Source organism: Pseudomonas khavaziana (assembly GCF_019145205.1).
Classification (GTDB): Bacteria; Pseudomonadota; Gammaproteobacteria; order Pseudomonadales; family Pseudomonadaceae; genus Aquipseudomonas; species Aquipseudomonas khavaziana.
In genome coordinates this window covers 57,672-234,793 of sequence record NZ_JAHSTT010000009.1, presented here as the reverse complement: position 1 = coordinate 234,793, position 177,122 = coordinate 57,672, and the positions used below count along the sequence as shown (strand labels likewise).

General features: G+C 61.4%; 147 protein-coding genes and 1 pseudogene (1 of these 148 only partly in view). 82 read left to right on the top strand and 66 right to left on the bottom strand.

What is annotated here, in order from left to right:
• Positions 1 to 97: 97 nt before the first annotated feature.
• Together KVH01_RS21640 and KVH01_RS21635 are read right to left on the bottom strand one after the other, a co-directional pair.
• Positions 98 to 3,172: an efflux RND transporter permease subunit gene (locus tag KVH01_RS21640; RefSeq protein ID WP_217882839.1), complete on the bottom strand. Its 3,075-nt coding sequence runs from the start codon at positions 3,170 to 3,172 to the stop codon at positions 98 to 100.
• 2 nt (positions 3,173 to 3,174) lie between these two features.
• Entirely contained in the window at positions 3,175 to 4,281 is a 1,107-nt protein-coding gene (locus tag KVH01_RS21635; protein ID WP_217882838.1) for an efflux RND transporter periplasmic adaptor subunit, read from the bottom strand.
• A gap of 102 nt (positions 4,282 to 4,383) precedes the next feature.
• Between KVH01_RS21635 and KVH01_RS21630 the strand changes: the two genes are divergently transcribed.
• The 4 genes from KVH01_RS21630 (at position 4,384) to KVH01_RS21615 (ending at position 8,632) form a co-directional block, all read left to right on the top strand.
• Positions 4,384 to 5,589: a Bcr/CflA family efflux MFS transporter gene (locus KVH01_RS21630; RefSeq protein WP_217882837.1), complete on the top strand. Its 1,206-nt coding sequence runs from the start codon at positions 4,384 to 4,386 to the stop codon at positions 5,587 to 5,589.
• Positions 5,590 to 5,664: 75 nt separating this feature from the next.
• On the top strand, positions 5,665 to 6,531 hold the full coding sequence (locus tag KVH01_RS21625; protein WP_217882836.1) for a pirin family protein: 867 nt from the start codon (positions 5,665 to 5,667) through the stop codon (positions 6,529 to 6,531).
• A gap of 124 nt (positions 6,532 to 6,655) precedes the next feature.
• A complete protein-coding gene (locus KVH01_RS21620) occupies positions 6,656 to 8,101 on the top strand; it encodes a mechanosensitive ion channel family protein (RefSeq protein WP_124378300.1) in 1,446 nt (481 codons plus the stop codon).
• Between the two features lie 93 nt (positions 8,102 to 8,194).
• Complete coding sequence (locus tag KVH01_RS21615; protein ID WP_057014381.1) at positions 8,195 to 8,632, top strand: carboxymuconolactone decarboxylase family protein; 438 nt, start codon at positions 8,195 to 8,197, stop codon at positions 8,630 to 8,632.
• 19 nt (positions 8,633 to 8,651) lie between these two features.
• Here the strand turns inward: KVH01_RS21615 and KVH01_RS21610 are convergent, their stop codons facing one another.
• Positions 8,652 to 10,802, bottom strand: a complete 2,151-nt coding sequence (locus KVH01_RS21610) for a TonB-dependent siderophore receptor (protein WP_217882835.1) — start codon at positions 10,800 to 10,802, stop codon at positions 8,652 to 8,654.
• A gap of 191 nt (positions 10,803 to 10,993) precedes the next feature.
• On the opposite strand from KVH01_RS21610, the gene KVH01_RS21605 reads away from it, so the two are divergent.
• Positions 10,994 to 11,773, top strand: a complete 780-nt coding sequence (locus KVH01_RS21605; RefSeq protein ID WP_217882834.1) for an acetoin reductase — start codon at positions 10,994 to 10,996, stop codon at positions 11,771 to 11,773.
• Positions 11,774 to 12,295: 522 nt separating this feature from the next.
• Here KVH01_RS21605 and KVH01_RS21600 read toward each other — a convergent pair.
• Positions 12,296 to 14,152 carry a sigma-54-dependent Fis family transcriptional regulator gene (locus tag KVH01_RS21600; RefSeq protein ID WP_217882833.1) on the bottom strand — a complete coding sequence of 619 codons (1,857 nt, stop codon included), beginning with the start codon at positions 14,150 to 14,152 and terminating at the stop codon, positions 12,296 to 12,298.
• Between the two features lie 309 nt (positions 14,153 to 14,461).
• Here KVH01_RS21600 and KVH01_RS21595 point away from each other — a divergent pair, with 309 nt between their 5' ends.
• Genes KVH01_RS21595 through KVH01_RS21585 form a run of 3 tightly spaced genes read left to right on the top strand, consistent with a single transcriptional unit; the run spans position 14,462 to position 17,585 of the window.
• Positions 14,462 to 15,439 (top strand): thiamine pyrophosphate-dependent dehydrogenase E1 component subunit alpha, encoded by a 978-nt coding sequence (locus KVH01_RS21595; RefSeq protein WP_043050379.1) that lies wholly within the window; start codon positions 14,462 to 14,464, stop codon positions 15,437 to 15,439.
• 26 nt (positions 15,440 to 15,465) lie between these two features.
• Positions 15,466 to 16,485 (top strand): alpha-ketoacid dehydrogenase subunit beta, encoded by a 1,020-nt coding sequence (locus tag KVH01_RS21590; RefSeq protein ID WP_043050380.1) that lies wholly within the window; start codon positions 15,466 to 15,468, stop codon positions 16,483 to 16,485.
• Positions 16,482 to 17,585 carry an acetoin dehydrogenase dihydrolipoyllysine-residue acetyltransferase subunit gene (locus tag KVH01_RS21585; RefSeq protein WP_217882832.1) on the top strand — a complete coding sequence of 368 codons (1,104 nt, stop codon included), beginning with the start codon at positions 16,482 to 16,484 and terminating at the stop codon, positions 17,583 to 17,585. Before KVH01_RS21590 ends, KVH01_RS21585 begins: the two co-directional genes overlap by 4 nt.
• Positions 17,586 to 17,701: 116 nt before the next feature.
• On the opposite strand, the gene KVH01_RS21580 is transcribed toward KVH01_RS21585, so the two are convergent.
• Entirely contained in the window at positions 17,702 to 18,598 is an 897-nt protein-coding gene (locus KVH01_RS21580; RefSeq protein WP_217882831.1) for a helix-turn-helix domain-containing protein, read from the bottom strand.
• Positions 18,599 to 18,736: 138 nt separating this feature from the next.
• Here KVH01_RS21580 and KVH01_RS21575 point away from each other — a divergent pair, with 138 nt between their 5' ends.
• From KVH01_RS21575 to KVH01_RS21560, 4 genes are all read left to right on the top strand, one after another.
• The gene (locus tag KVH01_RS21575; protein ID WP_124378291.1) at positions 18,737 to 20,095 is read left to right on the top strand and encodes a glutamine synthetase family protein; all 1,359 of its coding nucleotides are present in this window, start codon (positions 18,737 to 18,739) and stop codon (positions 20,093 to 20,095) included.
• 25 nt (positions 20,096 to 20,120) lie between these two features.
• Positions 20,121 to 21,209, top strand: a complete 1,089-nt coding sequence (locus tag KVH01_RS21570; protein ID WP_217882830.1) for a polyamine ABC transporter substrate-binding protein — start codon at positions 20,121 to 20,123, stop codon at positions 21,207 to 21,209.
• Positions 21,206 to 22,498, top strand: a complete 1,293-nt coding sequence (locus KVH01_RS21565) for an NAD(P)/FAD-dependent oxidoreductase (protein WP_217882829.1) — start codon at positions 21,206 to 21,208, stop codon at positions 22,496 to 22,498. The genes KVH01_RS21570 and KVH01_RS21565 overlap by 4 nt, the downstream gene beginning before the upstream one ends.
• 215 nt (positions 22,499 to 22,713) lie before the next feature.
• Positions 22,714 to 23,598 (top strand): EamA family transporter, encoded by an 885-nt coding sequence (locus KVH01_RS21560; protein ID WP_217882828.1) that lies wholly within the window; start codon positions 22,714 to 22,716, stop codon positions 23,596 to 23,598.
• Positions 23,599 to 23,702: 104 nt separating this feature from the next.
• On the opposite strand, the gene KVH01_RS21555 is transcribed toward KVH01_RS21560, so the two are convergent.
• Positions 23,703 to 24,641, bottom strand: coding sequence for a LysR substrate-binding domain-containing protein (locus KVH01_RS21555; RefSeq protein ID WP_217882827.1), 939 nt, complete (start codon positions 24,639 to 24,641; stop codon positions 23,703 to 23,705).
• Positions 24,642 to 24,751: 110 nt separating this feature from the next.
• Here KVH01_RS21555 and KVH01_RS21550 point away from each other — a divergent pair, with 110 nt between their 5' ends.
• Genes KVH01_RS21550 through KVH01_RS21540 form a run of 3 tightly spaced genes read left to right on the top strand, consistent with a single transcriptional unit; the run spans position 24,752 to position 27,014 of the window.
• The gene (locus KVH01_RS21550) at positions 24,752 to 25,756 is read left to right on the top strand and encodes an aldo/keto reductase (RefSeq protein WP_217882826.1); all 1,005 of its coding nucleotides are present in this window, start codon (positions 24,752 to 24,754) and stop codon (positions 25,754 to 25,756) included.
• Positions 25,757 to 25,774: 18 nt separating this feature from the next.
• Entirely contained in the window at positions 25,775 to 26,572 is a 798-nt protein-coding gene (locus KVH01_RS21545) for an SDR family NAD(P)-dependent oxidoreductase (protein ID WP_217882825.1), read from the top strand.
• 25 nt (positions 26,573 to 26,597) lie between these two features.
• A complete protein-coding gene (locus KVH01_RS21540) occupies positions 26,598 to 27,014 on the top strand; it encodes an SRPBCC family protein (RefSeq protein ID WP_217882824.1) in 417 nt (138 codons plus the stop codon).
• A gap of 6 nt (positions 27,015 to 27,020) precedes the next feature.
• On the opposite strand, the gene KVH01_RS21535 is transcribed toward KVH01_RS21540, so the two are convergent.
• Positions 27,021 to 27,539, bottom strand: coding sequence for an AAA family ATPase (locus KVH01_RS21535; protein ID WP_217882823.1), 519 nt, complete (start codon positions 27,537 to 27,539; stop codon positions 27,021 to 27,023).
• Positions 27,540 to 27,696: 157 nt separating this feature from the next.
• Here KVH01_RS21535 and KVH01_RS30010 point away from each other — a divergent pair.
• A pseudogene (locus tag KVH01_RS30010) lies at positions 27,697 to 27,783 on the top strand (diaminopimelate epimerase); the annotation flags it as partial.
• 45 nt (positions 27,784 to 27,828) lie between these two features.
• On the opposite strand, the gene KVH01_RS21530 reads toward KVH01_RS30010, so the two are convergent.
• Together KVH01_RS21530 and KVH01_RS21525 are read right to left on the bottom strand one after the other, a co-directional pair.
• On the bottom strand, positions 27,829 to 28,962 hold the full coding sequence (locus KVH01_RS21530; protein ID WP_217882822.1) for a PAS domain-containing sensor histidine kinase: 1,134 nt from the start codon (positions 28,960 to 28,962) through the stop codon (positions 27,829 to 27,831).
• Positions 28,955 to 29,767 (bottom strand): alpha/beta fold hydrolase, encoded by an 813-nt coding sequence (locus tag KVH01_RS21525; RefSeq protein ID WP_217882821.1) that lies wholly within the window; start codon positions 29,765 to 29,767, stop codon positions 28,955 to 28,957. Before KVH01_RS21525 ends, KVH01_RS21530 begins: the two co-directional genes overlap by 8 nt.
• Before the next feature lie 131 nt (positions 29,768 to 29,898).
• On the opposite strand from KVH01_RS21525, the gene KVH01_RS21520 reads away from it, so the two are divergent.
• Complete coding sequence (locus KVH01_RS21520) at positions 29,899 to 31,098, top strand: TPM domain-containing protein (protein ID WP_217882820.1); 1,200 nt, start codon at positions 29,899 to 29,901, stop codon at positions 31,096 to 31,098.
• 176 nt (positions 31,099 to 31,274) lie between these two features.
• On the opposite strand, the gene KVH01_RS21515 is transcribed toward KVH01_RS21520, so the two are convergent.
• On the bottom strand, positions 31,275 to 31,766 hold the full coding sequence (locus KVH01_RS21515) for a GNAT family N-acetyltransferase (protein WP_217882819.1): 492 nt from the start codon (positions 31,764 to 31,766) through the stop codon (positions 31,275 to 31,277).
• Positions 31,767 to 32,441: 675 nt separating this feature from the next.
• A complete protein-coding gene (locus tag KVH01_RS21510) occupies positions 32,442 to 33,857 on the bottom strand; it encodes a purine-cytosine permease family protein (protein WP_217882818.1) in 1,416 nt (471 codons plus the stop codon).
• 251 nt (positions 33,858 to 34,108) lie between these two features.
• Here KVH01_RS21510 and KVH01_RS21505 point away from each other — a divergent pair, with 251 nt between their 5' ends.
• Positions 34,109 to 35,020 (top strand): LysR substrate-binding domain-containing protein, encoded by a 912-nt coding sequence (locus KVH01_RS21505; RefSeq protein WP_043050398.1) that lies wholly within the window; start codon positions 34,109 to 34,111, stop codon positions 35,018 to 35,020.
• 119 nt (positions 35,021 to 35,139) lie between these two features.
• Here the strand turns inward: KVH01_RS21505 and argE are convergent, their stop codons facing one another.
• The 5 genes from argE to KVH01_RS21480 all read right to left on the bottom strand — a co-directional run bounded on the left by argE (position 35,140) and on the right by KVH01_RS21480 (position 39,542).
• A complete protein-coding gene (gene argE / locus KVH01_RS21500; protein WP_217882817.1) occupies positions 35,140 to 36,285 on the bottom strand; it encodes an acetylornithine deacetylase in 1,146 nt (381 codons plus the stop codon).
• Positions 36,282 to 36,959 carry a DUF1028 domain-containing protein gene (locus KVH01_RS21495; protein WP_124400960.1) on the bottom strand — a complete coding sequence of 226 codons (678 nt, stop codon included), beginning with the start codon at positions 36,957 to 36,959 and terminating at the stop codon, positions 36,282 to 36,284. The genes argE and KVH01_RS21495 overlap by 4 nt, the downstream gene beginning before the upstream one ends.
• An 11-nt stretch (positions 36,960 to 36,970) precedes the next feature.
• Positions 36,971 to 37,381, bottom strand: a complete 411-nt coding sequence (locus KVH01_RS21490) for a RidA family protein (protein ID WP_046068537.1) — start codon at positions 37,379 to 37,381, stop codon at positions 36,971 to 36,973.
• 24 nt (positions 37,382 to 37,405) lie between these two features.
• Positions 37,406 to 38,737, bottom strand: a complete 1,332-nt coding sequence (locus tag KVH01_RS21485; protein ID WP_404822081.1) for a flavin-containing monooxygenase — start codon at positions 38,735 to 38,737, stop codon at positions 37,406 to 37,408.
• Between the two features lie 202 nt (positions 38,738 to 38,939).
• Positions 38,940 to 39,542, bottom strand: coding sequence for a LuxR C-terminal-related transcriptional regulator (locus KVH01_RS21480; protein WP_217882815.1), 603 nt, complete (start codon positions 39,540 to 39,542; stop codon positions 38,940 to 38,942).
• A 183-nt stretch (positions 39,543 to 39,725) separates the two neighbouring features.
• Here KVH01_RS21480 and KVH01_RS21475 point away from each other — a divergent pair, with 183 nt between their 5' ends.
• Positions 39,726 to 41,339 (top strand): ATP-binding response regulator, encoded by a 1,614-nt coding sequence (locus KVH01_RS21475; protein WP_057025639.1) that lies wholly within the window; start codon positions 39,726 to 39,728, stop codon positions 41,337 to 41,339.
• Here the strand turns inward: KVH01_RS21475 and KVH01_RS21470 are convergent.
• On the bottom strand, positions 41,329 to 41,664 hold the full coding sequence (locus KVH01_RS21470; RefSeq protein ID WP_043050405.1) for a hypothetical protein: 336 nt from the start codon (positions 41,662 to 41,664) through the stop codon (positions 41,329 to 41,331). The genes KVH01_RS21475 and KVH01_RS21470 overlap by 11 nt on opposite strands.
• A gap of 175 nt (positions 41,665 to 41,839) precedes the next feature.
• On the opposite strand from KVH01_RS21470, the gene KVH01_RS21465 reads away from it, so the two are divergent.
• A complete protein-coding gene (locus KVH01_RS21465) occupies positions 41,840 to 42,322 on the top strand; it encodes a GNAT family N-acetyltransferase (RefSeq protein ID WP_217882814.1) in 483 nt (160 codons plus the stop codon).
• On the opposite strand, the gene KVH01_RS21460 is transcribed toward KVH01_RS21465, so the two are convergent.
• The 3 genes from KVH01_RS21460 to KVH01_RS21450 form a co-directional block, all read right to left on the bottom strand.
• Positions 42,306 to 42,797: an HIT family protein gene (locus KVH01_RS21460; RefSeq protein WP_217882813.1), complete on the bottom strand. Its 492-nt coding sequence runs from the start codon at positions 42,795 to 42,797 to the stop codon at positions 42,306 to 42,308. The two genes, KVH01_RS21465 and KVH01_RS21460, sit on opposite strands and share 17 nt — an antisense overlap.
• Before the next feature lie 230 nt (positions 42,798 to 43,027).
• Complete coding sequence (locus tag KVH01_RS21455; protein ID WP_217882812.1) at positions 43,028 to 43,510, bottom strand: copper chaperone PCu(A)C; 483 nt, start codon at positions 43,508 to 43,510, stop codon at positions 43,028 to 43,030.
• The gene (locus KVH01_RS21450; RefSeq protein WP_043050409.1) at positions 43,510 to 44,118 is read right to left on the bottom strand and encodes an SCO family protein; all 609 of its coding nucleotides are present in this window, start codon (positions 44,116 to 44,118) and stop codon (positions 43,510 to 43,512) included. Before KVH01_RS21450 ends, KVH01_RS21455 begins: the two co-directional genes overlap by 1 nt.
• A gap of 194 nt (positions 44,119 to 44,312) precedes the next feature.
• On the opposite strand from KVH01_RS21450, the gene KVH01_RS21445 reads away from it, so the two are divergent.
• The 4 genes from KVH01_RS21445 to KVH01_RS21430 all read left to right on the top strand — a co-directional run bounded on the left by KVH01_RS21445 (position 44,313) and on the right by KVH01_RS21430 (position 46,399).
• A complete protein-coding gene (locus KVH01_RS21445) occupies positions 44,313 to 44,696 on the top strand; it encodes a DUF2946 domain-containing protein (RefSeq protein WP_217882811.1) in 384 nt (127 codons plus the stop codon).
• 63 nt (positions 44,697 to 44,759) lie between these two features.
• Positions 44,760 to 45,305, top strand: coding sequence for a putative natural product biosynthesis protein (locus KVH01_RS21440; RefSeq protein WP_217882810.1), 546 nt, complete (start codon positions 44,760 to 44,762; stop codon positions 45,303 to 45,305).
• Positions 45,306 to 45,456: 151 nt separating this feature from the next.
• Positions 45,457 to 46,014, top strand: a complete 558-nt coding sequence (locus KVH01_RS21435) for a cytochrome b (protein ID WP_217882809.1) — start codon at positions 45,457 to 45,459, stop codon at positions 46,012 to 46,014.
• Positions 46,015 to 46,192: 178 nt separating this feature from the next.
• Complete coding sequence (locus KVH01_RS21430; protein WP_043050413.1) at positions 46,193 to 46,399, top strand: hypothetical protein; 207 nt, start codon at positions 46,193 to 46,195, stop codon at positions 46,397 to 46,399.
• 157 nt (positions 46,400 to 46,556) lie between these two features.
• Here the strand turns inward: KVH01_RS21430 and KVH01_RS21425 are convergent, their stop codons facing one another.
• The 3 genes from KVH01_RS21425 to KVH01_RS21415 form a co-directional block, all read right to left on the bottom strand.
• Complete coding sequence (locus tag KVH01_RS21425; protein WP_043050414.1) at positions 46,557 to 47,033, bottom strand: hemerythrin domain-containing protein; 477 nt, start codon at positions 47,031 to 47,033, stop codon at positions 46,557 to 46,559.
• A gap of 389 nt (positions 47,034 to 47,422) precedes the next feature.
• Positions 47,423 to 47,983: a type 1 glutamine amidotransferase domain-containing protein gene (locus KVH01_RS21420; RefSeq protein ID WP_124378257.1), complete on the bottom strand. Its 561-nt coding sequence runs from the start codon at positions 47,981 to 47,983 to the stop codon at positions 47,423 to 47,425.
• 30 nt (positions 47,984 to 48,013) lie between these two features.
• A complete protein-coding gene (locus tag KVH01_RS21415) occupies positions 48,014 to 48,517 on the bottom strand; it encodes a DUF4142 domain-containing protein (RefSeq protein WP_043050416.1) in 504 nt (167 codons plus the stop codon).
• 195 nt (positions 48,518 to 48,712) lie between these two features.
• On the opposite strand from KVH01_RS21415, the gene KVH01_RS21410 reads away from it, so the two are divergent.
• The 4 genes from KVH01_RS21410 (at position 48,713) to KVH01_RS21395 (ending at position 51,341) form a co-directional block, all read left to right on the top strand.
• Positions 48,713 to 48,922: a hypothetical protein gene (locus KVH01_RS21410; RefSeq protein ID WP_217882808.1), complete on the top strand. Its 210-nt coding sequence runs from the start codon at positions 48,713 to 48,715 to the stop codon at positions 48,920 to 48,922.
• Positions 48,923 to 48,924: 2 nt separating this feature from the next.
• Positions 48,925 to 49,356 (top strand): DNA methylase, encoded by a 432-nt coding sequence (locus KVH01_RS21405; RefSeq protein ID WP_217882807.1) that lies wholly within the window; start codon positions 48,925 to 48,927, stop codon positions 49,354 to 49,356.
• Positions 49,353 to 50,099, top strand: a complete 747-nt coding sequence (locus KVH01_RS21400) for a DUF72 domain-containing protein (protein ID WP_225924308.1) — start codon at positions 49,353 to 49,355, stop codon at positions 50,097 to 50,099. The genes KVH01_RS21405 and KVH01_RS21400 overlap by 4 nt, the downstream gene beginning before the upstream one ends.
• A gap of 81 nt (positions 50,100 to 50,180) precedes the next feature.
• Positions 50,181 to 51,341, top strand: a complete 1,161-nt coding sequence (locus tag KVH01_RS21395; protein ID WP_056846234.1) for an alpha-hydroxy acid oxidase — start codon at positions 50,181 to 50,183, stop codon at positions 51,339 to 51,341.
• A gap of 192 nt (positions 51,342 to 51,533) precedes the next feature.
• Here KVH01_RS21395 and KVH01_RS21390 read toward each other — a convergent pair whose 3' ends face one another.
• Positions 51,534 to 52,460 carry an alpha/beta hydrolase gene (locus tag KVH01_RS21390; protein ID WP_043050420.1) on the bottom strand — a complete coding sequence of 309 codons (927 nt, stop codon included), beginning with the start codon at positions 52,458 to 52,460 and terminating at the stop codon, positions 51,534 to 51,536.
• Positions 52,461 to 52,644: 184 nt separating this feature from the next.
• On the opposite strand from KVH01_RS21390, the gene KVH01_RS21385 reads away from it, so the two are divergent.
• The 7 genes from KVH01_RS21385 to uvrA all read left to right on the top strand — a co-directional run bounded on the left by KVH01_RS21385 (position 52,645) and on the right by uvrA (position 63,708).
• Entirely contained in the window at positions 52,645 to 53,232 is a 588-nt protein-coding gene (locus KVH01_RS21385) for an NUDIX domain-containing protein (RefSeq protein ID WP_043050421.1), read from the top strand.
• 285 nt (positions 53,233 to 53,517) lie between these two features.
• A complete protein-coding gene (gene lexA, locus KVH01_RS21380) occupies positions 53,518 to 54,135 on the top strand; it encodes a transcriptional repressor LexA (RefSeq protein WP_217882806.1) in 618 nt (205 codons plus the stop codon).
• Positions 54,135 to 54,749 carry a translesion DNA synthesis-associated protein ImuA gene (imuA, locus tag KVH01_RS21375; RefSeq protein WP_217882805.1) on the top strand — a complete coding sequence of 205 codons (615 nt, stop codon included), beginning with the start codon at positions 54,135 to 54,137 and terminating at the stop codon, positions 54,747 to 54,749. The genes lexA and imuA overlap by 1 nt, the downstream gene beginning before the upstream one ends.
• Before the next feature lie 7 nt (positions 54,750 to 54,756).
• Positions 54,757 to 56,172, top strand: coding sequence for a Y-family DNA polymerase (locus KVH01_RS21370; protein WP_217882804.1), 1,416 nt, complete (start codon positions 54,757 to 54,759; stop codon positions 56,170 to 56,172).
• 133 nt (positions 56,173 to 56,305) lie between these two features.
• Positions 56,306 to 59,377: an error-prone DNA polymerase gene (locus KVH01_RS21365; RefSeq protein ID WP_217882803.1), complete on the top strand. Its 3,072-nt coding sequence runs from the start codon at positions 56,306 to 56,308 to the stop codon at positions 59,375 to 59,377.
• A 102-nt stretch (positions 59,378 to 59,479) separates the two neighbouring features.
• Positions 59,480 to 61,192: an ATP-binding protein gene (locus KVH01_RS21360; protein ID WP_217882802.1), complete on the top strand. Its 1,713-nt coding sequence runs from the start codon at positions 59,480 to 59,482 to the stop codon at positions 61,190 to 61,192.
• Positions 61,189 to 63,708: an excinuclease ABC subunit UvrA gene (gene uvrA / locus KVH01_RS21355; RefSeq protein WP_217882801.1), complete on the top strand. Its 2,520-nt coding sequence runs from the start codon at positions 61,189 to 61,191 to the stop codon at positions 63,706 to 63,708. The genes KVH01_RS21360 and uvrA overlap by 4 nt, the downstream gene beginning before the upstream one ends.
• Before the next feature lie 278 nt (positions 63,709 to 63,986).
• On the opposite strand, the gene tkt is transcribed toward uvrA, so the two are convergent.
• Positions 63,987 to 66,041 (bottom strand): transketolase, encoded by a 2,055-nt coding sequence (gene tkt / locus KVH01_RS21350; protein WP_217882800.1) that lies wholly within the window; start codon positions 66,039 to 66,041, stop codon positions 63,987 to 63,989.
• Between the two features lie 175 nt (positions 66,042 to 66,216).
• Between tkt and KVH01_RS21345 the strand changes: the two genes are divergently transcribed.
• Positions 66,217 to 66,441, top strand: a complete 225-nt coding sequence (locus tag KVH01_RS21345) for a YdcH family protein (protein ID WP_217882799.1) — start codon at positions 66,217 to 66,219, stop codon at positions 66,439 to 66,441.
• 139 nt (positions 66,442 to 66,580) lie between these two features.
• On the opposite strand, the gene hglS is transcribed toward KVH01_RS21345, so the two are convergent.
• A complete protein-coding gene (gene hglS, locus KVH01_RS21340) occupies positions 66,581 to 67,957 on the bottom strand; it encodes a 2-oxoadipate dioxygenase/decarboxylase HglS (protein WP_217882798.1) in 1,377 nt (458 codons plus the stop codon).
• A gap of 237 nt (positions 67,958 to 68,194) precedes the next feature.
• Here hglS and KVH01_RS21335 point away from each other — a divergent pair, with 237 nt between their 5' ends.
• Positions 68,195 to 70,831, top strand: coding sequence for an MGH1-like glycoside hydrolase domain-containing protein (locus tag KVH01_RS21335; protein ID WP_217882797.1), 2,637 nt, complete (start codon positions 68,195 to 68,197; stop codon positions 70,829 to 70,831).
• 129 nt (positions 70,832 to 70,960) lie between these two features.
• Here the strand turns inward: KVH01_RS21335 and KVH01_RS21330 are convergent, their stop codons facing one another.
• Together KVH01_RS21330 and KVH01_RS21325 are read right to left on the bottom strand one after the other, a co-directional pair.
• Complete coding sequence (locus tag KVH01_RS21330; protein WP_043051259.1) at positions 70,961 to 71,275, bottom strand: SCP2 sterol-binding domain-containing protein; 315 nt, start codon at positions 71,273 to 71,275, stop codon at positions 70,961 to 70,963.
• Between the two features lie 56 nt (positions 71,276 to 71,331).
• Positions 71,332 to 72,042, bottom strand: coding sequence for a histidine phosphatase family protein (locus KVH01_RS21325; protein ID WP_217882796.1), 711 nt, complete (start codon positions 72,040 to 72,042; stop codon positions 71,332 to 71,334).
• A 193-nt stretch (positions 72,043 to 72,235) separates the two neighbouring features.
• Between KVH01_RS21325 and sohB the strand changes: the two genes are divergently transcribed.
• Positions 72,236 to 73,261: a protease SohB gene (sohB, locus tag KVH01_RS21320; RefSeq protein WP_217882795.1), complete on the top strand. Its 1,026-nt coding sequence runs from the start codon at positions 72,236 to 72,238 to the stop codon at positions 73,259 to 73,261.
• A gap of 609 nt (positions 73,262 to 73,870) precedes the next feature.
• Here sohB and KVH01_RS21315 read toward each other — a convergent pair.
• Positions 73,871 to 75,379 carry an MFS transporter gene (locus KVH01_RS21315; protein ID WP_217882794.1) on the bottom strand — a complete coding sequence of 503 codons (1,509 nt, stop codon included), beginning with the start codon at positions 75,377 to 75,379 and terminating at the stop codon, positions 73,871 to 73,873.
• Positions 75,380 to 75,529: 150 nt separating this feature from the next.
• Between KVH01_RS21315 and KVH01_RS21310 the strand changes: the two genes are divergently transcribed.
• Positions 75,530 to 76,426 carry a LysR family transcriptional regulator gene (locus tag KVH01_RS21310; protein WP_217882793.1) on the top strand — a complete coding sequence of 299 codons (897 nt, stop codon included), beginning with the start codon at positions 75,530 to 75,532 and terminating at the stop codon, positions 76,424 to 76,426.
• On the opposite strand, the gene dhaL is transcribed toward KVH01_RS21310, so the two are convergent.
• The 7 genes from dhaL to KVH01_RS21275 form a co-directional block, all read right to left on the bottom strand.
• Entirely contained in the window at positions 76,383 to 77,030 is a 648-nt protein-coding gene (dhaL, locus tag KVH01_RS21305) for a dihydroxyacetone kinase subunit DhaL (RefSeq protein ID WP_217882792.1), read from the bottom strand. The genes KVH01_RS21310 and dhaL overlap by 44 nt on opposite strands.
• 2 nt (positions 77,031 to 77,032) lie before the next feature.
• Positions 77,033 to 78,034 carry a dihydroxyacetone kinase subunit DhaK gene (locus KVH01_RS21300; protein WP_217882791.1) on the bottom strand — a complete coding sequence of 334 codons (1,002 nt, stop codon included), beginning with the start codon at positions 78,032 to 78,034 and terminating at the stop codon, positions 77,033 to 77,035.
• 141 nt (positions 78,035 to 78,175) lie between these two features.
• Positions 78,176 to 79,291, bottom strand: coding sequence for an MDR/zinc-dependent alcohol dehydrogenase-like family protein (locus tag KVH01_RS21295; RefSeq protein WP_043051437.1), 1,116 nt, complete (start codon positions 79,289 to 79,291; stop codon positions 78,176 to 78,178).
• Positions 79,292 to 79,319: 28 nt separating this feature from the next.
• Complete coding sequence (locus KVH01_RS21290; protein WP_217882790.1) at positions 79,320 to 80,075, bottom strand: SDR family oxidoreductase; 756 nt, start codon at positions 80,073 to 80,075, stop codon at positions 79,320 to 79,322.
• Positions 80,076 to 80,223: 148 nt separating this feature from the next.
• Complete coding sequence (locus tag KVH01_RS21285; protein ID WP_217882789.1) at positions 80,224 to 81,231, bottom strand: substrate-binding domain-containing protein; 1,008 nt, start codon at positions 81,229 to 81,231, stop codon at positions 80,224 to 80,226.
• A 34-nt stretch (positions 81,232 to 81,265) separates the two neighbouring features.
• On the bottom strand, positions 81,266 to 82,243 hold the full coding sequence (locus KVH01_RS21280) for an ABC transporter permease (RefSeq protein ID WP_217882788.1): 978 nt from the start codon (positions 82,241 to 82,243) through the stop codon (positions 81,266 to 81,268).
• The gene (locus tag KVH01_RS21275; RefSeq protein WP_217882787.1) at positions 82,240 to 83,727 is read right to left on the bottom strand and encodes a sugar ABC transporter ATP-binding protein; all 1,488 of its coding nucleotides are present in this window, start codon (positions 83,725 to 83,727) and stop codon (positions 82,240 to 82,242) included. Before KVH01_RS21275 ends, KVH01_RS21280 begins: the two co-directional genes overlap by 4 nt.
• A 283-nt stretch (positions 83,728 to 84,010) precedes the next feature.
• On the opposite strand from KVH01_RS21275, the gene rpiB reads away from it, so the two are divergent.
• The 3 genes from rpiB to KVH01_RS21260 all read left to right on the top strand — a co-directional run bounded on the left by rpiB (position 84,011) and on the right by KVH01_RS21260 (position 87,485).
• Complete coding sequence (gene rpiB, locus KVH01_RS21270; protein ID WP_043051432.1) at positions 84,011 to 84,472, top strand: ribose 5-phosphate isomerase B; 462 nt, start codon at positions 84,011 to 84,013, stop codon at positions 84,470 to 84,472.
• A gap of 63 nt (positions 84,473 to 84,535) precedes the next feature.
• Positions 84,536 to 85,516: a sugar-binding transcriptional regulator gene (locus tag KVH01_RS21265; RefSeq protein ID WP_005788844.1), complete on the top strand. Its 981-nt coding sequence runs from the start codon at positions 84,536 to 84,538 to the stop codon at positions 85,514 to 85,516.
• Between the two features lie 406 nt (positions 85,517 to 85,922).
• Complete coding sequence (locus KVH01_RS21260; RefSeq protein ID WP_217882786.1) at positions 85,923 to 87,485, top strand: TerC family protein; 1,563 nt, start codon at positions 85,923 to 85,925, stop codon at positions 87,483 to 87,485.
• On the opposite strand, the gene KVH01_RS21255 is transcribed toward KVH01_RS21260, so the two are convergent.
• Complete coding sequence (locus KVH01_RS21255) at positions 87,472 to 87,807, bottom strand: thioredoxin family protein (protein ID WP_217882785.1); 336 nt, start codon at positions 87,805 to 87,807, stop codon at positions 87,472 to 87,474. The two genes, KVH01_RS21260 and KVH01_RS21255, sit on opposite strands and share 14 nt — an antisense overlap.
• Positions 87,808 to 88,147: 340 nt before the next feature.
• Between KVH01_RS21255 and KVH01_RS21250 the strand changes: the two genes are divergently transcribed.
• The 8 genes from KVH01_RS21250 (at position 88,148) to KVH01_RS21215 (ending at position 94,667) form a co-directional block, all read left to right on the top strand.
• Positions 88,148 to 88,996, top strand: a complete 849-nt coding sequence (locus KVH01_RS21250) for a transporter substrate-binding domain-containing protein (RefSeq protein WP_217882784.1) — start codon at positions 88,148 to 88,150, stop codon at positions 88,994 to 88,996.
• A gap of 52 nt (positions 88,997 to 89,048) precedes the next feature.
• On the top strand, positions 89,049 to 89,711 hold the full coding sequence (locus tag KVH01_RS21245) for an amino acid ABC transporter permease (RefSeq protein ID WP_043051429.1): 663 nt from the start codon (positions 89,049 to 89,051) through the stop codon (positions 89,709 to 89,711).
• Between the two features lie 11 nt (positions 89,712 to 89,722).
• Entirely contained in the window at positions 89,723 to 90,385 is a 663-nt protein-coding gene (locus KVH01_RS21240; protein WP_153871789.1) for an amino acid ABC transporter permease, read from the top strand.
• Entirely contained in the window at positions 90,382 to 91,164 is a 783-nt protein-coding gene (locus KVH01_RS21235) for an amino acid ABC transporter ATP-binding protein (protein ID WP_217882783.1), read from the top strand. The genes KVH01_RS21240 and KVH01_RS21235 overlap by 4 nt, the downstream gene beginning before the upstream one ends.
• Before the next feature lie 15 nt (positions 91,165 to 91,179).
• A complete protein-coding gene (locus KVH01_RS21230; protein WP_034119946.1) occupies positions 91,180 to 91,569 on the top strand; it encodes a RidA family protein in 390 nt (129 codons plus the stop codon).
• 145 nt (positions 91,570 to 91,714) lie between these two features.
• Positions 91,715 to 92,479: an IclR family transcriptional regulator gene (locus KVH01_RS21225; RefSeq protein WP_217882782.1), complete on the top strand. Its 765-nt coding sequence runs from the start codon at positions 91,715 to 91,717 to the stop codon at positions 92,477 to 92,479.
• 9 nt (positions 92,480 to 92,488) lie between these two features.
• A complete protein-coding gene (locus KVH01_RS21220; RefSeq protein WP_217882781.1) occupies positions 92,489 to 93,697 on the top strand; it encodes an amino acid deaminase in 1,209 nt (402 codons plus the stop codon).
• A 64-nt stretch (positions 93,698 to 93,761) separates the two neighbouring features.
• Complete coding sequence (locus tag KVH01_RS21215) at positions 93,762 to 94,667, top strand: sugar kinase (RefSeq protein WP_217882780.1); 906 nt, start codon at positions 93,762 to 93,764, stop codon at positions 94,665 to 94,667.
• A gap of 121 nt (positions 94,668 to 94,788) precedes the next feature.
• Here KVH01_RS21215 and KVH01_RS21210 read toward each other — a convergent pair whose 3' ends face one another.
• The 12 genes from KVH01_RS21210 to KVH01_RS21155 form a co-directional block, all read right to left on the bottom strand.
• Positions 94,789 to 95,064 (bottom strand): peptidylprolyl isomerase, encoded by a 276-nt coding sequence (locus KVH01_RS21210; RefSeq protein ID WP_003174397.1) that lies wholly within the window; start codon positions 95,062 to 95,064, stop codon positions 94,789 to 94,791.
• Positions 95,065 to 95,107: 43 nt separating this feature from the next.
• Positions 95,108 to 97,645: a PAS domain-containing hybrid sensor histidine kinase/response regulator gene (locus KVH01_RS21205; protein ID WP_217882779.1), complete on the bottom strand. Its 2,538-nt coding sequence runs from the start codon at positions 97,643 to 97,645 to the stop codon at positions 95,108 to 95,110.
• Between the two features lie 140 nt (positions 97,646 to 97,785).
• Complete coding sequence (locus KVH01_RS21200; RefSeq protein ID WP_217882778.1) at positions 97,786 to 99,741, bottom strand: acetoacetate--CoA ligase; 1,956 nt, start codon at positions 99,739 to 99,741, stop codon at positions 97,786 to 97,788.
• Between the two features lie 162 nt (positions 99,742 to 99,903).
• Positions 99,904 to 100,677, bottom strand: coding sequence for a 3-hydroxybutyrate dehydrogenase (locus tag KVH01_RS21195; RefSeq protein ID WP_217882777.1), 774 nt, complete (start codon positions 100,675 to 100,677; stop codon positions 99,904 to 99,906).
• A 7-nt stretch (positions 100,678 to 100,684) separates the two neighbouring features.
• Positions 100,685 to 102,076: a GntP family permease gene (locus KVH01_RS21190; protein WP_217882776.1), complete on the bottom strand. Its 1,392-nt coding sequence runs from the start codon at positions 102,074 to 102,076 to the stop codon at positions 100,685 to 100,687.
• 282 nt (positions 102,077 to 102,358) lie between these two features.
• Positions 102,359 to 103,762, bottom strand: a complete 1,404-nt coding sequence (locus KVH01_RS21185; RefSeq protein ID WP_217882775.1) for a sigma-54 interaction domain-containing protein — start codon at positions 103,760 to 103,762, stop codon at positions 102,359 to 102,361.
• A gap of 22 nt (positions 103,763 to 103,784) precedes the next feature.
• Entirely contained in the window at positions 103,785 to 105,356 is a 1,572-nt protein-coding gene (locus KVH01_RS21180; protein WP_217882774.1) for an ABC transporter ATP-binding protein, read from the bottom strand.
• A 10-nt stretch (positions 105,357 to 105,366) separates the two neighbouring features.
• Complete coding sequence (locus KVH01_RS21175; protein ID WP_217882773.1) at positions 105,367 to 106,389, bottom strand: ABC transporter permease; 1,023 nt, start codon at positions 106,387 to 106,389, stop codon at positions 105,367 to 105,369.
• Complete coding sequence (locus KVH01_RS21170) at positions 106,389 to 107,447, bottom strand: microcin C ABC transporter permease YejB (RefSeq protein WP_043050505.1); 1,059 nt, start codon at positions 107,445 to 107,447, stop codon at positions 106,389 to 106,391. Before KVH01_RS21170 ends, KVH01_RS21175 begins: the two co-directional genes overlap by 1 nt.
• On the bottom strand, positions 107,447 to 109,306 hold the full coding sequence (locus KVH01_RS21165) for an extracellular solute-binding protein (RefSeq protein WP_217882845.1): 1,860 nt from the start codon (positions 109,304 to 109,306) through the stop codon (positions 107,447 to 107,449). The genes KVH01_RS21170 and KVH01_RS21165 overlap by 1 nt, the downstream gene beginning before the upstream one ends.
• 129 nt (positions 109,307 to 109,435) lie before the next feature.
• Entirely contained in the window at positions 109,436 to 109,717 is a 282-nt protein-coding gene (locus KVH01_RS21160; protein ID WP_217882772.1) for a peptidylprolyl isomerase, read from the bottom strand.
• Between the two features lie 108 nt (positions 109,718 to 109,825).
• Positions 109,826 to 110,320 (bottom strand): DUF1543 domain-containing protein, encoded by a 495-nt coding sequence (locus KVH01_RS21155; RefSeq protein WP_217882771.1) that lies wholly within the window; start codon positions 110,318 to 110,320, stop codon positions 109,826 to 109,828.
• A 106-nt stretch (positions 110,321 to 110,426) separates the two neighbouring features.
• Between KVH01_RS21155 and KVH01_RS21150 the strand changes: the two genes are divergently transcribed.
• Positions 110,427 to 111,248 (top strand): aldo/keto reductase, encoded by an 822-nt coding sequence (locus KVH01_RS21150; RefSeq protein ID WP_217882770.1) that lies wholly within the window; start codon positions 110,427 to 110,429, stop codon positions 111,246 to 111,248.
• A gap of 53 nt (positions 111,249 to 111,301) precedes the next feature.
• Here the strand turns inward: KVH01_RS21150 and KVH01_RS21145 are convergent, their stop codons facing one another.
• Positions 111,302 to 111,817 carry an Hcp family type VI secretion system effector gene (locus KVH01_RS21145; protein WP_043050510.1) on the bottom strand — a complete coding sequence of 172 codons (516 nt, stop codon included), beginning with the start codon at positions 111,815 to 111,817 and terminating at the stop codon, positions 111,302 to 111,304.
• Positions 111,818 to 112,275: 458 nt separating this feature from the next.
• On the opposite strand from KVH01_RS21145, the gene tssA reads away from it, so the two are divergent.
• Genes tssA through KVH01_RS21075 form a run of 15 tightly spaced genes read left to right on the top strand, consistent with a single transcriptional unit; the run spans position 112,276 to position 129,549 of the window.
• Positions 112,276 to 113,829, top strand: a complete 1,554-nt coding sequence (gene tssA, locus KVH01_RS21140; RefSeq protein ID WP_217882769.1) for a type VI secretion system protein TssA — start codon at positions 112,276 to 112,278, stop codon at positions 113,827 to 113,829.
• Between the two features lie 24 nt (positions 113,830 to 113,853).
• A complete protein-coding gene (gene tssB / locus KVH01_RS21135) occupies positions 113,854 to 114,363 on the top strand; it encodes a type VI secretion system contractile sheath small subunit (protein ID WP_217882768.1) in 510 nt (169 codons plus the stop codon).
• A gap of 15 nt (positions 114,364 to 114,378) precedes the next feature.
• A complete protein-coding gene (gene tssC, locus KVH01_RS21130; RefSeq protein WP_217882767.1) occupies positions 114,379 to 115,857 on the top strand; it encodes a type VI secretion system contractile sheath large subunit in 1,479 nt (492 codons plus the stop codon).
• Between the two features lie 14 nt (positions 115,858 to 115,871).
• A complete protein-coding gene (tssE, locus tag KVH01_RS21125; protein ID WP_217882766.1) occupies positions 115,872 to 116,273 on the top strand; it encodes a type VI secretion system baseplate subunit TssE in 402 nt (133 codons plus the stop codon).
• Positions 116,263 to 118,050 carry a type VI secretion system baseplate subunit TssF gene (gene tssF, locus KVH01_RS21120; protein ID WP_217882765.1) on the top strand — a complete coding sequence of 596 codons (1,788 nt, stop codon included), beginning with the start codon at positions 116,263 to 116,265 and terminating at the stop codon, positions 118,048 to 118,050. The genes tssE and tssF overlap by 11 nt, the downstream gene beginning before the upstream one ends.
• Complete coding sequence (gene tssG, locus KVH01_RS21115) at positions 118,014 to 119,021, top strand: type VI secretion system baseplate subunit TssG (protein ID WP_217882764.1); 1,008 nt, start codon at positions 118,014 to 118,016, stop codon at positions 119,019 to 119,021. The genes tssF and tssG overlap by 37 nt, the downstream gene beginning before the upstream one ends.
• Positions 119,022 to 119,033: 12 nt before the next feature.
• Complete coding sequence (locus KVH01_RS21110; RefSeq protein WP_217882763.1) at positions 119,034 to 120,563, top strand: sigma-54 interaction domain-containing protein; 1,530 nt, start codon at positions 119,034 to 119,036, stop codon at positions 120,561 to 120,563.
• Positions 120,564 to 120,598: 35 nt separating this feature from the next.
• Positions 120,599 to 120,730 (top strand): type VI secretion protein, encoded by a 132-nt coding sequence (locus KVH01_RS30005; RefSeq protein ID WP_124400906.1) that lies wholly within the window; start codon positions 120,599 to 120,601, stop codon positions 120,728 to 120,730.
• Between the two features lie 17 nt (positions 120,731 to 120,747).
• On the top strand, positions 120,748 to 121,932 hold the full coding sequence (gene tagH, locus KVH01_RS21105) for a type VI secretion system-associated FHA domain protein TagH (protein WP_217882762.1): 1,185 nt from the start codon (positions 120,748 to 120,750) through the stop codon (positions 121,930 to 121,932).
• A gap of 5 nt (positions 121,933 to 121,937) precedes the next feature.
• The gene (gene tssJ, locus KVH01_RS21100) at positions 121,938 to 122,423 is read left to right on the top strand and encodes a type VI secretion system lipoprotein TssJ (protein WP_217882761.1); all 486 of its coding nucleotides are present in this window, start codon (positions 121,938 to 121,940) and stop codon (positions 122,421 to 122,423) included.
• Position 122,424: 1 nt separating this feature from the next.
• Positions 122,425 to 123,753: a type VI secretion system baseplate subunit TssK gene (tssK, locus tag KVH01_RS21095; RefSeq protein ID WP_217882760.1), complete on the top strand. Its 1,329-nt coding sequence runs from the start codon at positions 122,425 to 122,427 to the stop codon at positions 123,751 to 123,753.
• A 5-nt stretch (positions 123,754 to 123,758) separates the two neighbouring features.
• A complete protein-coding gene (gene icmH, locus KVH01_RS21090; RefSeq protein ID WP_124400902.1) occupies positions 123,759 to 124,619 on the top strand; it encodes a type IVB secretion system protein IcmH/DotU in 861 nt (286 codons plus the stop codon).
• 15 nt (positions 124,620 to 124,634) lie between these two features.
• Complete coding sequence (gene tssM, locus KVH01_RS21085) at positions 124,635 to 127,985, top strand: type VI secretion system membrane subunit TssM (protein ID WP_217882759.1); 3,351 nt, start codon at positions 124,635 to 124,637, stop codon at positions 127,983 to 127,985.
• Positions 127,982 to 128,713, top strand: coding sequence for a PP2C family protein-serine/threonine phosphatase (locus tag KVH01_RS21080; RefSeq protein WP_217882758.1), 732 nt, complete (start codon positions 127,982 to 127,984; stop codon positions 128,711 to 128,713). Before tssM ends, KVH01_RS21080 begins: the two co-directional genes overlap by 4 nt.
• Entirely contained in the window at positions 128,710 to 129,549 is an 840-nt protein-coding gene (locus tag KVH01_RS21075) for a serine/threonine-protein kinase (protein WP_217882757.1), read from the top strand. Before KVH01_RS21080 ends, KVH01_RS21075 begins: the two co-directional genes overlap by 4 nt.
• 8 nt (positions 129,550 to 129,557) lie before the next feature.
• On the opposite strand, the gene KVH01_RS21070 is transcribed toward KVH01_RS21075, so the two are convergent.
• Together KVH01_RS21070 and KVH01_RS21065 are read right to left on the bottom strand one after the other, a co-directional pair.
• Positions 129,558 to 129,887, bottom strand: coding sequence for a DUF6388 family protein (locus KVH01_RS21070; protein ID WP_043050524.1), 330 nt, complete (start codon positions 129,885 to 129,887; stop codon positions 129,558 to 129,560).
• 11 nt (positions 129,888 to 129,898) lie between these two features.
• The gene (locus tag KVH01_RS21065) at positions 129,899 to 130,177 is read right to left on the bottom strand and encodes a hypothetical protein (protein WP_043050525.1); all 279 of its coding nucleotides are present in this window, start codon (positions 130,175 to 130,177) and stop codon (positions 129,899 to 129,901) included.
• A 315-nt stretch (positions 130,178 to 130,492) separates the two neighbouring features.
• Here KVH01_RS21065 and KVH01_RS21060 point away from each other — a divergent pair, with 315 nt between their 5' ends.
• Positions 130,493 to 132,562, top strand: coding sequence for an EAL domain-containing protein (locus KVH01_RS21060; protein ID WP_217882756.1), 2,070 nt, complete (start codon positions 130,493 to 130,495; stop codon positions 132,560 to 132,562).
• A 452-nt stretch (positions 132,563 to 133,014) separates the two neighbouring features.
• Here the strand turns inward: KVH01_RS21060 and KVH01_RS21055 are convergent, their stop codons facing one another.
• From KVH01_RS21055 to KVH01_RS21045, 3 genes are read right to left on the bottom strand one after another with little or no spacing between them, the layout of a single operon-like run.
• Complete coding sequence (locus tag KVH01_RS21055; protein ID WP_217882755.1) at positions 133,015 to 133,857, bottom strand: metal-dependent hydrolase; 843 nt, start codon at positions 133,855 to 133,857, stop codon at positions 133,015 to 133,017.
• A 15-nt stretch (positions 133,858 to 133,872) separates the two neighbouring features.
• Positions 133,873 to 134,763, bottom strand: a complete 891-nt coding sequence (locus tag KVH01_RS21050) for an SDR family NAD(P)-dependent oxidoreductase (protein ID WP_217882754.1) — start codon at positions 134,761 to 134,763, stop codon at positions 133,873 to 133,875.
• The gene (locus tag KVH01_RS21045; protein WP_217882753.1) at positions 134,760 to 136,298 is read right to left on the bottom strand and encodes a flavin-containing monooxygenase; all 1,539 of its coding nucleotides are present in this window, start codon (positions 136,296 to 136,298) and stop codon (positions 134,760 to 134,762) included. Before KVH01_RS21045 ends, KVH01_RS21050 begins: the two co-directional genes overlap by 4 nt.
• 288 nt (positions 136,299 to 136,586) lie before the next feature.
• On the opposite strand from KVH01_RS21045, the gene KVH01_RS21040 reads away from it, so the two are divergent.
• The 10 genes from KVH01_RS21040 (at position 136,587) to KVH01_RS20995 (ending at position 150,217) form a co-directional block, all read left to right on the top strand.
• Complete coding sequence (locus KVH01_RS21040) at positions 136,587 to 137,585, top strand: alpha/beta fold hydrolase (protein WP_217882752.1); 999 nt, start codon at positions 136,587 to 136,589, stop codon at positions 137,583 to 137,585.
• Positions 137,586 to 137,894: 309 nt separating this feature from the next.
• Positions 137,895 to 139,175: an alkane 1-monooxygenase gene (locus KVH01_RS21035; protein ID WP_043050876.1), complete on the top strand. Its 1,281-nt coding sequence runs from the start codon at positions 137,895 to 137,897 to the stop codon at positions 139,173 to 139,175.
• A gap of 124 nt (positions 139,176 to 139,299) precedes the next feature.
• Positions 139,300 to 139,794, top strand: a complete 495-nt coding sequence (gene praA / locus KVH01_RS21030) for an alkane oxidation protein activator PraA (RefSeq protein WP_217882751.1) — start codon at positions 139,300 to 139,302, stop codon at positions 139,792 to 139,794.
• A gap of 134 nt (positions 139,795 to 139,928) precedes the next feature.
• Complete coding sequence (gene praB / locus KVH01_RS21025; RefSeq protein WP_217882750.1) at positions 139,929 to 140,423, top strand: alkane oxidation protein activator PraB; 495 nt, start codon at positions 139,929 to 139,931, stop codon at positions 140,421 to 140,423.
• A 134-nt stretch (positions 140,424 to 140,557) separates the two neighbouring features.
• Entirely contained in the window at positions 140,558 to 142,015 is a 1,458-nt protein-coding gene (locus KVH01_RS21020; RefSeq protein WP_217882749.1) for an outer membrane protein transport protein, read from the top strand.
• 254 nt (positions 142,016 to 142,269) lie between these two features.
• Positions 142,270 to 144,795, top strand: coding sequence for an acyl-CoA dehydrogenase (locus KVH01_RS21015; RefSeq protein ID WP_217882748.1), 2,526 nt, complete (start codon positions 142,270 to 142,272; stop codon positions 144,793 to 144,795).
• A gap of 153 nt (positions 144,796 to 144,948) precedes the next feature.
• On the top strand, positions 144,949 to 146,292 hold the full coding sequence (locus KVH01_RS21010; RefSeq protein ID WP_217882747.1) for a 3-oxoacyl-ACP reductase: 1,344 nt from the start codon (positions 144,949 to 144,951) through the stop codon (positions 146,290 to 146,292).
• A 4-nt stretch (positions 146,293 to 146,296) separates the two neighbouring features.
• Entirely contained in the window at positions 146,297 to 147,187 is an 891-nt protein-coding gene (locus tag KVH01_RS21005) for a MaoC/PaaZ C-terminal domain-containing protein (RefSeq protein WP_217882746.1), read from the top strand.
• A complete protein-coding gene (locus tag KVH01_RS21000) occupies positions 147,184 to 148,482 on the top strand; it encodes an acetyl-CoA C-acetyltransferase (protein WP_217882745.1) in 1,299 nt (432 codons plus the stop codon). Before KVH01_RS21005 ends, KVH01_RS21000 begins: the two co-directional genes overlap by 4 nt.
• 31 nt (positions 148,483 to 148,513) lie before the next feature.
• On the top strand, positions 148,514 to 150,217 hold the full coding sequence (locus KVH01_RS20995) for an AMP-binding protein (RefSeq protein WP_217882744.1): 1,704 nt from the start codon (positions 148,514 to 148,516) through the stop codon (positions 150,215 to 150,217).
• 24 nt (positions 150,218 to 150,241) lie between these two features.
• Here KVH01_RS20995 and KVH01_RS20990 read toward each other — a convergent pair whose 3' ends face one another.
• Positions 150,242 to 152,332: a M10 family metallopeptidase C-terminal domain-containing protein gene (locus tag KVH01_RS20990; protein ID WP_264083710.1), complete on the bottom strand. Its 2,091-nt coding sequence runs from the start codon at positions 152,330 to 152,332 to the stop codon at positions 150,242 to 150,244.
• A gap of 368 nt (positions 152,333 to 152,700) precedes the next feature.
• Positions 152,701 to 153,816 carry a Gfo/Idh/MocA family protein gene (locus KVH01_RS20985; RefSeq protein WP_217882743.1) on the bottom strand — a complete coding sequence of 372 codons (1,116 nt, stop codon included), beginning with the start codon at positions 153,814 to 153,816 and terminating at the stop codon, positions 152,701 to 152,703.
• A 331-nt stretch (positions 153,817 to 154,147) separates the two neighbouring features.
• Between KVH01_RS20985 and KVH01_RS20980 the strand changes: the two genes are divergently transcribed.
• On the top strand, positions 154,148 to 155,188 hold the full coding sequence (locus KVH01_RS20980; RefSeq protein WP_217882843.1) for a WD40/YVTN/BNR-like repeat-containing protein: 1,041 nt from the start codon (positions 154,148 to 154,150) through the stop codon (positions 155,186 to 155,188).
• Between the two features lie 16 nt (positions 155,189 to 155,204).
• Complete coding sequence (locus KVH01_RS20975) at positions 155,205 to 157,580, top strand: efflux RND transporter permease subunit (protein WP_217882742.1); 2,376 nt, start codon at positions 155,205 to 155,207, stop codon at positions 157,578 to 157,580.
• 56 nt (positions 157,581 to 157,636) lie between these two features.
• Here KVH01_RS20975 and KVH01_RS20970 read toward each other — a convergent pair whose 3' ends face one another.
• On the bottom strand, positions 157,637 to 162,586 hold the full coding sequence (locus KVH01_RS20970; RefSeq protein WP_225924307.1) for a dermonecrotic toxin domain-containing protein: 4,950 nt from the start codon (positions 162,584 to 162,586) through the stop codon (positions 157,637 to 157,639).
• A 229-nt stretch (positions 162,587 to 162,815) separates the two neighbouring features.
• On the opposite strand from KVH01_RS20970, the gene KVH01_RS20965 reads away from it, so the two are divergent.
• The 3 genes from KVH01_RS20965 (at position 162,816) to KVH01_RS20955 (ending at position 164,604) form a co-directional block, all read left to right on the top strand.
• On the top strand, positions 162,816 to 163,106 hold the full coding sequence (locus KVH01_RS20965) for a DUF5629 family protein (RefSeq protein ID WP_043050890.1): 291 nt from the start codon (positions 162,816 to 162,818) through the stop codon (positions 163,104 to 163,106).
• Positions 163,093 to 164,268 (top strand): lactonase family protein, encoded by a 1,176-nt coding sequence (locus KVH01_RS20960; protein WP_217882741.1) that lies wholly within the window; start codon positions 163,093 to 163,095, stop codon positions 164,266 to 164,268. Before KVH01_RS20965 ends, KVH01_RS20960 begins: the two co-directional genes overlap by 14 nt.
• Before the next feature lie 156 nt (positions 164,269 to 164,424).
• Positions 164,425 to 164,604 carry a hypothetical protein gene (locus tag KVH01_RS20955; protein WP_124412446.1) on the top strand — a complete coding sequence of 60 codons (180 nt, stop codon included), beginning with the start codon at positions 164,425 to 164,427 and terminating at the stop codon, positions 164,602 to 164,604.
• Between the two features lie 480 nt (positions 164,605 to 165,084).
• Here the strand turns inward: KVH01_RS20955 and KVH01_RS20950 are convergent, their stop codons facing one another.
• The 8 genes from KVH01_RS20950 to KVH01_RS20915 all read right to left on the bottom strand — a co-directional run.
• A complete protein-coding gene (locus KVH01_RS20950) occupies positions 165,085 to 165,678 on the bottom strand; it encodes a glutathione S-transferase (protein WP_043051811.1) in 594 nt (197 codons plus the stop codon).
• Positions 165,675 to 169,313: an AAA family ATPase gene (locus tag KVH01_RS20945; protein WP_217882740.1), complete on the bottom strand. Its 3,639-nt coding sequence runs from the start codon at positions 169,311 to 169,313 to the stop codon at positions 165,675 to 165,677. Before KVH01_RS20945 ends, KVH01_RS20950 begins: the two co-directional genes overlap by 4 nt.
• Positions 169,310 to 170,551 (bottom strand): exonuclease SbcCD subunit D C-terminal domain-containing protein, encoded by a 1,242-nt coding sequence (locus tag KVH01_RS20940; protein ID WP_217882739.1) that lies wholly within the window; start codon positions 170,549 to 170,551, stop codon positions 169,310 to 169,312. The genes KVH01_RS20945 and KVH01_RS20940 overlap by 4 nt, the downstream gene beginning before the upstream one ends.
• 1,080 nt (positions 170,552 to 171,631) lie before the next feature.
• Positions 171,632 to 173,272: a BatD family protein gene (locus KVH01_RS20935; RefSeq protein ID WP_217882738.1), complete on the bottom strand. Its 1,641-nt coding sequence runs from the start codon at positions 173,270 to 173,272 to the stop codon at positions 171,632 to 171,634.
• On the bottom strand, positions 173,269 to 175,008 hold the full coding sequence (locus tag KVH01_RS20930) for a tetratricopeptide repeat protein (RefSeq protein ID WP_217882737.1): 1,740 nt from the start codon (positions 175,006 to 175,008) through the stop codon (positions 173,269 to 173,271). Before KVH01_RS20930 ends, KVH01_RS20935 begins: the two co-directional genes overlap by 4 nt.
• On the bottom strand, positions 175,005 to 176,093 hold the full coding sequence (locus KVH01_RS20925; RefSeq protein ID WP_217882736.1) for a vWA domain-containing protein: 1,089 nt from the start codon (positions 176,091 to 176,093) through the stop codon (positions 175,005 to 175,007). Before KVH01_RS20925 ends, KVH01_RS20930 begins: the two co-directional genes overlap by 4 nt.
• A complete protein-coding gene (locus KVH01_RS20920) occupies positions 176,086 to 176,580 on the bottom strand; it encodes a DUF4381 domain-containing protein (RefSeq protein ID WP_043051325.1) in 495 nt (164 codons plus the stop codon). Before KVH01_RS20920 ends, KVH01_RS20925 begins: the two co-directional genes overlap by 8 nt.
• Positions 176,577 to 177,122 carry the 3' portion of a DUF58 domain-containing protein gene (locus tag KVH01_RS20915; RefSeq protein ID WP_217882735.1) on the bottom strand. The gene runs 387 nt beyond the window's last position, so the window shows 546 of its 933 coding nt (coding positions 388–933); its start codon lies beyond the right edge, outside the window — the gene reads right to left on this strand; it ends in the stop codon at positions 176,577 to 176,579. The genes KVH01_RS20920 and KVH01_RS20915 overlap by 4 nt, the downstream gene beginning before the upstream one ends.

Here is a 177,122-nt window from a genome sequence, read left to right as displayed (position 1 = left end):
TCAACCAGGGCTGTAACCAAAAAAACCATCTGCAATCCCTCGCGCTGTTGATCAGGCGAGGGACTTTGCAGAGGTTTTAAGGGCGGGGGAGTAGAGCTTATCCGGCGCTTGCGTGGGACGTTTCGGCAACTGCGTCGCGCAGCACCAGGCTGCACAGCGCCGGCAGGAACAACAGCGTCAGCACCGTGCCCACCAACACCCCGCCAATCAACACATAGGCCAGGGACGACCAGAACACCGACAGTGTCAGCGGAATAAACGCCAGCGCCGCCGCCAGTGCGGTGAGGATCACCGGTCGCGCTCGACGTACCGTGGCTTCGATGATTGCCTCGCGAATCGCCATGCCGTGGTCCTGGTTCTGGCGAATCTGGTCGGTGAAGATCAGCGTGTTGCGCATCAGGATGCCGCCGATGCCGATCAAGCCCAGGATCGCATTAAACCCAAACGGCTGGTTGAACAGCAGCAAGGTCGGCACCGCGCCGATCAGGCCCAGGGGCGCGGTGGCGAAGACCATCAACATGACGCCGAAGGAGCGCACCTGGAACATGATCACCGTGAGCGTCAGCAGGATCATGATCGGGAACAACGCCGCCAGCGCCACGTTGGCCTTGGCGCTTTCTTCCACCGGGCCGCCGATGTCGATGTGGTAACCGGTAGGCAGCTTGGCGATCAGGGGTTGCAGGTCTTTGTACACGGCCATTTCCACATCGGGCGGTTGTACCCCATCGATGATGTCGGCGCGCACCTCCACTGTGGTTGCACGGTTACGGCGCTTGAGGATCGGCTCTTCCATCACCGCCTGGAAATGCCCGACCTGGGCCAGCGGCACCGACGTACCGGCGCTGTTGGTCAGGGTCATGTTGTTGAGGTTGGCGAGGTCTTCGCGCTGGCTGCCTTGGGCGCGGGCCACCACGGATACGGTGCGGTTGCCTTCGCGCACTTCGGTGATCGGGTTGCCGCTGAGCAGGGCGTTGAGCTGGGATTTGACCTCATCGGGGGTGAAGCCGAGCAAGCGCAGGCGATCCTGGTCCAGCACCAGGCGATAACCGCTGGTGCGCTCGCCCCATTCGAGGAAGGTGTCACGGGTCAGCCGATTGGCGGCCACCACTTGGCGCACTTGCTCGGACAGCCCGCGCAACTCGTCCAGGTTCGGCCCGGACACACGGAACACTACGGGAAACGGCACAGGCGGGCCGAACACCAATTGGGTGACACGCACCCGCGCCGCTGGAAACTCACCCGCCGCGATGCGCTCGCGCATGCGCACTTTCAATGCGTCACGGGCGTGGGAGTCCGGGGTTTGCACGATCAACTTGGCGAATGCCGGGTCAGGCATTTCCGGGTTCAGCGACAGGAAAAACCGCGGTGCGCCGCCGCCTACATAGGTGTCGACCATGCTGGTCTGCGGCTCTTGCAGCAGGGCTTTCTCCACCTGCGCCGCCACCGCCTCAGTGCTTTTGAAGGCGCTGCCGGGCGGCATATACACTTCCAGAATCAGCTCCGAACGGTCGGAATCGGGGAAGAACTGTTTCTTCACCACCGCCATACCCAGCCCGCACAGCACAAACGCGGCCACCACCAGCCCGGTCACCAACCAACGCCCGCGCACGCAGGCCTCTACCAGACGCCGAAGTTTCTGATAGTAGCGCCCGGCATAAATCGCATCATGCCCACCGGGCACAGGCTTGATCTGCGGTAACAGCTTCACGCCCAGATAGGGCGTGAACACCACCGCCACCAACCACGATGAAATCAATGCAAAGCCGACGATCCAGAAGATATTCCCGGCGTACTCGCCTGCACCGGAGCGCGCAAACCCCACGGGTAAAAAACCGATGATCGTCACCAACGTACCGGTCAGCATGGGCGCAGCCGTGGAGCTCCAGGCATAGGTCGCCGCATGGATACGATCAAAGCCTTCTTCGAGTTTCACCACCATCATCTCGATGGCAATGATCGCGTCATCCACCAGCAAACCCAGGGAAATGATCAGCGCGCCGAGGGTGACGCGGTCGAATTCGCGCCCGGTGACCAGCATGATCACGAATACGATCGACAGCGTCAGCGGCACGGCTGCCGCCACCACCAGGCCCACGCGAAAGCCCAGGGCCAGCAGGCTGATCAGCATCACCACAGCCAGGGCGACGAAGAACTTGAGCATGAACTCATTCACCGCCAGGCTGATGTTTTTCGCCTGGTCGGAGACCTTGACGAAGTTCACGCCCAGGGGCAGGTCGGCGCGGATTTTGGTTTCCTGGGCCTGCAGGCTCTGGTCCAGCTCCAGGCCGTTCCAGTGTTTCTCCATGATCACCCCGAGCATCAACGCCGGGTCGCCCTGATGGCGGATGCGGTAGCTGGGCGGGTCCTCATAACCGCGGCTGACGCTGGCCACATCGGCAATGCGCAGCACCCGGCCATTGACTTGCAGGGGCACGTTTTCAATCAGTGCCAGGCTGTCGAAGGCACCGTCGATACGGATATACGCACGGGCACCGGCGGTCTCGACAAAGCCTGAGGGCGCCACCGCGTTTTGCGCGGCGAGGGCGGCGAAAATCTGCTCGGGCTTGATGCCCAGGGTCGCCAGACGTTCATAGGAAAACTCGACAAACACCCGCTGGGCCTGCTCGCCAAGAATATTGACCTTTTTCACCCCCGGCAGGTTGAGCAAACCCTGGCGCAGGGCCTCGGCCATTTGCACTTGCTGGCGATGGGGCAGGTGCTCGGCTTCCAGGGCGTACAGCGCAAAATACACATCAGAGTATTCATCGTTGAAAAACGGGCCGATTACGCCTTTGGGCAATTGCGCGGCTTCGTCACTGAGCTTCTTGCGGGTCTGGTAGAACAGTGCCTGGATTTCGCTCGGGCGCGTGGATTCGAGAAAGGTCATGCGCATCGACACAAAACCCGGCTGGGCGATGGTCTCGACGCGGTCGTAGTAGTCCAGTTCCTGCAGGCGTTTTTCCAGGCGGTCGGCCACCTGTTCCTGCATCTCCTGGGCCGTAGCACCGGGCCAGGCGGCGGTGATGGTCATGACCTTGACGGTAAACGAGGGGTCTTCGGCGCGCCCCAGTTTGCCGAACGCGAACATTCCGGCGACCAGGATTGCAATAAGCAAGAACAGCGTCACTGCGCGGTGTTTGACCGCCAGTTCAGAGAGGTTGAGCCCGCGCATGGTTATTGGTCCTGCTTGCGGTTGAGGGTCAGGGCCTGGGCGGGCAGCAAGCGTACCTTGTCACCGCTGTGCAGCAGGTGCGCACCCAGGGCGACGATGGTTTGCCCCGCTGTCACGCCGCTGTCGAGCAAGGCGTCTTCCTGGCCGAGGCGGGCGACTTTCACCGGCGCGAAGGTCAGTGTGTTGTCATCGCCGATCAGCCACACGCCGGGGCCTTGGCCTGCGTCCTGCAATGCGCCAATCGGCACGCGGGTTTGCGCGGCCTGGCCGTTGCCTTGCAGGCGTACGGTGATGGTGGAACCGAGCGCGAAACGCTCGACGGCGCCGTGCAACACATAGCGGGCGCGGTAGGTGCGGGTGATGGGGTCGGCGCTGGCGGACAGCTCGCGCAGGCTTGCGGCCACGGCCTGGTCGGGGGCGCCGAAGGGAAAGGCCAGGGCTTTTTGCGCGGCCAGGCCGCGCTGGTTTTCCGGCAGGTTGACGATGGCTTCACGGGCGCCGTCGTGGGCCAGGCGCGCGACGATTTGCCCTTCGGCCACCACTTGGCCGCGATCGGCTCGCACGTCGGTGATGATGCCGTCGCCGTCGGCCTTGAGCACCGAGTAGGTGCGGCGGTTTTCGATCTGGCTGGCATCCGATTGCGCCGCGGCCAGTTCCGCCTCGGCAACACGCAGGTTGGTGGCCGACTGGTCGAAGATTTGTCGTGACACTGCGCCGGTACTGGCCAGGCGCTGGTAGCGGTTTTCATCGTCGCGGCGTTGGCGCAGCTGGGCCTGGGCGGCGTTGACGCGATTCTTGGCCGAGCGCAGCGCCAGTTCGAAGTCGCCGATGTCCAGCACCAGCAAGGTATCGCCACGGGCAACGCGCTGGCCGGGGTCGACCTTGCGCTCAATCACCTTGCCACTGACCCGGAAGCCCAGGTCGCTTTCGGTGCGGGCAGCGACCACACCGGTATATGCGCTTTGCTGGGTGCCGGCGGCTTCAACGGTGGCCGCCAATACGGGACGTGGCTGCGGCGCTTGAGCGGCGTTGTCAGCTTGGCTGTGGCAGCCACCGAGCACCATCAACAGGGCCAGGGGCGTGAGAAGACGCAGGGGGAGAGGGGGCATGGCGGGCTCCAGGGGGTAACCATCGGGCAAAAAATTATGGACATAATTTTTTACGCATATTATGGTCGAAATATAAATTAATCCAGCCCCCGGATAATCCCCATGGCAATCGCCCCGGCACCTTCACGCAGCTTGTTGTTATTACTGGTTGCCCTCACAGCCTTGGGTGAAGTCTCGACCCAGTTGATCATTCCGGGCCTGGGCGCCATCGAGCAGGCGCTGGCGGCGCCGGTGGGCTCGGCACTGCTGGCGCTGTCGGCGTTTGTCGGTGCCTTTGGCCTGGGGCAGTTGCTGTTCGGGCCGCTGTCGGACCGTATCGGCCGACGCCCGGTATTGATCGCCGGCCTGGCGTTGTATGTGCTGGCCACGCTATCGATGCTGCTGGTCAGCGATATCCAGCAATTTATCCTCGCCCGCGTGTTCCAGGGCCTGGGCGCCTGCGCCGCGTTGGTGTTGGCCCGCACGGTGGTGCGGGATGTGTGGAAAGCCGAGGCGGGCCCGGCCCTGGCGCTGACCATGATCGGCATGCTGTATGCCATCGTCGTTGCGCCGATGCTTGGCGGCCTGTTGATCAAGCTACTGGGTTGGCGCGCACCGATCAGCCTGGCGTTGGTGATCGGCAGCCTGGTGCTGGTGCTGGCGCTGCTGTTCTTTCGCGAGAGCAACCACCACCTCGATCCCAAGGCCGCGCACTGGCGTACCCTCGGCGGGCAATACCTGGACTTGCTCAAGGGCCGCCAGTACCGGGCCTATGCCGTGGCCCTGGCCTGCACCTACGGCGCGATGTTTGCGGTGATCGCCGGTTCCTCGGCGGTGTTTATCAACCTGCTGGGGTTCAGCAGCCTGGAGTACGGCCTCAACTTCGGGTTGATCGTGTCGATGCTGATCGTGGGTTCCACCTATACCCGGCGTAATATCCAACGCCTGGGGCCGCAGCGGATTGTGGCGATGGGCGTGACAATGGTCGCGCTCGGCGGGGTGGCAGCGCTGGTGATTTACGCACTGTTCGGGCTGTCGGTGGTGGGGCTGGACGTGCCCATTGCCCTGGTCACCCTCGGCGGTGGCCTGGTGTTGCCAGGCGCAGTTACCGGCGCGGTGATGCCCAACGCACATCGTGCCGGTTTGGCGGCGGGGCTGATGGGGTTCGCGCAGATGTTCGGTGCCACCTGCAGCGGTTTGCTGTTGAGCCAGCTGCGCGATGGCAGTGCTGCACCGATGGTGATGATTCAAGCCGGGTTTGCGCTGTCAGCCTTTATTGCATTCCAGCTGTTGCGTCAGCGTCAGGTTAAAGCATTGTCCTATACATAGAACGATCAGGGCCGGTTTTGCCGTCTAGTGCTCAGGGATGAGGCGATTTATTGTGTACCCACTTTGGAGGTACACATGAAAAAGCTGATTGGTATCTACACCAGCCCTCGCGCCCACTGGGTCGGCGATGGCTTCCCGGTACGCACTTTGTTTTCCTACGACACCATGGGCAAGCACATCAGCCCATTCCTGTTGCTGGACCACGCCGGGCCGGCCGAATTCACGCCCACCGAACAGCGCCGTGGCGTCGGTCAACACCCGCATCGCGGCTTTGAAACCGTGACTATCGTGTACGACGGCGAAGTCGAGCACCGCGATTCCACCGGTGCCGGCGGCAAGATCGGCCCCGGCGATGTGCAATGGATGACCGCGGCCAAGGGCATTCTCCACGAGGAGTTCCACTCCCAGGATTTCGCCCGTCGCGGCGGGGCGCTGGAAATGGTGCAACTGTGGGTCAACCTGCCGGCCAAGGACAAAATGGCCGATGCCGGCTACCAGACCATCGTCGATGGCGATATTCCGGTGCTGCCACTGGCGAACGACGCTGGCAACCTGCGCCTGATCGCTGGTGAATTCGCTGGTGCTCATGGCCCGGCCCATACCTTCACGCCGATTGACGTGTGGGACTTGCGCCTCAATGCCAATAAGGCGGTCACATTGGACCTGCACGCCGGGCGTAATACGGCGCTGGTGATCCTCAGTGGCACTGTGCTGGTCAATGGCGAGGAAGTTGCGCGCCAAGGGCAGCTGGCGCTGTTCGAGCGTGACGGTGACCAGCTCACCCTGGAGTCGAATGACGACGCCAAGGTGTTGCTCCTCAGCGGCGAACCCATCGACGAGCCCATCGTCGGCCACGGTCCGTTCGTGATGAACACCGAGCAGGAGATCCACCAGGCGTTCGCCGATTTCCAGTCGGGCAAGTTCGGGCAGATGCACGCCTGAATGCCGGGTAGGTTTAAATAACCCTTGTGGGCGGGGGCTTGCCCTCTCTCACATTTTTTCCTGCGCTATACCCGTCTTATCGATTTCATGCGATCTTCTCGGCATTCGCCCTGGAGTCGCCTGGATGCCCTCATTTATCGCTGATCACCCGATGCTGTGCGCCGTGGCGTTGATCTTTATCGACATCGCCGTGTGGCGTCTCATCTCCGCCGACCTGGCCAACTGGAAACTCGCCGCGCGGTTGGTGATTTTCGCGGTATTCAGTGTCGTGTTGTTCAACGACGGCATGAACCCCATGCAAACGGCGCCCTATGCCGACGACACCACCTTGCACCTGGCCGCCACGGCGTTGCAGATCGGCTGGTGGTTGTTCGCCGCACGCACCCTGACGGTATTGCTCGGCGCGGTGATGATGCAGCGGGTCGGGCATACCGGGCGCTTGCTGCAGGACCTGATGGGCGCGGTGATCTTCCTGATCGCGATCATCGCCGCCATGGCCTATGTGCTCGACCTGCCGGTCAAGGGCGTGCTGGCCACTTCCGGTGCGGTAGCGATCATTGTCGGCCTGGCGTTGCAAAGCACTCTGAGCGACGTGTTTTCGGGGATCGTCCTCAATACCACCAAGCCTTACCAGATCGATGACTGGATCTCCATCGACGGCACCGAAGGCCGTGTCACCGACATCGACTGGCGCGCCACGCGGTTGCAAACCTCCCAGGGCAGCCTGGCGGTAATCCCCAACTCCCTGGCGGCCAAGGCCAAGATCATCAACTTCTCGCGCCCAGCGGATATGTTCGGCCTGGCGGTGAGCCTGCAAGTCAGCCCCCATGCACGCCCGCAAACCGTGATCGAGGCCCTGGAGCGGGCAATGCAGGGCTGCCGGCCGTTGCTGGCCCAACCGGCCCCGAGCGTGGCGTTCAAAGCCTCGACCAGTGGCGGTGTGGAATATGAAATCAGCGGCTTCGTACCGGCCATGGGGCTCAAGCGCGAAACCCGCAACCTGCTTTACGATTTGGCCTACCGTCACTTGCAGGCGGCGGGCGTGGGCCTGTTGTCTGCCACCGAGGGCAGCACGCCGCCAGCGGTGTCCGGCGCCCGGGCGTTGCTTGAACGCTCGTCGATTTTCTCCACCCTGCGTCAGGAAGAAAAAGACACCTTCAGCCAGAACATGACCCTGCACACCTACCGCGCCGGCGAGATGATCCTGGCGGCGGGGGAGGTCAGCGATCACTTGTTCATCATCGAATCCGGGGTGGTCTCGGTGCTGTTGGTCAAGGACGGGCACACGTTCGAGGCCGGGCGCATGGGGCCGGGGGAGGTGATCGGCGAATCCGGCGTGCTGTCGGAACAGGCAGCGCTGGCGGATTTTTCCGCCAAGACCTACTGCACGCTTTATCGCATCGAAAATGAATACCTCAAGCCCTGCCTGGACGCACGGCATGACATCGGCGAAGCCATGAAGGCGCTGCTGGACTTCCGTCGGCATGCCGCCCAGGCCCTGACCGAAGACGCGCCCGTGGTGCCGGTGAAGAAGGGTTTCCTGCAATGGCTGCGCAAGCGTGGCCTGTAGATTGGTCACCTGTTCTTCGCCCGGATTGGCTATTCCTCCAGGACGCCTTGGTGACTAACCTGCTCACCAATCCCAACGTTCTGGAGCTACACCATGCAAACCCGTACTGATTTCTACACCGCTTCCCCCGACGCCATGAAAGCCATGCTTGCCCTGGAAGCGGCGGTCGGCAAACTCTCCATCGAGTTGCCGCTGCTCGAACTGGTGCGCCTGCGCGTCTCGCAGATCAACGGCTGCGCGTTCTGCCTGGACATGCACACCGCCGACGCCCGCAAGGGTGGCGAAACCGAGCGGCGTTTGTACACCGTGTCGGCCTGGCGCGAGACCCCCTTCTTCACCCCGCGTGAACGCGCTGCCCTGGCCTGGGCTGAAAGCCTGACCCTGCTGAGCCAGACCCACGCCCCGGATGAAGACTTCAATGCCCTGGCCGCCGAGTTCAGCCCGCAGGAACAAGTCGACCTGAGCGTGGCCATCGCCACCATCAACAGCTGGAACCGCCTGGCGGTGGGCTTTCGCAAGATGCCCAAGTAATTTCTGTAGGGCGGGTGAATCAGAAATTTACCGATGCACTCAAGCGCGCCGTCAACGGCGCGCCCTGGAACAGGTAGTCATCGCCCATGTACTCGCCCGCGTCGCGCCAGTAGCGCTTGTCGAACAGGTTGTCGACGCTCAGGCGAAACACCGTTTCATACCCATCGACCTTGGTGGTGTAGCGGCTGCCGAGATTGACAACTGCATAGTCGCCCACCTCCACAGTGCCATTGCGGTTGGCCGACTTCTTGGCGCTGTATTGCACGCCGCCCAGCACCGCCAGCCCATTGACCCACGGCAACGCATAGTCGGCGTACAGGCTGGCGCGCAGCTTGGGCACGTTGATCGCCTGGTGGCCTTCATAGTCCGGGGTGCCGCTGCCGTTCACCCGTGCGCGGATGGCCGCCACGCTGGTTGCGATTTGCAGGCGCTCGGTAGCCCAGCCGTTGGCGGACAGTTCCAGGCCGGTGTTTTTCTGCTGGCCCTGTTGTACGTAGGTAAAGTTGCCCGCGCCATCCGGCTTGGAATACTGGTAGGCCTGGCGTGTCTGGAACACCGCGGCGGCGAAGCTGATGCGGCGCCAATCGTACTTCACCCCGGCTTCGATCTGCCGTGAAGTGGTGGGCGCCAGGGTGTCGCTGCTGTTGGTGGCGAACCACGGCGCAGTGCCGCCCAGGGACAGGCCCTTGCTGTAGCTGGTGTAGAGCGAGATGTTCTCAATCGGCTTATAGATCAGCGAGGCCTGGGGCAGGAATACATACTGCTGGGTATGCCGTGACTCAGTGCCGTTCCTGTCGAAAGCCTTTTCGTCCAGGCGCACTTCACGCCCACCCAGAATGGTTTGCCATTGCTCATTGAAGCGAATTCGGTCGGTGACGAACAACCCGTACTGGCGGCTGTCGAGGTTGCGATGGCTATCATTGAGCGGCTTGTCGGTGGGTGGGAAGCTCGGCGCATCCTGATGGATATTGCCGCTGCCGATGTATTCATTGACCGAGTCGCGCTTGTCGATCACCCGGCGAAACGCGCTGGTGCCGAAGGTCAACTCATGGCCCAGACCGACGGTGTCGAACAGCCCGGTCATGGCCGCCTGGACTTCATCATCACGGCGGGTGTCGTCGGGGCTGCGGTAGTCGTAGATGTCGTAGTCGCCTTCGGGGCTGAAGGTGTTGGCGTTGCAGTTGCTGACGTAATAACAGCCCCAGGCAAACGAACTGTAGTCATCAATCACCACCTTGCTACGCGCCGCGCTGATATTGCCTTTCCACAGGTCGCTGAAACGGTACTCGAACTTGCCGTTGAGGTTCAGTGAATCGATCCCCACCTGCTTGCCGCCGCTCTGGTGCCCCAGCAGTTTCTTTGGCGAGGCGTCGTGGGGCACTTCGGTGCCACCCAGCAGTTGGTAACCCGGCACCGAGCGCTGTTGCTTGTTCTGGTATTCGGCATCCAGTTGCAGCAGGGCGTCGGGGCTGATGTTCCAGTCCAAGGCCAGGGACACAAAATCGCGCTGGCCATTGGCGTGTTCCACATAGGAATTGAGGTCTTCATGGGCGACGTTGGCGCGCAGGCCCAATTGCTGCTCGCTGCCAAACCAGCCACCGACGTCCGTGGCGATATAGCCGCTGCCGCGATCATCGGTAGAGACGGTTACCGAGCGTACATCCTCGGGGCGCTTGGTCACATAGTTGATCACGCCGCTGGGCTCGGAAATGCCGCTCTGCAACCCGGCCAGGCCCTTGAGCACTTCCACCTGCTGCTTGTTTTCCAGGGCGACATTCTGCTCGCCAGTGATGGTACGCCCGTTGATCTTGTAGCTGCTGGCCGCATTCAGCGAGAAGCCACGCACCACGAAGTTTTCGTAATAGCCGATGGGGGCATAGCTGTCGCCCACCGACGCATCGTTGCGCAGCACTTCACTGAGCAGGCGCGCTTGCTGGTCCTTGATCAGGGCGGCGTTGATCACCGTGATCGAGGCCGGCGTGTCCAGCAACGGTGCTTCATCGAAACCGCCCACCGAGGCAGTTTCGTTACGGTAGCCGGATTCATCCTGCCCCTGGACCTTGACCGTCGGCAGTTCAATCTCCGCGGCCAGGCTGCTGCCGATGCCGCCGCTGAGCAGCAGTCCGAGAGCCAAACGTGTACTGACGACGGGACGAAAACGCAAAACCATGGGGCAGGGCCTTATAGCGCGGGGCGGGGGCGCATAAGCTAGGCATAACGGCCAGCTTTTACAAGCGTTCGGTATGCGGGCGTGCGCTGAGACGCTGCGTCTCAACCCCTACGCCAAACCCCTTGCGCCTCGACAGCCCCTGCGGGCATCTGCGATAGACAAGGCTTTCTCAATCGTTGCAGGAGATTGTCATGAGTATTGCTGGAAAAGTCGCGCTGGTGACCGGCGCCGGGCAGGGCATTGGCCGGGCCATCGCCCTGCGCCTGGCACAGGACGGTGCCGACATCGCCCTGGTGGACATCAATGGCGCCAAGCTTGAAGCCGTGGCCGCAGAAGTGCTGGCCCTGGGGCGCAAGGCCTCGGTGTTTATCGCCGACGTGTCCAAGCGTGATCAGGTAGCAGCGGCGGTCGAGCATGCGCACCAGACCCTTGGCGGTTTCGACATCATCGTCAACAACGCCGGGGTCGCGCAGATCGACTCGCTGCTGGACGTCAGCCCGGAACAGGTCGAGCGCACCCTCGGAATCAACGTGCAAGGCGTGCTGTGGGGTATCCAGGCCGCCGCCAAGAAATTCAAGGCGCTCAAGCAAAAGGGCAAGATCATCAATGCCTGCTCTATTGCCGGCCATGAAGGCTTTGCGCTGCTGGGCGTGTACTCGGCCACCAAGTTCGCCGTGCGTGCCCTGACCCAGGCGGCGGCCAAGGAACTGGCAAGCGCCGGGATCACGGTCAATGCCTACTGCCCTGGTGTGGTGGGCACCGATATGTGGGTGGAGATCGACAAGCGCATGGCCGAGATTACCGGGGCCGAAGTGGGGGCGACCTACAAGAAGTACGTGGACGGGATAGCCTTGGGCCGTGCGCAAACGCCGGAGGATGTGGCGGGGTTGGTTGCCTACCTGGCCGGGCCGGATGCGGACTACATGACCGGGCAAGCGCCGTTGATCGACGGTGGCCTTGTCTACCGCTGACCTCTCAAGGCCTGCTCGGTCAAATGTGGGAGGGGGCTCGCCGTAATGCCAGTCAGTTAAGGCTTTTTTGTAGGAGCGAGCTTGCTCGCGAAAAACTTACAGGCGCCGCGTTCATTCAGCAAACACGCGTTATCGTTGACGTTTTTCGCGAGCAAGCTCGCTCCTACAGAAGGCGATGACCGCTTAACTGACTGGCATTAGGGCTTGCCCCGGTAACCACGATGCGAAGCGAGCCGCTCTTGATCTTGCTCTGCTTTTGATCTCTGGCGGCCCCCCAAATCCATGGCGGATTACGGGCACACCGAGCCTGGGCGAGGTGCCGAGTGATGGGGCAAGAGCGTTTTGCTTACTTTTGGGCTTTTTTCAAAAGTTAGCCGCTGTAAGAGCGGAACCGATAGTGGCCGTTACCTAAACAATGGATATGTACGCAAACCAATCCAGCATCCTGGTCGGCTGCCCGGCCGCCATCGGGAGCAAGTCGAATCGTCGCACCGCCCCTCCCACAGGTCTGATCCCCTTGTGTCAGTGCTTGCCGGGCATGTCGATGCCCAGTTGGTTGACCCGGCGGTACAGGGTCGCCCGGGAAATACCCAGCGCCTGGGCCGTCGGCAACGGCTTCCAGCGGTGCCGGATCAACGCGTCCAGCACCACCTGACGTTCCGGGCTCACGCTAGGTTCAGCAGCCAGCGAAACCTGTTCGCCGCGCACCTGCACCGGTAGATCCGCCAACTGGATAGTCCCGCCCTCACATACGGCACAGGCATACGCCAGTACGTGGTGCAACTGGCGCACGTTGCCCGGCCAGGCGTAGCCCAGCAGCCGTTCCAGTGCGGCCTGGCCGATGCCCACCGAGACGCCGCCGCGTGCTTGCTGCTCCAGCAATCGGTTGATCAATGCCAGCTTGTCACTGCGTTCGCGCAGCGGCGGCAGGCAGAAGCGCGCGCAGCCGAGGCGGAAGTACAGGTCTTCGCGAAAACGCCCGTCGCTGACCAGCGCGGCCAGGTCGCGGTGGCTGGCGCAGATCACCTGGATGTCCACCGTGCGGCTCTTGGCCCCGCCCAGGGGCGCGACTTCACCTTCGGCCATCACCCGCAGCAGGCGTGTCTGCAACGCCAGCGGCATATCGCCGATTTCATCGAGGAACAACGTACCGCCATCGGCCTGCACCAACAGCCCCGCCATGCCTTTGCTGGATGCACCGGTAAAAGCCCCGGCCACGTAGCCGAACAGCTCGCTTTCAATCAGGTTCTCGGGGATCGCTGCGCAGTTGACCGCGACAAAGGGCCCCGTACGCCGGGCGCTGCGTTCGTGCAGTTGGCGAGCGAAAACTTCCTTGCCGGCGCCGGTTTCCCCCTGCACCAGCACCGGCAGGTTGCGATCCTTGACGCGTACGGCCAGACGCAGGTGTTCTTCCACCCGCGGGTCGACTTGAGTGTGCGCAATGGCTCGCGGCGGTTTGCGTCGCGGGGTATTGACCCGCACATGCATTACGCCAGGCTCGCCCAGCCATTGCAGGTGTTGGGTCGACTGGTCCGTCACCGAGCGCAACGCATCCAGGTCGAACACTTCACCGATGTAGTCGGGCACCTGGCCGAAACGCCGGCGCAGTGCCTGGCGCGCCTTGCTGTTCAGGGCCTGTAGCCGACCGTCCTGATCCCAGGCCAACAGCAGGTCCGGCTGGCTGTCCACATAGCCCGGTGTGCTGTGGGCCTGGAGCACCCAATGCTCGCGGGCGCTGTGCATGAAGAAGGCGTTTTCGATGGATTGCGCACTCTGCGCCACCATCTGCCGCACCAGGTGCTGGCTGCGCCGGTCATCCGGGGATTTGAGCGCCGAAGCATCCATTACCCCCAGCAGGTTGCCCTGGGGGTCGAAGATCGGGGCGGCGGAACAGGTCAGGCCGATAAAGGCGGCACGGAAATGATCGCGCTTGTGCACGGTCACCGCGGCTTTGCTGGTCAGCACCGTGGCCACGCCGCAGGTGCCTTCCTCGGCTTCCGACCAACAGGTGCCGAGATACAGGCCGGCTTTGCGACAGTCGCTGCGAATGGCGGTGTCCACGCGGTGGTCGAGGGTCTGGCCCTGGGCGTCGGTGAGCATCACGCAGTAGTCGGCGTGGCGCACACGGTGGTGCAGTTGCCCGACTTCTTCGCCGGCAATACGCATGAACAGCTCGGCGCGCTCGCGGCATTCCTTGAGCAAGGGCTCGGTGAGAATGCGCGGCCCCTGCAGCGACCCGGGGTCGAGGTGGTATTGCTCCATGGAACGGCGCCATGAATCGAAAATCAGTGACGGCACCGGCGCCTGGGGCAGTCGATCGGCATTGCGGACCACGCGACTGACGCAGTCGACGTGTTCTCTGGAGTTCGCGGCGAGCATAAGGCCTCCGGTTCTCGATCCTTGTTGTTATGCCCGTCATTAAGCGCCCATGGGCGCCGACCGACAAGGTCGGCCTGACCAACAGCCAGCGCTGAGACGCAGCGTCTCAGTGCGCCTGAGACGGAGCCTGCACCGTGCAATGCCGGGTCTCATTCTGCGCTGGCATGGCGCAGCGGCACAACCGCGCGGCACTGCTCTGGGTCAAGGCTTTGCCGGTTTTTCGTGGGCCTTGGCACAGCCTGTGCTCAAGCGCTTACAGCTGGCCGCAGCCAGCCTTTTGTGTGTCGAGACAACCTGGAGAACAACAAGATGTCCACTCACCTGTCCACTGATCAATTGCTGCATGCCTACACGGTGATGCGCACCATCCGTGACTTCGAAGAACGCCTGCATGTGGAATTCGCCACCGGCGAGATCCCCGGTTTCGTGCACCTGTATGCCGGCCAGGAAGCCAGCGCCGCCGGGGTCATGGCGCACCTTAACGATGAAGACTGCATCGCCTCCAACCACCGTGGTCACGGCCATTGCATCGCCAAGGGCGTGGATGTGTTCGGCATGATGGCCGAGATCTACGGCAAGAAAACCGGCGTGTGCGGCGGCAAGGGCGGCTCCATGCATATTGCCGACCAGGAGAAGGGCATGCTCGGCGCCAACGGCATTGTCGGTGCCGGTGCGCCGTTGGCGGCAGGCGCTGCGCTGGCCTCCAAGCTCAAGGGCAGCCAGGGCGTGGCCGTGGCGTTCTTCGGCGACGGCGGCGCCAACGAGGGCGCGGTCTTCGAGGCGATGAACCTGGCGTCGATCATGAAGCTGCCGTGCCTGTTCGTCGCCGAGAACAACGGCTATGCCGAGGCCACCGGTTCCGGCTGGTCGGTGGCGTGCAAGGACATTGCCGAACGGGCAGTAGGCTTTGGCATGCCGGGGGTGATTGTCGATGGCAATGATTTCTTCGCGGTGCACACGGCGCTGGGCGTGGCGGTGGCGCGCGCACGCCAGGGCGAAGGGCCGACCTTGGTGGAAGTGAAGCTCAGCCGCTTCTATGGCCACTTCGAAGGCGATGCGCAAACCTACCGCGGCCCGGATGAAGTCAAGAACCTGCGCGAATCCCACGACTGCCTCGTCCTGTTCCGCCAGCGCTGCAATGCCGAAGGCTGGCTCGATGCCGCGCAGTTCGAACGTATCGACGGCGAGGTCGCGCAGTTGATCGACGACGCCGTGCGCCTGGCCAAGTCCGATCCCAAGCCCCAGGCCGCCGACCTGCTCAGTGATGTCTACGTCGCTTACCGCTAATAACAACAACAGGTGGAGAAAATCCCATGGCTCGCAAAATCAGCTATCAGCAGGCAATCAACGAAGCCCTCGCCCAGGAAATGCGCCGGGACCAGAGCGTGTTCATTATTGGCCAGGATGTGTCCGGCGGCACCGGTTCGCCCGGCGAGCAGGACGCCTGGGGTGGTGTGCTGGGGGTGACCAAAGGCCTTTACCCTGAGTTCCCGGAGCGCGTACTCGACGCGCCGTTGTCCGAAGTCGGCTACGTCGGCATGGCCGTCGGCGCCGCCACCCGTGGCATGCGCCCGGTGTGCGAGTTGATGTTTGTCGACTTTATCGGCTGCTGCCTCGACCAGTTGCTCAACCAGGCCGCCAAGTTTCGCTACATGTTCGGCGGCAAGACCACCACGCCGCTGGTCGTGCGCGCCATGTACGGCGCCGGCCTGCGCGCGGCCGCCCAGCATTCGCAGATGCTCACCTCGATGTGGACGCACATTCCCGGTCTCAAGGTGGTGTGTCCGGCTACGCCGTATGACGCCAAGGGCATGTTGATCCAGGCGATCCGCGACAACGACCCGGTGATCTTTCTCGAACACAAGATGCTCTACAGCCTGCAAGGTGAAGTGCCGCAAGAGCTCTACACCGTGCCGTTCGGCGAGGCCAATTTTGTGCGCGAAGGCCGCGATGTGACCCTGGTGACCTACGGGCGCATGGTGCACGTCGCCCTGGAAGCCGCCGCCAACCTGGCGCGCCAGGGCATCGACTGCGAGGTGTTGGACCTGCGTACCACCAGCCCGCTGGACGAAGACAGCATCCTTGAGAGTGTGGAAAAAACCGGGCGCCTGGTGGTGATCGACGAGTCCAACCCGCGTTGTTCCATCGCCACCGACATCAGTGCGTTGGTGGCCCAGCAGGGCTTTTCTTTCCTGCGTGCGCCGATCGAGATGGTTACTGCGCCGCATACGCCAGTGCCGTTTTCCGATGCACTGGAAGACCTGTACATCCCCAACGCGGCGAAGATCGAGGCCGCGGTGCTGAAAATCGCCGACAGGAGGAATGCCGCATGATCCATACCTTGACCATGCCCAAGTGGGGGCTGTCGATGACTGAAGGCCGCATCGATGTCTGGCTCAAGCAGCCCGGCGACCGGGTGGAGAAGGGCGAGGAGGTGTTGGACGTGGAAACCGACAAGATCTCCAGCAGTGTCGAGGCGCCGTTCAGCGGTGTATTGCGTCGAGTGCTGGCGCAGAGCGACGAGACCTTGCCGGTGGGCGCGCTGTTGGGGATCGTGGTGGAAGGTGAGGCCAGCGAGGCGCAGATCGATGCGGTGATCGAAAGCTTCAACGCCGGCTTTGTCTCCAGCCGCACCGAAGCCGAAGCCTGCGGGCCGAGTGCGCAGAAGATCGAGGTGGGCGGGCGCCTGTTGCGCTATCTCGACCTGGGCGAAGGCGCTACGCCGCTGGTGCTGGTGCATGGTTTTGGCGGCGACTTGAACAACTGGCTGTTCAACCAACCGACCCTGGCCGCCGAACGCCGGGTGATCGCCCTGGACCTGCCAGGGCATGGCGAGTCGGGCAAGGCCCTGCAAACGGGGGACGCCGAGGAACTGAGCCAGGCCGTACTGGCCTTGCTCGATCACCTGCAACTCGACCGTGTGCACCTGGCCGGGCACTCCATGGGCGGGCTGGTCAGTCTGACGGTCGCGCGCCAGGCACCCGCGCGCGTTGCCTCCCTGACCCTGATCGCCAGCGCCGGGTTGGGTGCGGCTATCAATGGCGATTACCTGCACGGTTTTACCGAGGCCAACAACCGTAATGCGCTCAAGCCGCAACTGGTGCAACTGTTCAGCGACCCGGCGCTGGTGACGCGGCAGATGCTGGAGGACATGCTCAAGTTCAAGCGCTTGGAAGGCGTGGATCAGGCCTTGAAGCAACTCAATGCGCAGTTGTTTGAAGGCGGGCGCCAGCGCCTGGATTTGCGCAACGTGGTGGGGCAGCAACCGAGCCTGGTGATCTGGGGCAGTGACGATGCAATCATCCCGGCCGGCCATGCCCAGGGCCTGGAGGCCCAGGTGGAGGTCCTGCCCGGCCAGGGGCATATGGTGCAGTTGGAAGCGGCGGAACAGGTCAACCAGCTGATCGCAACCTTCCTCGAATCCCAGCCTTGAAATGCGATCCCCTGTGGGAGGGGGCTTGCTCCCGATAGCGGTGGGTCAGTCTCAGTATCAGGTGACTGATCTACCGCCATCGGGAGCAAGCCCCCTCCCACATTGTTGACTGCATTTCAAAGTGAGCGCTTGAGGGTTTCGCTGGGCAGTTCCTTGAACAATCCTCGATAGCTGTTGGAGAACCGCCCCAAATGCCAGAACGACCAGTTCATCGCCACTTCGGCAACCGTCGTGTTCGTCGCGCTCAACAGCTCCCGCCGCGCCCCATTCAAACGGCGCATCCTTAACCACTGCGCCGGGCTCATCCCGGTAAAGGTCTTGAAGCCTTGCTGCAATTGGCGCAACGGCACGCCGGCAATCTGCGCCAGTTCCAGCAGGTTGACGCTTTCATCCGGCGCATCCGCCGCCCATTCACCGATGCGTGCCATCAACCGGCGTGCCTCGCTGCGCTTTTGCAATGAACCGCGGTCCAGGCATACGCAGGCGTTGTCGAGGATAAACAGGCAGTCGTCGAGCAGTTGCTGGGTGAGGGCGTCGCGGCTGATGGGGTCGGTCAGTGCCGACAGACGCGTCAGCGTGCCACTGAGCCAGCGGGTGAACAGTGCGTTCTGCTGGCACCTCAGCGGTGCCATGAACAACCCTTCAAGTTTTGCTACGTCCAGCCCATGACGCTGTACAAACTGCGGGCCGAACACCACCGCCACTTCACGGTAGTTTTCCGGGGTGATCCAGGTGTTGCGGCTTTCGCCATTGAGCATATACAGGCTGTTGTCGCTGCCGTCGAAACAGAACGCCAGGGCCCCGGGTGGTGCGTTGAAGTGTTGTTCCACACGGGTGTTCATGCACTCCTCGTACACCTGCACGCCTTGCAGGTCGAGGTAGCGTACCCGCCCGGCAAAATGCCCGGGGGACATCTGCTGGTACTGCTGCACCCAACCGGGTGTCGCACTGCATTGGGCGGCCACATCGCCGGTAGCGAAGGCCTGTACGCGCAAAGCGGTTGCCTGTGTCATGGGTGATCCGTGCGCACTCTATTGGTGCGTTGTGCTGCGTGCAAAGTGGATAGATGCGGTTTGAAGGCTGGCCCAAGATAGACCTCAATGCGCCGCAAGTACAAGCCGGCGTCGCATCCCACCCAAGACGAGGTCCTTATGAACGCCCCCTTCGATCAGCTCTCCACCTGGCTGAAAGAACACAAGATTACCGAAGTCGAATGCGTGATCAGTGATTTGACTGGCATCGCGCGCGGCAAGATTGCACCCACCAACAAGTTCCTGCATGAGCGAGGCATGCGCCTGCCGGAAAGTGTGTTGCTGCAAACGGTAACCGGGGACTTTGTCGACGACGATATCTACTACGACCTGCTCGACCCGGCCGATATCGACATGATCTGCCGCCCGGTGGCCAACGCCACCTACGTGGTGCCCTGGGCCATCGAACCCACTGCCATCGTGATCCACGACACCTTCGACAAACAGGGCAACCCCATCGAACTTTCGCCGCGCAATGTGCTCAAGAAAGTCTTGCAACTCTACACCGACCAGGGCTGGCAGCCGATTGTCGCGCCGGAAATGGAATTCTACCTGACCCAGCGCTGCGAAGACCCGGACCTGCCGTTGAAGACACCTATAGGCCGTTCCGGGCGCGCCGAAACCGGGCGCCAATCGTTTTCCATCGACGCCGCCAACGAATTCGACCCGCTGTTCGAAGACGTCTATGACTGGTGCGAAGCCCAGGGCCTGGACCTCGACACGCTGATCCACGAAGACGGCCCGGCGCAGATGGAAATCAACTTTCGCCACGGCGATGCCCTGGACCTCGCCGACCAGATCACCGTATTCAAGCGCACCCTGCGTGAGGCCGCGCTCAAGCACAACGTCGCCGCGACCTTCATGGCCAAGCCGGTGGCCGATGAGCCGGGCAGTGCCATGCACCTGCACCAGAGCGTGGTGGAGATCGCCACCGGCAAGCCGGTGTTCGTCGATGCCGACGGCCGCATGACCGCCTTGTTTTTGCATCACATCGGCGGCTTGCAGAAATACATCCCCAAGCTGCTGCCGATGTTTGCGCCCAACGTCAACTCGTTCCGCCGCTTCCTGCCGGACACTTCGGCGCCGGTCAACGTCGAGTGGGGCGAAGAGAACCGCACGGTCGGCCTGCGTGTGCCCACCTCCAGCCCGGAGGCAATGCGCGTGGAAAACCGCTTGCCGGGCGCCGATGCCAACCCGTACCTGGCGATTGCCGCCAGCCTGTTGTGTGGCTACCTGGGCATGATCGAGCAGATCGAACCCAGTGCGCCGGTGGAAGGCCGCGCCTATGAACGGCGCAACCTGCGCCTGCCGTTCACCCTGGAGGATGCCCTGGCCCGCATGGAGGACTGCGACACAGTCAAGCAGTACCTGGGAGAGAAATTCGTGCGCGGCTACGTCGCGGTCAAGCGCGCCGAGCACGAGAATTTCAAGCGGGTGATCAGTTCCTGGGAGCGTGAGTTCCTGCTATTGAGTGTCTAAAAACAATCATAAAAGGGGTGACGATATGCGTCTTGTGAACAAGCTTCTCCCGCTGGCCCTGGTGGCGGCATTCAGCAGTGCAGGGCAGGCCGCGCCGTCGGTCAGCGTCTATAACTGGACTGATTACATTGGCGAGACCACCTTGGCGGATTTCCAGGCGAAAACCGGGATCAAGGTGATCTACGATGTGTTCGACTCCAATGAAACCCTGGAGGGCAAGTTGCTGGCCGGGCGCACCGGCTATGACGTGGTGGTGCCGTCCAACCATTTCCTGGCGCGCCAGGTGAAGGCCGGTGCGTTCCTCAAGCTCGACCGTGCGCAGTTGCCCAACTTCAAGAACCTCGACCCCAAGCTGCTCAAGTTGCTGGAGCAGAATGACCCGGGTAACGCCCACTCGGTGCCGTACCTGTGGGGCACCAATGGCATCGGCTACAACGTCGACAAGGTCAAGCAGGTGCTGGGCATAGATCATATCGATTCGTGGGCGGTGCTGTTCGAGCCCGAGAACATCAAGAAGCTCAACCAGTGCGGCGTGGCCTTCCTCGACTCGGCGGACGAACTGTTTCCGGCGATCCTCAACTACATGGGCAAGGACCCACGCAGCGAGAACCCCGAGGACTACAAGCAAGCCGAGGCCAAGCTGTTGACGTTGCGGCCGTACGTTACCTATTTCCATTCCTCCAAGTACATTTCGGACCTGGCCAACGGCGATATCTGCGTGGCGTTCGGCTATTCCGGCGATGTATTCCAGGCCGCCAACCGCGCCAAGGAAGCCAAGAACGGCGTGAACATCGCCTACTCGATCCCCAAGGAAGGCTCCAACCTATGGTTCGACCTGCTGGCGATCCCGGCAGACGCCACCAACCCCAAGCAGGCCCACGCCTTTATCAACTACCTGCTCGACCCCGAAGTGATCGCCAAGGTCAGCGCCTCGGTGGGCTACGCCAACGCCAACCCGGCTGCCAAGCCGTTCATGGCCCCGGAACTGGTGGACAACCCCGAGGTGTACCCGCCCCAGGCAGTGCTCGACAAACTCTATATTTCCACCACGCCGACGCCGGCAACCATGCGCCTGATGACCCGCGCCTGGAGCAAAGTGAAGACCAACAAATGATGCTGTCCCATGACCACGCCCAGTCCTATTACCGCGCCTCGGCCCACGCATTGCCTGAGCGCGCCGCCCTGGGTACAGACCTGAGCGCCGATGTGTGTGTGATCGGTGGCGGTTTTACCGGCGTCAACACCGCCATCGAATTGGCCCAGCGCGGGCTCTCGGTGATCCTGCTGGAAGCTCGGCGCATTGGCTGGGGGGCCAGTGGGCGCAACGGCGGGCAGTTGATCCGCGGCATCGGCCATGATGTCTCGGGGTTTGCCAAATACGTGGGTGAGGAGGGCGTGCGTTATCTGGAGCGGGCCGGCATCGACTCGGTGGCGTTGGTGGGCCAGCGCATTGTCGAGCATGGCATCGATTGCGACCTGCGCTGGGGCTTCTGTGAGCTGGCCAACACGCCGGCGCAGTTCGCGGCGTTCAAGGGCGAACAGGCACATTTGGCGGCCATGGGGTACGCCCATGAAACGCGACTGGTCGGCCCCCAGGACATGGCGCAGGTGGTGGACTCGACGGTGTACGCCGGTGGCCTGGTCGACATGGGCTCAGGGCATCTGCACCCGCTCAACCTGGTGCTTGGCGAGGCCCAGGTGGCCGAGACCCTTGGCGTGAAGATCTTCGAGCACACGCAAGTGCTGGAACTGATCCATGGCGACACCGTGCAGGTGCGCTGCGCCGCGGGCACTGTACACGCCGGCCAACTGGTGCTGGCGTGTAATGCGCATCTGGAAGACCTGGAGCCGCGGTTGAGCGGCAAGGTGCTGCCGGCCGGCAGTTACATTATCGCTACCGAGCCGCTGCCTGAGCACGTGGCGCAACAGTTGATCCCACAGAACCTGGCGCTGTGCGACCAGAAGGTCGGGCTGGATTACTACCGGCTTTGCGCTGACCGACGCCTGTTGTTCGGTGGCGCCTGCCATTACTCGGGGCGCGATCCCCAGGACATCGCCGCGTATATGCGCCCGAAAATGCTCAAGGTGTTCCCGCAACTGGCCGACACCGCCATCGAGTTCCAGTGGGGCGGCAAGATCGGCATCACCGCCAACCGCTTTCCCCAGGTCGGGCGGCTGCAGCAGTACCCGAATGTGTTCTATGCCCAGGGCTATTCCGGCCATGGCCTCAACGTAACGCACTGGTGCGCACGGCTGCTGGCCGAAGCGATTCACGCCGGCAGCAGCCACGGCCTGGATATTTTCAGCCAGGTGCCGCACATGACCTTCCCGGGCGGCAAGGCACTGCGCTCGCCGCTGCTGGCGCTGGGCATGTTGTGGTATCGGTTACGCGAGATGCTCTGACCCCAGGTGGTGTTTAAAGGGGCGGAGCAGTGTGGCGAAAAGCGGAAGGGCTTTTTTCAAGACACTTTTTCCGTCCCTTGCCTACTGACCGTACGGTTAGTTACCCGCGTGCAAATCTTTGCGTAAATTGCGCCCCGCATAAGCTGCGGTCCAGGGAGACGCTTATAGACAGTCCCCATGCCGCCCAAGACGCTGGCATAACGGGGGGAAGGGCCATGCGCCTGAGTAAATCCGATCTAATCGCAGGGCTGGCGGTGACGATAATCTGGGGCGCCAACTTCTCGGTCATTGGCCTGGGCCTGGAGGATTTGGACCCGTTTGTGCTGACCCTGCTGCGGTTCACCTTCTGTGCGCTGCCCCTGGTGATGTTCATTCCCAAGCCGCAGGGTGTTTCCTATGTCCTGTTGGCTGCCTATGGCGTGCTGTTCGGTGCCGGGCTGTGGGGCGTGGTCAACGTCGCCATGCACAACGGGCTGTCGGCGGGGATGTCTTCGGTGTTCCTGCAGTTCAGTGCGTTCTTCACCCTCATCATGAGCCGGTTGTTTCTCAAGGAACCCATAAGCAGGGGCCACGGGGCGGGAATGCTGTTGTCTGCGCTGGGGCTGTTCATGATCCTGCACCTGTCGGAACACGCCTCGACCACGCTGGGCATCCTGCTGGTGTTGCTGGCGGCGCTGTCGTGGTCGTTGTGCAACTTGATCGTCAAGGTCAACCAGCCTGAGGACATGGTGGCCTTTATTGTCTGGTCCAGTCTGTTTTCGATCCCCGTCCTGTTGCTGATGACCTTGTGGTTCGAGGGGGCCGAGCCGCTCACGCACCTGGTCACCGACCTGACCTGGGGAGCGGGCTTCTCGATTGTGTTCCAGTGCTATATCACTACCATCGTCGGGTACCGGGTATGGAACAACCTGATGAAGAAATACCCGGCTTCGCGGGTGGCGCCGTTGTTGTTGATGGTACCGGTGTCGGGGCTGTTCACGTCCTATGTGTTCTTCGGCGAACAGCTGAGCCTGGGGCAGTGGGTTGCGATTGGGCTGGTGTTTGTGGGGATTGCGATTTTCGTCAACTCGGCGGGGATCATGGCGAGGTTGGCGCGCTAGAAATGTTGGGCTGGTGTGATGATTCGATGGCGGTGGGTCAGTCATGGATATGTTTGCTGACACGCCCTCATCGGGGGCAAGCCCCCTCCCACAGTTGATCGCATTTATTCAGGCAAAACGCGGTTGAAATGTGGGAGGGGGCTTGCTCCCGATAGCGGTGGTTCAGTCAGCACCTTGCGAAACGTTTCCACCAATGGTCGCAGGTTGACCCGGTGCCATGCCGCCCACAGCGGTGTGGTGTAGCTCAGCCATGGCAGCTCACGCAACACCACGCCGGGCGGTGCGTTGCGGCTCAGGCCCTTCTGCACCATCGCCACTCCAAGCCCCGAGGCCACCAGGCCCAATGCGGTAAAGGGTTCGCTGGCTTCCATGGGAATCTGCGGTGTGAACCCGGCGCGGATGCAGGCAGCGACGAAATCATCGGCGGGGTTGGCGCCGGGTTTGCGCTGCACGCCGATCCATTGTTGTTCGGCCAGGTGTTCAGGCAACAATTCGCTTTGCCTGGTCAGCGGATGCTGTTCGGGCAGGGCCAGCAGCATCGGGTCGTCGAGCACTTGCAAGGCGGTCAGGTTCGGGTCGTCGGAGGCCGGCGGTTCGCCCACCAGGGCGATGTCCAGGCTGCGTTGGCGCAGGCCCTCCAATTGCTCCAGGGACGGCAGGTTATACAGCTTGATGTGCACGGTGGGCCGGTCATCGCGCAGGATGCGCAAGGCATTGGGCAGTACGCCGGCATGCATGGCATTTTCGATATAGCCAATGCACAAGCCGCCTTCTTCCCCACGGCCCAGGCGCTTGCCCAGGGATTCCAGGCGATTGGCGTGGGTCAGCAGCGCTTTGGTTTCGGCCAGGAAGGTCTGGCCGTCGCGGGTCAAGCGGATGCGCTGCTGGCTGCGTTCGAACAGGGTCAGGCCCAGCCGCTCTTCGAGCTGTGCGATCTGGCGGCTCAGGGGCGATTGAGAGATATGCAGGCGCTCGGCGGCGCGGCCGACGTGTTCTTCCTCGGCGACCACTTCGAAGTAGCGCAGTTGGCGTAGATCGATCATGTAAGACCTATGGGGACTCAAGTTGGTCGCAGTATGTCTTGGACGGTCTGATTAACGCAATCTAGGATCTGCTCAACGGTAACCCCCCTGAACCGATTGAGGACCCCACCATGAGCTTGAAAGACAAACTGCCCGGCGTACTGGGCTTTGGCACCGCGCCCCTGGGCAATATGTTCCGCGCCATTCCCGAGGACGAAGCCCAGGCCACCGTCGAGGCCGCCTGGAACCGCGGCGTGCGTTACTTCGACACCGCTCCCTTCTACGGCTCGGGCCTGTCGGAAATCCGCCTGGGCCAGGCCCTGTCTAACTACAATCGCAATGACTACGTGCTCAGCACCAAGGTCGGCCGGGTGATTCTGGATGAAGTCGAGGCCGGCTCCCGCGACCTCGGCGAAAAAAGCGGCGTGTTCGAACACGGTCGCCCGAACAAGATGCTCAATGACTACAGCGCCGACGCCACTCTGCGCTCTATTGAAGACAGCCTCGAACGCCTGCAGACCGATCGCCTGGACATCGTTTGGGTTCACGACATCGCCCAGGACTTCTACGGCGACCAATGGCTGGAGCACTTCAACCAGGCCCGTACCGGCGCGTTCAAAGTGCTGACCCGCTTGCGTGAAGAGGGCGTGATCAAGGCCTGGGGCCTGGGTGTCAATCGCGTCGAGCCTTGTGAACTGACCCTGGATCTGACTGAGGCCCAGCCTGACGGTTTCCTTTTGGCCGGGCGCTACACCCTGCTGGACCACGAGCGCGCGCTGCAACGCTTGATGGACTCGGCGTTGGCCCAGCACGTCGAAATTGTCGTCGGTGGCCCCTACAGCTCCGGCATTCTCGCCGGCGGCACGCATTTCGAATACCAACCAGCCAGCCCGGCGATCATCAGCAAGGTCGAGCAGATCAAGGCGATCGCCCAGGTGTTTGGGGTGAGCGTGAAAGCCGCGGCGCTGCAATTTTCCCTGGCGCACCCGGCCGTGGCGGCGGTGATTCCCGGCGCCAGTCGTCCGGGACGGATTGCCGAAGATGTCGCGGCGTTGTCAGAGAAGATTCCAGCAGCCTTCTGGCAAGCGTTGCGCGAGGCCCGATTGATATCGGACCGTGCGCCTTTGCCCCTCTAATTCCCAAGGAGTTTAAGCATGAACATCGATGTGAGCGGCAAAGTGGCCATCGTCAGCGGCAGCACCGCTGGTATCGGCCTGGGCATCAGCCAGGCCCTGGCGCAATCCGGGGCCACAGTGGTAGTGATCGGTCGGGACGCGGGCAAGGTCGACGACGCCTTGGCCAGCATCCGTCAGGTGGTGCCCGGCGCTGACCTGCGTGGGCTGGTGGCCGACCTTGGCACCCTCGAGGGCGCCGAGAAACTCTTCGCCGCCGAACCTCGCGCCGATATCCTGGTCAACAACCTCGGCATCTTTAACGATGTGGATTTCTTCGAGGCGCCGGACAGCGAGTGGACTCGCTTCTATGAGGTCAATGTGATCTCCGGCGTGCGCCTGTCGCGCCATTATGCGCCGGGCATGGTCGAGCAGGGCTGGGGCCGGGTGATCTTTGTGTCGTCGGAGTCCGGCGTGGCTACGCCGGCCGACATGATCAACTACGGCGTGACCAAAAGCGCCAACCTGGCGGTATCCCACGGTTTGGCCAAGCGCTTGGCGGGCACCGGGGTCACGGTGAATGCGATCCTGCCGGGGCCGACCTTTACCGACGGCCTGGAGCAAATGCTCAAGGACGCTACGGCCCAGTCCGGGCGCAGTGCGCGGGAAGAGGCCGATGTGTTCGTGCGTAATGCGCGGCCCACCTCGATCATCCAACGCGCCGCCAATGTGGATGAAGTGGCGAACCTGGTGGCGTACATTGCTTCACCGCTGTCGTCTGCCACCACCGGTGCCGCGTTGCGGGTCGACGGCGGCGTTGTCGACAGCATGGCGATCTGATTTTTCTCTGTTTGGAGTATTTATCGTGGCAACAGCATCTTCTGTAATTGAAATCCCGGCACCGGCCGATCAGGTCTGGCAACTGATCGGCGGCTTCAACAGCCTGCCCGACTGGCTGCCCTTCATCGCCAAGAGCGAGCCAGGCGAAGGTGGTCGTGTGCGTCACCTGACCACGGCTGACGGCGGCCAGATCGTCGAGCGCTTGCAGAGCTTCGACAACGTGGCGCGCACTTACAGCTACACCATTGAGGCGTCGCCGTTTCCGGTGAGTGCTTATCTGGCGACCTTGCAGGTTGAAGCGCTGACGGAGACGTCGGCGAAAGTGACCTGGTCTGGCGTGTTCACCCCAGTGGCAGACACTACGGACGCGGCGGTGGAGGAGTTGTTTGCCGGCGTCTATAACGGTGGTCTTGAGGCGTTGCGCGGCAATTTCCCCGTCTGAATCCGGCTAAAGCTCGACAGCTCCCGCATTGAACAGATGTGCGTGGGCTGTCGCGATTGCCTGTGCCGGCGTCATTCGCGCGGTATCAAGCCTGAACGCCGGTTTATCCCAGCTTTCATACTCATGTACCAGCACCGACTGCCAGGTCGGCGGCGCCAGCCCGGGAACATCGCCCACACGGTTTTCCACACGGCGCCGGTGCTCTTGCTGATCTGAACACACCACCTGGATATTGATCAGTTCTACCCCCGCTGTCGCCGCCACCGCCTGCCAGGCTTGGCGGCTCTCCCTGACCGGGTTCACGCAATCGGCAATGACCCGTTGCCCCAAGCGCAAATTACTCAGCGCCAGCGCATTCGCCACGCCGTAGCCGCTGGCACCCACATCGCCCATCAGTACCGCTGCGTCTCGCAGTGCCTGTTCGATCACATCGATGCGCAGGTAAACCGCGCCGGTCTGTCGCGCCAGTTGGCTGGCAATCGTAGTCTTGCCACTGCCGGGCAGGCCGCTGAATACGATAAGCATGACCATCAATCCTTTGTAGGAGCGAGCTTGCTCGCGAAGAACGTCAACGATAACGCGTACTTGCAGGTAAAACGTGTCGTCTTCACGATTTTCGCGAGCAAGCTCGCTCCTACAGTGTGATTAGAACTGCGTCACTTCGACAACAGGACCTGTCCCCATGACCTTGCCGTTTGTGAAGATGCGCGCCCACGGCGACGACTTCATCATCATCGACCGCCGTGGCCAAGATAACCCCATTACTGCTGACCGGCCGTGTCGAACCTGTCATGCAGGGCGCCGCGCACCTTTACTAGAACATCACGGTAAAGGTGGTGCCGGCCATCGCACAGGAACGCACTGCCACATCACCGCCGTGCACCCTGGCCAGTTCGCGCACGATATACAGGCCCAGGCCGACGCTGCGCACATCGCTGCCCTGGTCGGTGCCACGGGTCATGGGTTCGAACAGCCCCGCCAGCAGTGATTCGGGAATTGCCGGGCCATGGTTGTGCACGGCGACAGCACAGGCGTTGTCGCCCAGGCGCGAGGTGATGGTGATCGGTTGCAGCAGGTCGCCATAGGCCACGCTGTTGGCGACGAGGTTGCCAATGATCTGCTGCACCCGGTCGGCATCCAGGCTCGCTTGGCCAAGGCCCTCGGCGTGATGCACCAGCGTGGCGGCAGGGAAGGCTACGCGCAGTTCGTCCACCGCATGCTGGATCACATTGTGCAGATCCAGCGGAACAGCCTTGATGGTGATGCCTTGGCCGACCCGGGCCTGGGTGAAGTCCAGCAGGTCGGCGATCATGCGATGGGCGCGTTCCGACGATTGGCCGATATGCCCCAGCAACTGGCGCTCCTTGGCCGTACGCTCGCCACGCTGGAGAAAGTCCGAGGCCATGCGGATCGCGGTGAGCGGGTTTTTCAAATCGTGGCTGACAATCGCCACCATCTGCTCGGCGAACAACGCCCGGCGCTGGGCGATGGCATAGGCCTCGCTCAATTCGGCCTGGGCCTGTTGCAAGGCCAGTTCGGTGGCGGTTTTTTCCTGGAGCAGGGCTTCGGCCAACTTGCGCGCATTGAGCAGTTCGCGCTCGTACTTGTCACGGTCGGTGGTGCCGAACAGCGCCAGGTCATGCACCACGCCGTCGGGCTGCTGGCGCTGGTTGGCGTTGAGCAAGACGGTGACTTTGTGCCCGGCGCAATGGCGGATGTCGAGCTTCACCTCGGTGACGCTGCCATGCATGCGCAGCATCGGTGCCAGGTGGGTCTGGTAGAAGATCCGTCCGCCCATGGTCAGCAGATCCTGGAACCTGCGCCCCCGCAACTCGGCCGCGCTGAACCCGAGCCAGTCGCTCAGGCGCGGGTTGACGTGCAGGATCGTACCGTCCTCCTGGGTCACGGCCAGGGCGCAGGCGGCGCTGTCAAACAGCGAGTCAGGCATCGGCAACTGCCCATGGCGCCAGGAACGCGTCCATCGCCGCCGCGCACGCCTGGGGCGCGCTCATATGGGGGCAATGGCCGATATTGTCCACCAGGCAATAGGTGCTGTTGGGCATCACGGCATGCAGGTATTCACCCACGGCCACGGGGGCGATCAGGTCGTCGCTCGACTGCAGGATCAGTACCGGAGTGGCCAGGCCCTGCACGTCGTGGCGGTTATCCGAGAGGAAGGTCACGCGGGCGAACTGCTTGGCGATGTCCGGCTCGGTGCGGCAGAAGCTTTCGGTGAGTTCGGTGCTCAACGTCGGTTGCGTGGGCGCGCCCATGATCACCGGGGCCATGGCGCTGGACCAGCCCAGGTAGTTGCTGTCCAGGGTGTCGAGCAGGTCGTCGATATCGTCGTGCTTGAAGCCACCGACATAATCCTCGCTGTCGATATAGCGCGGCGATGGGCCGATCATCACATGCGCGGCAATGCGCCCGGGGGCGAAACGGTCGGCAAGGGTGCCGATCATCGCGCTGACTGAATGGCCCACCAGAATCACCGGGCCTTCGGCGTAGGCGTCGATAATTTCGTTCAGATCATGGGCATAGCCATCCAGGCGGCTGTATTTGGTTTTGTCGTACGCACTCAGGTCCGACCGGCCGGCGCCGACCAAGTCATAGAGCACCACGCGAAAGCGCTCGAGAAAGTGCGGCGCCAAGTAATTCCACATCGCCTGGTTGCAGCCAAAGCCGTGGGAAAACACCAGGGTTGAAGGCCCATGGCCCTTCACGCTGATATTGTTGCGTTGGCATAGATCCATGGCGTTCTCGTAGATGGCAAATAGCTATGTGGGCGTGGCGGCAGTTTAGATAGTCGCAAGCCTGGGGTCACGTGTTATACGTCGATAAGGTAAAGTCGGCGCCTTCAGGAAGAAACTTCAGGTAACAAAGCATGGTGATGATTCTGCGGCAATCGGTGTTGAGCCTGCTGGTCCTGTTACTTGTCGGTGTGATGAGCCTGGCCCGGGCTGACACTTCGCCTATCGGGGTGGCCCTGGACCAACGGGTGATTGATCTGACCAACACCCTCGACTCCACCACCACCCAACGCTTGAAAAACCAACTTGCCGAGCTTGAACAGCGCAAAGGTGCGCAAGTCGCGGTATTGCTGGTGCCGACCACCGGCAGCGACGGCATCGAGGACTATGCCAACCAACTGTTCCGCGCGTGGAAGCTGGGGCGCAAGGACGTCGACGACGGCATCCTGCTGGTGGTGGCCAGGGGCGACCGCAAGGTGCGCATCGAAGTGGGCTACGGCCTGGAAGGCACGGTCACCGACCTGCTGGCCCACCGCATCATCGAAGAGCGCATCACCCCGGCGTTTCGCCAGGGGGACTTTGCCGGAGGTATCCAACAAGGTGTGGATGCGCTGATCGTGTTGGTGGACGGCGGCGACCTGCCCAAGGTGGCCGGGCCCGGGATCAACCCCCAATTTATCGCGATACTGGCGGCGTTTGTCTTGGGTGGCCTGGGTGGCGTGCTGATCGCCGCCGGCAAGCTGCGTTGGCGCAAGGGCTTGATCCTCGCGGTGGCGGCCACGCTGTTGCTGGCACTGCTCGGTGGCGGTCAGCAATGGCCGATGTTCCTGTTTGTCATGCCGTTGACCCTGTTGATTGGCGGCGCCACATTTGGTGCCTTGTGGCAGGTACGCCCGCTGTTCTACGGCGTGATCGGGCTGCTGGCCTATAGCGTCGGGCTGGTGGTGGCGGACCACTACGTGGACGTCAGTTTTATCCATTGGCTGCTATGGCCGCTGTGCGTAGGAGTAGTGCTGGGCTTGTACCTGGTGCTGCTGCTGATCATGAGGCACACCTGGAGGAGCAGCCGTACAGGATTTAGCGTGCGACTGTTGGCGGTAGTGGCCGTGTACGTGGTCGCCGGGCTGGTGATCGATGGCGGGCGCGATGGCTGGCTGCTGGCGTTTCCCATCGCATCGTTTGTCGCGCTGATTATCTTTGGCAAGGTTGGCGAGGGGTCGGGATCTGGCTCGGGCGGCGGATCCGGTTCGAGTTCCAGCAGCTCCAGCTCCAGCAGCAGTTCGTCTGGTGGCGGTGGTTCCAGTGGCGGTGGTGGGGCGTCCGGCAGTTGGTGACGCGTTGGTTGATGCCCAATTCAGACGTGGGAGCGAGCAAGCTGGCGCCCACATTCAGGCTGTGATTCGGCTCTGGCAGGGTTTGTAGCCCGCCCAGGCTTTAAGGCCTGAGTTAGGCTTTTACCCAACCGGGTTTTACACTGGGCAACATAAATACGATGATTCCATGAAGGGCGCTACAGCACCATCACCATCTCATGCCAGGCCATTCCACCGTGGTCCGACGGCGAAGGGCGCACATAGGTGTAGCCCATGCGGGTGTACAACGGCACATGCTGTTGCTTGCACATTAGGTGAATTGTCTGCTTGCCCATTGTGCCCATGCGTTGCACGAACTCAGTCATCAGGGTTGTTGCATAGCCTTTGCCCTGATGCGCCGGGTCGACCACCACCGACATGATCACCACATTCGGTGCTTCGGGTGAGTGACCGACCAATTCCTTGAAGGCCTCGTCCGACATCACTACCTCATGGGCGCAGCCCGAGTTGATAAACCCGACCACATCGCCGTCTGCTTCCAGGATCAGAAACCCCTGGGGATACTGCGCGATGCGCGTGGCGATCTTTTCCAGGGTCGCGGCTTCGTCGCCTTCGTAGGCGCTGGTTTCGATTTCAAAGCAGCGGGCGGCGTCGGCGGGGAGGGCGTTGCGCAAGGTGAGGGTGGGCATGGGTGTTTCCTGGGGCGTTGAGCGAAAGGTCATATCATAACGCCAACTAACTGATGCGCCGCGATCCAAATGTGGGAGGGGCGGTGCGACGATTCGACTTGCTCCCGATGGCGGCCTTGGGGCCGACCAGGATGCTGGATCAGACCGAGTACATATCCGTTATTTGGGCAACGGCCACTTATGGTTCCGCTTTTACAGCGGGTCACTTTTGAAAAGCCGGAATGCCGGCCCAGGCAAAAGTAACCCAAACGCTCTTGCCCCACCACTCGGCACCTCGCTTCGGCTCGGTGTGCCCGTAATCCGCCATGGATTTGGGGCCGCCGCCACGCGCCATCCATGGCGCGGGGCGGCTAAACCGGCATCCCTGCCGGTTTACCCCCCAAATCCCTGTCGAATTCCGGCCAGCGTGGTTTAACGGGGCGCCTGAGATCAAAAGCAGATCAAGATCAAGAGCGGCTCGCTTCGCATCGTGGTTACGTATCGGGGCAAGCCCCCTCCCACAGTTGACCGAGTTCGACATAGCCTGGCGGTAGGTTTGAGTTCTTCAAAAACCAGAAAACCCGCCGAGGCGGGTTTCCTCACAGCCTTGCTGCTGCGAAACAGATTGGGTGGCAACTGTGCGCGGGTTCGCAGACCAGGAAGAATCATCCCCGGCAGATCCGAATAGAGGATGTATCAGACCCCACCCACCAACTTGCCCCCATCCATGCGGCGCTTATACGCACTGTCGCGGCTCGCCAGCCAGAAGTACAGCGGCGACGTCACCAGCAACCCCACCACCCAGGACAGGTCTGCGCCGTTGATGTGTTCTGAAATCGGGCCTACGTAAAGCGGTGTGTTCATAAACGGAATCTGCACCGCAATCCCCACCGCATACGCCAGCAGCGCCTGTGGGTTGTACTTGCCGTAGATGCCGCCATCGACGCGGAAGATCGAGGCGATGTCGTACTTGCCTTTGTGGATCGCATAGAAGTCAATCAGGTTGATCGCCGTCCACGGCACCAACACCACCAGCAGCACGAGCACCATGTCGACGAAGTGGCCGATGAAGTCCTTGGAGGCGAACACCGCCGCAATCGAACAGGCGGCCAGCACGATGATGGAGATCACGGCGCGGCTTTTGGCCGTGGGGATCCAGCGGTAGGCGAAGGTCTGCACCAGGGTGATGATCGACAGCACTGCGCCGTACAGGTTGAGGGCGTTGTGGCTGATCACGCTGAGCAAAAACAGCACCAGCATCAACGGGCCGATGGCGCCGGTGGCGAGCTTGACCGCGTCCATGGTGTCCATGCCTACCGGGGTGGCGAGCACGGCGACGGCACCGAAGATGAAGGCCAGGCTCGAACCCAGGGCCGAACCCAGGTAGGTGGTCCAGAAGGTGGCGGCGACGGGCACGTCGGCCGGCAGGTAGCGGGAGTAGTCCGACACGTACGGCGCAAAGGCGATCTGCCACAGCGCGGCCAGGGAAACTGTCGCCAGCCAACCGGAGATGTTAAAGCTGCCGCGAGTCAGGAAGTCGGTGGTCTGCACGTGGGTGAAGATGTAGCCGAAGCCCAGCACGATGCCGGCGCCCAGCACCCAGGTGCCGATACGGTTGAGCACGTGGATAAAGCGATAGCCGATGATGCCGATGATCCCGGAGCCGATGGCGCCGATCACAATGCCCACCGGCACCGGTACCGCGTCGACCACGCCGTGCAGGGATTTACCGGCGAGCACGATGTTGGACGCGAAGAAACCGATGTACATCACCCCGGCAATCACCACCACCAGCAACGCACCGAGGGAGCCGAACTGGGCGCGGCTCTGGATCATCTGCGGGATGCCCATCTGCGGGCCCTGGGCCGAGTGCAACGCCATCAACACACCGCCAACCAGGTGGCCGACGAGGATGGCGATAATGCCCCACACCAGGTTGAGGTGAAACAGTTGCACCCCCAGCGCACCGGTGACGATCGGCAACGGCGCGATGTTGCCGCCGAACCACAGGGTGAACAGGTCTCTTACCTTTCCATGGCGATCTTCCGGGGGCACGTATCCAATCGTGTGTTTTTCGATAAGTGGGGCGCTGGATGTTGCAGTGGTAACCATGACGAGCTCCAAGGCAAGGTGAGTACGTTGACGTACTTCGCTATGCGCTGCACGGGGCGGCGCTTTGTTGTTGGAGTGATCATCTGCAATGGGCGCGGGGAGGTAAATTAGTAAGTTTGTTGCTATAGACCTTAAAAAAAGTATCTCGCGCAGATTTTTGCTCCGGTATGTTGCATGGGCTCGAATCGATGAAAAAAGCGCGATTTTTTCGCACTTGTTTGGGGCGAAATTCCACGTTTATGGAGGTGCCGATGGCTGCCTATAACCTGCGCCAGCTCAGATATTTTGTGACCACGGCCGAATGCGGCAGCGTCGCCGAGGCGTCGCGCAAGCTGTATATCGCCCAACCGTCGGTGTCCACGGCGATCAAGCACCTGGAGGAGAGTTTTGGCGTTCAGCTGTTTATCCGCCATCACGCCCAGGGCGTTTCGCTCACCCCCAGTGGCGCGCGTTTTTATCGCAAGGCCCTGGAGCTGTTGCGGGTGGCCCATGAATTCGAGCAGAACGCCCTGGCGGACAACGATGTAGTGGCGGGGCAGATCGATATCGGCTGCTTTGAAACCGTGGCGCCGCTGTACCTGCCGCGATTGATTGCCGGCTTCAAGGCGCGCTGGCCAGGGGTGGAGATCCGTATTCGCGATGGCGAGCAGCAGGAGCTGGTGCAGGCGCTGACGGCAGGCAGTATCGATGTGGCGATGCTGTTCGAACACGATCTGGGCGGCACCATCGAGACCGCGCCACTGATGCCGCCGCAACAGCCTTATGCGTTGCTGCCGGCCGATCACCGTTTTGCGCAACAAGCCAAGGTGTCCCTGGCCGACCTGGTGCTGGAGCCGATGATCTTGCTCGATGTGCTGCCCAGCCGGACCTATTTCGTGAGCATTTTTGAAGAGCGCGGGCTGACGCCGAATATCGTGTTCAGCTCGCCGTCCATCGAGATGGTGCGCGGCATGGTGGGGCGTGGGTTTGGGTTCTCGATTTTGGTGACCAAGCCGTTCAGTGAGTACACCTATGATGGGCAGAAGGTGGTGTGTATTCCGTTGGCGGAAACGGTGACGGGGTCGGGGTTGTCGGCGGTGTGGCTGAGGCGGGCCCCGCTGACCAAGCCGGTGCAGTTGTTTGTGGATTACTGCCGTGAAGAGCTCGCACGGTTACTCGGCTGAATGCAGGACCCAATGTGGGAGGGGGCTTGCTCCCGATGGCGGTGTGTCAGTCACAGCTGCTTTCACTGCCACTCCCTCATCGGGAGCAAGCCCCCTCCCACATTGGACCCGTATTTTCTTCAAGTCTGAATCGAGTCCAGCATCCTTCGCAGCATGGCATCGCAGCCGTCGAGCTGTTCCAGGCTCACAAACTCATCCGGCTTATGCCCCTGGTCCATGCTCCCCGGCCCGCACACCACGGTCGGAATACCCACGGCATCAAACAACCCACCTTCGGTGCCAAACGCCACGGTGCCAAAGTCCCGCGAGCCTGAGAACGCGGCGATCAACTCCGCGGCTTGGCTGCGTTCATCTGTGACCAATCCCGGGTAGGCCGACAACTCGGTGAGCAGAATCGAACTCTGCTTACTCACGGCCTGCATCTTCGGCAGCACCTGCTGCATTGCGTACGCTTGCAACTCTTGAGCCACTTCACCTGGGTCCATGGCGGGCAGGGCGCGCACTTCAAAGTCGAACCGGCAATCGGCGGGCACGATGTTCAACGCCTTGCCGCCGCTGATCATGCCGGTCTGTACCGTGCTGAACGGCGGATCGAACCTTGGGTCCTGGTGCGAGCGCAAACGCTGGCCAATACGGCCCAGCTCGCCGATCAACTCGGCGGCGTGTTCAATCGCATTCACCCCTGAGGGCGCATACGCCGAGTGACATGCATGGCCCTGCACATCGCAGCGCATAGCCAATTTGCCCTTGTGGCCCAGCACCGGTTTGAGTTCGGTCGGCTCGCCAATAATGCACAGCATGGGTTTTACCGGGCGCTGCTCCAAGACCGCGAGCAGTGAGCGCACACCGAGGCAGCCGACTTCTTCGTCATAGGACAGGGCGATATGCACCGGCAGGCGCAAAGGCGCCTTGACCAGCTCCGGCACCAACGCCAGCACACAGGCGATATACCCCTTCATGTCGGCAGTGCCGCGCCCGAACAGCTTGCCGTCACGCTCGGTCAACTCGAACGGCGGCAGTGTCCAGGGTTGCCCATCCACCGGCACCACATCGGTGTGCCCCGACAGCACGATGCCTGGCAGTTCTACCGGGCCGATGCTGGCAAACAGGTTAGCCTTGCTGCGCTGCGCGTTGTAGACGAGTTCACTGGCTACATCAAATCCGGCGAGGTAGTTGCGCACAAACTCGATCAACTGCAGGTTGGACTCGCGGCTGGTGGTATCGAACCCCACCAGCGTGCGCAGCAATTCGCGGCTGCGGCTCATCGGTCGTCTCCGGCCACGCCGTAGCCGGGGGATCGGTCGGGGGCGAGGGCGCGGTCGATATAGTCCTGCACTTGCGGGCGGTAGGCGTCCCAGAGTGCTTGCAGTTCGCCAATGGGGTTTTCATCGGCCCAGTCCACGCGCAGATTAATGATCGGCCAGGTCAGCTCGCCCACCACTACCAGCGCGGCAGAGTGCACGGGGCCGGCTTCGCCACCGGCGGCAATGGCGGCATGCATCGCCGCCAGCAGCCGGTCTGCCAGTTGCCCTTCGCCCAGTTCAAAGGCGGTGACCATCGCCGTGATGACTTCGCGGTCGGCAAGCATATTGCCCGCCGCCACGCATTGCTCGCCCGATACCGCATGATGGGTGCCCAGGGTCTGGCTGCCGCTGAAATGCACGCTGCGGCCCAGGTGGTCAATCGCCGTCACTTGCCGGTATTGGCTGTAGCCGTTGCGCGTGAGGGCTTGGTCGAGGGCCTCGGCCGGGGCCAGGCCCTGTTCCAGCAGGTCGAGCACGTCCGGGCCGAGGGCGGGCAGGGTGATGTTCTGGGTCGACACCGCGCCCACACCGGGCCGCAGCCACGGGCAGCGGGCGCCCACGGCAATGCTCGATGAACTGATGGCGATGCCCAGTTGGCCGGTTTCAGCACAACGGCCGACGATGGAAAAGGTCATGGCTAGCCTCCTTACTCTGGAATAACCGCGATCACATCGATTTCCATCAGCCACTGTGGCTGGCCGAGGGCCGAGACCACCAGCCCGGTGGAAATCGGGAACACGCCCTTGAGCCATTTGCCGACTTCCTGGTACACCGGCTCGCGGTAGCGTGGGTCGATCAAATAAGTGGTGGTCTTGACGATGTGGCTGAGGTCGCTGCCGGCTTCCTCAAGCAGTTGCTTGACGTTTTTCATCGCCTGTTCGGCCTGGGCGCGGGCATCGCCAAGGCCCACCAGGTTGCCGTCGAAATCGGTGCCCACCTGGCCACGTACATACACGGTGTTGCCGGCGCGCACGGCCTGGCAAAGGTCGTTGTCCAGGCTCTGGTTGGGGTAGGTTTCTTTGGTGTTGAACATGCGGATGCGAGTGTGGGTAGGCATCAAAAAAACTCCAGGAAAAAGTGCTCAGGCGCTGACAGGGGTGTGCTGGACAACCGGTGCGGGTTCGCGGTACTCAAGGTACTGACGCTGGATGGCGATGTGGTCGGCCACGTATTTGGCGTCGTGCCACACACCCCAGATGAATGACGAACCACGCCGCGATTGCCACGGCAAACCGAGGAAATAGATGCCCGCTTCACTGGACACCCCGCGCTGGTGCTGGGGCTTGCCGGCCGCGTCGAAGGTATCGACTTTCAACCAGCTGTAATCCGTGGCAAACCCGGTAGCCCAGATGATCGTGGTGATGCCGGCCTGGGCCAGGTCCAGTTGCAGGATCGGGTTTTTGATGCATTCGGCATCGGGAAATATGCGACGCGCTTGGGGCTCCAGCGGCAGGTCGAGGCCGTTGCGTTCGATATAGGCGTCAGCCGCATCCAGCAGGGCCAGGTAGTTTTCGTCGCCGCGCGCCAGGTTTTCCACCAGGTTGGGCTGGAAGCTGGCCACGTTGCCGTCAAAGGCTTGGGTCAGGCCGACCAGGGTCATGCCTTGCTGGGCCAGTTCACGGAAGTCGATGGTCTTGCCACCGTGGGCGCCGCTGACGGCGATGGTCACGTGCTCGCGGCCGGGCTTCATCGCCACCTGATCCCATTCACCCAACACCCCCAGCCACCAGCAGAAGTCGCGGTTGCGATAGGCGCGGGGCGGGCGGTCATGGGCACCGACCGACAGGTACACCTGGCGCCCGGCGCGCTGCAATTCATCGGCGATCTGTACCCCGGAAGAACCGGCGCCCACCACCAATACCGCGCCCGCCGGCAATTGCCCGGGGTTGCGATAATCGGCGGAATGGATCTGGTGCAGCGCGGTGTCTTTCGGCGCTATGGCCGGAATCACCGGCTTCTGGAACGGCCCGGTGGCAGCCACCACGCGATTGGCTTCGATCACACCTTCACTGGTGTGCACAGTAAAACCGGGGCGGCCGACGTTGCGCACCACTGAGGTGACGTCCACACCGGTGCGGATCGGTGCATTGAACTTGCGTGCATAGGTTTCAAAATAATCCGCCACCGTCTCTTTGGGCGCGAAGCCATCGGCGGGCACATCAATGAATTCCAGGCCAGGGAAACGGTCATGCCAGGCCGGGCCGTTGGCGACCAACGAATCCCAGCGCCCGGTGCGCCAGCGCTCGGCGATGCGGCTGCGCTCCAGCACCAGGTGCGGCACACCTTGCTTGCTCAGGTGCTCGCTCATGGCTACGCCAGCTTGACCCGCTCCTACTACCAGCGTGTCTATTTTTGTTATTGCTTGAGTCATGTGTCTGTCCTTGCGTAATGCAGTTGGATTCAGCTTGGGCATGACGTCAAGTTAGGCGGCGGGCGGTGATTAATAAAATATTATTAAGCTGGGAAGTGAGCATAAATATCGGATGCAGAGCGACGCCTGACTGATGCGACTCGGTTTAATGTGGGAGGGGGCTTGCTCCCGACGGCGGTGGGTCAGTCCCAGATGCATTTACTGAGACTCCTCCATCGGGAGCAAGCCCCCTCCCACATTTGACCTACAACTCCCCGGAATACTTCACCGCTGCTGCCGCCCGCGACGGCACGTCCAGCGTGCGCAGCAGCGACGACACATGGATTCGCACGGTAAACGGCGAGATATCCAGGGCCTTGGCAATTTCCTTGTTGGTCTTGCCCTGGGCAATCATGCGCAGCACTTCGCGCTGGCGGGTGGTAAGGGTGTGGGTGCCCAGCGGCAGCAGGCCCGACGGCGCGAACTTGACCAGCACTTCGCCGTCGCGGATCGCCAGCAGCGCCTGGCCTATCTCGTCAGGGGTGATGTTTTTGCCGATAAACCCGTCCACGCCCAGGGCCATGACCTGTTCGATCAGCGCGGCGTCGTCGACCATCGACACCACCACCAGGGTCGTGCGCCGCAGTTGCTGGCGCAGTTCGGCCAACTGGCTGATGCAGGTCAGGCCGGGGAAACGCAGGTCGAGGATCAGGGTGTCGATTTCGCCGGCCTCGCGCAGCAGTGCGTTCACCGTGGCAAGGTCGCCGGCCTCTTGCACCTGGGCATCGGGCAACAGGCGTTGCACGGTACGCGCCATGCCTTCGCGAAACATCGGGTGGTCGTCGGCGATGATGATCCGGCCGGTCATGGTGTGCTCCTTCCTGGGGCAAGGGTGTGCTGAGGCATGCTACTTTACCCCTCTCAATACTGTAGGAGCGAGCGTGCTCGCGAAGGACGCACAGGCACCGCGCACTATCAGACAACACGCGTTATCGTTAGCGTTGTTCGCGAGCAAGCTCGCTCCTACAGTGGATATGTCAAGGATATGACTATGGGTCTCGAGACCAACTCTGAACTCGACCAAGCTAACCTGCGCATTGTGGTGGCCACCATCGCCATTGTGTATATCAGCCTACTGGGTTTCCTGCCCGGGCACTCGCTGGACACCTACCTGCCGGTGATCCTGTATATCTTCCTGTTCCTGCTGGCGTCCATCGTGTTGCGCCAAGTCATCGCGCGCTGGCCCGGGCATTACCCGGCGCGGCGCATCTTCGGCATGCTCCACGACTACACCGGCACTTCGTTCGGCCTGGTGGTGGGCGGTGAAGCGGCGTTGCCGCTGTATGCGGTGATGGTTTGGGTGAACCTGGGCAACGGCATGCGCTACGGCTCGCGCTACCTGGCGATTGCCACGGGGCTGGCGTTGCTGGCGCTGTTGGTGGTGTACCAGCTCACGCCGCTGTGGCAGGCGCAGCCGTTCATGGTGCTGATGCTGATGATCACCAGCACGGTGATCCCGGTGTACGCCCATATCCTGCTGGAGCGTACGCGCAAGGCTTCCGAAGAAGCCATCGCCGCCAATCTGGAAAAATCCCGTTTTCTCGCCCAGGCCAGCCATGACCTGCGCCAGCCGATCCACTCCATCGGCCTGTTCACCGCCTGCCTGCGCGAAGCCCGGCTGGGGGACGACGAGCGGCGGCTGGTGGATAACATCGACCGTTCGCTGCTCAACGTGTCGCAACTGTTCCGTTCGATTCTTGATCTCTATACCCTCGACAATGGCCGGCTGCTGCCCAAATACCAAGTGATCCACCTGGGCGACTTCCTCGCCGACCTGATGCGCCAGAACGCCGAAGCCGCACGCTGGGCCGGCGTGGAGCTACGCTTGCGGCCTTGCACCCACTGGGTACTGGTGGACCCGGGTATGTTGGCGACCATGGTGCAGAACCTGCTCTCCAATTGCTTCAAATACGCGGCACAACGGCCAGTGCTGGTCGGCGTGCGTATTCGCGATGACGGCCTGGTGGTGGAGGTGCATGACCAGGGGCGGGGGATTGCCAGGGAGCATCTGTCACAGGTTTTCGAGGAGTTCTACCGCGTGCGTCAATTGCGCGACAAGGACGTCGAAGGCGTCGGCCTGGGGCTGTCCATCGTTAAGCGCCTGGGGCAATTGATGGGGTTGCGCGTAAGCCTGCGTTCGCGGGTGGGCCGTGGCACCTCAGTAAGCCTGCATGGCCTGGCACTCGCCACTGCGCCGGTTCAACCGGCATTGCGCGCCGATGCGCGCCAGGCCGGCCTGCTCACGGGTTTGAAAGTATGCCTGGTGGAAGATGACCACAACGTACTGCTCGCCACCCAGGCCCTGCTGGAGCGCTGGGGTTGCGAGGTGCAGGCCGAGTCCAGTGGGCAGGGCCTGGTCAGCGACTGCGACATCATCGTCGCCGACTATGACCTGGGCAACCACGCCACCGGTATCGAATGCATCGATCAGCTACGCCAGCAACGTGGCTGGGCGGTGCCGGCGTTGATCCTCACCGGTCATGACGTGGAGAAAATCCAGGCTGCGTTGCACGACCGTCAGATCGCAATACTCTCCAAGCCGGTGCGCCCTGCGGAACTGCGCGGCAGGTTGCGCGACCTCAGACGGGAAAACATTACTGCATGAATGGCGTCAGCCCGTTTCCACGTGCGCCTTTGGGCTGGCAGTAGGCGGCAGGTTTCATCAGGCCAAAGCTGGCGATTGCGAACGCACCGCCGCTGGCACCGCTGGGTACGGAGCAGTTGTATTCGCCGGATGCGGTGTTGGCCACATAGTAGGTGGTCATGGAGTCGCTGCGCACATTGGAGATACGTTTTACCGGCTCGCCCAGGTTGGTCTCCGACAGCGTCTTGAGATGGTCTTCAGTGGGCTTGATATTGCTGCAACCGGCTACGCCGATCATCAGGGCGCCCAGCAGGGCAAGGCGAGTAACGGGGGAGTGGAGTTTCATGGTGCTTCTTCCTTGGGGTTGTTATGGTTTTTCCAACGCACAACGAACCCGCGCGCAATGGATGCGCGGTGCCGGACGAGCGTTGGAAGTGCCGGGGAATATAGCGCCGCAGTTGGGAAGGGTCGATTAGCACAAATGGGCTAATGGCAAATTGAGGTCACACAAGGACATTGCAATGCTGGAGATAATCCGCGCGTCACCCGAGGACGCCAACTGCGCGTTTGACATCCGCCGCGACGCCATCCTTGACCAGTGCATCGGCGCCTACAGTGCCGAGCAGATGGCGCTTTGGACGCGGGGCAAGGCCGCCGATGGCTACGACGTGCTGATGGACAAACTGTTTTACCTGGGCTGGGTGAACGGCGAGGCCGTCGCCACCGGCATGCTCGACCTTGATAACAATGAAGTGGGGGCATTGTTCGTGCGGCCTGGGTTCACCGGGCGTGGATATGGCAAGGCGATGCTTGACCACCTGGAGGACGTTGCGCGGCAACGGGCCATTGACGAGGTGGTGCTGGATGCAACCTTGAATGCGGTGGGTTTCTATCGGGGGTGTGGTTATGTGGGCGATGAGCAGGCGGTGTATCGCTCGCCGTCGGGGCTGGTGCTGGCGTGTATTCCGATGGTGAAGCGGCTGCGTGTCATGCCTGGAGCTTGAATGCCGCACGCAATTGTTCAATCACCTGCTCAACCCCCGGCCCTTGAATCTGCGGGGGTGTAGTGCTTTCGCCAAATTCGCGCCATACAAACAGGGTCAGTTCGGCCCCATCGGTCAGCGTTTCCTGGAGTTCCTGGGCGCCAAGACGCTGCAATGTGCGATAGCGTTCATCCTGCCAGAACGCTTGTTCAACCCAGGCATAGACGGGGATGAAGTGAAAGTGCAGCGGCAAGCCTGGCATATGACCGTAACGGCTGATGTACAACCATTTTGGCTGGAGTCGGGCTTGCATCACGCGCTGGATATTGGCGAGCAAGCCGCCCAGTTCGGCCAGTGCGGCGTCAGGCATATCGGCGAGCGAATCGATCGGTGCCTTGGCGCCCAGCATCAGGTAGCCCGGCAGCTTTGACGCCTGGTGGTGATTGAGCAGCCAGTGCTCGGTCTGGTGCAGGATGAAGGCGGGGGCGATCTGCATAGGCGCGCGTCCATGTGGGTTGGAGCGGCAGGATAACAAGTATCTTTGGATTGGTTGTATCCGGTCAAAATGTGGGACTTGTCCTAATGCCAGTCAGTTAAGGCTTTTGTAGGAGCGAGCTTGCTCGCGAAAAACTCACAGGCGCCGCGTTCATTCAGGAAGCACGCGTTATCGTTGACGTTTTTCGCGAGCAAGCTCGCTCCTACAGAGGGCCCTTTCCCGCAGCCCAATCAATGCATCTTGCTATGGTCCATCTTGCTATGGTCCATGCCATCCAGGCCACGGGCGGCAGCCTTTACTTCAACCGTCTGCTTTTCACCCTTGGCATCCTGCACCGTGAGGGTCAGCGGCACCTGGTCGCCTTCCTTGATCTGGCCGGTCAGGCCCATCAGCATCACGTGGTAGCCGTTCGGGTCGAGCTTGACGGCTTTGCCAGCAGGCAGGGCCACCGAGTCCACCGGACCCATGCGCATCACGTCGTCCTTCATGCTCATTTCATGGATCTGCACGTCCTTGGCCACCGGCGAGGCCACGCTGAGCAGCCGGCTGTCGCTGTCGGCGGTGACGGTCATGAACGCGCCGCTGGACGGCTGGCCCGGCACGGAGGCGCGCACCCAGGCGTCGGTGACCAGCACCTGGGCGCTGGCGTGGGCGGCGAGGCCCAGCAGGGTGAGGCCGAGTGTCAGGCGCTTGAGGTGTTGAACGGCAGTCATTAGCAGACCTCCATGACGGTGAGCAGGTCTTCTGCGCACTCTTGAGCGGTAAGGGATGCCTGCAAGCCAAGGCGCAGGTTGCCACGGGTGTCGAACACGAAACTGGTGGCGGTGTGGGATAGGGTGTAGGTGTCGCCGGCAGGGATCTTTTCATAAAAGATCCCGAACTCCTTCGCGGCCACGGCGATTTCTTCCGGGGTGCCGTAGAGCGCTTCGAAGCTGGGGTCGAAGGCCTTGACGTACTTGTCGAGGATTTCAGGGGTGTCGCGCTCGGGGTCCAGGGTGATGAACACCACCTGCATGATCTCACCGTCGCGGCCCATCAGCTTCTTGGCCTGGGCGGCGCGGGCCAGGGTGGTGGGGCAGACCGCGGGGCACTGGGTGAAGCCGAAGAACACCACCGGCATCAGGCCACGGTACGAACTCAGGGTGACGGTTTCGCCGTCGGTGTTCTTGAGCTTGAAGGTGCGGCCCATGATCTTGTCACTGAGGTCCTTGCCGTATTTGAAATTCAGCTTGGGGCTGTAGTCACAGCCGCCCAGCAGGCTGCCCAGGCCCAACAGGCCCATGCCGGTCAGCACTTTGCGGCGGGTGAATAACGTACTCATTAACTGTGCATCCTGTGAAACGCCTGCATTGCTCTGGATCTACACATCAGGCTTTGAAAGCCAGGCTTTGAAACGTAGAAACGAGGAGGGCCCACAGTCTAGCAACCCTGGCTGGCCGGCGTAATCTGCGACGTTCTGCCACAGGGGCGCGCCGTATTTCATCCTTTTGCGGCTTCGGTGGTAGAGTCGCCGCCATGAAATTGCGCCACTGTGACCGTTCGCTGATCGCCTGGGCCCTGTACTTTTGCGTGCTGATGAACCTGTTCGCCTGCGGTTTAGGGCATGGCCAGATGATGGGCCAGCAACTCAATGGCATCGGTGGCCTGTTCTGTTCAGCGGACGGCGGCCAGCCGCCGATTTCCGATAAAGGGTTGGCTAACCCGAATTCCAGCAACATCTCGAACTACTTTGCCTGCCCGGTGTGCAGCGCCGTTACCGTCGCCATCGTCTTCCTGATCGGCCTGGCCTGGCTGTTGGGCCTGGCGCAAACCCCGCGTCCTGCCCATGAGCGGCGCAATAAGGCGCCACCGCGTTACTCCTGGCCCTCGGCCAACCCCCGCGCTTCCCCAGACTTCTGACGTGTGCCTTGGGCCCCCTGTGACCAGGGGGACGTTCTATCGTCACGACTGTGAGTGCGACCCATGAATCATCAATTGCCTGCAGGCGCCAACCGCCTGGTCAGCAAGGCATCTCGCCGCCTGCGCGCGGAGCTGGTGCTGCCCGATTACCCGAGTAACTCCCGCTGTTTCGTGCACCTGGATGCACGCCTGTTGCCCCATTGGCACACGTTGTTTGATATCTGCCCGGCACTGCTCAAGCTTGACCCACCGGAGGGGCTGAACCTGTTCCGCAGTTTCATGACCTGGGCCTATCGTAATCGGCCAGCGCTGGATTGGACCTATCACCTGAACGTGTGTCGCTGGCTACTGGGCTCGGCTTACCGTGCGCAGATCGGCGACGAGCCCATCGAAGCCTTTATGACGGCCTCGGCGGCGTGTTGGGTCAATACCGATCAAAGCCAGGCCCAGGGCGTGGTGCTGGCCTGGCAAGGGACAAGGGTTTTCGATTGGAAGGGCGCAGCATCACTGGGCGCCGAACGCCAGGCGTTGCCAGACCCGGCAGGGGACTTTGCCTGGTGTCCGTTGACCCGCCAGGCGCGTTTCGGTGGTTGGTTGCCCGTGCCTTGAGGCACCGCGCGACGTGGGTAATGGCGTCGCCCGGGCGGTATTTCATAAAATTGTAGGAATCCCCTGATTTTTCCTACTTCCCGTGGGATCGGTGTTTTTTTACCGGCAGGAATGCGATGTTCATCTTCGATATCAAAAAAAAGAGGCCGCGATGAAGAATACTTTCGAGACTCCCCATTCCCCTGATGCTCACTACGATGCTGTCAGCCGAACGCTACATTGGTTGATGGCCTTGCTCTTCACCTGGAGCTATTGCACTGCAGTGACCCATTACCTGGCGTCCGACTCCACACTGGACAAACTGCTATGGCCCTACCACAAGCCTGCGGGTCTGCTATTGCTGGTGCTGCTGATACTGCGGGCCGGCTGGAATCTGCTGCACCGCCATAACCGTCCGCCGAGCGTGAACAGCCTGGCGTCTTTCGGGCATGGTGCGCTGTATGTATTGATGTTCCTGATTCCCGCTATCGGGTTGCTGCGCCAGTACGGTTCCGGGCGCGAATTCTCGGCGTTTGGCCTGACGATCATGTCAGGCCTGGAGGGTGAGAAAATACAGTGGATGATCGACCTGGGCCGAGATTTTCATAGCGAACTGGGATGGGCGATGCTGGTGTTGATTGTCGGTCATATCGGCGCCGTGATCCTGCACTCCCTACGGGGGGATTCCCGAGTGTTGCGGCGCATGCTTGGCAAACCCGGAGGGCTCTGAGCACGGCTGGTCCCGGTTCCGGCATTGACCCTTGCTCACAGAGTTACCGCAACTTCCCGCTGCCGTGAGCATCGACATGAGGGTGTAATCAACCCTGGGAGAAGGCAGGGTCGTTGAAATCGGATGGAACCCTGAGGCCAGATACTTGACCTAATACATAGACCTCAGGAGGTGATTCATGCAAGTAGACTATATCTGGATCGTATTGGCGGTGATTCTGCTGCTGGCGGAACTGTGGGCAATCAACGTCGTATTGCGCAGCACCGGTGGCTGGGAGAGCAAGGGGCTGTGGCTGGTGATCCTGATCTTCGTGCCGTTGCTGGGCTTGATTGTGTGGGCGCTGTTCGGACCCAAGCGCGAGATGGCCTCAGCGCGTAAAGACTGAGGTGCAGGGTGGCTACATCCCATGTTTAACAATGCCCCGTATCGCTAGATACGGGGCATTGTTGTGATAGCGGTAGAAAAACCACAGCGCGCAGAGTTAGTGGGCCGCAGGCCTCTGATTACTTTTGCCGCCATGGATTGGCACTTTGCCTTGGACCTCAGGCGGCCAACGGTTTACTGGCGTGGGCCTTTTTATACGCCGCTTTCATCGCTTCCATTTCAGCGCCCAGTTCGTCAAGCACCGCCTTGCCGAGCAATTTCCTGGCCTGGGGAAACATCTCGGTTTCTTCCTCTTCGATGTGGTGCTCAAGCAACTCTTTGACCACTTTGACCCGCCCGGAAAACTCGGTGGATGATGGGTCGGTCTGCTTCAGGTCGGGCAGCACCAGCGAGTCGACGGTGCGGTGCTCTTCCTTGGCTTCGTGGTACATGATGTCCTGCTCCTTGCCGCCGGCTTTGCGGAAAGCGGGGTAGAGGATTTCTTCCTCAAGCTGGGTATGCAGGGTGATTTCCATCTCGAGCTTGGCCAGCAACTCGGTACGTTTTTTAACCCCGCGCTCGGTGGATTCGCTCAGTTGGGTCAGCAGGGTCTTCACGCGTTCGTGGTCGGCTTTGAGAAGGTCGATGGCATTCATGTAGAACCTCACGGTAGTGGACGGGCGTGTCGAAATGCACGCCTCGTAGTCAGGCTATTGCATCAGGCGTACCAACTTTCTCTTCGAAATATTTATGTTTAAAATCAACTAGATATAAGTTAAGCAAGGCTTGGCTTTCGTGCAGCTTGCATGGTCGGGCTCCCGCAGGATTGCACAATGCTGCCCAGGGCCAAATGTGGGAGGGGCTTGCCCTGATGCCGGCCAGTTAAGCGAACGAAATGCTCAAAGCAGCGCAGGTCAATGTGGGAGGGGGCTTGCTCCCGATAGCAATGGGGCAGCGAAAAATAGGCTAGCTGAACCACTGCTATCGGGAGCAAGCCCCCTCCCACATTTTCATCTCCAGCGTCCTGGAGATTTTTATCTGGTGATCAGCCGGCGACAGCCTTGGCAATCGCCTCGTTGAACGCCGGCAAGTCGTCCGGCGTACGTGAGGTGATCAAGGTCCAGCCGTTGGCCTTGCACTCCTTGACCTCGGCATCGACCACGCCTGCGGCACCTGCGTTTTCAAGGTCGATGCGCACGCTTTTATAGGAAGTCAGGGTCTTGCCCTTGACCACGCCGGCATCGATCAGCGCCCATGGCCCGTGGCAAATGGCCGCGATGGTTTTGCCGGCTTCGGCGAAGTCCTTGATCAGGCGCAGCGCTGCGGCATCCTGGCGCAAGGTATCGGCATTCACCGTGCCGCCTGGGATGACCAGCGCATCGAAGTTGCCGCTGACCACATCCGACAGTTGCACGTCGGACTCCACGGTGCCGTCCTTTTCGGTATCGCCGACAAAGGTCTGGGTGGTACCGCCTTTGCTGGATGCGTGGGTCACGGTGGCGCCATAGCCCCGCAGGGCTTCCAGGGGTTTGAGCAGCTCGTCGCGCTCGATACCGGTATTGGAGGTGATGATCAGGATTTTCTTACCGTTGAGTTGTGCACTCATGAGCGGATATCTCCTGTGTGGGTGAGTGAATTACTTGGCGTATTTGCTTTGCAGCTCCTTGGCCATTTTCAGGTGTTTTTCCAGGGTCGGCAGCTTCTCGCTGGCAAAAGCCTTCAGCTCGGCGTTGTCCGAGGAAGTCGATTCTTTCTTGAACAGCTCGACGGCTTCTTCATGGGCGTTGACCTGGTTGTTGGCATAGGCCTTGTCGAAGGATTCGTCGCGCATCTCGAGAATGGCTTTCTTGGCCTTGTCCATGAGCGCGGCATCATCCGGTACTTCAAGATCATGTTTCTTGGCCAGTGCCATCAGTTCCTGGTTGGCCTTGGTGTGGTCGTCGACCATGTGCTGGGCGAAGGTCTTCACGTCAGCCGAACTGCTTTTTTGCAGGGCCAGTTTGCCGGCCTCGACTTCGGTGATACCACTCTGCGCAGCCTTGTCGACGAAGTCATTGGAGGTCGCCGCCATGGCAACGGAAATCGAACCCGCAGCCAGTGCGAAAGTCAGGCCCATCTGTTTCATCAGCTTGCTAGTCATGGTGAATCTCCTTATGGATGACGTGATGTCGTTACCTGAGTGTTGAGCCGGCGGCCGCGCAAAAGGTTTAAATTTTTTTTGCGTTTTTTCGCCAGCGGTGACGAGGGCAATTTCCTTGAACTATCGAATTTCGTCGGGCTCTGCTGCATAGGGTCGCCAATGTCTGGACGACCGTAATGACCAGGAGATTGAACGGTGAGCGAACACAAGAACGCTGACAAAACCCCTGAACCCATCAGCTCTGAAGACGCGCAAAAGGGTAAGGCTGACGGCACCAAGGGGCAGACGCTGGAGCGGCCGAACCCAAAGACCGAAACCATCGATAAGCTCGTGACGCCGACGTCGATCAAGGACATTGAGCGTCAGACAGATGCGATCAATGAGACGCTCCGCAAGGGGCATTGAACATGGCGCGTGCGATCAGTGCGTCTGAGTTGGGCATCGAGCTCAAACCCGACGATGACAACAGCCTGTTCAAATGGTTTGTCGCCAGTTTCTTGATGGGCAAACGCATTCAGGCGCCCATCGCTGCCCAGGCTTACAAGGTCATCGTCGAGCAAGAGGGCCGCGATACGCCGCGCAAGCTGCAGCATTGCACCTCCCGTGAACTGGTTTCGATGTTGGGACGTGCCCACTACGTACGTTACGACGAAACCACCGCCCAGCGCCTGCTGGACCTGAGTGCCAAATTGAATGCCGAGTACGCCGGCAAGATCACCCAGATCAAACACGCCAGCGAGGATCGTCACGCTTTCGAACAGCGCCTCGGCGAGTTTGACGGGGTCGGGCCCAAGACCATCGAGATTTTCATGCGCGATGCAGCCAAGGTGCTGTTTTGACGGCACCTGTGTATGTGGGATGTGCAGGGTGGAATCTGCCGCGCGAGCACTGGGCGGCGTTTGTCGAAGAGGGCACTCACCTGCAGCGCTATGCCTCGCGCTTCAACGCGGTGGAAATCAACAGTTCGTTTTACCGTGCGCATCTGCCCAAGACCTATGCACGCTGGGCGCAATCGGTGCCATCGGCATTTCGTTTTTCGGTCAAGGTGCCCAAGCGCATCACCCATGAACTGCGCTTGCAAGGGTGCGTTACCGCGCTGGATGAATTTCTTGAACAGTGCCTGCACCTGGAGCAGAAGTTGGGTTGCCTGCTGGTACAGCTGCCGCCTTCGTTGCGCTATGAACCGGCGTTGGCCACAGGTTTTTTCATTGCACTGCGCCAGCGTTTTGCCGGCGCCGTGGTGCTGGAGCCGCGTCACCCCAGTTGGCTCGATGCCGAGGCCATGTTGCTGGACATGCAGATAGGCCGGGTAAACGCCGACCCGGCCGTGATCGACCCGGGCGCCGGCTGGCAAGGCGTGCAGTATTGGCGCTTGCACGGCTCGCCGCGCATTTATCACAGCGCCTACGGCCCGCAGCGTGTGCAGGCCTATGCGCGGTTGCTGGAGTCGTCGGCTGCGGCGGGTGTTCCCACTTGGTGCATCTTCGATAACACGGCCAGCGGCCATGCGGTGATGGACGCTCTTTTGATGGTGAACAGCGAACATCTGGCTATGTCGCACGCGGCACCTCTTAGCCAATAAAACCTTGGTTGCGAGCCAGTGGTTGGCTGCGCAGCCGATCGCCGGTTAATCTCTTCCCTCAGTTCAGGGAGAGGTGACCCGATGTCGTTGATCACAACCATCGAAGACTTACGCAAGCTGGCGCAGAAACGTGTGCCACGGATGTTCTACGACTACGCTGATTCCGGTTCCTGGACTGAGAGCACCTATCGCGCCAATGAGCGTGATTTTGCGCGCATCCAATTCCGCCAAAGGGTGGCGCGTAATATCGATGAACGCTCGATCCGCGCCACGATGATCGGCCAGGACATGGCCATGCCCGTGGCCCTGGCGCCCACCGGCCTGGCGGGCATGCAGCATGCCGATGGCGAGATCCTCACCGCCCGTGCCGCTGCCGCATTCGGGCTGCGCTATACCTTGTCGACCATGAGCATCTGCTCCCTGGAAGACATTGCCGAGCATGTTGGCCAGCCGTTCTGGTTCCAGCTGTATGTGATGCGCGACCGCGGGTTTATCGAGCGCTTGATCGAGCGCGCCAAGGCCGCGGGGGTGGATGCGCTGGTGCTGACCCTTGATCTGCAAATCCTCGGGCAACGCCACAAGGACTTGATCAATGGCCTGTCGGCACCGCCCAAGCTGACCCTGCCGAATATCCTCAACATGATGACCAAGCCGCGCTGGGTGATGGGCATGCTCGGCACCCAGCGCCGTGGTTTCGGCAATATCGTCGGGCATGTGAAGGGCGTGGCCGACATGAGTTCGCTGTCATCCTGGACCGCCCAGCAATTCGACCCGCGCCTGAGTTGGGACGATGTGGCATGGATCAAGAAATGCTGGGGCGGCAAGCTGATCATCAAGGGCATCCTCGATGTGGAGGATGCGCGGCTGGCGGCAGATTCCGGCGCCGATGCGCTGGTGGTAAGCAACCACGGCGGTCGTCAGCTGGATGGCGCGCCGTCGAGCATCAGCCAACTGCCGGCGATTGTCGAGGCCGTGGGCAAGCGCATTGAGGTGTGGCTCGACGGTGGCATTCGCTCCGGCCAGGACGTACTCAAGGCCATCGCCCTGGGGGCCAAGGGCACCATGATCGGTCGCCCGCACTTGTATGGCCTGGGAGCGATGGGTGAGGCGGGCGTGACCAAGGCGCTGGATATCATTGCCCGAGAGTTGGACGTGTCGATGGCGCTGTGTGGCTATAACGATATACGTGACGTGAACCGCGAGATTTTGCTGCCCGGGAGCTTTCCTGAATGTGTTGCCTGAGCAAAAAAACCGTAAAAATATAAAAAGAGTTGTCCACGAAAACCGTGGGTATCTCTGTGGATAACTTTACGAAGACCCGGCAGCATTGGCGATTTCAATGCAGGTCATTATTTGATCAACTTCTGTTGCGGGCCAGTATGGGCAGGGTTTGCGCTTGACAGCCAAGCGCGAACCCAGTGCCGAAAAGCCTGTTTATGACGCGTTGTCGCGCGCTGTGGAGTGACTCACCACCGGGTCGGGCATCTTGGTGCGCATCAGTCTGTCCAGTGCTTGGCCATAACTGCGCCCGGCCAGGCTCATGCTGTTGTTATGGCTGGCGCCCGGTACCAGCAACAGATGCTTGGGCTCCTGGGCGGCTTCAAACAATTGTTGGCTGAAACGCGGTGGCACGTAACGGTCGTCGAGGCCATGAACCACCAACAACGGCATGTGGATGTCGGCAATCTTGTCGATGGAGTCGAACTTCTGTGACAGCAACCAGCGCACCGGCAACGAGGTGTTGCTGACGGCTGTGGCCACATCCGCCAGGGAGGTGAAGGTGGACTCGATCACCAGCCCGCGTACCGGCAGCGGCGCCTGCTTGCCCAGTTCGGCAGCCAGGTCGATGGCCACCGCGCCACCCAGGGAATGCCCGTATATCAGGCGTTTGCCGGGGTCCGGTTGCAGGGTTTGGAAGCGCTCCCAGGCGATGCGTGCATCCTCGTACACCGTGGTTTCCGAAGGCAGGTCGCCAAGGCTTTGACCAAAGCCGCGATAGTCGATGGCCAATACCGAGAAGCCCAGGGCATGCAATTGTTCGATGCGAAACAGCTGGCCTGTGAGATTCCAGCGCACCCCGTGCAGGTAGAGGATGGCCGGCGCATCCTTGTTCGCAGCCGGGTACCACCAGCCATGGATGTTCTGTCCCGATTTGAAACTGGCAGGCCTGAGTTCGAACTCCTGCACCGCCTTGGGCAGGCCGGTGTACCAGCCGGCAGTCCCCGGTTCGATGCGAAACACCAGCTCGCGTTCCTTATGTTGCAGCACGGCGCAGCCGACGGGCAGGCCGACGATCAACGCAGCCATGCACAACAAGGGCAGCCAGCGCAGACCCAGGCGGGCGATAAAGCGAGAAGACATGAAAGCTCCAGGACAAAAGCGAAGCACGGGTTTTACCAGATGGCCCGGGCGCGCAGGCATTAATGCGACGGTTGTAACAGAGCAAAGTGTTACAGCATTGAACAATCCAGGCGCAGGTTGTTAGGGTGGTCGGCTCAACGGCAGCCATCGCCACTGAACCTGTTCCCACCTGCATAGGCCCACTATGGACAACAGCCCCGTTCGCATCACCGCCGAAGAAACCCTCTCGGACAGCTGGTACCTCTTGAAAAAATACAGCTTCGACCTGCGTCGCCGGGATGGCAGCTGGCAAGCCCAGACCCGCGAGGTGTACGACCGCGGCAACGGCGCGACGATCCTGCTGTACAACCGCGGGCAACGCACGGTGCTGTTGATCCGCCAGTTCCGCATGCCCACCTTCGTCAACGACTACCCCGGCTACCTGATCGAAGCGGCGGCCGGCTTGCTCGACAACGCCAGCCCCGAAGAACGCATCCGCCTGGAAGCCGAGGAAGAGACCGGGTATCGCGTGGGGCATGTGGAGAAAATCTACGCGGCGTTCATGAGTCCGGGCTCGGTGACTGAGCGGATTCACTTTTTTATCGGTGAATACCAACCAGGCGATCGGGTAGGGGACGGCGGTGGCCTGGCGGAGGAGGGCGAGGATATCGAGGTGCTCGAACTGGGTTTCGAGCAGGCATTGGAGAGGGTGCAAAGTGGGGATATTGTGGATGGCAAGACGATCATGTTGTTGCAGCATCTTGAATTGCGGATGCTGAAAGAAGGCTGGTGAGGGAGCTTGCTCCCGCAGCGGCCTGACAGCCGCCGATGATCCCACTGATGCGCCCGCGATCCAATGTGGGAGGGGGCTTGCTCCCGATGAGGGAGTATCAGGCAACGCATCTGGGACTGACCCACCGCCATCGGGAGCAAGCCCCCTCCCACATTTTTTACCGAGTGCAGCCAATCAGACCGTCATGAAATCAAGCCCCCATCCCAGATTCAGAGTCGCGCACCCACCTAGTTAACCTCACCCCCGACTGACGGCAATTGTCAGAAATTTCCCAAAGGAGTACAAATGTACTCCATGACGACCCTGACCCCCCGCCGTACCGCCATCCTGACCTTTATCCGCGACCGCATCGCGCAACAAGGCCAGCCCCCCAGCCTCGCCGAGATCGCCGAGGCGTTCGGCTTTGCCTCGCCCAGCGTCGCCCGCAAGCATGTGGTGGCCCTGACCGACGCTGGCTTTATCGAGGTCAACCCCAACCAGGCCCGTGGTATTCGTCTGCTCAATCAACCCGCGCGTCCCGAGTGGCTGGATGTGCCGGTGCTGGGGCGAGTGGCCGCAGGCCGGCCCATTGGCGCCGATGCCGAAGTGCACAGCCGCTTGCAACTGGACCCAGCCACCTTCGCGAAAACCCCCGATTACCTGCTGCGGGTGCAGGGCGATTCGATGATCGAAGACGGCATTCTCGACGGCGACCTGGTGGGCGTGCTCCGCAGCGTCGAAGCCTTGAACGGGCAGATTGTGGTGGCGCGCCTGGACGGTGAAGTCACCATCAAGCGGTTCGAGCGCAGCGGCGACCGGGTTCGCCTGTTGCCACGCAATCCTTCGTATCAACCCATCGTGGTTGGTCCCGACCAGGACCTGGCCATCGAAGGGGTGTTCTGCGGCCTGGTGAGGCAAGGCTGATGGGCGCCGTGGTTGCCCTGGACTCGCTGTTCAATGGCGGGCGAGTCTGGAAGGGCCGGCCCGCCGCGCCACCGGCCAGCGTGCACCCTACGGGGCTGGCGGCGCTGGATGCGGTGCTGCCCAGTGGCGGCTGGCCAGAAGCGGCCTTGAGTGAAATCCTCATGTCCAAGGACGGTGTGGGCGAGTTGCAGTTGGTACTGCCGACCCTGGCACGCTTGTCGACCCTGGGCGAGCGCATTGTGCTGGTGGCGCCGCCCTATACGCCGTACCCCCACGCCTGGCAGAACGCCGGGGTGGATGTGCGCAAGCTTTGCATCATCCAGGCCGAGGAGCGCGACGCGCTGTGGGCGGTGGAGCAGTGCCTGCGCTCTGGCAGTTGCGGTGCGGTGTTGTGCTGGCCGCGCAAGGCCGATGACCGGGCCTTGCGGCGTTTGCAGGTGGCGGCGGAAACCGGCCAGACCCTGGCGTTTGCCTGGCGCTCCTTGAGTGAAGCGGTCAATGCATCGCCCGCGGCATTGCGCCTGGCGGTCGAGGCCAGGCCCGCGCAAGTGCGGGTGCTCAAATGCCGGGGCGGGCTGGCCCACCCGGCGCCGATTGCCCTGGCGGGGCATTGAGGTTGCCATGCGTTGGGTGTGTATTGTCTTCCCGCAATTGGCGCTGGACGGGGCCCAGCGTGTGCATCCCGAGCCCGACCAGCCGCTGGCACTGCTGGCCGGCACTCCGCAGCGGCGGGTGCTGCAAACCGTCAATGCCGCCGCCCGCGCACTGGGCCTGCGCCCCGGCCAATCCTTGACGGCGGCCCATGCCCTGGCCAAAAGCTTTGCCTGCGTCGAATACGATCCCCTGGAGATCGAGCGCCTGCAGCAGTTGCTCGCCGCCTGGGCCTACCGTTTCAGCTCCCAGGTCAGCCTGTATTACCCACGGGCCTTGTTGTTCGAGATCGAGTCGAGCCTGGGCCTGTTCGGGCCCTGGCCGCAGTTCGAGGCGCGTTTGCGCAAGGAGTTGGCCGAGCTTGGCTTTCGTCACCGCATCGTCGCTGCGCCCAATCCTGCGGCGGCAAGGGTGTTGGCGAACCTTTACGATGGCCTGGCCGTCGCCGATGACAACGCCTTGATGCAGGCCCTGGCGCTGCTGCCCATCGACCGTGCCGGTCTTGAATCCCAGGCCGCCACGGCCTTGTCACGCATGGGCCTGCGCACCCTGGCCCAGGTGCAGGCACTGCCCCGGCACACTCTGGCGCGGCGCTTTGACGCCAGCCTGCTCAAGCACCTTGACGCCTTGAGCGGGCAACGGCCGTTGGCCCTGGAGTTCTATCAGCCCCCGGATCAGTTCAATGCGCGCATCGAGTTGAACTTCGATGTGCAATCCCACCAGGCCCTGCTGTTTCCCTTGCGCCGCTTGACCGGCGACTTGTCGGCCTTCCTTTGCGGGCGCGACAGTGGCGTGCAGCGCTTCGACCTGCATCTGGAACATGCCCAGGCACCCGACAGTGTGATCAAGGTTGGCCTGCTCAGCGCCGAACGCGAGCCCTTGATGCTGTTCGAACTGGCCCGCGGACGCCTGGAGCAGGTCCAGGTCACCTCGCCGGTGCGCGGCTTGCGCCTGGTGGCCGAGGACCTGCCGGTGTTCGTGCCGCAGCGCCAGGACCTGTTCGACGACCGCCCGCAACAAACCCTGCCGTGGGAACAATTGCGCGAACGCCTGCGTGCGCGCCTGGGGGATGACGCCGTGCAGGGCCTGCGTTTCCACGCCGATCACCGCCCCGAATGTGCCTGGCAAGCGGCGACCGACAGCCGACCATGTCCGAACTTGAGCAAGGTCCGGCGGCCCGGCTGGTTGCTGAACGAACCGACCTTGCTGAGCGAGCAGGGCGTGCGCATCCTGATGGGCCCTGAGCGCATCGAAACCGGCTGGTGGGATGGCGCCGATGTGCGCCGCGACTACTACCTGATCCAGACCCGCGCCGGCCAGCAAGGCTGGGCCTACCGCAACGTCGGGAACAGCGATGGATTGTGGCTGCAAGGCTGGTTCGCATGAGCCTTCACAGGTCGGCTTCTGTAGGAGCGAGCTTGCTCGCGAAGGCCATCAACGATGACGCTGGCATCCTGAAGGAACGCGGCGGCTTCACGTTTTTCGCGAGCAAGCTCGCTCCTACAGGAGTAAGTAGCGCATGAGTTACGCCGAGCTGCACTGCCTGTCCAACTTCAGCTTCCAACGCGGTGCCTCCAGCGCCCTGGAACTGTTCGAGCGGGCCAAAGCCCAAGGCTACAGCGCTTTGGCGATCACCGACGAATGCACACTGTCGGGCATTGTAAGAGCCTGGCAAGCGGCAAAGGCCGTGGACTTGCCGCTGATTATCGGCAGCGAGATGCGCCTGGAAAACGGCCTGAAACTGGTGCTGCTGGTGGAGGACCTCAGCGGCTATCAGCACCTGTGCCGGTTGATCACCCTGGCCCGGCGTCGCGCCGAAAAAGGCCGTTATCGCCTGCTGCAGGAAGATTTCGAGCAACCGCTGCCCGGCCTGCTGGCGCTGTGGGTGGCACAGGACGAGGACACCCAGGCCTCGATCCAATGGCTGCGCCATACCTTCGCCGAGCGCCTGTGGCTGGCGGTGCAACTGCATTGCAACCAGGACGACGAACGCCATCTGGAGCAGCGCCTGCAATTGGCCGCCAGCCTGCACATCCCTGCCGTGGCCTGCGGCGATGTGCATATGCATGCTCGCGGGCGTCGCGCCCTGCAAGACACCATGACCGCCATCCGCCACCACGTAACGGTAGCCGACGCCGGCACGCTGTTGCACCCCAATGGCGAGCGGCACCTGCGTAGCCTGGATGCCCTGGCCGGGCTTTACCCGCAAGCACTGCTGGACGAAACCCTGGCGATCGCCCGGCGTTGCACGTTCGACCTGAGCCAGCTGCGTTACCACTATCCGCGGGAGCTGGTGCCCAGCGGCCATGACGCCGCCTCCTGGCTGCGTGCGGTCACCGAAGAAGGCATCGCCCGGCGCTGGCCCAAGGGCGTCGATGCCAAGACCCTGGAACAGATCGATAAAGAGTTGAAGCTGATCAGCGAGCTGGGCTACGAAAGCTATTTCCTCACGGTGCACGATATTGTGCGCTTTGCCCGCAGCCGTTCGATCCTGTGCCAGGGCCGAGGCTCGGCGGCCAATTCGGCGGTGTGCTTTGCCCTGGGCATCACCGAGATCAACCCGAGCCTGACCAGCCTGTTGTTCGAGCGCTTCCTGTCCAAGGAGCGCAACGAGCCGCCGGATATCGACGTCGACTTCGAACACGAACGCCGCGAAGAAGTGCTGCAATACGTCTTCCAGCGCTATGGCCGCAACCGCGCGGCGTTGACGGCGGTGGTCAGCAGCTACCACGCGACCGGCGCGGTGCGGGATGTGGCCAAGGCCCTGGGGTTGCCGCCAGACCAGATCAATGCGCTGGCTGACTGCTGCGGGCGCTGGAGTGACGACGCGCCGCCCCTGGAGCGCCTGCGTGAAAGCGGCTTCGACCCGGACAGCCCACTGTTGCGCCGTGTGCTGACGCTGACCCAGCAATTGATCGGCTTTCCCCGGCACCTGTCCCAGCACCCCGGCGGTTTCGTGATTTCCGAATACCCACTGGATACCCTGGTGCCGGTGGAAAACGCCGCCATGGCCGAGCGCACCATCATCCAGTGGGACAAGGACGACCTCGACGCAGTGGGCCTGCTCAAGGTGGATATCCTCGCCCTGGGCATGCTCAGCGCGATCCGCCGTTGTTTCGACCTGCTGCGCCGTCATCGCAATCAAGACTTGAGCCTGGCAAGCATTCCCAAGGAAGACCCGGCGACCTACGCGATGATCAGCAAGGCCGATACCATCGGTGTGTTCCAGATTGAATCGCGGGCGCAGATGTCGATGTTGCCCAGGCTCAAGCCGCAGACGTTCTATGACCTGGTGATCGAAGTCGCCATTGTGCGGCCCGGGCCGATCCAGGGCGGCATGGTGCATCCGTATTTGCGCCGGCGGAACAACGAAGAGCCCACGACCTATCCCTCGCCCGCACTTAAAGCGGTGCTGGAGCGGACCCTGGGTATCCCGTTGTTCCAGGAACAGGTGATGCAGATCGCCATGGTCGCCGCCGATTACAGCCCCGGTGAGGCTGACCAGTTGCGTCGTTCCATGGCTGCCTGGAAACGTCATGGCGGGCTGGAGCCGCACCAGCAACGCCTGCGCGACGGTATGCTCAAGAACGGCTACACCGAAGCCTTTGCCGCGCAGATTTTCGAGCAGATCAAGGGCTTTGGCAGCTATGGCTTCCCTGAGTCCCACGCGGCCAGTTTCGCCTTGTTGACCTACGCCAGTTGCTGGCTCAAGTGTCATGAACCGGCAGCCTTCGCCTGTGCCCTGATCAACAGCTGGCCCATGGGCTTCTACAGCCCGGACCAGATCCTGCAGGATGCCCGGCGCCATCGCTTGCAGATCCGCCCGGTAGATGTACAGTCCAGCGCCTGGGATTGCAGCCTGGAATCCATCGACGGCCAGCAACCGGCGATACGCCTGGGCTTACGCATGATCTCGGGGTTTCGAGAGGAAGACGCACGGCGTATCGAAGCCGTCCGCCAGCGGCAATGCTTCAGCGACATCGCCGATCTGGATGCACGCGCCGGCCTGGATGCCCGGGCCCAGGCGCTGCTGGCGGATGCCGGTGCCTTGCGCGCCCTGGCCGGCAACCGGCATCAGGCGCGCTGGGATGTGGCCGGCGTGCACCAGCAGCTTGGATTGTTTGCCGGGCTGCCGAGTCCCGAGGAAGCGGTGGTGGCGTTACCCGCGCCCAGCTTAGGTGAGGACTTGCAGGCCGATTACGCCACGCTGGGCACGACCCTTGGCCCGCATCCCTTGGCCCTGCTGCGCAGCGAGTTGCGCAAGCGACGTTGCCGCAGTTCCCAGGAGCTGCTGGCGGTGGAGCATGGGCGCAACGTCAGTATTGCCGGGCTGGTCACCGGTCGCCAGCGCCCCGGTACGGCCAGTGGCGTGACCTTTGTCACCCTGGAAGATGAATTCGGCAACCTCAACGTGGTGGTCTGGCGTGACCTGGCCGAGCGCCAACGCCAGGCGCTGGTGGGCTCACGGTTGCTCAAGGTGGACGGCCGCTGGGAGGCGGTAGGCGAGGTGCGGCACTTGATCGCCGGGCGCCTGACCGACCTGACACCGCTGCTGGCAGGGATCACTGTGCGCAGCCGGGATTTTCATTGAGCCCGCTGGTTTGTGCCCTCACGCTAATTCATCCAAGATGAAACCATCTCGCGCCGGTGCGCTCCAAAAGTTGCGATTGTCCTTTTTGCGCAGAGTTGAACCATGCCATTTTTATCCAACCCTCACGGCTGTGAAGGCTGGGCCGGCGAAATGGCCCAGCGTATTCGCGCGTTTGACTGGTCGACCACCGACCTTGGCCCCATTGGCTCCTGGTCCACCAGCCTGGCCTGTACCGTACAGATGATGCTGGCTTCGCCGGTGCCGATGGTGATGCTGTGGGGGCGCGCCGGCTACATGATCTACAACGACAGCTATTCGGCCTTTGCCGGTGGTCGTCATCCTTACCTGCTTGGCACACCGGTGGAACTGGGATGGCCGGAAGTGGCCGAGTTCAACCGCCATGTGGTGGATACCTGCCTGGCGGGCGGCACGCTGTCTTTCAATAACAAGGACCTGGTGCTGTCGCGTAACGGCAAGCCGGAAACCGTGTGGCTGGACCTCTATTACAGCCCGGTTGCCGGCGACGACCAGAAACCGGCCGGGGTACTGGCGATCGTGGTCGAGACCACCGAACTGGTGAAGTCCGAACACGTGCGCCAGGAACTCACCCACAACCTTGAACAGCGGGTGGCCGCCGAAGTGCAAGCGCGCTCCTCTGCCGAAGACCAGTTGCGCCAGTCGCAAAAGCTGGAGGCAATTGGCGGCCTCACCGGTGGCGTGGCCCATGACTTCAATAACCTGCTGCAAGTGATCGCCGGCAACCTGCATTTGCTCGCCCGCCATGAGCCGGACAACCCCCAGGTGCAACGTCGCGTCAACGCCGCGATTGCCGCGGTGGAACGTGGCGCCAAGCTGTCCTCGCAACTGTTGGCGTTTGCCCGGCGCCAACCCTTGTCGCCGGCGGTGTACAACCCGCAACGCATCTACGCCGGCCTGGGCGAGCTGCTGCAAAGGGCGTTGGGGGAAACCATCCATATCGATGTGCAGTTGCCCCAGGATTCCTGGTGCATCAACGTCGACCGTAACCAGTTGGAAAACGCGCTGCTCAACCTGGCGATCAACGCCCGCGATGCCATGCAGGGCGAAGGCGTGATTCGTATCACCGGGGAAAACATCATCCTCAACCCCGGCGATTGCATCGGTAAAAGCATCAAGCCCGGCGAGTACGTGCGCCTGGCGGTGGCCGACACCGGGGTGGGCATGTCCGAGACGACCCTCAAGCGCGCGTTCGAACCCTTCTTTACCACCAAGCGTGAAGGCCAGGGCACCGGCCTGGGGCTGAGCATGGTGTTCGGCTTTGTGCGCCAGAGTGGCGGGCATGTGGACATGTGGAGCGAGGAGGGCAAGGGCTCGGTGGTGCAGATGTATTTTCCCCACAGCCTGGAACCCGAATGCCTCGACGCCCAGAGTGAGCTGGACCTGCAGGGCGGCGGCCAGGAAACCATCCTGGTGGTCGAGGACAATGAGGGTGTGCGCCTGACCGTGGTCGAGTTGCTGGAGCAGTCGGGCTACACCGTACTTACCGCCGAGGATGGCGATCACGCCATGCAAGCGTTGCACAATGGCTTGGCGCCCGACCTGATCTTCACCGATGTGGTCATGCCCGGCCGGGTCAAGAGTACCGACCTGGCTGACTGGGCCCGGGCGCAGCACCCGCCGGTGGCGGTGTTGTTCACCTCCGGCCATACCCGCGACATTCTGTCGTCCAATCATCTGCTCAGCGCCGATATCCATCTGCTGAGCAAACCCTACAGCCCCGATGCCCTGACGCAGCGCGTGCGCACGGTGCTTAACGCAAGACAAGGTTGCCCATGACTTCACAGCGCAACATCCCACCGATCACCGCCCAGCCGTCGGGCTTCGTGCGGGTGCGTGGCGCCCGCGAACATAATTTGCGTAACGTTGATGTGGACATACCCCGGGATGCCCTGGTGGTATTTACTGGCGTGTCCGGCTCCGGCAAGTCGTCCCTGGCGTTTTCTACCTTGTATGCCGAGGCCCAGCGCCGCTATTTTGAATCGGTGGCGCCTTATGCGCGACGCTTGATCGACCAGGTTGGTGTGCCGGATGTGGACAGTATCGAAGGTTTGCCGCCAGCCGTGGCCCTGCAACAGCAACGCGGCACGCCGAGTGCGCGCTCTTCGGTGGGCAGCGTCACCACCTTGTCGAGCTTGATCCGCATGCTCTATTCCCGCGCCGGCAGTTACCCGCCGGGGCAGGCCATGCTGTATGCCGAGGACTTTTCGCCAAACCTGCCCCAGGGCGCGTGCCCGCACTGCCATGGCCTGGGCCGGGTGTATGAAGTGACCGAGGCGCTGATGGTGCCCGACCCGTCCCTGACCATCCGCCAGCGTGCAGTGGCGGCCTGGCCGTTGGCGTGGCAGGGCCAGAACCTGCGCGACATCCTTGTGACCCTGGGCTACAACGTGGATATCCCGTGGCGCGAGCTGCCGAAAAAACAACGCGACTGGATCCTGTTTACCGAAGAAACCCCGACCGTGCCGGTGTACGCCGGTTTCACCCCAGAGCAGACCCGCGATGCGTTGAAGCGCAAGCTCGAGCCCAGTTACCAGGGTACGTTCAGCGGCGCGCGGCGCTATATCCTGCACACCTTCGCTCATACCCAGAGCGCGCTGATGAAAAAGCGCGTGTCGCAGTTCATGCAGGGCAGTGCCTGCCCGTTGTGCAACGGTAAACGCCTCACTCAAGCCGCACTGTCAGTGAAGTTTGCCGGGGTGGATATCGGTGAGTTGTCGCAACTGTCCCTGGCGCAACTGGCCGAATTGCTGCGCCCGGTAGCGGCGGGGCAGGACAAGATGAAGCTGTCGGTGGAAAAACGCCTGGCGGCCCAGCGCATCGCCCAGGACCTGCTCGAGCGGGTCAGTACCCTGATCGACCTGGGCCTGGGTTATCTGTCCCTGGAGCGCAGCACGCCGACCTTGTCGTCCGGGGAGCTGCAGCGTTTGCGGCTGGCGACCCAATTGGGCTCGCAGTTGTTCGGTGTCATCTATGTGCTGGATGAACCCTCGGCAGGCCTGCACCCGGCGGATGGCGAAGCGCTGTTCACCGCGCTTAAGCGCTTGAAAGCCGCGGGCAATTCGCTGTTTGTGGTGGAACATGACCTGGAAACCATGCGCCGCGCCGACTGGCTGATCGACGTCGGCCCCGCCGCCGGTGAACATGGCGGTCAAGTGCTGTACAGCGGCCCGCCTGCGGGGTTGGCGCAGGTCGAGGCATCGCAGACCCGCGAATACCTGTTCGCCGAACAGCGCCCCTCGAATCCGCTGCGCCGTGAACCTAGTGCCTGGCTGAAGCTGGAAGGCGTGACGCGCAATAACCTGAGCGATCTGAAAGTGGATTTCCCGCTGGGCTGCTTTACAGCAGTAACCGGTATTTCCGGCTCGGGTAAATCCAGCCTGGTCAGCCAGGCACTGCTGGAACTGGTGGGCACCGGCCTGGGCCGTGTGCTGGAAAACGACGACGAGCCGAACCTGGAAGACGCCGCACCGCAAGCCAGTGGCGGGCATATCAGCGCCGGGCTGGAACACATCCGCCGCCTGGTACAGGTGGACCAGAAACCCATCGGCCGCACGCCGCGTTCCAACCTGGCGACCTACACCGGGCTGTTCGACAATGTGCGCAAACTCTTCGCTGCCACGCCAGCGGCCAAGAAGCGCGGTTACGACGCCGGGCAATTCTCCTTCAACGTCGCCAAGGGGCGTTGCCCGAACTGCGAAGGTGAAGGTTTTGTCAGCGTTGAACTGTTGTTCATGCCCAGCGTGTACGCGCCATGTCCGACCTGCCACGGTGCACGCTATAACCCCGACACCCTGGCGATCAAATGGCAGGGCTTGAACATCGCCCAGGTATTGGGATTGACCGTGGAGCAGGCAGTAGAAGTGTTTGCCGAACAGCCTGGGGTGTTGCGTTCATTGCAAGTGCTGCGCGATATCGGCCTGGGTTACCTGCGCCTCGGCCAGCCGGCCACCGAATTGTCCGGTGGTGAGGCGCAACGCATCAAGCTCGCCACCGAGCTGCAACGCAATGCCCGCGGCGCTACGTTGTATGTGCTCGACGAGCCCACAACCGGGCTGCACCCCAAGGATGTCGACCGCTTGCTCATCCAGTTGAATCAGCTGGTGGCCGCGGGGCATACGGTGGTTGTAGTGGAGCATGAAATGCGCGTAGTGGCCCAGAGTGACTGGGTGATCGATATTGGCCCGGGGGCAGGGGACTTGGGCGGGAAGGTAGTGGCGTGTGGCGCGCCGCAGAAGGTCGCCAAGAGCAAGAGCAGCCGCACCGCGCCCTATCTGGCCCGAGAGCTGATCTAAAGGCTGATGATGTTCAAATGTGGGAGGGGGCTTGCCCTAATGCTAGTCAGTTAAGGCTTTTTTGTAGGAGCGAGCTTGCTCGCGAAAAACTTACAGGCGCCGCGCTCATTCAGCAAAGACGCGTTATCGGTGACGTTTTTCGCGTCAAGCTCGCTCCTACAGAAGGCGATGACCGCTTAACTGACTGGCATTAGGGCTTGCCCCCGATAGCAGTGTGTCAGCTTGCAAAGCTGTATCTGACTGACCGCCATCGGGAGCAAGCCCCTCCCACATTTAGATCATTGTTCTGTCAGTTGGATTTGTTGCCTGGCCAGCTTCACCACATTCTCCACGGTGAACCCGAACTTCTCCTGCAACTTGGCCAGCGGTGCCGAGGCGCCGAAGCTGTTCATTACTACCTTGGCCCCAGTCTGCCCGACATAGCGATCCCACCCTAAGGGACCTGCCTGCTCCACCACGACCCGAGCTTTTACTGCGGGCGGCAAAACGCTGTCGCGATAAGCCTGGTCTTGGTCTTCAAACAGTTCCCAGCTCGGCATCGATACTACTTGCGCGGCAACGCCTTCGCCCCTGAGCTGCTCATAAGCGGCCACTGCGAGACTGACCTCACTGCCTGTGGCGATCAGAATAACCTCAGGTTGATCCGCACCGGCCAGTACATACGCACCCTTGGCCGCGCCGGAGGCTGGCGCGTACTTACTGCGATCCAGCGTAGGCAGCGCCTGGCGTGACAGCACCACACAACTCGGCCGATGGGTTTGTGCCAGGGCCACTTTCCACAGTTCCAGGGTTTCATTCGCGTCGCCCGGGCGCAGGGTCAGCAGCCCCGGGGTGGCGCGCAGTTGGGTCAGGTGTTCGATAGGTTGGTGCGTTGGCCCATCCTCGCCTACGCCGATGGAATCATGGGTGAATACGAAGATCACCGGCAGCTCCATGATCGCCGCCAGGCGGATCGGCGGTTTCATGTAGTCGCTGAACACCAGGAAAGTCGAGGTGTACGGGCGCAGGTAGGACAGCGCCATGCCGTTGGCAATCGCGCCCATGGCGTGTTCGCGGATACCGAAGTGCAGGTTGCGCCCACTGTAGTCGTCGGCGCTGAAACGCCCGGCGCCGTCGAAGGTGAGGTTGGTCTTGGTCGAAGGCGACAAATCCGCCGAGCCGCCCAGCAACCACGGAATCTGTTGGGCAAAGGCATTCAGCACTTCGCCACCCGAGGCACGACTGGCGACGCCTTTGGCATCGGCGGCGAAGCTCGGCAGGTGCGCTTGCCACTGCTCGGGCATTTCCCCGGCGCGCATGCGCTGCAGTTCATCGGCCCGTTGCGGGTCGAGGGACGCCAGGGTCTGGTTCCACTCGGCGTATAGCGGTTTGGCGCGTTCGTACAGGGCATCGCGCAATACCGTGCGGGCCTCTTCGGGCACCAGGAAACTCGAATCCTGCGGCCAGCCATAGGTAGCCTTGGTCAAGCGAATCTCATCTTCGCCCAACGGCTCGCCATGGGCGGCGGCGGTGTTGTGTTTGTGTGGCGAACCGTAGCCGATCACGCTGTCGACCACGATCAGGGTCGGTGCGCCGGTGTTGGCCTTGAAGGTTTCCAGGGCCACGCTCAAGGCGTGCAAGTCATTGGCATCGGTGACGTGCACGGTGTGCCAGCCGTAGGCCTGGAAGCGCTTGATCACGTCTTCGCTGAACGCAAGCTCAGTGTGGCCCTCGATGCTGATGGTGTTGTTGTCGTAGATCCAGCACAGGTTATCCAGCTTCAAGTGGCCGGCCATCGACGCCGCTTCGCTGCTGATGCCTTCCATCATGTCGCCGTCACCGCACAGGGTGTACACGTCGTAGTCGAACAGCACCTGGCCGTCGCGGTTGAAACGCTCGGCCAGCCAGCGTTCGGCCATGGCCATGCCGACGCTGTTGGCGCAGCCCTGGCCCAGCGGGCCGGTGGTGGTTTCTACGCCGGTGGTCATGCGGTACTCGGGATGGCCTGGCGACTTGGAACCCATCTGCCGGAACTGCTTGATATCGTCGAGGCTGATGGCCGGCTGGCCGGAGCGCTTGCCGTGGGCGTCAATCTCCACCACACCGGCCAGATGCAACAACGAATACAGCAACATCGACGCATGCCCCACCGACAGCACAAAACGGTCGCGGTTAGGCCAGTCCGGATGCTCAGGGTGATAGCGCAGGAAGCGACTCCACAATGTGTATCCCACTGGCGCCAGGCCCATGGGCGTGCCCGGGTGGCCCGAGTTGGCCTTCTGCACGGCATCCATGGCCAGGGTGCGAATAGTGTTGATGCATTGGGTGTCGGCAGCAGTGGCAACGTGATTCATAAAACCGTTCTCCCTCGAGTGGCGATCTACAGTGGAGGGCAGGGCACAGCAAAGGTTTGATCCCATCGCCAGGGTTACGACGAACGGGCGGGTATTGACCTGGCACATGACAAGACCGGTTGGAATGGGCTAGCTTCAAGGACGTAGGCCATTGAATAACTTGTGGAGGTACGCCATGCCAGTGAAACACGACCTGTATCAGGACTTGGGTTTGAGCAAGGAAGCCGTTCACGAACGCAGGGCGAGTGACAAGCGGCTGGACGCGTTGCTCACGCAATATGACGTTGCGGACGGGGAGGTGCTCAAGGCAGAAAAAGCCAGTGCCAGCGATGAGGATGTGGAAAACCTGAAGAAGAAACGGCTGCTGATCAAAGACGAGATTGCAGGGCGCTTGGGTTAACAGCAACGCGGCAATATTTGTTCAGATTTACCTGCGGGACATTGTAGGACTCAGTCTTTATGATGCGCCCCGTCCACCCGGCTCTGGGGACTGTTGTGGCGCAAGGATTGTGCTGCTGAGCCGGGTAGGACGCCCTATTTCATGCCACCAGTGTGCCCAAACATTCATCAATGGAACGCTGCTGCGTCTGGCCGTAAAGCTGCAGCTCATCAATCGTCCTGCGCCCCAGCGCCTGTTCGAATTGCGCCTGGTTGGCGTTGGCCGCGTAATGACTTTGCGCCGCATCCCCCAGGTTTGACTGGAAGATCCCCGCCGCACTCACCGGCAGGAAATCCTCGTACACCAATGGCTCCACCGCCACGTGACCGGCGTTGACCAGCGCTTGCAACTCACGCGGCTGGTCGGCCTGGCCGCGGGCTGCCAGGCCTTTGTCGGTGACGAAGTAGCGATAGTACGCCAGGCCCTGTTCCCGCATCTGCCCATGATCATCGGGGAACGCCTGGAAGTGCTGTTCCAGCAATTGCACATACCGTTCGGTGTTGGTTTCAGTGGGGAACGCGCCGAGTTCGTCGCGGGCAGCGTTCAGCAGTTGGTCGTACAGCGCACGGCCCTTGGGCGTCAGTGCGACACCGCGTTGTTCGATTTCGCCGAAGCGTGCGCTGTGGCTGCCGTGGGCATCGGTGAAGGCGATGGGTTCGTCGAGGGCCTTGAAGCTGGTCTGGCGCAGCAGGATCGGACATTGGCGCCGCGGTGGGCCTTCGATCACCGCCTTGGGCGTGATGCCTTTGCCGGGCATGGCAGCTTGCACCTGGTCAATGTCCAGGGTGCGCGGGGTGAGGTGGTTGATATGCGGACCCTTGAACGCCACCACGTCGGCAATCAGGCGGTGTTGGTCGCTGAGTTGCTGGTACTGCGCGCGCGTTACCGTGGCGGTGTCGTGCCAGCGGAACGTTTCCAGGGCCTGGCTGATAAAAGCTTCGGCGTCACTGGCATTCAGACCACCTTGTGTTTCGGCTTGTTCGATCAATGCCAAGGCGCCGGGGGTGAAGATTGAGCGCTTGGCCAGGGCGTTTTCGGCGAACGTGCGCAACGTTGGGTTTTCGATCAGTTCCAGGCGCAGCAATGAGGTAAACACGCGGAACGGGCTGGTTTGCAGTGCGTGTTCATGCACGGCGCGAAAGGCGGTGGAATGTACCGGCACCCCGGCGGGGGTGAGGTCGTAGTAGCCCACCGGTTGCATGCCCATGACCGCGAACAAGCGGCTGATGGTCGCCAGTTCCGCGGCGGTGCCCAGGCGGATAGCGCCGTGGCGCTCCCTGTCCAGGCGCTGGATTTCCCCGGTGCGTTGCAACTGTTGCGCCAGGCGCGGTTCGTGGTCGAGCACATTGGCATTGGTCTCGGCCACCAGTTCCAGCAGCGCGCCGTACAGCGGAACTTCATCGCGGTACATGTCGGACATGGCCTTGGAAAAGCCCTTGCGGATCTCATCGGGGCTGACATGTGCAGTGGCGTGCATAGAAAAATTCCTGATGGCTATGGCGATGAAAGTGGCCTTTACCTGATTTTGTTGAGCCGCAGCCCGGCTTGCAAACGAAGATTCCTCTGGACTTCATTCTGCAAATGAATGATGAGGTGTACATGAGAAAATCAACCCGCCCGATCTTCAACTACACCCACTTCTCAAGTCTTCATGTGCAACCGGGCGTCATTGGGTTTTACACTGCTCCTCACTGTGTAGGTGATGGAGGACTCAATGACGGCCGTACCCGCAACCCGCCTGCTGGACACGATTGAAGGCCAGCGCCTGGCGCCGCAAGACGCCGAGCGTTGGCGCGAGTGGGGCCCGTACCTGAGCGAACGCCAATGGGGCACGGTGCGCGAAGACTACAGCGCCGATGGAGACGCCTGGGCCTACTTTCCCCATGAACAGGCGCGCAGTCGCGCCTATCGCTGGGGTGAGGACGGATTGGCCGGTTTCAGCGATAAAGCGCAACGCTGGTGCCTGGGCCTGGCGCTATGGAATGAGCGCGACGCGATTCTCAAGGAGCGCCTGTTCGGCCTCAGCAACGCCGAGGGCAACCATGGTGAAGACGTCAAGGAGCTGTACTTTTTCGTCGATGGCGTACCGAGCCATGCCTACATGCGCATGCTGTACAAATACCCCCATGCCGCTTTTCCCTATGCCGATTTGATCGCCGAAAACGCCCGCCGCGGGCTGGGCGATGCCGAGTATGAAATCCTCGACACCGGTGTGTTTGAAGACAACCACTACTGCGACGTCACTGTCGAATATGCCAAGCACCAGCCCAACGATATTTTCATGCGCGTTACCGTGCACAACCGCTCGGCCCAACCAACACGCCTGCAGGTGCTGCCCCAGTTGTGGGCGCGCAATGACTGGAGCTGGACCTTCGATGCGCCCAAGCCCAGCTTGACACTGGAGGGCGACCGCGTGCTGGCCCGTCATCATGAACTGGACGATCGTCATTTCAGCGCCTGGGGCCGGGACGGCGTGCAATGGCTGTTCTGCGAAAACGAGAGCAACTTCGCCAAACTGGGCGGGCAGCCGACGCCCGGGCCGTTCAAGGATGGCATCAACGATTACGTGGTGGAGGGTGATCAAGGGGCCATCCGCGGTAACGCGGGCACCAAGGTGGCGGCGCGATTCAGCCTGGAGCTGGCGGGCCTGGAAAGCCAAAGCCTCTATCTGCGCTTTGCTCCTGTGGGCGCCCCCGAGGTCAACGCACGCAAGTTGTTCGAACAGCGCCGCCAGGAGGCCGATGACTTCTATGCAGCCTTGCAACAAGGCATCGCCGATGACGATGCGCGCAATGTGCAACGTCAGGCCCTGGCCGGCTTGCTGTGGTCCAAGCAGCTGTACTATTTCGACGTCAACCAGTGGCTCGACGGCGATCCGGCCCAGCCTGCGCCGCCGCCCGAGCGTTTGCATATGCGCAATACCCATTGGCGGCACCTGTCCAACTTCGACATCCTGTCCATGCCCGACACCTGGGAATACCCGTGGTACGCCTCCTGGGACCAGGGCTTCCAGGCGGTGGCCATCGCGCTGATCGACCCGGGCTACGCCAAGCAGCAGCTGTTGTTGCTGGTGAAGGACCGCTTCATGCACCCCAACGGCCAACTGCCCGCCTATGAGTGGCGCTTCGACGACGCCAACCCACCCGTGCATGCCTGGGCCAGCTGGCGCGTGTATCAGCAGGACAAGGCGCTGACCGGCGTCGGCGACATGGACTTCCTCGAACGGATCTTCCACAAGCTGCTGCTGAATTTTTCCTGGTGGGTCAACCGCAAGGACGCCGAGGGCCGCAACCTGTTCCAGGGTGGTTTCCTGGGCCTGGACAATATCGCCTTGTTCGACCGCTCCGCCGCGCTGCCACCGGGTTACCAGTTGGATCAAGCCGACGGCACCGCCTGGGTCGCGGCCTATGCCCTGGACTTGATGCGCATCGGGCTGGAGTTGGCCAAGCGTAATGCCGTGTATGTGGACATTGCGGTTAAGTTTTTCGAGCATTTCCTGTATATCGCCGGCGCCATCAACCGCGTCGACGACAGCGCCGAAGGCCTATGGGATGAGCAGGATCTGTTCTTCTACGACGTACTGCATCACCCCGACGGCCAGAATGAACCGGTGCGTTTGCGTTCGATTGTTGGCCTGATGCCGTTGTTCGCGGTGCTGGTGCTGGAGCAGCGCGAGCATGAGGGGCTGGCAGGGTTGCGCGAGCGCCTGCTGGGGTTTATGCATCACCGACCGGACCTGGCCAAACTGGTCTCACGCTGGAACGAACCGGGGCAGGGCAACCGCCTGTTGCTGGCGTTGCTGCGCGGCGAACGGACCAAGGATCTGCTGCGGCGTATGCTGGATGACAATGAATTCTTGTCGGCCTTTGGCGTGCGTTCCTTGTCCAAGGCTTTCGCAGAACAGCCTCTGGCGCTGAAGATGAATGGTGACACCCTGTGTGCCAGCTACCAGCCCGGCGAATCCGATTCACGCTTGTACGGCGGCAACTCCAATTGGCGCGGGCCGCTGTGGATGCCGGTCAACTACATGCTGATTGAATCGTTGCGGGAGTTTCATCGGTACTACGCAGATAATTTTTCCGTGGAATACCCGACGGGCAGCGGTTACCTGTCGTCCCTGGAAGAAGTGGCCGACAGCCTCAGCGAGCGTCTGACACGGTTGTTTCTGCGCGATGAAAATGGCCTGCGACCTTCAATGGCGGGGTATGCGCAACTGGAGGCGGACCCGGCCAGCCGTGACCTGGTGTTGTTCCATGAGTATTTTCATGGGGAGACGGGGCGGGGGTTGGGGGCATCACACCAGACGGGGTGGAGTGCATTGGTGGCGTTGTTGCTGCAACCCAGAATCTGAATACCACCGCAGACCCAATGTGGGAGGGGGCTTGCTCCCGATAGCGGTGGGGCAGTCAACTGAGAGGCGACTGACAAACCGCGATCGGGAGCAAGCCCCCTCCCACAGGGATCCAGGCTTGCTCTTGGATCAGGAAGGGAACAGCTCGCTCAGCTTCATCGCCAGCATCATGTCGCCTTCGGTGCGCAGCTTGCCACCCATGAATGCCTGCATGCCGTCGGTGGAACCGTCGACGATGCCTTCCAGGGTGTCGCTGTCCATGACCAGGGTCACTTGGGCGTCAGGGTTTTCGCCTTCTTTCAATTCGCAGGTCTTGTCCTTGACCACCAGCGAAAAGTTCTTGGTGTCGTCGATGCGGAATCCGAATACCAGGTCCAAGCCTTCGGCAGCGCTTGGGTTGAATTTGGCTTTCATTGCTTCTACAGCTTTGGCTACGTCAGTCATGGTTTCGATCCTTTTATGGTGAGTCCAGTGACCTTGGGGTCACGGTTGGCCGCAGTTCATCGGAAAGTGATGAGCTGCGGCGCCTTCAACAGTTGCAAGTGGGCATGGTTGTTGAAGGAAGCCAGTGCCACCTCGCGACCGCGGAACTTCAGCTGGTTGAGCGAGGTGTTAACAATTTGCCAGTTCATTTCGAACGCCTGGGCGGCGGGCATTCGGGTAATCAGGTGGAGCAGGGCGGTGATGGTGCCGCCGGAGGTGAATACGGCGATCTTGTCGGCGTTGTCGGCGGCTTCGAGAATACGCTGCAAGCCGCCCTGGACGCGTTCGACAAACCCCAGCCAGCTTTCCAGCCCCGGTGGGTCATAAGTGCCGGCCAGCCAGCGCTCGACGATCAGCGCGAAGATACGCTGGAACTCGCTGCGGTTCTGCGGGCCGTTACGCAGGATGTGTACGGCATCGGGCTCGCTGCCGAGCAGGTCGGGCAACAGGCCGCGGATGATCGCTTCGCCGTCGAATTCGTTGAATGCGCTGTCGGTCTCCAACGCCGGAACCGGCAGGCCAAGGGCGCTGTATTGATCGAACGTGGCGCTGGCGGTGTGTTGCTGGCGACGCAGGTCGCCGGCTATACAGCGATCAAACGTCAGGCCCAGGTCTGCCAGATGGCGTCCGAGCACTTGCGCCTGTTCCACGCCGAGGGGCGACAGGACGTCATAGTCGTCTGCACCGAAGGAGGCCTGGCCATGTCGAATCAGATAGATGCTGCCCACGTCCGTTTTCCCGGTACGTTGAAAGTCTGGCGAGGTTATGAGGATGCCTGCGAGCTGTCAATGAAAAAACATACGCTTGTTTTAAAAGCTCGTTGGAGCCCGCCTGCTGGCGGTTTGATCACTGGCTCCGGCGCGATGGCGTCGGTATGCTGGGGCCATCCGCGCCTGGCGCAGTGCATTCTTAAGGAGATATATGGATTTTTTGGCCGAATATGCGAGCTTTCTGGCGAAGACCGTCACCCTGGTGGTCGCTATTCTGGTGGTACTGATCAGCTTCGCAGCCCTGCGCAGCAAAGGTCGTCGTAAATCCGCCGGCCAGTTGCAGGTCAGCAAGCTCAATGATTTCTACAAGGGGCTGCGCGAGCGCCTGGAGTCGAGCCTGCTCGACAAGGACCAACTCAAGGCCTTGCGCAAATCCGAGAGCAAGACTGAAAAGAAAAAGGGCAAGAAAAAACCCGAGCCCAAGCCGCGAGTGTTCGTACTGGATTTCGACGGCGACATCAAGGCCTCGGCCACCGAGAGCCTGCGCCATGAAATCACCGCGCTGCTGAGCCTGGCCACACCCAAGGATGAAGTGGTACTGCGCCTGGAAAGCGGCGGTGGCATGGTGCACAGTTATGGCCTGGCTTCGTCGCAACTGGCGCGCATCCGCCAGGCCGGTGTGCCATTGACCGTGTGCATCGACAAGGTGGCGGCCAGTGGCGGCTACATGATGGCGTGCATCGGCGAGAAGATCATCAGCGCACCGTTCGCCATCCTCGGCTCCATCGGCGTGGTCGCGCAGTTGCCCAACGTCAACCGCCTGCTGAAAAAACACGATATCGACTTCGAAGTGCTGACTGCCGGCGAATACAAACGCACTCTCACGGTGTTTGGCGAAAATACCGAGAAGGGCCGGGAGAAGTTCCAGGAAGACCTGGACATCACCCACCAGTTGTTCAAGAACTTCGTCTCGCGGTACCGCCCGCAATTGGCGATTGACGATGTAGCGACCGGTGAAGTGTGGCTGGGTGTGGCCGCCCTCGACAAACAGTTGGTCGACGAGCTGCAGACCAGCGACGAATACCTGGCCACCAAGGCCAAGACTGCCGACGTGTTCCACCTGCACTATGCCGAGCGTAAAAGCCTGCAAGAGCGCGTGGGCCTGGCGGCCAGCGGTTCGGTAGACCGGGTGCTGCTGACCTGGTGGAGCCGGCTGACCCAGCAGCGGTTCTGGTAACCATCCTCAGGTTGTAGGCGGCCCCCTGTGGGAGGGGGCTTGTTCTAATGCCAGTCAGTTAAGGCTTTTTTGTAGGAGCGAGCTTGCTCGCGAAAAACTTACAGGCGCCGCGCTCATTCAGCAAAGACGCGTTATCGTTGACGTTTTTCGCGAGCAAGCTCGCTCCTACAGAAGGCGATGACCGCTTAACTGACTGGCATTAGGGCTTGCCCCCGATGAGCATAGGTATCCAAACAACTTATTAGCTGCCGACCGTAACTACGATGCGAAGCGAGCGGCTCTTGATCTTGATCTGCTTTTGATTTTAGGCGCCCCGTTAAACCACGCTGGCCGGAATTCGCCATGGATTTGGGGGGTAAACCGACAGGGGCGGCGGCCCCCCAAATCCATGGCGGATTACGGGCACACCGAGCCTGGGCGAGGTGCCGAGTGGTGGGGCAAGAGCGTTTTGCTTACTTTTGCCTGGGCCGGCATTCCGGCTTTTCAAAAGTGAGCCGCCGTAAGGGCGGAACCCATAGCAGCCGTTACCGCAGCAATGGATATGTACTCGGTCTGATCCAAGATCCGGGTCGACCCTAAGGCCGCCATCGGGGCAAGCCTTTCCCACATTCAGCTGTGTGTGGGTACCGGCTTGCGCATCAGGCTCCCCACCACCAGCGCGCCCAGCAACCCCAATAACCCCGCCACCCACAACACCCCGCTGAACCCACCCACAAACGCCTGCCGCGCCAGCGGTTGCACCGTCACCCTTGCCGCCTCGGGCACCAGGTCCAGCGCCGCGGGCATATCACCGGCTACCACCCGCGAAGCAATACCCGCCACCTGCGCCAGCCATTGCGGGTCGATACTCGTGCTTAGCAACTGTTCGCTGTGGCTGCTCAGCAATGCGCCATACACGCCGATGGCCAACATGATTGCGCTGAAACGCATGGTGGTGCTCATGCCCGAGGCCATGCCTGCGCGATCTCGCGGCACGCAGGCCATGATGTTTTTCTGCGTGTCGCCATTGAGTAACCCCGCGCCTGCGCCGGTGACGGCGATCGCCAGGGCAAAGGGCAGATAGCCGCCGGCCTGCACGGCCCACGCGCTCAACAGATTGCCGCAGCCCACCAGGGTCAAGCCACTCGCCATCATGGTCGCCGGTGTGAAGCGTGCCGCCAGGCGTACACCGACGCGCGGGCAGATCAGCATGGTCAAGGCAAACGGCAACATGCCCAGGCCCGAGGCAATCGCGGAGAAACCCAGGCCGTTCTGCAGGTAGAACGGCAGCAGTGTCATCATCACCTGGGCGCACCCGGCATAGGCAAACATGCCGAGCAAGGCGCCGATAAAGCGTGGGTGCCGAAACAGCTGCAAGTCCACCATCGGTCGCTGCTGCAGGTGCTCGACCAGCACAAACACACCCATCAGCAGCCCACCGCCGAGCAGGCGAGCGTAGGTCAGCGGGCTATCCCAACCGATGCGATTGGCCTCGATCAGCCCCCAGATCAGGCACAGCAAGCTGCCACTGAACGCCAGGCTGCCCCAGGGGTCCAGGCGCGCCGATTGGGTATCGCGAGACTCGGGAATCGCCCGCAGCACCAGCACCATCAGCCCCAGGCCTACCGGCAGGTTGAGATAGAAAATCCAGCGCCAGCCCAGGTACTCGGTGATCAAGCCGCCCAGGGTCGGCGCGGCGGTCATCGCCACACCCATGCACGCGCCCCAGAACGCCCAGGCCTTGGCGCGTTCTATTTCATCGTGGAAGGTATGCCCGATAGACGCCAGTGCCGAGGTCAGCAACAGCGCCGCACCCACTCCTTTCACGGCTCGGGCGATGTCCAGCCACAGCGCGGTGGATGCCGCGCCGCAGCCCAGGGAGGCGAAGATGAAAATACCCAGGCCCCAGACCAGGGTTTTCTTGCGGCCAAAGCGGTCGGAGATACTCCCGGCCGGCAACAACAAGGCGGCGAACGTCAGCATATAAGCGCTGACGACCCACTCGATATCGGCAAAGTTGGCGCCCAGGTCGCGGGCGATGCTTGGCAGCGTGACGGCAACGATGTTGGTATCCAGCACGATCAACGAGCAGACGGCGGAGGCGGTCACCAGGGTCAGGCGTGGACTGCTCCGGCTCATAGGCTAATTACCTGGCAGGCAATACGTAAATTTTGGTTGACTTGCATCTCAAGGGCTATCTAGTGTTCAGGTACTGCGAGCTTAGCCTTGGCCATTCAGATCTTTGTTAGGCGTCGGCAAGCACTTCATTACCTTTGAGCTAATGCTGCCATGGAGATCCGCCATTTTCGTTACTTCCTGGCCGTGGCCCGGCAGCGCAATTTCACCCGCGCCGCCGAGCAATTGGGCATTGCGCCGCCGACCCTGAGCCGGCAAATCCAGGACATGGAAACCAGCCTGGGTACACGCTTGTTTATCCGCCGGCAGCGCGAAGTCAGCCTCACCGAAGCGGGTGCCGCGCTGCTGAGCGAGGCCGAAGCCGCCGTGCGCCAGTTCGAGTTCGCCCAGCGCAATGCCCAGCGCGCCGGGCGCGGCGAGATCGGGCATATCGAGTTGGGTTACGTGGCCTCGGCGCTTTACTGCGGGCTGTTGCAGCGCCAGGTGAGGGGGTTCAGCCAGGCGTTTGCCGATGTGAACGTGAACCTGCGCGAATGGGCCATGGCTGCGCTACCGGGCGCGGTGGCCGATGGGCGCTGCGATATCGGTTATATCCGTTCGCCGATGACCCTGCCGGACGGCGTGGAGGCGGTGCGCCTGGACAGCGAAGGCTTTGTGCTGGCGCTGGCCCAGGATTCCTGGCTGCTGGGGCTTAAGGCAATCACCTGCGAGCACCTGGAAAACGAGACGTTTATCCTGCCGGAACAAATCAGCGGCACCTTGCATGTCGCCGCCCAGGGCGGCTACGCACCGCGTCTGGGCGCGCAGCCGGGCGGGTTGGTGGCGGTGGTGGCCCTGGTGTCGTTGGGGCAGGGGGTTGCGGTAGTGCCGGCATCGATGGTCGGGCATGTGAGCCTGCCGGGCGTGGTGTATCGCACTATCCAGGGTAATGAGGCGTCGTCGTGGTTGTCGTTGATTTACCGGCGCTTTGAAAAAGCGCCGGCGGTGGCGCGGTATATCCAGCAGGTCAAGCAGTCAGTCGCGGCTGCACCGAGTCGGCCAGGCGCGTAAGGATCAGGCAGCACGACACTGCCCCGGCGTCCAGTACCCCGAGGGAACGCTCGCCCAAGCGACTGGCGCGGCCGATCTTGGCCACCAGGTCCCTGGTCGAATCGCGCCCCTGGGAGGCGGCGCTTTTCATTGCCTCCAGCGCATCGTTGAAAGACGCCCCGGATGCATGCGCCTGTTCAAATGCCTCCACCGCAGGAATCAAGGTGTCCATCAGGCACTTGTCGCCCACGCCCGCCTCGGTGATGTCCTGCAGTGAGGTCAAGCCGCCGCGCAACAGGTGGGCGAAGGTGGCAGCATCGATGTCTTCACAGTTGCGCACTTCGTCGGCCATGCCGATAAACAGGCTGCCATACAGCGGGCCCATGGAGCCGCCGATGCCTTCCATCAGGCTCAGGGTCAGTTCATCCAGGGCCTGGGCCAGGCTCAGTTGGCGGCCTTCGATAGTGCGACCGCAGTGGGCGAAGCCCTTGGCCATGTTGATGCCGTGGTCACCGTCGCCAATGGCGCCGTCGACTTCGCTGAGGTATTCGCGATTGGCCAAGATGACGCTGACCAGGTCGGCGACGATGGCGCTGCCGTCACGGGTGGAAAAGTGCTGGCTCATGTTTACTCCGCCTGGGTCATGCCGATGGAACGGCAGGGTTGGTCGATCAGGGTTTTCAGCTCGGCGTCGAGGCCGAGCAGGGTCAGGGTCACGCCCATCATTTCCAGGGAGGTAAAGTAGTTGCCGACGTAGCAACGGTGGATCTTCAAGCCCTTGGCCTTGAGCTGTTTTTCCACCTCGGCGTAGAAAATGTACAGCTCCATCACAGGCGTGGCGCCAAGGCCGGAGACCAGCACCACCACGCTGTCGTCCTGGCTGAAATCGCGGTCGGCGAGGATCGGGGCGAGCATGCGCTCGGCCATGGCCGCAGCCGGTTCAATCGGAATGACTTCGATGCCTGGCTCGCCATGATGGCCGATGCCCAGTTCCATCTGGCCGTCGGGAATCTGGAAGTTCGGCTTGCCCACGGCGGCGATGGTGCACGGCGTGAGGCCGATGCCAATGGAGCGGCACTGGTCGACGGTCTTCTGCGCGACGCGAATCACCCCGTCCAGGTCGTAATGCTGGGCGGCGGCGGCACCGCCGATCTTCCACATGAAGATTTCCCCGGCGACCCCGCGACGCTTGGCGATATCGGCCTTGGGCGCCGAGGCCACGTCGTCGTTGGCCACCACGGTGCGGATGCGCATGTCTTTGCTGGCGGCCATTTTCATCGCCAGCTTGACGTTCATATTGTCGCCAGCGTAGTTGCCATACAGGCAGGCTACGCCCGCGCCATGGTCGGCGGCGCGGAAGGCGTCGAAAAAGCTCTTAGCGGTGGGCGAGGAGAAAATCTCGCCGACGGCCACGGCATCCACCAGCCCCGGGCCGACATAGCCGAGGAACGCCGGCTCATGCCCGGAGCCGCCACCGGTGACGATGCCGACACGACCCTGGGCGGACGGCCTGGCCTTGACGATGACCCGTGGGTTGGTCTCGTACTGGCGCAGTTCGGGGTGCGCGACCAGGATGCCGCGCAGCATGTCCTCGACCACTTGGTCGGGATCGTTGATGACTCGATTCATAACGCGGGTTCCTGTTGTTGTTCTGTTGGTTCAATGTGGGAGGGGGCTTGCTCCCGATGGCGGTGCAACAGAGATAAATCAGTTGACTGACACACCGCTATCGGGAGCAAGCCCCCTCCCACATTTGGATGTTTGGTGTTCTTAAGGCTCGAGCACAACTTTGAGCGACTTGTCGCCACGCTCCATCACCGCAAACGCCTCCTTGAAATCCGCCAGGGCAAACTTGTGGGTCACCACATCGCGCATGTCGATCTTGCGGTTGCCGATGAAGTCGATGGCTCGCGGGTACATATAGGGCCCCAGGTGCGAGCCGAGGATGTCCAATTCCTTGCGGTCGCCGATGATCGACCAGTCCACCGTGGCTTCGTCGTTGAACACGCTGAATTCGACGAAGCGCCCCAGCTTGCGCAGCATCGCCAGGCCCTGGTTGACCGCCTTGTGGTGCCCGGTGGCTTCGATATAGATATCGCAGCCGTAACCGTCGGTGATCGCGCGGATTTTCGCCAGCACATCCACCTCAGCCGGGTTCCAGACTTCGTCTGCGCCCATGCGCAGGGCGAGGGCGGCGCGTTCGGGTTTCATGTCCAGCACGATGAGTTTTTTCGGGTTGCGCAGTCGCACCGCGCCGATGATGCCCAGGCCCAAAGTGCCGGCGCCGGCGACCACTACGATGTCGTCATGGTCGACGTTGGCGCGCTCCGCCGCGTGCAGCGAGCAGGCCAGCGGCTCGATCAGGATCGCTTCGTCGGGCGCGATGGATTCAGGCACTTTGTGGATGATGCCTTCCTTGGTGAAGATCATGTACTGGGCCATGGCGCCCTGCACATTGTTCTGGAAGCCATACAGGTCATGCTTCTGGCACATCCAGTACTGGCCGTGGTTGCAGAAGCGGCAACCCCAGCACGGCACGATCTGTTCGGAAATCACCCGGTCGCCGACCGCCACGCCACGCTTTTCGGCGCCTGGGCCAAGGGCGACCACACGGCACACGAACTCATGCCCGGGAATCATCGGCGGCTTCACATAACGCGGTTGCTCGGCATCGCCCCAGAACGACGGCGCGCCGCGATAGGTCTTGATATCGCCCATGCAGATGCCGCACAGCTCGACCTTGGTGAGGATCTCATCGGGGCCGGGCGTGGGCACGTCGACGGTTTCCAGGCGATAGTCTTCCGGGCCATGGCAGACCACGGCCTGCATGGTTTTCGGGATGCTCGGGGCGAGTTGTTGCGGTGTGCGTTCGGTGACGGTGGACATGACAGGACCTCACGACATAAAGATGGAATTACTGAATGCTGTAGCCGCCATCGATCACCATGTTGGCGCCGGTGATCATCTGCGCGGCATCGCTGAGCAGGTACAGCGCCAGCCCGGCGATTTCTTCAGGCAATGCAAAGCGCCCCGCCGGGATCTGCAATTTGGCCCGCTCGCCCACTTCACCGGCCCAGGCTTTTTTGCCCAGGGCGGTTTCGACGATGGTCGGGGAGATGGCGTTGACGTTGATCTGCGGCGCCCATTCCATGGCCAGGACCTTGGTCATGCCGACGATGGCCGCCTTGCTGGCGCAATAGGCGACGTGACGGTCCAGGCCAATGACGGCAGCCTGGGACGCGAGGTTGACGATGCGCCCGCTGCCCTGGGCCAGCATGTGCTTGGCGCACGCCTGGGTCACGAAGAAACTGGCCTTGAGGTTGATGTCCAGGGTGGTGTCCCAGGCGCTTTCACTGACCTCGATGGCCTTGTCCAACAGCACCACGCCGGCGCTGTTGATCAGGTAATCCAGGCGTTGAAAGTCTGCGAATACGCGGTCGATGGCGGGTTGTATCTGGCCGGTCTGGCCGAGGTCCACAGCGATGCCCAGGTGCCCGCTACCCAGCCTGGCGGCGACTTCAACCACCGCCGGGTCACGGTCCAGCAATGCCACGCGGGCACCGCGTTCCACCAGCAGGGTGGCACAGGCCAGGCCGATGCCGGCGGCACCGCCGGTGATCACCGCGCAACGACCGCTGAGGTCGAAGGCTTGGTTCCAGAATCCAGACATGAACAGACTCCATTTTGAGTAGGGTGGAGGTCAAGTGTGGGAGGGGGCTTGCTCCCGATAGCGATTTAACAGTGATAAATCGGTCGGCTGACACACCGCTATCGGGAGCAAGCCCCCTCCCACATTTGGCTGTATTTCAAGTCAACAACTACTTGGCTCCGCTGACTTGCTTGTACAGCGCATCCGCATTGGCATTGGTCACCGGCACCCATGGCAGGATGTAATTTTTCGCCGTGCCGTCGGCCCATTTCACGTCCTTGGCATAACGCTCCCAGATCACCGACTGCGGCTTGTAGTCCTTGCCGGCCAGGGCGCGCAGGGCCACGTCCAGCGCGCCTTGGGACTGGGCCTGGGCGTCCTGGAGGAAAGTGGTGACTTCATCTTTTTTCGCCGCCTGGATCGCATCCGGCATGCCGTCAATGGAAGTCACGGGCACGTCCTTGGAGGTAAGGCCGTGGGACTTCAGGGCCTGCACGGCGCCCAGGGCCATGTCATCGTTCTGTGCGATCACACCGTTGATGCCCTTGGGGTGAGCGTTGAGCCAGTCTTCGGTGAGGGTCAGCGCCTGGGCGCGGTCCCAGTTGGCGGTTTTCTTCTCGATGATCTTGATGTCCGGGTGTTTGCCCAGCACTTCCAGCTCGCCTTTTTCCCGGTCGATCTGTGCTGACTGGCCAATCGGGCCCTGGATGATCACTACGTTACCCCTGCCGTTGAGCTTGTCGACCATGGCCTGGGCCTGCAGGCGGCCACCTTCCACGTCGTCGTTGCCGACATACGGCACGTTGGCATCGGCTACTTTCGTATTGGAGGCGATGACCACCACGTCGTTGCTCATGGCGGCCTTGACGGTGCCGACACCGGCCTTGGTATCGATCGGCACGAACAGGATCGCGTCGTAGCGTTGGGTCACCATGTTTTCGATCTGGTTGTTCTGGGTCAGGGCGTCGTAGTTGCCGTCGAACACGGTCAACTGCACGGTGCCATCCTTGATCGCCGGATGTTCCTTGAGCTCACGCACCCAGTTCTGCATGAACTGGCCCTTGAGGCCGTAGACGGCTGCGCCGATCTTGTAGGTCTTGCCATCGGCAGCCAGGGCGATGCTGCTGGCAAGTAAGGTGAGGGTCGCCGCAGCGGCCAAAGTGGTACCAAGTTTCATGAGTAGAACTCCGGTTATTGTTGTGGGTCGTTCTCTAGCGTTTTTTCTTGCGCCACACGTCGATCAGTACTGCGAACACGATGATCAGGCCCTTGGCGACCTGTTGGTAATAGGAGGACACACCGAGCAGGTTCAGGCCGTTGTTGATCACGCCGATCAACAGCGCACCGAACAAGGTGCCGACGATGCTGCCGGTGCCACCCGACAGGCTGGTACCACCGATCACCACCGCGGCAATTGCGTCCAGCTCGTAGGAAACCCCGGCCTGGGGCAGGGCAGAGGTGGTACGTGCCGACAGCACCACGCCGGCCAATCCGGCGAGCAGGCCCGACACCACGTACACCGAGAACATCACCTTGCGCACTCCGATGCCGGAGGTGCGCGCGCTTTTTTCATTGCCGCCCACCGCGTATACGTAACGGCCATAGGTGGTGTAGCGCAGGACCATCCAGAAGATCAGCGCGACCACGGCGAAGATGACGATCGGCACGCCTATCGGACCGATCTTGCCGATACCCAGGGCCAGGTAGGCGTCGGGCAGATCGGTGATGGGGCTGCCGTCGTTGAGGATAAAGGTCATGCCCCGGGCGATGCTGAGCATGCCCAGGGTCGCCACGAACGGCGGGATCGACAGGTTGGCGACCATGAAGCCATTGACCACGCCAAGCATCGCCCCGGCAAACATCCCGGCGCTGACCGCTGCCAACAGGCCGTAACCCTGGGTGGCGACCATGGCGCTGCACAGCCCGGCAAACGCCAGGATCGAACCCACAGAGAGGTCGATGCCCTTGGTCAGGATCACATAGGTCATGCCCACGGCGAGGATGCCGTTGATGGAGGTCTGGCGCAGGATGTCCATCCAGTTGCGCCAGGTCATGAAGTATTCGCTGGAAAACGCCATCACCACGCAGAGCAGGATAAACACCAGCGGCAGGCCGAAGCGGTCGAGGGACAGGCGCAGGCGGCTGCGCCGGGCGGTAGTAATAGGTGCGGCGATGGTTTTGGCATTCATGAGGCAAGACTCAACAAGGCTTCCTGGGAAAGGGCGGTGTCGGTGCTGATGGTCACCAGCCGGCCACCCTTGAATACGGCGATGCGATCGCTCAGGTGCAGCAGTTCCGGGGCTTCCGACGACACCACGATGGCCGCGCCGCCAGCCCGTACGAACTGGTCGAGCAGGCGGTAGATCTCCTGCTTGGCGCCTTCGTCGATGCCCCGGGTCGGTTCATCGCAGAGCAGGCACACCGGCTCGGTGGACAGGCATTTGGCGAGCACCACTTTCTGCTGGTTACCGCCGCTCATGGACGCCACCGGCAAATCCAGGGAGCTGGTCTTGATCTGCAGGCGTTTGACCATGTCCTCGGCCAGCTGGGTTTCCTTGCGTGCGTTGATCAGCGACCAGCTCGACAAACGCTTGTAGGCCGACAGCGCAATGTTCGAGAGGATGCTGCCGGTCAGTACCAGGCCACTGTCCTTGCGGTCTTCGGTGACCAGGGACATGCCGGCATCGATGGTGGCCTTGGGCATGCCGATCGGCATGGGCTTGCCTTGCAGGGTGACGCTGCCGGAGTCCGCCACGGTCAAGCCGTAGATGCAATTGAGGAACTCACTGCGCCCGGAGCCCATCAGCCCATAGATGCCGAGGATTTCGCCTTGGCGCAGTTGCAGGCTGATGTCGTGGAACTCGCCGTTGCGGCTCAGGCTGTCGACTTGCAGGCAGGTGTCGGCGGCGCATTCGCGGCCCACCTTGTGGTCGATGCGCGTCAGCTCCTGGCCGACGATGCCGCGCACCAGGTGGTCGCGGTCGATATCGGCCATGCGCCCGCTTTCCACAAAGGCGCCATCGCGAAAGATGCTGTAGTCATCGGCGATCTGCGCCAGTTCGCTCAGGCGATGGGACACATACACGATGCCGGCGCCGCGGGCGGTGAGGCGGCGAATGGCCTTGAACAACGTTTCGGCCTCGCGCTCGCCGATGGCCGAGGTGGGCTCATCCATGATCATCACCTGGCAGTCATGGCTGAACGCCTTGGCGATTTCTACCAGTTGGATCTGCGCCACGCTCAAGCGGTGCATGGGGCTGGTGGCGTCGACCTCGAATTCCAGGCTTTCCAGCAGTTCGCGGGTACGCCGATTCAGGGTCTTGCTGTCGACGATGCAGCCGGCGCGGCGTGGTTCGCGGCCCAGCCAGATATTTTCGGCGACGGTCATGTAGGGGATGGGCTCCAGCTCCTGGGTGATCATCGCGATTCCCGCCGCCAGGGCTTCACTCGGGCGGTTGAATTGTACCGGCGCACTGTTGAGTAGGATGCTGCCGGCGTCACGCTGGGTGATGCCCATCAGGATGCTCAGGAAGGTCGACTTGCCGGCGCCATTGCCGCCGCACAGGGCGTGGACGCTGCCGGCCCGCAGAGAAAGGCGCCCGTCACGCAGGGCGGGCACCCCGGCGTAAGCCTTGGCGACGTGTTCAGCCTGGAGCAGTAATGGCGTGGCCATCGGCGTGTCCTCGTGCTGTGAATTCTTATTAGGTCGCACAGTCATGTTTCGCTGTGAGCATATGTGTATCAAATGAAATTCTGATCAGTCAATCTCTTTCACCTAAAAGCGATGATTCTCATCTTTAGCGGCTATATCGGCTTATCAGGCCGCATTGACTGGGAGGTCAGTTAAATCAAGCTTGACAGAAAGGCTGAAATGCCCGCGAAATGACTGAGCGAAATTTCATTGAGTGATCATATGATCAGTCTTAATCAGGATCTTGGCAGCGGAGCCAGACGCTATGAACACACCTTTCCCGGTGGCTATCGGATGTGATGAAGCGGGTTTTGAGCTTAAAGAGCTGTTGAGGCGCCATATCGAAGCGCTGGGTTACCCGGTGACCGACTTCGGTACTCACTCCACCGCGCCAGTGCTTTACCCGGACATCGCCCTGGCCGTGGCCAATGCCATCAACGCCGGGCAGCAGCGCCTGGGCGTGCTGGTGTGCGGCACCGGGATCGGCATGGCCATCTCAGCCAATAAGGTCATGGGTATTCGTGCGGCCCAGGCCCATGACACCTATTCGGCGGAGCGGGCACGCAAGAGCAACGATGCGCAGATCCTGTCCATCGGTGCGCGGGTGATCGGCGCAGAACTGGCCAAGAGCATCGTCACTGCGTTCCTGGCCTCGGAGTTCGAGGTGGCGCGTTCGGGGGCCAAGGTCGAACGCATCAATGCGATCGAGCGCGATGGGCATCAGTAGTGGACGGCACGGGGCAAGAGTCGGGAGAATGCGCCTTTGACGCCGAAACGGAAGCCCGTCCCCATGAGTGACAGTACCCAGCGCATGGCCAGTGATATCGATCAGATGACCGAAGTGGCGATGCTCTATTACCTTGAGAACGTCACTCAGGAGGCCATCGCCAAGCGCTTCGACCTGTCGCGGGCAAAGGTCAGTCGCCTGCTAAAGAGGGCGCGGGATGAAGGCATTGTCGAGGTGCGCGTATTGCAGCACCCGGCGATGAATAATGAGCTGGAGAGGGCGCTGGTGGAGCGCTTCAAGCTTGACCGTGCCTTGATCGCGGTCGACCACAGCGACCCTGACACCCAGCGCTCGGCGGTCGCCAGCCTGGTGGCCAACTACCTGAACAAGACCCTCGGTGACGGCATGATCGTCGCCGTCGGCATGGGCCGTAACGTCGGCGCGGTGGCCGACAACGTCTTCCTGCCGGTGACGCGCAACTGCACCTTTGTGTGTGCCATTGGCGGTTCGCTCAAGGCCGGCGAGTACATGAACCCCGACCATATCTGCCGGCGCCTGGCCCTGCGCTTTGGCGGCGAGAGCGAAAGCCTGTATGCCCCTGCGCTGGTGGCCAACCCGGAACTGCGTGGCGTGCTGATCAATAACGACACGGTGCGCTCCACCCTCGACCGTGCACGGCGAGCCGACATTGCCCTGATCGGCATCGGCGACATGAGCGAGAACAGCAACATGGTGCGCATGGGCTGGTTCTCGCCCCAGGAGATCGCCCAGGCGCGGTTATCCGGCACCGTGGGGGACATGATGGGCTATGACTTCATCGACATTCACGGCCAGCCGGCGGTCAACGCCATCCAGGGCCGGGTGATCGGGTTGACCGTGCAGGAGCTGTTCCGTATCCCGGATGTGGTGGCGATTGCCAGTGAAAACACCAAGGCGGCGGCGACGTTGGGGGCGTTGCGCTCGGGGGTGATCAATACGCTGGCGACGACGGTGACCAATGCGCATACCATCCTGGCGCTGGATGATGCCACCCGAAAGTCCTGATCCCACACCGTTCCAAATGTGGAATGGGGGCTTGTGTGGGAGGGGCTTGCTCCCGATAGCGGTGTGTCAGCCAGCTTATATATTGACTGACACACCGCCATCGGGAACAAGTCGAATCGTCGCACCGCCCCTCCCACATTGGTTTTGCATCGGCTGGAAGACAGGTTTTGTAATAGTTTTGCCCTGTGGGAGTTTTGTGTTTGGGCTGTAGGATTCAAGTCCTTTTTTCATTTCAGGACTTGCATGAACACCCTCTCGGAGCCTCCCAGTCGTCTTTCCCCAAGACAACCGCTGTCGCTGTTCCCGCTGAAGCACCCCGTATTCCGTCAACTAACCTTGTCCCGGTCCACTGACCGCGCATTGCCGTGCCCGGCATTCTAAAAAACTGAATACAGAGACTCTATAAATGGAATGGTTAGCGGATCCAACGGCCTGGCTCGGCCTTGCGACCTTGATTGTGCTGGAACTGGTGCTGGGTATCGACAACCTGGTGTTTATCGCAATCCTGGCGGACAAGTTGCCGCCGGAACAGCGTGACCGTGCGCGGTTGATCGGTTTGTCCCTGGCCTTGCTGATGCGCCTGGGCCTGTTGGCGAGTATTTCCTGGTTGGTGACCCTCACCCAGCCGCTGTTCGAAGTGTTCGACAAGAGCTTCTCCGGTCGCGACCTGATCATGCTGTTTGGTGGTGTGTTCCTGTTGTTCAAGGCCACCATGGAATTGCATGAACGCCTGGAAGGCCATGTGGCCCAGCACAAGGGCAGTGTGGCCTACGCCATGTTCTGGCCGATTGTCGCGCAGATCGTGGTGCTGGATGCGGTGTTCTCCCTTGACGCGGTGATTACCGCCGTGGGCATGGTGGAAGAGCTGGCGGTGATGATGATCGCGGTGATCGTGTCCATTGGTTTGATGATCGTGGCGAGCAAGCCGCTGACCCGTTTCGTCAACGCCCACCCCACGGTCATCATGCTGTGCCTGGGCTTCTTGATGATGATCGGTTTCGCCCTGACCGCCGAAGGCTTGGGCTTCCATATTCCCAAGGGCTACCTGTACGCGGCCATTGGCTTCTCGATTCTGATCGAGGTGTTCAACCAGATCGCCCGTTCGCGTCGCAAGAAATCGGCACAAGGTGTTCTGCCGGTACGTGAGCGTACGGCCCATGCGGTGATGCGTCTGCTCGGTGGTCGCAGCCTGGCGGTGGAAGAAGTGGGTGAAGAGGTTGCCGACCTGCTGGGCGAGCCGGATGCCAACCAGGGGCCACTGTTTGATCGGCGTGAACGGGTGATGATCAGCGGTGTGCTGCAACTGGCCGAACGGCCGATTCGTACCCTGATGACACCGCGGGCCAAGGTTGACTGCATCGACCTGGCGGACGATCCCGACACGATCCGCCTGAAGCTGATGCATTCGTCCTACTCGCGTTTGCCATTGATCCGCAACGGCGCAGTGGATGAGCCCTTGGGCTTTGTGCACAAGAAAGAACTGCTCAAGGAGTACCTGGCCGGTAACGAGCCGAACCTGGAGCACCTGGCGCGCCGGGCGATCAATCTGCTGGAGAGCTTTTCAATCCTCAATGCCCTGGAACAGATGCGTCAGGAATCCACCCACATCGCCTTCGTGATCAACGAGTTCGGGGATTTCATGGGCGTGTTGAGCATGACCGATATTCTGGAATCCATCGCCGGTGAATTGCCCGATGCCAGTGAAATCGAAGGCCCGGACATTGTCGAGGAGGGCGCGGGCTTTCGTGCCAATGGTGCCTTGAATCTTAATCAGGTGAGCCGACGCACCGGCTTCAAGGCCGTAACGACGGAAGATTACCAGACCCTGGCCGGCCTGGTGATGAGCCTGTTGGACCGCTTGCCGGTTGTGGGCGATAGTCTTGAATACGAGGGGTGGCGCCTGACTGTGGCCGCGGTGGAAGAGCGGAGGGTGACGCAGGTTTGTTTGTCGCCGCTTACGGCCCCTTGATCTGAAGGCGAGCGAACCGCTTGAACGTGTCTTCAAGCGCTTGCTCGCCGAGTCCGGGAACGGTTTCCTGAAGCTGTTGGTCCAGGTAGATCAGCAGCATTGGAATCCGGTCCACGCTTGGATGGCGCGGTGTTTCGGCGCAATCAAGGATCATGATCTTGACCTGGCCTTCGTACCTCTGGCTTATGCGCATGAAGCGTGGCATCGCATCAGTGCATGCCGCGCAACCATGGGAAATGAATACAACGAATACGGGCTGCTTCGTATCGAGTTCGCGGTCAAATTGCGCCTTATCTGCGATCACTGCATTGACGTAATCCATCGGGCATCTCCCTGTCACTCTTTGGCTTACGCTAAGTCGGAAAATCGTCCAGGTCTACTGTCAACCTTCACAGGTCTGTCTTCACACGCCTTGCATCTGGAGCGTCATCCAGGCACCCAGATAGGTGCGCAGTAACACCGTTGTGGGGCGTTGCGTAGCAAAACCCTACGCCTTCGGTGCAACGCCGTTAAGCGCTTCAATACCTATCTTACTGAACCATAAAGAGTTTCCCGACAGCATATTTTTCCTCCCGTGGCTGTGGCACACTTTCTGCTGTCTATTCCGTTGTTACATACCAAGTTCCGGTATAGCGGAATTAACAATCCCTGGAGTGCTTGTCATGCATCACCAACCTTCCGTATTCAAAGCGTGTGTTTTTCTTGTTGTCGCATCGGCTCCCTTCACCAGCATGGTGCAGGCGGCGGACAGCAAGCTCGATGACGTACTCAAGCGCGGGCACCTTATCGTGGGTACAGGCAGTACCAATGCGCCGTGGCACTTCCAGGGAGCGGATGGCAAGTTGCAGGGCTTCGATATCGACATCGGCCGCATGGTGGCCAAGGGTTTGTTCAATGACCCGAGCAAGGTCGAGTTTGTGGTGCAGTCGTCCGATGCACGCATTCCCAACCTGCTCACCGACAAGGTTGATATGAGCTGCCAGTTCATCACCGTCACCGCCAGCCGTGCGCAGCAGGTGGCCTTCACCCTGCCGTACTACCGCGAAGGTGTCGGCTTGTTGCTGCCGAACAACAGCAAGTACAAGGAAATCGAAGACCTGCAGGCGGCGGGCGATGACGTCACCGTGGCTGTGCTGCAAAACGTGTATGCCGAAGAGCTGGTGCACCAGGCGCTGCCCAAGGCCAAGGTCGATCAATACGACAGTGTCGACCTGATGTACCAGGCCGTGAACTCCGGTCGCGCTGATGCCGCCGCCACCGACCAGTCTTCGGTCAAGTACCTGATGGTGCAGAACCCTGGCCGCTACCGCAGCCCCACGTACGCCTGGAGCCCGCAAACCTATGCGTGCGCGGTCAAGCGCGGCGACCAGGACTGGCTGAACTTCGTCAACACCGCGCTTCACGAAGCCATGACCGGTGTAGAATTCCCCACCTACAAAGCTTCATTCAAGCAGTGGTTTGGGGTGGACCTGCCAGAACCGGCGATTGGTTTTCCCGTGGAATTCAAGTGATCCGCAACTATAGGGGCGTGCCTGAACACGCCCCACTCAGGTACTGCTGACCATGAACTATCAGTTGAATTTTGCCGCCGTCTGGCGTGATTTCGACACCTTGCTGGCGGGGCTCGGCCTGGGCCTGCAGCTGGCCTTGCTGTCGATTGCCATCGGCTGCGTGATCGGCCTGCTGATGGCGTTTGCCATGCTGTCCCGGCACCGCGCGTTGCGCATCCTGGCCTCGGTGTACGTGACGGTGGTGCGCAATACGCCGATCCTGGTGCTGATTCTGTTGATCTACTTTGCCTTGCCGTCCCTGGGGATCCGCCTGGACAAGATCCCCTCGTTCATCATCACCCTGTCGCTCTACGCCGGTGCCTACCTGACCGAAGTGTTCCGCGCCGGGCTGCTGAATATTCCCAAGGGCCTGCGCGAAGCCGGGCTGGCCATCGGACTTGGCGAATGGCGGATCCGCGCCTATATCACCGTGCCGGTGATGCTGCGCAACGTGCTGCCGGCGCTGTCGAACAACTTTATCTCACTGTTCAAGGACACCTCCCTGGCCGCGGCGATTGCGGTGCCGGAGCTGACCTATTACGCCCGCAAGATCAACGTCGAAAGCTACCGGGTGATTGAAACCTGGCTGGTCACGACCGCGCTCTATGTGGCTGCCTGTTACCTCATTGCCATGCTGCTCCGTTACCTGGAACAGCGCCTGGCGATCCGTCGTTAAGGAGGGTTTCCATGTACGAATCCCCCAGTTGGCTGCATGAATTATGGGTCGCCCGCGATACGCTCTGGGCCGGCTTCCAGGCCAGTGTGTACGTGTCGGCCCTGGCGATTATCTTCGGTACTCTGATCGGCATCGTCGCCGGGTTGATCCTGACCTACGGCAAGTTCTGGATGCGCGCGCCGTTTCGCCTGTACGTCGATTTGATCCGGGGCACACCGGTGTTTGTGCTGGTGCTGGCGTGTTTCTACATGCTGCCGGCCCTGGGTTGGCAGATCAGCGCATTCCAGGCCGGTGCGGTTGGGCTCACGTTGTTCTGTGGCTCCCATGTGTCGGAAATCGTGCGTGGCGCGCTGCAAGCCATTCCCCGGGGGCAGCTTGAAGCCGGCAAGGCGATTGGCCTGACGTTTTACCAGTCCCTGGGCTACGTGCTGTTGCCCCAGGCGCTGCGGCAGATCCTGCCGACCTGGGTCAATTCCTCCACGGAAATCGTCAAGGCCTCGACCTTGCTGTCGGTGATCGGCGTGGCTGAGTTGCTGCTCAGTACCCAGCAGGTGATCGCCCGCACCTTCATGACCCTGGAGTTCTACCTGTTCGCCGGGTTTCTGTTCTTTGTCATCAACTACGCCATTGAATTATTCGGGCGCTACATTGAAAAGCGGGTGGCCTTGCCATGAACCAAGCTCAAACCAACCCAGCGTTGCTGGACATTCGCGGCCTGCGTAAACAGTACGGCGAAGTGGAGGTGCTCAAGGGCGTGGACCTGTCCCTGCAGCGTGGCAATGTGGTGACCTTGATCGGCTCCAGCGGGTCGGGCAAGACTACCTTGCTGCGCTGCGTGAACTTGCTGGAGGAATTCCAGGGCGGGCAGATCACCCTCGATGGCGAGTCCATCGGCTACCGCGAGGTCGGCGGCAAGCGTGTGCGCCATCCGGAGCGCGTGATTGCCCAGCACCGCGCAATGACCGGCATGGCGTTCCAGCAATTCAACCTGTTCCCGCATCTGACCGCGCTGCAAAACGTCACCCTCGGCTTGCTCAAGGTCAAGAAGATGGGCAAGGATGAAGCCGTGGCGCTGGCCGAGAAATGGCTGGACCGCGTCGGCCTGCTGGAGCGCCGTAATCACTTCCCGGGCCAATTGTCCGGTGGCCAGCAACAACGCGTGGCGATTGCCCGGGCGATTGCCATGAACCCTAGCCTGATGCTGTTTGACGAAGTCACCTCTGCCCTCGATCCGGAGCTGGTGGGCGAAGTGCTCAGTGTGATCAAGGGGCTGGCAGAAGAGGGTATGACCATGTTGCTGGTCACCCACGAAATGCGCTTTGCCTATGAAGTCTCGGACCAAATCGTCTTCATGAACCAGGGCCGCATTGAAGAGCAGGGTACCGCCAAAGACATTTTCGAACGGCCGCAGTCGCCGCGCCTGGCGGAATTCCTCAAGAACATTCGTTTTTAACAAGGAGCAACTTGCATGAGCATTACTCGTTACGGTACCGGCAGCACCGCAGGTGGCGGCCAGCCACGTCCCTTCGCCCGCGCGGTGGAGGCCGATGGCTGGCTGTATGTGTCAGGCCAGGTGCCCGCCGTGGACGGCGAAATCATCAGTGGCGGCATCATCGAGCAAACCCGGCAGACCATGCGCAACGTGGTGGCGATCCTCGAAGAGGCCGGTTACGAACTCAAGGATGTGGTGCGCGTTGGCGTATGGCTGGAAGACCCTCGGGACTTCTGGAGTTTCAACAAAGTCTTCGGTGAATACTTCACCCCGGAACACGCCCCGGCGCGGGCCTGCGTGCAGGCCAATATGATGGTCGATTGCAAGGTTGAGATCGATTGCGTGGCCTACAAGAAAAAGGGCTGAATATTCAAACCCTGTAGGAGCGAGCTTGCTCGCGAAGATCGTCAATGATAACGCGGGTATTCTGTATGAACGCGTTGTCCTGAAGTTTTTCGCGAGCAAGCTCGCTCCTACAGAAGACTTCATACCACTCGGGACCGAGTCCACTATGACCGAAGACACCATCAAGCGCCGCGCCAAAGGCCTGGACCGTGCGTTCGATATCCTCGATTTTCTCAAGGAGATCGGCCAGCCCCTGCGCCCGAATGACATTGCCAGCGGCATTGGCAGCCCCAAGTCCACGGTCTACGAGTTGGTCGCTTCCCTGCTGGAGCGGCGCATCCTGGAAACCGTAGGCAAGGACGGTCACGTGTATCTGGGCCGCCAGTTGTATTTCCTCGGCCAGGCGCACCTGCGCCACTTCGACCTGACCCGCGAGGCCGACCACGCCTTGCAGGACATCGTCAGCCAGACCCACGAAACCGCGCAAATGTGCCTGCTCAATGGGCGCAAATACACGGTAGCCTTGATGCGCGAGGGCCAGCGGCATTTCAGGATTTCTTCGGATATCGGTGAAAACGCACCGATCCCATGGACCGCCTCCGGGCGCCTGCTGCTCGGGCATTTGAGCGACCAGCAGATCATTGACCTGATCGATCCCGACGATTTCATCCTGCCGGACGGCCAGCGCCTGCCGTTACACATCTTCCTGGCGCAGATCCGCCAGGCCACCCTCGATGGATTTTTTTCCTTCGACAGTGTGGCCGACACCTTTACCCATTGCTTTGCCGCCCCGGTGCGGGACGCCCAGGGCGTCAGCATTGCGACCCTGTGCATCGTCGCCCCCCGGGCCGATGCCAGCAAAAACTACCACGACTATCGCCGGGTGCTGATCGACAGCGCCAACAGCCTGGCCCGGCGTATCAACGATTAGGAGTTTTCCATGTCTGCCCTAAATGCCGTTGAAAAAGGCGCTGCCGCTATCGGTGCCCACTTGGTCCGCGACGTCAGCCTGCCGGCCCTGGTGCTGCACCGCGACGCCTTGGAACACAACATTCGCTGGATGCAGGACTTTGTCAGCCGCAGCGGTGCCGAACTGGCGCCCCACGGCAAGACCAGCATGATGCCCGCGCTGTTCCAGCGCCAGCTCAGCGCCGGCGCCTGGGGCATCACCCTGGCCAGCGCCGTGCAGACCCGGGCTGCCTATGCCGGTGGCGTGCGTCGCGTGTTGATGGCCAACCAGTTGGTGGGCGCGCCGAACATGGCGTTGATCGCCGAGCTGCTGGCCGACAAGGATTTCGACTTCCATTGCATGGTCGATCACCCGGATAGCGTCGCCGACCTGGGCCTGTTCTTCGCCGCCCGTGGCCTGCGCCTGAACGTGATGATCGAATACGGCGTGGTCGGCGGCCGTTGCGGTTGCCGCAGCGAGCACGAGGTGCGCGAGCTGGCCAAGGCAATCAAGGCCCAGCCCGCGCTGGCCCTGACCGGTATCGAAGGCTACGAAGGGGTGATCCACGGTGAGCATGCCATCAGCGGCATTCGTGACTTCGCCGCCAGCCTGGTGCGCCTGGCGGTGGATTTGCAAGACAACGGCCTGTTCGACCTGCCCAAGCCGATCGTCACGGCCTCGGGCTCGGCCTGGTACGACCTGATCGCCGAGTCGTTCGAAGCGCAGAATGCCGCCGGGCGTTTCCTCAGTGTGTTGCGCCCCGGCAGCTATGTGGCTCACGACCATGGTATCTACAAACAAGCCCAGTGCTGTGTGCTCGAGCGCCGCAGCGACCTCGACGAGGGCCTGCGCCCGGCGCTGGAAGTCTGGGCCCATGTGCAGTCGCTGCCGGAGCCGGGCTTTGCGGTGGTTGCCCTGGGCAAGCGCGACGTGGCTTATGACGCCGGTTTGCCGGTGCCGCTCAAGCGCTACAAGGCCGGGATTGTGCCGGCCCAAGGTGATGATGTGAGCGGGTGCAAGGTCACGGCGGTGATGGATCAGCATGCGTTCATGAGCGTGGCACCGGGGGTTGAATTGCGCATCGGCGACATCATTTCGTTTGGTACTTCCCACCCTTGCCTGACCTTCGACAAATGGCAGGTGGGCTGCCTGGTGGATGAGCAGTTGCAGGTGATCGAGTCCCTGCGTACCTGCTTCTAGACCGAGTCGCTCCTATCGGGGGCTTGCCCCCGATGAGGCCATCAGCCCCACCGAGACAGCAGCCATGACCAACCAACCGCGCATCGCCCTCATCGGCGAATGCATGATCGAACTGCAACACCGCGCCGACGGCAGCCTGCACCAGAGCTTCGGCGGCGACACCCTGAACACGGCAGTGTACCTGCGCCGCGAACTGGGCGAGGTCGGCAGCGTCGACTACGTCACGGCCTTGGGCGATGACAGCTTCAGCGATGCCATGTGCCAGCAATGGCACGAAGAGGGCATTGGCCTAGGCATGGTCCAGCGCCTGCCCGGGCGCCTGCCGGGTTTGTACTGCATTCAGACCGACGCCAATGGCGAGCGCAAGTTTCTCTACTGGCGCAACGAAGCGGCGGTGCGCGACTGCTTCACCACGCCGGCGGCCGAGCCGATACTGGCGGCGTTACCGGGTTATGACGTGGTGTATTTCAGCGGCATTACCCTGGCCGTGCTGGGAGCAGTGGGGCGCGAGCGCCTGCTGCAAACCCTGGTGCAAACCCGTAGTCGCGGTGGCAGGGTAGTGTTCGATAACAATTACCGGCCACGGCTGTGGGCCGATGTGGCAGCGGCCCGTGAGGCTTATCGCACGGTGTTGGCCGAAGTGGATATCGCCCTGTTGACCGAGGACGACGAGCGCGCCTTGTTTGGCTATCAAGACAGCGAGCAGGTGTTTGCGGCGTATCCATCGATTGCAGAGGTGGTGCTCAAGCGTGGGGCGGATGCCTGTCTGATTCGTTGTGCGGGGGAGCGCTTTGCAGTGCCGGCGTTGAAGGTGGAGAAGGTGGTGGATACCACGGCTGCGGGGGATTCGTTCAGTGCGGCGTATCTGGCCGGGCGGCTCAAAGGTGGCTCGCCGCAAGCGGCTGCATTGGCGGGGCATCGGTTGGCGAGTCGGGTGATTCAGCTGCCGGGGGCGCTGATAACGAGGTGAATGGCCGCCTGTGGCGGATCGGGAGCAAGCCCCCTCCCACATTAGACTGCATTCCTTCAGTTGGAATAGGCTCAACTGTGGGAGGGGGCTTGCTCCCGATGGCGGTGTAAAGCCAAGCCCATCAGTCCCGGTAAAACACCTGTACCAGGTGATACCCGAACTTGCTTTTGATCGGCCCGTGCACCACCTTCACCGGTTTCTTGAAAATCACCGCATCAATCGCCCCCACCATCTGCCCGGGCCGCACTTCACCCAGGTCGCCGCCACGCTTGCCGGACGGGCAGGTGGAATACTTCTTGGCCAGCACATCAAAGGCTTCGCCCTTGGCAATGCGCTGCTTGAGTTGTTCGGCTTCTTCGCTGGTTTTCACCAGGATATGACGGGCTTGGGCTTTCATTGGTCTCTACCAGCAGAGCGACGGCGCGCGATTATGCCTGAACTCATGCCTCGACGCCGAGCATGCTGCGGATTTTGGTGGCCAGCAGGTCGATGGAAAACGGCTTGGCCACCATGTCCATGCCGTCTTCCAGGAAGCCTTGGCGTTCGGCGGCTTTCTCGGCATAACCGGTCATGAACAACACCCGCAGGCCCGGGCGATGCTGACGGGCGATTTCCGCCAGTTGCCGACCGTTCATGCCCGGCAGACCGACGTCGGTCACCAGCAGGTCGACGCGCAGATCCGACTCCAGCAGCGGCAGCGCCGCGCGGGCATCCGCCGCCTGGTGGGCGGTGTAGCCCAGCTCGTTGAGCACGTTGACCACCAGCATGCGCACTGCCGGGTCGTCCTCGACCACCACCACGGCTTCACCGGCCTGGGCCACGGGGGCTTCGGCCAGGCTGGCGGGCAGGTGGCTTTCCAGCGCGGTGCCATACAAGCGCGGCAGGTACAGGCGCACGCAGGTGCCCTGGCCCGGTTCGCTCTGGATGGTCACGTGGCCTCCAGACTGCTGGGCAAAGCCATAGATCATCGACAATCCCAGGCCGGTGCCTTGGCCGATGGGCTTGGTGGTGAAAAATGGATCGAAGGCCTTGGCGAGGATTTTCGGCGCCATGCCGCTGCCATTGTCGCTCACGCCGAGCATCACATAGTCGCCGGCCTTGACCGGCTCCAGGGTAGTGATATCGGTGCCGTCCAAATAGCTGTTGGCGGTTTCGATCAGCAACTCGCCGCCATCGGGCATGGCATCGCGGGCGTTGATCACCAGGTTGAGCAGGGCGTTTTCCAATTGGCTGGCGTCGGTGTTCACCGGCCAGATGTCCTTGCCCAATTGCACATTGAGTGTGATATGCGCGCCCTTGGTGCGCCGGAACAGGTCTTCCAGGGACGCCACCAACTGGTTGGGGTCGGTGGGGCGCCGGTCCAGCGACTGGCGCCGGGAGAACGCCAGCAGGCGGTGGGTCAGGGCAGCGGCACGGTGGGCGGAGGCGACGGCGGCGTCGGCAAAGCGGCCGATATCGTCGCTGCGTCCGGCGGCGATGTAGCGTTGCATCAGGTCGAGGCTGCCGATGATGCCGGTGAGCATATTGTTGAAGTCATGGGCGATGCCGCCAGTGAGCTGGCCCACCGCTTCCATCTTTTGCGCATGACGCAAGGCATCTTCGGCGCGCTCGCGCTCGAACATCTCGTTTTGCAGGCGCTGGTTGGCTTCGGCCAGGGCCTGGGTACGCTGGGCCACGCGTTCTTCGAGGTTTTCGTTGAGATGGCGCAGCGCTTCTTCGGTGAGCTTGCGTTCGGTCTCATCGATCACAAAGATGTAGAAGCCATTGACCGAGCCGTCGTTGCTGAAGCGCGGCAGGTACTTCATCAGCGCGTGGCGCGGGCGGCCGTCGCGATGGGGCGTGATGGTCATGAAACTGCACGCCTTGCCGTTGAGGGCGGCTTCGATCTTGTCTGCACGCCCGGCATACACCTCGTCGCCGAGCACTTCGCGGATGGACTTGCCGTACAGCTCCTGGGGGGTCATGCCGTACCAGTCGAGGTAGGCGCTGTTGTTCAAGCGAAAGCGCTGCTCATGGTCGACATAACCGATCAGCACCGGCATGGCGTTGATGATCAGTTGCAGCTCGGTCTGGCTTTGGCGCAGGGCCTGTTCGGTGTGCTTGCGCTCGGTAAGGTCCAGCGCGGCGCCGAGGAACCGCGCAGGGCGGCCTTGTTGGTCCTTGTAGCAGCGGCCACGGGCGAACACCCAGCGCACCTGGCCGTCGGCTTGCAGCAGGCGGTATTCCTCGGCGTATTCGGTGCCGAAGGTGATGCAATGCTTGATGCTGCGCGCCACCATGCCACGGTCTTCGGGGTGCACGCCTTGCAGGTAGGCGCTGATGGGCAACAGGCCGGCGTCATTGGGGTCGACGCCATGCAGATGGGCGAAATGGGCGTCGGCGATAAAGCGGTCTTCACCGATATCCCAATCCCAGGTGCCTACCGCATCGGTGGCTGCCAGGGCCAGTTGCAGGCGCTGCTCGGTACTGTGCTGGGCCTTGAGGCTCTCTTCGGAGCGCTGCTGCAGTTCGAGGGCTTTGCTGCGCCGCTCGTTGGTTTCGATGGCGGTGACCAGGATACCGGCCACCAGGCCGCTTTCATCGCGCACCGGGCTGTAGGTCAGGTCGAGCCAGATGTCGGTGTCGCGGCCATGGCGTTGCACCACGAAGCGCTGCTCGCTGAAAGTGCGCACCTGGCCGCTGAGGACCGCGTCGTAGACCGGCCCGGCGAAGCTTTCCAGCTCCGGCCAGGTATGGTGCGCCGGCTGGCCAAGGGCGCCGGGGTGCTTGTTGCCCACCAGCAGGGCAAAGGCATCGTTGTAGAGTTGAGTGAGTTGCGGCCCCCACAGCAGCACCATCGGCATCGGCGAATGCACGACGATATCGACGGCGGTGCGCAGGCTTTGCGGCCAATCAGCGGCCTCACCGAGGGGGCTTTGCGCCCAGTCCAGCCGCTTGATCAATGCAGCGGCTTCGCTACCGGTGGATGTTCCATTCATGAAAAAGCCCTGAGCATGACGCTTTGAAAAAATGACAACACCCATTGTCCCAAGGGATAACAGCGGGTGACTACCCCCGAAAAATAGCATGCCTTGAGGGTTTTTCTTCAAAACGCTGCGTCAGCGCTGAAACCTTTCATCTAATAATCCAGTTCAGCTCGATTGCGAAACTGGTCCAGCGCCTGGGGATTAGCCAGGGCATCGGTGTTCTTCACCGGCTCCCCGTGCACCACGTTGCGCACGGCCAATTCAACGATCTTGCCGCTGATGGTGCGGGGGATATCCGTGACAGCGAGGATTTTGGCCGGTACGTGGCGCGGCGTGGTGTTGGCGCGGATCACCTGGCGGATCTGCTGTTGCAGCGCCTCATCCAGTTCGACTCCGTCATCGAGGCGCACAAACAGCACCACGCGCACATCATCCTGCCAGCGCTGGCCGATGGCGAGGCTTTCCAGCACCTGGGGGAGTTTTTCCACCTGGCGATAAATCTCGGCGGTGCCGATGCGTACGCCACCGGGGTTGAGCACGGCGTCCGAACGCCCATGAATCAACAGGCTGCCATTGGGCCTTTGTTCGGCATAGTCCCCCTGGGCCCATACGCCGGGATACTGGCGGAAATACGAGGCGCGCAGCTTGGTCTGTTGCGGGTCGTTCCACAACCCGACGGGCATGGCGGGGAAGTGCCGGGTGCACACCAGTTCGCCTTTCTCTGCGACCAAGGGCCGGCCCTGGTCGTCCCATACTTCAATGGCCATGGCCAGGCTCTTGCACTGCATCTCACCGCGCCGCACCGGCAGTACCGGATTGCCAATCACAAAGCAGGAGACGATATCGGTGCCGCCGGACATCGACGACAGGCACAGCTCGGCCTTGATCTCGCGGTACACATAGTCATAACTCTGGGGCGACAGCGGCGAGCCGGTGGAAATCAGGCCCTTGAGGCTGCCCAGGTCGTGGCTCAGGCGCGGTTGCAGCCCGGCTTTTTCCAAAGTGGCAAGGAACTTGGGGCTGGTGCCGAACACACTGATTTTTTCTGCATCGATCAGGTCGATCAAGCGCTCGGGGCCGGGATGAAACGGTGAGCCGTCGTACAGCACCGCGGTGGCACCGAGCGCCAGCACCGACACCAGCCAGTTCCACATCATCCAGCCGCAGGTGGTGTAGTAGAACAGGCAGTCTTCGCGGCCGAGGTCGGCGTGCAGGCCGTGTTCCTTGAGGTGGGTGAGCAGCACGCCGCCGGTACCATGGATGATGCACTTGGGCACACCGGTGGTGCCGCTGGAATAGAGGATATACAGCGGGTGATCGAACGGCACCGCGACAAATTCGGGCTCGCCACCGGCTTGGTAGAAGTCGTTCCACAGCGCGACCCGGGCTTGGGTGCGGTAGTCCCCGACCTGCGCCTGGGGCCGGGCGTAGGGCACAATGATCAACTGTTGCAGGGACGGCAGGCGTTCGAGGATGTCATTGAGCTTGGCGCTCTGGTCGATGGTCTTGCCGGCATAGCGGTAGCCGGCGCAGGTGATCAGCACCTTGGGTTCGATCTGGCCGAAACGGTCGATCACGCCCTGGGTGCCGAAGTCCGGCGAGGAGCATGACCAGATTGCACCAAGGCTGGTGGTAGCCAGCATGCCCACCAGGGTTTGCCAGGTGTTGGGCATACACGCCGCGACCCGATCGCCTATGCCCACACCTGCCGCCCGCAGGCTGCGTTGCAGGCCGGCGACGTGGGCGCCCAGTTCGGCATAGCTCAGTTGTTCGCGCTGGCCGTCTTCGCTGATCGCCACCACGGCGGGGTGATCGTCGCGGCGGCGCAACAGGTGTTCGGCAAAGTTCAGGGTCGCGCCAGGGAACCACTGGGCACTGGGCATTGCAGCGCCCTCGACCAGGGCCGTGGTGGGTGGGCTGCGAAATTGCACGTCGAAGTACGCGACAATCGCCTGCCAGAAGTCCGGGCGCTGGTCGATGCTCCATTGGTGCAGGGCAGGGTAGTCGTGGAGGTGCAGGCTGTGGCGATCATTGATAAAACGCCGGAACTGGTCCATCCGCGTGTTGGCGATGCGTTCGGGGGAGGGTTGCCAGAGGATGTCGGACATAGCGAAATCTCTTGTTCTTGTATCGGTCTTTAAAACAATAGCGTTCCAATGTGGGAGGGGGCTTGCTCCCGATAGCAGTGTGCAAGGCGAGCATCTGTAACTGAACCACCGCTATCGGAAGCAAGCCCCCTCCCACATTTTGATCTCCGGTGCCTGGGGGGGTTATTGGGCCAGCCAGCCACCGTCGATATTCCACGCCGCACCGCGCACTTGGGCGCCAGCCTCACTGCACAAAAACAACACCAGCTCGCCCAGTTGCGAAGGCGTGACGAACTCCAGGGACGGCTGTTTCTCCGCGAGCAAATCCTGCTGCGCCTGCTGTGGGTCGACCCCCGTGGCCACCCGATCATCAATCTGCTTCTGCACCAATGGCGTCAGCACCCAGCCCGGGCAGATAGCGTTGCAGGTCACGTTGCTGGTGGCAGTCTCCAAACCCACCACCTTGGTCAGGCCAATCACCCCATGCTTTGCCGCCACATACGCGGCCTTGCCCACTGAGCCGACCTGGCCGTGCACCGAGGCGATGTTGACGATGCGTCCCCAGCCCTTGGCCTTCATGTCCGGCAAGCCCAGGCGTGTGCTGTGGAACACCGAGGACAGGTTGATGGCAATGATCGAATCCCAGCGTTCCACTGGAAAGTCTTCCACCGCCGCCACATGCTGGATGCCGGCGTTGTTGACCAGGATGTCGACGCCGCCGAACTCGCGCTTGGCGTAGGCGAACATGTCGGCAATCTGCGCCGGGTCGCTGACGTCTGCCGGGTGGTGCCCGACCTTGCCGCCAAACGCCTGCACCTGGGCGATCACCGCGCTGGCGTCGCCGAAGCCATTGAGGATCAGGTTGGCACCGGCCTTGGCCAGGCTCAGGGCTATGCCTAAGCCGATGCCACTGGTGGAGCCGGTGACCAGGGCGGTCTTGCCATTCAACGTCGTCATGAAAACCTCACACAATGCCAGTGGCATAGAAAGTACCGATCACCACGAACACCGCTAGGGTCTTGATGATGGTGATGCCGAAAATGTCCTTGTAGGCCTCGCGGTGGGTCAGCCCGGTGACCGCCAGCAGGGTGATCACCGCGCCGTTGTGGGGCAGGGTGTCCATGCCGCCGCTGGCCATGGCCGCGACCCGGTGAAGCACTTCAAGGGGGATATTGGCCGCGTGGGCCGCCGAAATAAAGCTCTCGGACATCGCCGCCAGGGCGATGCTCATGCCGCCCGAGGCAGAACCGGTGATGCCGGCCAGCAGGGTCACGGTAATCGCTTCGTTGACCAACGGGTTGGGGATGCCCTTGAGCCAGTCCGCCAGTACCAGAAAGCCTGGCAATGATGCGATCACCGCACCAAAGCCGTATTCCGATGCGGTGTTCATGGCGGCGAGCAAGGCACCGCTCACCGCGCTCTTGCTGCCTTCGGCCAGCTTGCTTTTGATTGCAGAGAAACCGAACACCAGCACCACGATAATCCCTATCAGCAACGCCGCCTGCACCGCCCAGATGGCGGTGAGCTTGGCAATTTCGGTGGTTACCGGCGTGCTCATGCCCGGCAGGCTGAGGCTGTGGGTCTTGCCGTACCACTGCGGGATCCAGTGGGTAAACAACAGGTTCATCACCCCCACCAGGATCAACGGCGACAGCGCGAGCCAGGGGTTGGGCAGGGTGAGGTTTTCAGCCGTTTCCGGCTCGTTACGCAGCTCGGTGCCATAACCTTCGCCGGCACGCAGGGCCTTGTTGCGCTGGCGCGCCAGGTAGAGCATGCCGGTGCAGAACACGAAGATCGTGCCGATCAGCCCCAGCCACGGCGCCGCCCAGGCGGTGGTATTGAAGAAGGTGCTGGGGATGATGTTCTGGATCTGCGGCGTGCCGGGCAGGGCGTCCATGGTGAACGAGAACGCGCCAAGGGCAATGGTCGCCGGGATCAGGCGCTTGGGGATATTGCTCTGGCGGAACATCTCTGCAGCGAACGGGTACACCGCAAACACCACCACAAACAGCGATACGCCGCCGTAGGTGAGCAGGGCGCAGACCAATACGATCACCAGCATCGCCTGGCGCGTGCCGAGCAAGCGGATCGCGGCGGCGACGATGGACCGTGAGAAGCCCGACAACTCGATCAGCTTGCCGAACACCGCGCCAAGCAGGAACACCGGGAAATATAGCTTGATAAAACCGACCATCTTTTCCATGAACACCCCGGTAAAGGCAGGGGCGACGGCTGATGGGTCGGTGAGCAGCACCGCGCCGAGGGCGGCGATGGGGGCAAACAGGATGACGCTATAGCCACGGTAGGCCGCCAGCATCAGCAGCGCGAGCGCGGCCAGGGCAATGATCACACTCATGGTGTGTCTCCATTGGATTGTTATTGTTGTGGGGTGAAGCGGTGGGAAGGGCTATAGCTAGATATGTGCCATATTTTTAACTAATTGAAAAACAACAATATTTTCAGGATCTTTGACAGCACTTTGAAATTTTATCTCTACTTTGAGACAACCAAATGCAAAATGTGGGAGGGGGCTTGCTCCCGATAGCAGTGTGTCAGGTTGAGAATCTGTACCTGACCCACTGCTATCGGGAGCAAGCCCCCTCCCACATTAGATTGTCTTTATATTGAGAATATTATCTCAATTTAGAGAATTGGTGAGGCCCAGCGCTACCATTTTCTTGTACAGGGTCGACCGCCCCAGCCCCAACCGCTTGGCGGCCTCCACCACATTGCCTTCGCACATCCTCAACGCCGTACCAATCACCTGCCGGTCAAACCGCTCCCGCGCCGCCGCGAAGGTTTCACCCTCGACCGCCGGCACCGCGCCACGGGCCACCGGGCTGAACGTGCCAATCGCTGCGCGAATCTCACTGGCGTTCAATACCAGGTCGTCACTCAACAACGCCGCCCGCTCCAATACATTGCGCAGTTCGCGGATATTCCCCGGCCATGCATGCTGGGCCAACAGCGCCAAGGCCTCACGATCCAGCTCATGCTGGCTGCGCAGTTCTTCGAGGATCGCCTCGCTCAGGGCCGGTATATCTTCCAGGCGCTCGCGCAACGGCGGTACCTGGATTGGCAGCACGTTCAGCCTGTAATACAAATCCGCACGAAACTCGCCACGCCTGATCGCGGCTTCCAGGTCCATGGACGTAGCCGCAATCACCCGCACATCGCTGTGCAGCATCTCGTTGGAACCCACCGGTTCGAATTCCTTTTCCTGCAATACCCGCAGCAGTTTGCTTTGCAGCGGCAGTGGCATGTCGCCGATTTCGTCGAGGAACAGTGTGCCGCCCTGGGCGATCTGGAACTTGCCGGGGCGGCCCTTGCGGTCGGCGCCGGTAAACGCGCCGGGGGCGGTGCCGAAGAACTCGGCCTCGAGCAGGTCATGGGGAATCGCCGCGCTATTGATGCTCACGAAAGCTTTGTGCGCCCGCGGTGACGCGCCGTGGATGGCCTGTGCGAGCAGTTCCTTGCCTGTGCCGGTCTCCCCCAGCAGCAACACTGGTGACTCGGCGCTCGCACTGCGCCGCGCCCGGCGCTTGACCTCGAGGCTGGCGGCGCTGGTGCCGATAAAGTGCGCGAAATTGTATTTGCTTTGCCGCGACCGCAGCAGCGAGCGCGTCGAGGCCAGCTCCTGCTGCATGCTCAGGTAGCGCTCGATCAGCGGCGACAGGTTTCGCAGCTCATCGAACAGCGCAAAGCCAATTGCGCCGATGACCGCCCCGGCGTCGTCGTGGATCGGCAGGCGCATCACCACCAGCGGGCCCTTGGGGGTGTCCTGGATATCCAGCAGGATCGGCCGGTCGTTGCGCACCACCTGGCGCAACAGGCTGTTGGAAATCACCTGCTCGCACGGCTGGCCGATGGCTTGGTCGGCGCTCTTGAGACCAAAACGCTTGGCGTAACGCTCGTTCATCCACACGATATTCGCGTCGCGGTCGACGATGACCGTGCCTTCGCTGGACTGCTCGATGATCTCGAACAGCGACTGGATGGCCAGGCCGCGAACGTGCTGGTAGTCCTTGAGGCTGGTGCTCATGGAGGCAGAATCCTGTTGATCATCACAAAGGGATGTGCGCTGCAGCCAGCAGTTCTTTGGTATAGGGGTGCTGGGGCGATTCAAATACAGCATGACTGGCACCGCGTTCCACCACCTTGCCATCCTTGACCACGATCAGGTCATGGGCCATGGCACGCACCACGGCCAGGTCATGGCTGATAAACAGGTAGGTCAGGCCGTATTTGTCCTGCAGTTCACGCAGCAGCGCCACCACTTGTTTCTGCACCGTACGGTCCAGGGCCGAAGTGGGTTCGTCGAGCAGCATCAGCGCCGGCTTGAGTACCAGGGCGCGGGCGATGGCGATGCGTTGACGCTGGCCACCGGAGAATTCGTGGGGGTAACGATGTCGGCTGGTGGGGTCGAGGCCCACGTCCTTGAGCACCTGGATCACCTGCGCATCGCGCTCGGCCAGGCTGCACGGCGCGTGCACTTCCAGGCCCTCGCTGATGATCTGCTGCACCGACATGCGTGGGCTCAGGCTGCCATAGGGGTCTTGGAACACCACCTGCATCTGCTTGCGCCATGGGCGCATTTGCTGCGGGCTCAGCGGGTCGAGGGCCTCACCCTGGAAGCGGATGCTGCCGCTGGAATCGAGCAAGCGCAGGATCGCCTGGCCGAGGGTGGACTTGCCCGAACCGGACTCGCCAACAATTCCCAGGGTCTTGCCGCGCTGCACGCTGAGGCTGATGCCGTCCACCGCATGCAGGTAGGTCTTGCGCCGAAACAATCCGCCGCCGAGGGGGAATTTCACGCTCAGGTCATCCACCTGGAGCACCGTTTCGCGCTCATCACCGCACAGCGCATCGCCCGTGGGCTCGGCGTCAAGCAGCAGGCAGCTGTAGGGGTGCTGCGGGGCCGTGAACAGGGTCTGGCAGTCGGCCTGCTCGACAATTTCCCCAGCGCGCATCACACAGACACGCTGGGCAATGCTGCGCACCAGGTTGAGGTCATGGCTGATCAGCAGCAGCGACATGCCCAGGCGTTGCTGCAAGGACTTGAGCAGCAGCAGGATCTTGCGCTGCACGGTCACGTCCAGCGCCGTGGTGGGTTCGTCGGCAATCAGCAGCTCAGGCTCACAGGCCAGGGCCATGGCGATCATCACCCGCTGGCGCTGGCCACCGGACAGCTGGTGCGGGTAAGCCTTGAGCCGTTCCTGGGGCTTCTGGATGCCCACCAGTTCCAACAGTTCGAGGATGCGCGCCTGCGCCGCCTTGCCGCCCATGCCCTTGTGCAGCAGCAGGGTTTCGCCGATCTGCTTTTCGATGCTGTGCAGCGGGTTCAAGGAGGTCATCGGCTCCTGGAAGATCATCGCAATGCGGTTGCCGCGCAGCTTTTGCAGGGTGGCCGGCGACGCGCCCATCAGCTCCTGGCCACGATACTTCACCGAGCCGGTGGTCAATGTGCCGGCTTCGGGCAGCAGTTGCAGGATCGAATGGGCCGTCACCGACTTGCCCGAGCCCGATTCCCCCACCAGCGCCAGGCACTCGCCGGGGCGCACGTCCAGGCTCAGGTTGCGCACCACGGTCTGGCCGCTGAACGCGACGCACAGGTCGCGGATTTCGATCAGGTTCATAGGCAATTACTCATGAGCGAGGGTCGAAGGCGTCACGCAACGCCTCGCCGATAAACACCAGCAGCGACAGGATCAGCGCCAGGGTAAAAAACGCCGTGAGGCCCAGCCACGGGGCTTGCAGGTTTTGCTTGCCCTGGGCGATCAGCTCACCCAGCGAAGCACTGCCGGCAGGCATACCGAAGCCGAGGAAGTCCAGGGCGCTCAAGGTCGAAATTGCCCCGGTGAGGATGAACGGCAAATAGCTCAAGGTGGCGGTCATGGCATTGGGCAGGATATGCCGGCGAATGATCTTGCCGTCGCCCAGGCCAAGGGCGCGTGCGGCCTTGACGTATTCCAGGTTGCGCCCGCGCAGGAACTCGGCACGCACCACATCCACCAGCGCCAGCCAGGAGAACAGCGCCATGATACCCAGCAACCACCAGAAATTCGGCTCCACAAACCCGGACAGGATAATCAGCAGGTACAGCACCGGCAGCCCGGACCACACCTCGAGAATGCGCTGTCCGAGCAAGTCCACCCAGCCGCCGTAGTATCCCTGCAAGGCTCCGGCGGCGATGCCGATGGCGGCGCTGATGGCGGTCAAGGCCAGGGCAAACAGGATCGACACCCGCGCGCCAAAAATCACCCGCGCCAGCACATCGCGGGATTGGTCATCGGTGCCCAGCCAGTTTACCGCCGACGGTGGGCTCGGGGCAGGACGGGTCAATTCGTAGTTGGGCGTGTCGTCGCTGAACGGAATCGGCGGGAACAGCATCCAGCCGCCGTCCTGCTTGATCAGCTTTTGCACGTAGTCACTGCGGTAGTCGGCCTGGAAGGGCAGTTGCCCGCCGAACTGTTGCTCGGTGTAGCGCTTGAACACCGGGAAATACAGCTCGTTCTTGAAACTGAGCACCAGCGGTTTGTCGTTGGCGATCAACTCGCCGCCCAGGCTCATGATAAACAGGCCGATAAACAACCACAGCGACCACCAGCCGCGACGGTTTTTCTTGAACCGCTCGAAACGCCGACGGGCTACGGGAGACAGGTTAAGCATCAGGCGTTCCTCGCGGCGAAGTCGATACGCGGATCCACCAGGGTGTAGCAGAGGTCACCGATGAGCTTTATCAAGAGCCCGAACAACGTAAAGATAAACAGCGAACCGAACACCACCGGGTAGTCCCGGGATACAGCGGCTTCATAGCTCATGCGACCCAGGCCATCGAGGGAAAAAATCACCTCGATCAGTAGCGAGCCGGCAAAGAACACGCTGATAAACGCTTGGGGAATGCCCGAGATCACCAGCAACATGGCGTTGCGGAACACGTGCCCGTACAGCACCCGGCGTTCGCTCAAACCCTTGGCGCGGGCGGTGACCACGTACTGCCGGGTAATCTCATTGAGGAACGAGTTCTTGGTGAGGATGGTCAAGGTGGCGAACCCACCGATCACCAGCGCCGTCACCGGCAGCACCAGGTGCCAGAAATAGTCGGCAATCTTGCCCACTGTGCTCAGTTCGGCAAAGTTTTCCGAGACCAGCCCGCGCACCGGGAACCAGTTTAGCGAGGTGCCGCCGGCGAACACCACGATCAGGAACATCGCAAACAGGAACGCCGGCATCGCATAACCGATCACAATGGCGGTGCTGCTCCACATATCAAAGCTGCTGCCATGGCGCACGGCCTTGCGTATGCCCAAAGGGATCGACACCAGGTAGGTAATCAAGGTGGCCCACAGGCCAAGGGAAATCGTGACCGGCATCTTTTCCAGGATCAGGTCGGTCACCGTCGCGCCGCGAAAGAAGCTGTTGCCGAAATCCAGCTGGGCGTAGTTCTTGAGCATCAGCCACAGGCGTTCCGGCGCGGACTTGTCGAAGCCATATTGTTTTTCGATGTCCTTGATCAGCTTCGGGTCCAGGCCGCGGCTGGCCCGCGAGCCGCTGATGCCTTCGCCGGATGCACCGGCGACACCACCGCCGCCAATGCCTTGCAGATGGGCGATGGCCTGTTCCACCGGCCCGCCGGGCGCTGCTTGCACGATCACGAAGTTCACCAGCAGGATGATCACCAACGTCGGGATGATCAGCAGCAGGCGCCGTAGGGTATAGGCAAGCATCAGCGGGCCCCTCCGCGTTTTTTCAGCTCGGCTTGCATCTGCTCATTGGTCAGCGGGGTGGGGCTGACCTCCCACCAGGTTTCCAGGGCTTCGTCGTTCTTGGCCTCGATGGCCGGGCGGCCGAAACGGTTCCACCACGCGGCGGAGGTGCCAGGCGGGTAGTAGTTGGGGATCCACAGGTAATTCCATTGCAGCACGCGGTCCAGGGCATGGGCGTAGGTGAGCATCTGCGCCTGGGTATTGGCCTTGACCAGACCATTGATCAGCGTATCGACGGCGGGGTCCTTGAGCACGATGTAGTTGTTGGCGCCCGAATCGAACGCGGCGGCGGAACCGAAGTAGTTGTACAGCTCCATGCCCGGCGAGGTGGTGACCGGAAAGCCGGTGACGATCATGTCGTAGTCCCGGGCCATCAGGCGGTTGACGTATTGCGCGGAGTCGATGCGGCGGATATTGAGGGTGATGCCGATCTGCGCCAGGTTGCGCTTGTAAGGCAGCAACAGGCGCTCAAGGCCGTTCTGGACATTGAGGAAGGTGAACTCCAGCGGCTCGCCTTCGGCATTGACCAGTTTGTCGCCAAGCGGTTTCCAACCGGCCTCTTCCAGCAGGGCCAGGGCTTGCAATTGTTTATCGCGGATCATGCCGCTGCCGTCGGTGACCGGGGCCTTGAACACCTGGGTAAACACCTCGTCGGGGATCTGCCCGCGCAATGGTTCGAGGATCGCCAGTTCTTCCTGGGTCGGCAATTGCGTGGCCGCCAAGGGACTGTTGGAAAAGTAGCTCTGCTGACGGATGTACAGGTTGCGCATCATCTGTCGGTTGGCCCATTCGAAATCCCACAGCATCGCGAGGGCCTGGCGCACACGGCGATCCTTGAATATCGGTTTTTGCACGTTGAACACATAACCCTGGGCCGGTTGCGGCATCTCCTTGGCCAGGTGCGCGCGTTGCAGGCGGCCATCGTCCAGGGCCGGGCCGTTGTAGCCGATGGAGTAACCGGTGGCGGAAAACTCACGGTTGAAATCGTAGGCGCCGCCGCGCAGCACCTGGCGCGCCACCTCGGTGTCGCCGAAGTATTCCAGGCTCAGGTGATCGAAGTTGTACAGGCCACGGCTGACCGGCAAGTCCTTGCCCCACCAGTCGGGATCACGAGTAAAGGTGATGGTGCTGCCGGAATCGATCTTGCCCACCTTGTACGGACCGCTGCCCAGTGGAGCCTCGTAACCGCCACCGTTGGCAAAGTCGCGGGTCTTCCACCAGTGCTCGGGGAACACCGGCAAGGTGGCGATATCCAGGGGCAGGGTGCGGTTTTCGTTGCTGGAAAAATCGAAGCGCACCTGACGCTCGCCTTCGACTTCGACGTGCTTGACGTCGGCGAACAACGTGCGAAAGCGCAGGCTGCCCTGGGTCATCAGCAAGTCAAAGCTGTAGCGCACGTCTTCGGCGGTAATCGGCGTGCCGTCGGCAAAACGTGCCTTGGGGTTCAGATAAAAGCGCAGCGACAGGCCGTCGTCGGCGCGCTCCATCTTTTCTGCCACCAGGCCGTAGACGGTGTAGGGCTCATCCAGCGAGCGCAGTGCCAGGGGCGCATACACCCAGCCGTCGACCTGGGAAACGCCGATGCCTTTGTCGATATACGGCAGCACATGGTCGAACCGCCCGACCTCCAGCGCCGAGCGTCGCAGGCTGCCGCCCTTGGGGGCATTGGGGTTGGCATAGTCGAAATGGCTGAAACCGGCCGGGTACTTGGCCGGCTCGCCGTAGACCGTCAGGTAGGTTTGCGGGGCCGCGATCACCGCAGTGCTGGCCAATAGCAGGGCCAAAGTAGAAGAGAGCAGAGATGAAAAAGCCAATCGCATAACAGCCTTGAGCGCCGGGTGAAGAAGAATAAGGATTTGTACGCTAACGGCCTGGGCATCGCCAGTCATCAGATGCACAACGGCCCACCAAAGGGCGGGCCGTTGTTTATAGCATCAGCGCGGATTGAATCAATCCTGGCGGCTGGTGACTTCCAGCAGGTGATAACCGAACTGGGTTTTCACTGGACCTTGCACGGTGTTGACCGGCGCGCTGAAGACTACGGTGTCGAATTCCTTGACCATTTGGCCTGGGCCGAAGGAACCCAGGTCACCGCCTTGACGGCTGGATGGGCAGCTGGAATTGGTTTTGGCGATTTCTGCGAAATCAGCGCCGCCTTCGATCTGGGCCTTGAGTTCATTGCACTTGTCTTCAGTGGCAACGAGGATGTGACGGGCGGTGGCTTTGGCCATGGGGAATAACTCCTAAAGTAAAAAACGGTGAGCCTACCGGATTCAGTCGGTTATTTCCTGGCAAAGTTCCCATCACTTGCTTGAGTCACTCCAAAAGCGTTCCAGGGCTCAGGGCAAGACGATGTAGTCATTGCGCTGGACGACAGGGGCGTGCGGGCCTTGTACGAGATGGACATAACGCCCGTCCACCAGATCGATGGGCAGGCAATCGTCGATATCCATGACCGCATCGGTGTGGGCCTGAGACCAGTGGCGCAACATCTGCCGTTTGCCCATGCTCATCGCTTCGCGTTTGTCACGGGCGACCACCAGGAGATAGTGGTGATCTTCTCCAAAACGATTGGCCTCATAACCGCCGAGGTTGATGAAGTACAGGTGATGGGCGTCGCTGTGGGGCGCGAGTGGGCTGAGTTCGATCTTCCAGCCGTCGACGCCATCCACTGCCATCCATGAGTCGATGTGTACGCCCTTGGAGCTGCCGAACCAGGCTTCGCGCAGTTGCGGGTAGGTGGCCTGCAAGGTGTCTGCCACTGCGAACACCACATCGTGCACCTCGATTTTGGCCCGTGGGTGCTTGCCCCCGAGCATGACGACAAACAGCATTGCAGGTAATTCCTGACGACTGGCGAGAGGGCAACCATACTGGGATTGAACCCTTTTGTCCGCTCAGTGCCACAGTGTTAATCCGCGAATTCACCAGGAGGTTGTCATGCGTACCATTGATCTGGCCGGCGTTCCCGTCCCTGTCATCGGCCAGGGGACCTGGCGCATGGGCGAAGACCCGAGCCGGCGCCGCGCCGAAGTCGCCGCGCTGCAACTGGGTATGGACGAGGGCCTGACCCTCATCGATACCGCCGAGATGTATGGCGAAGGCGGTGCCGAAGAGGTGGTCGGCGAGGCCATTCGCGGCAAGCGCGACCAAGTGTTCCTGGTCAGCAAGGTCTACCCCCACAACGCCAGCCGCAACGGCGTGCCCCGTGCCTGCGAAGCCAGCCTGCAGCGCCTGGGCACCGATTACATTGACTTGTACCTGCTGCACTGGCGCGGCCAGTACCCACTGGAAGAAACCGTCGAAGCCTTCGAACGCTTGCGCGAGGCAGGCAAGATCGGCCGGTGGGGTGTATCCAACTTCGATGTGGCGGACCTGCAGGAGCTCGCATCCCCAGCGTGCGCAACCAACCAGGTGCTCTATAACATCGAAGAACGCGGGATCGAATTCGACCTGCTGCCATGGTGGCAACAGCACCATTTGCCACTGATGGCTTACTGTCCGATCGCCCAGGGCGGTGAACTGCTGTCGAGCCCGACCCTCAGGCAGATCGCTCTTCGCCATGAAGTGACACCAGCTCAGGTGTGCCTGGCCTGGGTACTGCGCCAGGATGGCGTGATTGCTATCCCCAAGGCGGTCAACCCCGAACACATACGACTTAATGCCAGGGCGGCCACCCTGGCGCTGGATGAGCATGACCTTGACGCGATTGATCGTGTGTTCGGCGCGCCCAAGCGTAAGCACTCGCTGGCGATGGTCTAGGCCTTCAACAGGAACGGCGCCGTCCCTGGCGGCCGTTCCTGCTTCAAGCGCCGTTAGCCGGCTACCGGGCTACGCCAGTCGTCCGAGCCCGACGTGCCGGCCACTTCGTGGGTCCAGGTGATCTTGCGATAAGTGAAATACACCTCCTCCAGATGGGTGAAATGGGCGTTGTCCGGGTCCTGGCAGCTGGGCATGCGCGACTGGATGTCCACGATGGTCGCGCCTTCCAGTTCAATGGTGAAGTAGTGCTCCTGGGTACCGGCCGAAGAAGTGCGTAACCATTCCAGGCGGCATGACACTTCTTCACCGGTGGTCAGTGCGCTGAACAGCAACGGTGATGATTTGTCGAAGACCTTGCTGATCATCATCGGTTTATGCACGCGTTGGCCGGTTGGCTGCCCTGATTGCGGGTCGCGCGGAATGATTACCTGATGAGCGAACGCTTGCACCAGTATCTGGTCCTCGTGACCTTCCTGATAAATGTTGCCTACCGAGTCCTGGGTGAATGTACCTGCCGTGATCAAACCTTGTTTGACGCCGGTGATGGAGAGGTACGCGGGTGTTGGCATGATGGTTTTCCTTGCCTGGTTGAGTAGGTGTTGCCGAACGGCTAAGTTGCCGGACGGACAGCTGCCTATTACAAGAAGCGTGCCTGAAGGTGTGGCGGGTAATGAAATCGCAGGCTGTAATAAAAACAAGTAAGGCGCTTCGTAAATAATCGGTTTTTTTAGTCCTGGTAGTTGCGCAGATGTGTGCAGTTATTTGCTCGCATCGGTGGGCCAGCAAGTACAGCGGTGCGCGGGATTTTGTGCGGCTGAACCGTGCAAATAACTGCGCAGCACACTGCCTATAGCGGGGCGTAGGACATTCCTTAAGTAATGCTCGGTTACTTGCTGGGCGTTTTTTTTACGGCTAAGGTTCACGCACTTCAGTAAGCGCTCTACGGAAGTTAAAGGCCTCCCTGATACTTTGTTAATAATATTAAAAGTTTGCTTGTCTTGCCTTGGAAGGTGATGTGTTCGAAAAAATGGAATATTCAGAAGAGCTATTCGACTATTATCAGGAAGTTGCGAAACTACCTTGTCGTCCTGACGGTTTTGCCGGCAGCGACATGCGTTTTTCCGCGGAGTTTGAAGCCCTCGAAGACGAGTTGGGCAAGACCCGATCGATTCATGCTGAAGGTCCGCCGGACTGGCACAAGGTCTGCCAGTTGAGCGAGTCTCTATTGCGCGACCATTCCAAGGATCTGCGCGTTGCCGTCTGGTTGACCTGGGCGTTGCATCAATGTCATTCATTCACGGGGTTGCTGGCCGGTCTCGGGTTGCTGCACGATCTCTGTGAGCATCATTGGGCACAGGTCTACCCCAGCAAGTTGCGTACTCGCGTGGCTGCATTGGGTTGGCTGGTGTCGCGCCTTGAACCGCTGTTTGCGCAGAACCTCTGTGTCTCTGGCCAGTTGCCTGTGTTCCAGGCGCTGCTTGAGCACCTGGTGCGCCTCGATCAACTGTGGGGTCAACAGCTTGGCAATGAGGCGCCCCAGCTGGTGCCGATCCGCAGGCAACTGGCAGAGCACCTGGCTCGTACCGTACACGAAGCTGCCAAACCTGAGGGCGCCACGGGTGCCGTCGCCTACGTCAAGCCGGCAACTACCCAGTTGCCCCAGCCCGGGCAACGCATTGACAGCGAGAAGGACGCACACAAGCTGTTGCGTTCATTACAAGAGCAGGCCCGTCCTTTGTGTGCCTGGTGGTTGCGCCAGGACACCACCGATCCGCGTGCCTTGCGCCTGAGCCGGACCTTGGTGTGGATGACGCTCATCCATTATCCCGATGCCAACAATGAGCGAGTCACGGCGCTGCGCCCACCGGCCGCTGACAAACTCAAACGCTACCAGGAGCGCCTGGGCCAAGCCCAGCACGCCGAGCTGCTGCCTGAGCTTGAAGCCAGCCTGGCGGGGGCAATGTTCTGGTTCGACGGTTTGCGCATGGCCTGGGAGTGCCTTGAGGGCCTGCACGCAGACCTGGCCATGACCGAGCTGGAAATGCATTTCGCCCTGTTGCTGCAACGTCTGCCGAACTTGCCCGAATACCGGTTCGACGATGGCACACCCTTTGCCGACCCTACCACTTGTGAGTGGATCTCTCTCCATGTCCGGCGTCACCTGCAACGCAGCGAGCCCTTAGCCGTCGTGGCGGGTACCTCCCCCGAACCCTGGGAAGCTGCCTTGGAAGCGGTGCTGCCTTGCCTGCGCAAGAACGGACTCAAGGCTGCGGTCGTGGTGCTCAAGCAGGGCTTGTATGCCGCGCCCAGTGAGCGGGCGCGTTTTCACTGGCGCCTGGCACTTGCCAGGTTGTGTGGGATAGCCGGCAAGCACGACCTGGCCAGGGTGCAGCTGGAGCAGTTGCACGATCAATTGCAGCGTAACGGCGTTGAGTGCTGGGAGCCGGAGCTGGCCGTGCAAGTGGGCCAGCGCCTGTACCGATGTTATGACCTGTTGCCGCAAGGCCACGGCGTGCGCGAATGCAAGGAGGCCCTCCATCGACGGTTGTGCCAGCTTGATCTCGAAGCAGTACTTGAATAAGCCCTGTCAAAAAGGAGTAACACCATGGCTAAAGGCAGTTCAGTAGCACCCAAGGAACGGATAAATATCACCTTCAAACCGGCCATTGGCGACGCACAAGAAGACGTCGAACTGCCGCTGAAGTTGCTGGTGCTGGGGGACTTCACCCAGCGCGAGGACCTGCGCAAGCTCGAAGATCGCAAGCCCATTGGCATCGACAAGCACACCTTCGACGACGTGCTGGCCAAGCAAGCTCTGAGCTTGACACTGAGCGTACCCAATCGCCTCCAGGATGAAGCCTGCATGGAGGAGTTGGCGATCCAGGTGCGGATCAACACGATGAAGGACTTCAACCCCGCGAACCTGGTCGAGCAGGTCCCCGAATTGCAGAAACTGATGGCATTGCGTGAAGCCTTGGTGGCGCTCAAGGGCCCGCTGGGCAACACGCCGAACTTTCGCAAAGCCATTGAACAGGCCCTGGCCAACGGCGATTGCCGCGCTCGGGTGCTGGCTGAACTGGGGCTACCCAGTCCTCACGCCGGACATATTCAGTAAAAGGACACTGAGACCATGACCACGATCCAACACGAACTGCAAACGGTACAAACCTCAGAAGCCGGGAGCATCCTCGATAACATCATTGCCCAGACATTGCTGAGCGCTGACGACGAGGCCTATGGCATCGCCAAGCGCGGTGTGTCGGCATTTATCGCCGAGCTACTCAAGCCGCACAATAGTGAAGAGCCAGTAAAGAAGCGCCTCGTCGATCGGATGATCGCCGAGATCGATACCAAGCTCAGCCAGCAAATGGATGAGATCCTGCACCACCCCGACTTCCAGGCGCTGGAGGCTTCCTGGCGAGGGCTGCAGTTGTTGGTCGAGCGCACGAACTTTCGCGAAAACATCAAGATCGAGCTGCTGAATGTCTCGCGCCAGGACCTGCTGGACGATTTCGAGGACTCTTCGGAAATTACCCAGTCGGGACTCTACAAGCATGTGTACAGTGCCGAATACGGCCAGTTCGGCGGCCAGCCGGTGGGCGCGATCATTGCCGACTACTTTCTTTCGCCCAGTGCCCCCGATGTGAAGCTGATGCGATACGCATCCAGCGTCGCCAGCATGGCCCACGCGCCCTTTATCGCTGCCGCGGGTCCGAGTTTCTTTGGCCTCGAAAGCTTCACCGGGCTGCCAGACCTCAAAGACCTGCGGGATCATTTCGAGGGGCCGCAGTTTGCCAAGTGGCAAAGTTTTCGCCAGAGCGAAGACGCCCGCTACATTGGCCTCACCGTACCACGCTTCCTGCTACGCACCCCGTACGACCCCCTTGAGTGTCCGGTCAAGACCTTTACCTATCAGGAGAACGTGGTCAACAGCCACGAGCACTACCTGTGGGGCAATACCGCCTATGCCTTTGCTACGCGCCTGACCGACAGCTTCGCGCGTTTTCGCTGGTGCCCGAATGTCATAGGCCCGCAAAGTGGAGGCGCCGTCGAGGATCTTCCGCTGCACCACTTCCAGAGCATGGGAGAAATAGAAACCAAGATTCCTACTGAGGTACTGGTGTCGGATCGGCGCGAGTACGAGCTCGCACAAGAAGGTTTCATCGCCTTGACCATGCGCAAGGGTAGCGATAACGCCGCGTTCTTCTCGGCCAGCTCGGTGCAGAAACCCAAGTTTTTTGGTGCCAGTGAAGAGGGCAGGGCCGCGGAGTTGAATTACCGGTTGGGCACTCAATTGCCCTACATGATGGTGGTCAATCGCCTGGCCCATTACCTCAAGGTGCTGCAACGCGAACAACTGGGGGCCTGGAAGGAGCGCACGGACCTGGAGCTGGAACTCAATAAATGGATTCGCCAGTATGTGGCGGACCAGGAAAACCCCAGTGCCGAAGTACGCGGACGGCGCCCCTTGCGTGCTGCGCGCATCGTCGTCAGCGATGTCGAGGGCGAGCCTGGTTGGTATCGGGTCAACCTGAGCGTGCGCCCGCATTTCAAGTACATGGGGGCGGACTTCACTTTGTCCCTGGTCGGTAAGCTCGATAAAGAATGAGCAGAGGCCAGGGCATGCCCCACCACAATAGCCTGTTCGAACGCCTTGAAGGCGATGCATCGACCCACACGTGCACCGTTGTGTCCGTCGCCGCACATTTGGGCAGGATGCTCAGCACCCGCGCAGGCAGTGTCCAGGCGCTGCCCGATTATGGTTTGCCTGACTTCAACGATATGCAGCTGAGCCTGCATGAGTCCCTGACCCGGTCGCGCCTGGTGATCGAGCGGTTCATTCAGGCCTATGAACCGCGGCTGGTGAATGTGCGTGTGAGGTTGTTGCCCGCAGCCAAAGAGCCTTTGGTCTTGGCATTTGCCATCGATGCCGGGTTGGTCATCGACGGTACCACCCAGCCTGTGGTGTTCCAGGCGCGCCTGATGGATGCTGGACAAATCAAGGTCTGTGTCGATGACCATTAACCACTACTTTCAACACGAGCTCAGTGCGCTGCGCCAACTTGGGCGGCGCTTTGCCGAGCGCAATCCCGCCCTGGCGCCGTTTCTCGCAGAGGCCGGCCAGGACCCGGACGTCGAGCGCTTGCTGGAAGGCTTTGCGTTCCTGACCGGGCGGCTGCGCCAGAAACTCGATGATGAATTGCCGGAGTTGACGCATTCGTTGATGCACTTGCTGTGGCCCAATTATATGCGGCCAATCCCGGCCTTCAGCATCCTGCAGTTTGACCCCTTGAAGCGTGCAGGCCCCAGCGTCCGAGTGGCACGGGACACTGCGGTGGAAAGCACGCCGATACAAGGTGAGCGTTGCCGTTTTCGCACCTGCTATGCCACCGACGTCATGCCCCTGCAACTCAGCGGCCTGGAGTACCGGTGCCAAGGCGACGTGGCGTGGCTGGACCTGTGCCTGACCATGAGCGCCGAAGGCAGCTTCAATGACCTGACGTTTGATTCGTTACGGTTGCACCTGGCCGGCGACGATTACGTCAGCCAAGGCCTGTACCTTGGCCTGTTGCGCCATCTTGACGGCATCCAATTGTCGTTGTCGGGGCACGACGGCTTGCCGGTCGGGACAGCCGATGGACACCCCGTGACGCTACGCCTCAGTGCCGACCAGGTTCAGCCCGTGGGTTTTGCCCCGGAGCAGGCGCTGATGCCCTATCCGCAAAATACGTTCGATGGTTATCGTCACCTGCAGGAGTACTTTGCCTTTCCTGAGAAGTATCTGTTTGTCGATATTCAAGGTCTGAATGTACTGCACACACTGCCTGGCGAGCTGCTCAGTCAGGCGCACGGGATGGTTGTGCGCTTCCAATTGCGCACGCAGGGGCGCGATGGCCTGCGCCCGTCCCTGGATAACGTGAAGCTGTACTGCACGCCTATCGCCAACCTGTTCAATCAAGATGCGATTCCCATTCGCCTGGATGGCAAGCAGGATGAGTACCTCCTGATGCCTGGTGGCTATGCGCCGGGGCACGCCAGTGTGTTCTCCGTGGACCGGGTCACCGGGTGGCGCCCTGGCGGGTTGGGTCACCAAACCTACGTGCCGTTCGAGTCCTTTGAACATGACACACTCCACGAATCGCTGGCTGCACCTCCCAGCTACAGCATTCGACAACGCTCGTCGGTGCAACATGGCGGGCTGGACACCTGGATGGGCTTTGGCACTCGGCGCGCACAGGGCCAGGAAACGTTGTCGATTGAACTGACCTGTACCAATAGCAACCTAGCGCAGCAGATCCGTCCGGGCGAAATCAACCAGCCCGGCGAGCACACGCCGGAGTCGTTGACGTTTCACAATATCACCACGCCTACCGCGAGCTTCACGCCGCCCTTGGAGAAGGATTTCCTGTGGAGGCTGATCAGCAACATGTCGCTCAACTATCTATCGTTGACCGATATCAACGCCTTGAAAATGGTGCTCGAAACCTACGACCTGCCGCGCCATCACGATCGACAGGCGCTCAAGGTCAGCCAGAAAAGGTTGGGCGCGCTGCGTTCCATTCGCCACGAGGCGGTGGACCGGCTGCACCGTGGGCTGCCCATTCGGGGTCTGCGCATCGACCTGACCGTCGACCCTCAAGGCTTCGTCGGCCACGGCGACCTGTTTCTGTTCGCCTCTGTCATCAATCAGTTCTTTGCGCTCTATGCCAGCCTTAATTCTTATCACGAGTTACGAGTCCTCAGCACACAAGGAGACGTGTATCTATGGCCATCCCGGACGGGCCAGCAACCCTTGCTCTGACCCAGCTTTGCCGTGTCATCCGTGAGTACACGCTGTACCAGGCGGTCTTGCAGGTGACCGAACGGTTGCGCGAAGCGCATCCGCTGCTGGACGAAGAGGCGTTGTATGACCAACTGGAATTCCAGGCCAATCCGAGCCTGGGGTTTGCGGCACACGATATTGATCGGGTGGAGTTCTTCACGGACCACGGGCGTTTGCGTGCCCGCCTGCGCCTCAACGTGCTGGGGCTATTCGGTGCGGGTTCGCCACTGCCGGCGTTTTATGCTGAACAGGCGCTTGCCGAACAGCCAGGGGGCAATTCTACCCGTGACTTCCTGGATCTGTTTCACCACCGCCTGCACCGCCTGATGTTGCCGATCTGGCGTAAATATCGCTACCGGGCGTGTTTCCAGACGGGTGCCAACGATGCGTTCTCCGCACAGATGTTTGCGCTGATCGGCTTGGGCGGCGACGCGATACGACGAGCATCGCAACTGGACTGCAAACGTCTGCTGCCTTACCTGGGGCTGCTGAGCCTGCGGACGCGCTCGGCTGCCGTGATCGAGTCGGTGCTGCGCCACTACTTCAAGCACGACGCGTTGTTCATCGAGCAATGGGTCGAACGCCGGGTTGGTATCAATCCTGTGCAGCGCAACGGCCTGGGGCGTGCCAATTGTGCACTCGGTGAAGACCTGGTCCTGGGGCAGCAGGTTGCGGACCGCTGCGGCAAGTTCCGGGTGCAGTTGCAGGCGCTGGGCTGGCAACGGTTTCACGACTTCCTGCCGACTGGAAAGGCCCATCAGCCGCTGTGTGCACTGGTGCGCATGGCCATGGGAGACCCTTTGGACTATGACCTGCGCCTGGTGCTGGCGCACAGCGAAATCAAGGCGCTGCACATTGGCCAGGACAACGTTTGCCGCCTGGGTTGGACCAGTTGGCTGGACTATGAGCGAGCCGATGGCGTGGTGACGCTCGCCGGCAATCTTTATTAGGGACTGATGACCATGCTTAATGAGGACATGCAAGCGCTGACCGGTGCCTGTGCATTCACTGTCGATGCGCTGGCCGCCTGCTTCACCCGCCTGGGGTTTGAAAATGATGAACACGTGCTGCCTGGAAAATGCGTTGCGGACGTCGCGCAACTGGCCCGGTGCGAGCTCAGCCAGCTGTATCTGCTCGATGAAGCGAGCGACCGATTAGAGCTGGTCGCCCAACATTTTCCCGACGGGCCTGCACCGGACTTGGCAAGCACACCCGCCGACCTGCGCAATCAACAACTGCTGCACTACACCTTGAACCGGCGCGCGGCTCTGAGCCTCGATGAGGTACAAGCCAGTTGCTATGACACCCGCTTCCTGCCTGTGTCGCCGACACCGTGGCGTGCGCTGCTGAGCATGCCTCTGTTCAGCGCAACGGATCGACTGACCGGCGTGTTGTTGTGCGCCAGCCAACGCCCGCTCCAGTTGCACAGCTACGCAATCTCCCTGGGCCAATTGGGTAGTTTTGCCGTGAGCCGGCTGCTCCTGCTACGTGGCATGCGCCAAAGGGTGGGTGCGACGCCGAGGCAGGCTGTGCCGTTGGCCGGGGCATACGGCTTGATCGGCAGCAGTGCAGCCATGGCCCAGACGCGCGAGTTGATCAGCAAAGTGCTGCATACCCCTTACACCGTGTTGCTGCGCGGCGAGACCGGCACCGGCAAGGAAGTGGTGGCACAAGCGATTCACGCGGCGGGCCCGCGCAATGCCAAGGCTTTTGTCGTGCAGAACTGTGCGGCATTTGCCGACGGGTTGCTGGAGAGTGAACTGTTCGGCTATCGCAAAGGCGCGTTTACCGGTGCGGACCGCAATCATGCGGGGCTGTTTGACGCTGCCGACGGCGGTACGTTGTTGCTCGATGAAATCGGTGACATGCCGCTGCTATTGCAAGCCAAGCTGTTGCGGGTTCTGCAGGACGGCGAAATTCGTCCGCTGGGCGCCAGTGCGGCGCACAAGGTCGATGTGCGCATCATCGCCGCGACCCATCGCGACCTGGCGGCCATGGTCGCCGAGGGTCGCTTTCGCGAAGACCTGTATTACCGGTTTGCGCAGTTCCCCCTCCAGTTGCCCGCCCTGCGTGAGCGCGAAGGCGATGTGCTGCAACTGGCCCGGCATTTCACCGACAAGGCCTGTGGGCAGTTGGGCAGGGCGCCGGTTGAGTGGTCGAGTGCTGCCCTTGACCAGCTCTCGAGCCACAGCTTTCCCGGCAATGTGCGCGAGCTCAAATGCCTGGTCGAGCGCGCCGTGCTGCTGTGTGATGGCAACTTGATTCTATCGGAGCATCTATCGATGCCACTGGCGACGATGCCGACTGCTGACGACGTGACGCTGCGCCAGCGTATGGAGCGGGTAGAGCGGGTATTCCTGCTCGATTGCCTGCACAAGAATCACGGCAACCGCACCCGTACCGCACGGGAACTGGGGGTGGCACGGCGCACGCTGCTCTACCGACTGGCGCGCTTGAACATTCCCGTTGGCAGTGCCAGGGAAGAGCGTTGAGTGGCGCACTTGATTTTTACTGAGGGAGAAACCGAATGCCTGATCGTCCGTGGCAAGCAGTTTTACTGGTGTTGTGTTTGTTAGGCGGCTGTAACGCCAACACCGTCTTTGATGATGCCGAGTACCGTCCTTTGGGCGACCCTCAGGCGATCACCCGTGGCCGATGAATGGAGGGAGCCAGAGGATGCAGCTGGTGTTTGAGGTCTGTGAGGTCGGGCGCACGAGAAACGTACCCCTGGCCCGCAAAGTATTTGACGGTACAGGTGGTGTGATCGGCCGCGGCTGCGGGTGTGACTGGGTAATACCCGATCCGAGCCGGGTGCTCTCCAGTCATCACGGCTTGGTCGGCTATCGTGGTGCCCGCTATTTCCTGACGGATATCAGCCGCAATGGAATCGGGGTGCCGGGCAGCGCCGAACGCCTGCGTAAAGGGCAGGCGCGCTTGATCAGCGATGGCGATGTATTTGACCTCGGGCCCGTGACGATACGTGCGCAATTGCTGCAAGCGCCGCGCCACGGTAGCGAACAGCGGGTTATCACGGGAGGGCCAATTCCGGATGATGCGTTTCTGTCCTTGGATCCTGTGCATGCGCTGGACCTTGATCACCCGCGTAAAGCCAACTCGGAGGACTTGGAGGCATTGAGCGAGAGAGTCGATGAGCCCGGCATCTGGACTGACAGCCAGGGTGCCGAACGGGAACACCTGATAGTGCCGTGCCCGGTCGAACCCGTTGTTGCACCTGGCGCGGTGGACCCGATAGCCGTGCCCTTGGACGAGCTGTTCTGGGTGCAGTTTGCAACAGCCTTGGGCATCGACCTGGCTACCCTCGAAAGGCCCGGTCGGGAAGCACTGGCAATCAAGGTGGCGCGCTTGTTCCACCTGGGAGTGAACGGCTTGCAACAAACGCTGCGCACCTGTGACGAACTGAACAGCGAGTTGGCCTCGGCGTGCGGCACCAGCCTGGACCTGTCCCAGAACCCATTGAAGGTGTGCCCCGATACGGGGGCTGCGATTGCCGCCATGCTGGGTTCGCAGGTGTTGGGGCAGCTGTCCGCTGAACGTGCGATCGTCCAGGCTTACCGAGACCTGCAAGTGCGTCAAGCAGCCCTGCTGACCGCATGCCGAAGCGCGCTGCGTAACGCCAGGACCGCCTTCGAGCCCAGCTACCTGATGGGGTGCTTTGAGTCCCAGGACAGGCCACCCAGATTTTTCGCGGATGCATGGCATTGGCGGGCTTACCAGCGTTACTACCAGCGGCTGGCGGCAGATGAGCAACTGATCCGGCGTCCGCTGGACGGTGATTTTGCCAAGGCCTATGAAGAGCAGGTTCGCCTGATTGGCGCTCTGCATATGGATTTCCCGGGATGAACGTCATGTATCGAATTAACTCTGCAGCCGTGCTGCTGCTGTTCGGTCTGTTGGCAGGCTGCAGCGCGATTTCGCCTTTTTCGACATTGACCAAGTTGGATCTGGTGCTGACCGCCAGCGAACAGGTCAACCTTGACCTGCACGGTCGACCTTCTCCAGTGGTGGTGCACCTGATTGAACTGCGCCATGGCGTGGCCTTCGAGAATGCCGACTTTTTCAGCCTGTATGACCATGCCGATCAGGTGCTGGCGAAGGACTGGGTGAGCAGTGAGGAAGTTGAACTGCGCCCCGGTGACCGCCTGACGCTCAAGCTCAGGGTCGGGCCTGACAGTCGCTTCGTGGGGATGCTCGCGGCTTATCGAGACTTGCCCCATGTACGCTGGCGGATGCTGGTGCCCGTCACCGCCCAGAAAGTGACACGGGCCGAGCTGGTGCTGGACCAGGCCGGCATTCGGGTGGCCGGCCAGTTGCCTGACCTGGAGACGCGCTGATATGCCTATCCATAAAGTCATCTGGCAGGAAGGCATGTTGTTGCGCCCACAGCACTTGCAGCACAGCGACCGTTATTACCATCAGCAACTTGACCAGACGCGCCTGCTGGGCAGTGACGCCTGGGGTTTCCTGACGCTGGACCTCAACGTGCAGTACCTGAACCTGGGCAAGCTGGTGGTCAATCAGGCCAGCGGCGTCTTGCCGGACGGCAGCCTGTTTGAGTTGAGCGCAGCCATGGAACCCTTGGTATTGCAGGTGCCTCCGAATACGGATAAGCAAGGGATCTACTTGGCGCTGCCCCTGGCGACTGGCAATCAGGTTGAAGTGCGCCATCCGCAGCACAGCGATGTCCTGGCGCGTTACCTGAGTTTCGACATGGAGGTTGGGGACAGTAACGTGGGGGTTGATTCGCGTTGTCAGGTCCAATGCGCGCGCCCCGATTTGCGTCTGCTGCTGGGCGAGCACCAGAGCGACCAGAGCTTCGTCAAACTCAAGGTCGCCCAGGTGCTGAACTGCAGCATCGAGGGAGGCCTGAGCCTGGATACGGACTTCCTCCCGTCGTTCATTTTTGTGCAGGCGCACGGCTATGTGGCCTCGTGTCTCAAGGAAGTGATCGGCCTGCTTGCCAGCCGAGGCGACGCCATTTCGGCGCGGATCCGCGCCGGAGGCACAGGCGCTGGCGCGCAAATCGGTGACTTGTTGATGCTGCAAGTGATCAATCGCACAGAGCTGGAACTGCGTCACCGCCTGAGCCAGCCTCGGGTGCGCCCTGAAGCAGTGTTCCGCGCGTTGGTGTCGATGCTTGGCGAGTTATCGACCTTCGCGAGCGATAACAAGCGTGCGCAACTGGATGTGCATTACCGGCATGGCGACCAGGGGGCGAGTTTTCGTGGGCTGATGGAGCCCGTGCGAGCGGTGTTGTCGATGGTGCTGGAGCAGCACGCTATCGAATTGATCCTGCAGCAACGCCAGTACGGCGTCCTGGTGTGTCCGGTAAGCGATTTGAAATTGCTCGGTGCGGCCACATTCATCCTGGCTGCTGTGGCGCAGTGTGACGCAGAGGAACTGCGCCAGCGCCTGCCGGCTCATCTGAAGGTTGGGCCGGTAGAGCGCATACGGGAGTTGGTCAACCTGCACCTGGCCGGGGTCAAGGTCAAGCCGCTGCCGGTGGCGCCGCGGCAAATTCCGTTTCATGCCACCAAGACCTATTTCATGCTTGACATGAGCGCCCGCGATATCGCGCAGCTGGAGCAGTCTGGTGGTTTCGCTTTCCATGTGGGAGGGGAGTTCGTCGGGCTTGAACTGGATTTTTGGGCCATCAGGAACTGAATGTCATGGACAGCGACTACTCACAAGATGAAAAAACCGTCCTGCTCGACCGCGACAGCCATGGGCCTGTACAGGGACCGCTGACGGACTTTCCGTCGCCGCCGCGCTACGAGCAACTTGAGGACCGCATGATCTACGCGGGTCATCTGCTTGACGCGCAGAGTTTCAACGCGGGGCTCAACCCGGTGGTCGCCGCAGCCGGAGAGTTATTGTCGGAGATCGTGCGACTCAAGGTCAGCGCCGAGCGCGAAGACCTGGGCATGCTCAACGACCGGTTGTCATTGGCTGTGACTCAATTCGAAACCCGTGCCTTGCAGGGGGGTGTTGAAAACAACCAGGTCATCTCCGCGCGCTATGTGTTGTGCAGCGTGCTTGATGAGGCTGTCGTCACCACCCCTTGGGGAGCGCAGAGCGACTGGTCGAAGATGAGCTTGTTGAGTCGCTTCCATAACGAGACCTTTGGGGGCGAGAAGGTTTTTCAACTGCTGGAGCGACTCTCCCGTGATCCGCTCAAGCACCTGGCCATGCTCGAGCTGATGTACCTGTGCCTGTCCTTGGGTTTCGAAGGCAAATATCGGGTCATGGAGAGAGGTGTGTTGCAAGTCGAAGCCGTTCGCGATGCCTTGTATCGGCAGATCAGGCATGTGCGTGGGGATGCGCCGACAGGGCCCGTATTACCGGCACCCCATGGGCTGGCGAGGGGCAGGCGGCTGCGTGTGATTCCGGCCACTTGGTGGGTAGCCGCCACCCTGGCCTGCCTGCTTGCGATGTACACAGGGTTTGCCTGGTTGCTGAGCCAGGAGCGCGCGGATGCATTGCAAGCCCTTCAATTCCTGGCGTCGGACCCGATCCGCACGCCCTTGTAAACGCTGGAGCAATCAATGAGCGCATTTTTCAAGGGCGTTGGCGCCGTGCTGAGTCGGGTTTGGGTCTGGAGTCTGCTACTGGTGCTTTGCAGCGCTGTACTGGTGTGGTGTCTCGGGCCGCTGCTGGCGGTGGCCGATCACCGCTTCTGGCAAGGACCGACGGCCCGCCTCGCCAGCATCAGTGTGTTGTTCCTGCTGTGGGGTTTGGCGATGGTGATGGTCGGCGGACGACGGGCCGGTGGGCGCGAACGACCTGAGCGGCTGGCGCCCGCTCAAGCGTTGAAATGGGTGGAGGACGAGCAGAAACATCTGCGCAGTCGGTTCAAGGAAGCGCTCCAGGTGCTCAAGACCTCTCGCCGTTACGGGATGCATAACGCGCGCTGGCGCCATGATCTGCCCTGGTACCTGATGATCGGAGACCAGAGCAGTGGCAAGACGCGGCTGCTGGCAGCCGGCGGCTTGCAGTGGCCGCTCGACCATGCCGACACACGGGCACAGGGTAACCACTGTGACTGGTACTTCGCCGATGCCGGCGTGCTGATCGATGCCCCTGGACGCTACCTGAGCCAACCCGACAGTGCCGTGGATGCAGCAGGGTGGGCGACTTTGCTGGACAGGCTCCGGTGTCGGCGCAGCGTGCGCCCACTCAGTGGCGTGATCGTGACGCTTTCCGTGGACGCGTTGCTGACCACCACCGAGTACGATCTGGATCAGCATGCGCGACATGTACAGTCGCGCATGCAGGACATCCAGCAGTCATTGCATGTGGACGTACCCATCTACCTGGTGCTGACCCAGGCTGATCGGCTGCCGGGCTTCACCGAGTTTTTCGACGTGCCGCTCAGGGAGGCCCCCGACGATGTGCTGGGCCAACCCCTTGATGGCAGCTGCCCGACTGACGTCACGCAGGTCCGTCAAGCCGTCGAGCAGTTGTTGCAACGTTTGAACGCTGAACTGATCAGCCGCCTGCACCAGGAGCGCAATGTCGAGCGCCGCGGCCTGATGCTTGATTTCCCGCAACAGGCTGCGCGGATGGGTGAGCGTATTTGCCTGTTCATCGAGTCAGCTTTTACTGCTCATCGCTACCAGCGCGTCAACGGACTGCGCGGCTTCTACCTGACCTGCGCCGGTGACAAGCAAGCTCGTTTTGTCCAGGGCCTGTTCAGCCGGGTGATCTTTGCCGAGGCCGACCTTGCAGGTTTGCAGGCGCCGGAGCAGCAGCGTATCCGGCGACGCCAGGGGCTGCTGGCAATGGCTGTAGCACTGGTGCTCGGTTGTGCCGCAGCGTTATGGATGCACAGTTATGCCGTCAACCACCAACGGCTGAAGCAAATGGCGGCGCTGACAACCGCCGTCTTGCCGGTCCTGCAGGACCATGATGATGCGTCGTCGCTATTGCAGCTGTTGGATGCACGCCTGGCGGCGACCCAGGTCTTTCCTGCGTCGGCAGAGGTGCGCCTGATTGAACGCGCCGGATTGTACCAAGGGGAGCCGAGCCTCCCATGGGTTACCCAGGCTTATGATCAGGCGCTGCAACAGCACATGCTGGCGTGGATAACGGCCCAGCTCGAAGAGCAGGTGCGTGCCAACCTTGGAGACCGCGAGCAGTTGTTGGATCACCTGCGCGCATACCTGATGCTCAATGCGCGTGAGCGTCGCGATAACAGTTGGTTGGCACAACATCTGACGAACCATTGGGCGGTACGTTTTGCCGCAGACATGTCGACCCGCAAACGCCTGGGGCAACACTTGGCGCGCTTGCTTGAACGGCCATTCGTAACCCCCCTTGATGACGACCTTGTGGCCCAGGCCCGGGAAGCCCTGAGGGGTGAGTCATTGGCCGATGTGGTGTATCGGGTGCTGCGCGAGCAGGCACGCGACCTGGAGCCCTTGCGCCTGGCCGAAGGCAAGGTATTTGCTGCGCTCGACCCACCGATTCCCGGGTTCTATACCAAGCGCTATGTGCAGTTCCTTGATGCTCAAGGTTCGAGGCTGGTAAATGCCATTGCCCAGGACAACTGGGTGCTGGGGGAGGCCACCGATTTGAGTCCTGAGGATTTGCGCCGGCTGATGATCCAATTGCAACAGCGTTACTTCGGTGAATACGCCGATGCCTGGAGTGCGGCGCTCGGCCGCGTCAGGCTGCGGCAAACCGACAACCTGCGCGAAGATGCCGAACAACTCACGGCCCTGACATCGGCCCAGTCACCCCTGATCCTGCTATTGCAGCAACTGCGTGAAAACACTCGTCTGCTGCCGGGTCACGAACTTTTGGATCAGGTGGCCAAGCGCTCGGGTGAACTGGGGGTAATAGCCAAGGCCTCGCTGGGGCAGGCGGGCCTTCCCGACGCCGGGCGACGAGCGTTGCAACGGCGTTTTGAACCCTTGCACCAGTTGCTGGACGAGCAGCAGGACCCCGGCGCGGCGTTGTCCCAGGCGTTGCGCCTGCTGGATGAGCTGCACCTGCAACTGACGGCATTGAACCGCGATAGCGCACCGGAGCAGGCAGCGTTCCGGAGGGTAAAGGGTCGTATGGAGGGGCAGCAGGATGTGATAGGGAACCTGCGTGATGCTGCAGCGCGCTTGCCGTTGCCACTTGCGGGGTGGTTTGAAGGGGTGGCCGATGTCAGTTGGCGGCATTTGTTGGAGCAGGCTTATGTGCACGTCAACCAGCGTTACCAGAGCGAGGTTTATAGCCTGTACGCCAAGGCGATTCGCCAGCGATACCCATTCAATGCCCATGCGGCCAGCGAAGTTGCTCTTACTGACTTTCATGAGTTTTTCAAACCGAATGGGGTCATGGCTCGTTTTTACGACGGGTATCTGCGGCCATTCGTCAGTGTCGACGGTGCCCGCTATCGGTTGCGTGGCCTGGATGGTCAGAGCTTGCCGGTGTCGCACTCGTTGCTGGATCAACTGATGAAGGCCCAGGTTATCCGGCGCGGCTTCTTCACCCCGGATCAGGGTGAACTGTCGGTTCGGTTTACCTTGGCGCCCTACAGCCTGGATCAGTCAGTCAGCCGGGCGATCCTGCGCTTTGGCGACCAGCAGTTGGAATATCGCCACGGCCCGATCGTGCCCATGGCGTTCCATTGGCCAACCGATGCAGACAATGGGCGCAGCAGCCTTGTCCTGGAGAGAGGAGGGGGCCAGCGGCCACTGGGAATCGAGAAGAACGCAGGCGCATGGTCGTTGTTCCGCTTTTTGGACCTGCTGCACAAAGAGCCCGCTAACGGGCGAAACACACAGATTTTCAAGGCGGACCTCGCCGGCCTGCGTGCCAATTACCTGCTGACCAGCCAGCGTACACCTGGCCCGTTTGACATCGGCACCTGGCGCGCCTTCCGACTGGCGCAGCAACTGTGAGCCAGGGGCCTGGTCGGTGGCGCAGTGCCGGACGCACCCAGCGCGGGCAGGCGCGATTGCGCAACGAAGACGCGTTTCTGGACTGCCCGCAGCATGGCTGTTGGGCAGTGGCGGACGGAATGGGCGGACATCGACATGGGGATGTCGCCAGCCGCTGGGTGGTCAGCAGCCTCGCTTCAGTGTCGGCCCGAGGCAACCTCGATCAACGCATCGACGCGGTCCGCAAGAGTTTGCACAGCGTCAACCAGCGCCTGAGGAGTTGTCGAGCCGGGCCTATCGCGAGCGCTGACGCCACAATTGGTAGTACGGTGGTCGCCTTGTTGCTGGAAGAAGGCCGTGCTGCCTGTCTCTGGGCGGGGGATAGTCGCTGCTATCTGTGGCGTGGGCAACGCCTTTACCAATTGTCGAGGGACCATTCGCTGTTGCAAGGCCTGATGAACGAGGGGCAGGTCAGTGCGGCCCAGGCCCGGGCTTACCCTGGCGCCCGGGCCCTGACCCGGGCCATTGGTGCACGTTCGCCACTGCACCTGGAGGTACTGGAACTCAGCACTCGTCCAGGCGATGTGTTTTTGCTGTGCAGTGATGGTCTCTACCAGACGCTCAGTCACGCAGACCTGGGCCGGGCGCTGCGCTTGGGTGCGCCGCAGCAGGCGGTTGAGCGCCTGTTTGCCGCGGCGTTGCGTGGGGCGGCACGGGATGACCTGACCGCTGTAGTGGTGCAGCCTTGAGCTCGACGGGCGAGCCGCCTCGTTTGCTGGGCGGGCGCTATCACCTTGAGTACGTACTGGGCAAAGGCGGGATGGGTGTGGTGTATCGTGCTCGTGACCTGTTGCACGAACAATTAGGCGAGGCGTGTTCGCCTGTGGCACTCAAGCTATTGGGCGAACCTTTTGCCCAGTGCCCGGATGCACATGTGTTGTTGTTCAGCGAATTTGCGTTGGCGCGTAGCCTGCGACATCCGCGCGTGGTGCGGATGTTTTCGTTCGAGGTCGACACCCAGAGCCAAATCGCGTTTTTCACCATGGAGTGGCTGCAGGGCGTGACCCTGGACCGGCTGCTCCTGGAGTGTCCCGATGGTTTGCCCTGGCGGGAGCTGCAACCCATGGCCCTGCAGTTGCTGGATGCCCTTGCCTCCACCCATCAGCAGAATGTGTTGCACGGCGATGTCAAGCCGGCCAATGTCATGGTGGGACAGGAGGGGGTGTGCTTGTTCGATTTTGGGCTGGGGTGTGCACAAGCGCAGGTGGCGAACCTGCCGAGCCTGAGTCGCAGCCGGATCAATGCCTGGACGCCCGCTTATGCAGCGCCGGAGTTGCGCGAGGGCGGTGCGTTGACCGCTGCCGCCGACGTGTATGGCGTGGCCTGCATTATCTACGAGCTGGCCCATGGCACGCGTCTTGGCAAGCACGCGCCGATGGATAGATTGACCTGCCCGAGGCAACTGCCCAGGCGCTGCTGGTCGGCGTTGCGTGTGGCGCTGGCGACAGACCCGCAACAGCGAACCATCACGGTCGCCGAACTAGGCAGGGCCATGAGTTGCAAACGGCCGCGTTGGTATCTGTAGGGCGAGAATCAAACCTTCAAGTCATGCAACTGGCAGTATTCGACCCAGTCCATGCCGGCCATCTGTGCGACTTCTTTATGCACCTCGCGGCGTTGCGCCTCGAAGGCTTCGCTGGACTCGGCCGTCAGCTTGAGCGTCAGTTCCCAGGCGAACAGATGCTGTTGTTCTGCTTGTGCTTCGAAGGCTGCGTGCAGGCGTTCGGCGCGATACTGCGCCAGGGTTTCGCCCCTGGCCTGGGCCGCCAGTGGATTGAGGTTGTCCAGCTCACTGGCGATGTGCGGGTGTTCGCGCAGGAATCTGTCCAGTGCAAGCTGGTAGGTATCACTGGGTGTTGACAACGCTATGCACCTTAATTGGAGGGCCGGATCTCGGCATCGGAAGTATGGCTGCTGACCTGGCGCCGAGCCCGTTTGCGCGCCCTGCGCTGCATCCAGTTCTGCAACGGCGCGAGCAGAAAGAATGTCAGGTAGGCGACCAGCACCAATGCCAAGTCCACCCAGGTCTCGGCAACGGGTCCGGTAAACAGCTCGATGACGTTTTTGATCACGAACAGCAGCACCACGCTGCACAACCACAGCAGGATGGTGACAAATAAGGGACGCATGGTGCTTGGTCGCTTGTCTTGCATAGTAAGGCTCCTTTGTGCCCGTTGTCGTTCCAGGCTAGATTCCCTGAGCGCACCCGCTGTTACGCAGGTTGTAACATCCTTTGACACGCAGAAAGGCGCGGATGATACCGACTCAGACAGCCTTAGAGGATGACTCAAGTCAGAAAGTTCGATAATTCATTAGAGAATTCGTGTAGTAACCCAGCAGATAGTGGCGAAAAAGCCCGAGAACTGTGGGCAAAAGGCTTTCACTCCAACCATTAGGACGTGTAGCGTTAGCGAGGGTTTCCGGCGCTGGTTTTCAGCGGCAGTTAGGCGACGGGCAGAGGACGGCTCATGGCACAAAGGCTGTTCAGACTTTTCCTTACCCAGCGCCTGGCAGTCTTGGCCAGCGCCGAATCGTTGCGTGCGATTCGTGAAGGACTGCTATGGATCCTGCCTTGCCTGCTGGTATCCGCCGGTTTCCTGATCCTGTCCGAATGCGCCCGGGTACTGGGATTCAGCCCGCAGGTGGTAGCGTTCCTGGCAGGGCTGCACAACCAGATCAGTTCGGTGATTCCCCTGCTGGTCGCGGCCTCCATCGGTTACATGTTGGCGATCCAGCACCGCCTTCCACAGTTGCCGGTCGCATTCCTGTGCCTCGCCCATGTGGTGGTTGCCACTTTTGTGCTGCGCGAATACCCCAGGGCTTCGGCCACTTTCTTGCTGTTTATAGCTATCGCCTCACCCTTGGTCAATGTGCCCGCCATCGCCTGGCTGCACCGCTTTCGTTGGACGCGACTGGTCAACGAAGACCTGGTCGGGCATAACCTCAAGGGCACCATCAATATGGTGCTCCCCGGTGCGATTACGGCGGTGTCGTTGGCGGTGCTGCTGTCGTTGCTGCTGCTGATCCCCTATGTGGCGCAATGGCAGGGGCCCCAGGTGCTCGATGCATTGCAAGCGCCCTACGGCAGCGGACTCTTTGTAACGCTGATGAATTCGCTGCTGTGGTTCTTCGGCATTCACGGCGTGTATGCGATGCAGCCGCTGTTCGACGTGCTGGATAAGGCCGTGGTGCTCAACGGCGCGGCGCAGGCCGCGGGGGAGCCAGTCCTGTACCTGCTCAACAGCGGCCTGTTGGGTAGTTTTGCGTTTATCGGCGGTTCCGGCGCCACATTGTGTCTGCTGCTGGCGATCCTGCTGTTTTCCAGGAGCCAATCCATGCGGTTGCTGGCTATTGCCAGTTTGCCGCTGTCGTTATTCAACGTCAGCGAGGTGCTGTTGTTCGGGTTGCCGATCATTCTCAACCCGCGTTTGTTCATCCCCTTTGTGCTGGTGCCGGCGTTCAACACCGTGGTGGCGCTGACGGCAGTGCAGTTGGGCTGGGTCTCACCGGCGGTGGCCAGCGTGCCATTTACCGCGCCGCTACTGCTCAATGCCTACCTCAGCACCCATGGTGATCTGGCGGCGGTGCTGCTGCAGCTGGCGCTGCTAGGTGTGGGTACTTTGGTGTATGCGCCCTACGTGCGGGCAATTCATCGCCAAACCTGCGAGGGTGGCACGGTTTATTTGAAGTCCCTGGATATGACCTTTCGCGGTCTTGAAGAAAAAGGCCGTCTGCTGAAGTTCGATCCGGTGCTGGCCTCCCACAGGGCTTCGGCACGACAGGCCGTGGAGTTGAGTCGAATCCAGCAGATCAGCGATTACGAGTTCTACCTTGAGTTCCAACCCCAGGTGTCGACCCGCACCGGCCTGTGCACCGGGTGCGAGGCGTTGATGCGTGCCCGGGACAGCCAAGGCACGGTGCATTCACCCTGGGAGTTCCTGCAATGGCTTGCGCAGGCCAGGCTGATGCCGGATGTGGACGTGTGGGTGGCGTCCCAGGCCGTGCGCCAGTATCAGAAGTGGAAGAAGGACGATTTTGAACTGCCGATGACCATTAACATTTCCAGCGCCACCTTGAAGGACGCGGCCTATGCTGATCGTCTGGTGGACATTCTTGCCCAGGCCCATGGCTGGGTATCGGTGGAGATCACTGAGGACGCGCTGGTCAGTGATATCCCGGCTACGCGCCAGACCATCGAGAAACTGCAGGCCACGGGCGCCAAGGTGTATCTCGATGATTTCGGCACCGGCTTTTCTGCATTGAGTTACCTGCATCAGTTTCCTGTGGACTTCATCAAGATTGACCGCAGTTTTGTGGTTGCCCAGCGCGACCCCAAGGGCGCCCAGGTGCTGACCGGCATGTTGCGTTTTTGCGAGGCCTTGAAGCTGGGGGTGGTGGTGGAGGGGGTGGAAACTGCCGAGCAGTTGGGTTTTCTGAGTACGGGGCCCGAGGTGTTTATCCAGGGGTGGTATTTCAGCAAGGCACTGCCGGGGGATCAATTGCCGGGGTTTGTGCGTGAGCGGGCGGCGTTGGCTTGATTCATATGAGGGAGGGGCCTGCCCCCGATCCCGGCCTGACGGCTGACCAGTATTTGACTGATGGTCTCGGTCCAAATGTGGGAGGGGGCTTGCTCCCGATGGCGGCCTGACAGTTGACCAGGATGTTGGATCACACCGAGTACATATCCATTATTTAGGTAACGGCCACAATTGGTTCCGCTTTTACAGCGGGTCACTTTGAAAAGCGCAAAGTAACCAAACGCTCTTGCCCCACCACTCGGCACCTCGCCCGGGTCAGCCTGCAATCCGGGATAGGGCCGTCGCCACGCGCCATCCTCGGCGCGGGGCGGCTAAACCGGCATCCCTGCCGGTTTACCCCCCAAATCCCTGTCGAATTCCGGCCAGCGTGGTTTAACGGGGCGCCTCAAATCAAAAGCAGATCAACAGCAGATCAAGAGCGGCTCGCTGCGCATCGTGGTTACACTCGGCTCCTACGCCGACTCATACCCGCGCCGCGTCCGCTCAATCTCTTCCACCAACCCGTCTATCCCCGCCAGGCGTGCCCGGTTGTCATGATCCCAAGGATGAAACCCCGGTTTGAAATAATGCAGCCACGGCCGCAGCATGCGCGGGAACACGCCCTTGGGGCCATACAAATACTTGATCATGCGCCACAGCCCCTTGAGCTTGCCGCCCGAGGTGCGGTCGGCAATCAACAGGCGTACGTGGAAATCCAGTACCACCAGCCAGAACATCAGGGTGGTGGTCAGCATGGTCCCGGTGCGCAGCAGATAGCGTGCAGGGCCGGGCTTGATGACGCGGTTCCAGACATCGAACGCCACGGCTTTATGTTCGGTTTCTTCCAGGGCATGCCAGTACCACATCTGCTGGTAACCCTTGAGCGAGTCGCCAAAGCGCGAGGGGTCGCTCAGCAGGATTTCCGCGAGCATCGCGGTGTAATGCTCAAGGGCAATGGTTACTGCCAGGTTGAACGCTGGCGGCAGGTGTTTTTTCTGCAGGTCGAGGAAGAATTTCAGGCGCCCGTCGAGGGTGTGCGCCGGTAGCCCGGCCGCTTGCAGCAGGTCGTTGTAGGCCACATGTTCGCGACTGTGCATGGCCTCTTGGCCGATAAACCCCTGGATTTCCTTTTTCAGTTCTGGATCGTCGATCTGCCCACGGTAGTGGCGCACGCTGTCCATGAAAAACAGCTCGCCCTGGGGAAACAACAGCGACAGGGCATTGAAGAAATGACTGATGACCGGACCTTGTTCATGCCAGTCCTTGATGCGCTCGGCAGGCAAGGCAAAACGGATATCGCGACGGATCGGCAACATGGTGCGTCCTCCTGTTCAAAGACGGGGCTCGTCGTTGGTTTCAAATACCGGCCTGCGTGGCTTGGGCGCCATGCGCTTGCTGGCCAACACCACCAGCGCTTGATAGGCCGATGGCAGGCAACGGGCGAGCAGGTCGAGAAAATAGGCGTCGCGACCGATCAGCACGCGACGCTTGTTTTTGCGCACGCCTTGCAGGATCACCTTGGCGGCCTGGTCGGCATCGGTGATGAACAGCTTTTCAAAATCGGCGCGGGCTTGTTGCTCGCTGTGGATGAGGAACCCGGTCATGTTCGCGTCGATGCGGCTGCTGCGGCAGATATCAGTGCGAATGCCGCCGGGGTGCACACAAGTGGCTGAGACCCCGCAGCGTTGCAGGTCGAGTTCCTGGCGCAGGGCTTCGGTAAAGCCGCGCACGGCAAACTTGGTGGCGTTGTAGCCGCTCATGCCGGGCTGGGCGAACAGGCCGAACACGCTGGAAGTGTTGACCACATGCCCGTCGCCGCTGGCCTTGAGGTAGGGCAGGAATGCCTTGGTGCCATGCACTACGCCCCAGAAGTTGATGCCGACGATCCATTCCAGGTCGGCGTAATCCACGCCTTCCACGGTGCTCGACAGTGCCACCCCGGCATTATTGAAAACCAGGTTGACCTGGCCGTGCTCGGCGGCACAACGGGCCGCCCAATCCTGCATGGCTTGGCGGTCGGAGACGTCCAGCACCTGGGTGGTGACGGTTACGGGCGCCAAGGTCGAAGTCTGCACCAGTGTCAGGGTCTGCTCCAGCCCCTGGCTGTTCTTGTCCGCCAAGGCCAGGTGGCAGCCCTCCCGTGCCAGGGCCAGGGCCAGTGCGCGGCCCATGCCGGAGGCCGCACCGGTGATCGCCGCGACGCGGCCGTTGAATGACTTCATGACAGGCTGCCTTCTGTGGCGGAGTGGGGTGCGGGTAGCGGGCGCGGTGTGGCGGGCGTCGGCAGTGGGCTGGCAAGATAGTCCTTGAGCGCAAAATGCCGGGTGACCTGCTTGAAGCGCCAGGTCGAGCCGGGCCACAGCGTGGTGTTCTTGCCGGTGCGTGGGTCCAGGTACCAGCTCTGGCAGCCGCCGGTGTTCCAGATGGTGCGCTTGAGCTTGTCCTGCAACTGGCGGTTGTAGGCCTGCTCCACGGCGGGCTTGACCTCTACCGTGGCAATGCGCTGGCGCTGCATTTGGCGCAGTGCGTCGAGGATGTAGCTGACCTGGGCTTCGATCATCAGAATCATCGAGTTATGCCCCAGGCCGGTGTTGGGCCCCACGATCAGGAACAGGTTCGGATAGCCCGGCACGGTGGTGCCTTTGTAGGCATGGGCGCCGTCGCCCCAGGCGTCTATCAGGTCGATGCCGTCGCGGCCGATGATGCAACCGCGGGGCAAGGGGTCGCTGGCCTGGAAACCCGTGCCGAAGATCAGGCAGTCAGCGGGATGCTTGATGCCGTCGGCGGTGATCACACCATCAGCTTCGATGCGCAGCACGCTGTCGGTGACCACCTCGACATTGCTGCGCGAGAGAGCCGGGTAGTAGTCGTTGGAGATCAACACGCGCTTGCAGCCAATGGTGTAGTCCGGCGTCAGCATCTTGCGCAGGGAAGGGCGCGCCACTTGTCTGCGCAGGTGACGCAGGGCGATTTTCTGCACCATCTTCATCAGCCGTGGATGCAAGGCAAAACCCACCACCCGGCCTTCCAGCGCCCAGTAGAGGGCGCTGCGCACCAGCTTTTGGGTGAACGGCAGGTGCTTGAACAGCCAGCGCTCGAAGGTTGAAATCGGTCGGTCGGGCTTGGGCATGATCCACGGCGGTGTGCGCTGGAACAGGTCCAGGTGCGCCACTTGCGGCGCGATCTGCGGCACGAACTGAATGGCGCTGGCGCCGGTGCCGATCACCGCCACGCGCTTGCCTTTCAAGGCGTAGTCGTGGTCCCAGTGCTGGGAGTGGAAGCGCTTGCCCTTGAAGCTTTCCAGGCCCGGGATGTCCGGCATCGCCGGGCGCGACAAGCCGCCCATGCCCGATACCAGCACCCGTGCACTGACCTGGCGGCCATTGCTGAAGGTCAGGTGCCAGCGTTGCTGCTGCTCATCGAACTCCGCACGTTGCAGGCCCATGCCGAAACGCAGGTAGGGCGCCAGCTCGAAGCGCGTGGCGCATTGTTCCAGGTAGGCGCGGATCTCAGGTTGCGCCGCGAACTGCCGCGTCCAGTCCGGGTTGGGCGCAAAGGAAAACGAATACACATGGGACTGCACGTCACAGGCGCACCCCGGGTAATGGTTATCGCGCCACGTACCGCCGAGGGTTTCGGCCTGCTCAGCGATAAAGAAGTCGGTGAGCCCGGCTTCCTTGAGTTTGATCGCCATGCATAAGCCCGCGAACCCCGAGCCGATGATGGCGATGTCGATTGAATCACTGCAGGCATTCATAGGGCTGCCTCATTAGTAGAAGGCTTGGGCATCGAATCTGCTCCTGTTTTTGTTTTGTCTTTTAGATAGAACACCATTGCAAAGGAAAATTGAATTATTTATTTTAAAAAAGATTTTAAATAATCTACCTGAAAAAATCGCCTACGCTAGGATCTTGTTGCGCATGTGGGATTTGTCCGACGGGCGAGCACGCCATGCATCAAGTCTAGGTCCAGGGTGTGGACGATGGCTGAGGCCCTGATCAATTCCGGTCAGGTCGCCAGCCGCAGGGAAGCAGAGGACCGAGCTATGGCTGTCGAATGGGTAGTGGCTGCGGGCGTGCTGGTGGGCGCCAGCGCGGCGTTATGGGGCTTGAGTGCCTGGATGACGCGACGCATTGAAGCGGCCGTTCCGAGCAACGGGCGCTTCGTCGAGGTACAGGGCGAGCGCTTTCATTATGTCGAAGAGGGCAAGGGCCCACCGCTGGTGATGATCCACGGGCTGATGGGCAGCAGTCGCAACCTGACGTATGCCTTGTCCGGCCAACTGCGTGAACATTTTCGCGTGATCACCCTCGACCGACCGGGTTCGGGCTATTCCACCCGGCGCCGTGGCACGGCGCCAGACCTGCCGGCCCAGGCCCGGCAAATTGCCGCCTTTATCAACACGCTCGACTTGGATAAGCCGCTGGTCCTGGGGCATTCCCTGGGCGGTGCGATAGCCTTGGCGCTGGCCCTGGACCATCCCCATGCGGTGTCCGGATTGGTGCTGGTCGCGCCCTTGACCCATCCCCAACGCATGCTGCCGCTGGTGTTCCTGTCTTTGGCGGTACGCCCGGCCTGGTTGCGACGCTGGATGGCCCACACGTTGACCATGCCCGTTGGCCTGCTGACCAAGAACGCGGTGGTCAGGGGGGTATTCGCTCCCGATGCTGCGCCGCCGGACTTTGCCACCCGTGGCGGCGGGTTGCTGGGCATGCGCCCCGACAACTTCTACGCCGCCTCCACCGAGATCAACCGCGTCAACGATCACCTGCCGGACATGGTCAAACGCTACCCGCAGCTGACCCTGCCTATCGGGCTGATCTATGGCGCGCAAGACAAGGTGCTCGACTTCCAGAAACACGGCCAGGCCCTGGCGAGCAAGGTGCCAGGATTGAAAATGCAGGTGGTGGAAGGCCGTGGACACATGTTGCCGATCACCGCGACGCAGCGAGTGGCGGCGCTGGTAGATCAGGTTGCCAAGCGCGTTCGACCCGGCGAAAACGTCAGGCAGTTGCACTCACCTGTAGCCCTGGCGAGCAAATAAGTGTGCGACCCGACTCGCGGTTCAACGGCGTTGATGCCTGCCCTAGACACCTGACCACGTGGCTGAAAAAGAGACTGTACGGTCACGGAAAAAAGGGCTGGAGAAACTAGTTGACGACCTAACGATTCCGCGCTATTTATTTAAAAAAATTATTTCAATGTGTAATTTGAAATTATTTTTGAAATGCCTAAGAGCGAATAAAATAATGAAAAAAACGCCTTTTATCGCATGGTCAATGTCTCGGAGCTGTCAGCGCTCCGTGAACCTCTCAGCTGCCCGAGCATTCAGTGAATGCGTGTGGAGGTTGCCATGAATCAGACCCTGGCAACCTCGCAAGTCTGGACCGACGGCAAGCGCCACCTGTGGTGGCTGGGCATCATGCCCCTCGCAACTCCGCTACTTTCCGGCGCCCTGGCAATCGGCACCGGCGTGCAGCAACTCTGGTGGGTCGGCGTGCTGGTGATCTTCGGCTTGATCCCGTTGATCGATGGCCTGCTCGGCGAAGACGTCAGCAACCCACCTGAATCGGCCGTCAGCAACCTCGAATCCCAAAGCTACTACCGCTGGATCGTCTACACCGGCGTGCTGTTTGTGATCGCCTCAGTGGTCATCACCGGCTGGCTGGCCGCCGGCGGCATCGACTGGATCATCAACGGCGGCCTGCTGCACGCCACTGCCGCGCTGGAGCCCTCAAGCTGGCTGGCAAGGACCGCAGCATTCATTACAGCCCGTACCGAGCTGCACGGCGAAATCAGTGTGTTCACCTACTTGGGCATGGCGATGTCCACCGGTGCCGCCACCGGCATCGCAATCAACACCGCCCATGAACTGGGGCACAAGCCCAAGCCCCTGGAAGTGTTCCTGGCCAAGGTCACCCTGGCGCCGACGTTCTACGGGCACTTCTACACCGAACACAACCGCGGCCATCACGTACGAGTCGCCACCCCGGAGGATCCGGCCAGCTCGCGGCTGGGTGAGAGTTTCTGGGCGTTCCTGCCGCGCTCGGTGTGGTTCAGCGCCGTGTCGGCCTGGAACCTGGAGCGCGAACGCCTGCGCAAACTCGGCCTGCCGGCGCTGCACTGGAAAAACGCGGTACTCAGTGCCTGGATGTACAGCGTGGTGTTGTGGGGCGCGATGATTGCCTGGCTGGGCGCGGCAGTGATTCCGTTCCTGATAATCCAGGGTATCTACGGGTTCTCGTTGCTGGAAGTGGTGAACTATGTCGAGCACTACGGGCTCAAGCGCCAGAAGTTGCCCAACGGCCGTTATGAACGCTGCTCGCCGCGCCATTCATGGAACAGTAATCGGATTGTCACCAATATCTTTCTGTTCCAACTTCAGCGGCACTCCGATCACCATGCCAACCCGACGCGCAGTTATCAGTCGTTGCGTCACTTCGATGAGTCACCGCAACTGCCCTATGGCTACGCGAGCATGATTGTCTGGGCCTATGTGCCGTACTTATGGCGGCGGCGCATGGATCATCGCGTACTCAATCACTATGCCGGGGATATCAGCCTGACCAATCTTCAACCGTCACAACGTTTGAAGTATCTGGAGAAATACAGCAACAGCGCGAAGCCGTTTTGAGATGAAGTAAGCAGTCAGGGCTTACTCGGGATCTGTGTATCGCGCAGGTCCTTATCGCCCCCAGTTTCAGTTGCAAGAACGTGGTTTGACCCTACAAAAATAATTTAAGGGAAGGACGTCCACCATGCAAAGTTCTGCCAAGTTCACCGCCCACATCGTGCTGGCCGCGATGGGCCTGATTGTCTATCACCAGGCCCAGGCTGCCCGTATCGAACCCGCCGGCAGTGCCTTCACTGCCCAGGGGCCTATCAGTTTTTCCAAGGGCAAGCTGATCAGCGCCGACTGCACCATCAAGGTGGCAGGCAAGGTCGCTGCCGATGGTTCATCAGTGAATGTCGATAAAGTCGAATTCGACGGCGGCCTCAAATGCAGCCGCGTTGAAGCAATTAACCTGCCCTGGGTGCTGGTCGCCAACGATACCAAAAGTGGCTCGATGTCGAAGATCAGCGTGGATGTGCACGCCTTTGGCCTGGGCGGCAAGTGTGGGCCTTCGACGGCCGACGGTACGTGGGATAACGCCACCGGCAAGTTGGAAGCTGCCGATGTGCCTATTGGCGAAGACTGCAAGATCAACACGGTGTCGATCAAGATGCCGGCCAACTTCAAAGTTGTCGAATAAAGCGTTTTGACTGTTATAGCGGTAGATGCATTGAAATTTGGCTGGAAAGGGAAGTTCTGCAGTTTCACCGTGACCTCTCGATCATGGCCATTACCCCTGGCGAAATGAATCGCCATAACATGTGAGGAAAAACAATGAAAAGCTTGAAAACTCTCGTGTCGCTCTCTGCCTTGGCTGTTTGCATGGGTGCTGCTTCCATGGCCAATGCCTATAGCATCAGTCCGGTTAACTCGAGCTTCACTGCACCAGGCACCATTTCGGTGAAGTCACCCTCTTCCTACCAGGCCACTGTTAACTGCACCGCGAACTTTACCGGTAATGTAGATGCCACTGGTGTGGCAAAAATTACCGGGGTAACCGTGAGCGGTAGCGGCCTTTGTGCATTGCCGAAAATCACCGGATTGCCATGGACATTGACCGCCACAGGCCCTGCCACAGGTTCGGTCGCCAACGTCGGCTACACCATTGCCTCCTCAGTGCTGTACCCAGCGTCCAATTGTGGGCCTTCGACCATCAACGTTGGCTACGCCGGTGGCGTACTCACAGCGTCCAATCAAGGCCTCAGCAATTCCTGCACCGTTGTGAGCCTGAGTGTGACCCCAAGCCCTACCTTCACCATCGTGCCTTGATGGCAGGTCGGAGCACCGCGTTGATCACCTGCTGAAAGACTGGCGCCTGTGTACCAGGCGCCAGTTCATGCAGTGCCAGGCAGCAAGACGAACTGGCGGGGCCGGTTCACAGGGATAACAAAAAGGAGTGCCGCATGAATAATAAGAAACCACATGTGCAAGTTTTGCTGGGGCTGGCGTTGATGGGGGGCATGACCGGCGTCATAGCGCCTGTGCAGGCTGGCGGTTTTTCTACCCCTACCTACGGTGCGCCCGGTTGGGGCCGGGCCTTTGCCGGTGGTTCGTTATTCAAGAACGACCCGAGTTCGGCGTATAACAACCCGGCGGCCATGGCGTTTGTCGAACATAATGTCGCGCAATTCACCGTCGACTATGCGCGGATCAAGATCAAGTACAAGGGCAACGCCTCCGATTATGCAGGCAACCCGATTTCCAGTACGCCATTGGACGAGAATGGTTTTCCCGATGGTGCCGCGACCACTGTCAATAACAACGATGGTGGCCAGGGTGGCTTCACCGCCTGGCTACCGACCGGCTTCATGGTAATGCCATTGGGCGACCGGTTTGCCTTCGGCTTGAGCCAGGTGGTTCCCCAGGGCATGCGCTCCACCTGGGATGAAGACTCCAAAGTGCGCGACTTTGCCGTGGATACGAAAATCGAAACTGTCGGCTTGACGGGCTCGTTGTCTTTCAAAGTCAACGACCAGTTCTCCGTCGGTGGCGGCTTGATCGTGCAACACAGCAAGGGCTTCGTCAGCCAGAACGTTGACTTGCTCTCCGCGGCGGCGGTGTCCGATTCCGAACTGGGCGGTATCAATTTCCCATCCGATGTGGGACACGCCTTGATGCGCGTCAAGGTCGACAATATTTCCACCGGCTGGTTTGCCGGCGTGGTGTGGAAGCCCACTGAACGAGACACCTTGGGTCTCAATTACCACGCCAAGATCAAAAACAAGATGACCGGTAAATACAATCTGTATGCCGATCAGTTTTCCTACAACCTCATGACGCAACCCAGCCCATTCGGTGGCAACGGTACGCTGGTCAACACCGCCTATCCTGGCCTGAATCTGGCCCCGGACGGCGCCCATGCCAGTGTTCAGCTGGACATTCCCGCCACCGCCGGCCTGGATTGGGTGCATCAGTTCAATGATCGTTTCACCATGGGCGCGAGCGTGACCTGGACCGAATGGTCGTCGTTCAAGGACCTGACGCTCAATTCCGGAGACATGCGCATTGTCTCCATTCCCTACAACTACAAGAACACCTGGATGTACTCTCTCGGCGGTGATTATCGTGCGACCGATGAGCTGACCTTGCGAGCAGGTGTCGCGATTGACCAGACCCCGACGCGCAACTCCACCCGTGATCCTCGGATTCCGGACGGTGACCGCACGTTCCTGTCGTTGGGGGCTGGCTACGACGTGAAAGCGGTCAAGGGCCTGAGCCTGGATGTGGCCTATTCCCACCAGTTCGTGCAGAAGGTCAACCTCAAGACCAAGAACGTCGATCGCCTGGGCGGCGCGAGCCTGGATGGCAAGGCCGAGTCTTCAGGGGACGTGGTGAGTTTGTCGGCGACCTATGCGTTCTAACGAGGCATAAGGAGGAGGGTGGCAAGCGCATCTTGCTGCCCTCCCAGATTGGTCCCGTAACAGTGCTGTGATTGATCTGACTGGTGAACGATCAGGCTGATTTGGTCAGCCGTTTTTTTTGCTTATGGATTAAATAAAAATTTCAAAACAAAATTTGAATTTAGTCTTTCAAGTTTGTAGTGTGGTTTTACGCCGCAGCTCATTTCGACCTGCCTGTGTGTTGGCCACACCCCGAATCAAGTAGAGGTATCCCCATGCTTATCTGGTTATTGGTGGGTTTCGCCGCAGCGATTGCCCTGGCGTATCGACAAGCCGCCGCCACCCTGTGGCTCGGCGCTGGGCTAATCTGGCTGGCGGTTGGCTACCTGTTCAATGCAGTGGCCGGCCTGGGCACTGCTGTTGCAGCCGTGCTGGTGGTGTTGCCGGCCTTGGTGCTGGCGATCAAGCCCCTGCGCCGCGCCCTGCTGACCAGCAAGGCCCTGGGCCTGTTTCGTACAATCATGCCGGCGATGTCTGATACCGAGCGTGCGGCCATCGAGTCGGGCACTGTGTGGTGGGATGCGGAGCTGTTCAGCGGCAAGCCCAACTGGCAGCGCCTGCTGCAAGCGGCGCCGGCCAGCCTGAGTGCCGAGGAGCAAGCCTTCCTCGACAACGAGGTGGAAAACCTGTGCGACATCGCCAATGACTGGGAAACCACCCAGGTCTGGCAAGACATGTCGCCCGAATGCTGGCAGTACACCAAGGATGCCGGGTTCCTCGGCATGATCATTCCCAAGCAGTACGGCGGCAAAGGGTTCTCCCATTACGCCCACTCCCAGGTAGTGATGAAGCTGTCGACCCGCTGCTCGGCGGCGGCGATTTCGGTGATGGTGCCCAACTCCCTGGGCCCGGCTGAACTGCTGCTGCATTACGGCACCGACGCCCAGCGCAATTACTACCTGCCGCGCCTGGCCAGGGGCGAAGACATCCCGTGTTTTGCCCTGACCAGCCCCTATGCCGGCTCCGATGCGGGCGCGATTCCAGACCTGGGCATCGTCTGTAAAGGCCTGCACGAAGGCGAGCAAGTGCTGGGTTTCAAAGTGACCTGGGACAAGCGCTACATCACTCTCGGCCCGATTGCCACGGTGCTGGGCCTGGCGTTCCGCGCCGAAGACCCGGACGGCTTGCTCGGCGCGCCCGGTTCACTGGGTATTACCTGCGCGCTGATCCCCACATCCCACCCAGGTGTGAACAGCGGTCGCCGCCACTGGCCGCTGAACGCGGTGTTCCAGAATGGTCCTACCACCGGCAAGGATGTTTTCATTCCGTTGGAATGGGTAATCGGCGGCCGCGAGCAGATCGGCAACGGCTGGCGCATGTTGATGGAATGCCTGGCGGCGGGGCGGGCGATTTCCCTGCCATCGGCCAACGTCGGCCTGGGTAAAGTCGCGGTGCGTGGTACCAGCGCCTATGCGGCGATGCGCAAGCAGTTCGGCCTGCCCATCGGCAAGTTTGAAGGGGTGCAGGCACCGTTGGCACGCATGGCCGGGCATTTGTATGCCTGCGATGCGGTGCGCAAGGTGTCGGTGGCGTCCCTGGATGCCGGCGAGAAACCGTCGGTAATCTCGGCCATCGCCAAGTACCACGTCACTGAGCGTGCGCGGATCATCGTCAACGACGGCATGGATATCGTCGCCGGCAAAGGCATCTGCATGGGCCCCAATAACTTCCTTGCCCGCGCCTACCAGCAAAGCCCCATCGCCATTACGGTGGAAGGCGCCAACATCATGACCCGCTGCCTGATCATCTTTGGCCAGGGCTTGATTCGTTGCCATCCCTACGTGTTTCGCGAGATGGAAGCGGCGCGCAACCCGGATCGGCGCAAGGCGCTGGAAGAGTTCGACAGCGCGATGTTCGGCCATGTGAGTTTTGTCCTGGCCAACACCGTACGCGCAGCGGTGCATGCGCTGACTGGCGGGCGGCTGATTTCGGCGCCGGCCAAGACCGACCCGGCGCTGGCGTCCTACTACCGTCAGGCCAATCGGCTGTCGGTGGTGCTGGCGTTGATCTCGGACATTTCCATGGGCGTGTTGGGCGGTGCCCTCAAGCGTAAGGAAAGCATCACCGGGCGCCTGGGGGATATTCTCTCCCAGCTGTACATCCTGTCCTGCGTGCTCAAGCGTTTTGAGGATGATGGCCAGCCCCAGGCCGACCTGCCGCTGGTGCATTGGGCGGCCCAGGATGCATTGCTGCGCGCCCATGAAGCCTTGGCCGAAGTGCTCGATAACTACCCCTCGAAACCCGCTGCGGCGGTGATGCGTGGCTTGAGCTTTCCGCTGGGCATTCCACTGCGCAAACCCTCGGATCGCCTGTTGGCCCAGGTGGCGGATGTGGTGCAGACCCCGGGGGAAACCCGCGATCGTTTGCTGGCCAATTCCTACATCCCGCGCCCGGAAATCGACAAGCTGGCCTATGGCGAACTCGGCTTCCGTTTATTGCCGCAAGTGGAGCTGATCGAGGCCCGGCTCAAGCCCTCCATCAAGCAAGGCTTGCTCGAGCCGCTGCCGATCTCGGCCATGGCTTTCACCGTCTGGCGCGTCAAGGCGCGGGCGCTGGACTTGATCAGCGATGACGAAGACACCTTGCTGGCGCGCTATGTGGAGTACGCCGACCACGGCATCCAGGTCGATGATTTTCCCCAGGATTTTGGTTTGCTGGAGGCCTTGCAGCAACGTAAGCAAGCGCTGGAGCCGAGCGCCAAGCGTCGCAGCAATCAAAGCGAAAACGCCCCGGTCAACTAAGAAGAACGCGGTCCAAATGTGGGAGGGGGCGTGCCCCCGATAGCGGTGTGTCAGCCAAGCAGATTTACCTGATAGACCGCCATCGGGGGCATGCCCCTTCCCACATTTGACCGGGTTCACAAGGCAGGATCAGTGTTGTGAGTGGAATCCTCTATGAGTGACAACTACCTTTCATTCGTCAATTCCCCCTGGGGCCGTCGTCTGGCCCAGGCTGTCGGCCTGCCGCAGCCTTTGCCGCTGCAACGCCATCGCGGTGGCCAGGCCGGGCTGGCCAACCCGGTGATCATCGCCGGGGCCGGGCGCCTGGTGGCATCGGTGCAGCGCATTTTCAGCGCCACCGACACCGTTGCCGCCACCCCGGCGACCCTCATGGCGCCGTCTACCGTTAAGGTGCAAGGCGCGGTGTTCGACGCCAGTGACATCGCCGATCTGCAACAGCTGGATGAGCTCTACGTGTTCTTCCATGCCAACGCCAAGCGCCTCGGCCAACATGGCCGGGTGGTGGTGCTCGGCACAGCGCCGGAACATTGCAGGGACTTGCCCCAGGCCATCGCCCAGCGCGCTCTTGAAGGCTTGGTACGTTCGCTGGCCAAGGAACTGCGCCGGGCGATCACCGTGCAGTTGCTCTATGTGGCGCCAGGTGCCGAGGAGGCATTGGACAGCAGCCTGCGCTTCTTCCTGTCGCGCTGTTCGGCCTATGTATCGGGGCAGGTGGTGCGCCTGCAAACACCGGTCGATGGCAACACTGCCGTCAATTGGGACAAACCCTTCGCCGGTCGACGTGCCTTGGTCACCGGCGCCTCCCGGGGCATCGGCCTGGCCATCGCCCAGGTGCTGGCGCGGGACGGCGCCCATGTGGTGTGCGTGGATGTGCCCCAGGCCCAGGATGCGTTGCAGCAGGCCGCCGCCAGTGTCGCAGGTTCGGCCTTGCCCCTGGACATCACTGCCGCCGACACCGCTGCGCTGTTGCAAGCCCACGTCAGCCAATACGGTGCCTTCGATGTGGTGGTACACAATGCCGGCATCACCCGTGACAAGACCATCGCCAAGATGACCGAAGCCGCCTGGCGCAGTGTATTGGCAGTCAATCTTGAGGCACCGTTGCAGCTCAGTGAGGCCTTGCTCGACAGCCAGGGCCTGAACCCAGGTGGGCGCATCGTGTGCGTGTCGTCGATTTCCGGTATCGCCGGCAACCTGGGGCAAAGTAACTACGCCACCTCCAAGGCCGGGGTGATAGGCCTGGTGCAGGGCCTGGCGCCGCGTGCGGCGGCTCGGCAGGTCACGGTAAATGCGGTGGCCCCCGGGTTTATCGAAACCCAGATGACCGCAAAAATCCCGCTGATGATCCGCGAAGCGGGGCGACGCATGAACTCGTTGTCCCAGGGCGGGCAGCCGATTGATGTGGCCGAGACCATCGCCTGGCTGGCCCATCCCGCATCCGGCGGGGTCAATGGCCAGGTGGTGCGGGTGTGTGGCCAAAGCCTGTTGGGAGCCTGAGTCGATGGATTACGTGACGCAGATTATCGACCCAGCGCCCTCGCGCACGCAGTTGTTGCTCGATGGCATGCGCGCCTTGCGCAAGCCCAAGCTCGACGGCGCGCCGTCGTTGCCCACGGCGCGACTGGTGCGCTCGGCGGTGGAGCTGTCGCCCGCAGGTATCGCCGCTTACGCCCGGGCCTGTGGCTTTCGGCGTGAACAGGGCGTGCCACTGTCCTATCCCCATGTGTTGGCATTCCCACTGCATTTGATGCTGCTGACCCGGCCAAGCTTCCCGTACCCGGCCAGCGGCATGGTGCACCTGGCCAATCGCATTCGCCAGCACCAACGCCTGCACGAGGGCCAGGCGCTGCGTCTGGAGGTGTATTGCGAGCGCTGGGTCGCCCATCCAAAAGGGCAGGCGCTGAGTATCGCCACCCGTGCCTACGGTGCTGACGCCCTGGTGTGGGAAAGCGACAGCCTGTACCTGCGTCGCGACGTCGACAGCCCTGTGGGTGAAGCCTGGAGTGACCCTTTGCCGCTGCAGGAAGACGGTTTATTGCGCACCCAACGCTGGGTATTGCCGGCTGATCTGGGGCGACGTTTTGCCAAGGTCTCGGGGGACTTCAATCCGATTCACACCTCGGTCATCGGCGCCAGGCTCTTCGGTTTCCGGCGTGCCATCGCCCATGGCATGTGGACCCTGGGGCGAGCATTGGCGGCGCAACAACCACCCGGAGGCTTGGATCAGGCCCAGGCCCACTGCGACTTCAAGTTGCCGATCTTCCTGCCCGGTCAGGTCGCCCTGTGGAACCGCCCGGTGACCGGCCCAAGGCGTGAGTTCGAAGTGCGCAATTTTGCTGGGGACAAACCCCATATGCGCGGGCTATTCATTTGGAAAGAGAGCCAGGCATGAGTGACTACAGCTTCAACCCGGCCCCGACCCGCCGCGTGGCGATCATCGGCGGCAACCGCATCCCGTTTGCGCGCTCCAATACGGTGTACGCCCACGACAGCAACCAGGATTTATTGGTCGCCGCTCTGCAAGGCCTGGTAGACCGCTACAACCTGCACGGCCAACGCCTGGGCGAGTTTGCCGCCGGGGCGGTGGTCAAGCATTCACGGGATTTCAACCTGGCCCGTGAGTCTTTATTGTCCACCACGCTGTCGCCGCAAACTCCGGCCTATGATGTGCAACAAGCCTGTGGCACCGGGCTTGAAGCGGCGCTGTTGGTGGCGAATAAAATCGCCCTCGGCCAGATCGAAGTCGGGATTGCCGGTGGCGCCGACACCACCTCCGACGCGCCTATCGGTATCAACGAAACCTTGCGCCATACCTTGCTTGCCGCCAATCGGGCCAAGGGCATGGGCGACAAGCTCAAGACCTTGCTGAAAGTGCGTCCATCGATGTTGTTCAAGCCGTTGTTACCGCGTAACGGCGAGCCGCGCACCGGCTTGTCCATGGGCGAGCACTGCGAGGAAATGGCCAAGCGCTGGCAAATCAAACGCCTGGCCCAGGACGAACTGACCCTCAGCAGTCACCAGCGCCTGGATGCGGCATACAAACGCGGTTTCTTCGACGATCTGATCAGCCCCCATCGCGGCCTGGCCCGCGACAACAACCTGCGCGCCGATATCAGCCTGGAAAAACTCGCGGGCCTGTCGCCGGCATTCGACCGGCGCAACGGCACACTCACCGCCGGCAACTCCACGCCGCTGACCGACGGCGCCTCGGTGGTGCTGCTCGCCAGTGAAGAATGGGCCAGCGCCAACGGCTGGCCGGTGCTGGCTTATTTGCGCACGGGTGAGACGGCGGCGGTGAATTTTGTCGACGGCACCGAGGGCCTGCTGATGGCGCCGGCCTACGCCGTACCGCGCATGCTTGAGCGCGAGGGCTTGAGTTTTGCCGACTTCGATTTATTCGAGATCCACGAAGCCTTTGCCGCCCAGGTGCTGTGTACGCTCAAGGCCTGGGAAGACCCCGAGTATTGCCGCGAGCGCCTCGGCTTGGACGCTCCCCTGGGCGCCATCGACCGCAGCAAGATGAACGTCAACGGCGGCTCACTGGGCTGCGGCCACCCCTTTGCCGCCACCGGTGGCCGGCAACTGGCGGCACTGGCCAAGGCGATCCATGAACGCGGTGGTGGTCGCGGCCTGATCTCGATCTGTGCGGCGGGCGGGTTGGGCATCACCGCCATCGTCGAAAAGTAACGCTGTCAAAAACAACAATAAGGACACTGCCATGAACGCTATCAGCCTGGAACACAGCGAACGCATCTGGTTGAACGCTTACCTGCCCGGCGTTCCGGCCGACATCGATGCCGGGATCGAAGACTACCCGTCATTGCGTGAAGTGTTCCTGGAACACCTGGAAAAATTCCACGAGCGGGTCGCCTACGTCAGCATCGGCACCGAAATGACCTACGCCGACTGGCAGGTCCAGGGCATTGCGTTTGCGGCTTGGCTGCAGGGCCAGGGCGTGAAGAAGGGCGACCGCGTGGCGCTGATGATGCCCAACTGCTTGCAGTACCCGATTTGCCTGTTGGGTACGATCCTGGCCGGGGCAGTGGTGGTCAACGTCAACCCGTTGTACACCGCCCATGAACTCAAGCATCTGCTCAAGGACAGCGGCGCCGAGACCGTGGTGATCTTCGAGAATTTTGCCCACACCCTGGAAAAAGCCATGGCAGGCAGCAGCGTCAAGCGCGTGGTGGTCGCGGCGATCGGTGATTTGTTGGGCACCTTCAAGGGCGCGGCGATGAACTTCATCCTGCGGCGTGTGCAGAAACAGGTGCCAGCCTTCAAGCTGCCCGGCGCGCTGCGTTTCAATCAGGTGATGAAACAGGGCAGGGCGCTGAATCATCTGCCGGTCACCCTGGATCGCGACGAACTCGCCTTTTTGCAATATACCGGCGGCACCACTGGCGATGCCAAGGGAGTGATGCTCAGCCATCGCAATATCATCGCCAACCTATTGCAAGCCAAGGCCTGGGTCGGCGACCAACTGGACCAGCACAAGCAGGAAACCAACGTGACCCTGCTGCCGCTGTATCACATCTTTTCCCTGACGGTGAACTGCCTGATGTTCATGTGCCTGGGCGGGCGCAATATCCTGATCGCCAACCCGCGGGACGTGAAGCGCGTGCAGATGATCCTGCGCAAAGAGCGCTTCAACGGGATTGCCGGGGTCAATACGTTGTTCAACGGCTTGCTGGAGAACAAGGAGTTCTGCGCAAGGGACTTTTCCGACCTGCGCCTGGTGATCGCCGGTGGCATGGCCACCCACACCGCCGTGGCCAAGCGCTGGAAAGAAGTCACCGGGCTGCCGATCGTCGAAGGTTACGGGCTGACCGAATGTTCGCCGGTGGTGAGCATCAGCCCCATCGATATTTCACGCATGCGCGAGATGGAATTCACCGGCAGCATCGGTGTGCCGCTGCCATCGACCTGGGTGCGCTTTATGCGCGAAGACGGCGAGCTGGCGGATATCGGCGAGCAAGGCGAACTGCAAGTACGCGGCCCGCAAGTGATGCAGGGCTACTGGCAGCGCCCCAAGGAAACCGCCGAGGTGCTGGACGCCGAGGGCTGGCTGTCCACCGGTGATATCGGGGTGATGGACGCCCGCGGCTATATCCGCCTGGTGGACCGCAAGAAGGACATGATCCTGGTCTCGGGTTTTAACGTGTACCCCAATGAAATCGAGGATGTGGTGGCGATGCACCCGGGTGTCAGCGAAGTGGCCGCCATTGGCGTGGACGATGCGGTGAGCGGGGAAAAGGTCAAGATCATCGTGGTGCGCAAGGACCCGGACCTGACCCAGGAGCAGATCCTCGCGCACTGCCGGGAATACTTGACGGGGTACAAGGTGCCGCGGTATGTGGAGTTTCGCAGTACCGAGCTGCCCAAGACGACGGTTGGCAAGGTACTGCGGCGGGCGTTGCGCTGACACTCTCGACGTTGTCAGCAATGGTCAGAGGTAACCATCATCCTGAATGTTGAGGCCAATGACATCCTCGCTGTAGATCGGCCGAGTGCTTTTGATCAGAAAGTCAGTCTTGCGATCACCCGTCAGATCAATGGCGAGGAAGTACCGCTGGGTATTCGGGTTGAAGGTCAGGAGGGTATCGCCCGGTCGTCCGCTGTATTGACTGACGTGGTTGAGAGTGACCTGTGTGTTTTTACTAAGACTGCTCAAGTCGATCTTGTCTTGGCCTGTGGTGAAGTCCATGAGCAAGTCCGGGTTGTTGCGCGTGGAGTCGCTGGCGGTCTGGTAGGTGAACGTGTTGAAGCCACCATTACCGGCCAGGTGGTCGGCTCCGCCCCCGCCGATCAACACGTTATCGCCGCTGTTTCCGGCAATACGGTCGCTGCCTTTGCCGCCAATGGCATTTTCGATGAGGGTGTCGGGCGTGATGTACACATTGTCAGTCAAGCCACCGACGCTTGAGCGCGAATTCGGCGCCAGGTTGATTCGCTGGGCTTGCGCGAAACCGGAAAAGTCCAGAGTGTCATTACCCTTTAGGTCATGCACGCTGAAAGCCGGTTTGTCTGTGGGCGACGAGAGGCTGGTTTCACGCTGGCCGGTATTGGCGTTGAAGCCGTAAACGGTGTCGGCCGCATCGCATTCTGAGCGTGGGGGCGTGACAGGAAGCGGCGGCGCGGGGGCCGGCTTGGGTACAGGAATAGGCTTACGTTCTGGTTCTGGTTCTGGTTTTGGCGGCACGACAGGTGTAACCGGCGCATCTGGTGTAACGGGTATATCGGGCGTAGCCCCTGTCAAGATATCGCCAGGTTTTATCGGGCTTTTGCTCAGGATCACCAGCGCGGATCCAGGGTCGCCATTCACATTTAGAATCAGCCTGTACAGCTTGATGTTTGCATCGTAGTCCAGCGTCAGTTCACCTTTGCGCCCCGTGTGTTGGTCAACGAGTTGAGGAGTCTGGAGGCCCGCTTTTTTCAACAACCCAGATAGATCGATCTTGTCGATACCGCTTGTGAAGTCCGTGAGCATATCCGGGTTTTCAGCCGGTGAGTCGCTGGCCCGGTTATAGACAAAGGTATCTGCGCCTCCACCCCCTGTCAGCGTGTCGCCTCCTGCCCCTCCCGTCATGCGGTTGTTGACGTGATTGCCAATCAACACATCGTGCCCGGAGCCGCCGATGGCATTTTCCATGACCACGCCCTTGGCGATGGAGACGTTGCCCATGCGACCGCCCACATCCGAGAGTGTCTCGGCGCCCAGGTTGATCTTTTGATTTTGCTTGAAACCGGAAAAATCCAAGGTGTCTTCGCCACCCCCATCCCAGACACAAAAGTTGGTCAACTCGTCGGCTGAGGTCAACGTATAGTGGTCACGCTCAGTGTTGGAGTTGAAACCATAAGTTGTATTTCCTTTTCGAGTTTCGTAATTGGGTTCGTATAAGCGTTGAACGGCTGCGATATCGTGCATGGCCGGGGTCAAGTTGCTATCCGAAACACTCGCGCCGCGCTCGTCGGCGGGGCGCCACCATTTGTTTTTGTAACTCATGGCCGTGTGCGTTTGGCTGTTTTCGGGATAGTTCTGGTTGGGATGTTGTAATCCCAGGCTATGACCAAGTTCATGAATCATCGACGAATGAGGGGGAGAGTTCCTGTTGCCTACCCCGATGCCTATATTTGCCGTTCCCTGGTCATTTGGCATGGTCGCGTACCCGCCGACCCCATTGTTGGCGTGAAGGACAAAAAATGCATCTGCATGCTTGGCGTTTTCGGTGAACTTGACCTTGACCACGTCTTCCCAAGCCTTGATCGCGCTCCTGAACGCTTTCTTTCTGGCCTGGCTGAATTCAAGTGCACCACCGCCCTTGAGCCAGGCTGTTTGCGGGTCTGTGGCGTCGAAGAACTTGTAAGAAACGGATAATTGGCCATCGCCATTCTTGTCCTTTAATTTAAAGTTGTCGCGGGTCAGTTGCTGGGCAACTTTGTCTGATAGAGAGGACGAGGCTTGCAGTGGAGTGTCGCCAGTAGGGGGTTGGATTTGTCGGTGCAGGTGCATTGGCGCGTGAGTTTCGTTACTTAGCATGTTTATGCCTCGCAGATGTTTGGTTTGTATGAGTGCGTAAGAGGGGTTTGAGTGTCGGGCGCGGATTAAGGTGGCGTGATTCTTTACGGAAGGCCAGAGGGTATTTATGTCGATGTGTGATTAAAAGTTTAGAGTTTTTAAAGGCGGGTGTGTGTGCGCTGGCTGCGTGTGAAGTGTGTTTTTTTGAAGGGGGTATACAGCTATTTGAAGTTAGGAAAAGTGACTGATTGAAGTGCGATCAAACAAGTTTTTACTTGAGTTGAATAATGGTCAGCGCTTCATCCCTGCGAACACACTGATGGATAGGCCGGACAGTGCACGCCGACCCTGTAGGTAAGGGCGGCGTTTAACCGGCAGATCAGCGTGCTCTACAGTTCGTTGACCTTGACCCAGCGTTCTTCGCGCGCCGCCGTACGAATTGCCGTCGCCAGCCTCTCGACTGCCCACGCCGCCTCGAAGTCCGTTCCATCGGCACCCTGGCCAGCCAGCGCCATGATCAACTCCTGCACCTCCAGCGTCTTCAGCTCGTTGTAGCCCAACTGGTGCCCCGCCGCCGGGCTGAATGCGGCATAGCCGGGCAGGGCGGGGCCGGCGAGCAGGCGTTGGAAACCGTCCTGGCCGATGCGGTACAGGCGCAGTTCATTCAAGCGTTCCTGGTCGAACGCCAAGGTGCCTTTGGTCCCGCTGATCTCAAAGCCCAAGTGATTCTTGTAGCCGTGCTTGAGCCAACTGCTGCTTACCGTGCCGCGGGCACCGTTGGCAAAGCGCAGCAGGGCATGCACCTGGTCATCCACAGCAATCGGTTTCAAAGTGCTGCTGCCCTGGGTGACGGGCCGTTGAGCGTGGACGGTCTGGGTATCGGCGCACACACTGACCACATCACCGACCAGATAGCGCGCCATTGACAGTAGATGACTGCCCAGGTCGGCCAGGGCACCACCGGCGTGTTCGACTTCACACCGCCACGACCAGGGGGAGCCCGGGTCGGCCATGAAGTCCTCGCTGAATTCACCCTGGAAGCTGATGATCTCGCCGAGGTCGCCCTTGGCAATCATTTGCTTTGCCAGCACGATCATCGGGTTGTGCTGGTAGTTGTAGCCGACTCGCGTCACTACCCCGGCGGCACTGGCGGCGCGGCGCATGGCGTCGGCTTGCTCGAGGCTGACGGCCAGGGGTTTCTCGCAATACACCGCCTTGCCCGCCGCGATGGCGGCCATGGCCATGGGATAGTGCAAATGGTTGGGCGTGGTGATGGCTACGACGTCGACCTTGGGGTCGTCGATCAGTGCCTGCCAGTCGCCATGGGCCCGGGCAAAGCCCCAGGCGTCAGCGCACCGCTGGGCGCGTTCGGTGTCGGCATCGGCCAGGGCGGCCAGCTTGAGGTGCACCGGTAGTTCAAACACCGCCCGCGCGTTATTGAACGCCAGCGCGTGGGCGCGGCCCATGAAGCCTGTACCGATCAGGCCGATTCCGAGTTCACGCATAGCCGTGGTCCTTTGGATTATTGTTTTCAGGATGGCTATTAATGGAATAAATCTTCGTTTAATTCAATAGGTGGAATAAAAATTCATTTTTCGTCAGTAAGTGTGCCACGCGCCTTGGGTTCATCATTTCTGCTGATAAAGCCATATTCACCCCTGGCCAAATGCCGCCAGTTAACAAAAGATAACGCAGCGCCGATTGTCAGACGATTCCAAAGCCCGATAGGATGGCCCCTGCTTACTCCAGGCGCTCTAGATTGCAGGTTTCACGGCCCTGGAAGATGAGATGACCTAACAATAATAAATGGGAGAAAGGTCTATGAGTGAGCCTGTCATGGGTTGGGTTGTTTGCCGCCCACGTGCCGCGCGCAGGGTTGCGTTGCTGGCCACAGCGCTCTCGCTGCTTGCCGGTGCCGTGTTGTCGACGCCGGTGCTGGCCGCCAGCGATGCCACCGCCGCCGCGGTATCGGCGATTGAATCACCCAAGGCTGCCAAAGGCTTGATGATCGACGTAGCCCACGCAGGCAAACGTCTGGTGGCGGTCGGTGATCGCGGGCATATCCTCTATTCCGATGACCAGGGCAACACCTGGACTCAAGCCAAGGTGCCCACCCGGCAACTGCTCACGGCGGTGTTTTTCGTCGACGACCAACGTGGCTGGGCCGTCGGTCATGATGCGCAAATCCTTGCCAGTGCCGATGGCGGCGCCACCTGGGCCCAGCAATATCAAGACCTCAAGCGCGAAGCCCCGTTGCTCGATGTGTGGTTCAACGATGCCAACCATGGCCTCGCCGTGGGCGCCTATGGTGCGCTGATCGAAACCACCGACGGCGGCACGTCCTGGAACGACGTCAGTGACCGTCTCGATAACGAAGACCAGTTCCACCTCAACGCCATTGCTTCGATCAAGGACGCCGGCCTGTTCATCGTCGGCGAGCAAGGCAGCATGTTCCGCTCCGGCGACGACGGCCAGACCTGGGAAAAACTCGAAGGCCCCTATGAGGGCTCGCTGTTTGGCGTGATCAGCACGGCGCAGCCGCAGACCCTGCTGGCTTATGGTTTGCGCGGCAACCTGTACCGCTCTACCGATTTTGGCAGCACCTGGGATCAGGTCGAGCTCAATGCCACACGCGGTGCGTTGGAGTTCGGCTTGTCTGGGGCGACGTTGCTCGATGATGGCTCCATTGTCGTCGTCGGCAACGGCGGCAGCGTGGTGGTCAGTCATGACGACGGCCAGACGTTCAGCGTATTCAATCGCCCGGACCGGATATCACTCTCGGCGGTCACGGCTGCAGGCAACGGCAACTTGATTCTGGTCGGGCAGGGTGGCGTTCGTGTCGCCACGCCCGCTGGCGCCGAACTCGTAAAACAATAATAAGGGCGGGGAAAGCATGAGCAGTCATCACAACGATAAAGCGACCTTTCTTGAGCGCCTGATCTTCAACAATCGCCCGGCGGTGATCGTCATCTGCCTGCTGGTGAGCGTGTTCCTGTTCTGGCAGGCGACCTTGATTCGCCCGTCCACCAGCTTTGAAAAGATGATCCCCCTCAAGCACCCCTTCATCGAAAAGATGATGGAGCACCGCAACGACCTGGCCAACCTGGGCAATACCGTGCGTATCTCGGTGGAGGCCAAGGACGGCGACATCTTCACTAAGGAGTACATGGAGACCCTGCGGCAGATCAACGACGAGGTCTTCTACATCTCCGGCGTCGATCGCTCGGGCCTCAAATCATTGTGGAGCCCCAGCGTGCGCTGGACCGAAGTGACCGAAGAAGGTTTTGCCGGTGGCGAAGTCATCCCGCAGAGCTACAACGGCTCGCCGCAAAGCCTCGACCAGCTGCGTAACAACGTGCTCAAGTCCGGCCAGGTCGGGCGTCTGGTGGCCAACGACTTCAAGTCGAGTATCGTCGATATCCCGCTGCTGGAGTCCTACCCGGACCCGCAGGACCAGGGCAAGTTGCTGGCCTTGGACTACCAGAAGTTTTCCCATGAACTTGAGGACAAGATCCGCAACAAGTTCGAGGCGCAAAACCCTAATGTAAAAATCCACATTGTCGGTTTCGCCAAGAAAGTCGGCGACTTGATCGATGGCTTGATCATGGTGGTGCTGTTCTTTGGCATCGCCTTCATGATCACCCTGGTGCTGCTCTACTGGTTCACTTGGTGCATCCGCAGCACCATCGCCGTGTTGATCACCACCCTGGTGGCGGTGGTCTGGCAGTTGGGCTTGATGCACGCGGTCGGCTTCGGGTTGGACCCATACTCAATGCTGGTGCCGTTCCTGATCTTCGCCATCGGTATTTCCCACGGCGTGCAGAAGATCAACGGTATCGCCCTGCAATCCAGTGACGCCGATAACGCCCTGACCGCCGCACGGCGTACTTTCCGCCAGTTGTTTCTGCCGGGAATGATTGCGATCCTCGCCGACGCTGTCGGTTTTATCACGCTGCTGATCATCGATATCGGCGTGATCCGCGAGCTGGCCATTGGGGCTTCCATCGGTGTGGCAGTGATCGTGTTTACCAACCTGATCCTGCTGCCGGTGGCGATCTCCTACGTGGGTATCAGCAAGCGCGCGATTGAGCGCAGTAAAAAGGACGCGCACCGCGAACACCGTTTCTGGCGGCTGCTGTCCAAGTTCGCCAGCCCTAAAGTCGCGCCGGTCTCGATCTTCCTCGCCCTGATCGCCTTTGGCGGCGGTCTCTGGTACAGCCAGAACCTGAAGATCGGCGACCTTGACCAAGGTGCCCCGGAACTGCGCCCGGACTCGCGCTACAACAAAGACAACAACTTCATCATCAGCAATTACTCCACCAGTTCCGACGTGCTGGTGGTGATGGTCAAGACCAAGTCCGAAGGATGCTCGCGCTATGAAGCCATGGCGCCCATCGACCAGTTGATGTGGAAGATGCAGAACACCGAGGGCGTGCAGTCGGCAATCTCGTTGGTGACCGTGTCCAAGCAGATGATCAAGGGTATGAACGAAGGCAACCTGAAATGGGAAACCCTGTCGCGTAACCCGGACGTGCTCAATAACTCCATCGCCCGCGCCGATGGTCTGTACAACAACAATTGCTCCCTGGCGCCGGTGCTGGTGTTCCTCAACGATCACAAGGCCGAAACCCTCGACCGCGCCGTGCATGCGGTGCAGGACTTCGCCAAGGAGAACAACAAGGACGGCCTGGAGTTTATCCTCGCCGCCGGCAATGCCGGGATCGAAGCGGCCACCAATGAGGTGATCAAGGAGTCGGAGTTGATCATCCTGATCCTGGTGTACCTGTGCGTGGCGACCATGTGCATGATCACCTTCCGTTCCTGGGCGGCGACCCTGTGCATCGTGCTGCCGCTGGTATTGACGTCGGTACTGGGCAACGCGCTGATGGCGTTCATGGGCATCGGCGTGAAGGTCGCGACCTTGCCGGTGGTGGCCCTGGGCGTGGGGATTGGCGTGGACTACGGCATCTATATCTACAGTCGCCTGGAAAGTTTCCTGCGTGCCGGCTTGCCGCTGCAAGAGGCGTACTACCAGACGTTGAAATCCACCGGCAAGGCCGTGCTGTTCACCGGCCTGTGCCTGGCCATCGGTGTATGCACCTGGATCTTCTCGGCCATCAAGTTCCAGGCCGACATGGGCCTGATGCTGACCTTCATGCTGCTGTGGAACATGTTCGGCGCACTGTGGCTGCTGCCGGCCCTGGCGCGGTTCCTGATCAAGCCGGAGAAGCTGGCGGGGCAGAAGGGCAATTCGTTGTTTGCTCACTGAGCCCCTTCAAGGCTCGTGCTGCAGGAGCGAGCAGACTCGCTCCTGCAGCGCCAGGGTTATAGCTTCAGGAACAGTTTCTGATCCAGCGGTGGCTTGATCTGGGTCCGCAGGATGCGATCGATGGACGAGTTATCCTGGCCGGCCTGGCGCACCAGGTCCTTTTGGGTCAGGTAGCGCTGCTCCGGAATCTTCAAGTGCGCAGCGCTGTAGTTTTCCACGGGCGAGTTTGCCTTGGGGTAATGGAAGTGCGCATACCACAAGTCCTTGAGCCCGTTTTTATCGCGTATCGCGTACTCGGTGAGAACGTCGCCGCCCTTGAGCGGTTTATGGCGCTTGACCAGGCCGATATCAACGCGGCCATGGGTCCATAGGTAATCGATATTCTCCGGCCGAGGCGCCTGGCGTAGATACCCATCGCACCGGTGGGCAATAGCCTGCTGGCGCATGTGTTCCACCGCGTTGCGCCATTGCTCCACCAGGGTTGCGGTTTGGCTATCGGCCTTGTGATTGGCCTGCGCTTCCCGTACTACCTGTTCAAGACGATCCGCCTGGGCTTCGAGCATGTCGCTCCAGTCCTGGGGGTTGACGGATTCCCGTTGCGCCGGGTCATCGAGCTTCCTTTTCTGGAATTGAATCGAGCGTTCGATGGGCGCCTGCTCATCCATCAACTTGCGCGCCGTACCGATATACGCCGACAAAGGTTTAGGCGCGGGTACCGAAGTTGGTTTGAGCGCTACTGGCTTGACCACCTGCACCCATTCGCCTTCGTCCTGATGCCAGCTGTAGGTCCTCAGTGCCTGGCCGCTCTGGGGGTCAAGTACGTCGATGATCGGCACCGTCTCCCCAGGTTGCTTGTCGCGCAGGGTGCCGACCAAGGTTTGCTTGTCGCGGGTCTTGAACACTCGCTTGCTGGCCGACTTGCGTGCCCGATCTTCCCGGCGGAGCACCAAAGGTGGCAGGTGTTGTTCTTCGCGGATCAGGTCGGCCAGTTCAGCCTGGGCCTGGGTGATGACGTTTTGCAGGCATTGAACGAAGAACTCGCCATAAACCGGCCTGACGCTTTCGGGGCTGATGTCCTGTAGGGCCTGGGTGTTGCGCAGCTCGGCCTGGTATCTGTCGATCAAGTTGCTGAGTACCGCGATACGTTCGTCGGCGGTATAGCCCTCGTGCTGCTGCAACTCGATGTGGGACATGGACACCGCATTGAGCTCGGCACGGTTGAAGCGATCAAGGAAGAACCTTTTCTCGGGAGCGTTAGTCGGGACCATACGGTCGATGCTCAACTCGCGCAGCGTGCTCAGTTGCTCCAGCCGGCTCGTCAGCAGCAGATCTGCCGGTGGTTGTTGAGTGCTCCTGATAAAGATCTCTGCCTGTTTCTTGTTGACCGGCGAGTCGTTTTTCCATTCATCGAGAAACGCTTCATAGGCGTTGCCCGCCTTCATCAAGCGGGCCAGGCGCATCTCGCGCAGGCTCATGGCTTCCACCATTTCAGCGTAGGCCCCCGGCTGATTGGCGCGGACCCTGTCTGCCAGGGCGGCCATCGGTTCACCCGAGGGGGCATGGGTAAACTCATCGGCGTCGTACAAATGATCGACATAGATCGAACGCAGGATTTCGGCGATTGCCCGGTATTCGCCACCACGCACTTCTCTGAACACTTCCAGATCCATGGCGGGGTTATCGCTGCGTACTGCCTGGATCGCGTCTTTGCGGCCATCAATCGTGAAGCTGGCGTAGCGTTGATAGTCATCCAGGCGCTGGCGTAGCAATGCGGTCAGGTTGCGGTTGTTGCTCAGCTCCTGCTGGTAGCGATCGGTGAAGTCGGCGGCGCGCCCACTGCTGTTGACCAGGCCCCAGAGCGTTCTGAGGGTTTTATCTGACTTTTTCAGGCTCTGCTCGGTTTGCTGGAGACGCTCTCGGGCACTCATCATGAGTACCTCCATGGGCAGCACACGCTGCCTGTGGGACGCGAAGCTTTTAAGCATGGCTTCACCCTGAGTGGCGTTTGCCTCGAGGGTGGTTTGTATCCGGTCACTGACGGGCATACCGCCCTTGAGCCGAGGAGCAATATCGAACTGCCAATGACCCTGGCCGTCGTGCTTCAAGGATGGACCGGTGCGCGCCTTGTCGTGCTCATCTATTACAAAAAAGCCGTCGAGATCCCTGGCCACCCTGAACCAGTGGTTATCGATATGAGCATGCAGTTTGTCGTCGATAAGGTAGAGACCTTGGGTCTTCCCACTTTGAATCGGTGTGACCTCGCGGGCCGGTGCCGGCACGCTGAAGGTGTTGATATAGGCGCGCTGGGCCGGGCTCAGGCCCCGCAGGCTGGAGAAGGCAAAGTCGAACGGCTGGTTGCTGTCGAGCAACCCGCTGGGCGCAGGCGCGTCTTCTTCGATCAGCACCTGGGTGGGCGGCGGAGTGTCGTCAGTGCGCCGCAGCGGGATCGACACTTGCGCACGCTCGATAAAGGGCACCTTGCCCAAGGGCCGCACGGCGGCCTCGCTGGGCGTGGAATGACTCAACAATGTAGCGACATTCACCAGCAGGTCCACCATCGCCTGCGTGGTGTCGGCATTGGTCGACTCAGTGGCGTGCTTGATGTCGTTTTCAACACTGGCCAGTTGCAGCAGCCAGCCGGCCATGGCCCCTGGGCCGCGCAGCACCGGAAGCAGGGTATTGAACAACAGCCAGCCCAATTCCTTGTGCAGCGCCCAGCGGCTTTGGGCGTCAGAGGTGGACTGGCCTTGGGCAAGGGTCACCAGGCTTTGGGCATTGCTGTTGTACAGGTACTGCATCAGATTGCCGTCGAGCAGGTCGCTTCTGAGCGTGCGGGCCGCAGCAAAATCCTCGAGGGCCAATGCCGTCGGGGCTGGTGTCGGCGGGGCGTCGAACTCATTGAACACACCGTAGCGGGCGACATGGGGCGTCTTGAAACCGCCATTGCCGTACACCGCGCGGGCTTTGTCGTCGGGCAGCCAGGCCAGGATACTCTGTTGCAACTCACCCGGTGCCTGGATGGCAGCCAGCAGCGCGTCACGGCTGGCGAACTCGAGCAGCGCCGGCGAGAGCATCGGGCGATAGAGCAGATGCGGGCCGCGGGCCGGGTCCAGTGGCTCGATCAGGAACATATTGGCCACCTCATCCGGTGTCGCGCCAGGTTTGCGCAGGAACGCCAGGGGGCGCACAGTTATCTCCTGTTCGTCGACCCTGCGCGGGCCGGTGCCAGGCCGGGTTACGGCCTCGACAAAGCGGTAGCCTTGCGCGGTGATACCGGCTTGACCTTTGAGCTTGAGTTCCAGGGCCTGCATGTTCAGTTGCAGCGGCACCTGCTCGGCAAACAATGCGGCGCGCTCCCGGGCGACTGCGGTGTCGCTGAGCAGGCGCTGGTTCAGCAGGGCGGGGTAGCGCTCACCGATGTTGACCGTGCTGATCAGGTCCTTGAGCTCCTGCGGCATCTGGGGGTCGGTCATCGGCTGCCCGCGCAGGCGAATATCCATGCTGCCTTTTGGCAGGCCGGCGAGGTTAGCCAGGGCCATGTCCACCAGGCTCATCTTGATCGGCTCAATGTAGCCGCCGGCAAGGGTGCCTACGGCAACCTTGAAAGTGATCTCCAGGTCGCTTGCGCTATAGCCCTTGGAGGCCAGTTGGGCATTGAGCTGTTGTTCGGCATACGTGCGGATATCAGGGATATCGTTGAGAAAGGTTAGCCCCTGATGACGCGCTACGCTGCTGGCCAGGGCGAGGGTGTTGCGCTGGTAGGCAAGCCGCTCGGCCGCGCTGGCGTTGTTAAGCCACGCCGGCAGGTTACGCTTCATTTGCGCCAGCCTCCCTGGCGCTGTGCTCGGCTGGCTGTTGAACAGCTCAGCCGTGTCGGTGGCCTGGGAAAACAGTTGCTCGAGGTCGTCCACCTGCATGCTCGCCGGTAGGTGGATGGCCTGCAGGTTGTGCAACTGGCGATTGAGGATCACAGCGGCCTGGGTGTCGAAAATATTGCCGTCTGGCTCGACGCGCTTCCAGGACAGATGATCGAAGCTCAGTTGCCCTTCGAGCTGCTTGGACAGGGCCGCGGCGAACGCCTCCATCGAGGCATGGGGCGTCACCACACCCGCGGGCGTCACCTGCAATATCAGGTTCTGGCCGTTGACCTGGCGGGTGATCAACAGGTCGGGGTTCACAAGGGTGGCGGCGGTAGCGGCCTGTTTCAATGTGGTCTGCACCATGAAGACCTGCGCAGCGTCGGTGCCGACCACTTGTCGGCGCTGCGCGCTATCGGGGTAACGTACGATCTGGTCGAGGGTCTCGCGCTGCACCGCGCTCAGGCCCGGTTGTTGCAGGCCCGCCACGCGTACGGTGTCATTGAGACTGTCGCTGAGCCAAAGCCAGTGGCTGGTAGCGCTGGCGGTATCCTGGCTCCAGAACCGGGTCAGGGCCTCTGCGTACGCGTCCACAAGGTGGGGGCGCAGGCTACGGATGGCCAGCTCGACAATGCGCGTATCCAGGGGTTCGCTACGCTTGCTGGCATCGACGACGCTCAGGGGGTTGGCGGAGTGGGATTCGACCCATTGACTCTGCGCCGTGAAGCCCAGCTCGCTGCCGGTTGCCAGGTGTTCGAGGGCCAGGTCCAGCAGTGGCGTCAGTTTGTACTGCACCGAATCGGTCGGCAGGCGGGTCGCCAGGGAAGTATTGGCGCTGTTGAAGTCCAGCGTCGGGTAATGGCGCTTGAGGGCCTCGTCCAGCATGCCCGCAACCACTGAACGCACCGTTGGCCGGCTGGCGAACTGGCTGGCGACCACCTCGGCGGGTGAGTTGGCCGGTAGCGCCGGCATTTCGCTGAGCCTGCTCTGGAGGGTAGAGGGCGCGCGTATCGGTGTCGGCAAGTTCGAGCGTCGGGGCTGCGGACCGGCGAGTGATGGCTGGTCGACCTTTGGCTCAAGGGGGAGTGGCGCAGGTTCGGCGGGTAGCGTGGCGGTAAACATGCGAGGGTTGTTTCTGATCGATTGCATGGAGCAATTCCTTTGCTGGGATGGAAATCGAGCAAGAAAAATATCGCGTTGGCAGACGCGCGAAATCGACATTGCGTTAGGAGCTATTGCCGTAGCGTGCCCAAGCCCCGTGTTCCCTGGAGCCGCCCGGTGTATGTCCTCGTATTTGTAACCGGCGCGCGCGGCAAAGCGGGACCGCACGCGCTGCCGTGCGCTATCATCGAGGCTTTCCCGTAGATGATTGACTGCCATGACTGCCGACACCCTGACCACCGTCCTTGCCACCAGCGACATGCTTGAAATCGATGGCCTGCACGCTTTTGACTTCACGTTTGACGCCGAAAAGCTGCTGATCACCGCCATGGACGGCCGTGCCGAAAAGCGCTGGGCATTCAGCTCGGCCCAGGTGCAGGCGGCCACGTTTGACGACACCCTGCAAAGCTGGACCCTGACCGGTGATTCGGGCGAGCACCGCCTGATCTGCATGAGCGCTTTCACTGGCAACAATAACGATGAGGATGAAGCTGATGTTGATGCGTAAATTCTGGCCCCTGTTGATGGCGGGCAGCGTCGGTGCCATGTCGGTGCAGGCTGCGCCGGCTGACACCTATGAACTGCTGGTAGGCAGCTACACCGCCGGTACCAGCGAAGGGATCTATCGCCTGCAGTTTGACAGCCGCACCGGCCAGTTCAGCGGCAAGCCCGTATTGGCTGCCAAAACGGCCAACCCCTCGTGGTTGACGGTTTCCCGGGACCAGAAGTACCTGTTTGTGGTCAACGAGAACGGCCCGGGCCAGAAAGACCCTGTCGGTCGTGTCAGCAGCTACCGCATCGACCCGAAGAACTATCAGCTCACCCTGATCAACCAGGTACAGAGCCTGGGCAATGAGCCGACCCACTCCAGCGTCGCCGCCGGTGGCCGCCACCTGTTCGTCGCCAATTATTCGGTGCTGGAAGACCCGGGCGGCAGCCTGGCGATCCTGCCGGTCGACGGCGAGGGCAAGCTGTCGGCCCCGGTGCAGTTGAGCGGGCACCCGGCCAGCCGGGTGAACCCTGAGCGCCAGGCCTCCAACCATGTGCATTCGGTGGTGTCGTCGCCGGATGGCAAATATGTGTTTGTGCAGGACCTGGGCGCGGACAAGGTGTTTGTCTACCAATACGACCCAAAGGCCAATCACGAGCTGCCGCTGACCCCGGCCAACCCGCCTTCGGTGCAGTTGCCGCCTGGCAGTGGTCCGCGTCACTTGCTGTTCAGCGCTGACGGCAAGCACGCCTGGTTGACTACCGAGATGAGCGCCCAGGTCGCCGTGTTCGACTACAACGACGGAAAGCTCACGCAAACCCAGTTGCTGGACTATGCCGCCGGCCAACCGGTATCCGACAAGGCCGGCGCCGCGTTGCATGTTTCCAGCGATGGCAAGTTCCTCTACGTGAGTAACCGTGGCACGGCCAATCAGTTGCTGGTGTTCAGCATCGATCCGGCCACTGCGCACCTCAAGGAAGTCCAGCGCCGCTCCGTCGAAGGTGATCACCCACGCGAGTTCAGCCTCGACCCCAGCGGCAAGTTCCTGCTGACCGCCAACCAGAAAAGCAATGAAATCGTGGTGATAGAACGCGACCCCAAGACTGGCCTGCTGGGTAAAACCGTGCAGAAATTGCCGATCGATGCGCCCAGCGACATCAAGTTCCTGGTGCGTCAATAGGCCTCAGGCCCCGCATTGCGGGGCCTGAGCTTTTGTATTAATTGCATTGATAACAGCTACTGTTTCAAAGCATTTCTAAGGTTCAACCCTCGGGCGTAAGTTTGATTCCAAGGCCTCCAGCGGCCACTCAACCAAACGAACACAAGGGTTACCGCCATGAATTTGAATCTCTTCTCCATCATCGCTGCTTCTGCTGTTTCCGCCACCGTGGCGTTGCCAGCCGCTGCCAGCGTGGAAGTCACCGGCAAAAAATCCAGCGTCACGGCCTATACCCAGAAATACCTGCAACAGAGCGCCAACTTCTATGCGGCGCTGGATCACAAGACCCAGCACTAACGAAGATCAACCTGTGGGAGGGGGCTTGCTCCCGATGGCGGCCTTCGGGCCGACCAGGATCTTGGATCAGACCGAGTACATATCCATTGCTGCGGTAACGGCCACTTAGGGTTCCGCTTTTACAGCGGGTCACTTTTGAAAAGCCGGAATGCCGGCCCAGGCAAAAGTAACCAAACGCTCTTGCCCCACCACTCGGCACCTCGCCCAGGCTCGGTGTGCCCGTAATCCGACAGGGATTTGGGGGGCCGCCGCCACGCGCCATCCCTGGCGCGGGGCGGCTAAACCGGCATCCCTGCCGGTTTAGCCCCCAAATCCCTGTCGAATTCCGGCCAGCGTGGTTTAACGGGGCGCCTGAGATCAAAAGCAAGATCAACGGCGGCTCGCTTCGCATCGTGGTTACTGGCGGTCGCTACGTCAGAGTTGTGTAGATACCTATGGCTATCGGGGCAAGCCCCCCTCCCACAGGTTGATTGTGCGGTTTTAAGATTTTGCCATTACTGCAATAAATAACGGCGACTCAAGAAACCGCTGCAACCAAGCCTGCAACCGCCGATAGGGCGTAGTCGCAAACCACTCTCGATCCACATGAGCAAACTGCCGTACAAATGGCGCCAGCGCCACATCCGCCAGGCTCAGGTGATCGGCGAGCAAATACTCCCGATTCGCCAGCAAATTCTCCAGCTTCTGCAAGAACACCTCGCCCTCGGCCCGATAATGTTCCATCGGTTGCTCCGGATAGCGTTCAGGGTACTTGTATCGATTCAAATGATGTTTGAACACCTGATCATTCTCGGCTATCAGCGCCAATACCTCAGGGTTGCCCTCGAGCAGCCAATCATCAGGATCGTGCTGTGCCAGGGCCCATTGCATGATGTCCAGGCTTTCTTCGAGCACTCGACCCTCCAGGCTCAACACCGGCACCGTAGCCTTGGGCGACAGCGCCAGCATCTCGGCCGGCTTGGCTTTCAGGCTGACTTCGACAATACGCACCGCCACGCCTGAATAACGTAACGCCAACCGCGCCCGCATCGCATAGGGGCAGCGGCGGAACGAATACAGCAGCGCCTCGCTCACTTGACCTCCAGGGTGCTCAAGCCATTGCCCTGACGCTTGACCTGGATCTGTACCGGGATGCGCTCGTGCATTTCCTGCACGTGGGAGATCACCGCCACCTTGCGGCCCTGGGCCTGCAGGCCGTCCAGGGCATCCATGGCCAATTGCAGCGACTCAGGATCGAGGCTGCCGAAACCTTCGTCGATAAACAGCGACTCGATCTTCAAGGTACTCGACGCCATGGACGCCAGGCCCAGGGCCAGCGCCAACGACACCAGGAAGGTTTCGCCACCCGACAGCGAGTGCACCGAGCGCAGTTCGTCACCCATCTCGGTGTCCATCACCAGCAGGCCGAGCATGCTGCCGCCGCGTTTAAGCCGGTAGCGGCGCACCAGTTGGCGCAGTTGTACGTTGGCGTGGTGCACCAGCAAATCGAGGTTATAGGCCTGGGCGATCTTGCGGAAGGTGTCGCCGGTGGCCGAGCCGATCAGCGCATTCAGGCGCGCCCAGCGTTGCCACTCTTCGTAAGCCTTGGTGATCTGTTCGGTGAGGGCTTGGTTGGCGTCCTGGCGGCGCTGGTCTTCAGATTGACGTGCGCGCAGTTCCGCGCAGTGTTTCTCGCCGTCGGCCAGTTGCTGATTCAGTGTCGCCAGGCTGTTGTCCAGTTGCTCGGCTTCCAGATGACCGTTGTGCAATGCCTGGTGTTCGGCCAGGCGTTGTTCACGCTCTTGTAGAAGTACCTTGGCCTGCTCGACGGCTTTCTCGCTGGCGTGCAGTTGCTGGCGCAGTAATGCGACCTGGGCCTCATCGAAGGCCAATAGGCGTGTCAGGCCGTCGTCATCCAGTTCGGGGTGCAACCCGCGCCATTGCGTGACGCGCGTTGCCAGGTCCTGTTGCTCAGCTTGCAGTGCTTGCTGGCGTTCCTGCAGGGCCTTGAGGTCCGCCGCTACCTGCACCAGGGCTGTGTGTACGCTATGCAGTTGCTGGTTGGCGTCACTCTCGCCCTGGCGTGACTGCTCGACGCTCTGCTCCAGCTGCTGCTGCCAGTGTTCGGCGCTGGGATGCTCACCCAACATGGCGCTGAGTTTTTCCTGGATTACCTGTTGCTGCGCCGCCAACTCGTTGACCTGCAGAGTCAGGGCGTCGAGCTGCTGCTGACGGTGTTGCTGGTGGGTCTGTTGTTTCTCGATGGCTTGTTGGCGCTCTTGCTGTTCCGCCAGTTCATCACGTTGATGGCCTAGCTGTTCCAGGCGCTGGCTGACCTGTTGGTCGAGGCCCAGGAAGGTCGTCGTGGGGTCGCTGCGCAAGCCTTCAAGGGTGTCGGCGGGCAACAGGCCGGCGAAGGCGTTGAGTTCTGTGTCGAGGCGTTCACGGTCGTTAGCCAGTTCGCGCTGCTGGTCCAGCAGCAATTGCCGGGCTTGCTGGCTGGCGTCCTGGGCCGCTTGCAGTTGTTGCTGCAAGCGACCGGCGTTTTGTTGCAGGTTGAGCAGGGCGCTTTGGCGCTGTTCGTCCTGGCTGATGCTTTGGGTCAGCTGTGCCAATTGTTGGGCCAGCCAGGTGCTGCGCTGGGCGACGTCCTGATTGAACAGCGAAGCGGACAGCGAATGGGCTTGCAGACTTAGTGCCAGGCCCTGTTGCTGTGTAGCCAGCTGTTCCTGTTGGCGCAGGAATTCCTTTTGTTCGGCGATCAGTCCGCCCACTTCACCGCGTAGTTCGGTGAGTTTTTCCTTGAGGCTGTCGACGGCTTTCTGTGCCGTGGCCTCTTCGTTTTCATCATGGCGACCCAGGCTTTGCAGCAAGGCTTCGGGCTGGTGAAACGGATGCTCGTGGCTGCCGCATACCGGGCAGGGTTGGTCATCCTGCAATTGCCCACGTAGTTCCTCGACGCTGGCACTGCGGGCCAGGCGTTGGCGTTCCAACAGCTGCTTGGTCACCGACAAGGCTTGCTCGGCGACGTTAAGCTCGGCCTTGGTTTGCAGGCCAGCCTGGTTCAGCTGCTCGCGTCGTTGCGCTGCGTCAGCCAGTTTTTGCGTCAGCGTGGCAGCCTGTTGATCCAGCTGTTGTTGGCTGTCCCACAAGCGCGCCAGTTCTTCGAAGGCGCGCTGTTGTTTGCGATTGTCTTGCAGCAGGCTGGCCAGTAATTGAATCTGTTCGGCCACTGCGTGAGGTTCGGCACCGGCCTCCTGATAGAGCAGGTCCAGGGCTTCACGCTGTTGGGTGAACTGTGCGGCGGCAGTGCTGGCCCGCTGTTCGAGCTGTGGCAGTTCGGCCTGGCCTTGATTGAGGCGACTGCCGGTCAACATCAGCTGTTGCAGGCGGTCGCGGTAGGCATTCCAGGCCTCACTCAAGGGGGCGAGGGCGGCGCTGTGCTCAAGCTCGGAGGCCAGGCGTTGCAGGCGCTCGGCGACTTGGGCCTGTTTTTCCTGCAAACCCTCGAGCAGGGCCTGGCCCTCGACGCAGGCGTTTGCGTGCCGTTGTTTTTCCTCCGCGCGCTTGGCCAGTTCACGGGTCAAGTGGGCGAGGGTGTTTTGTTCTTCCACGGCCTGGCGTAGCAAGGGCGCGGCGTCGGCCTGGTTTTTCAGCGCGTCGGCCAATGCCGCGTGGGCGGCTACTTGCTGTTGTTGGGACTGTTCCTGGCGGACGTGCAGTGCGGCTTGCTGATCGATATGTTGCTGAATCTGCGCGGCCAGTGGCGTCAGCAAGGTGTCGAGTTCTGCCTGGCGCAAGAAGTGATGGCGTTGCGGCGCCAGCTGGTCGAGGCGACCCAGGTCCTGGCGTTGCGGGCCTTGGCTGTCCCAGTGTTGCTGGGCTTGCTGCAGCTGTTCGACGGCGCTGAGCTGGCGCTCCTGCCATTCACGCAGTTCCTTGAGCCAGGTGTGCTGCAACTCCAGTTGCTTGAGCTGGGCCTGCTGGGTCTTTAGCTGTTGCTGGGCGTCTGCCAGCTGTTGATCCAGCTCGGCGCGGGCTTCGGCGGCCAGGGGCACTACGCCGGTGGCTTGGTCTTGCAGTTGTTTGTGGGCGTCCTTGGCGTCCTTGGCCTTGTCGAAGGCACGGCGGCCAAGCTGGGTGTACAGCGCGGTGTCGGTGAGCTTTTCCAGCAGTTCGCTGCGCTCATTGTCATTGGCCTTGAGAAAGGCGCTGAACTCGCTTTGCGCCAGCAAAACCGCACGGGTGAACTGCTCGAAGTTCAGGCCCAGGGCCAGTTCCAGCTGGGTCTTGTATTCGGTTTTCTGACTGGCCAGCAGTTGCTCGCTGTCCAGGTCGATCAGGCTTTGGCGGCTGTTCTGCAACTTGCCGCTGGCCTTGTCGCGGGCACGGTTGGCTTCCCAGCGCGCACGGTAGCGACGGCCGCTGACGCCGACGAAATCCACCTCGGCGTAGCCACCACCGGTACCGCGGCGAATCAGGGTGCGCGGGTCACCGATGGAGATGTCGGTGTCGGCATCCGGCATCTTCGCCTGGCCGGTATCGCCCAGGCGCGGCACCGCGCCAAACAGCGCCAGGCACAATGCATCGAGTAGGGTGCTTTTACCGGCGCCGGTCGGCCCGGTGATGGCGAACAGGCCCGCACTGGCCAGGGGCTCGGCGGTAAAGTCGATTTCGAACGGGCCGGCCAGGGAGGCAAGGTTTTTCAGGCGGATGGCGAGGATCTTCATGGCTGTTCACCCGCTTGTTGTACTTCCTGGAGCAGCACGGCGAAGTCTTTCAAGGTCTGCTCATCCACTTCACTGCCATAGCTGTCCTGCCAAGCGCGGCTGAACAGTTCCTGGGGCGTGAGCTGGTCGAGTTCGATCAAGCGCTCGTCGTCGGTTTCGGTGTTGCCGCGCTGGCCGGCATATTCGGCGGCGATGCGCACCAGCCGTACGGCCTTGCCTTGCAGGGCGGTTTCGATCTGCTGGCGCAGGTCGGGTTGCGGCTCGTCAAGGCGCACGCGCACTTCCAGCCAGGGGTGGCGCTGGGTTTCGGCCAGCAGGTCGATGTCCGGCAACGCGGCCAGTTGCGTGAGGATCTCGGCCAGGGGCGCGGCTTCCAGACGTTGCAGGTTGACCGAGCGTGGAATCAGCAACGGCTCGACGCTGACCAGCCGCTCGCCCTGGAACATCACGTCGAGTACCTGGTGCTTGTAGCCGATTTCGGAAAACGACAGCGGAATCGGCGAGCCGCTATAGCGAATGCGCTCTTCGCCATTGACCTTTTGCGGCTTGTGCAAATGGCCGAGGGCAACATAGCCGACAGTTCTATCGAACAGGCTGGCCGGCAGCGCTTCGGCGTTACCAATGATCAGGCTGCGCTCGGAGTCTTCCGACACCGAACCGCCGGCCATATGCGCATGGCTGATGGCTATCAGCGCCTGGCCTTTCTTGCGTTTGGCGTTGGCGGCGGCGATCAGCCACTCATGCACCTGGCCGATACCGCGCAGGTAGTCGTCACCCAGCTGTGCACCGGTGACTTCCGCCGGGCGCAGGAAGGGCAATGCCAGACACCAGGCGGCAATCTTGCCTTTGGCATCCGGCAAAGGGATCAGCAGGCGTTCGGCATCCAACTGGCCGTCGTCCAGCCACAACACCCGGCCCAGGGCATGGGTGCGCAGGCGACGCATCAACGGCGCGGGCAATTCGATGCGCGAACCGGAGTCGTGGTTACCGGCGATCATCACGATGGTCAGTTTCGGGTTTTGTTCGTGGGCGCTGATGATGAAGTCATACAGGCGCTCCTGGGCCTTGAGCGGCGGGTTGACCGTGTCGAAGATATCCCCGGCGATCAACAGCACATCCGGACGCTGGGCGTTGAGTTGGCTCAGTAGCCACTCAAGGAAACAGGCGTGTTCGAAGTCGCGTTCCTGGCCGTGGAGGTTTTGGCCCAGGTGCCAGTCGGAGGTGTGGAACAGACGCAAGGCGAACTCCGTGGAGAAGATGAAAAGGAGGGGAGTTTACCTGTAAATGCACTCGGGATGCCTGCGGGTGGCCCAGATCTGATGTGGGAGGTAGCCAGCTTATCGGTCACTGACCCACCGTCATCGGGGGAGCCCCCTCTTATCAAACTTCAAATAAGCTACTGATTTTAAAGAGTTAAAATTTAGTCTTAACGCCGGATATTTTGGCGGCGGCCCGGGATGCTGCGCGACGGCGCCACGTCGACGATGTGACCGGGTTGTTGGGTTGTTGGAGCGAGTACATATCCGTTGCTTAGGTAACGGCCACTATAGGTTCCGCCCTTACGGCGGCTCACTTTGCAAAAGCGGCAAAGTAAGCAAAACGCTCTTGCCCCACCACTCGGCACCTCGCCCGGGCTCGGTGTGCCCTCACTCCGGCTTGAATCCGTGGGCCGCCGTCATGGGCCATCCTTGGCCCAGGACGGCTAACCCGGCGTCCTGCCGGGTTACCCACGGATTCAAGCCTGCGTTCGGCCAGCGTGGTTTAACGGGGCGCCTGAGATCAAGATCAAAGGCGACTCGCTGCGCATCGCAGATACGCTGGCGGCGCTTCTGCTTCTCTCGTAGGAGCGAGCTTGCTCGCGAAAAACCTGAGAACGCCGCGTTCTGTCTGGTTTCCCACGTCATCGTTAACGACCTTCGCGGGCAAGCCCGCTCCCACAGGGGTACGCGCACGCTTCAACGATCAGGTCGGCTATAAGGCCGCCTCGCTGTGTTTTTGATCTCAGGCGGCCCACCAAATCCCTGTCGGATTACGGGCACACCGAGCCCGGGCGAGGTGCCGAGTGGTGGGGCAAGAGCGTTTTGCTTACTTTTGCCTGGGCCGGCATTCCGGCTTTTCAAAAGTGAGCCGCTGTAAAAGCGGAACCCTAAGTGGCCGTTGCCCAAATAACGGATATGTACCCAGGACGAAAACCAACATCCTGCTCGGCTGTCAGGCCGCCACGGGAGCAAGCTCCCTAGTTTGCTGCGCGACAGCGTCACATCGAAGATGTGGTGGGGACTCCCACAGTTGATTTGAGTAGTGTCAGGGACCTTGGGTTATTTCGGATAGAGCGGCGGCAAGCTGGTGGTGTCGGTAGCCGGGTCTTGCCCGCGCTCGGCCACGGGGATGGCCTTGATCGCCCGCCACAGGTCGTCACCCAGCCAGTACTGGCCGCTTTCGCTGTACAGCGCGCCATTCAAGCCATCCAGTGCATCTGACAATGGTACAAACCGCGCCGCCATGTCGGCCAGGGTTTCTGGCTGTTGCCTGGCCCAGGCGTCGAGAGCCTGGCGCGTAGCCTGGGGGTCGTTGGCCTGGGTGGCGCGCTTGAGGTCGTCGAGCAAGGTGCGTGGGCTTGGGCCGGTTTGCGCGGCGCGCTGAACGGCCGGTTGTCGGCGGGCACGCCACCAGAGAGCGAAGCCCAGCAGGGTGGTGCAGGCCAGGAGCAGCGTGCTCAATTGCCACTGCCACAGGCGCTCATCGTCGGGGGCGGTGATGATGGTCGGTGTGGCAGGTGTATCCACCACCAGGCTTGGGTTAACCGCCACTTGCACGGTGCGCGCCGGCAGGCTGGTGCGCTCCAGGTGGTCTTCGTGGGTGTTCCACCACACCACTTCAACCGGCGGCAGTTCCAGGGCGCCGGCGCGGGTTGGTACCAGGGCTTCGCGGTCTTCACGGCTGCCGGTCAGGCCGCGGTCGCTGGTGCGGTTGCCGAGTACCGGTTGATCGGGGTAGCGGCGCAGGCCATTGACTTCAGTGCTGGGCAACGCTGGCAGCTGCGCGCTGGACAGGCCTTCGGCCTCGACGGTGAGGCTGCGCGTCAACGAGTCGCCGACTTGTACATGGTCCGGCGTGGGGTTCCAGCCTTCGTTCAAGGTCAGATTGCGTGCCGGCAGCCAAGGCGCGTCGGCGGGGTAGAGGTCTGGCTTGGGCTTGATCGTCAAGGGCAGGGCCGCGGAGCTGACGTGAATCATCTTGCCCGGCTTGGTGCCTTGCAGCGTGTTTTCCTGGGCCGGGCGCGACTCCACCAGCGTGGCGCTGAAGGTCTGCGCCGGAATCATCAGGGTGCCGCTGTGTTGCGGGTAGAGGGCGTAGCGGGTCTCGATCACGCCATGGCGAATGCTGTTGATGACCTTTTCATAGGTACGCGACTCGCCCAGTTGCTCGACACGGGCATCGGGAATCTGCAAGGGCGTGAGGCTGCTGTCGTCATACAGCGATACCGAATGATATACGCGCACGGTCAATAGCGCCTGGGCCTGGACGTACACGCTGGTCTGGTCGAGGTTAGCTTCGATAAACACCGGGGCCAGTTCGGCGCTGGTGTTCTGGCTGGCGGTTTCGACCACTTGCAGGGTGATCGGCTGGGTCTTGAGTGCGCCGACTTGCAGCGGTGGAATAACCACCGTGCCGTTTTCCTTGGGCAGCAAGGTGATGATCCAGCGCGTGGTGGCGTGGTTATCGCCGCCCAGAGTAGTGAGTTGGTTGATCTGGCGGGTGCCGCTGACTTCGAACTGCGCATCCAGGGGCGACAGGTCGGGCTTGCCGAATTGGGTGACGTCGCTGGATTCCACCGTCAGCTCCACCGTTTCCCCGGAGTTGAGGCGGCTGCGGTCAACACTGGCGACCAGGTTCGCCGCCTGGGCGTGGCCTGCCGAAATCGCGAGCAGGAGCAGAAGGGTGGTACGGCGGCTCATCGAGTTGTGTCCTGATGTTGTTGCTGTTCGTACCAGAATTTGCGCCGCAGCAGTTCACCGGGATTGTCCGGGATCTCTTGCAGCCATTGCTCCAAGGCCTGGCGCCGTTCGCCTTCAAGGCGGGTATCGGCAGGGCGCAGGGGCGGCGTGGTGGTGTTTTCGTCGCCCAGTTCGCTGCCCGGCACTTCGTTACCACCTGGCTGTGGTGCGGCGCTGGCTTCGGTTTCGCCGGTGCCGGCTTCACCCTGGCCCTGGGACGACTCCTCGCCAACCTGAGACGTTTGCCCGCTGGCGCCCGGCTGTGGAGTTTGGCCGGGTTGGGCGGTTTCGTCATCTGCGTTTTTGGTTGGTTCGGCCGGCTCGGAGTGCGCCTGTGCTTGCATCAGCGTTTCAACCAAGGCTTTGTTTTTCAGCGCAGGTTGCAGGTCAGGCTGGGCTTCCAGGGCCTGTTCATAAGCGTCAATGGCGGCTTCCAGTTCACCGGCCCGGGCCAGGGCATTGCCACGATTGTAGTGGGAATAGGCGTCGCTGCCCTGGGCAAAACGTTTAATGGCCTCGGCGTAATTTCCGGCTTCGTAGAGCGCCACGCCTTGCCATTGCGGGTCCTGGAAGCGTTCGGCGGCTTCGGCCGGGCGCTTGTGCTTGAGCAGGTACTGGCCTTGCTGGTCGGGACGCAGCCACAGGTCTTGCAGTTCAAAGGCATAGCTGGGCTGCGGCGCGCCCAATAGCAGCAACGGCAAGCAGAACAACCAGCCGCGCCGCCCGGCGCAGGCAGCCAGCAGCAACAGCGGCAGGAGCAGCCAGTAGCCCTGGTCGGCCCAGGTATCCAGGAGCAGCAATTGGCCGTCGTCGCGCAGGACTTGTGTGCTGTCGAGCAGGCCGAGCTGGCGCAGGTCCTTGTCATCCAGGCGCGCCGCCCGGTAGCGGCCGTCCATTTCGCTGGCAAAGGCCTTGAGGGTCGGGCTGTCGAGGCGCGGCACCAGGATCGCGCCCTGGTCGTCCTTGAGGAACTCGCCGTTTTCCTGGGTCACTGGCGTGCCTTCGCGACTACCGATGCCGAGGATCGACAAGGGTGGTGCATGGGCGCTTTGCAGTTGCAGGCGGATACCTTGGCGTTCCTGTTTCGACAGCGAAGAACCGACCAACAGCAAGCGCCCCTGGCCCAGGCCGCCTTGCTTGAGCAGGCCGAGGGCCTTTTCCACGGCCAGGTCGGCGCGGTGGCCGGGCTCGGGCATGATCGAGGGGCGCAGGGCTTCGAGCAGGTTGCGGCTGGTGGCCAGGTCATCCGAGAGCGGCACCAGGGTGTGGGCGCTGCCGGCATATACGATGATGGCGGTCTGCGCGTCGCTGCGTGCTTGCAACAAGTCATACAGCTTGCGCCGCGCCTGCTCCAGGCGGTTGGGCGGGCTATCGGTGGCGAGCATTTGCGGGGTCAGCTCCAGCAGTATCACCAACGGGTCGGAGGGTTTCTGGCTGGACTGTTCCACTCGTTGCCAGCTAGGGCCAAGCAGCGCCAGTACGGCCAACAGCCAGGCAATACCGAGCACCACCCAGGGCGATTTGCTCTCGCGACCGTTGCCACCACTGAGCAATACGGCATGGAAGGCCGGCGGCAGGATCATCTGCCAGCGCCCGGCGCGTTTTTGCCGGTGCCACAACTGCCACAGCAACCAGCCAAGCAGCGGCAACAGCAGCAGCCACCACGGGCGCAACCAATGCGGCCACAGGGCAATCATCGGCGCCTCCGCAAACGCAGGCGCTGAAGGCGCTGGCGCCATTCAGGGTGTTGTTGCAGGAAAATCCCCTTGCTCGACAGTTTGTTGAACCCGCGTTGCAGGGCGTTGTTCGGCCAGCGCTCCTGGATCACCAGCAACAGGCTCAGGATCAGCGCCAGTGCCAACGGGGCGCTGTACAAGGCGTGGGCCGGGCGCGCTTGGGTCGGTTGTTGTTCGACGGGCTCGAGGGTGTCGAGGGTGTCCTTGATCTGTTGCAGTTCTTCGCCATCACGGGCACGGAAATACTGGCCCCCGGTGGCCTCGGCCAATGCCTTGAGCGCCGGCTCGTCAAGGTCAAGGCTCGGGTTCACGCCGAGGACGCCCAGGGAACCGGTTTGCTCGGGGTAGGCACCGATGCCGATCGGGTAGATCTTCACCCCCTCTTCGGCCGCCAGGCGCGCCGCTGTCAGCGGGTCGATCTGCCCGGCGTTATTGGCGCCGTCAGTGATCAGGATCAGCACGCGGCTCTGCGCCGGACGCTGGCGCAGGCGCTTGAGGGCCAGGCCAATGGCGTCGCCGATAGCGGTGTTTTTGCCGGCAATGCCGATGCGCGCTTCATCCAGCCAGGTGCGCACGGTGCGCCGGTCAAAGGTCAACGGAGCTTGCAGGTAGGCTTGCGTGCCGAACAGGATCAAGCCCACTCGGTCACCTTCACGTTCTTCAAGAAAATCCCCGAGCAGGTGCTTGACCAGCGATAAGCGACTCACGTCGTCGCCCTGCCAGTGCATGTCGGGGAAATCCATGGAGCCGGACACGTCGACCGCCACCAGCAAGTCCCGTCCACTGGCGGCAACCGGCAAGGGTTCGCCGAGCCATTGCGGGCGGGCGGCGGCGGTCAGCAGCAACAGCCACAGCACCACGAACGGCGCTTGCTGGCGCCAGCCGGGCAGGTTGGCGCGGGCGCGACGGCGGGCCAGGCCTTCGAGGTCGCTGAGGTAACTGACTTTCAACGCCGGCTCGCCGCTGTCGGCCACCGGCAGCACCAGGCGCATCAACCAGGGCAAAGGCAACAGGGCGAAGATCCACGGCCAGGCGAACTCAAACATGTTTGCGAATCCAGGTGTCGACGGCCTGGGTCAGGCCGGCGATGGCTTTGTCATCAAGTTTGCATTCGGGTTTGTAGGCGCCTTCCACCAGCACCATCCAGCGCGTCAGGCCGGCCGCGGGGCAGCGGTTATCCAGGAAGGCCAGCCATTTGCGTCCGTTGAGGGTGTGGCTCTGGCTGTAAGGGTAGTCGTTGCGACACAGGCGCTTGAGCAGGCCGTTGAGTTGCTGCAGCCAAGCGCCGGCGGGGGCGCCGTCGTAAGGCTTGGGCATCAGCGCCAGCTCGGCCAGGGCGGCGATGCGCAACGGGTCCAGCGGTTGTTCGGCGCGGGCGACAGGGCGGCTGGTCGGCAGCAAGCGACGCAGGGACCACAGGCCCCAACCCAGCAGCGGGATGACCAGCAGCAAGAGCCACCAGCCCGGCGCCGGAGGCCAGAAACCAATGGCTGGCGGGGCAATCAGCGGTTGCAGTTGGTCCAGGCTGCTCATTGTTTTTTAACCGGGCGTTGCGGGTTGAGGTATTCGCGCAGTTGCTCGACCATTTCACTCTGGGTGCTCAAAGGCATCAGCAGCACGCGCAATTTCTGCGCGAGCCGTTCCCAGCGCGCGATTCGCGCCTCGGCCTGGGCCTTGTAGGCGTGGCGCAGATCGATGTTCAGCGTGTCCAGTTCCAGCTGCGCGCCACGTTCGGCAAAACGCAGCAGCCCGGCGGCGGGCAGGGCATGATCCAGTGGGTCGGAGATCGGCAGCAACAGCAGGTCGCAATGGCGCGACAGCAGGCTCAGCTGTTGCTCGGCACCTTCGGTGAGTGCGCGCTCATCGCAGATCACAATCCCCAGGCTGCCCGGGCGCAGCACTTCGCGGCCACGGCGCAGGGCCATGCCCAGGGCGTCGGCCTCCGGGCGGCTTTCGGTGTTCAGGCTCTGGTTGACCCGCACCAGGCGGTTGAGCAACTGCAGCAGGCTTTGCTTGCTGCGCCGGGGCTTGATCTCGTAGTGCTCGTTGTCGCCGAAGACCAGGCCGCCGACCCG

What these genes read in the sequence shown, in the direction of transcription:
- KVH01_RS21640 (WP_217882839.1), bottom strand. Translation starts at nt 3,172, where the DNA reads ATGCGCGGGCTCAACCTCTCTGAACTGGCGGTCAAACACCGCGCAGTG.
- KVH01_RS21635 (WP_217882838.1), bottom strand. Translation starts at nt 4,281, where the DNA reads ATGCCCCCTCTCCCCCTGCGTCTTCTCACGCCCCTGGCCCTGTTGATG.
- KVH01_RS21630 (WP_217882837.1), top strand. Translation starts at nt 4,384, where the DNA reads ATGGCAATCGCCCCGGCACCTTCACGCAGCTTGTTGTTATTACTGGTT.
- KVH01_RS21625 (WP_217882836.1), top strand. Translation starts at nt 5,665, where the DNA reads ATGAAAAAGCTGATTGGTATCTACACCAGCCCTCGCGCCCACTGGGTC.
- KVH01_RS21620 (WP_124378300.1), top strand. Translation starts at nt 6,656, where the DNA reads ATGCCCTCATTTATCGCTGATCACCCGATGCTGTGCGCCGTGGCGTTG.
- KVH01_RS21615 (WP_057014381.1), top strand. Translation starts at nt 8,195, where the DNA reads ATGCAAACCCGTACTGATTTCTACACCGCTTCCCCCGACGCCATGAAA.
- KVH01_RS21610 (WP_217882835.1), bottom strand. Translation starts at nt 10,802, where the DNA reads ATGGTTTTGCGTTTTCGTCCCGTCGTCAGTACACGTTTGGCTCTCGGA.
- KVH01_RS21605 (WP_217882834.1), top strand. Translation starts at nt 10,994, where the DNA reads ATGAGTATTGCTGGAAAAGTCGCGCTGGTGACCGGCGCCGGGCAGGGC.
- KVH01_RS21600 (WP_217882833.1), bottom strand. Translation starts at nt 14,152, where the DNA reads ATGCTCGCCGCGAACTCCAGAGAACACGTCGACTGCGTCAGTCGCGTG.
- KVH01_RS21595 (WP_043050379.1), top strand. Translation starts at nt 14,462, where the DNA reads ATGTCCACTCACCTGTCCACTGATCAATTGCTGCATGCCTACACGGTG.
- KVH01_RS21590 (WP_043050380.1), top strand. Translation starts at nt 15,466, where the DNA reads ATGGCTCGCAAAATCAGCTATCAGCAGGCAATCAACGAAGCCCTCGCC.
- KVH01_RS21585 (WP_217882832.1), top strand. Translation starts at nt 16,482, where the DNA reads ATGATCCATACCTTGACCATGCCCAAGTGGGGGCTGTCGATGACTGAA.
- KVH01_RS21580 (WP_217882831.1), bottom strand. Translation starts at nt 18,598, where the DNA reads ATGACACAGGCAACCGCTTTGCGCGTACAGGCCTTCGCTACCGGCGAT.
- KVH01_RS21575 (WP_124378291.1), top strand. Translation starts at nt 18,737, where the DNA reads ATGAACGCCCCCTTCGATCAGCTCTCCACCTGGCTGAAAGAACACAAG.
- KVH01_RS21570 (WP_217882830.1), top strand. Translation starts at nt 20,121, where the DNA reads ATGCGTCTTGTGAACAAGCTTCTCCCGCTGGCCCTGGTGGCGGCATTC.
- KVH01_RS21565 (WP_217882829.1), top strand. Translation starts at nt 21,206, where the DNA reads ATGATGCTGTCCCATGACCACGCCCAGTCCTATTACCGCGCCTCGGCC.
- KVH01_RS21560 (WP_217882828.1), top strand. Translation starts at nt 22,714, where the DNA reads ATGCGCCTGAGTAAATCCGATCTAATCGCAGGGCTGGCGGTGACGATA.
- KVH01_RS21555 (WP_217882827.1), bottom strand. Translation starts at nt 24,641, where the DNA reads ATGATCGATCTACGCCAACTGCGCTACTTCGAAGTGGTCGCCGAGGAA.
- KVH01_RS21550 (WP_217882826.1), top strand. Translation starts at nt 24,752, where the DNA reads ATGAGCTTGAAAGACAAACTGCCCGGCGTACTGGGCTTTGGCACCGCG.
- KVH01_RS21545 (WP_217882825.1), top strand. Translation starts at nt 25,775, where the DNA reads ATGAACATCGATGTGAGCGGCAAAGTGGCCATCGTCAGCGGCAGCACC.
- KVH01_RS21535 (WP_217882823.1), bottom strand. Translation starts at nt 27,539, where the DNA reads ATGCTTATCGTATTCAGCGGCCTGCCCGGCAGTGGCAAGACTACGATT.
- KVH01_RS21530 (WP_217882822.1), bottom strand. Translation starts at nt 28,962, where the DNA reads ATGCCTGACTCGCTGTTTGACAGCGCCGCCTGCGCCCTGGCCGTGACC.
- KVH01_RS21525 (WP_217882821.1), bottom strand. Translation starts at nt 29,767, where the DNA reads ATGGATCTATGCCAACGCAACAATATCAGCGTGAAGGGCCATGGGCCT.
- KVH01_RS21520 (WP_217882820.1), top strand. Translation starts at nt 29,899, where the DNA reads ATGGTGATGATTCTGCGGCAATCGGTGTTGAGCCTGCTGGTCCTGTTA.
- KVH01_RS21515 (WP_217882819.1), bottom strand. Translation starts at nt 31,766, where the DNA reads ATGCCCACCCTCACCTTGCGCAACGCCCTCCCCGCCGACGCCGCCCGC.
- KVH01_RS21510 (WP_217882818.1), bottom strand. Translation starts at nt 33,857, where the DNA reads ATGGTTACCACTGCAACATCCAGCGCCCCACTTATCGAAAAACACACG.
- KVH01_RS21505 (WP_043050398.1), top strand. Translation starts at nt 34,109, where the DNA reads ATGGCTGCCTATAACCTGCGCCAGCTCAGATATTTTGTGACCACGGCC.
- argE (WP_217882817.1), bottom strand. Translation starts at nt 36,285, where the DNA reads ATGAGCCGCAGCCGCGAATTGCTGCGCACGCTGGTGGGGTTCGATACC.
- KVH01_RS21495 (WP_124400960.1), bottom strand. Translation starts at nt 36,959, where the DNA reads ATGACCTTTTCCATCGTCGGCCGTTGTGCTGAAACCGGCCAACTGGGC.
- KVH01_RS21490 (WP_046068537.1), bottom strand. Translation starts at nt 37,381, where the DNA reads ATGCCTACCCACACTCGCATCCGCATGTTCAACACCAAAGAAACCTAC.
- KVH01_RS21485 (WP_404822081.1), bottom strand. Translation starts at nt 38,737, where the DNA reads ATGCCCAAGCTGAATCCAACTGCATTACGCAAGGACAGACACATGACT.
- KVH01_RS21480 (WP_217882815.1), bottom strand. Translation starts at nt 39,542, where the DNA reads ATGACCGGCCGGATCATCATCGCCGACGACCACCCGATGTTTCGCGAA.
- KVH01_RS21475 (WP_057025639.1), top strand. Translation starts at nt 39,726, where the DNA reads ATGGGTCTCGAGACCAACTCTGAACTCGACCAAGCTAACCTGCGCATT.
- KVH01_RS21470 (WP_043050405.1), bottom strand. Translation starts at nt 41,664, where the DNA reads ATGAAACTCCACTCCCCCGTTACTCGCCTTGCCCTGCTGGGCGCCCTG.
- KVH01_RS21465 (WP_217882814.1), top strand. Translation starts at nt 41,840, where the DNA reads ATGCTGGAGATAATCCGCGCGTCACCCGAGGACGCCAACTGCGCGTTT.
- KVH01_RS21460 (WP_217882813.1), bottom strand. Translation starts at nt 42,797, where the DNA reads ATGCAGATCGCCCCCGCCTTCATCCTGCACCAGACCGAGCACTGGCTG.
- KVH01_RS21455 (WP_217882812.1), bottom strand. Translation starts at nt 43,510, where the DNA reads ATGACTGCCGTTCAACACCTCAAGCGCCTGACACTCGGCCTCACCCTG.
- KVH01_RS21450 (WP_043050409.1), bottom strand. Translation starts at nt 44,118, where the DNA reads ATGAGTACGTTATTCACCCGCCGCAAAGTGCTGACCGGCATGGGCCTG.
- KVH01_RS21445 (WP_217882811.1), top strand. Translation starts at nt 44,313, where the DNA reads ATGAAATTGCGCCACTGTGACCGTTCGCTGATCGCCTGGGCCCTGTAC.
- KVH01_RS21440 (WP_217882810.1), top strand. Translation starts at nt 44,760, where the DNA reads ATGAATCATCAATTGCCTGCAGGCGCCAACCGCCTGGTCAGCAAGGCA.
- KVH01_RS21435 (WP_217882809.1), top strand. Translation starts at nt 45,457, where the DNA reads ATGAAGAATACTTTCGAGACTCCCCATTCCCCTGATGCTCACTACGAT.
- KVH01_RS21430 (WP_043050413.1), top strand. Translation starts at nt 46,193, where the DNA reads ATGCAAGTAGACTATATCTGGATCGTATTGGCGGTGATTCTGCTGCTG.
- KVH01_RS21425 (WP_043050414.1), bottom strand. Translation starts at nt 47,033, where the DNA reads ATGAATGCCATCGACCTTCTCAAAGCCGACCACGAACGCGTGAAGACC.
- KVH01_RS21420 (WP_124378257.1), bottom strand. Translation starts at nt 47,983, where the DNA reads ATGAGTGCACAACTCAACGGTAAGAAAATCCTGATCATCACCTCCAAT.
- KVH01_RS21415 (WP_043050416.1), bottom strand. Translation starts at nt 48,517, where the DNA reads ATGACTAGCAAGCTGATGAAACAGATGGGCCTGACTTTCGCACTGGCT.
- KVH01_RS21405 (WP_217882807.1), top strand. Translation starts at nt 48,925, where the DNA reads ATGGCGCGTGCGATCAGTGCGTCTGAGTTGGGCATCGAGCTCAAACCC.
- KVH01_RS21395 (WP_056846234.1), top strand. Translation starts at nt 50,181, where the DNA reads ATGTCGTTGATCACAACCATCGAAGACTTACGCAAGCTGGCGCAGAAA.
- KVH01_RS21390 (WP_043050420.1), bottom strand. Translation starts at nt 52,460, where the DNA reads ATGTCTTCTCGCTTTATCGCCCGCCTGGGTCTGCGCTGGCTGCCCTTG.
- KVH01_RS21385 (WP_043050421.1), top strand. Translation starts at nt 52,645, where the DNA reads ATGGACAACAGCCCCGTTCGCATCACCGCCGAAGAAACCCTCTCGGAC.
- lexA (WP_217882806.1), top strand. Translation starts at nt 53,518, where the DNA reads ATGTACTCCATGACGACCCTGACCCCCCGCCGTACCGCCATCCTGACC.
- imuA (WP_217882805.1), top strand. Translation starts at nt 54,135, where the DNA reads ATGGGCGCCGTGGTTGCCCTGGACTCGCTGTTCAATGGCGGGCGAGTC.
- KVH01_RS21370 (WP_217882804.1), top strand. Translation starts at nt 54,757, where the DNA reads ATGCGTTGGGTGTGTATTGTCTTCCCGCAATTGGCGCTGGACGGGGCC.
- KVH01_RS21365 (WP_217882803.1), top strand. Translation starts at nt 56,306, where the DNA reads ATGAGTTACGCCGAGCTGCACTGCCTGTCCAACTTCAGCTTCCAACGC.
- KVH01_RS21360 (WP_217882802.1), top strand. Translation starts at nt 59,480, where the DNA reads ATGCCATTTTTATCCAACCCTCACGGCTGTGAAGGCTGGGCCGGCGAA.
- uvrA (WP_217882801.1), top strand. Translation starts at nt 61,189, where the DNA reads ATGACTTCACAGCGCAACATCCCACCGATCACCGCCCAGCCGTCGGGC.
- tkt (WP_217882800.1), bottom strand. Translation starts at nt 66,041, where the DNA reads ATGAATCACGTTGCCACTGCTGCCGACACCCAATGCATCAACACTATT.
- KVH01_RS21345 (WP_217882799.1), top strand. Translation starts at nt 66,217, where the DNA reads ATGCCAGTGAAACACGACCTGTATCAGGACTTGGGTTTGAGCAAGGAA.
- hglS (WP_217882798.1), bottom strand. Translation starts at nt 67,957, where the DNA reads ATGCACGCCACTGCACATGTCAGCCCCGATGAGATCCGCAAGGGCTTT.
- KVH01_RS21335 (WP_217882797.1), top strand. Translation starts at nt 68,195, where the DNA reads ATGACGGCCGTACCCGCAACCCGCCTGCTGGACACGATTGAAGGCCAG.
- KVH01_RS21330 (WP_043051259.1), bottom strand. Translation starts at nt 71,275, where the DNA reads ATGACTGACGTAGCCAAAGCTGTAGAAGCAATGAAAGCCAAATTCAAC.
- sohB (WP_217882795.1), top strand. Translation starts at nt 72,236, where the DNA reads ATGGATTTTTTGGCCGAATATGCGAGCTTTCTGGCGAAGACCGTCACC.
- KVH01_RS21315 (WP_217882794.1), bottom strand. Translation starts at nt 75,379, where the DNA reads ATGAGCCGGAGCAGTCCACGCCTGACCCTGGTGACCGCCTCCGCCGTC.
- KVH01_RS21310 (WP_217882793.1), top strand. Translation starts at nt 75,530, where the DNA reads ATGGAGATCCGCCATTTTCGTTACTTCCTGGCCGTGGCCCGGCAGCGC.
- dhaL (WP_217882792.1), bottom strand. Translation starts at nt 77,030, where the DNA reads ATGAGCCAGCACTTTTCCACCCGTGACGGCAGCGCCATCGTCGCCGAC.
- KVH01_RS21300 (WP_217882791.1), bottom strand. Translation starts at nt 78,034, where the DNA reads ATGAATCGAGTCATCAACGATCCCGACCAAGTGGTCGAGGACATGCTG.
- KVH01_RS21295 (WP_043051437.1), bottom strand. Translation starts at nt 79,291, where the DNA reads ATGTCCACCGTCACCGAACGCACACCGCAACAACTCGCCCCGAGCATC.
- KVH01_RS21290 (WP_217882790.1), bottom strand. Translation starts at nt 80,075, where the DNA reads ATGTCTGGATTCTGGAACCAAGCCTTCGACCTCAGCGGTCGTTGCGCG.
- KVH01_RS21285 (WP_217882789.1), bottom strand. Translation starts at nt 81,231, where the DNA reads ATGAAACTTGGTACCACTTTGGCCGCTGCGGCGACCCTCACCTTACTT.
- KVH01_RS21280 (WP_217882788.1), bottom strand. Translation starts at nt 82,243, where the DNA reads ATGAATGCCAAAACCATCGCCGCACCTATTACTACCGCCCGGCGCAGC.
- KVH01_RS21275 (WP_217882787.1), bottom strand. Translation starts at nt 83,727, where the DNA reads ATGGCCACGCCATTACTGCTCCAGGCTGAACACGTCGCCAAGGCTTAC.
- rpiB (WP_043051432.1), top strand. Translation starts at nt 84,011, where the DNA reads ATGAACACACCTTTCCCGGTGGCTATCGGATGTGATGAAGCGGGTTTT.
- KVH01_RS21265 (WP_005788844.1), top strand. Translation starts at nt 84,536, where the DNA reads ATGAGTGACAGTACCCAGCGCATGGCCAGTGATATCGATCAGATGACC.
- KVH01_RS21260 (WP_217882786.1), top strand. Translation starts at nt 85,923, where the DNA reads ATGGAATGGTTAGCGGATCCAACGGCCTGGCTCGGCCTTGCGACCTTG.
- KVH01_RS21255 (WP_217882785.1), bottom strand. Translation starts at nt 87,807, where the DNA reads ATGGATTACGTCAATGCAGTGATCGCAGATAAGGCGCAATTTGACCGC.
- KVH01_RS21250 (WP_217882784.1), top strand. Translation starts at nt 88,148, where the DNA reads ATGCATCACCAACCTTCCGTATTCAAAGCGTGTGTTTTTCTTGTTGTC.
- KVH01_RS21245 (WP_043051429.1), top strand. Translation starts at nt 89,049, where the DNA reads ATGAACTATCAGTTGAATTTTGCCGCCGTCTGGCGTGATTTCGACACC.
- KVH01_RS21240 (WP_153871789.1), top strand. Translation starts at nt 89,723, where the DNA reads ATGTACGAATCCCCCAGTTGGCTGCATGAATTATGGGTCGCCCGCGAT.
- KVH01_RS21235 (WP_217882783.1), top strand. Translation starts at nt 90,382, where the DNA reads ATGAACCAAGCTCAAACCAACCCAGCGTTGCTGGACATTCGCGGCCTG.
- KVH01_RS21230 (WP_034119946.1), top strand. Translation starts at nt 91,180, where the DNA reads ATGAGCATTACTCGTTACGGTACCGGCAGCACCGCAGGTGGCGGCCAG.
- KVH01_RS21225 (WP_217882782.1), top strand. Translation starts at nt 91,715, where the DNA reads ATGACCGAAGACACCATCAAGCGCCGCGCCAAAGGCCTGGACCGTGCG.
- KVH01_RS21220 (WP_217882781.1), top strand. Translation starts at nt 92,489, where the DNA reads ATGTCTGCCCTAAATGCCGTTGAAAAAGGCGCTGCCGCTATCGGTGCC.
- KVH01_RS21215 (WP_217882780.1), top strand. Translation starts at nt 93,762, where the DNA reads ATGACCAACCAACCGCGCATCGCCCTCATCGGCGAATGCATGATCGAA.
- KVH01_RS21210 (WP_003174397.1), bottom strand. Translation starts at nt 95,064, where the DNA reads ATGAAAGCCCAAGCCCGTCATATCCTGGTGAAAACCAGCGAAGAAGCC.
- KVH01_RS21205 (WP_217882779.1), bottom strand. Translation starts at nt 97,645, where the DNA reads ATGAATGGAACATCCACCGGTAGCGAAGCCGCTGCATTGATCAAGCGG.
- KVH01_RS21200 (WP_217882778.1), bottom strand. Translation starts at nt 99,741, where the DNA reads ATGTCCGACATCCTCTGGCAACCCTCCCCCGAACGCATCGCCAACACG.
- KVH01_RS21195 (WP_217882777.1), bottom strand. Translation starts at nt 100,677, where the DNA reads ATGACGACGTTGAATGGCAAGACCGCCCTGGTCACCGGCTCCACCAGT.
- KVH01_RS21190 (WP_217882776.1), bottom strand. Translation starts at nt 102,076, where the DNA reads ATGAGTGTGATCATTGCCCTGGCCGCGCTCGCGCTGCTGATGCTGGCG.
- KVH01_RS21185 (WP_217882775.1), bottom strand. Translation starts at nt 103,762, where the DNA reads ATGAGCACCAGCCTCAAGGACTACCAGCACGTTCGCGGCCTGGCCATC.
- KVH01_RS21180 (WP_217882774.1), bottom strand. Translation starts at nt 105,356, where the DNA reads ATGAACCTGATCGAAATCCGCGACCTGTGCGTCGCGTTCAGCGGCCAG.
- KVH01_RS21175 (WP_217882773.1), bottom strand. Translation starts at nt 106,389, where the DNA reads ATGCTTAACCTGTCTCCCGTAGCCCGTCGGCGTTTCGAGCGGTTCAAG.
- KVH01_RS21170 (WP_043050505.1), bottom strand. Translation starts at nt 107,447, where the DNA reads ATGCTTGCCTATACCCTACGGCGCCTGCTGCTGATCATCCCGACGTTG.
- KVH01_RS21165 (WP_217882845.1), bottom strand. Translation starts at nt 109,306, where the DNA reads ATGCGATTGGCTTTTTCATCTCTGCTCTCTTCTACTTTGGCCCTGCTA.
- KVH01_RS21160 (WP_217882772.1), bottom strand. Translation starts at nt 109,717, where the DNA reads ATGGCCAAAGCCACCGCCCGTCACATCCTCGTTGCCACTGAAGACAAG.
- KVH01_RS21155 (WP_217882771.1), bottom strand. Translation starts at nt 110,320, where the DNA reads ATGCTGTTTGTCGTCATGCTCGGGGGCAAGCACCCACGGGCCAAAATC.
- KVH01_RS21150 (WP_217882770.1), top strand. Translation starts at nt 110,427, where the DNA reads ATGCGTACCATTGATCTGGCCGGCGTTCCCGTCCCTGTCATCGGCCAG.
- KVH01_RS21145 (WP_043050510.1), bottom strand. Translation starts at nt 111,817, where the DNA reads ATGCCAACACCCGCGTACCTCTCCATCACCGGCGTCAAACAAGGTTTG.
- tssA (WP_217882769.1), top strand. Translation starts at nt 112,276, where the DNA reads ATGGAATATTCAGAAGAGCTATTCGACTATTATCAGGAAGTTGCGAAA.
- tssB (WP_217882768.1), top strand. Translation starts at nt 113,854, where the DNA reads ATGGCTAAAGGCAGTTCAGTAGCACCCAAGGAACGGATAAATATCACC.
- tssC (WP_217882767.1), top strand. Translation starts at nt 114,379, where the DNA reads ATGACCACGATCCAACACGAACTGCAAACGGTACAAACCTCAGAAGCC.
- tssE (WP_217882766.1), top strand. Translation starts at nt 115,872, where the DNA reads ATGCCCCACCACAATAGCCTGTTCGAACGCCTTGAAGGCGATGCATCG.
- tssF (WP_217882765.1), top strand. Translation starts at nt 116,263, where the DNA reads ATGACCATTAACCACTACTTTCAACACGAGCTCAGTGCGCTGCGCCAA.
- tssG (WP_217882764.1), top strand. Translation starts at nt 118,014, where the DNA reads ATGGCCATCCCGGACGGGCCAGCAACCCTTGCTCTGACCCAGCTTTGC.
- KVH01_RS21110 (WP_217882763.1), top strand. Translation starts at nt 119,034, where the DNA reads ATGCTTAATGAGGACATGCAAGCGCTGACCGGTGCCTGTGCATTCACT.
- KVH01_RS30005 (WP_124400906.1), top strand. Translation starts at nt 120,599, where the DNA reads ATGCCTGATCGTCCGTGGCAAGCAGTTTTACTGGTGTTGTGTTTGTTA.
- tagH (WP_217882762.1), top strand. Translation starts at nt 120,748, where the DNA reads ATGCAGCTGGTGTTTGAGGTCTGTGAGGTCGGGCGCACGAGAAACGTA.
- tssJ (WP_217882761.1), top strand. Translation starts at nt 121,938, where the DNA reads ATGTATCGAATTAACTCTGCAGCCGTGCTGCTGCTGTTCGGTCTGTTG.
- tssK (WP_217882760.1), top strand. Translation starts at nt 122,425, where the DNA reads ATGCCTATCCATAAAGTCATCTGGCAGGAAGGCATGTTGTTGCGCCCA.
- icmH (WP_124400902.1), top strand. Translation starts at nt 123,759, where the DNA reads ATGGACAGCGACTACTCACAAGATGAAAAAACCGTCCTGCTCGACCGC.
- tssM (WP_217882759.1), top strand. Translation starts at nt 124,635, where the DNA reads ATGAGCGCATTTTTCAAGGGCGTTGGCGCCGTGCTGAGTCGGGTTTGG.
- KVH01_RS21065 (WP_043050525.1), bottom strand. Translation starts at nt 130,177, where the DNA reads ATGCAAGACAAGCGACCAAGCACCATGCGTCCCTTATTTGTCACCATC.
- KVH01_RS21060 (WP_217882756.1), top strand. Translation starts at nt 130,493, where the DNA reads ATGGCACAAAGGCTGTTCAGACTTTTCCTTACCCAGCGCCTGGCAGTC.
- KVH01_RS21055 (WP_217882755.1), bottom strand. Translation starts at nt 133,857, where the DNA reads ATGTTGCCGATCCGTCGCGATATCCGTTTTGCCTTGCCTGCCGAGCGC.
- KVH01_RS21050 (WP_217882754.1), bottom strand. Translation starts at nt 134,763, where the DNA reads ATGAAGTCATTCAACGGCCGCGTCGCGGCGATCACCGGTGCGGCCTCC.
- KVH01_RS21045 (WP_217882753.1), bottom strand. Translation starts at nt 136,298, where the DNA reads ATGAATGCCTGCAGTGATTCAATCGACATCGCCATCATCGGCTCGGGG.
- KVH01_RS21040 (WP_217882752.1), top strand. Translation starts at nt 136,587, where the DNA reads ATGGCTGTCGAATGGGTAGTGGCTGCGGGCGTGCTGGTGGGCGCCAGC.
- KVH01_RS21035 (WP_043050876.1), top strand. Translation starts at nt 137,895, where the DNA reads ATGAATCAGACCCTGGCAACCTCGCAAGTCTGGACCGACGGCAAGCGC.
- praA (WP_217882751.1), top strand. Translation starts at nt 139,300, where the DNA reads ATGCAAAGTTCTGCCAAGTTCACCGCCCACATCGTGCTGGCCGCGATG.
- praB (WP_217882750.1), top strand. Translation starts at nt 139,929, where the DNA reads ATGAAAAGCTTGAAAACTCTCGTGTCGCTCTCTGCCTTGGCTGTTTGC.
- KVH01_RS21020 (WP_217882749.1), top strand. Translation starts at nt 140,558, where the DNA reads ATGAATAATAAGAAACCACATGTGCAAGTTTTGCTGGGGCTGGCGTTG.
- KVH01_RS21015 (WP_217882748.1), top strand. Translation starts at nt 142,270, where the DNA reads ATGCTTATCTGGTTATTGGTGGGTTTCGCCGCAGCGATTGCCCTGGCG.
- KVH01_RS21010 (WP_217882747.1), top strand. Translation starts at nt 144,949, where the DNA reads ATGAGTGACAACTACCTTTCATTCGTCAATTCCCCCTGGGGCCGTCGT.
- KVH01_RS21005 (WP_217882746.1), top strand. Translation starts at nt 146,297, where the DNA reads ATGGATTACGTGACGCAGATTATCGACCCAGCGCCCTCGCGCACGCAG.
- KVH01_RS21000 (WP_217882745.1), top strand. Translation starts at nt 147,184, where the DNA reads ATGAGTGACTACAGCTTCAACCCGGCCCCGACCCGCCGCGTGGCGATC.
- KVH01_RS20995 (WP_217882744.1), top strand. Translation starts at nt 148,514, where the DNA reads ATGAACGCTATCAGCCTGGAACACAGCGAACGCATCTGGTTGAACGCT.
- KVH01_RS20990 (WP_264083710.1), bottom strand. Translation starts at nt 152,332, where the DNA reads ATGCTAAGTAACGAAACTCACGCGCCAATGCACCTGCACCGACAAATC.
- KVH01_RS20985 (WP_217882743.1), bottom strand. Translation starts at nt 153,816, where the DNA reads ATGCGTGAACTCGGAATCGGCCTGATCGGTACAGGCTTCATGGGCCGC.
- KVH01_RS20980 (WP_217882843.1), top strand. Translation starts at nt 154,148, where the DNA reads ATGGGTTGGGTTGTTTGCCGCCCACGTGCCGCGCGCAGGGTTGCGTTG.
- KVH01_RS20975 (WP_217882742.1), top strand. Translation starts at nt 155,205, where the DNA reads ATGAGCAGTCATCACAACGATAAAGCGACCTTTCTTGAGCGCCTGATC.
- KVH01_RS20970 (WP_225924307.1), bottom strand. Translation starts at nt 162,586, where the DNA reads ATGCAATCGATCAGAAACAACCCTCGCATGTTTACCGCCACGCTACCC.
- KVH01_RS20965 (WP_043050890.1), top strand. Translation starts at nt 162,816, where the DNA reads ATGACTGCCGACACCCTGACCACCGTCCTTGCCACCAGCGACATGCTT.
- KVH01_RS20960 (WP_217882741.1), top strand. Translation starts at nt 163,093, where the DNA reads ATGTTGATGCGTAAATTCTGGCCCCTGTTGATGGCGGGCAGCGTCGGT.
- KVH01_RS20955 (WP_124412446.1), top strand. Translation starts at nt 164,425, where the DNA reads ATGAATTTGAATCTCTTCTCCATCATCGCTGCTTCTGCTGTTTCCGCC.
- KVH01_RS20945 (WP_217882740.1), bottom strand. Translation starts at nt 169,313, where the DNA reads ATGAAGATCCTCGCCATCCGCCTGAAAAACCTTGCCTCCCTGGCCGGC.
- KVH01_RS20935 (WP_217882738.1), bottom strand. Translation starts at nt 173,272, where the DNA reads ATGAGCCGCCGTACCACCCTTCTGCTCCTGCTCGCGATTTCGGCAGGC.
- KVH01_RS20930 (WP_217882737.1), bottom strand. Translation starts at nt 175,008, where the DNA reads ATGATTGCCCTGTGGCCGCATTGGTTGCGCCCGTGGTGGCTGCTGCTG.
- KVH01_RS20925 (WP_217882736.1), bottom strand. Translation starts at nt 176,093, where the DNA reads ATGTTTGAGTTCGCCTGGCCGTGGATCTTCGCCCTGTTGCCTTTGCCC.
- KVH01_RS20920 (WP_043051325.1), bottom strand. Translation starts at nt 176,580, where the DNA reads ATGAGCAGCCTGGACCAACTGCAACCGCTGATTGCCCCGCCAGCCATT.